The 230686-nt window shown below is 38.0% G+C and carries 211 protein-coding genes, 4 tRNA genes, 11 pseudogenes and 1 riboswitch (2 of these 227 only partly in view); of the genes and pseudogenes, 124 read left to right on the top strand and 102 right to left on the bottom strand.

The annotated features are described in order from the left end of the window. On the bottom strand, positions 1-19 hold the 5' end (the start) of the coding sequence (rsmI, locus tag F985_RS16955; RefSeq protein ID WP_004703003.1) for a 16S rRNA (cytidine(1402)-2'-O)-methyltransferase. The gene continues 818 nt to the left of window position 1, outside the view; the window shows 19 of its 837 coding nt (coding positions 1-19); it begins with the start codon at positions 17-19; its stop codon lies beyond the left edge, outside the window. Between the two features lie 189 nt (positions 20-208). Between rsmI and F985_RS16950 the strand changes: the two genes are divergently transcribed. The 3 genes from F985_RS16950 to F985_RS16940 all read left to right on the top strand — a co-directional run bounded on the left by F985_RS16950 (position 209) and on the right by F985_RS16940 (position 2266). Continuing rightward, positions 209-610 (top strand): YraN family protein, encoded by a 402-nt coding sequence (locus F985_RS16950; protein WP_004703001.1) that lies wholly within the window; start codon positions 209-211, stop codon positions 608-610. 78 nt (positions 611-688) lie between these two features. After that, entirely contained in the window at positions 689-1399 is a 711-nt protein-coding gene (locus F985_RS16945) for a BON domain-containing protein (RefSeq protein WP_004702998.1), read from the top strand. Between the two features lie 3 nt (positions 1400-1402). Further along, positions 1403-2266 (top strand): alpha/beta hydrolase, encoded by an 864-nt coding sequence (locus F985_RS16940; protein ID WP_004702996.1) that lies wholly within the window; start codon positions 1403-1405, stop codon positions 2264-2266. Between the two features lie 26 nt (positions 2267-2292). Here the strand turns inward: F985_RS16940 and nudC are convergent, their stop codons facing one another. The 3 genes from nudC to dnaQ form a co-directional block, all read right to left on the bottom strand. Continuing rightward, a complete protein-coding gene (nudC, locus tag F985_RS16935) occupies positions 2293-3036 on the bottom strand; it encodes an NAD(+) diphosphatase (protein WP_004702994.1) in 744 nt (247 codons plus the stop codon). Next, positions 3036-4679, bottom strand: coding sequence for a hypothetical protein (locus F985_RS16930; RefSeq protein WP_004702991.1), 1644 nt, complete (start codon positions 4677-4679; stop codon positions 3036-3038). Before F985_RS16930 ends, nudC begins: the two co-directional genes overlap by 1 nt. Before the next feature lie 134 nt (positions 4680-4813). Then, the gene (dnaQ, locus tag F985_RS16925) at positions 4814-6193 is read right to left on the bottom strand and encodes a DNA polymerase III subunit epsilon (RefSeq protein ID WP_004702988.1); all 1380 of its coding nucleotides are present in this window, start codon (positions 6191-6193) and stop codon (positions 4814-4816) included. A gap of 232 nt (positions 6194-6425) precedes the next feature. Here dnaQ and F985_RS16920 point away from each other — a divergent pair, with 232 nt between their 5' ends. The 6 genes from F985_RS16920 to F985_RS16895 all read left to right on the top strand — a co-directional run bounded on the left by F985_RS16920 (position 6426) and on the right by F985_RS16895 (position 16581). Beyond that, a complete protein-coding gene (locus tag F985_RS16920; RefSeq protein WP_004702987.1) occupies positions 6426-9641 on the top strand; it encodes a lytic transglycosylase in 3216 nt (1071 codons plus the stop codon). A 15-nt stretch (positions 9642-9656) separates the two neighbouring features. After that, positions 9657-11492, top strand: coding sequence for an extracellular solute-binding protein (locus F985_RS16915; protein ID WP_004702986.1), 1836 nt, complete (start codon positions 9657-9659; stop codon positions 11490-11492). Between the two features lie 29 nt (positions 11493-11521). Then, a complete protein-coding gene (locus tag F985_RS16910; protein WP_004702985.1) occupies positions 11522-12574 on the top strand; it encodes an ABC transporter permease subunit in 1053 nt (350 codons plus the stop codon). Continuing rightward, a complete protein-coding gene (locus F985_RS16905; protein WP_004702984.1) occupies positions 12574-13584 on the top strand; it encodes an ABC transporter permease in 1011 nt (336 codons plus the stop codon). Before F985_RS16910 ends, F985_RS16905 begins: the two co-directional genes overlap by 1 nt. Beyond that, positions 13562-15151 (top strand): ABC transporter ATP-binding protein, encoded by a 1590-nt coding sequence (locus tag F985_RS16900; RefSeq protein WP_004702983.1) that lies wholly within the window; start codon positions 13562-13564, stop codon positions 15149-15151. Before F985_RS16905 ends, F985_RS16900 begins: the two co-directional genes overlap by 23 nt. 185 nt (positions 15152-15336) lie before the next feature. After that, entirely contained in the window at positions 15337-16581 is a 1245-nt protein-coding gene (locus F985_RS16895) for an NADH:flavin oxidoreductase/NADH oxidase family protein (RefSeq protein ID WP_004702981.1), read from the top strand. A gap of 5 nt (positions 16582-16586) precedes the next feature. On the opposite strand, the gene F985_RS16890 is transcribed toward F985_RS16895, so the two are convergent. Then, positions 16587-17270, bottom strand: a complete 684-nt coding sequence (locus F985_RS16890) for a glutathione binding-like protein (protein WP_004702979.1) — start codon at positions 17268-17270, stop codon at positions 16587-16589. Positions 17271-17603: 333 nt separating this feature from the next. On the opposite strand from F985_RS16890, the gene F985_RS16885 reads away from it, so the two are divergent. Continuing rightward, positions 17604-18191: a DUF2726 domain-containing protein gene (locus tag F985_RS16885; protein WP_004702977.1), complete on the top strand. Its 588-nt coding sequence runs from the start codon at positions 17604-17606 to the stop codon at positions 18189-18191. An 85-nt stretch (positions 18192-18276) separates the two neighbouring features. Here F985_RS16885 and F985_RS16880 read toward each other — a convergent pair. The 3 genes from F985_RS16880 to pyrC form a co-directional block, all read right to left on the bottom strand. Beyond that, positions 18277-18352 (bottom strand) — tRNA-Glu (locus F985_RS16880). 18 nt (positions 18353-18370) lie between these two features. After that, the gene (gene rnt / locus F985_RS16875) at positions 18371-19033 is read right to left on the bottom strand and encodes a ribonuclease T (RefSeq protein WP_004702976.1); all 663 of its coding nucleotides are present in this window, start codon (positions 19031-19033) and stop codon (positions 18371-18373) included. Next, positions 19018-20052 (bottom strand): dihydroorotase, encoded by a 1035-nt coding sequence (gene pyrC / locus F985_RS16870; protein WP_004702973.1) that lies wholly within the window; start codon positions 20050-20052, stop codon positions 19018-19020. The genes rnt and pyrC overlap by 16 nt, the downstream gene beginning before the upstream one ends. Positions 20053-20201: 149 nt before the next feature. On the opposite strand from pyrC, the gene F985_RS16865 reads away from it, so the two are divergent. Continuing rightward, a complete protein-coding gene (locus tag F985_RS16865) occupies positions 20202-21464 on the top strand; it encodes a diguanylate cyclase (protein WP_004702970.1) in 1263 nt (420 codons plus the stop codon). 60 nt (positions 21465-21524) lie between these two features. Here F985_RS16865 and argG read toward each other — a convergent pair whose 3' ends face one another. Beyond that, positions 21525-22883 (bottom strand): argininosuccinate synthase, encoded by a 1359-nt coding sequence (argG, locus tag F985_RS16860; RefSeq protein WP_085945707.1) that lies wholly within the window; start codon positions 22881-22883, stop codon positions 21525-21527. A gap of 262 nt (positions 22884-23145) precedes the next feature. On the opposite strand from argG, the gene F985_RS16855 reads away from it, so the two are divergent. From F985_RS16855 to F985_RS16845, 3 genes are all read left to right on the top strand, one after another. Beyond that, positions 23146-25176, top strand: a complete 2031-nt coding sequence (locus tag F985_RS16855) for an NADPH-dependent 2,4-dienoyl-CoA reductase (RefSeq protein ID WP_004702966.1) — start codon at positions 23146-23148, stop codon at positions 25174-25176. Between the two features lie 85 nt (positions 25177-25261). Then, positions 25262-25351 (top strand) — tRNA-Ser (locus F985_RS16850). Between the two features lie 113 nt (positions 25352-25464). After that, complete coding sequence (locus F985_RS16845) at positions 25465-26064, top strand: hypothetical protein (RefSeq protein WP_004702965.1); 600 nt, start codon at positions 25465-25467, stop codon at positions 26062-26064. A gap of 373 nt (positions 26065-26437) precedes the next feature. Here the strand turns inward: F985_RS16845 and F985_RS16840 are convergent, their stop codons facing one another. The 3 genes from F985_RS16840 to F985_RS16830 form a co-directional block, all read right to left on the bottom strand. Further along, complete coding sequence (locus F985_RS16840; protein WP_004702962.1) at positions 26438-26797, bottom strand: RidA family protein; 360 nt, start codon at positions 26795-26797, stop codon at positions 26438-26440. A gap of 1 nt (position 26798) precedes the next feature. Continuing rightward, the gene (locus tag F985_RS16835) at positions 26799-28040 is read right to left on the bottom strand and encodes a D-amino acid dehydrogenase (protein ID WP_004702961.1); all 1242 of its coding nucleotides are present in this window, start codon (positions 28038-28040) and stop codon (positions 26799-26801) included. A gap of 80 nt (positions 28041-28120) precedes the next feature. After that, on the bottom strand, positions 28121-28999 hold the full coding sequence (locus tag F985_RS16830; protein WP_004702960.1) for a LysR family transcriptional regulator: 879 nt from the start codon (positions 28997-28999) through the stop codon (positions 28121-28123). A gap of 114 nt (positions 29000-29113) precedes the next feature. Between F985_RS16830 and F985_RS16825 the strand changes: the two genes are divergently transcribed. Then, a complete protein-coding gene (locus F985_RS16825; protein ID WP_004702959.1) occupies positions 29114-30541 on the top strand; it encodes a Na+/H+ antiporter NhaC family protein in 1428 nt (475 codons plus the stop codon). A gap of 714 nt (positions 30542-31255) precedes the next feature. On the opposite strand, the gene F985_RS16820 is transcribed toward F985_RS16825, so the two are convergent. Next, complete coding sequence (locus tag F985_RS16820; protein WP_001988464.1) at positions 31256-32281, bottom strand: IS30-like element ISAba125 family transposase; 1026 nt, start codon at positions 32279-32281, stop codon at positions 31256-31258. A 63-nt stretch (positions 32282-32344) separates the two neighbouring features. Here F985_RS16820 and F985_RS16815 point away from each other — a divergent pair, with 63 nt between their 5' ends. From F985_RS16815 to F985_RS16805, 3 genes are all read left to right on the top strand, one after another. Next, positions 32345-34093: an FAD-dependent oxidoreductase gene (locus F985_RS16815; RefSeq protein ID WP_004702958.1), complete on the top strand. Its 1749-nt coding sequence runs from the start codon at positions 32345-32347 to the stop codon at positions 34091-34093. A 366-nt stretch (positions 34094-34459) separates the two neighbouring features. After that, positions 34460-34804, top strand: a complete 345-nt coding sequence (locus tag F985_RS16810; RefSeq protein WP_004702957.1) for a DUF3969 family protein — start codon at positions 34460-34462, stop codon at positions 34802-34804. Between the two features lie 540 nt (positions 34805-35344). After that, positions 35345-36223 (top strand): MetQ/NlpA family ABC transporter substrate-binding protein, encoded by an 879-nt coding sequence (locus tag F985_RS16805; protein WP_004702956.1) that lies wholly within the window; start codon positions 35345-35347, stop codon positions 36221-36223. Between the two features lie 70 nt (positions 36224-36293). Here the strand turns inward: F985_RS16805 and F985_RS16800 are convergent, their stop codons facing one another. From F985_RS16800 to F985_RS0104550, 4 genes are all read right to left on the bottom strand, one after another. Then, a complete protein-coding gene (locus F985_RS16800; protein WP_004702955.1) occupies positions 36294-37424 on the bottom strand; it encodes a DUF389 domain-containing protein in 1131 nt (376 codons plus the stop codon). Between the two features lie 180 nt (positions 37425-37604). Beyond that, positions 37605-38348: a TSUP family transporter gene (locus F985_RS16795; RefSeq protein WP_004702954.1), complete on the bottom strand. Its 744-nt coding sequence runs from the start codon at positions 38346-38348 to the stop codon at positions 37605-37607. A 43-nt stretch (positions 38349-38391) separates the two neighbouring features. Next, positions 38392-39456 carry a Fe(II)-2OG oxygenase family protein gene (locus tag F985_RS16790; protein WP_004702952.1) on the bottom strand — a complete coding sequence of 355 codons (1065 nt, stop codon included), beginning with the start codon at positions 39454-39456 and terminating at the stop codon, positions 38392-38394. 67 nt (positions 39457-39523) lie between these two features. Then, entirely contained in the window at positions 39524-39835 is a 312-nt protein-coding gene (locus F985_RS0104550; RefSeq protein ID WP_228128574.1) for a hypothetical protein, read from the bottom strand. A gap of 85 nt (positions 39836-39920) precedes the next feature. On the opposite strand from F985_RS0104550, the gene F985_RS16785 reads away from it, so the two are divergent. From F985_RS16785 to F985_RS16705, 17 genes are all read left to right on the top strand, one after another. After that, positions 39921-41162, top strand: coding sequence for an MFS transporter (locus tag F985_RS16785; protein ID WP_004702948.1), 1242 nt, complete (start codon positions 39921-39923; stop codon positions 41160-41162). Then, positions 41146-41928, top strand: a complete 783-nt coding sequence (locus F985_RS16780) for a 2OG-Fe(II)-dependent halogenase WelO5 family protein (RefSeq protein WP_004702946.1) — start codon at positions 41146-41148, stop codon at positions 41926-41928. The genes F985_RS16785 and F985_RS16780 overlap by 17 nt, the downstream gene beginning before the upstream one ends. Before the next feature lie 19 nt (positions 41929-41947). Next, positions 41948-43570: an ABC transporter substrate-binding protein gene (locus F985_RS16775; RefSeq protein ID WP_004702943.1), complete on the top strand. Its 1623-nt coding sequence runs from the start codon at positions 41948-41950 to the stop codon at positions 43568-43570. Beyond that, positions 43563-44576 (top strand): ABC transporter permease, encoded by a 1014-nt coding sequence (locus F985_RS16770; protein WP_004702940.1) that lies wholly within the window; start codon positions 43563-43565, stop codon positions 44574-44576. Before F985_RS16775 ends, F985_RS16770 begins: the two co-directional genes overlap by 8 nt. After that, a complete protein-coding gene (locus tag F985_RS16765) occupies positions 44573-45376 on the top strand; it encodes an ABC transporter permease (RefSeq protein ID WP_004702939.1) in 804 nt (267 codons plus the stop codon). Before F985_RS16770 ends, F985_RS16765 begins: the two co-directional genes overlap by 4 nt. Then, a complete protein-coding gene (locus tag F985_RS16760) occupies positions 45360-46274 on the top strand; it encodes an ABC transporter ATP-binding protein (protein ID WP_004702936.1) in 915 nt (304 codons plus the stop codon). Before F985_RS16765 ends, F985_RS16760 begins: the two co-directional genes overlap by 17 nt. Positions 46275-46281: 7 nt before the next feature. Beyond that, positions 46282-47028, top strand: a complete 747-nt coding sequence (locus tag F985_RS16755) for an ABC transporter ATP-binding protein (RefSeq protein WP_004702934.1) — start codon at positions 46282-46284, stop codon at positions 47026-47028. A gap of 13 nt (positions 47029-47041) precedes the next feature. After that, positions 47042-47287 carry a 2Fe-2S iron-sulfur cluster binding domain-containing protein gene (locus tag F985_RS26335; RefSeq protein WP_004702932.1) on the top strand — a complete coding sequence of 82 codons (246 nt, stop codon included), beginning with the start codon at positions 47042-47044 and terminating at the stop codon, positions 47285-47287. Further along, positions 47284-47841: a nitroreductase family protein gene (locus tag F985_RS16745; protein WP_004702931.1), complete on the top strand. Its 558-nt coding sequence runs from the start codon at positions 47284-47286 to the stop codon at positions 47839-47841. The genes F985_RS26335 and F985_RS16745 overlap by 4 nt, the downstream gene beginning before the upstream one ends. Positions 47842-47853: 12 nt before the next feature. Next, entirely contained in the window at positions 47854-48447 is a 594-nt protein-coding gene (locus F985_RS16740; protein WP_025469176.1) for a LysE family translocator, read from the top strand. A gap of 22 nt (positions 48448-48469) precedes the next feature. Beyond that, entirely contained in the window at positions 48470-49003 is a 534-nt protein-coding gene (locus F985_RS16735; protein WP_004702927.1) for an NAD(P)H-dependent oxidoreductase, read from the top strand. Positions 49004-49241: 238 nt separating this feature from the next. Further along, on the top strand, positions 49242-49688 hold the full coding sequence (locus F985_RS16730; RefSeq protein ID WP_004702925.1) for a DUF6334 family protein: 447 nt from the start codon (positions 49242-49244) through the stop codon (positions 49686-49688). Between the two features lie 42 nt (positions 49689-49730). Further along, the gene (locus F985_RS16725) at positions 49731-50546 is read left to right on the top strand and encodes a barstar family protein (protein WP_004702923.1); all 816 of its coding nucleotides are present in this window, start codon (positions 49731-49733) and stop codon (positions 50544-50546) included. Positions 50547-50594: 48 nt separating this feature from the next. Next, complete coding sequence (locus tag F985_RS16720; RefSeq protein WP_004702921.1) at positions 50595-51341, top strand: barstar family protein; 747 nt, start codon at positions 50595-50597, stop codon at positions 51339-51341. A 269-nt stretch (positions 51342-51610) separates the two neighbouring features. Then, positions 51611-51880, top strand: coding sequence for a hypothetical protein (locus F985_RS16715; RefSeq protein WP_228128573.1), 270 nt, complete (start codon positions 51611-51613; stop codon positions 51878-51880). A gap of 39 nt (positions 51881-51919) precedes the next feature. Next, entirely contained in the window at positions 51920-52195 is a 276-nt protein-coding gene (locus F985_RS16710; protein WP_004702915.1) for a hypothetical protein, read from the top strand. Positions 52196-52290: 95 nt separating this feature from the next. Then, complete coding sequence (locus tag F985_RS16705) at positions 52291-53550, top strand: ParB/Srx family N-terminal domain-containing protein (RefSeq protein ID WP_004702914.1); 1260 nt, start codon at positions 52291-52293, stop codon at positions 53548-53550. Positions 53551-53788: 238 nt separating this feature from the next. Here F985_RS16705 and F985_RS16700 read toward each other — a convergent pair. Then, positions 53789-54948, bottom strand: a protein-coding gene (locus tag F985_RS16700) for an IS3 family transposase (RefSeq protein WP_085945698.1) whose coding sequence is annotated in 2 segments (ribosomal slippage) — positions 53789-54714 and positions 54714-54948 — 1161 coding nt in all. Because the reading frame shifts where the segments join, the coding sequence is not laid out codon by codon here. 604 nt (positions 54949-55552) lie between these two features. Between F985_RS16700 and F985_RS16690 the strand changes: the two genes are divergently transcribed. Continuing rightward, on the top strand, positions 55553-56107 hold the full coding sequence (locus F985_RS16690) for a TetR/AcrR family transcriptional regulator (protein ID WP_004702911.1): 555 nt from the start codon (positions 55553-55555) through the stop codon (positions 56105-56107). A gap of 185 nt (positions 56108-56292) precedes the next feature. Here the strand turns inward: F985_RS16690 and F985_RS16685 are convergent, their stop codons facing one another. Further along, complete coding sequence (locus F985_RS16685; RefSeq protein ID WP_004702909.1) at positions 56293-56715, bottom strand: MarR family winged helix-turn-helix transcriptional regulator; 423 nt, start codon at positions 56713-56715, stop codon at positions 56293-56295. Between the two features lie 413 nt (positions 56716-57128). Between F985_RS16685 and F985_RS16680 the strand changes: the two genes are divergently transcribed. Further along, complete coding sequence (locus tag F985_RS16680; protein WP_004702907.1) at positions 57129-57959, top strand: alpha/beta fold hydrolase; 831 nt, start codon at positions 57129-57131, stop codon at positions 57957-57959. An 88-nt stretch (positions 57960-58047) separates the two neighbouring features. Here F985_RS16680 and F985_RS16675 read toward each other — a convergent pair whose 3' ends face one another. After that, positions 58048-58518, bottom strand: coding sequence for a hypothetical protein (locus tag F985_RS16675; RefSeq protein WP_004702905.1), 471 nt, complete (start codon positions 58516-58518; stop codon positions 58048-58050). A gap of 311 nt (positions 58519-58829) precedes the next feature. Here F985_RS16675 and F985_RS16670 point away from each other — a divergent pair, with 311 nt between their 5' ends. Genes F985_RS16670 through F985_RS16660 form a run of 3 tightly spaced genes read left to right on the top strand, consistent with a single transcriptional unit; the run spans position 58830 to position 60561 of the window. Then, positions 58830-59501: a CsgG/HfaB family protein gene (locus F985_RS16670; RefSeq protein ID WP_004702903.1), complete on the top strand. Its 672-nt coding sequence runs from the start codon at positions 58830-58832 to the stop codon at positions 59499-59501. A 17-nt stretch (positions 59502-59518) separates the two neighbouring features. Further along, positions 59519-59887, top strand: a complete 369-nt coding sequence (locus F985_RS16665) for a DUF4810 domain-containing protein (protein ID WP_004702901.1) — start codon at positions 59519-59521, stop codon at positions 59885-59887. Next, complete coding sequence (locus F985_RS16660; RefSeq protein WP_004702899.1) at positions 59884-60561, top strand: DUF799 domain-containing protein; 678 nt, start codon at positions 59884-59886, stop codon at positions 60559-60561. The genes F985_RS16665 and F985_RS16660 overlap by 4 nt, the downstream gene beginning before the upstream one ends. Positions 60562-60702: 141 nt before the next feature. On the opposite strand, the gene F985_RS16655 is transcribed toward F985_RS16660, so the two are convergent. Both F985_RS16655 and F985_RS16650 read right to left on the bottom strand, forming a co-directional pair. Next, the gene (locus F985_RS16655; protein ID WP_000416091.1) at positions 60703-61062 is read right to left on the bottom strand and encodes a hypothetical protein; all 360 of its coding nucleotides are present in this window, start codon (positions 61060-61062) and stop codon (positions 60703-60705) included. A 386-nt stretch (positions 61063-61448) separates the two neighbouring features. Then, a complete protein-coding gene (locus F985_RS16650) occupies positions 61449-62807 on the bottom strand; it encodes an amino acid permease (protein ID WP_081401311.1) in 1359 nt (452 codons plus the stop codon). Between the two features lie 340 nt (positions 62808-63147). Between F985_RS16650 and F985_RS16645 the strand changes: the two genes are divergently transcribed. Continuing rightward, on the top strand, positions 63148-63597 hold the full coding sequence (locus tag F985_RS16645) for a hypothetical protein (protein ID WP_004702893.1): 450 nt from the start codon (positions 63148-63150) through the stop codon (positions 63595-63597). A 161-nt stretch (positions 63598-63758) separates the two neighbouring features. On the opposite strand, the pseudogene F985_RS16640 reads toward F985_RS16645, so the two are convergent. Both F985_RS16640 and F985_RS0104540 read right to left on the bottom strand, forming a co-directional pair. Then, a pseudogene (locus F985_RS16640) lies at positions 63759-64766 on the bottom strand (NAD(P)/FAD-dependent oxidoreductase); the annotation flags it as partial. Between the two features lie 236 nt (positions 64767-65002). Beyond that, a pseudogene (locus tag F985_RS0104540) lies at positions 65003-65401 on the bottom strand (cache domain-containing protein); the annotation flags it as partial. A gap of 65 nt (positions 65402-65466) precedes the next feature. Here F985_RS0104540 and F985_RS16635 point away from each other — a divergent pair. Continuing rightward, entirely contained in the window at positions 65467-66675 is a 1209-nt protein-coding gene (locus F985_RS16635) for an IS256-like element ISAba26 family transposase (protein WP_000343018.1), read from the top strand. A 34-nt stretch (positions 66676-66709) separates the two neighbouring features. On the opposite strand, the pseudogene F985_RS16630 reads toward F985_RS16635, so the two are convergent. The 5 genes and pseudogenes from F985_RS16630 to F985_RS16610 all read right to left on the bottom strand — a co-directional run. After that, positions 66710-67036, bottom strand: a pseudogene (locus F985_RS16630) (histidine kinase); the annotation flags it as partial. A 65-nt stretch (positions 67037-67101) separates the two neighbouring features. Then, a complete protein-coding gene (locus tag F985_RS16625; protein WP_004702882.1) occupies positions 67102-67821 on the bottom strand; it encodes a FadR/GntR family transcriptional regulator in 720 nt (239 codons plus the stop codon). 59 nt (positions 67822-67880) lie between these two features. Beyond that, on the bottom strand, positions 67881-68651 hold the full coding sequence (locus F985_RS16620; RefSeq protein ID WP_004702881.1) for a nuclear transport factor 2 family protein: 771 nt from the start codon (positions 68649-68651) through the stop codon (positions 67881-67883). A gap of 28 nt (positions 68652-68679) precedes the next feature. Further along, positions 68680-70110: a gamma-aminobutyraldehyde dehydrogenase gene (locus tag F985_RS16615; RefSeq protein ID WP_004702878.1), complete on the bottom strand. Its 1431-nt coding sequence runs from the start codon at positions 70108-70110 to the stop codon at positions 68680-68682. A 320-nt stretch (positions 70111-70430) separates the two neighbouring features. Further along, on the bottom strand, positions 70431-70853 hold the full coding sequence (locus F985_RS16610) for an Lrp/AsnC family transcriptional regulator (protein WP_002001056.1): 423 nt from the start codon (positions 70851-70853) through the stop codon (positions 70431-70433). Between the two features lie 135 nt (positions 70854-70988). Here F985_RS16610 and F985_RS16605 point away from each other — a divergent pair, with 135 nt between their 5' ends. The 3 genes and pseudogenes from F985_RS16605 to F985_RS16595 form a co-directional block, all read left to right on the top strand. Beyond that, positions 70989-72224 (top strand): aspartate aminotransferase family protein, encoded by a 1236-nt coding sequence (locus tag F985_RS16605; RefSeq protein WP_004702875.1) that lies wholly within the window; start codon positions 70989-70991, stop codon positions 72222-72224. Continuing rightward, positions 72221-73315, top strand: a complete 1095-nt coding sequence (astA, locus tag F985_RS16600; protein ID WP_004702872.1) for an arginine N-succinyltransferase — start codon at positions 72221-72223, stop codon at positions 73313-73315. Before F985_RS16605 ends, astA begins: the two co-directional genes overlap by 4 nt. Positions 73316-73645: 330 nt before the next feature. Further along, positions 73646-73855 (top strand): annotated as a pseudogene (locus F985_RS16595) (hypothetical protein); the annotation flags it as partial. Between the two features lie 14 nt (positions 73856-73869). Here the strand turns inward: F985_RS16595 and F985_RS16590 are convergent. Then, a pseudogene (locus tag F985_RS16590) lies at positions 73870-74635 on the bottom strand (IS5-like element ISAba31 family transposase). A 77-nt stretch (positions 74636-74712) separates the two neighbouring features. Here F985_RS16590 and F985_RS16585 point away from each other — a divergent pair. Further along, positions 74713-75969, top strand: a pseudogene (locus F985_RS16585) (amino acid permease); the annotation flags it as partial. Between the two features lie 84 nt (positions 75970-76053). On the opposite strand, the gene F985_RS16580 reads toward F985_RS16585, so the two are convergent. After that, positions 76054-77514 carry a coniferyl aldehyde dehydrogenase gene (locus F985_RS16580; protein ID WP_004702865.1) on the bottom strand — a complete coding sequence of 487 codons (1461 nt, stop codon included), beginning with the start codon at positions 77512-77514 and terminating at the stop codon, positions 76054-76056. A gap of 129 nt (positions 77515-77643) precedes the next feature. Between F985_RS16580 and F985_RS16575 the strand changes: the two genes are divergently transcribed. Next, positions 77644-78714, top strand: a complete 1071-nt coding sequence (locus tag F985_RS16575; protein ID WP_004702863.1) for an AraC family transcriptional regulator — start codon at positions 77644-77646, stop codon at positions 78712-78714. Between the two features lie 20 nt (positions 78715-78734). Then, the gene (locus F985_RS16570; protein ID WP_004702861.1) at positions 78735-79175 is read left to right on the top strand and encodes a hypothetical protein; all 441 of its coding nucleotides are present in this window, start codon (positions 78735-78737) and stop codon (positions 79173-79175) included. Between the two features lie 41 nt (positions 79176-79216). Here the strand turns inward: F985_RS16570 and F985_RS16565 are convergent, their stop codons facing one another. The 9 genes from F985_RS16565 to F985_RS16525 all read right to left on the bottom strand — a co-directional run bounded on the left by F985_RS16565 (position 79217) and on the right by F985_RS16525 (position 89915). Continuing rightward, on the bottom strand, positions 79217-80116 hold the full coding sequence (locus F985_RS16565) for a DMT family transporter (RefSeq protein ID WP_004702859.1): 900 nt from the start codon (positions 80114-80116) through the stop codon (positions 79217-79219). 145 nt (positions 80117-80261) lie between these two features. Next, a complete protein-coding gene (locus F985_RS16560; RefSeq protein WP_004702857.1) occupies positions 80262-82013 on the bottom strand; it encodes a tannase/feruloyl esterase family alpha/beta hydrolase in 1752 nt (583 codons plus the stop codon). 33 nt (positions 82014-82046) lie between these two features. After that, the gene (locus F985_RS16555) at positions 82047-82436 is read right to left on the bottom strand and encodes a PaaI family thioesterase (RefSeq protein ID WP_004702855.1); all 390 of its coding nucleotides are present in this window, start codon (positions 82434-82436) and stop codon (positions 82047-82049) included. Between the two features lie 39 nt (positions 82437-82475). Continuing rightward, positions 82476-83012: a DUF3237 domain-containing protein gene (locus F985_RS16550; protein WP_004702853.1), complete on the bottom strand. Its 537-nt coding sequence runs from the start codon at positions 83010-83012 to the stop codon at positions 82476-82478. A 58-nt stretch (positions 83013-83070) separates the two neighbouring features. Beyond that, positions 83071-84321, bottom strand: a complete 1251-nt coding sequence (locus F985_RS16545; RefSeq protein WP_004702851.1) for an OprD family porin — start codon at positions 84319-84321, stop codon at positions 83071-83073. 82 nt (positions 84322-84403) lie between these two features. Further along, positions 84404-85543 (bottom strand): acyl-CoA dehydrogenase family protein, encoded by a 1140-nt coding sequence (locus F985_RS16540; protein WP_004702850.1) that lies wholly within the window; start codon positions 85541-85543, stop codon positions 84404-84406. A 75-nt stretch (positions 85544-85618) separates the two neighbouring features. Continuing rightward, on the bottom strand, positions 85619-87505 hold the full coding sequence (locus F985_RS16535) for a feruloyl-CoA synthase (RefSeq protein ID WP_171063664.1): 1887 nt from the start codon (positions 87503-87505) through the stop codon (positions 85619-85621). Between the two features lie 81 nt (positions 87506-87586). Next, entirely contained in the window at positions 87587-89038 is a 1452-nt protein-coding gene (locus F985_RS16530) for an aldehyde dehydrogenase (protein WP_004702848.1), read from the bottom strand. Between the two features lie 37 nt (positions 89039-89075). Next, positions 89076-89915, bottom strand: a complete 840-nt coding sequence (locus F985_RS16525; RefSeq protein ID WP_171056853.1) for a p-hydroxycinnamoyl CoA hydratase/lyase — start codon at positions 89913-89915, stop codon at positions 89076-89078. 247 nt (positions 89916-90162) lie between these two features. Here F985_RS16525 and mhpT point away from each other — a divergent pair, with 247 nt between their 5' ends. The 3 genes from mhpT (at position 90163) to F985_RS16510 (ending at position 92737) form a co-directional block, all read left to right on the top strand. Further along, complete coding sequence (gene mhpT, locus F985_RS16520) at positions 90163-91395, top strand: 3-(3-hydroxy-phenyl)propionate transporter MhpT (RefSeq protein ID WP_004702846.1); 1233 nt, start codon at positions 90163-90165, stop codon at positions 91393-91395. 70 nt (positions 91396-91465) lie between these two features. Continuing rightward, positions 91466-91921: a MarR family winged helix-turn-helix transcriptional regulator gene (locus F985_RS16515; protein WP_004702845.1), complete on the top strand. Its 456-nt coding sequence runs from the start codon at positions 91466-91468 to the stop codon at positions 91919-91921. Positions 91922-92044: 123 nt separating this feature from the next. Beyond that, positions 92045-92737 (top strand): GntR family transcriptional regulator, encoded by a 693-nt coding sequence (locus F985_RS16510; RefSeq protein ID WP_077162611.1) that lies wholly within the window; start codon positions 92045-92047, stop codon positions 92735-92737. Between the two features lie 41 nt (positions 92738-92778). On the opposite strand, the gene F985_RS16505 is transcribed toward F985_RS16510, so the two are convergent. Both F985_RS16505 and F985_RS16500 read right to left on the bottom strand, forming a co-directional pair. After that, the gene (locus F985_RS16505) at positions 92779-93723 is read right to left on the bottom strand and encodes a PDR/VanB family oxidoreductase (protein ID WP_004702843.1); all 945 of its coding nucleotides are present in this window, start codon (positions 93721-93723) and stop codon (positions 92779-92781) included. A gap of 12 nt (positions 93724-93735) precedes the next feature. Further along, positions 93736-94812: an aromatic ring-hydroxylating dioxygenase subunit alpha gene (locus tag F985_RS16500; protein WP_004702842.1), complete on the bottom strand. Its 1077-nt coding sequence runs from the start codon at positions 94810-94812 to the stop codon at positions 93736-93738. 516 nt (positions 94813-95328) lie between these two features. On the opposite strand from F985_RS16500, the gene F985_RS16495 reads away from it, so the two are divergent. From F985_RS16495 to F985_RS16485, 3 genes are all read left to right on the top strand, one after another. Next, complete coding sequence (locus F985_RS16495; protein WP_004702841.1) at positions 95329-96675, top strand: MFS transporter; 1347 nt, start codon at positions 95329-95331, stop codon at positions 96673-96675. Positions 96676-96706: 31 nt separating this feature from the next. Further along, the gene (locus tag F985_RS16490) at positions 96707-97987 is read left to right on the top strand and encodes an OprD family outer membrane porin (RefSeq protein ID WP_004702840.1); all 1281 of its coding nucleotides are present in this window, start codon (positions 96707-96709) and stop codon (positions 97985-97987) included. A 252-nt stretch (positions 97988-98239) separates the two neighbouring features. Next, positions 98240-100438, top strand: a complete 2199-nt coding sequence (locus F985_RS16485; protein WP_004702839.1) for an OsmC domain/YcaO domain-containing protein — start codon at positions 98240-98242, stop codon at positions 100436-100438. A gap of 66 nt (positions 100439-100504) precedes the next feature. Here F985_RS16485 and F985_RS16480 read toward each other — a convergent pair whose 3' ends face one another. The 4 genes from F985_RS16480 to F985_RS16465 all read right to left on the bottom strand — a co-directional run bounded on the left by F985_RS16480 (position 100505) and on the right by F985_RS16465 (position 105555). Continuing rightward, on the bottom strand, positions 100505-102175 hold the full coding sequence (locus F985_RS16480) for a GMC family oxidoreductase (RefSeq protein ID WP_004702838.1): 1671 nt from the start codon (positions 102173-102175) through the stop codon (positions 100505-100507). A 27-nt stretch (positions 102176-102202) separates the two neighbouring features. Beyond that, positions 102203-103096: an alpha/beta hydrolase gene (locus tag F985_RS16475; protein WP_004702836.1), complete on the bottom strand. Its 894-nt coding sequence runs from the start codon at positions 103094-103096 to the stop codon at positions 102203-102205. Positions 103097-103168: 72 nt separating this feature from the next. After that, on the bottom strand, positions 103169-104023 hold the full coding sequence (locus tag F985_RS16470) for an SDR family NAD(P)-dependent oxidoreductase (RefSeq protein WP_004702834.1): 855 nt from the start codon (positions 104021-104023) through the stop codon (positions 103169-103171). 44 nt (positions 104024-104067) lie between these two features. Then, a complete protein-coding gene (locus F985_RS16465; RefSeq protein WP_004702832.1) occupies positions 104068-105555 on the bottom strand; it encodes a flavin-containing monooxygenase in 1488 nt (495 codons plus the stop codon). Between the two features lie 133 nt (positions 105556-105688). Between F985_RS16465 and F985_RS16460 the strand changes: the two genes are divergently transcribed. Then, positions 105689-106702 (top strand): AraC family transcriptional regulator, encoded by a 1014-nt coding sequence (locus F985_RS16460; RefSeq protein WP_004702830.1) that lies wholly within the window; start codon positions 105689-105691, stop codon positions 106700-106702. Positions 106703-106747: 45 nt separating this feature from the next. Here the strand turns inward: F985_RS16460 and ttdB are convergent, their stop codons facing one another. The 3 genes from ttdB to F985_RS16445 are packed head-to-tail and all read right to left on the bottom strand — an operon-like array spanning position 106748 to position 109600. Then, a complete protein-coding gene (gene ttdB / locus F985_RS16455) occupies positions 106748-107356 on the bottom strand; it encodes a L(+)-tartrate dehydratase subunit beta (RefSeq protein WP_004702828.1) in 609 nt (202 codons plus the stop codon). Continuing rightward, positions 107353-108252 carry a L(+)-tartrate dehydratase subunit alpha gene (gene ttdA / locus F985_RS16450; protein ID WP_002163154.1) on the bottom strand — a complete coding sequence of 300 codons (900 nt, stop codon included), beginning with the start codon at positions 108250-108252 and terminating at the stop codon, positions 107353-107355. Before ttdA ends, ttdB begins: the two co-directional genes overlap by 4 nt. A 49-nt stretch (positions 108253-108301) precedes the next feature. Next, a complete protein-coding gene (locus F985_RS16445) occupies positions 108302-109600 on the bottom strand; it encodes an MFS transporter (RefSeq protein WP_004702823.1) in 1299 nt (432 codons plus the stop codon). 237 nt (positions 109601-109837) lie between these two features. Between F985_RS16445 and F985_RS16440 the strand changes: the two genes are divergently transcribed. After that, the gene (locus F985_RS16440; protein WP_004702821.1) at positions 109838-110758 is read left to right on the top strand and encodes a LysR family transcriptional regulator; all 921 of its coding nucleotides are present in this window, start codon (positions 109838-109840) and stop codon (positions 110756-110758) included. A gap of 57 nt (positions 110759-110815) precedes the next feature. On the opposite strand, the gene F985_RS16435 is transcribed toward F985_RS16440, so the two are convergent. The 4 genes from F985_RS16435 to F985_RS16420 all read right to left on the bottom strand — a co-directional run bounded on the left by F985_RS16435 (position 110816) and on the right by F985_RS16420 (position 115209). Next, positions 110816-111694: a class I SAM-dependent methyltransferase gene (locus F985_RS16435; RefSeq protein WP_004702819.1), complete on the bottom strand. Its 879-nt coding sequence runs from the start codon at positions 111692-111694 to the stop codon at positions 110816-110818. A gap of 112 nt (positions 111695-111806) precedes the next feature. Further along, a complete protein-coding gene (locus F985_RS16430) occupies positions 111807-113330 on the bottom strand; it encodes a flavin-containing monooxygenase (protein WP_004702817.1) in 1524 nt (507 codons plus the stop codon). 23 nt (positions 113331-113353) lie between these two features. Beyond that, on the bottom strand, positions 113354-114187 hold the full coding sequence (locus F985_RS16425) for an SDR family NAD(P)-dependent oxidoreductase (RefSeq protein ID WP_004702815.1): 834 nt from the start codon (positions 114185-114187) through the stop codon (positions 113354-113356). A 62-nt stretch (positions 114188-114249) separates the two neighbouring features. After that, entirely contained in the window at positions 114250-115209 is a 960-nt protein-coding gene (locus F985_RS16420; protein ID WP_004702813.1) for a metal-dependent hydrolase, read from the bottom strand. A 526-nt stretch (positions 115210-115735) separates the two neighbouring features. On the opposite strand from F985_RS16420, the gene F985_RS16415 reads away from it, so the two are divergent. Further along, positions 115736-116359, top strand: coding sequence for a TetR/AcrR family transcriptional regulator (locus F985_RS16415; RefSeq protein ID WP_004702811.1), 624 nt, complete (start codon positions 115736-115738; stop codon positions 116357-116359). A 58-nt stretch (positions 116360-116417) separates the two neighbouring features. On the opposite strand, the gene F985_RS16410 is transcribed toward F985_RS16415, so the two are convergent. Continuing rightward, entirely contained in the window at positions 116418-117140 is a 723-nt protein-coding gene (locus tag F985_RS16410; protein ID WP_004702809.1) for a pirin family protein, read from the bottom strand. Positions 117141-117695: 555 nt separating this feature from the next. On the opposite strand from F985_RS16410, the gene F985_RS16405 reads away from it, so the two are divergent. The 6 genes from F985_RS16405 to F985_RS16380 all read left to right on the top strand — a co-directional run bounded on the left by F985_RS16405 (position 117696) and on the right by F985_RS16380 (position 124430). Then, positions 117696-118613: a metal-dependent hydrolase gene (locus F985_RS16405; RefSeq protein ID WP_085945711.1), complete on the top strand. Its 918-nt coding sequence runs from the start codon at positions 117696-117698 to the stop codon at positions 118611-118613. 65 nt (positions 118614-118678) lie between these two features. Beyond that, the gene (locus F985_RS16400; RefSeq protein WP_004702805.1) at positions 118679-119509 is read left to right on the top strand and encodes an SDR family NAD(P)-dependent oxidoreductase; all 831 of its coding nucleotides are present in this window, start codon (positions 118679-118681) and stop codon (positions 119507-119509) included. Positions 119510-119532: 23 nt separating this feature from the next. Continuing rightward, positions 119533-121083: a flavin-containing monooxygenase gene (locus F985_RS16395; protein ID WP_004702803.1), complete on the top strand. Its 1551-nt coding sequence runs from the start codon at positions 119533-119535 to the stop codon at positions 121081-121083. A gap of 367 nt (positions 121084-121450) precedes the next feature. Beyond that, positions 121451-121678: a hypothetical protein gene (locus F985_RS16390; RefSeq protein WP_004702801.1), complete on the top strand. Its 228-nt coding sequence runs from the start codon at positions 121451-121453 to the stop codon at positions 121676-121678. Positions 121679-122000: 322 nt separating this feature from the next. Next, on the top strand, positions 122001-123320 hold the full coding sequence (locus F985_RS16385; protein WP_004702799.1) for an NCS2 family permease: 1320 nt from the start codon (positions 122001-122003) through the stop codon (positions 123318-123320). A 111-nt stretch (positions 123321-123431) separates the two neighbouring features. Beyond that, entirely contained in the window at positions 123432-124430 is a 999-nt protein-coding gene (locus tag F985_RS16380; RefSeq protein ID WP_004702797.1) for an adenosine deaminase, read from the top strand. 43 nt (positions 124431-124473) lie between these two features. Here the strand turns inward: F985_RS16380 and F985_RS16375 are convergent, their stop codons facing one another. After that, a complete protein-coding gene (locus F985_RS16375) occupies positions 124474-125031 on the bottom strand; it encodes a cytochrome b (protein ID WP_004702795.1) in 558 nt (185 codons plus the stop codon). Between the two features lie 238 nt (positions 125032-125269). On the opposite strand from F985_RS16375, the gene F985_RS16370 reads away from it, so the two are divergent. Then, entirely contained in the window at positions 125270-125647 is a 378-nt protein-coding gene (locus F985_RS16370) for a hypothetical protein (RefSeq protein WP_004702793.1), read from the top strand. A 67-nt stretch (positions 125648-125714) separates the two neighbouring features. Then, positions 125715-126281, top strand: coding sequence for a ribonuclease HII (rnhB, locus tag F985_RS16365; protein WP_004702791.1), 567 nt, complete (start codon positions 125715-125717; stop codon positions 126279-126281). Between the two features lie 69 nt (positions 126282-126350). Here the strand turns inward: rnhB and csrA are convergent, their stop codons facing one another. The 3 genes from csrA to alaS form a co-directional block, all read right to left on the bottom strand. Next, positions 126351-126605, bottom strand: a complete 255-nt coding sequence (gene csrA, locus F985_RS16360; RefSeq protein WP_000906487.1) for a carbon storage regulator CsrA — start codon at positions 126603-126605, stop codon at positions 126351-126353. Positions 126606-126850: 245 nt separating this feature from the next. After that, complete coding sequence (locus F985_RS16355; RefSeq protein WP_004702788.1) at positions 126851-128131, bottom strand: aspartate kinase; 1281 nt, start codon at positions 128129-128131, stop codon at positions 126851-126853. A 65-nt stretch (positions 128132-128196) separates the two neighbouring features. After that, the gene (gene alaS, locus F985_RS16350; RefSeq protein WP_004702786.1) at positions 128197-130833 is read right to left on the bottom strand and encodes an alanine--tRNA ligase; all 2637 of its coding nucleotides are present in this window, start codon (positions 130831-130833) and stop codon (positions 128197-128199) included. 269 nt (positions 130834-131102) lie between these two features. On the opposite strand from alaS, the gene F985_RS16345 reads away from it, so the two are divergent. From F985_RS16345 to F985_RS16320, 6 genes are all read left to right on the top strand, one after another. Then, entirely contained in the window at positions 131103-132122 is a 1020-nt protein-coding gene (locus F985_RS16345; protein ID WP_004702784.1) for a type I glyceraldehyde-3-phosphate dehydrogenase, read from the top strand. Positions 132123-132294: 172 nt separating this feature from the next. Next, positions 132295-133383: a hypothetical protein gene (locus F985_RS16340; RefSeq protein ID WP_004702782.1), complete on the top strand. Its 1089-nt coding sequence runs from the start codon at positions 132295-132297 to the stop codon at positions 133381-133383. A 183-nt stretch (positions 133384-133566) separates the two neighbouring features. Next, positions 133567-134733 carry an ATP phosphoribosyltransferase regulatory subunit gene (locus F985_RS16335; RefSeq protein ID WP_004702780.1) on the top strand — a complete coding sequence of 389 codons (1167 nt, stop codon included), beginning with the start codon at positions 133567-133569 and terminating at the stop codon, positions 134731-134733. Positions 134734-134794: 61 nt separating this feature from the next. Further along, on the top strand, positions 134795-136114 hold the full coding sequence (locus F985_RS16330; RefSeq protein ID WP_004702779.1) for an adenylosuccinate synthase: 1320 nt from the start codon (positions 134795-134797) through the stop codon (positions 136112-136114). 127 nt (positions 136115-136241) lie between these two features. Then, positions 136242-136559: a hypothetical protein gene (locus F985_RS16325; protein ID WP_004702777.1), complete on the top strand. Its 318-nt coding sequence runs from the start codon at positions 136242-136244 to the stop codon at positions 136557-136559. A 117-nt stretch (positions 136560-136676) separates the two neighbouring features. Further along, entirely contained in the window at positions 136677-137456 is a 780-nt protein-coding gene (locus tag F985_RS16320) for a M48 family metallopeptidase (RefSeq protein ID WP_031944517.1), read from the top strand. Between the two features lie 56 nt (positions 137457-137512). Here the strand turns inward: F985_RS16320 and F985_RS16315 are convergent, their stop codons facing one another. Both F985_RS16315 and crp read right to left on the bottom strand, forming a co-directional pair. After that, on the bottom strand, positions 137513-138562 hold the full coding sequence (locus F985_RS16315) for an NADP(H)-dependent aldo-keto reductase (protein ID WP_004702773.1): 1050 nt from the start codon (positions 138560-138562) through the stop codon (positions 137513-137515). Positions 138563-138721: 159 nt separating this feature from the next. Further along, a complete protein-coding gene (crp, locus tag F985_RS16310) occupies positions 138722-139429 on the bottom strand; it encodes a cAMP-activated global transcriptional regulator CRP (RefSeq protein ID WP_004702771.1) in 708 nt (235 codons plus the stop codon). Between the two features lie 439 nt (positions 139430-139868). On the opposite strand from crp, the gene F985_RS16305 reads away from it, so the two are divergent. Next, positions 139869-140291, top strand: a complete 423-nt coding sequence (locus tag F985_RS16305) for an OsmC family protein (RefSeq protein ID WP_004702769.1) — start codon at positions 139869-139871, stop codon at positions 140289-140291. 92 nt (positions 140292-140383) lie between these two features. Then, entirely contained in the window at positions 140384-140809 is a 426-nt protein-coding gene (locus F985_RS16300) for a GNAT family N-acetyltransferase (protein ID WP_004702767.1), read from the top strand. On the opposite strand, the gene F985_RS16295 is transcribed toward F985_RS16300, so the two are convergent. Then, the gene (locus F985_RS16295) at positions 140806-141612 is read right to left on the bottom strand and encodes a peptidoglycan DD-metalloendopeptidase family protein (RefSeq protein WP_004702765.1); all 807 of its coding nucleotides are present in this window, start codon (positions 141610-141612) and stop codon (positions 140806-140808) included. The genes F985_RS16300 and F985_RS16295 overlap by 4 nt on opposite strands. Before the next feature lie 300 nt (positions 141613-141912). Here F985_RS16295 and clpB point away from each other — a divergent pair, with 300 nt between their 5' ends. After that, entirely contained in the window at positions 141913-144492 is a 2580-nt protein-coding gene (gene clpB / locus F985_RS16290; protein ID WP_004702763.1) for an ATP-dependent chaperone ClpB, read from the top strand. A 56-nt stretch (positions 144493-144548) separates the two neighbouring features. On the opposite strand, the gene F985_RS16285 is transcribed toward clpB, so the two are convergent. Beyond that, positions 144549-145037, bottom strand: a complete 489-nt coding sequence (locus tag F985_RS16285; protein WP_004702761.1) for a CinA family protein — start codon at positions 145035-145037, stop codon at positions 144549-144551. Positions 145038-145303: 266 nt separating this feature from the next. On the opposite strand from F985_RS16285, the gene F985_RS16280 reads away from it, so the two are divergent. Next, positions 145304-145720, top strand: a complete 417-nt coding sequence (locus F985_RS16280) for a hypothetical protein (protein ID WP_004702759.1) — start codon at positions 145304-145306, stop codon at positions 145718-145720. A gap of 24 nt (positions 145721-145744) precedes the next feature. Here F985_RS16280 and rlmKL read toward each other — a convergent pair whose 3' ends face one another. After that, a complete protein-coding gene (gene rlmKL / locus F985_RS16275; RefSeq protein ID WP_019458144.1) occupies positions 145745-147949 on the bottom strand; it encodes a bifunctional 23S rRNA (guanine(2069)-N(7))-methyltransferase RlmK/23S rRNA (guanine(2445)-N(2))-methyltransferase RlmL in 2205 nt (734 codons plus the stop codon). 228 nt (positions 147950-148177) lie between these two features. On the opposite strand from rlmKL, the gene F985_RS16270 reads away from it, so the two are divergent. From F985_RS16270 to F985_RS16250, 5 genes are all read left to right on the top strand, one after another. Then, positions 148178-148522 (top strand): hypothetical protein, encoded by a 345-nt coding sequence (locus F985_RS16270; RefSeq protein ID WP_004702757.1) that lies wholly within the window; start codon positions 148178-148180, stop codon positions 148520-148522. Between the two features lie 123 nt (positions 148523-148645). Further along, positions 148646-149662, top strand: coding sequence for an aspartate carbamoyltransferase catalytic subunit (locus F985_RS16265; RefSeq protein ID WP_004702756.1), 1017 nt, complete (start codon positions 148646-148648; stop codon positions 149660-149662). Positions 149663-149674: 12 nt separating this feature from the next. Further along, positions 149675-150910, top strand: coding sequence for a dihydroorotase (locus F985_RS16260; protein WP_004702755.1), 1236 nt, complete (start codon positions 149675-149677; stop codon positions 150908-150910). Between the two features lie 213 nt (positions 150911-151123). Continuing rightward, positions 151124-152542, top strand: a complete 1419-nt coding sequence (locus tag F985_RS16255) for an OmpA family protein (RefSeq protein WP_004702754.1) — start codon at positions 151124-151126, stop codon at positions 152540-152542. 102 nt (positions 152543-152644) lie between these two features. Further along, complete coding sequence (locus F985_RS16250; RefSeq protein ID WP_004702753.1) at positions 152645-153424, top strand: Rossmann-like and DUF2520 domain-containing protein; 780 nt, start codon at positions 152645-152647, stop codon at positions 153422-153424. A 14-nt stretch (positions 153425-153438) separates the two neighbouring features. Here the strand turns inward: F985_RS16250 and F985_RS16245 are convergent, their stop codons facing one another. Together F985_RS16245 and trmB are read right to left on the bottom strand one after the other, a co-directional pair. Further along, positions 153439-154065 (bottom strand): glutathione S-transferase family protein, encoded by a 627-nt coding sequence (locus F985_RS16245; RefSeq protein ID WP_004702752.1) that lies wholly within the window; start codon positions 154063-154065, stop codon positions 153439-153441. Between the two features lie 171 nt (positions 154066-154236). Next, positions 154237-154953, bottom strand: a complete 717-nt coding sequence (gene trmB, locus F985_RS16240; RefSeq protein ID WP_004702751.1) for a tRNA (guanosine(46)-N7)-methyltransferase TrmB — start codon at positions 154951-154953, stop codon at positions 154237-154239. A 145-nt stretch (positions 154954-155098) separates the two neighbouring features. Here trmB and F985_RS16235 point away from each other — a divergent pair, with 145 nt between their 5' ends. Together F985_RS16235 and F985_RS16230 are read left to right on the top strand one after the other, a co-directional pair. Continuing rightward, entirely contained in the window at positions 155099-157537 is a 2439-nt protein-coding gene (locus tag F985_RS16235) for an ExeM/NucH family extracellular endonuclease (RefSeq protein WP_004702750.1), read from the top strand. 208 nt (positions 157538-157745) lie between these two features. Beyond that, complete coding sequence (locus F985_RS16230; protein WP_004702749.1) at positions 157746-158357, top strand: glutathione binding-like protein; 612 nt, start codon at positions 157746-157748, stop codon at positions 158355-158357. 62 nt (positions 158358-158419) lie between these two features. Here the strand turns inward: F985_RS16230 and F985_RS16225 are convergent, their stop codons facing one another. Both F985_RS16225 and ahpF read right to left on the bottom strand, forming a co-directional pair. Next, positions 158420-158764, bottom strand: coding sequence for a hypothetical protein (locus F985_RS16225; protein WP_004702748.1), 345 nt, complete (start codon positions 158762-158764; stop codon positions 158420-158422). A gap of 172 nt (positions 158765-158936) precedes the next feature. After that, positions 158937-160502: an alkyl hydroperoxide reductase subunit F gene (gene ahpF, locus F985_RS16220; protein WP_004702747.1), complete on the bottom strand. Its 1566-nt coding sequence runs from the start codon at positions 160500-160502 to the stop codon at positions 158937-158939. A gap of 255 nt (positions 160503-160757) precedes the next feature. On the opposite strand from ahpF, the gene F985_RS16215 reads away from it, so the two are divergent. Further along, positions 160758-160976, top strand: coding sequence for a DUF1653 domain-containing protein (locus tag F985_RS16215; RefSeq protein ID WP_004702746.1), 219 nt, complete (start codon positions 160758-160760; stop codon positions 160974-160976). Positions 160977-161021: 45 nt separating this feature from the next. Further along, positions 161022-161609, top strand: a complete 588-nt coding sequence (locus F985_RS16210) for an O-methyltransferase (RefSeq protein ID WP_004702745.1) — start codon at positions 161022-161024, stop codon at positions 161607-161609. Here F985_RS16210 and F985_RS16205 read toward each other — a convergent pair. After that, positions 161601-162635, bottom strand: a complete 1035-nt coding sequence (locus F985_RS16205) for a helix-turn-helix domain-containing protein (protein WP_004702743.1) — start codon at positions 162633-162635, stop codon at positions 161601-161603. The two genes, F985_RS16210 and F985_RS16205, sit on opposite strands and share 9 nt — an antisense overlap. Before the next feature lie 120 nt (positions 162636-162755). Here F985_RS16205 and F985_RS16200 point away from each other — a divergent pair, with 120 nt between their 5' ends. Continuing rightward, entirely contained in the window at positions 162756-163949 is a 1194-nt protein-coding gene (locus F985_RS16200) for an alkane 1-monooxygenase (protein WP_004702742.1), read from the top strand. A 50-nt stretch (positions 163950-163999) separates the two neighbouring features. Here the strand turns inward: F985_RS16200 and F985_RS16195 are convergent, their stop codons facing one another. Together F985_RS16195 and ahpC are read right to left on the bottom strand one after the other, a co-directional pair. Then, complete coding sequence (locus F985_RS16195; RefSeq protein ID WP_004702739.1) at positions 164000-164209, bottom strand: KTSC domain-containing protein; 210 nt, start codon at positions 164207-164209, stop codon at positions 164000-164002. 251 nt (positions 164210-164460) lie between these two features. Next, positions 164461-165024 (bottom strand): alkyl hydroperoxide reductase subunit C, encoded by a 564-nt coding sequence (ahpC, locus tag F985_RS16190; RefSeq protein WP_003652649.1) that lies wholly within the window; start codon positions 165022-165024, stop codon positions 164461-164463. Positions 165025-165376: 352 nt separating this feature from the next. Here ahpC and hrpA point away from each other — a divergent pair, with 352 nt between their 5' ends. Both hrpA and F985_RS16180 read left to right on the top strand, forming a co-directional pair. Next, positions 165377-169234 carry an ATP-dependent RNA helicase HrpA gene (gene hrpA / locus F985_RS16185; protein ID WP_004702738.1) on the top strand — a complete coding sequence of 1286 codons (3858 nt, stop codon included), beginning with the start codon at positions 165377-165379 and terminating at the stop codon, positions 169232-169234. 95 nt (positions 169235-169329) lie between these two features. Further along, on the top strand, positions 169330-170436 hold the full coding sequence (locus tag F985_RS16180) for a beta-ketoacyl-ACP synthase III (protein ID WP_004702735.1): 1107 nt from the start codon (positions 169330-169332) through the stop codon (positions 170434-170436). 98 nt (positions 170437-170534) lie between these two features. On the opposite strand, the gene F985_RS16175 is transcribed toward F985_RS16180, so the two are convergent. The 7 genes and pseudogenes from F985_RS16175 to benA all read right to left on the bottom strand — a co-directional run bounded on the left by F985_RS16175 (position 170535) and on the right by benA (position 178701). Continuing rightward, on the bottom strand, positions 170535-171797 hold the full coding sequence (locus tag F985_RS16175; protein WP_004702734.1) for an OprD family outer membrane porin: 1263 nt from the start codon (positions 171795-171797) through the stop codon (positions 170535-170537). A 44-nt stretch (positions 171798-171841) separates the two neighbouring features. After that, on the bottom strand, positions 171842-173200 hold the full coding sequence (locus tag F985_RS16170) for an aromatic acid/H+ symport family MFS transporter (RefSeq protein ID WP_004702731.1): 1359 nt from the start codon (positions 173198-173200) through the stop codon (positions 171842-171844). 478 nt (positions 173201-173678) lie between these two features. Then, a complete protein-coding gene (gene benE, locus F985_RS16165) occupies positions 173679-174872 on the bottom strand; it encodes a benzoate/H(+) symporter BenE (protein WP_004702730.1) in 1194 nt (397 codons plus the stop codon). Between the two features lie 57 nt (positions 174873-174929). Next, entirely contained in the window at positions 174930-175715 is a 786-nt protein-coding gene (locus tag F985_RS16160) for a 1,6-dihydroxycyclohexa-2,4-diene-1-carboxylate dehydrogenase (RefSeq protein ID WP_004702727.1), read from the bottom strand. Between the two features lie 18 nt (positions 175716-175733). Continuing rightward, the gene (benC, locus tag F985_RS16155) at positions 175734-176750 is read right to left on the bottom strand and encodes a benzoate 1,2-dioxygenase electron transfer component BenC (protein WP_004702725.1); all 1017 of its coding nucleotides are present in this window, start codon (positions 176748-176750) and stop codon (positions 175734-175736) included. Between the two features lie 52 nt (positions 176751-176802). Continuing rightward, positions 176803-177322 (bottom strand): annotated as a pseudogene (benB, locus tag F985_RS16150) (benzoate 1,2-dioxygenase small subunit). After that, the gene (gene benA, locus F985_RS16145; RefSeq protein ID WP_004702721.1) at positions 177319-178701 is read right to left on the bottom strand and encodes a benzoate 1,2-dioxygenase large subunit; all 1383 of its coding nucleotides are present in this window, start codon (positions 178699-178701) and stop codon (positions 177319-177321) included. The pseudogene benB and the gene benA overlap by 4 nt, the downstream one beginning before the upstream one ends. A 106-nt stretch (positions 178702-178807) precedes the next feature. Between benA and F985_RS25305 the strand changes: the two are divergent. Together F985_RS25305 and F985_RS16140 are read left to right on the top strand one after the other, a co-directional pair. Then, a pseudogene (locus tag F985_RS25305) lies at positions 178808-178937 on the top strand (hypothetical protein). Positions 178938-178981: 44 nt separating this feature from the next. Continuing rightward, positions 178982-179941 carry a LysR family transcriptional regulator gene (locus tag F985_RS16140; protein WP_004702719.1) on the top strand — a complete coding sequence of 320 codons (960 nt, stop codon included), beginning with the start codon at positions 178982-178984 and terminating at the stop codon, positions 179939-179941. A 48-nt stretch (positions 179942-179989) separates the two neighbouring features. On the opposite strand, the gene F985_RS16135 is transcribed toward F985_RS16140, so the two are convergent. From F985_RS16135 to F985_RS16105, 7 genes are all read right to left on the bottom strand, one after another. Then, positions 179990-180871 carry a SphA family protein gene (locus tag F985_RS16135; RefSeq protein ID WP_004702716.1) on the bottom strand — a complete coding sequence of 294 codons (882 nt, stop codon included), beginning with the start codon at positions 180869-180871 and terminating at the stop codon, positions 179990-179992. Between the two features lie 185 nt (positions 180872-181056). Continuing rightward, on the bottom strand, positions 181057-182118 hold the full coding sequence (locus tag F985_RS16130) for an NADH:ubiquinone reductase (Na(+)-transporting) subunit F (RefSeq protein WP_004702714.1): 1062 nt from the start codon (positions 182116-182118) through the stop codon (positions 181057-181059). 14 nt (positions 182119-182132) lie between these two features. Continuing rightward, positions 182133-182495 (bottom strand): phenol hydroxylase subunit P4, encoded by a 363-nt coding sequence (locus F985_RS16125; RefSeq protein ID WP_004702711.1) that lies wholly within the window; start codon positions 182493-182495, stop codon positions 182133-182135. 59 nt (positions 182496-182554) lie between these two features. Next, positions 182555-184081 (bottom strand): aromatic/alkene/methane monooxygenase hydroxylase/oxygenase subunit alpha, encoded by a 1527-nt coding sequence (locus F985_RS16120; protein WP_004702709.1) that lies wholly within the window; start codon positions 184079-184081, stop codon positions 182555-182557. Between the two features lie 45 nt (positions 184082-184126). Then, positions 184127-184393, bottom strand: a complete 267-nt coding sequence (locus F985_RS16115; RefSeq protein ID WP_000049450.1) for an MmoB/DmpM family protein — start codon at positions 184391-184393, stop codon at positions 184127-184129. An 11-nt stretch (positions 184394-184404) separates the two neighbouring features. Beyond that, positions 184405-185403 (bottom strand): aromatic/alkene monooxygenase hydroxylase subunit beta, encoded by a 999-nt coding sequence (locus tag F985_RS16110; RefSeq protein ID WP_004702706.1) that lies wholly within the window; start codon positions 185401-185403, stop codon positions 184405-184407. A 21-nt stretch (positions 185404-185424) separates the two neighbouring features. Next, the gene (locus F985_RS16105) at positions 185425-185712 is read right to left on the bottom strand and encodes a phenol hydroxylase subunit (RefSeq protein ID WP_000193471.1); all 288 of its coding nucleotides are present in this window, start codon (positions 185710-185712) and stop codon (positions 185425-185427) included. A gap of 369 nt (positions 185713-186081) precedes the next feature. Between F985_RS16105 and mobR the strand changes: the two genes are divergently transcribed. Then, positions 186082-187752, top strand: a complete 1671-nt coding sequence (gene mobR, locus F985_RS16100) for a phenol degradation transcriptional regulator MobR (RefSeq protein WP_004702703.1) — start codon at positions 186082-186084, stop codon at positions 187750-187752. Between the two features lie 57 nt (positions 187753-187809). Here mobR and F985_RS16095 read toward each other — a convergent pair whose 3' ends face one another. Next, a complete protein-coding gene (locus F985_RS16095) occupies positions 187810-188010 on the bottom strand; it encodes a heavy-metal-associated domain-containing protein (protein ID WP_081401307.1) in 201 nt (66 codons plus the stop codon). A 166-nt stretch (positions 188011-188176) separates the two neighbouring features. Between F985_RS16095 and F985_RS16090 the strand changes: the two genes are divergently transcribed. The 3 genes from F985_RS16090 to F985_RS16080 all read left to right on the top strand — a co-directional run bounded on the left by F985_RS16090 (position 188177) and on the right by F985_RS16080 (position 191559). Beyond that, positions 188177-190648, top strand: coding sequence for a heavy metal translocating P-type ATPase (locus F985_RS16090; protein ID WP_004702700.1), 2472 nt, complete (start codon positions 188177-188179; stop codon positions 190646-190648). Positions 190649-190723: 75 nt separating this feature from the next. Further along, entirely contained in the window at positions 190724-191125 is a 402-nt protein-coding gene (gene cueR / locus F985_RS16085; protein ID WP_004642046.1) for a Cu(I)-responsive transcriptional regulator, read from the top strand. 26 nt (positions 191126-191151) lie between these two features. After that, the gene (locus tag F985_RS16080; RefSeq protein WP_004702698.1) at positions 191152-191559 is read left to right on the top strand and encodes a GFA family protein; all 408 of its coding nucleotides are present in this window, start codon (positions 191152-191154) and stop codon (positions 191557-191559) included. Between the two features lie 602 nt (positions 191560-192161). Here F985_RS16080 and F985_RS16075 read toward each other — a convergent pair. Both F985_RS16075 and F985_RS16070 read right to left on the bottom strand, forming a co-directional pair. Further along, entirely contained in the window at positions 192162-192518 is a 357-nt protein-coding gene (locus tag F985_RS16075) for a four-helix bundle copper-binding protein (protein WP_004702697.1), read from the bottom strand. Between the two features lie 478 nt (positions 192519-192996). Then, complete coding sequence (locus tag F985_RS16070; RefSeq protein ID WP_004702696.1) at positions 192997-193326, bottom strand: hypothetical protein; 330 nt, start codon at positions 193324-193326, stop codon at positions 192997-192999. Between the two features lie 373 nt (positions 193327-193699). Between F985_RS16070 and F985_RS16065 the strand changes: the two genes are divergently transcribed. Then, positions 193700-194293 (top strand): LysE family translocator, encoded by a 594-nt coding sequence (locus tag F985_RS16065; RefSeq protein WP_004702695.1) that lies wholly within the window; start codon positions 193700-193702, stop codon positions 194291-194293. A gap of 47 nt (positions 194294-194340) precedes the next feature. Beyond that, entirely contained in the window at positions 194341-194559 is a 219-nt protein-coding gene (locus F985_RS16060; RefSeq protein WP_004702694.1) for a hypothetical protein, read from the top strand. A gap of 241 nt (positions 194560-194800) precedes the next feature. On the opposite strand, the gene xseB is transcribed toward F985_RS16060, so the two are convergent. Together xseB and xseA are read right to left on the bottom strand one after the other, a co-directional pair. After that, positions 194801-194995 carry an exodeoxyribonuclease VII small subunit gene (xseB, locus tag F985_RS16055; RefSeq protein ID WP_004702693.1) on the bottom strand — a complete coding sequence of 65 codons (195 nt, stop codon included), beginning with the start codon at positions 194993-194995 and terminating at the stop codon, positions 194801-194803. Beyond that, entirely contained in the window at positions 194985-196250 is a 1266-nt protein-coding gene (xseA, locus tag F985_RS16050) for an exodeoxyribonuclease VII large subunit (RefSeq protein ID WP_004702692.1), read from the bottom strand. The genes xseB and xseA overlap by 11 nt, the downstream gene beginning before the upstream one ends. Before the next feature lie 265 nt (positions 196251-196515). Here xseA and F985_RS16045 point away from each other — a divergent pair. Together F985_RS16045 and F985_RS16040 are read left to right on the top strand one after the other, a co-directional pair. Continuing rightward, a tRNA-Met gene (locus F985_RS16045) sits at positions 196516-196592 on the top strand. 174 nt (positions 196593-196766) lie between these two features. Further along, a complete protein-coding gene (locus F985_RS16040) occupies positions 196767-197000 on the top strand; it encodes a hypothetical protein (protein WP_002119938.1) in 234 nt (77 codons plus the stop codon). A gap of 150 nt (positions 197001-197150) precedes the next feature. Here F985_RS16040 and F985_RS16035 read toward each other — a convergent pair whose 3' ends face one another. Further along, a complete protein-coding gene (locus tag F985_RS16035; RefSeq protein ID WP_004702689.1) occupies positions 197151-197822 on the bottom strand; it encodes an XRE family transcriptional regulator in 672 nt (223 codons plus the stop codon). Positions 197823-198128: 306 nt separating this feature from the next. Between F985_RS16035 and F985_RS26010 the strand changes: the two genes are divergently transcribed. Genes F985_RS26010 through F985_RS16025 form a run of 3 tightly spaced genes read left to right on the top strand, consistent with a single transcriptional unit; the run spans position 198129 to position 199384 of the window. Then, positions 198129-198377: a hypothetical protein gene (locus F985_RS26010; protein WP_004702688.1), complete on the top strand. Its 249-nt coding sequence runs from the start codon at positions 198129-198131 to the stop codon at positions 198375-198377. 35 nt (positions 198378-198412) lie between these two features. Then, entirely contained in the window at positions 198413-198802 is a 390-nt protein-coding gene (locus F985_RS16030; protein ID WP_004702686.1) for a hypothetical protein, read from the top strand. 36 nt (positions 198803-198838) lie between these two features. Beyond that, positions 198839-199384 (top strand): glycoside hydrolase family 108 protein, encoded by a 546-nt coding sequence (locus F985_RS16025; protein ID WP_004702684.1) that lies wholly within the window; start codon positions 198839-198841, stop codon positions 199382-199384. 95 nt (positions 199385-199479) lie between these two features. Here F985_RS16025 and F985_RS16020 read toward each other — a convergent pair whose 3' ends face one another. After that, positions 199480-200097 (bottom strand): LysE family translocator, encoded by a 618-nt coding sequence (locus F985_RS16020; RefSeq protein ID WP_004702682.1) that lies wholly within the window; start codon positions 200095-200097, stop codon positions 199480-199482. Between the two features lie 513 nt (positions 200098-200610). Between F985_RS16020 and F985_RS16015 the strand changes: the two genes are divergently transcribed. The 3 genes from F985_RS16015 (at position 200611) to F985_RS16005 (ending at position 202349) form a co-directional block, all read left to right on the top strand. Further along, complete coding sequence (locus F985_RS16015) at positions 200611-200826, top strand: cold-shock protein (RefSeq protein WP_004702680.1); 216 nt, start codon at positions 200611-200613, stop codon at positions 200824-200826. Positions 200827-201030: 204 nt separating this feature from the next. Then, entirely contained in the window at positions 201031-201252 is a 222-nt protein-coding gene (locus F985_RS16010) for a hypothetical protein (RefSeq protein ID WP_004702678.1), read from the top strand. Between the two features lie 281 nt (positions 201253-201533). Continuing rightward, positions 201534-202349, top strand: coding sequence for a pyrroline-5-carboxylate reductase family protein (locus F985_RS16005; RefSeq protein WP_004702676.1), 816 nt, complete (start codon positions 201534-201536; stop codon positions 202347-202349). Between the two features lie 161 nt (positions 202350-202510). Here the strand turns inward: F985_RS16005 and F985_RS25290 are convergent, their stop codons facing one another. After that, positions 202511-202630 carry a hypothetical protein gene (locus tag F985_RS25290; RefSeq protein ID WP_004702673.1) on the bottom strand — a complete coding sequence of 40 codons (120 nt, stop codon included), beginning with the start codon at positions 202628-202630 and terminating at the stop codon, positions 202511-202513. A 435-nt stretch (positions 202631-203065) separates the two neighbouring features. Between F985_RS25290 and F985_RS16000 the strand changes: the two genes are divergently transcribed. Together F985_RS16000 and F985_RS15995 are read left to right on the top strand one after the other, a co-directional pair. Next, positions 203066-203389, top strand: a complete 324-nt coding sequence (locus F985_RS16000) for a hypothetical protein (RefSeq protein ID WP_004702672.1) — start codon at positions 203066-203068, stop codon at positions 203387-203389. Positions 203390-203711: 322 nt separating this feature from the next. Further along, positions 203712-204476: a COG4705 family protein gene (locus tag F985_RS15995; protein WP_025469171.1), complete on the top strand. Its 765-nt coding sequence runs from the start codon at positions 203712-203714 to the stop codon at positions 204474-204476. Positions 204477-204552: 76 nt separating this feature from the next. Here F985_RS15995 and F985_RS15990 read toward each other — a convergent pair whose 3' ends face one another. Continuing rightward, positions 204553-205770, bottom strand: coding sequence for an MFS transporter (locus F985_RS15990; protein WP_004702667.1), 1218 nt, complete (start codon positions 205768-205770; stop codon positions 204553-204555). A gap of 109 nt (positions 205771-205879) precedes the next feature. Between F985_RS15990 and F985_RS15985 the strand changes: the two genes are divergently transcribed. Beyond that, positions 205880-206326: a winged helix-turn-helix transcriptional regulator gene (locus F985_RS15985; RefSeq protein WP_004702666.1), complete on the top strand. Its 447-nt coding sequence runs from the start codon at positions 205880-205882 to the stop codon at positions 206324-206326. Between the two features lie 285 nt (positions 206327-206611). Here the strand turns inward: F985_RS15985 and F985_RS15980 are convergent, their stop codons facing one another. Then, positions 206612-207484 (bottom strand): aldo/keto reductase family oxidoreductase, encoded by an 873-nt coding sequence (locus F985_RS15980; protein ID WP_004702664.1) that lies wholly within the window; start codon positions 207482-207484, stop codon positions 206612-206614. An 80-nt stretch (positions 207485-207564) separates the two neighbouring features. Between F985_RS15980 and F985_RS15975 the strand changes: the two genes are divergently transcribed. Continuing rightward, positions 207565-208200 (top strand): TetR/AcrR family transcriptional regulator, encoded by a 636-nt coding sequence (locus F985_RS15975; RefSeq protein WP_004702662.1) that lies wholly within the window; start codon positions 207565-207567, stop codon positions 208198-208200. A gap of 128 nt (positions 208201-208328) precedes the next feature. Here F985_RS15975 and F985_RS15970 read toward each other — a convergent pair. Then, positions 208329-208404 (bottom strand) — tRNA-Gly (locus tag F985_RS15970). A 63-nt stretch (positions 208405-208467) separates the two neighbouring features. Beyond that, on the bottom strand, positions 208468-209889 hold the full coding sequence (cysS, locus tag F985_RS15965; RefSeq protein WP_004702659.1) for a cysteine--tRNA ligase: 1422 nt from the start codon (positions 209887-209889) through the stop codon (positions 208468-208470). Positions 209890-210103: 214 nt separating this feature from the next. On the opposite strand from cysS, the gene F985_RS15960 reads away from it, so the two are divergent. The 10 genes and pseudogenes from F985_RS15960 to F985_RS15920 all read left to right on the top strand — a co-directional run bounded on the left by F985_RS15960 (position 210104) and on the right by F985_RS15920 (position 216950). Continuing rightward, positions 210104-211081: a KpsF/GutQ family sugar-phosphate isomerase gene (locus F985_RS15960; protein WP_019457396.1), complete on the top strand. Its 978-nt coding sequence runs from the start codon at positions 210104-210106 to the stop codon at positions 211079-211081. A 3-nt stretch (positions 211082-211084) separates the two neighbouring features. Next, a complete protein-coding gene (locus F985_RS15955) occupies positions 211085-211624 on the top strand; it encodes a KdsC family phosphatase (RefSeq protein WP_004702656.1) in 540 nt (179 codons plus the stop codon). Positions 211625-211661: 37 nt separating this feature from the next. Beyond that, positions 211662-212210, top strand: coding sequence for an LPS export ABC transporter periplasmic protein LptC (gene lptC, locus F985_RS15950; protein WP_004702654.1), 549 nt, complete (start codon positions 211662-211664; stop codon positions 212208-212210). Then, positions 212194-212742 (top strand): lipopolysaccharide transport periplasmic protein LptA, encoded by a 549-nt coding sequence (gene lptA / locus F985_RS15945; RefSeq protein ID WP_004702651.1) that lies wholly within the window; start codon positions 212194-212196, stop codon positions 212740-212742. Before lptC ends, lptA begins: the two co-directional genes overlap by 17 nt. Further along, positions 212742-213488 carry an LPS export ABC transporter ATP-binding protein gene (lptB, locus tag F985_RS15940; protein ID WP_002051056.1) on the top strand — a complete coding sequence of 249 codons (747 nt, stop codon included), beginning with the start codon at positions 212742-212744 and terminating at the stop codon, positions 213486-213488. The genes lptA and lptB overlap by 1 nt, the downstream gene beginning before the upstream one ends. Before the next feature lie 274 nt (positions 213489-213762). Then, a pseudogene (locus F985_RS15935) lies at positions 213763-214455 on the top strand (TolC family protein); the annotation flags it as partial. Next, positions 214452-214655, top strand: a pseudogene (locus F985_RS26190) (secretion protein HlyD); the annotation flags it as partial. The pseudogenes F985_RS15935 and F985_RS26190, both read left to right, overlap by 4 nt. A 92-nt stretch (positions 214656-214747) precedes the next feature. Next, positions 214748-215347 carry an IMPACT family protein gene (locus F985_RS15930; RefSeq protein ID WP_004702645.1) on the top strand — a complete coding sequence of 200 codons (600 nt, stop codon included), beginning with the start codon at positions 214748-214750 and terminating at the stop codon, positions 215345-215347. Continuing rightward, complete coding sequence (locus tag F985_RS15925; protein WP_004702643.1) at positions 215340-215951, top strand: chloramphenicol acetyltransferase CAT; 612 nt, start codon at positions 215340-215342, stop codon at positions 215949-215951. The genes F985_RS15930 and F985_RS15925 overlap by 8 nt, the downstream gene beginning before the upstream one ends. 156 nt (positions 215952-216107) lie before the next feature. Continuing rightward, positions 216108-216950 carry a universal stress protein gene (locus F985_RS15920; protein ID WP_004702641.1) on the top strand — a complete coding sequence of 281 codons (843 nt, stop codon included), beginning with the start codon at positions 216108-216110 and terminating at the stop codon, positions 216948-216950. 116 nt (positions 216951-217066) lie between these two features. Here F985_RS15920 and F985_RS15915 read toward each other — a convergent pair whose 3' ends face one another. From F985_RS15915 to F985_RS15890, 6 genes are all read right to left on the bottom strand, one after another. Beyond that, positions 217067-217735 (bottom strand): O-methyltransferase, encoded by a 669-nt coding sequence (locus F985_RS15915; protein ID WP_004702639.1) that lies wholly within the window; start codon positions 217733-217735, stop codon positions 217067-217069. A 196-nt stretch (positions 217736-217931) separates the two neighbouring features. Then, on the bottom strand, positions 217932-218654 hold the full coding sequence (locus F985_RS15910; protein WP_212749719.1) for a D-Ala-D-Ala carboxypeptidase family metallohydrolase: 723 nt from the start codon (positions 218652-218654) through the stop codon (positions 217932-217934). 131 nt (positions 218655-218785) lie between these two features. Further along, complete coding sequence (gene fdxA, locus F985_RS15905) at positions 218786-219109, bottom strand: ferredoxin FdxA (RefSeq protein ID WP_003650851.1); 324 nt, start codon at positions 219107-219109, stop codon at positions 218786-218788. Between the two features lie 345 nt (positions 219110-219454). Next, entirely contained in the window at positions 219455-219985 is a 531-nt protein-coding gene (locus tag F985_RS15900; RefSeq protein ID WP_031944512.1) for a GNAT family N-acetyltransferase, read from the bottom strand. Positions 219986-220049: 64 nt separating this feature from the next. Then, entirely contained in the window at positions 220050-222695 is a 2646-nt protein-coding gene (gene mutS, locus F985_RS15895; RefSeq protein ID WP_004702633.1) for a DNA mismatch repair protein MutS, read from the bottom strand. A 356-nt stretch (positions 222696-223051) separates the two neighbouring features. Then, complete coding sequence (locus F985_RS15890) at positions 223052-223963, bottom strand: LysR family transcriptional regulator (protein ID WP_004702631.1); 912 nt, start codon at positions 223961-223963, stop codon at positions 223052-223054. Between the two features lie 102 nt (positions 223964-224065). On the opposite strand from F985_RS15890, the gene F985_RS15885 reads away from it, so the two are divergent. The 7 genes and pseudogenes from F985_RS15885 to F985_RS15860 form a co-directional block, all read left to right on the top strand. Further along, a complete protein-coding gene (locus F985_RS15885; protein ID WP_004702630.1) occupies positions 224066-225256 on the top strand; it encodes an MFS transporter in 1191 nt (396 codons plus the stop codon). Positions 225257-225475: 219 nt separating this feature from the next. Then, positions 225476-226411: a CDF family Co(II)/Ni(II) efflux transporter DmeF gene (gene dmeF, locus F985_RS15880; protein WP_004702629.1), complete on the top strand. Its 936-nt coding sequence runs from the start codon at positions 225476-225478 to the stop codon at positions 226409-226411. Positions 226412-226513: 102 nt separating this feature from the next. Then, a riboswitch (yybP-ykoY riboswitch) is annotated at positions 226514-226626 on the top strand. Between the two features lie 11 nt (positions 226627-226637). Next, positions 226638-227717, top strand: coding sequence for a sodium:calcium antiporter (locus tag F985_RS15875; RefSeq protein ID WP_228128572.1), 1080 nt, complete (start codon positions 226638-226640; stop codon positions 227715-227717). Between the two features lie 345 nt (positions 227718-228062). After that, positions 228063-229269: pseudogene (locus F985_RS0104525) on the top strand (EAL domain-containing protein); the annotation flags it as partial. An 82-nt stretch (positions 229270-229351) separates the two neighbouring features. Further along, positions 229352-229780 carry an IS66-like element accessory protein TnpA gene (gene tnpA, locus F985_RS15870; protein ID WP_000364662.1) on the top strand — a complete coding sequence of 143 codons (429 nt, stop codon included), beginning with the start codon at positions 229352-229354 and terminating at the stop codon, positions 229778-229780. After that, positions 229777-230112: an IS66 family insertion sequence element accessory protein TnpB gene (gene tnpB / locus F985_RS15865; protein ID WP_000618090.1), complete on the top strand. Its 336-nt coding sequence runs from the start codon at positions 229777-229779 to the stop codon at positions 230110-230112. The genes tnpA and tnpB overlap by 4 nt, the downstream gene beginning before the upstream one ends. Positions 230113-230186: 74 nt before the next feature. Continuing rightward, a protein-coding gene (locus F985_RS15860) for an IS66-like element ISAba17 family transposase (protein ID WP_001094416.1) crosses the window boundary here: on the top strand, positions 230187-230686 show its 5' portion. 1147 nt of this gene lie beyond the right edge of the window; the window shows 500 of its 1647 coding nt (coding positions 1-500); its start codon is at positions 230187-230189; its stop codon lies off the right edge, out of view.

Genomic DNA, 230686 nt, shown 5'->3' with positions numbered 1-230686 from the left:
CAAATAACTGAGCACTCATTTGGTTTTTACTCCGTACAGATAAACTATTTTAATCGGTTAGTGTACCCGAAATTATCTTTTTGGCGTGAACAATGTCATTGGGCTTTTTTACTTTTCAAGACATCTGCTTTTGATTTGCTCAATTGAAAAAAATTAGAAATGTATAGAGCAAGCATTGAGAGTATTTACATTTTTAATGGGGAAAATTATGTTAGTCGCGCAGCAGCTCGGGCAATGGGCTGAACAAACGGCATTAAAAATTTTAAAAGAACAAAATTATGAATGGGTCGCCAGTAATTATCATTCACGCCGTGGAGAGGTTGATCTGATTGTAAAACGCGGTAACGAATTGATTTTTGTTGAGGTAAAAGCGCGTGGACAGGGAAATTATGGACAAGCTTGTGAAATGGTCACTGTGAGCAAACAGAAAAAAATAATTAAAACGGCGATGAGGTTTTTACAGCGCTACCCATCTTATCAGGATTTTTATTGTCGTTTTGATGTGATTTGTTTTGATTTTCCACAGAAAATTGCAAAAACAGTACAGCAAGACTTTTCGAAATTCCATTATGATCTGCAATGGATCGAAAATGCATTTACTTTGGATTAAGAGTTCATTACTCTTTTGAGCAAATTAAAACCGATGTTTATGATCAAGCCAAGAAGAGATTGATAGGAGTCTGGTGGAGTGTTGAAACGTATTGCTGTAACAGCGCTTTGTGTCGCAAGTTTGTCAGGTTGCGCAAGTTTTATTTCTGGTGGAACAGGTACAGCTCCAGTTGGAACAGATAGTGGTGTACGTAGCTTAGGTCAGGTATTCATTGACTCTTCAATTAAACGTACAGCGAATATTAACCTCTATAAGCTTGATCAGCGTTTTAAACAATCTCGTATTAACATCGAAAGCTTTCATAGCACAGTATTGTTAACTGGTCAGGTGCCAGACCCTTACTTGAAACAGCTAGCAGAAGATAATGTTAAAGCGATGAGTGATGTGAAAGCCGTACATAACTATATTACGGTAGGTAACAAAGTAAGCTATAACACGATCATGCAAGATGCTGGTGTAACTGCAAATACACGTGCTCTATTAATGAAAGCACCAGTTGTATCGGACAGTAAAGTACTCGTTCATACCGAAGATGGTGTTTTATACGTGATGGGTCGTTTAAATACTGCTGAAATTAATGATTTAAACAGTGTGCTTCAAAATGTGGGTAACGTGACCAAAATTGTGACGCTTATTGATAACATTGATTTAGCGCCTGCTCCAGCAGCATCGACGGGCAACGCAACGACTACGCCAGTGATAAATAATGTTCTTGCTCAACCAACAGTTCAAACTCCTGTTGCAATTGATCCGGACCAAGCAGATCCAGCATCATCTACTGCACAATAAAATATGAACTTGATTGAACAATTACAAAGCAAAATTGAGCAGGCGAGAACTCTTTATAAAGAGTTCCGTCTGTATGATTTGGGGAGCTTTGCTTTAAACCGTTTTACACCAAAAGATGGTTTCGAGCAGGTTTTAAATGTGCGTTATGGCTTAAAGCCTCGCCATCGTCTAGATATTTATCGTTCTACTAAGCGCTTAGCTCATCGACCACTCATTGTTTTTGTACATGGTGGTGCTTGGCAACATGGTAATAAACGAGACTATTTATTTGTTGGTGAAGCTTTTGCAAAAGAAGGTTATGACGTTGCTGTCATTAACTATCAGCTTGCACCAAAGAATATTTTTCCAAGTTATGTAGAGGACTTAACGCAAGCGTTAAATTATTTGCATCAAAATCAGGAAAAATTAGAAATCTCGACAGAGAATACTGTGCTTATGGGACATTCGGCAGGCGCATTTAATGTAATGTCTGCTGTTTATCACCCTGATTCCACTAAAATTGAATGTTTAGGGAAAATTAAGGCAATAGTTGGATTAGCTGGACCATATCATTTTGATTATAAAGGTGATCCGCTTGCTGAAGATGCTTTTGATCAGGACATTTCTTATAAAGAAGTGATGCCTTATTATTTTGTAAATCAAAATAATATTAAGCATTATCTACTCATGGCTGAAAATGATCAGATCGTAAAGCAACATAATACTTTAGATATGGATCAAGCTCTTAGAGAGAAGGGGAATCATAGCCATATTGCTATTATCCCTAAAACTGGCCATATTACGATTTTGGCCAGCCTATCGAGTTTTGTAAGTCACTACTTCAAAACAAAACGAACCATTTTGCATTTTCTTGATGAAGTATTTTAAAACCATTGAGTTTTAGAAAGCGCAGATTACTTTGCTTGAGTAATCTGCGTAATCATTGCGTGTGCAATACTGCCTTTAAATGGAATTTCAGGAAGCTGATCAAATTTAAAGAATTGTGCATCGGCAATTTCATCTTCCTGCAAAGAAATCTCGCCTGACTCATATTCAGCTCTAAAAGCAATCATGAGATTACTTGGAAACGGCCAAGGCTGGCTTGACATATATTGAATATTTTTGAGTTTAATACCCACTTCTTCTAAAGCTTCACGTTGTACCGCTTCTTCGAGTGTTTCGCCAACTTCGACAAATCCTGCAATCAAACCATACATGTTGGTTTTATTGTGAATTGATTTCGCCAATAACACTTCATCATCACCTTTAGTAATGATAGTAATAATGCATGGATTGACACGAGGATACTGGTGATACCCACAAGAAGGGCACACCATTGCATATTCACTTGAGTGGACTTCGGTGGCATGTCCACAATGGCTACAAAACTTGTGGTTACGCCGCCATTCGAGCAATTGTACAGCACGACTTGCCTGTAAAAATTGCTCTTTTGACCAGTTGGAAATAAGTTGACGTATGGGAACGAGTTGCAGACCTTCCGGTATAACCTCTTCACTCAGTAGGTCACGTGCAATGACTTGTTCGTTATGAGTGAAAAGCAGATCACTTGCTAACTTTTCGACTTTGGGTAATTGAAGGTTTTGGTCAACCAATAATTGTTGATGATGAAAAATATAAGCAAGTGATAATTCAGACATTAAGCTGCCTTTTTTTGAAGTTGTTGACTACTTAGCAATGCTACATCAAACATGGATTGTAGAACAGGCTGTTTATTTTTTAAATTGTCAACTAACATATCTAGTCCAGCTAATACGTTAAAAATACAGTGAATCTGATCATGACTAAAAGGTTGGTTCTGATCTATTTGCTGTTGTACAAATTTAGCAGTTTCAAGCAAAGCATTTTGTTGAACCGTACTGCCTAAAAATTCAGCTGCACCAGCCAACTCTTTTAAAGAGCCTGCAATTGCTTCAATATTCTGAGTTTGATCGTTGGCATATAAAGTCAAACTTTGGCATACAAAATCGATTAAATTTTTTGTCTCATTTAATAAGGTTTGATGTGCTTCATCCAAACGATCTAAAGAGATATTGGTGTTGTTTACACGAATTTGTAGACGGCTAGAAGAATAATTTCGTACCAAAATACCAATTGCATTCATCGCTGACAAAATACTCTTCATCAGTTGCTGAGCGTAATTTTCATTACTCAATATATTGATTTGACTTAAGCTGCTTGCTTGATGAGAAAGCTCGGCTGCTGCTTCATTTAAATTAAGTAGTTTAAATGTATGTGCTAGCTGCATAAGGCTGTTTTGTAATTGCTGTGCCTTTTCTGGTGACATGTTTTGGTAGTTGTATTCAATATCATTACGAACTTTATTCATTTCGTTTAAGATCAATTGGCTTACCGTTTCCATGGTGTCGAAGTCTGGACCATACAAATGCTGACTTAAGGTTTTAAGCTGAGCATCGGTGAGAAATTCATAACCAATATTCAGTTGCTTACGAATTTGCTTTGCAAGTTGATCTTCTTGTCCAATCACAATACTAATTATATCTGCTAGGGCATTCGAATTTGCTTCAAAGCTTTCAGGTGCTGCTAAAAATAGACTTATAGAATTTTCAAGATTAATCAATACACGTAAGCGAGCATTATTTAAAACAAGTTCATCAATGTGATTAAAGACAGAGTTAACCAATTGCCAATATTGTTGGCTTAGTTGACCATGAGCCATGCTGACTAAATAACTACCAATTAGTTTGAATGCTTGGAAATCTTGAGTAGTTTCAGTTTTATTTAAAAATTTGAGCAAAGACAACTTATAAAGCTGATGAATAAACTGAGTTTTTTCATTAATAACGACCTCGGATAAAGGTAACTCAAGTGAAGCTGCTGTAAGATTTGCAGAAATCTGTTGTCCAGATGATGTTAATGGCTTGTTTAAAGCTTTTTCTAAATTGTTTAGAGTGTCCAAAAGAAACTGCGGTACTTCAACTTCGCGTAAACAAATAAATTCAATATAGCGTTTAACCATGGTCGTGCCTTCACTTAGAGCAACCACCTCATCGGTATTGATGTACTCTGGCTTAGCCATAATCTTTTGCATTAATTCTGTCGAATACTGTGTGATCTTTGCCAAATACGGGATATCAATGAGGCGTAATACCTGAGTGCATTGTTTAAATTGTTCTAATGCATCATCAATACCAAAAGGGAGAGCCTGTTCTTCAATTAATGTACTTACAGCGCCTTCCACAAGTTTTATTGAGTTATCAATTTCATTCTTGATGATAAGCAACGCTGTCGGATCAAATTGAATCGAATTATGCTCAGACATAAAAATTCCCCTTTGCAAAAAAAAATCAATTGTTATATTCGTCATGGCTCAATATTTTGAGCTAAAAATCTATACGACTAATATAACTTAACTTGCAAAAGGGGAAACCAAAAAAACACTAGAGAATCAAAAATTTATTTTGCAAAAAGGCAAGGTTCTCCATGTTTTTTCTCAAATTCTTTGACCCAAGTCTCATGTGTGCTTAACTCTTCATCTGAAGGGTAAATAACGGGTAAATCAATTTGAACTCTAGTTCTTGTTGTATTTTGCTGATCTTTTTCACTTTGCGATAGTGCATCCATATCAAACGATACTTGACCACCTGTCATAGCCAAGTAAACATCAGAAAGAATTTCAGCATCGAGTAATGCACCGTGGAAGGTACGGTCACGAGCTGGAATTTCATAACGTCTGACTAGGGCATCGAGTGAGTTTTTCTGTCCCGGATGCTTGTTTTTTGCAAGTGCTAAAGTATCAGTGACTTCACAAACTTCTGAAAGAGCAGGTAACCCAACACGTCTAAACTCCATATCCAAGAAGTTCATATCGAATGTCGCGTTATGAGCGATAATTTCTGCCCCTTTTAGATACTCAAATAAAGTATCTGCAATGTCTGCATAGAGGGGTTTATCTTTTAAGAAATCATCACTGATACCGTGAATGTTTTCTGAATCGCCCACTGGCTTTTCAGGGTTAATATAAATGTGAATTGAACTACCCGTAAGCTTACGGTTAATCATTTCAATTGCACCGACTTCAATAATGCGGTCGCCATCTTGGAAATAGAAACCAGTCGTTTCAGTATCGAGAATGAGCTGACGAGGGCCTTGCAATTTAAGCTTTGCTTCGGTAACAACAATTTGAGGATGAATGTTGCTACTTTGCTGCTTAGTTTCTTGCTCTACAGCTTCAACTTCATTTACTTGCTCGTCTACAGTAATCATCTCAACTTCTTGTGATGGTTCAAGAGCGATATCTTCATCATCGGTTGTTTCAACCAGATCAAATCCAAAAGGGTCGTCTAGCAACCAGTCCTGTTCAGGCTTTTTTATATCTTGCGGTGCAGCAACAGGTTGTGGTTGCTTGAGTTCTTGAGCAGTCTTATCTGCACCTAAATTGGCAAGTTGGTCTGCCATTTCATTGCCAGGATGTCCTGCATGGCCTTTAATCCAATTCCACTCAATATTTCTACCTACGCAAACAGCATCAAGTTTTTGCCATAGGTCAGGGTTTTTAACATCTTTCCAATTTTTCTTTTTCCAGCCATGAATCCACTCTGTAATACCTTGTTTTACATAGTTTGAGTCGGTCCAGATAATTAATTGTGCATCGGGTGGGCAAAAAGAAACACCTTCAATCGCGGCAGTAAGTTCCATACGGTTATTTGTTGTATCGGGTTCGCCGCCAAATAATTTATGTTCACCCTGTTCGGTAATGACATATGCACCCCAACCGCCTAAACCGGGATTGCCACGACATGCACCATCAACATACAGTGTGATTGTTTGAGACATAAATCGAAACCTAAACTGAAAGAAAAAGAGCTGAATATGGTGTATTGTATACGCAAAAAGTTCGGTTCCATCGTTACAAAGCAAGCTTTTTTTAATTTCTTGTAACATTTCCATGCAAATGACATTAAATTATTGCCTTGTCTATCTTGCATGCTTTACTACAATGGCATCGAAGACCTAGGGTTTGTGGGCAGACCCCAAGAAATATTACGCGAGTTGTTTGGAAGTTTTTATGTATAAACCAACCACATTTGTGTGGCAGCCATCTGCAGCATCATTATTCAAAATTACAGTCCTTAGCTCTGCTTTAGCTGCGTTGGGTATTACAACAGGCTGTTCTTCGACTCCGCAATCTGCAAAAACCTCGAAAACAAAACAGGTTAGTGGAGCAGGTTATCTTGATGCAAGTAGTCTAGACTCGTTAGAAGATTTACTTTCAGCAACTGATATGCGTGCTGTAGAGGGTGACCGTCTACTTATTTTAAAACACGGTGATGTTTGGAAACGTATGGCTGTCGGCTTTAAAATGGATCTCGATCACTGGGATCCACGTATTGAAGCGCAGCGTAGTTGGTTTATTTCACGTCAGCCCTACCTTGACCGTTTAAGTGCTCGCGCAAGTCGTTATTTATATCATACTGTTAAAGAAGCAGAACGCCGTGGTCTTCCAACTGAACTTGCGTTATTACCAGTAATTGAAAGCTCGTATGACCCTGCTGCAACAAGTAGTGCGGCAGCAGCAGGTTTATGGCAGTTTATTCCAAGTACTGGCCGTATTTATGGTTTACAACAAACGGGCATGTATGATGGTCGTCGTGACGTTGTTGAGTCTACACGTGCTGCATATGAGTTTTTAGGTAGCTTATATAACCAGTTCGGTTCATGGGAATTGGCTTTGGCAGCTTATAACGCTGGTCCGGGTCGTATCCAACAGGCGATTAACCGTAACCAAGCTGCGGGTTTACCAACCGATTATTGGTCATTAAAACTTCCACAAGAAACCATGAACTATGTTCCACGTTTCTTGGCAGTTGCACAAATTATTAAAAATCCACGTGCTTACGGGGTTTCATTACCACCAATTGCGAACAGACCCCACTTCCGTGAAGTGACATTGTCTGCGCCGTTGTCTTTAAATGAAATTGCATCGGTTAGTGGTCTTAGCCGTGCCGAGTTATATGCATTAAACCCGGGTTATCGTGGTGAAACAGTAGACCCTGCAAGCCCAATGCGTATTTTAATTCCTGCTGATATTAGCCCTTCAGTGGATAATAAATTAAAAGGAATGAAATCTGGTGGTGGTTCAGGTTGGTGGGCAAATGTCACATCGCCATCTAAGCCAACTACAACGACTTCAACCTCGGTCACTGTTAAAACATCACCAGCGACTCAAGTTCAGCCTGTAAGACCTACGACTCCTACAAGAACAACGGGCAGTTCTGTCTCGGTAAAAACCTCAACACCACGTGGTTCTGATGCTTTAGCTGCTTTTGCAGCCTCAGCTGATGTGCCAAGTGCACCTCGTATTCCAGTTGCAGTGACACCTGCGACCAATGTTAAGCCAGTAAGAACAGAACCGCCAATTTCAGCAGTTGAACGTGAGAAAATTTTAGCGGCTGTTCGTGCTGAAGGTGAGAAAGAAACTGTTGAGCAAGCTTTACAACCACAAGCCACTCAAGCTGAAAAAGACCAAGTGGTTGCTGAGTTAAAGGCAATTGCACCGCAAGGTACCGAAATTGTTGATCCTTACGATGGCAAAATTAAGTTAACTGCGATTCAGACAAGTCAATCCGTTGCTGAACAGCAAGGTAAAGAGTTAAGTAAGGGCTTTGCTTATCCAAAAACGTTAACTGAAGATGCAAGTGTTGCAAACTCTGAAGAAGCACAGCGCAATAAAGATAAGCCTTACATTAAAACCGATACTGATGTTGTCGTTGTACAACCTAAAGGCAAGCGTAGTACCTATACTGTACAGCCGGGCGATACATTAGCAATTATTGCGATGAAAAATGGGGTCAACTGGCGTGATGTTGCCAAGTGGAACCAGATTGATCCAGAAAAGACTCTATTTGTAGGAACTAGCCTGTATTTATACGATGCTAAACCACAAGACGTTGAGTCTACGGCTAAATCAACAGTTAAACCTGATGTTTACGTCGTTCAAGCAAATGACAGTTTAACAGGCGTGGCAAATCAATTTAATTTGTCTGTGAAACAGCTTGCTGAATATAACGATTTATCTGTCAGTGATGGTCTATTTGTTGGTCAAAAGCTGCATTTGAAAGAGCCTAAAGGCAACCGTAATTCGGCTAAGGCTGAACCTAAAGCTGTTCAGGCAAGTACACGTCGTATTGCAACAAAGAGTTATACAGTTAAACGTGGCGAATACTTAAAGTTAATTGCAGATCGTTATGCATTATCTAATCAGGAATTGGCAGAGTTAACACCAGGGTTATCAGCTGGTAGTAATTTAATGGCTGGTCAGAAAATTAATGTACCTACAAAAGAAGTTGCTGTTGATGAATCTGATGACAACAAAGCTTCTGGAAAGTATGAAAAACTTGCAGCAGGGCCATCATACAAGACTGAAAGCTATAAGGTGCAACGTGGTGATACATTATCAAGCATTGCGACCAAGTCTAAAATTAGCTTAGCTGAACTTGCAGAACTGAATAACTTAAAAGCGAGTAGCCATGTCCAGCTTGGCCAAAACTTGAAAGTACCTGCAGGTGTAAGTGTTCCTGAACACTATGTTGTGCAGTCTGGTGATAGCTTACATGCGATTGCGTCTAAATATAACTTACAAACCAGTTATTTGGCCGATTTAAACGGATTATCACGTACAGCAGGTGTTCGTGCTGGTCAGCGTTTAAAATTGACAGGTGAGGTTGAAACACCGAGCAAGGCTGCTACTAAAAATGCTAAAGATGAAACACCAGATACTTACACCGTTAAGTCTGGTGATAACTTACGAAGCATCGCTAGCCGTTATCATTTACAGTTAGATTATCTAACTGCATTAAATGGCTTGTCTCGTAACAGCACTGTACGTGTTGGTCAGCATTTAAAACTAACAGGTGATGTGCCTGTAGAAACAGCGAAAGCTGATACCGCAAAATCATCTGCTAAACCTGTTGCAGCAGGTAAAAATACTGAAAAGTATACGGTTAAAGCAGGCGAGTCGTTAAATGCGATTGCGAGTCGTGCAGGTATTTCAGTTCGTGAACTTGCTGAAATGAATGCATTAAAAGCAAATGCTAGTCTACAGCGCGGTCAAAATATTGTGATTCCAAAAACTGTAGTGGAATACAAAGTTAAACGTGGCGACACTTTAATTGGTCTTGCAAGTAAATATGGTCTAGAAACCAGTTTACTCGCGGAACTCAATAACCTAACACCGTCGACGCAATTGCGTATTGGCGATATCATAAAAGTGCCTAATTTATAGAATAATTAGAACTTTATGCAAAAGTTATATTGTCAACTGAGCCTGCTAGTCGGGCTCAGTGTCTTTTCGCAAGTTGTATTCTCTGCACAGCAAACCACGCCGTATATTGCAATTCATTCTAAGCCTAAATATTTAACAATGGCTGCTATGCCTTATGCCAATCCAAACGCACCTAAGGGTGGAGTGTTGAGTCAGGCCGCGCAAGGGACATTTGATAATTTAAATAGCATGAATGGTAAGGGGAGCGCGACAGAAGGGGTAAATTATCTTTTTGATACTTTAATGACTCAGTCACTCGATGAAGTTGGGGTTTTATATCCACTTTTAGCCGAGAAAGTTTCGTATGACCCAGAAAGAACCCAATCCGTTACTTTTTATTTAAATCCTAAAGCTCGTTTTAGTAATGGTCAGCCCTTAACAGCAACAGACGTAAAATTTAGCTTTGATGTTTATCAAACTAAATCTAATTTTGGCCTACAAATGTATCTTGCTGACTTGGCAAAAACAGAAGTCATTAACCCACATCAAGTTAAATTCACTTTTAAGTCTAGTCATAATCCTAAAATGCCATTTGTTGTGGCGAGCTTACCGATTTACTCAAAAGCAGATTGGCAGAACCGTGACTTTACTCGTATTACCTTGCAACCGATTGTAGGTTCAGGGCCGTATGTGATTGAGAAGATTGATGCTGGACGTAGTATTAGCTATAAACGAAATCCGAATTATTGGGCAAAAGATTTGCCTATTAACAAAGGCCGTTATAACTTCGACCATTTAAAATATGTTTATTATCGAAATTGGGATATCGCATTCGAAGGTTTTAAATCTGGGCAATATACCTTGCATGAAGAAACTAATCCTAAAAAATGGGTCACTGACTACAAGTTTCCAGCGGTAAAAGCAGGTTTAGTCACTCTATATAAATTTAGACACCATAACCCGATTGCAACTGAAAGTTATGTGTTTAATACACGACGAAAACCTTTAAACGATATTCGCTTTAGACAAGCTTTAACCTATGCCTATGATTTTGAATGGCAGAACAAAGCTTTGTTTTATGGACAGTATCAAAGACTGCAAAGTTATTTTGAAAATAGTGAGTTGGCCGCAACTGGTCTCCCTTCAAAGAGTGAACTCACGATATTAAAACCACTTTTACCAAAGCTTTCTCCAGTCATGCAAAAAGCTATCTTGGCAGACTGGAAATATCCAGTTTCGGACGCTAGTGGTTTTAACCGTCAAAATTTATTAATCGCAAGACAATTACTCATTCAGGCAGGCTATAAAATTAAAGAAGGGCAGTTATATACTCCCGAAGGCAAGCCTGTACAAATTGAGTTTCTTATTCAGCAAGATGGCAAACAAAGAACACTCATGCTATTTGTAAGAAATTTAAAAAAATTAGGAATTAATATTAATTTACGGCAAGTCGATGCACCGCAATATTTAGAACGGATACGCCGTTATGATTTTGACATGACCACCATGAACTTGCCGCAATCTTTAAATCCGGGCAATGAACAGGCCCAGTTCTGGGGCAGCGCAGCAGCCATTCAAGATGGCAACTATAACTACGCTGGTATTCGTAATCCGGTTATTGATGAAGTCATTTCAAAACTGGTCACTGCTAAAGACCGTGAACAGCAAATTACTTATACTCATGTTCTTGATCGATTACTTCGTGCAGGGTATTACCAAATTCCGACTTATGGAAAAGGGGAATATTGGTATGCATACTGGAATATGTATCAGCAACCTAAAGTGAAACCCGTGCTCTCTGCTGGTATAGAGTATTGGTGGAGTAATCCAAACCAAGCCAAAAAAGTTGCCCAATATTTATATCAACAATAAAAGCACGTACCTAAAGGAAATCCTGTTATATGGGTTCATATATTCTGAAGCGACTTCTTTTAATGATTCCAACGTTGTTCATTATTTTATTGATCAACTTTGTGGTCGTGCAAATTGCGCCGGGTGGACCTGTAGAACAAGCAATCCATGAGGTAGAAAGTGGCGTAGGAGCAGGGCGGATATTAGGTACTGAAATGTACTATCAAGGTGCTAAAGGATTAAGCCCCGAAATGGTAGAGCAAATTAAAGCACAATACGGTTTTGACCATCCTCCAGTAGAACGTTTCTTGTTGATGTTAAAAGGTTATTTAACTCTAGACTTTGGACAAAGCTTTTTTAAAGATAAACCAGTAGTTGAGTTGCTTTGGGAAAAAATGCCTGTGTCGATCTCGATTGGGCTATGGAGCACTTTGCTAATTTATCTTATTTCAATTCCACTTGGAATTAAAAAAGGGAAGCAACAAAGTTCTTGGTTTGACCGCTCAACTTCATTGTTACTCGTAGTGGGTTATGCGGTGCCAAGTTTTGTATTTGCTATATTACTTATTGTCTTTTTTGCGGGTGGGTCATATTTTCACTGGTTTCCATTGCAAAACCTAGTATCAGATAACTTTCATCAATTGAGTTTTTTCGGAAAAATTACGGACTACTTATGGCACATGACGTTGCCGCTTATTACCATGGTGTTGGGTGGTTTTGCGAGTCTAACCTATTTAACCAAATATTCATTTTTAGAAGAGCTTAATAAACCTTATGTCTTGGCAGCTTATGCAAAAGGTTTAAATAGCCAGCAAGTTTTATATAAACATGTATTTCGTAATGCCATTTTAGTGGTTCTTGCTGGATTGCCAGAGGCTTTAGCAGGCATTTTCTTTGTGGGAAATCTTTTTATTGAAATTATTTTTCATCTAGATGGTGTCGGTTTATTAGGCTTTGAAGCCATTGTTCAGCGAGACTATCCAGTTATTTTTGGCGTATTGTTTTTCTTCACGCTGTTTAGTCTGCTTTTACGACTTATTTGCGATGTGCTGTATCAATGGATTGATCCGCGTATTCACTTTGATGCACAAGGAGGCAAATAGTGTCTTTTATTGTGCGATCACGACTGCAAAATTTTAGGCAACATAAATTAGGGTGGGCAAGCTTTATCTTGTTTAGCCTCATTTTAGTGATTTCATTGGCTGCTGAACTCATTGCTAACGATAAACCATTGCTAGTGAAATATGAGGACGCTTATTATTTGCCTGTTTTTAAGGTATATCCCGAAACCACTTTTGGTGGCGTATTTGAAACAGAAGCAGATTATAAAGACCCTGCTGTACAAGAGCTTATTAATCATAAAGGTTGGGCGATTTGGCCGCTCATTCAATTTTCTTATCAGACACCTAATTTAGACTTAGCTGTACCTGTGCCATCGCCACCTTCTAAACAGAATTGGTTAGGAACAGATGACCAAGGGCGAGACGTACTGGCACGTATTCTTTATGGACTTAGAGTTTCATTACTTTTTGGTTTAGCTTTAACAAGTTGTGCAACACTACTAGGCATTTTTGTGGGGGCTATACAAGGCTACTATGGTGGTTGGGTCGATTTGCTAGGACAACGACTAGTAGAAGTCTGGAATGGTTTACCTATGCTGTTTATGGTCATGATTTTGGTCAGTATGTTTACCCCAAATGTATATTGGCTATTTTTTATTATGTTGTTCTTTAGCTGGACTGTGCTTGTGGGAATTGTACGTGCTGAATTTCTAAAAGCGCGTCAACTTGACTATGTCCGTGCGGCTCAAGCTTTAGGTGTAAATGATCGCGGAATTATTTTTAAGCACATTTTGCCAAATGCCATAAGTTCTAGCCTATCGCAATTACCTTTTATTCTGACCACCAATATTATTGCTTTAACCGCACTCGATTTCTTGGGCTATGGCTTACCGCCAGATGCGGCCTCTTTAGGGGAATTGTTGTTGCAAGGTAAAAATAACTTAGATGCACCTTGGTTGGCTTTATCAGGATTTTTTAGCCTTGGTTTTGTGTTGTCATTATTAATTTATATTGGGGAGGCTGCACGCGATGCATTTGACCCAAGAAAATAACTTAAGTGAAGATGCTACCTTGCTAAAAATAGAAAACCTTTCAATCTCTACGCAAGATCAGACTTTATTGGAGGCCCTCAATTTACACTTACGAGCTGGTGATACGCTTGCAATTGTAGGTGAAAGTGGTTCAGGTAAAACAATAAGCTGTTTGACGATGATGGGGTTATTACCAGAAAAATTAAAAACATCTGGTCGTATTATTATTGATTCAAAAAATATTTTAGAAATAGACGAAAAGACTAGAACTTATTTACGTGGCCATCATATTGCCATGATTTTTCAGGAGCCTTCTACGGCTTTAAACCCATTACACCGGGTTGAAAAAATTGTTGGTGAAAATTTTATTTTACAAGGTTGGTCAAAATCGAAAGCTCAGCCGCAAGTGATTCAATTATTAAAAGATGTAGGAATCGCTAATCCTGAGCACATTTTAAAGCGTTATCCGCATGAGCTTTCTGGTGGTCAAAAGCAAAGGATCATGATTGCGGCTGCACTTGCACTTCAACCTAAAATTTTAATTGCAGATGAACCAACTACCGCGCTTGATGTCATTTTACAGACGCAAATTTTAGAATTATTAAAATCTTTGCAAAACAAATATGGCATGGCGCTGATTTTAATTAGCCATGATTTAAATTTGGTGCGCCGTTATGCCAATGAACTCATTGTATTACACAAGGGGCAGGTTGTAGAGCAAGGTCAGCTTGAACAGATCTTTAAAAATCCTGCATCAATTTATACTGAGCAATTGTTAGATCTTAATCTTGGTTTTGCTCAGCCACTTTCCTCCAGTCATAAAATTTTATCTGTTCAACAACTCAATGTTAAATACCCAATTCGGAGTGGTATCTTTAACCGAATTCAAAGTTATACCACTGCTATTGAAAATATAACTTTTGAGCTTACTCAAGGCGAAGCGTTAGGTGTTGTAGGTGAAAGTGGTTCAGGTAAAACCTCATTGGCTTTAGCGCTGGTTCGATTACTCAAAAGTGATGGGCAAATTATCTTTTTAGGGCAAGACATAAACCACTTAGAACAAAAAGCTTTGCGTAAGATTAGGTCAGACTTACAAATTGTTTTCCAAGACCCATTTGGTAGTTTAAACCCACGTATGACAGTAGGGCAGATTATTGCTGAAGGCTTAAAAGTGAAAGCTGTAGCTGATAATGAGATCAAACAGCAAGTTGAATCAGTCTTGGTAAAAGTTGAGTTGGCTGAAGACTTTCAACATCGCTATCCACATGAACTTTCTGGTGGACAACGTCAGCGCGTTGCTCTAGCGCGAGCTTTAGTGGTTCAACCTAAACTTTTAATTTTAGATGAGCCAACATCCGCCTTAGATCGAACCACGCAAAAAGCCATGATTCAATTATTGCGACGTTTGCAGCAGACAGAGCACCTAAGCTATATTTTTATTAGTCATGATTTAAATGTGGTCAAAGCATTGTGTCATAAAGTGATGGTATTGCGACATGCAAAAGTTGTTGAATATCAGCCGACTGAACAGTTATTTAATGATCCTAAAACTGAATATACTAAGCAGTTAATTACGGCGAGTCTTTAATTTATTTAAATAAGTATATGTTTTATAATAATAAATATTGTTTAAATTTTTAATGCAAAAAGTTGCATTTCTCTATACTTTTTAAATTTGACATGTGCTATTGTCAGTTATCGATTTTCCATTGACATGACCTATAACTCATCTAAATTAGAGTAATTGCTCTAAAGTATTAAAAGAGGTTAACCATGAGCCAGATTGCACAACCAATCACGATTCGAAATACCACATTTAAAAACCGAATTATTAAAGGTGCAATGAGTGAGGCACTTGCAAACTATGAGGGGCAGCCAAATGACTTACATTTAGGCCTGTACGGTGCATGGGCTAAAGGTGGTTTAGGCTGTGCGATTACTGGTAATGTGATGGTCAATTTCGAAGCCAAAAACGAACCAGGCGTGGTGGTGGTTGAAACTGAGCGTGACCTAGAGCGTTTAAAAGAATGGGCAGCGGTCGGGAAACAATATGGAATGGTACAGCTTATTCAATTGTCTCATCCAGGTCGTCAGTGCCCTAAAGGCTTAAATAAAGAAACAGTCGCACCTTCGGCAGTTCCTTTTAGTCCAGCTTTAGCAACGATGTTTGGCACTCCACGTGCGCTTACACATGAAGAAATTTTGGATATTATTAAACGCTTTGCAACGGCTGCCAGCATTTGTGAGAAAGCAGGTTTTGAAGGGGTACAGTTACATGGTGCACACGGCTATTTAATTAGCCAGTTTTTATCGCCATTAACCAATAAACGTACAGACCAGTGGGGTGGTTCAGTTGAAAATCGTGCTCGCTTTTTACTAGAAGTCTATAAAGCAGTACGTGAGGCCACTTCAGAGAATTTTATTATTTCAGTTAAGCTTAACTCTGCTGACTTCCAACGCGGTGGTATTAGCGAAGAAGATGTGATTTCGGTATTTAAAGCAGTTGATGAAGCGGGAATTGACTTAATTGAAATTTCAGGTGGAACTTACGAAGCACCAGCAATGGCTGGTGCTAAAGCTGATAAACGTAAGGCAAGTACCATTGCACGCGAAGCATACTTCTTAGACTTCGCTGAAAAAATCCGTCAGCATGTAAAATGTAAACTTATGGTGACAGGCGGCTTCCGTACAGTAGAAGGCATGAATGCTGCTCTAGCAAGTGGGGCATGTGACTTTATTGGTATTGCTCGTCCACTTGCTGTTGAAACAGATTTAACTGACCGTTTAATCGCAGGTCAAGATGTTCGCTATGCTGTAAAACCAATTAAAACAGGTTTACCTTTTGTCGATAAAATGGCGATTATGGAAATTATTTGGTACGCAGCACAATTTAAAGCAATTGGGCAGGGTAAAAAGCCAAATCCCAAACTATCGCCTTTAATTGTGTTTTTAAATTACGCGAAGGGCAATATTAAGGCTGTTGTTCAGGGGCGCGTGAATTCACGTAAGTCTGCATAAGTAAATTACCAAGCAATAGCCCAATAAGTTTGAAAAGTAGAAGCAGACCATTGACCTTTAATTAAAGCATTTTTAAAGGCTGGTCTGTTTTCTATTTGGGTCAGATAACGTTGTATATGTTTAAACTGGCTGTAATTTGGTGAGCAAGCCAATAACGGAAACCACATCAAAATATCAGCAGTAGTAAACTGATCTCCAGCAAACCATAAGTGGTGCTTTAAATGTTTATCGATCATGCTCATGTGTTGTTGTAATGATTGATTGAGATAACCTTGATCGAATCCATATTTTAAAAGCTTTGGAATGAAACGTACTGGAAAAGGCGTACGCTCAGCAATTTGTTGAAAGATTTGTTTGAGTACCAGATCGGGAATGAATGTTGCCTCACAATAATTTTTCCAATAATAAAAATTTTTTAGTTGCTGATTTCCTAAATTATTCTGCCCCAATTGTGGATGTAAATAAGAGAAATAATCTAGGATTGCTGAGGTTTCGGCCAAAATTGAAGATTGCTCGTGTTCAATAATTTCGAGGGTTGGAAATTTTGATAACTGATGCGGCGAGTTATTATTTTCGTCTTCGTCCGAATGATATTTAGTGATGAGCTCATAGTTGAGTCCTAACTCTTCTAAAAACCAAATAATGCGTTGAGAGCGTGAATTTTGTAAATGAAATAATCGAATTTGCATGTCATGTTCAAATTATAGTTTTGATTTAATTTTAGTATAGGGTAGAAAAGAATTTAAGTATAATAAAATATTTATAAATCATAAATTTATAATGTTTTTGAAAGGATTGGCATAGAAATTACTGCTGGTAAAGTTATGGGTCTTAAAACCGATTAGATCTTGATCACCGAAGTTGCTAACATGCCTTATACTGCTGTCTCAAATATGTACAATTATGTTTTAGCCTGCTAAAAGAATAAAATCGTTTCACAGCAGATGGCATAACTAGCCGTTTTTAATTGTATTTTTAAAATCAAAATAGTTTTTATACTTATTTAGTTTAGGGGAAATTCGATGTTTGCGATTGTTGGCATATTTTTAATGGTCATAATGGTATTAGCGATTTTAAGTATTTTAAAGAAAGGGGAAAGCAAAAATAGAAATGCAAAACGTAACCCCATCAAGGGAAAATCTATCATTACTATGAATGAACAACCCACTTTTATGAAATTAAAGGAAGCTTTGCCTGAACATATTATTTTAGCGCAAGTTGCTTTCAGCGCTTTTATGACAGCGCAAGGATATGCGACGCGTAATTTATTTAATCGAAAAGTTGCTGATTTTGTTGTCTTGGATAAAACATTTAATATCGTTGCTATTGTTGAGTTAGATGATTCTAGCCACAAAGGGAAAGAAAAGTTTGATGCAGAACGAGATGCTTTAATTCACGAAGCAGGTTTTAAAGTCATACGTTATAAACGAACACCAGAACTAGTACAAATACATCGTGATTTTAATATTACATCAAGTTCATTAGCTCAAGTTTCAATAGAACCAGATTTAACAAAAACAAAGTTAGTTGCTGATGCAATAATCATTGAGAGAGATGATCCAAATATACAACCCACTCAACATATTGATGAAGTAAAGTTGAAGTCTTGATTTTGGAAATAAAAAATTTATCTCATGGATGGAATTTGAAGTGAGATAAAATAATTTGAAGCGATGATTCTTTATAGAAAGAATATGGCGTCCCTACGGGGATTCGAACCCCGGTTACCGCCGTGAAAGGGCGATGTCCTAGGCCTCTAGACGATAGGGACGTTGAGGATGGCGGTATCTTAAGAAGCCGCCACTAAACTGTCAAGTAGGTAAGGAGACAGTTTGTTCAAAATATAGCAAAACAGTTCAGCAGTCTTCTGAGTATCGTATAAAGCAGAGTGTGCTTCTTTACCATCGAACTCAATTCCAGCTTGAATACATGCTTTAGCAAGCACGGTTTGTCCAAACATAACTGCACTTAAAGTAACCGTATCCATGACTGAAAAACTATGAAATGGGTTTTGGTTTTTCGTGCTTGTACGTGCAATTGCTGCTTGTAAAAAACCAAGGTCAAAATGTGCGTTATGACCTACAAGTACTGCATGAGTACAATGTTGTTGTTTACGAACTTCATTGACCGATTTAAAAATACGACGTAGCGCAGTTCTCTCGTCTTCAGCCATTGCTATACGCATTGGATTGAATGGATCAATACCAATAAAGTCGAGCGAACGGCGATCGAGGTTTGCACCTTCAAACGGATTAATATGTGCATGAAATGCAGGACCAGGGACAAATTGTCCCTGAGCATCATACACAATTGGAATGCACGCGATTTCTAGCAATGCATCTGTCTGGGCATTAAAACCTGCCGTTTCAACATCGACAACAACAGGTAAGAAGCCACGAAAACGTTGGCCAATGACCGGGACAGAATTTTCTTGTGTCACACTTTTCTCCATTGCAGCGTTTTCCCGGCATGCAGCGGGATAATTTTCTGATCATCTAAATAATCAAAAGATTCGGGAACGAGGTTGTCTTCTTTAACCAAAGTAATGGTAGAAGTATTACGTGGTAGACCGTAGAAGTCTGCACCAAAGTGGCTTGCAAATCCTTCTAAACGCTCTAATTTACCAACTTGATCAAAAGCTTGTGCATAAAGCTCAATTGCATTAGGTGCACTATAGCAGCCTGCACAGCCACAAGCATTCTCTTTTGCGTTTTGTGCATGAGGGGCACTATCTGTACCTAAGAAAAACTTAGGATTACCGCTTGTCGCAACTTCAAGTAAAGTCGTTTGATGTGTTTGACGTTTTAAAATTGGTAAGCAGTAAAAGTGCGGTTTAACACCACCAACCAACATATCATTGCGGTTAAATAATAAATGCTGAGGAGTGATTGTTGCTGCAACATTACGGTCTTGTTCTAAAACAAAGTGTGCTGCATCACTTGTCGTAATGTGTTCAAGCACAACTTTAAGTTTCGGGAACTGTTTCAATAATGGTGATAATACCTCATCTAGGAAGCGTTTTTCACGATCAAAAATATCTACATGATTGTGAGTCACTTCACCATGAAGCAATAACGGCACTTGATGCTCTTCTAATTGCTCAATGACTGCATAAACCTTACGAATGTCACTCACGCCATTGTCTGAGTTTGTAGTCGCACCCGCAGGGTAAAGTTTAATTGCATTTACATGTTCTGATTCTTTAATTTTACGAACTTCATCTGGTGAAGTGTGATCAGTAAAATAAAGCACCATGCGAGGGTCAAAATGATTACCTTCTGGAACATGCGCAAGAATACGTTCACGATAAGCTAAAGCTTCATCCACTGTTTTTACAGGCGGTACAAGGTTAGGCATACAAATCGCGCGAGCGAACTGTTTAGCCAAATCTGGAACAGTACGTTTTAATGCTAAACCATCACGTAAATGTGCATGCCAATCATCTGGCTGGAGCAGGGTAATAGAGTTCAAGGCAGTTCAAACTTCGAAATAAAACAAATGATAATCGATAAAGTGTGAAAATGGTAACGAGAATTACGGACAAATGGCAAAATAAAGCGCAGGGAGCTTTAAAAAATAATGTTATATTTTGTTAACGCGGAATATGTGAGAATCGACTAGTGGCAAATAGGGGAAATGTACATCAATTACTCAAATCTAAAGAAGAAATCGAGTATTTGGTTACTCTACATACCCATCGTTATGCCAATATGCCTTTGCCAAAACAACTTGAAAAAAAATTCTGGCTTTTAAACCTCGATCGAACTCGGCAAAACATCTCAAAATTTTTAGCAAGTGGCGTACTCACTTATATCATTTTTATTTTACTGGTGTTGCCGACAGACTACTTTGTAATCGGGGTGCCTTATATAACTTTAGATTTCGTCTACTGTTTGTTAAGTGCAATGAATATTGCATTTGCACTTTTAGTATTTTGGGTATTTGCTAGGTTTAAAAAACTCTCTAAGCATTTTTATTTTGCTGCCTGTAGCATTGTTTTTTTATCAATTATTACAAGTGCCATGCTGTTGCTCAGTGTTGGAAATATGGCTCTTAAAAATCAGTCGATGTTGCTTCTTTCATTTTTATATATGCTTGGGTTTATTTTGAGCGGCATAAAACCTTTGCATATGCTTTATGTTGGCTTATCGGCGGCAATATTGGTTTTTGTGTTACTCATTTTATTAAATGTGAACTGTGACTATATTGCACTTGGGCGTGCTTTGTTTGGTAGTTGTATTTTGGGTTTTTCTATAAGCACCATGCTTATTTCAAGAGAGCGCAGTCTTTTTTTAAATAATCAGCTTGCTGAAATTAATGAACAAATTTTACGTATTGAAGCATCTGAATTGCTTCAATTAAGCCAGCAAGATGCGCTAACTCAAATTTCAAACCGTCGTACTTTTGACGAAATGTTTGATTTTTACTATTACCGTGCGAATCAAGAAAAACGTCCTTTAGCTGTCTTATTTATTGATATTGATTTTTTTAAAAACTATAACGATTTTTATGGGCATCAGATGGGGGATAAGGTTATTTCATCTATTGCTTCTGCAATTAAAAACTCAATTCGCCATGTCGACTTTGTCGCACGCTATGGAGGTGAAGAGTTTGTCGTACTTTTACCTGAAACACCGGCACAGGGTGCTTATTCAGTGGCAGCAAATATTTATAAAGCGATAGAGCGCCAAGCTATTCCACATGCTGCTTCCTTAGTTTCGAAATATGTCACCATTAGTCTAGGTTTTACTGTATATACAGGTGGGCTAAAAATGGGGCAAGATGAATTAATTCATGCCGCAGATCAGGCTTTATATCGAGCAAAGCAGCTTGGTCGTAACCAAATTTATTATCAACCCTTACAAATTGTAGAAACTGCCTGACTTAATTTTAAATATAGAAAAGCCACCTATAGAGGTGGCTCTTTTGACGTCATAAGAAAATTATTTTTTCTTACTGTCTAATTGAGGAATAGCAGAACCTTGACCGATTGAAAGTAAACCAGCATCTGTATAGATACCAAGTTTTGCACGTGTATCGGTAATATCGAGGTTACGCATAGTCAACTGACCAATACGGTCCATTGGCGTAAACATTGAATCGCCTTTTTCCATTGTTAAACGTTCAGCTTCGTACGTTAAGTTTGGAGATTCAGTGTTCATGATGGTGTAGTCATTACCACGACGAAGTTCAAGAGTCACTTCACCAGTAATCGCTTTAGCAACCCAACGCTGTGCAGTTTCACGCAACATAAGTGCTTGAGAGTCGAACCAACGACCTTGGTAAAGTAAACGACCTAAACGTAAACCATTAATGCGGTATTGTTCGATCGTATCTTCGTTATGAATACCTGTAACCAAACGCTCATAAGCAATATGAAGAAGGGCCATACCCGGTGCTTCATAAATACCGCGAGATTTTGCTTCGATAATACGGTTTTCGATTTGGTCAGACATACCTAAACCATGGCGACCACCAATACGGTTTGCTTCAAGAATAAGTTCAACTGGATTGTTAAAAGTTTGACCGTTTAACGCAACAGGTACACCTTCTTCAAAACGTACAGTGACTTCTTCTGGTTTGATTTCAACTTCATCTTTCCAGAAAGCAACGCCCATAATTGGATCAACGATTTTGATACCAGCATTTAGGTATTCAAGATCTTTTGCTTCGTGAGTTGCGCCCAACATGTTTGAGTCAGTTGAGTACGCTTTCTCTTTTGACATTTTGTAGTCAAAACCGTTGTCGATGAGGAACTGTGACATTTCTGCACGGCCACCAAGCTCATCAATAAAGTTTTGATCTAACCAAGGCTTATAAATTTTAAGATTTGGGTTAGTCAACAAACCATAACGATAGAAACGTTCAATATCGTTACCTTTATAAGTTGAACCGTCACCCCAGATGTTTACGTCATCTTCTTTCATTGCAGTAACGAGCATAGTACCTGTTACTGCACGACCGAGTGGAGTCGTATTGAAATAAGGAACGCCACCTGTACTGATATGGAATGCACCACACTGAATTGCAGCAATACCTTCAAGCGCCAATTGTAAGCGGCAGTCAATTAAGCGAGCTTTTACAGCGCCATATTGTTCTGCTTTCTTTGGAATTGCATCGTAGTCATCTTCATCTGGCTGGCCTAAGTTTGCAGTATATGCATAAGGCTCAGCGCCTTTTTGTTTCATCCACAATAAAGCAGCTGAAGTGTCTAGACCACCGGAGAAGGCAATCCCAACTTTTTTGCCTACTGGTACATGCTGCAAGATAGTTGCATTATCAGTCATTGCTAATCCTAACATTTATGAAAAAGACCCCGTTGAGGTGGTCTCGAGAATTCTGAATGGCGGCTATTGTAGCACTATTCATGGTGCTTTTTTGGCAAAAAAAGCATTAATTCACTTGTTATGATTGGTATTTATTATTTAATAAAATATGGGATTGTCATCTATATAGGTAGATTGACCATAATCTCAAATAAAAAATAATTCTTGGTCATCCAAAATTATTAAAAAAGTATTAAAGTACTATGCAACAAGTTGCAAAAAACTATTGGGACGCAGCATGACAAGTTACGCCAATTTATTAAAACCATTACATTTAGGCTTTACCACTATTAAAAATCGTGTGGTGATGGGTTCCATGCATACGGGACTTGAAGATCGTTTTTATAATTATCCAAAACTGGCCGCTTATTTTGAAGAACGTGCAAAAGGTGGGGTTGGTCTGATTGTGACGGGTGGTATTTCTCCGAACCGTCAAGGCTGGTTGGCTCCAGCTGGCGGTACTATGAATAGCTTATTTGATATTCCTCAGCATCGCTTAGTGACTCACGCTGTCCATAAACATGGTTCAAAAATTTTAATGCAAATTTTGCATGCAGGGCGTTATGGTTATCAGCCTTTTGTGGTGTCTTCAACCGCAATTAAATCGCCAATTTCACCATTTAAACCGCGCCAGCTTTCTGAAAAAAATATTCTCAGCACCATTGAAGACTATGCACAGTGCGCTGACATTGCTAAAAAAGCAGGCTACGACGGCGTCGAAATTATGGGGTCGGAAGGATATCTGATTAACCAATTTTTAAGTCGCCATGTAAACCAGCGTACTGACCGTTGGGGCGGTGAAATCGAAAACCGTATGCGCTTTCCGGTTGAAATAGTCAAAGCAATTCGTGCAAAAGTAGGCGAAAAATTTATTATTTGCTTCCGTTTATCGCTACTCGACCTTGTGCATGACGGTAACACCATGCAAGAAGTGGTAATTGTTGCCAAGGCTTTAGAAAAAGCGGGTGTCACTTTATTAAATACGGGTATTGGTTGGCATGAAGCACGTGTACCAACTATTGTAACCTCTGTGCCTCGTGCAGCGTTTGTCGATTATACAGCCCATGTAAAACAACATATTTCAATTCCAGTCATTGCATCTAACCGTATTAACATGCCTGAAACTGCCGAAGAGATTTTGGCAAAAGGCAAGGCAGATATGGTTCAAATGGCTCGTCCTTTATTGGCCGATGCTTTTTGGGTAAATAAAACTGCGACTAATCGTGTTGATGAAATTAATACGTGTATTGCCTGTAACCAGGCGTGTTTAGATCATGCATTTAAAAATAAACGTGTGTCTTGTTTAGTCAACCCACGTGCAGGCCATGAAACAGAATTGGTCTATTTAAAAACTAAACAGCCTAAGCGTATTGCAGTTGTTGGTGGTGGTGTGGCAGGTATGTCTGCTGCAACTGTTGCCGCAAGCCGTGGTCATGCAGTGACTTTGTTTGAAGCTAATAAAGATGTAGGTGGTCAGTTTAACTTTGCCAAGGTTGTACCAGGTAAAGAGGAATTCCACGAGACGATTCGCTACTTTAAAGTACAGCTTCAAAAAACAGGTGTAGATGTACGTTTAAATACTCGTGTAAATCGTGAGCAACTTGAGCGTGAAGGTTTTGACGAAGTTATTGTGGCAACGGGTGTAATACCACGTGCTTTAAAAATTGAAGGAAGTAATGCACCACAAGTTCTTTCCTATGCTCAAGTTTTACAAGGGGCAGAAGTTGGACAAAAAGTTGCAGTGATTGGGGCCGGTGGTATTGGTTTTGATGTATCAGAGTTCTTACTTAAACCACCACATCAGCCACAGCCTCAACCTTTGGCTGAGTGGCAACGTGAATGGGGTGTAGATCCAGATCCGAACTATATTTCTGAAGGTGGTATGCAACCACCAGTAGTTGAACCAGCAATCCGCGAGATTTATTTACTGCAACGTAAAACAACACCGCTCGGTGTTGGTCTTGGCAAGACTTCGGGCTGGGTGCATCGTGCACAACTTAAAAAGCATGGTGTACGTATGCTGCGTGGTGTGCAATATAAAGCAGTTACCGATGAAGGACTGTGGATTGAGCATAATGGTCAAGACCAGCTTTTACGCGTAGACACTGTTGTGGTGTGTGCAGGTCAAGAGTCGGTAAAAGACTTGATGCCAAAAGAAGGCGAGTCGACTATAGCAAACTACTATATTATTGGTGGTGCAAAGCTTGCAGCAGAGCTAGATGCGAAGCGTGCGATCAAAGAAGGGGCAGAATTAGCTGCTCAACTGTAAAATTGATGAAACAATATGCACTTGAACACAAAGCAATGATATTTTTCTTGAATAAAATGAATAAGCTTTGTATTCTTACGCACATGGAAGCGTGGCAGAGCGGTTTAATGCACCGGTCTTGAAAACCGACGAGGGTGTGAGTCCTCCGTGAGTTCGAATCTCACCGCTTCCGCCAAATTCGAAAAGCCCCTGTTAATAGCAGGGGCTTTTTTTATCTATGCTTTTACCCCCAAATAACCCATATCAAAATGTAGGTGTATTGATTCTTAGTTTATTAAAGGTGGAAAAATGAAAATAAAAAACTACACACCAACTAAAGGTTTTATATGGATTTTGCTTTTAATTATTTTTATAGCATGGCTTGTATATAAATGTGTTCCTTTAACAGATAAAGATCAAGATGCTCTTATTCATTCAAATATGGAACGGGAAAGGATTAGGCTAGCTGAAGAGTTTGACTCTTATACACAAGAAGACTTCGTACGACTACCAAAATTTGACTCTCGTAAATATTTTTTAATAAAGCGTAGTGGACGGTTTTGGTTAATACCAAGAGAGTATTATGGTGCTAATGGTTTTACTATTAGAGTTATAGATATAGATAAACTAATAGGGAAAAAGTGGGAAGGTGATATTGTGGTGGAAGGTGGGTTTCGAGTTTTTATGTATTCACCACAATATTATAATCGTAAAGCTGATTTTTTGAGTAGTGATGTGGCATGTAAATCAAATACATTTAGAAAGCTTTTTACGTGGAATGGGGTAATTATTAATATTGATGCTAATACCTATCCTAAAAAAATTACAGATAATCAATATTTAGATATTTGTCTAACTGCATTAAAAATTTTAAATGAAGAAGTAAAGGAAATACATTTTGTTAATTAATATAATTTAATTTTTAGTAAATTTTATCTAAAAAATTATTTGAATATATATTGTATTTTTTCATCAAATCATTACAGTAGATATTGTTAAGCTCTAATTTTTACTATTTCAGGCTCAGTGGTTTTCACTAGACCCATTTCAAATTTTTGGAATGGGTTTTTTATTATAAAAAATTTTAAAAATGTCTTTTGAAAATTTATTTTGTCTCAGCCTAACTAACTGATCAGATTAAAATCAATTCGTAAAGTATTTAGTAAGGATGAGGTGATCAGCGTTACCTATAAAGATGTGCAACATTGAGTTGATGATTGGTTATATTTGAACATGAAATTAATAAAACCAGTAAATTCACTGACTTTATTTAAGGCAAATATTATTTAATACTTGCCGTAACCATTACTTCGACTAATACTTGCGGACGTGCCAAATCTGCTTGAATAGCCGCACGTGCTGGTGCTGCTCCATCTGGTAACCATGCTTCCCAACATTCATTGAACACTGCAAAATCTTCAGCAATATTTTTAATCCAAATTTGTGCAGTTAAAATACGGCTTTTATCACTACCAGCTTGTTCCAGTAAAGCATCAATTTTTGCCAGAACTTCTAAAGTTTGTTGCTTAGCATTAGCATCTAAAGTTGTTGGCACTTGACCTGAAACATACACCAAACCGTTATGAAGCACACAACCTGATAAACGTGCATTCGTATCAATACGTTGAATGTAATGACTCATTTTATTTCTCCAGAGATAAACCATCTAATGTAATTGGTGATGTTGTTTGGCTAATTAATTGACTAATGACCATGGCACAACCAGCGGCCAATGTGAAACCTAAACTACCTTGGCCAATATTTGCCCATAAATTTAAATATTTCTTACGACCCAAAATGGGTAAACCTGTAGGGGTGGATGGACGTAAACCACTCCATTCTTGTGCTGTATTTACACCCAGTAAATCAGGAAATGTTTTTCGTACCGTATCTTTCAATGCATTTATACGTTCTTTTCGAATGTAGATATCTTGATAGCCAATATCGACCATTGCGGCAATACGAAGCTGATTCCCTAATTTTGCATATACAATTTTATTCGCATAATCGGTCACGCTTATATTGGGTACAATATTGGCTTTTTCTGGGAATGGTAAAGTCAGGCTATATCCTTTTAGTGGATAAACGGGGACTGAAATACCCACCATTTTAAAAATTGCAGTACTACCATTGCCCGCAGCAACGACAAAATCATCTGCTTCTATACGTCCTTGATTTGTTTCAATTGCAGTAATTTGATTATTTTTTGCAAAAAAACCTGTCACTTCATGTGCGTATAAACATTTGAAGTTGTTACTTTCTTCTAGTGCTTTATACAATGCCAAACAAAATTTGTAGCAATCTGCTGTTTCATCATCAGGTGTATAAATTGAACCCACTAATGTAGATCCAATACCTTTCAAAGCAGGTTCAAGTTGAACGGTTTCTTCTGGTGACAGCACTTTTTGTACAGTTGGATCTATCGCTAATGCTGCTTTTTTAAATGCTTTTTCATTGCGATGAATAATCATTTTTCCCGATTTTACCCAGTCAAAATTATCAATTTCATCACGCCATTTAGACATAATACTTTGACTATATAGGGACAACCGTAAAATATGATTTCCATTCACAATGTTATCTTTGCGATTACATGCCATGAGGAATTGGAATAACCAAGACCATTGAAGAGGTGAAAAGTTCAATTTAAAGTTTAAAGGCGAGTGGGCTTTTCCTAACCATTGCAGTGCCTGAAATGGAACGCCTGCATCCGCCAAAGGTGCAACATAGCGATAACTGAGTTGACCACCATTTGCAAAACTTGTCTGGCAGCCAATCTGGTCTTTTTCTTCCACTACTGTAACTTTATGGCCTGCTTGAATAAGTGCATAGGCTGTACTTAAACCAATGACTCCACCACCAATGACAACGACATGTTTTTTCATTCTTCCATGCTATATCTGCAACACACATTTGCATTAAAGAAGAAGATAAAACGTTAAACAAATGAGTTTTTAGATACTACTCATAACTTTTGGTTAATTGATGGTGTCATGAAAGCCACTTCTCTTTTAATTAATTCAATAAAATCTTCAGTCGCTTTGGTCGTGCTCACAGTGGCATTTTCTAAAATATAAATCGTGGTATACAAACTTGGTTTTATTTCGTGAATCATATGATTTGGTAAGGAGTGTGCAGCAGTATAAATATCGGTAATGCTACATCCCAAACCTTCGCGCACAAGTTCACTCGCCATATAATAGGTTTGTACATTCACAATACTTTTATTAAATGTTCTGTACTTTTTTACAACTTGCATGAGGGAGTCTGAGTAGGGTTGAATCCATCTATTTTCATCAATTGAGTGAATATCTTGCTTTGCATCGATAGGCTGAGAGTCGATGTAAACCAAAGGAATATCCAGAACAGGCGTAGCAATAATGCCATGCTGAGTGTGAGGTTGAAATGTCACCGCAATATCAATTTCACGTCTTAATAATTTCTGCTCTAATGCTTGAGTATGATCTGTACCAATATTGACAAAAACATCAGGATATTTTTTTAGAAATTTTGCAGTTAATTTGGGGATGAGACTTAAACCTAAACTGGGCAAACACCCGAGTGTGATTTGACCTTGAGTACTTCTTGCTAAGTTATCCGTTAATTTATTTAATTCATTTATTTTTTCATAAATTGGCTTAATTTCATCATATAAGATATAGGCCTCTTTTGTTGGCTGTAATTTACCTTTGACTCGCTTAAATAGAGAAAAACCAAGTCGTTGTTCCGCATGTTTGAGTAATTTACTTGCCGCAGGCTGTGAAATACATAACGATGATGCTGCCTCTGTGAGTGAACCAAAAAGCATGACTAAATAGAAGATTTCTAGGTGTCGAAGATTCATAAATGAGCACATAACTAATAGTTATAGGTAATCTATTAGAATTCATTATTTAATGTCAATAAACCCTTGTAAATTGGTGTGAAATTCAATGCCAATGATCAAGGAGTGATACATATGTCAGTTGAGCAATCTTCTATAACAATACCTAATATCAGGACACCTAAAAATATTGTCCTTATTACCATTATTATTCTTAGCTTTGTTTTAGCATTTTATGCAAAAGGCTTACCCATAGAGGAGGTCGGTTTAATTGGGTTATTGCCTATTTTTGCCTTAGCACTCTTAACTGTTATCGGCCTAGATATTGTGCTTGCGGTGATTATTGCGATTATTATCAGTGTGATAATGACATCCACTAGTGTATTTGAATTAGGTGGAATACTTGCAAAGTCTACAGGCTCATTTATTGCGACTGTCGGTCTTATTATTATGTTGGGTGCAGGGGTTGGTGAAGTCGCCAACCGAACAGGTGCAGCGAAAGAATTGGTCAAATTTATTGTCAATAAAGTTGGGCTTTCAAGTATTCCTCGCGTAAAACTGGGCATCATGATTTCATCAGTTGTTATTTGTGGTTCATTGGGGACTATGGCAGGTGGTAATGCCATTATTGTCGCTGTCATTATTCCAATTGCAGCAGCTGTTGGTTTAACGCCACCCACCGTTGCATTACTGTTGATGACAGCAGGTTCGGTCGGTCTTTTTATAGGGCCCTTCACACCAAGTACAGTAACTATTTTAGAGTTGGGTGGCCTAACTTACCCGCAATACTTAAGTGCTTGTGCCATTCCTATGAGTGTTGTCACACTTCTTACAGGTTGGTTTATGTCTGGCTATATACAAAAGTGGACTTTTGGAAAATATACCTATAATGAAAACTTCTTAGAACCTTCTGAAAAAATAGAAAGTGCCTCCGAATTGAAAAGAAGTAAACGTGCGGCGATTGTATTTATTGGCACAATTATCGTGATGGCAATTCTTGGAATTATTTTTAAAGCAGGTTTTAGTTTTGCAATTATTGTGATGCTTACTGTTGCCACATTAACTGGCCTCGTTGCGGGTTTTAGTCCTAAACAAATTTTAGAAGCACTCTACGAGGGATGCGGTAAATTAGTCTGGATGTTTATTCTTTACTGGTTATACAATCCAATTTTAGTTCTTGTTGAAAAACTCAATGCTTACCAAACACTGTTGGATAATGCGACACCGTATTTGGTCGACTTAAGTCCTGCGATGCTCTGTTTTGGTATTTTCTTATTTAATATTGTGGGGCATATTCCAGGCGCAGCTGTTGCACAAATGACATTTACCAATAAAATTTTTGGACCAATTTTACTGGCAAATGGTGTTCCACCTGTTGCGGTTACAGCAGTTCTATTATCAAGTTCCCAAGTAGACTGGTTTGGTCCTTTCCCATCTTCTGATATGTTTGGTCAAATGGGGTTAGCACGTTCAAGTCAACTCAAATACATGTTATACGGTGGTTGGGCCATAGTGATCGCAAATATTCTACTTTTTGCAGTATTGTTCCAGATTTTGAATTAGTTCCTAGCAATTAAAAGTATTTCTTATTTAAATAAATGTTAAAAGCCTTTTAAAATAAAAAGTTTAAAGGGCTTTATTTTGTATTGCATAATTAATAGGTCTTTTTTAAAAAATAGTTGTTTTTTATTTTGCTAATTTAATTCATAAGTACCAAGGTTATGTGTAAAAATAATTTTAATTTTCAATAGATTTATTATTTTTTTAGCTTATACATTGGGAAGTTTTTTAGATTGGAAATAGTATTGTAGAATATTTGTATATAATCAAAAATATGGCTTTATTTTTCATGATTCATAATCCTATTGGTGGTATCAAAATATTTGTTTTTATAAAGTATAATTGAAATAATGATTGTTTTATAATTTTATTTTTAAAGGTATGGTTCATATAATTTTAATAAATAAAAAATTCTACTTAAAAAATATAAATTTAATCGGAGAGTTAGATGTGTCTAAAAGATATATTGTGTAGGGATTTGCCAATGTAACCAATAAACCTCAAATGTTATATTTGTGGAAATAATAGATTTATAAATATGTGGAAATTTATTTTATCTGTTTTATAGATCTATTGGAAAATTAATATAGTGAAGCCTTTATCTCCAATTGGTCTTAAAGAGTTTTTGAAACAATATTATGTTTAAGATGGTTATTTGCTTTAAATATGTACAATAACTATTTAGATGCTAAAAATATGTAAGTAATAGGGGCGAATTCAAACATGAGGTGCGACAGTTTCAAAAGCCATATGATAATCAACAAGCTGAGCAAATTTCTCTAATGGTGTAAGCCAATCTAACGCCTTTCTAGGACGAGTATTCAGTGACATGGCAACTTGATTTAAATAATGCTGATCTGCCTGATTTAAATCAATCCCTTTAGGTAAATATTGCCTAATTAAACCATTCATATTTTCGCATGTGCCTTTTTGCCAGGGTGAATGTGGGTCACAGAAATATACATCTATGCCTAAATCTTCTTCGAGTATTTTATGTTCTGACATCTCACGTCCACGGTCATAGGTCAACGTTTTACGCAGTTCTGCAGGTAAATATTTCAGAGCTTCAGTTAAAGCCTTGCGCACTGATTCTGCCTTTGCATCAGGTAATGTTGCCAAGATACAGAGCCGTGTATTTCGTTCAATAAGTGTTGCTATCGAACTTTTATTGTCTTTACCTTTAATTAAATCAGCTTCCCAATGACCCGGTATTTTTCTTTCTTGAACTTCGGCTGGGCGCTCATGAATAGTTTTAATATCCTGTAATATAGAATCTTTTTTAGGTTCACCGTTAGCTTTTCGCTTTTTATTTTCATGACGTAGACAGGATAATAAGTCTTTTTTCAACTCACCCTTGGGTAATGCTCGTATCGTTGAATAAATCGTTGTATGGCTTACATTCATTGTTTGATCCAAATCAGGAAATGTCTTTAAACGCTTTGCTATTTGCTGAGGAGACCATAAACAACGGATCGCTTCAACAATAAATTTCCAGAGGATTGAATCGATTTTGAGTTTTCTGTGACCACGTCTACGTCTAGCAAAAGTGTTATCAGAAGCATATTGAGCTTGATAAACGTCATTGATGCTATTTCTTTTAAGCTCACGATAGATCGTACTAGGATGTCTTTTAATAAGTTCAGCAAATTTTCTGGCTGAAAAGCCTTCTTTTCTTGACTCAAGCATTAATGCAGTACGATCTTCAAAGTTAAGATGATGGTATGACAATTTTATATACTCCATAAACCCTTTAAATTAATTAGGTGGTTTATGTCGCACTTCAAGTTTTACTCTGCCAGGATAAAAATGTTAGAAACTGATGTTTTAATTGTTGGGAGTGGTCCAGCTGGTTCTTCTGCCGCACTTATGTTAAGTACTTATGGAATTAGAAATATCATAATAACTAAATATAGATGGCTAGCAAACAGTCCGCGTGCCCATTATATCAGTCAAAGAACAATGGAAGTTGTCCGAGACTTAGGCATCTCAGATGAAGTAATCGCAAAAGCAGCCCCAAAAGAAGTTATGGGAGATGTGGTTTATTGCACATCTTTAACGGGTGATGAAATTGGACGTTTTCCTTATGGAATGAATCATCCAGAAAGAATGTCTGAGTATGCTAAAGCGAGCCCTTGTGAACAGTGCGATCTTCCTCAACATCTATTTGAACCTATTTTGCTTTCAAATGCTGCATCACGAGGTAGCCATCCAAGATTTGATACGGAATATCTATCTCATGTGCAAGATGAGGATGGGGTAACTGTCACTGTTTTAGATAGATTAACTAAACAAACATACTTAATCAGATGTAAGTATTTAATCGGAGCTGATGGTGCAAGCAGCCAAGTCGTAAAAGATTTAGATTTGCCTATGGCTGGTAAAATGGGGAAAAGTGGCAGTATCAGCATTATTTTTAAAGCTGATTTAACAAAATATGTTTCGCATCGACCTGGATACCTCTGGTGGATTATACAACCCGGAGCAAACATTGGTGGGATTGGGTTAGGTTTACTGCGAATGGTTAGACCTTGGAATGAATGGCAGATTGTTTGGGGTTACGACATTGAAAAGGAAGAGCCATCTCTTACCGATGATGAAGCGATTGCGATTTGCAAACAGCTTATTGGCGATAACGACATTGAAATAAATATAAGTAGTAAGTCGTTATGGACAGTCAATGAAATGTATGCGGAGCAATATTCGAAAGGTCGAGTTTTCTGTATTGGTGATGCTGTCCATCGCCATCCACCTTCTAATGGACTCGGTTCAAACTCATCTATACAAGATGCTTATAACTTATGTTGGAAATTAGCATTTGTATTAAATGGCAAAGCGGGTCGTGGTTTATTAGACAGTTTTAATGATGAAAGAGCACCTGTTGGTGAGCGAATTGTTAAGCGTGCAAACCAAAGTGTCCGAGAGTTCTCTACTATATTTTCTGCTTTAGAGTTAGATGGAAAGTACAGTACAGAGGCGATGCAAAAAAGCATTAATGATTTGAGTGAGAGTAATGAAAAATGTGCTCTTAAACGCCGTGATTTAAGGTCTGCAATTGAATATAAAGCTTATGAGTTTGCTGCTTTAGGTGTAGAAACTAATGTGCGATATCATTCATCTGCAATTTTTGGAGCAAAACATAATATTGAAAATGAATTAGATTCTTGTCGAGATGAAGATCTTTATTACTATCCTTCATTTAATGCTGGCCATAAACTCTCTCATACATGGTTAGTCAAAAATCATAGAAAAATCTCAACTTTGGATTTGATTGGCAATGGAAAATTTACGCTTTTCTGTTGGTTGCAAGGTGATAAATGGAAGCTTGCTGTAGATAACATTAATAGACAGCTTAACTTGGATATTAAAGTTATACAGGTAGGGCTAAAAAGAGATGTTGAAGACTCTTATGGAGAGCTTTCACGCTGTTGGACTAATGATGAAAATGAATGCATGCTGATTAGACCAGATGGCTATATTGCTTGGACAAGCAATGAAATTGAAAATGCAGAAGATGAATTGCATAGTGCTATATCATCCATACTTAGTTTGAGCTAATTGCTCATCAAGGAAATAAACTTTAATAAAATCTATTGAGAAGTATTTTACTGAACTTGGATTTCATCGTATCCATCAAATTTTGAAAGCCTCTGTTACAAGCAGGGGCTTTTTTATTTCTATAACATAAATTGATTCAGTTGAAACAACATATGGCCTTGATGTCAGTGGCTATCATACTTATTCCGTAGTTGTATAAATACATATAAAAGACTCAAAAAGTACCTAACTATTTTGTAAAATTTTAAATAGTTCAAAAAAGAAAAATTTAATATAGTGACTTGGATGTGAAGTGAATATATTCATTATTACTAAAGAACTTTTGTTTAGGTTTTTGAAGCTAAGATAGGATTTTTGGAGGGAAAAATGAATAAATCAGGAAAAACTGATTTGGAAAAGTTAATTTTACTAGTTAATCTCGGGCTTTTGCATTCTTTAAAAAATAATTATATAGATATAAATGAGGCTGAACATTTTTTGTATACACCATATATGCTTAGACTTTTGAAAGAAAATAATTGTTCTATGGACTTAATTAATATAATTCATAGAGGGACTGAGTTAGAAGATTTAGAAGGATTTAATATTGATTTTAAAGATGAAGTCGAAAAAATGTTTAAGGAAAGTGAGGAGATGATCAAAAAATTGCCTGTAACCAGTTTTGAATTTGAAAAGTGGTATGATCAAAAAATATTCGATAAATATGATTAAAATATTTGTAATATAGAAAAAAATTGCTGATACCTCAGATGTGGCTTTACATCTGGTGATAAATGTAAGAAATGAAAACTTATCTGTTTTGCATTAGTTAAAATCGCATATTGCTCAAATGAAAGTTTATGAGATGCTTTGTCTATCTTAAGCACATGATTAAAGTAAAAATTAAACAGATATTTAGCTTAAATATTGATAACAAATCCTGAAAATTTCATATAAATCAAATATGTATGTGGTATTTAAAAAATGTTTATGTTTTCAATATGTTGCTGTGAGCATGACTATATATCAGAATTGAACAAGTTATTTGTAGAATATTCACTTGTTGATATATGATGATCCCATATTTAGAGGCTGTTTCAAAACATAATTCTATTGTTTAGCGAGCAAGTTCAAGGAATGAATAGTGCTGAATTCAGGCTTCTAAACCCTATATCTGGAAATTATTTCCGGCCAAATATTGCATTTCGACCCAATGGTTGGGAATGTCTCACTCTTTTGTAGGGTAGGCGTTTCCTATTTTAGGATGTACCTATGAAAAAATTATTTAGTGTATTGTTCAGCGCATCTGTACTAACACTGACTGCATGTAATAAACAACCTGCACAAACTGAAAATACTGCAACAACCAAAGACAAAACTGAGTCTGTTCGAACAATTAAACTGGTTTCAACAGGTTCAGATACGGATGTATGGAAATATGTTGCAACGCTTCCTGAGACTAAAGAAGCGGGTATTAAACTTCAAGTTACCAATTTGACTGACTATGTTGTGCTCAATACATCTGTCGCAAATGGTGAGCAAGATGTAAATGCGTTCCAGTCATTTAACTATTTGGCAGCTTACAATGCTTCAAATACAGCGAAAGTTGCAGCTATTGCGACAACTTACTTGGAACCAATGGGTATTTATGCAGATAAAATTAAAACTGTTGAAGAGTTCCCACAAGGCGCGACGATTGCAATTCCAAACGATACTGCTAACGAAGCTCGTGCATTAACATTATTACAATCTGCTAAACTGATTAAACTTAAACCAAACTTTGATCCTATAAAAGGGACTACAAACGACATTGCTGAAAACCCTAAAAATTTACAATTAAAACCAATTCAAATGACTACAGCAGTTCGTGTTAAAAACGATGTAGATGCAATTGTACTTGGTAATACATTGGCACTTGAGGGTGGTCTTAATGTAATGAAAGATGCTATCTTCCGTGAGCCTGTTGACCAGTCTACTAAGCTTTATGTCAATTTATTGGGCGTAGCTGAAGCAAACAAAAATGACCCGATCTATACGAAACTTGGTGAACTTTACCACTTACCGAAAGTGCAAAAATTCGTAAGTGAAAAATTCGGTGGCACAAAAGTTGAAGTGAACAAACCTGTTTCTGAATTTGCAGACATCAAATAAGTAATTTTTTAATTAGAACTACTTTATAAAAGCTAAGCCCCGCTAATCGGGGCTTAGCTTTTTTTAATATTTATTTAACTAAACGTTCTGCTTCTTTATGCTGAATCACTGTATTACTTGGACTGTTTGGTGCTTCAATTATCTCTACTGGAATAAATCTAATTTGAGCAATAGTGGATTTCTCATTTGAATCTTTTGGTAATAGTTGATTAAGCTTTTGAATATCTAATGCTGTTAGAGTGGTGTCTCCACGCACTACAATACGAACAAGCGTAAAAGCATCTCTTTTATCGAATTGAATCGTATCGACAATATTATTGTTAATATTAAAATATTTATTAACGTCTGATTTTACTTCGTTCTCATAAATTTGTTTATTTAGCATGTGTATAAAATTTAGTGTTAAGTAAATCGCTAAACCCATTAAAAACAATAAACTAATGATATTTCTTTTTATAAATTCAAAGACATTACTTTTTACTTCAGTATCAGAACCTCGTCTAAAACCTGCAATCCAAAGAACTAATGAGGAACTGACTTGAATCGCTATAATATTCGTTATAGCTAAAATCAAAGCATTTGCAGCATTTTTCCATTCTAAATGAGCAATTAAGATTCCACTTGCAACTAATGGTGGAACTAAAGCAGTCGCCACAGCCACACCTACAACAGCAACTGAGAGTCGAGGTGATATAGCGGCGAAAGCACCTGCTGCTCCACCAGCGAGTGCAATCATAAGATCCATTATTGTAGGTTTTGTTCGAGCTAAAATTTCACCAGTGATTGGTATATTTATATTAATGAGTCCCAGAATAATACCAATCGAATAAATCATTACTAAACCCAAAATAAGGGTGATGAATGACGTTCTAAATAAAATCCATCTATTATCAATAAATGAAAGAGCTATTCCTGAAATAGGGCCAAGCATCATTGCTACCAACATTGCACCAATGACTACAGCGGATGAATCTGCAAGAAGACCATATCCAGCTATGATCGCAGCAAGTGCATTCATTATAAAAAAAGTCTTACTAGGTAAAGCATCGGCTTGAATATTTAAGCGAACATTTTTGTGATCAATTTTTTGTGTGTTGGCTCTAAGTGCCTGTTTATATCTCAGCTTTTCTTTTAATACTTCGTATTTTTGTTGATCTGATTTTTCTTCTACAATGATTGTAGCATCATCTTTTTTTTCCATATTTAGTTCTATTTTATAGTCCAATTATTAAACTTTATTATTAAAAAAATAAAAAGAAATCAAGTTTTTCTAAATGTAGCAGTGTGAAATTATTTGTTGTGTCCTGTAGCAAGAGGTTCTCACCAGATTTAAGAACCTCAAGGAAACATGCTATTGATTTGCAAATATTGAAGGAACAACTTAAAAGAAATGGCTTAAATATATAAAAATTGGGTTTTTAGGGTCTACTAGTAACTTTAAAGCCATACATAAGCTGATGATTATAAGTAAGGGCTTGATCACTCTTGAGCCAAATCTTACTGCAAATTTTGCGCCTATCGAGGCACCAATAAAAGCTCCACCAGCCATCACAAAAGCTATTGGAAAAATGACGTATCCTTTAATGATAAATATAGATAACGAACCTAGGTTACAAGCCACATTTGCTAACTTGGTATAAGATAAAGCGCTTACTAGCTTAAATCCTAATAACAGTACAAATGCAACGATGAAAAATGAACCAACCCCGGGACCAAAAACGCCATCATAGAACCCTAATAACGGCGCCACTAGAAGTGCAAATAAAAAATAAGGAATAAGAGGTTTTTTATCTACATCACTGAGCTTTGGTGAAAAAATAAAATATAAAGCAACCAATATTAAAAGTATTGGTACGATAGTTAAAAGAACATTTTTAGGCATCAGGGTAACTGAAAGAGCCCCTAATGTTCCCCCTAAAAAAGACATACAAGCGATAGGGATTGCTTTACGCCACTCGATGAGCCCTTTTCTTGCAAAACTAATAGTTGCTGAAAGTGTTGCAGAGGCTGCTTGTAATTTATTGGTTGCTATTGCAGATACGGGAGGGACACCTGATAAGAGCAATGCAGGTAGAGTGATTAAACCTCCTCCACCTGCAATAGCGTCAATAAATCCAGCTACCATAGCCACTAAGCCTAAGATAAAGAGGAGTTCAAAATTCAATTTATTAGCCTTTCACAATAAGTGGATTTTTTTGCAGCACAATATAATCAAGGTTTTTTCTATAACCAAATAATCGAACTAATGTTCTACGGTTATCTTTAATAATATCTCGGCAATGTAAGCATAAACTATTATTAATAATTAAAACTGTATTAGGATTTAAATTAATTGAATCAACAATATGAGTTTGTCGAACAATTGATTCAAATTTATAAAAAGCATTTTTAATTTTTAAAGAAGCATTTTCGTTTGGAGTGAATCTATAGGAATTATATTTCATGGCTATATAACCATGTTTATCTACTTCTAAAATAGAAACGTTTTCTCCACCAGATCCTTGGCCCTCATTAAAAGTTTCACTTCTAGTAAAGTTAAAACTTTCTGTTGTTAAAGCCATTATCTCTTCAAGAGTTAATTGAGTTAATATTCTTGAGATTGGAATTAAACTAGTAGGTTCGTTCAGGGGATTCCATCTTGCTGTTAAAATTAAAGAAGAGGGAGCTGGTGAATGATTATTAACAACTTTAGTCACTGTATGATAGGGAGCTTCGGTGTGTGCAGTTAGTGCTATACCTGAATGTGAACTCTTGTCAGGATTCTCATTTTCAATTTTTGTGATTCCACCACCTTTTAAGTTTGCAACAACTCTAACGATTTTGCCTAAATTATCTATATCAAATGCGAAAGCATCTTCCTCAAGCAGTGCCAATATGATTTGTTCAGAAGAAGCGAGTGTTAATATATCTATATCTGTTTCAAGTAATTCAAGTGACGGTAATTGTGTTGATTGAGTAATATCAATTTTACTACGATCTAACTTTTTAATATTGAGTCCTTCAAGAACGAGATAAGGTATTTCTCTACGAATATATTTTTCAATAATACTTTTTTCATATGAGTTTAACTTTGCAATTAGTATTTCTTTAAAAGCTAGAATTTTATCTTGAACATGTAAAGAATCAGGGCCTCCTAGTAAAGCCAGTTCATATGACATTTCACTAATTAAATGAGAAATTTCGGGAGAAAGATAAAGATTATAAGTGTCTAAGTTTTTAACTATTTGATTCATGGCTAGTTTATTGTGATTAAAATTCAGCTAAAGACTAGAGCGTCTCTTTTAAAAAATCAATATTTTTTTAAATATTATATTTTCTTATATTTTTTATTAAATAATGATCTTTGTCTTTCTCAATTATTAAATTGAAGTTTGCTTTTCGCATAGAAATTGTTTTGAAAGTTTGAACTATTTCATACGGAATAGGAGAGTACTTCGTAACTTCATTAATCTCATAAAATCCTTTTGACTTACCATTGTTAGTTTTTACTCCATCCAGTTCGCCATAAATAATTAATACATTTTTTCTATAAATCATTAAGAAGTTCCAAATTGATGAATAATAAAAACTATAAGGTTTTGAAATTTCATTTTTAAAATCTGGCCCATACATTTTATTTATTGCCAGATCTGAATATATAGCTGGGCATAATAAAATTAATTCTATCCGTGAAAATTCATTGGTAGAGTAAATGCCTATGGATATTTCTCTGAAAAATCTTTTTTTATTATCTAGTTCGACCTTCATATCATCATTAGGGTCGATACTATTACAAATATCATTAACTTTTTATTTTTATGAAACTACTAAATCAGCTTTATTGACAGGAATACTGGTTAGTCTCCAATGGCTACCAGCATTATTAATAGTCTTTATAAGGAATAATTGGGAATTTGGGAAAAGTCCTTTATTGAAATGGAAGTTATCAGAAATATGTGCATTGACTATTACAGGATTACTGATCCTCTTTGTTGATAAGAGTATTTATTGGGTAATTGCTATTTTATTTGTTAGGGGAATGTTTGATCAAATTGTTCGAGTGAATAGAACAGTTGCATGCCGATATGTATTTGATAATAAAAAACAACAGTTTTATTCAAGTATATTGCAGAGTAGCTACCACATAGGTATTAGTGTGGCTGCAATATTTGCAATACTATTTATCGGTAAGCTAAATCTAAAAGGAATTATTGTAATTAATTTGATAACTTATATTATTTCAATTTTTCTAATTACCTTATCTCGAACTTTAAAAGATTTTCCTAAAATTCAAAGCAGTGACAGTAATAATATTTTATTTGGAATAAAAGATTATTTTGTAATTTTGAAAAATAATGGAATTCTTAGGTTGTATGCATTACTTTTTCCAATTACTGCAATTTTTTTTCAAGGTACTTATTCAGTTTTACAAACAATATATCCATTACAAAAATATCATATTTCAGCGAATGAAAGTTCAATGTCATATGTTGTGGCAGGTATAGCTATTATCTCTGGTTCAGTAGCATTTACATATGTTTCAAATAAAATAGATCTATATAATGGTTTCTCTAAATTAATTGTAGTTACTCTTTCACTGCTAACAGTAATAACTTATGTATTTTCTTTGGCAGTAAGTGATAAATTCCAAGCATTAATTTTATTTATGATCATGGTGTTTATTTTTGAGATTCTATGGATGTATGGATATATTGGCACTGTTAAATATTCACCCAATGGTAAGCTTAGTTTGATATATGGCATATCGTTTTCAATTGGTTGTTTTGGTGCTGGTTTAATGAGCATGTTGTTAGGGTTTTTATTGGATTTAATAAGTAATCAATTTTTAAAATTAATATTAATATCAAATATTATATACATGGTAATGATTTTTTTATTATGCCAGAAAAATATATTTATCGTTAAAGAATTAGGAGTTCCAAATGAAAAACTGGATTAAAAATGAATTTTATGAAATGAGTGAAGAAAACTTTAATCTTTTACTTGATTTTAAAATCCCTGGAATTATTGTTAAAAATTTCATTTCGAAAGACATATGTGACCAAGTGGCAGAACGATTAATTCAATCTAATTTTTCTAATTATTCACATTTAAATGACATTCCTGTTAATCATATAGGAGTGTGCCACAATCAATGTGTAACTAAAGAAAAAAAATACTATTTTGAACAAAGAGAGAAAGCATTAGAGCAAATTGATAATATATACAAGGATTTAAACATAAATCCTGTAAATGAAGTGCTCAAGTTATTTAATGATAAAAGTGGTAGAAAAGCTGAAGTTTTTAAAGAAGATGGCTATGGAGAATATTTTGCAGGAGCATTCCGAAGTTTTAAAGGACATGGAAAATTACATATTGATCATGCGCCTTCTCACATAGCAACAGAATGGGATGTAAAAAAAATTTTAAGACAACTAACTTGGAATATTTACTACACCGTAAGTAACAAAGGCGAGTTAGTAGTCTATGACACTATTCATACGCCTGAAAATGAAAAGATGAAAGTGCCGAATGAATATTATTTTCCTTATGAAGTGCTCGATGATGTGAATGATTGTTTACGAATGGTGCCAGAGGTAGGTGATCTTATTATCTTTAATACACAAAATTTTCATGAAGTCTTAGGTAATCCTAATGGTTATCGCATTTCACAAACCTCCTTTTTTGGATTGCGTGAAGATGAAAGTTTGGGTTTCTGGTCTTGATGAAAATGGAGTATAACAATTGAAAAAAAAAATGATAATTTGTGGTGTCGTCACTGTATCAATTAGTTTGATAGGTTGTGCACCACCCAAAAAAGAAAATAAAAATACTTTAATATATTGTTCTGAGGGTTCACCAGAGCTTTTAAACCCTCAGAAAACTCTATCTGGTACAGCTAGAACAGCTACTGCTACGACTATTTACGATAGGCTAGTTGATTTTAAACCTGGCACGATGGAAATCGTGCCGTCATTAGCTGAAAGTTGGCAAGTAAGTAAAGATGGAACAGAATACGTTTTTAAGTTAAAAAATAATATTAGTTTTCAAGAGACTAGTTTTTTCAAACCCAAAAGAAATTTAAATGCGGATGATGTAATATTTTCAATTGAACGACAGTTAGATGTAAATAATCCATACCATAAGGTTAATGGAATAAATTATCAATATTTTCAAGGAATGGGATTTAGTGAAAATATTGAAAGTGTCGATAAAATTGATGATTTAAATTTAAGAATAAAACTGAAAAAACCAGATTATATTTTTATCAAGAATATGGCTTTGCCATTTATGTCAATTCTTTCAAAAGAATATGCTGATTATTTAATTAAGGAAAATAGGAGGGAAGATATTGATAATATTCCATTAGGAACTGGGCCATACTATTTTATTAGTTATGTTCCTGATAGTGTAATAAAATATAAGGCTAATAATAAATATTGGGGAGATAAGCCATTAATTGAAAATTTAATTATTTCTATTACACCAGATATTGGTGTGCGTATGGAAAAATTAAAAAAAGGTGAGTGTGATATTATTGTTTCACCAAATCCACATGATATAGATGAGATAACTAAAAATAAAGAATTTAAAGTTATTAAAAATGAAGGAATTAATATTGGATATCTTGCTTTAAATACGGAAAAGAAACCATTAGATAATTTAAAGGTTCGTCAAGCAATTGCTTATGCATTAAATAAAAAAAGTTATATAGACATTGTGTATAATAATAAGGCAACTATAGCAATAAATCCATATCCAAAAAACGTTTTAGGATATAATGATAGTGTGAAAAAATATAATTATAATGTAGAAGAATCAAAAAAATTGTTAAACGAAGCTGGCTACCCAAATGGTATCGATCTTGAATTATGGACTTTACCAGTTTCTCGTCCATATAATCCTGATGGAAAGAAAATGGGACAATTAATGCAATCAGACTTAGCTAAAGCTAATATTCGTGTAAAAATTAAATCGTATGAATGGGGGACATATTTACAAAAAGTTAAAAATGGAGAACATCAATTAGTACAGTTGGGATGGAATAGTGATAATGGTGACCCAGACAACTTTTTATTCCCATTGTTAAGTTGTGAGTCTGTAGATAAAGGCTCAAATAATGCTAGATATTGTAATAAAAAATTTAATGAAATTATTACAAATGCTAAACTAACAAATAATCAGGATATTCGTAAAAAATTATATGAAGAAGCTTTAACCATATTAGCTAATGATGAACCAATTGTACCACTTGCGCATGCCGATATTTATAGAATTTCAAATAATAGACTCAGCGGATATATCAACAATCCTTTTGATTTGGATTATTTTCAATACTTAACATTTAAAGGTGAAAATAATGAATAGATCCATAAATTTTTTTATATCCATTTTTTTTATATTCTTAATTTCATTTTTTCTAATAAGGTTGGCACCAGGTGATCCAGTTCTATTAATGCTAGGTGATAGAGGAAATGATCCAGCACAATATAGAGTAATGATGGAGAGCTTAGGCCTAAATTATCCATTGTATGAACAATTTAAGATATATACTCTTAATATTTTTACAGGAAACTTTGGTCATTCAATTGTTAGTGGTAAATCAATAACTCTTGAATTATTACCTAGATGGAAAGCTAGTTTTGAGTTGGGTTTAATTGTTTTTATTTTCTCTTTTTTTATAGGAGGTATGCTAGGTATTTATCTGGCGTATAATTTTAATACTAAAACAGAGAAAATATTATCAAGTAGCATGTTGGTTGTTTACTGTATTCCAATATTTTGGCTTGGATTATTGTTAATTAATATTTTTTCATTGAAATTTAACTTATTTCCAGTTTCTGGTAGAGTCGGGTATGAGTTTGATTTAATACCATATACTGGATTCTATTTAATCGATAGTTTAACAGGTGATAATTATAAAAATTATGGCTTTACTGCCTTTTTTAGCTGCCTAAATCATATGGTTTTACCAATTATAACAATGTCAATTGTACCTATTGTTTCAATAGCGAAGATAACTAAAGTTAGTATTCTGGAAGTTTTAAGAAAAGATTATATATTGACTGCAAAAAGTTTAGGCATGTCTGAATCACGCATTTTTTTTAAGCATGTTTTGAGAAATATATTAGTACCAGTTTTAACGATCTCAAGTTTGTATTTAATAAATGTAACCGTTGCCGGTGCTATTCTTACTGAAACAATATTTTCATGGCCAGGTATTGGTAGATTTCTTGTAACAAGTGTTTTAAGTAGAGACTATCCAGTTATTCAAATAGTAATACTCTTCATTGGGGTATTTATTTTAATTGTGAATCTTATACTTGAAATGCTAGTGAAAATAATTGATCCAAAACAAAGGGTGAAAGTATGATAAATAAAAAGCATGTTTTTATTTTTCCTTTTGTTTTATTAGGAATTTCTTGTTTTTTTCTAGATCCATATACCCAAAATATAGATAAAGTTCTTCTGCAACCTGGCTTGACTAATGGTTTCTCTTATATTTTTGGTACTGATTATATAGGTAGATCATATTTAGATAGGTTAATTTTGGGAGGAATAAATACAATTGGTTTAGCACTTATTATTGTATTTACATCATCTATTCTTGGCTTTTTTTTAGGTTGTTATGCTGCGATAAGAAAGGGCACAATAGAGTCTTTTATTATGCGTTTTTCCGACATTCTGATGTCAGTACCAGGTATTTTACTTGCAATCGTAATAGTAGCTATTTTTGGTAATGGTGTGTTAGAGCTATTTATAGCACTAGTCATTGTACTTATACCTAGATTTATTAGATTTTCTCATTCTATTACTAGTCGTATTAATACTGAACTTTATATAACAATTGCTAAGGTTACTGGCAGTAGCAAAATACAAATTTTAAAAAATGAAATATTACCAAATTCTAAAAACTTATTAATGCAACAATCTATATTATCTTTTAGTGAAGTCATATTAGAGATATCTGCTTTGGGTTTTTTAGGATTAGGAATACCAGCTCCGTTGCCCGAATGGGGTGCTATGTTAGCAGAATCGCGTAATTATTTTGGTACTAATCCATATCTCATTATTTTGCCTGGTCTATGTTTAATGTTGGTAGTGTTGTTTTTAAACTATATTGGTGAAAATCTTACAATTAATAAAAGAGAAAAAAATGCTATTAAAAATTGAAGAACTTAAAGTAAAAACTGAAGACATAATTTTATTAGATAACATTGATTTAGAAGTAAATCATGGAGAGATCATTGGAATTATCGGTGAATCAGGAAGTGGGAAAAGCTTACTAGCTAAAACACTGCTTGCCTTAAATAGTAAAAACTTGGTAACCAGTTTTAGATCATATAATTATGAAGATAAAAGTTATAGCTATGATGAAATAAAATTGCTGCGAGGAAAACATATAGCAATGATATTTCAGAACCCTCATACTGCACTTGATCCTTCAGCTAATGTGAAAAGTCAATTAAAGAATGCTATGTTATTGAATAATAAGAGTGAAAATATCGAGCATAAATCAATTGAATTGTTGAATGAGATGGGAATTAAAGATATTGAAAGATGTTTAAAACTCTATCCACATCAACTTTCAGGCGGTATGGCTCAACGAATATTAATTGCTTTAATGTTAGCGCGAGAACCTAGTCTATTAATAGCAGATGAACCCACTACAGCTTTAGATCCCTTAGTACAAGAGCAGATACTAAATCTTTTAAAAGCAATAGTTAAGAAAAGAAAAATGGGTTTAATATTAATATCTCATGATTTGAGAGTTATAAAAAAATATGCTGATAAAACAATTGTTATGTATTCCAGTCAGGTAGTTGAAAAAATAGAAACACAAAAAATATTAGATCATGCAAAACATCCATACACAAGAGAGTTAATTTCTCTTATTCCGAGTGAAAATATTAAATACAAGGAAAATCTTAGAACTATTAAAGGTAGAATTTTATCGGCAAATGAATATGTGATGGGCTGTCGATTTTCAAATAGATGTTTATTAGTTGAAGAAAAATGTAATACGGAAGTGCCTGAATTAAAAGATTCTACCTATAGATGTCATTTTTGAGGTTAATATGAAAGAAATACTCAGGGTTAAAAATATAAATAATTATATACTAAATAATATTAATTTGGATATTGAAGAGGGTACTATAACATCTATTATTGGAAAATCTGGTGGCGGGAAAAGTACTATTGCAAAAATCTTATCAAAAATAGAAAATTTTAAATTTGGATTAATTGAGTTAAAGTATAAAAATGATTATTTGAATATTACTGAAATATCAAATAAAAATTTTTATAGCTATCTACAAATTGTTTTTCAAGATCCGTATAGTTCTTTAAATCCACAAAGAACAATTTTTGAAAGTTTGAAAGTACCTTGTAAAAATCTCTTAAATTTAAAAAACGATGAGTGTAGAGAAAAATGTACTAGTATGCTTTCTTTAGTAGGACTTAATGATATTGTCTTAGATATGTTCCCCAGTCAATTAAGTGGAGGACAATTACAACGTATTAATATTGCACGAGCTCTAATTCCTAATCCAAAAATTCTTATTTTAGATGAACCTCTTTCAGCTTTAGATATTTCTGTACAGTCTCAAATAATAAATCTTTTACTAGAACTAAATAAAACTCAGAAAATTACTATGATTTTTATTTCACATGACCTGCATGTGGTAAGGCATTTATCCGATTACATATATGTTGTTGATACAGGTAGTATTATAGAACATGGGAAAATGTATGATATATTTCATAATCCTGTGAAGGACTTAACTAAGCTAATGGTAGATAATTATAACTCTATAAAAATTTAATAAAGAGGTTTGTATGTCAAAAAAAATAATTTTAGATGTGGTTTTTAATAAATCTATCAGTAAAATTAATATTAACCCAGAAAAGTCAATTTTAATTAATTTGGAGTCTAATGGTTATAAAATAAAGAATTCATGTCGTAGAGGATTATGTGGTTCATGTCTAATAAGAATTATTGATCATACTACTGGAAATTTTTTACTAGCGAGAGCCTGCGTTACACATCAAATTAGTGATTCTATAGTTGAGATTATATTATGAATGATTTTGTTAGTAAAATTATGATGCGAAAATCAGAACCAATTTTAGATAATGAAATTCCAAATGATATTTTGCAAAATGTTTTTAAGTGTGCATTGACAGCACCTGTACATAAAAACTTAAGGAATTGGCATTTTTATTATTTTTCTGGAAAAAAAAGGGATGAATTAGGACAATTAATTTCGCCAAAAAAAGAGTTTTATAGTAATAATTTGCAATTTGAATCGGATTTAAAAAAATTTAATAGTAAATTTTATAATTCTCCAGCGTATTTAATTTGTATATTGAAAGTTGATAATAATCATGCAGTACCGGTTACAGAGCAATATGTAACGATTGGAGCAGTAATTCAGCAAATAATAATTTCTACTGAGTTATTAGGTTATGCTTGTTACTGGAGAACTGGAAAATGGTGTGTAAATAATGATTTAAGAGAATTTTTAAATCTTAGTCTTCATGATTCAATAGTAGGATTTATAAGTTTGGGGTCTAAATTAAATAGAACGCCTAGAAAGACTGTAGTTGATCAAAAAGATTTTTTTTCAATTGTTTAAGTGTGATTAATTATGTTTATGTCCATGTTTCTCTTTTCATTTGCGATGTCGATTACACCAGGTCCTGTTAATACAGTAATATTATCTACTAGTATTAATTACGGTCTTAAAAAGACAATATCATATATATCAGGGGCCACAATCGGCTTTGTCTTACTTTTAATTTTTATTGGTTTTGGTCTTCATAGTGTTTTTGTTACATACCCATTTTTGTTGAAAATCTTAGCTATTTTAGGTGCATTGTTCGTTTCGTATATTGGTTATAAAATTATGTTTTCGGACTCTAAAGTCTCTATAGATGATAATGAGGAGGTTTTTGTACCAGGTTTTAGAGACGGTTTCTTGCTTCAATGGTTAAATCCCAAAGCTTGGTTAGCTTGTATATCGGGGACTACAATGTTTTCCTCTTTAAATGGATATACCAGTTTAGTTACCTTTATTATTATATATTTTATAACTTGCTATGTTTGCTTGTTTTTTTGGGGAGTTTGTGGAGATCGATTTGCCTTGATTTTAAACAAAGGTAATCGTATGAAATATTTTAATATGTTAATGGGTGGCATGTTAATAATTTCTGCTATTTCAATAATTTTCGAATTTTTTTAATTTAATTTTTTGGTATATATTCATGCAAAATAAAAAACTCGTTATTGTAGCTCATTCTAACATTAAAAATTCAAAAGTTAATAAGAGGTGGATTGAAGAATTAAATAAGTATCCAGATGAAATAGTTGTGTATGAACTTTATAGTAGATATCCAAATGGAGAGTTTGATGTAAAATATGAACAAACTATGCTGGAAAAATACGACACTATAATTTTTCAATTTCCAATTTATTGGTTTAACTGTCCACCATTACTGAAGAAATGGTATGATGATGTTTTTACTTATGGGTGGGCATATGGGGCATCAGGGAATATGCTTGCTAATAAAAAAATTGGTTTTGCTGTATCGGCAGGAAGTAAAGAAGTAGACTTCTCAGAGAAAGGTAAGTACTCAGCTACTTTAGAAAATGTTCTTTTACCTTTTAAATTAACTACATTATATGTTAAAGCTTTATATTGTTCTTATTTTTCATTTTATGGTGCTGAGAATGAAATTAATTTTACTCAGTTAGAAAGTAGTGCTGTTGAATATATAAAATTTATTAGAAAAATATAATTTCACACCTGAAAGGATTTTATATTTAAAATTAAAGCTATTTTAGATGTATTTGTCCTTTCTTTTGTCTATTTTTCTAATTATATACTATTGATTTTAAATAAAAATATTTTTATTTTTCTAGATTTAAAAAATACTATGTTTTATGAGTTGTGATAGAATTAAAAATTAAATTACTCATACAGTGATTTTTAAAATATGTATTTGGGGTGTTGGAAACTGATAATAAGGTAAGAATATGGTGCAGAGTGATATTTTTGATGCAATTAAAAATATTGATGAAGTTCGGAAAATAGATGATCTTTATTTAGTTGTAGATGAAAATTCTAATTCTGAAGATCCAGCCGAAAGTATAATATTTGAAATTAATAAAAAGTTTTGGGCTATTACAGTTAATCATAATTTTGATGAAATTGAATTAAAGGTCTACTCTTGCTTACCAGACAAGACGATTCAACAGAGATGTTCGAATAATTTATCAAGTCTAAAAGGATTAGAAATTGGAACAATGTTCGCTATAGTCAATGAAAGAGGATATACAGATGGCATTAAGCTTATGCTTTACGATCATTCATTGAAAAAATCTAAGACGAATCCATTTTTTGCTGTCTTAACGATTGTTGCTTTGGCTTCTGGGTTGCAATATGAATTAAGAAAAACAGGAGTTGATACCTATCTGATTTAGTTCATAGATGTATCTATAAAAATTATTCAATATTAGGTATATATGATAAGATATTTAACAAATATATCTGAGAATTGGAATAGTCGAAAATTGTTTGAACTAAACTTATGTAAGTACATTTATGAAGAAGAAAAAGATGAATTTATTGATGGAATTTATTTTGAAAAAATATGGGTTGATAATAATAAAGTTTTAGTAAGTAATTTTAATGATCTACAAAAACTGGAAAATTCTTTGGAGATTTTTAGTAGTTATCTTGGAAAAAATAATTATTGCTACTGTTATATAACGATTGAAACTCAGCATAAGCTCACTACAGAATTAAAAGAAAATAATATAGTAAACCGCTTATTTCTTTCTGAAAATTTTACTTTTAATGGTGAAGAGCTCTCTATTGAGTTTTGTATGGGACTACAAGGTATAGAAGGAGAATTAGAGGGATTTGAAAAATTTAGAAAAAAAGAAGAGCTATTGGTTCATCTTTCAAATGAAAATATAGGTAAAAAGAGATGGTTAAATTTTACAAAGCTAGAAAAAAAATGCTGGTTAGATTTTGCTTATTTTAGAATGAACGAAAGAGGGGAACCTTTATCATTAAATATAACTGTTGATGGTAAATACCTACTGTGTGAAGAAGATGTGTATTGCTATTTTGGAGAGGAGGTTTATGGAGTATTAGGATACTTAGGTTATAACTTTAATGCATTTGCTGATGTACTGTGGGATTTTCCTTTAAAAGTTAAATGGATAAATTTTCAGTACTCTAAAGATAATTTTGAGTCGAAAGAAGATTATCATCATTTAGATGATTTTATTGAAGTTTTAAAAAAATACTCGTCATTAGAAATTTCATATTAGTAAGCCGTCAAAATTTAAAAATAAAGCAGAGATAGAGGAAAATATTATATGAGTTCTGAACTTACAGAAGAGTATGTTTTTTATATTGAAATAAGTGAATTTAGTGAGTTTGATGATGATGTAACTATTTGGAGCGGATGTCTTTCAGAAAATTGTGTAATCACTGATACTCAAGTTGTTTTTCATGGTTTTTTTGGTGAGGGTGAAATAAATAAAAAAAGTAAAAAGTATAAGTATGATATCTATGGCATTAATTTATTCTTCTTAAAAGAAAATAACGAATATTTCGGGGTTTTAAGTTCTAGTATTGAATCTTTTGAAGTGAAAGATAATAAATTGATATTAAATTTATGCGAAGAGGAGACTTATTTTGATGAGTTTAAATTTGATTTAATTAAGAAATATCGAAAAAATCAGCTTAAATTACAAGATTGGTGCAATTTAAACGAAGAACAGAAAAAGAAGTGGATAAGAGTTTCGTATTGGATTCAACAGTACAAGCCTACAAACTTAGTAAGTTCAATAGTTATAGATGGTAGAAATATTAAGTCCTTTAATGATTTCTTATGCTGTATAGGTGAGGAAGTGAATGGATTGATGGGCTACTTTGGTTCTAGTTTTGGTGGTTTGTCGGATAGTCTCACTGGTGGCATTGGTTGTATAACTGTACCTTTGAACATTACTTGGAAGTATTTTGAAGAAACAAAGTATTCTTTTAATAACTATGATAACCCAGATAATTTTGAATACTTAATTGAGCTTTTAAACGAAAAATCTACTTTAAATCTTATGTAATGTTAAATAGAAGGTATTGGATATAATATGGATGCTAAAGCATTAGTTAATAGTTATTTAAATTCAGAAGTTACTATATTAAGTGAGTGTGATATAATATTCAAGGATTTAACTTTGAATATGGCAAAGTAAATATAATTTATTTTATTTATGCTTAAAAACTGATCTTTATTGTTATTTTAATAATACAACCTTAGGTTTATAAAATGCTTACTTATGAGTGTTCCGAATTTAAACTATTGGTTATGCATGAATTGGATAATTTTAATGTGGCTGAGCAAAATATAGACTTTAATATTATAGTAGATAATATTAAATATGCTGGAACAGCAGTAACGCTTAAAAATATTGAATATTTAATGGAAAAATTTAGAGCAAGTGGTGATTGTCAATTTGGTCGTTATTTTTGGCAATCTAACATGCTAATTTTAGAGGAAATGACGATTGATTGTTTGCGTGCTGCATTATTAGATATTGTTAAAAATAAGACACTAGATACACTTGATGATATGTTTTATAAAATCAATTGTGATAGTTAAAGTTAGAGTAAATAAATTGCTAATATAAGAAAATATGAAATGAATAATATTTTAATTGAAAGTATTTCAATAGAAAACTTAAGGAAGCTTCTTAATGAAAATAAGCCTCATGATTTAGATATATTTGAAGATGTTAATTCTCTAGTTTTTAAATTAGATAGTATTAGTCTAGAAACTGATCTATATGAAGTATCGGTCTATGTTTGTAAGATAGATATTTTATCAATGCATAATTTGAAAATAGCATATTACAAAACCATTTTCGATATGGACTATAATATTATTGACGATTTTTTCGTTACTCTAATGGATTGATCTATAACTATATTCATTAAAATGACATCGATTGGTCATATAAATGAAATCCTGCTGTATAAAAATAATGCAATTTATTGGGGTGAATTCCAGCCATGCAGAAAAAATCTTATAAGGTTCTAAGTTTGGTATTTCTTGTTGCGAGCATGATGGCTCTAACTGCTTGCAATGATAGTAATGATCAGCAATCTACGGCAGTTTCTCCAACACCTACAGATACCCGTGACCAGCGTTTTCTTGCAGTCAAAACCAATGATGTAATTCAAGTTACGATTGCTGATTTGATCCCAACGCAGGGTGCAATTGGTTATGATCAAATTTATTATAAATTAGGGCGTTGGCAAGGTGATTTGCAGCGCCCAACTTGGCAAGCAGATCCAGTCAATCAATTAGTTTATTTAAATAAAACTATTGGTAAGAAGTTTAGTGATTATTGTGAAGCGATTGGTGCAAAAGGTCGTGATGATTTTACAAGTCTGCAAGACCTACAAAAGGCCAATTTAAAACAATTGGAGACATTTAACTGTCAAGAACAACCGGGCACTGAAACGGCTGATTTGAAAACAGTTGTTGTGGGTTATGATGGGCGTCTTTATCTGACCGATGGTCATCATACAATGACCGAATTCCGTGAGCTGCCTGATGGCGGTGGTCAACTTAAAGTATGGGTAAAAGTTGTTGGAAATTATAGCGATAGTAAAACTGCGGATGAGTTTTGGGCGAAAATGCTTGCCAATGGCCAAGCTTGGTTAAGAGATGGGAAAAACCAACCGATTTCATATCAACAATTACCTAAAAACTTAGGCCTAAAATCGGCAAGTAACCCTGATGGTATGCAAAATAATCCATATCGTTCACTAGTCTATTTCACACGTGATATTGGTTATAGCAAAGTTGCCAATGCAACGGACTATACTGAGTTTTTATGGGAAGATTGGTTTAATAAACAAATCGCTAATAATCTGGTACATCCTTTAAGTTTCTATCATACCGATGCGAGTGTGTACGGTGCTGCAGATGTATTGGCAACTACTGAAATAAAAAGTGACTTAACTGTATCGGGTAGTGCAACAGGCTATCAGGCAGCGGTTGCTGATTATTCATTATTGATGGGAAGTACCAAACCGACTGATATTATTTATGGTACTTCAACTGCCGCAGATTTGGGGGCATTACAGCTTGTGAAAAATGCTGCTAAAGGTTCTGTTACTGCGACTTCAATTTCTAATCTTGCAGATTTGACCCGTGACGAAATCAAGAAAGATAAAACACCGCGTACAGGTGGAAGTATTTGGTATGCGGTAAATTACAAGTTATGTGGAAAACCTGCTACAGGAACGTGCTGGGGTTGGTAATTCACGAATATTTAATAAGAAAGGGGTGAGTAGAGTCACTCCTTTTTTAATATAAATAAATCATTAATGTTTGATCAGAATAGAATTGATTATTTAAAAATTAAAAAACATAATTTGCTCTCACTTAAGTCCTAAACATCTCACCTTGCACACGTTATTAAGATTTTTACTATTTTTATAAACCTCAAATTAACAATAACTTGTCAATTATTTATCCTTACTTTTTAATGATCTGATCCTAGACAGTATCGTGGACAACAAATCCCTCTAAATTCTTAAAATATTTCTTCTCAAAGGCTTCAGGGCTTAACCAGCCATTTGCAGAATGTCTTCTGACCCGATTGTAATAAATCTCAATATAGTCAAACAAGACAGCATTCGCTTCTTTTCGAGTGGCAAACACACTGCCATGGACCACATGACCTTTCAATGTATGAAAGAAGCTTTCAGTCACTGCATTATCCCAACAGTTTCCACGTCTAGACATACTCTGAGTACAATCATTTGTCAGTAACAGCGCTCTAAAATCACGACTACAGTACTGTGAACCTTGGTCCGAATGAACCATAACACCAGTTGGATAACCCTGACGAGCCATTGCATAGTTAAACGTATCACACACCAACTGGCGGTCTATTCGATGGCTGGTTTGCCACCCCACGATACGACGACTAAATAGATCCAGCATCACACATAAATACAGCCAACCTTGCTTGGTACGGATATAGGTAATATCCGTTGTCCAAACCTTGTTAGGCTGAATGACTGTAAATTGACGCTCTAACAGATTGGGTGCTGTAGGCAAACGATGGTTTGAATCAGTCGTATGCTTGTATTTACGCGCAATCCTGCTGCGTAAACCCAGATTTTTCAGCATTCTTCCAACAGTGCGTTCACTCATGCTGTAACCTAAATCATGCATGTCATGTACCAATGAAGGTGCACCCAATCGTGCATGATGCTGCCAATATACGGCTTTTAAATCATTATATTTCTCTACCGTATTGGCCTGACGTTTTCGCCAGGCATAATAGCCTGAAGTGCTGACACCTAGGTATTTACAGGCAGAAGATACCGTGACTTCATTCATATCTAGATCTTGAATTACCGTGTACTTTTCTTGGCATGATCTGTTAGAAAGTACACATGCGCTTTTTTTAAGATGTCATTGGCTTCCTTGAGCTGTTTGACTTCTTTCTCTAATTCCAAGATCCGCTGTTGTTCTGGTGAAAGTTGACGTTTGCTTGAACCCACTGGATTGGTTTCACGAATCCATTTGTCTAAAGTTGAATAACCCACACCTAATTTCTGGGCGATTGCAGCTATAGGCTCGTGTGAGTTTGAAAGTGCATAATCAATTGCTTGCTGTTTAAATTCAGCACTAAAACGTTTGGCCATTTCTTGGATCTCCAAAGTTAACGTTACGTTATCTTTAGAGGGAAGTACTGTCCATTATTTTGGCTAGGATCAATCTAATTTAAAACAAATGTCATTTTGTGTGCTTGACTGTAAGAGGGTTGGGAACTATTCTTTGCCTGCTGGCCACATTGCCAGCCGGCTTTGACAGGCTGATTCAAACGAGCACTAAAGGTTTTATACTTTTAGTGTGTGCACCCTCGTGCCCCCTCTGCGGTGGAACGGGAGGGGGACACCTTTGGGTGTGCTGGCCTCGTTTGACCAGTCTGTCAACCTTCTTCCGTTCTGCCACCATAATTTTAATGTTTTGGCAGAACTCCCAATAAAAAGGAGTTGGCTTTGCACATCCATTATTTCTTGGCAGCCTTTGCCAAAAGCTATAACGACACCACTTAAAAATTTAAAGCAGCTTGATGGCCTTTAGGGTTTTCAGGCTTTAAGTCATTACGGCTCAAAAACTTAGCAACAATAAAACTTGAGATGTGCCAAGCACAGTCTTTATGGCTTTGCTGTGCCTTTTTTCTGCCAGAAAGGGCACAGGCTTTTTCTCTTTTAGAAACAACAAGAATTTTATAACGGTAAAACTATGCGAAATTTAGAAACATCTTCCAAAAAATTACAGGTTATTCAAACTTCCATTCGCCTCTTTACAACCTATGGTTTTCACACAGCAGGTGTAGACCTGATTGCTAAAGAGTCGGAAGTTCAAAAAGCCACGCTTTATAACTACTTTCACTCAAAAGAGGGTCTGATTGAAATGTGTATCGGCTTTCAAAAAAGTCTCCTTAAAGAAGAAGTACTCGCTATTATTTATTCAAGCTATTACCGCACACCAACCGATAAGCTGAAAGAAATTATAGTTTTACATGCTAACTCTAACAGCCTATACCACTTATTACTTAAAGCCTTTTTTGAAATTAAGGTGACTTATCCTCAGGCTTACCGTATGGCGATTGAGTATAGAAAATGGCTGCATCATGAAATTTTTGACTTAATTTTTAGTATTGAAACCCGTGACTTAAGGCCAAGTGCTGACATGGTTTTAAATCTAATCGATGGCTTAATGTTTAAATTTTTAAGTACAGATTGTTTAGATGAAAGAGATGCGGTGGTGGAGCGGTTTTTTAATACTTTGCGTTAAATTACATCTAAGTTCTATGCGTGGATGTGACAAACAACAGGATTTATCATTTTATAAATTTCAGCATAAATATTGGATAATGATTTAATTAATTTCTTTGTTAATGTTATGCAAGTAAATGCGATAAATATAGATCATTAAAGGCGTTACATCTTTAATGATCATTTTATAAATGAAGGCTCAATTTATAAGTCAACCAGTAATTTCTTTGATAAGTGAATGATTAGATCTAATTCTTCGTCATTCATGCTCATTGAGCATCGAATTTTATCTGGAATATCAATAATCTGTTCTTTTAAATCAGCTGCCTTTTGTGTAAGGACAACTTTTTTCATCCTTTCATCTTCAGGTACGGGTATTCTCTTTAAAAAGTCGTTTGCTTCTAATTTTTGGACTAAAGGTGTGAGCGTACCTGCATCTATTAAAGTATTCTCACTTAACTCTTTAAGTGAAATATTATCCTTATCGTATAAGCTCAATAAAACAATAAATTGAGGGTAAGTTAAATCGAACTCTTTAAGATAAGGGCGGTATTTACGAGTCAATGCATTCGCAACTGTGTATAGCGAAAAACAAAGCTGACTATCTAAAGTACGGTTTTTATTCATATTGTGAAAAATGATTTCAGGTTTTAAGTAGTTAGTATAAAAAATATTTGACTTAATTAATAATGTGTGCAAATAATAATTATACAAATAGTTTGATATCAAACTATTTGTTCTAAAAACAAATTTATCTATATTTAAAAATAGGTTTGATATGAGAAAACTATCTCTTTCAATAACTAAATGTTGCTTGCGGTAGTTGTATCAACTCAGGCAATTAGTACTTCTAGTTGACGGTAGCGATAAATAAGTTTTTGAAAACTCTAACGAGTTGAGGGTAAATTTGTTACGCCTTCTTAAAAAAACATCAACATGAAATTTAGTGTTGATATTCCTAGGTTGTAGGTTAGCAATTTGCAGCTTATAGCTTTCAATTGAATGAATTAAAAGTGATAACTTCTATTTAGGAGCATAAAATGGGCTATGTAACTACAAAAGATAATGTAGAAATTTTTTATAAAGATTGGGGGCCGAAAGATGCTCCTGTTATTTTCTTCCATCATGGCTGGCCACTAAGCTCAGATGATTGGGATGCACAATTACTTTTCTTTCTTAAAGAAGGTTTCCGCGTCGTTGCTCATGATCGACGTGGTCACGGTCGATCATCTCAAGTTTGGGATGGTCATGATATGGATCATTATGCTTCTGATGTTGCCGCAGTAGTTGATCATCTCGGTGTTCATGGAGCAGTGCACGTTGGCCATTCTACAGGAGGGGGAGAAGTAGCACATTATGTTGCTAATTATCAAAATGATCCAGTTGCTAAAGCTGTGCTTATTAGTGCAGTTCCTCCGCTAATGGTTAAAACTGAGAATAATCCAAATGGTTTACCAAAAGAGGTTTTTGACGATCTTCAAAATCAACTTTTTAAAAATCGTTCTCAGTTTTATTACGATGTGCCAGCAGGTCCTTTCTATGGGTACAACCGTCCAGGTGCAAAAGTATCAGAGCCAGTTATCTTAAATTGGTGGCGTCAAGGAATGATGGGTGGAGCTAAAGCTCATTATGATGGAATTGTTGCGTTTTCTCAGACTGATTTCACCGAAGATTTAAAGAAAATTAAGATTCCTGTTCTTGTTATGCATGGTGAAGATGATCAAATTGTTCCTATTGAAATTTCGGGTAAATTATCTGCAGAGCTTGTTCAAAATGGTAAGTTAATTACTTATCCAGGATTCCCTCATGGAATGCCGACTACCGAAGCAGAAACAATTAATAAAGATCTGTTGGAATTTATTAGATCTTAATTTTAATAAGAAAGACAGACAAAGATATTTGTCTGTCTTTATCAGAGATTTTAAAAACTATTATTTATTTTCAGATTTTAATTTTAACTCATTCAGACTGAGCTAAGTCACGTTCACGGCATGATAATTCATAATAATTACCTTTTGGCAGAGAACGAATTTTAAAGCCATAGTAATCACTGGTTGACTCTATAGGTCCGACACTACATTGATTTGTTTTCGCAAATTTTTCAATCAATTTCAAATTAGAAGTTTGCTTAAATACGGCTCCCCAACCTTCACTTACACAACAGCCCACATATTCAGACATATATTCATCCGAAATGAGTACAACGTTTTGTCCCATAAACTCATAAGGCCTTTTGAGTTTGTATATATCGTTATAGTCTGCTCGCGAAATATTAGGTTTCTTGGCTAAAAAGCCTTTTTGTTTGAGTATTTGAAACTTTAAAAAATCCTGAGGCCCAGTACCCATTCCTCTATAAACCGAATTATTATCTTCTGCAAAGCTATATGAGCTAAGCAGACTGACTAAACTTAAAAATAATATTTTTCTCATTTTAAATTTCAAAAGTTATATGAGGTCGCAATTCTTTCATATCTTATAAGTAGCGTAAAGTAAGTAGCTGATTTTGATTGGACAGATAGAATTTTTCTAAGTGACTTCGTAAGCATATACAGCTCATTGGAGTGACTATTTATTTATATGCTTCTTATGATTAAATATTCAGAAAATAATAAGTGGATTACTTAAAAGTTTTAATTTAATTGATCAGATTTTTGCTCACGGATTAATTTAGAAGCTCATTTGATAGTCTTTTTGTATATAATATGTATTCTTTGTATTTTAGTTATCTTTATAGAGTAAACATGAAAAAAATATTAATCATTACTATGGCGAGTTCTTTTAGTTTAATCGCATGTTCAACCACTGAAACATCAAGAACGATACAAAGTTCTCAAGTCACCGCAGCAACTTCTGCAATTAAATATAATGGAGTAAAAGCTCCTGTTTCTATTGGTAAGTTTGATAACCGCTCTAGTTATATGAGAGGAGTTTTCTCAGATAATGTAGACCGTTTAGGTGGCCAAGCGAAAACAATTCTTGAGACACATTTGCAGCAAACTGGTTATTTCTCAGTTTTAAATCGCGACAATTTATCTGAAATAAAACAAGAAGTAGGTTATAGCAATACTGCTCAATCTATTAAAGGTGCTCGTTATGTGATTACTGGTGATGTATCTGAGTTTGGCCGTAAAGAAGTTGGTGATCAGCAACTATTTGGTATTTTAGGCCGCGGTAAACAGCAAGTTGCTTATGCAAAAGTTAATTTAAATATTATTGATGTAAAAACTTCAGAAGTTGTGCACTCAGTACAAGGTGCTGGTGAATATGCATTAGGTGCACGTGAAGTCTTAGGCTTTGGTTCTACTGCCTCTTACGATTCTACTTTAAATGGTAAAGTGCTCGATTTAGCTGTTCGTGAAGCAGTAAATAATCTTGTAACAGATATTCAAAATAACCGTTGGTCAATTCAATAATTTTGGATATGTGTTAGATGAAAAAAATTGTTTTAAGTAGTGTTTTTGCTTTGGGATTGGTGGGCTGTGCCACTGGTCCTCAATCTTTATATAATTGGGGAAGTTATCCGCATCAAACTTATTTGATGTATACCGCACCTGAAAAAGCGACACCAAGTGCACAAATCACGACATTAGAAGCTGAGATTCAAAAAACTAAAGGTAAGGGCCTAGCTGTTCCGCCGGGGTTATATGCGCATTTAGGGTTATTGTATTTACAAGAAAATAATTCTCAAAAAGCAATCGAGTATTTCCAGCTTGAACGTCAAGTCTATCCAGAGTCTACGGTTTTAATGGATCGCTTATTGCAAAAAATGAATGCGAATGGTGGGAATACAAAATCATGATTAAGAAGTTGCTAATTGCTGGTTTGGTTATTTCTAGCATTACATTTACTGGATGTGCAGTCACTCCAGCACCGAATAAAGACATAACCGCTTATAAAGCTCATATGCCAAAGTCAATTTTGGTATTGCCACCAGTCAATGATTCACCAGATGTAAAAGCGACTTACAGTTATTGGCCAACCGTAATAGCGCCTGTAGCAGAAGCTGGCTATTATGTTTTTCCCATCTCTGTTGTAGACAACATGTTTAAAGAGAATGGTGTCACCAATGGCAGTGATGCGCAGTCTATTGCTCCTCAAAAATTACAAGAGATTTTTGGTGCAGATGCTGCTTTATACATTCGAATTAAAGAATATGGCTCTAAATACCAAGTGATTCAAAGTGTTGCCACAGTAAGTGCAGATGCAAAACTTGTTGATTTAAAAACAGGTGATGTGATTTGGACAGGTGAGAAAAAGTTATCCCAATCAAGTAGTGATGGTAACTCTGGTTTACTTGGTGCTGTAGTCGGTGCTTTGGTTGAACAGATTTCTAGCAACTTTAATGATCGTGCTTATCCAATAGCAAGTATGGTAAATGCTCAACTGTTTACTCCGACTCCTTATAGTCCGGGTACAGGTTTGTTATATGGCCCACGCTCACCTCAGTACCAACAAGATGGAATTGCGAAGTAAATTAAAATCTGAATTTGGGTTTTAATTTATTAGATAAGTTGCTTCATATCTTTATGATTTGAGGAACTTTATAAAAGTTGAGTTTAAGCAGGAGAGTCAGTTGAAAATTGATTTTACCTGCTTAATTCAATTGAAATTAGATTATTTCTTTACTTTAAAACGGTATTTACATTTTAGGCAGCGGTAATCCTGAAATATATTTTTGTCGATCATTACACCTGCTTTTTTACCAAAAATATTGCCAACTACACCACCAGTAATACCTGCACTGATTGCACCGACAAAAGTTCCTACAGTACCGCCAACAATTACACCTAATGGTCCAGCAACTGTACCAATCGCTGCTCCTATAGAAGCACCTGTTGCAGCACCGCCTACGGTACCCGCTGTTGTTCCCGCAGCTGTTAGTAAAACACCGCCAGTGGTTTTAAGTAGTTTGTCATGATCACGTGTTTCAATTTCTGTAGAACCACACTTTGGGCATTGCAGCGTTTTTTCCATAAAATTTTTCCTGTCTTTCATCATTAAGCGACGCAGTGAATGGAGCAAAATCAGTAAAGTGGGTAAAGAACACGACTTATGGCGAAGCGTCTTTTTCCTGATTGGTGATCGCAACGATATACCTGGTCAGCCACGATTTTAGCTGAACATTGGCACAAATATTTATAGATCATGTAAACACTTATACTTTAATAATCATCTCTTAAAAATATCTTAAGCACCATTTTTAAATGGATAGCATATATTTAAAAACTACTAAGTGATGGGTGATTGATCAGAAACAAGATAAATATTTGGCTTGATTAGATTTACACTAAGAGCAAGCATGTTTATACATTCCTAAAACAAGAAAGGCTTATTCTATTTGAATAAGCCTTTTAGGATGTTCAAAGTGATTTATCTAACCTTAAAACTTTATATAAACCAAGCATTAAAGTAATCCAGATTGGAATCAAAATTACCGATTCTTTAAAGCCTTGAGTCCACATAATGTATAAAATCATGCCGATAAAAACGAGCACGACATAGTTACTTAAAGGTGAAAATAGAGCAGGGAATTTGGCAACTTGTCCTTCAAGTTTCATGGCCTTTTTAAACTTTAAGTGGGTAAAGCTAATAATCGCCCAGTTTAAAACTAAAGCTGCAACAGCCATGTACATAAGATGGCTTAAAGCTTCTTCTGGTACAAAATAATTAAGTAAAACACACCCAAAAATCAGTATAGAAGAGAAGATAACAGCGGCTGTTGGTACGCCTTGTTTGCTTACTTGTCCAAAGACTTTAGGGGCATTGCCTTGTACTGCTAGTCCGTACAACATACGGCTGTTGGCATACATGCCGCTGTTATAAACTGACAGTGCAGCAGTCAAAATAATAAAGTTCAGTAAATGTGCCGCCCATCCAATGCCAAGCTGACTAAGAATCATGACAAATGGGCTTTTATCTAAACCACCCAGGTCCAGTTGGTTCCAAGGAATAAGCGACATAATAATTGCGAGTGAAGCCACGTAAAAAATCAAGATTCGAAAAATAACTTGTTTAATGGCTTGTGGAATACTTTTTTCCGGATTCTCAGCTTCAGCAGCAGTCATTCCAATCAGTTCAATACCGCCAAATGCAAACATTAAAAAGGCGAGCATATAGAACAAACCCGAAAAACCATGCGGGAAAAAGCCGCCATGCTGCCATAGGTTTGAAAAGCTCGCTATAGAGTCATTGCCTGCTGTAAGCAATAAATATAAGCCAAACACAATCATTGAAATGACCGCGGTAACTTTAATAATGGCTAACCAAAATTCAGATTCGCCATAAAATTTAACGTTGCCTAGGTTTAAGCAAGTGACCAGTACAAAGAAAAATAAAACCGAAACCCACGCAGGTATATGAGGCCACCAATAATGTACATATTTCGCTACGGCGGTAAGCTCAGTCATAGCCACTAAAATGTAGACTACCCAATAGTTCCAGCCCGATAAAAAACCGGGAAATCTTCCCCAATACTTTTGTGCAAAGTAGCTAAAAGAGCCAACCACAGGTTCTTCTACAATCATTTCACCCATTTGTCGCATAATTAAAAATGCAACTAAACCGACAATGGCATAACCTAAAATGATTGAAGGACCAGCAGACTGAATGACTTGTGCAGAGCCTAAAAACAGTCCTGTGCCCACAGCACCACCCATAGCGATTAACTGGATGTGACGATTTTTAAGTCCACGTTTTAATTGGGAAGTTGAGTTACTCAAAATACTATGCGCTGTCTAAAAAAGCCGACGCTATTGTAATGGATTGTGCATCATTAGCCTAATCAGAAAATAGTGATGAATTGCAAGTATAGAAAACTACAAATATTTGAAATGATTGAAGACATTTATTTGATATACAAATAAAATAGAAGTTGATGAGTGAAATGACAAAGTTCTAGGTAAGTCTTTTAAGAGTGTAATGATGTAAAGATGAATGTTAAAACTGGACATACTTTTATCTATGAAGTTTGCTGGGATACTGTATTTCTGACAGTGTTAACAAGAGGAATTTATATTCGTAAAAGAATAAAGTTGAATAAGAAAATAAAGGTTTTAGAAAATGCATTATAAAGAACTATATAAATATGAACACCTTATAAATTCTGCTTGTACCAAACTTATAGTTGGTGAAATTTTTGGTATTATATTCCTCATATTTTGTATGTTTATATTAGCGCCTGCTCCTTTTGAATCTGATAAATGGGCAATAGATTTATTTGGTATTAATATATCATTGTATTATTTATATCCTATTATTAGTAGTATATGTGGATTAGTTTATTTATTTAGAAATTTTTTTAAGTATTATCGTTATACTATTTTTAGATTTTATTTTAAAAAAGATTTTTTGATATTGAAAATTTGTGGAATAAAAACTGTTAAATTTAATAATTTTAATATTATTACTGATCAATATCGTATTGGACATTGGAACGGTTTTAAAAAGGAATACTTTAATTGTATAGGTATTGCTAATGATAAAAAAAGTATACTTAATTCCAGTAGCTGACGGTAAGCAAGATGAGCTTATAGAAGTCTTAATGAATCAAGTTGATAAACAAGTTAAAGCCTAAATAGACCTATTCCTATTTAACTAATTCTAATTAATATCTAAAAAAGGATTCACACAACTGTACGAATCCTTTTTTAGAAAAATGACGCTTTTATAAATTAGAAAGATACCATTTTGCCTGGGTTAATCATTGCACCGATGCCATACATACTTTTTGCGAGTGGAATAACGACAGGGGCAAGGGTACGACCAAAAATAATATTTTGATGGTCAATTTTAGATAACATTTCAAAGTCATTCGATTGCCCAACAAAGTCATTCGCAATCGCCTTACCAATGCGTACCGTTTGTGCTACGCCATGACCGCTCCAGCCGTGAACAGCATAAATCGGGAACTTATTGCCGAACTTACGACTGTCGACTGCACCATTTACAGTTAAATCGGTAGTGCCACTCCAGACAAAATCCATCTCTAGATTTTTAATTTGCGGGAACACGGTATGAATTCGATGCTCTAAATAATTTAAAGTTTTCTCTGGTCCCCAACATGTTCCTGTACCTTGGCCACCAAACAATAAACGGTTGTTAAACACAGGGCGGTAGTAATCAATCTGGAACTGAGTGTCATAAACAGGATGTCCAAATGGCAGAAGCTCTTTGGTATCCAGTTCTAATGGAGCAGTGGTCGCTACATAGGTATAAAACGGAATAGTCGTATTGCTTTGTTCTGATAAAAGTTTAAACGAGGCATGGTGTACTGCTAACACCACAGACTTTTTAGCTTTGACTACAGCATTTGTTGTGTGAACATAAATACCATCTTCTTTTTCTACTATTGAAATGACTTCGGTTTGTTCATAAACAGTACCGCCATTTTGGCAAAAGCCATAAATTAAGCCACGGTTTAAAGCTAAAGGATGGATTTGTCCGCCTAACTCATCAATTAAACCACCTGTATAGTAGTCCGACTTAATATAGTCCATCAGTTCATGCTTACCCACAATACGGGTATGGTCTTCGCCTAAATATTTTCGTGCATCAGCGCCTTGGGTTAAGCCAACCAAATGTCCTTCATGAACGGCGGCAGTAATATGGCCATATTTACGGTCAAAGTTGAGTTGGTATTTTTCCGAGATGTTATCAATGAGCTGCATGGCTTGACTTGCCATAGAGATAGTTTTTTTAAGGAAGACGCTTTATTTTCCATGTCTTTTCAACCTCAAATTTCGTTGTTTTTGCTTTTCATCCAGAAAGGCGATGCTATTTTTAGGCCAAAACTTCCCCTAGACCTGAATAAACAAGTCTGATTGAAGAAAGTTTGAACAGTAGCTAGAGGCTTAAAGTGCTATTTCACCTTGGTGGCACACTAAAGTTAGAATAAAGAACCATTATTCTTTGCTTTTTAAATCACGACCAATTGGAAAGACTGACACGGTCGTGAGAAAAACTGTTGAGCAGTCTTTTCTTTAAATAATGTTCCGGTTCTGATGCTAATGTCATTTGAAGTAATGACCCGAGATGAATCATTCATAATGACTGCTTTTTGCTTGATATTTTTGAGTTTTGGCATAAGTAGCTTTTCGAGAGCCGAAACTAAAATATCGGTAGCAATGACACCAATAAACTGATCATGAATCATGACAGGGTGAGCAATGGTGATGGTGTAGGCGCCGTTACAAATATAATCAACGTAAGGGCCATGTATGCAAGGGCTTTTATCTTGGGCAGGTTTATGGAACCATTCAAATGAGCGAAAATCTAAAAAGCGCTGCGCATTTTGGTAGTTTTCAAGGGACTGTTCTAAATTTTGTGTAAGTACTTAATTTTCATTTATCCTTCAGAGGATAATTACAAAAGGTACTTCACATGGATGAAGCAACAATCAAAAGTATGGCTGCCGAATTGGCTAAAGGTCTAAAAACACCAGAAGACTTAAACCAAATGACAGCAGTCTTTAAAAAATTCATGATTGAAACTGCACTCAATACTGAACTTTCAGACCATCTCGGTTATGAAAAGCATCAGCCCAAGAAAGGCTCAAATAGCCGTAATGGGTTTAGTTCTAAAACCATTACAACTCAAGATGGACAACTGGCTTTAGATATTCCCCGTGATCGAGAAGGTTCATTTGAGCCACAAATTATCAAAAAGCACCAAACACGCATCACCAGTATGGATGACCAAATCCTCTCACTGTATGCAAAAGGAATGACTAATAGGGAAATTGTAGCCTTCTTCAAAGAAATGTACGATGCCGATGTGTCAGCATCTCTCATCAGCAAAGTTACCGATGCTGTGATTGAGCAAGTGACTGAGTGGCAAAATAGAGCCTTAGATAGCCTTTATCCTGTTGTCTATCTTGACTGTATTGTTGTCAAAGTCCGTCAGCACTCCAATGTGATTAACAAGTCCGTATACCTTGCTTTAGGCATCAATATGGATGGGCAAAAAGAATTACTGGGTATGTGGATTGCTCAGACAGAAGGTGCCAAATTCTGGCTGTCAGTCATGACAGAGCTAAAAAATCGAGGAGTACAGGACATTCTTGTTGCCTGTGTAGATGGATTAAAAGGCTTCCCTGACGCGATAGCCTCTGTTTACCCTCATACTGATATTCAACTGTGTATCGTGCATGTTGTACGCAATAGCCTGAGATTTGTAAGCTGGAAAGACTACAAAGCTGTTACGTCGGGTCTGAAAGCGATTTATCAGGCAAGTACAGAGGAAAATGCTTTAAAATCCCTAGACATCTTCTGTGATCAATGGAATCACCAGTATCCCAAAATTGGAGAATCCTGGCGGGCCAATTGGGAAAATATCCGAACGATCTTTAGCTATCCAGCCGAAATACGTCATGCAATTTATACAACAAATGCGATTGAGTCGTTGAATAGCGTAATACGCCATTCAACGAAGAAAAGGAAAATCTTTTCATCTGATGACTCAGTAAAGAAGGTCATTTACTTAGCAACATCAAATGCTGCGAAGAAATGGACGATGCCAATTCAAAATTGGCGTTTAGCAATGAATTGGTTTACGATTCAGTTCGATGATCGATTAAAAGATCATTTATAAAAAATGGAACTTACACAAAATAATTTACAGGCTCGTTTTCAAGTTTCGCTTGGTGTAATTGATCTTCTTTTTTATACCACCATTCGAGTGTCCAATAGTCTTGCTCATCTTGTGTTGCTGGACTATAACTCGCAAAACCAGTTCCTTGACTATAATGGCTCTGATTTAGCGCATTTTTAATTTCCTTCTGTAAAGCGGAGCGTTCTGAAGTTGAAAGCTTGATATCTGCATTTTTTTCAGATGCATGCTTTGACAGAATTTTGCTGGCTTTATTTGCAAGTGTTTCGGTAATCGTTGTTGTTTCCTCAACAACACTTTTTAATAAATTTTGAAGCTCTTCTATATCTAAGTGTTGGGTCATTCCTATAACTCCTAAAATTCCATATTTCTAACTTGATTATTGATAAGCCATCTCATTTATTATTTTTATTCACTTGATAACTTATACCGAAGCATTTGGTCAGTGAGCATTGAAACTATTTTTCTTGCTTGAATCACAGCTTCATTTTCATTGTTTTCAATAAAAGATGACAAGAGGTGGTGATATTGCTTTACAACTTCACGGTGAAAATCATCATCTCGATAAAGTACTGCTATCAGTGGAGCCCATTCAGCCTGAATGGTCAGTTCCTGATTTGCGAGTCTTGCAGATTGAGCAAATGAGGTGAGTGTAAGCAAGCAACGTAAATCAAGTTGTGCACGTGTATCTGCTTCAACTGCTTGTTCAAATTGCTCAATGAGTTCTTTGATTTTGCCTAGTTCATATTCAGTGGTTCTTTGAGCAGCCAAATATGCACTATGCGTTAAAATTGCACTATGAAACTCGCCTAAATCGGCAAGATACTCATTTGAAGCTTGACGCAAAGGATGCTGGTTTAAAAGTAAGTCTGAAGGTAGTTCACAAACAAAACTTCCGCCATTTCTACCGCGACGTGTATCAATTAAACCTTTTACACGCAAAGTATTGAGAGCTTCGCGAACAGTAATTGGCGAAACTCCCATTAAGCGTGCTAAATCTGCCTCATTAGGAAGTTGTTCATTGCTTTTGAGCAAACCAGAGATAATTGCATTTTCCAAGCGTTCTACAACTTGTTCCGAACGAGTTGCTTGAGCAATAGGTGCAAAAATTATCGTATATGCTGACATGGCGAATTCTCTAAAAGCTAAGCCAAAAAACTTAGCTTAATGAAGCGGATAAATAATTATTAAAACACGCCATAACCATGGACAGCCTGTTCATCTTCAGGAACAGCTGGTATTGCATCCCAAAGTTCAGCAATTTTGCCATTTTCAACTCGCCATAACTCAAAATAGGCATGTCGATTTCCAGCTATACTGCCTTCGGAATGTGTCAATACAAATTGACCATCAGCAATGGAGCGATGCGTTTTGGAGTATACCAAACCTTGTCCTTCATTACGGATATTGTTCAAAAAATCAATGACTGCTTTAACGCCATCTCCGATATCAGGACTATGCTGAATGAACTGGTCGCCATGAGTGTATTCTTTGAAAGCGTCGTAATTCCCATCAATTAATGACTTCTTAAAGAAAGACGTCACGATCTCACGGTTTTTCTCTGGGTCATGGTGAGTTACGATTTCGGTTGGGCCGTCTAATTGGGTTCTACCACTTACATTTGGCTCTGCTTCTGCTACAAGCCCATCCCAATGTTCCACAATTTTGCCGTCTTTTACTCGGTAAATATCAAAGCCAACCAAAGGGTTTTCATCTAATCCCTGAAAGCGGCCATGTATCGCAACCAAGTCACCATCTGCCAGTACCCGTACAGCTTCGTGTTGCATGTCTGGGCAGTCTTCTACCAATTGACGCAGACCCGAAATACCATTGGCAACCAGTGGTGAGTGTTCTATAAAGTCTTCAGAAAAATAACGATCAAGAGCAGTGGTGTCGTGCAAATTAAATAGCTCGTGATGGGCTTTAGTCACCAAGTCTTTCATTTCTTGCTTATTCATTTTGATCTCCTTTCAAAGCTCATTGCTATTATTCGTTTGAACTCATCACATGTTTAACGCGGGTATATTCTTCAAAACCGTAGCCAGATAAATCTTTACCATAACCTGACTTTTTGAAGCCGCCGTGTGGCATTTCTGCGGTTAAAGGAATATGGGTATTAATCCAAACTGTACCGAAATCGAGTTCACGTGACAGACGAGTGGCACGGGCATGGTCTTTGGTCCACACACTTGAAGCTAAGCCATATTCAACATCGTTGGCTTTTTCAATCGCATCATCTTCATCTGTAAATTTTTGAACGGTAATGACTGGTCCAAAAATTTCTTTTTGAATGGCTTCGTCGTGTTGTTTTAAACCACTAATAACAGTTGGTTCAAAATAGAAGCCTGGACGGTCTGCTTGTTTTCCACCTGTTTCAACTTTGGCGTGAGCAGGTAAGTTGTCAATAAAGGCTTTAACATTTTTCAATTGGTTGGCATTGTTAAGTGGACCATAAAGAGCGTCTTGATCATCTGGATCACCAAAACGAGTATTTTTGGCAGCTTCAACAAGTTTAGCTAAAAATTCATCATGAACAGCTTCAGCTACAATCACACGCGTTGCAGCAGTACAGTCTTGGCCTGCGTTGAAATAGCCTGTTAAAGCAATCATTTCAACTGCTTTATCAAGATCCGCATCTTCAAAAACCAGTACAGGCGCTTTACCGCCAAGTTCAAGATGAGCTTTTGCTAAATTTGCTGCGGCAGAAGCTGCAACTTGTAAACCTGCACGAACCGAACCTGTAATCGAAACGAGTGCAGGGGTTTTATGTGATACCACTTTTGAACCGACTTGCGCTTGGCCTAACACGACGTTAAATGCACCTTTAGGGAAAAATGGTGCAGCAATTTCTGCCAGTAAAAGGGTACTTTCAGGTGTAGTATCACTTGGTTTGAGTACCACTGTGTTACCCGCTGCCAACGCTGGAGCAATTTTCCAAATTGCCATCATAAGTGGATAGTTCCAAGGCGTAACTTGACCAACTACACCGATGGGTTCACGGCGAATAGAAGACGTTAAACCTTCTAAATATTCACCAGTTGCTGAGCCATCGAGTAAGCGGGCAGCACCTGCAAAGAAACGAACTTGATCTGCCGATACACCGACTTCTTCAGATGCAATTAAGTGTTTTAACTGACCTGTATTGCGGCTTTGAGCTTCAATCAAACGGTCAGCATTTGCTTCGATAGCATCTGCTAGCTTAAGTAATGCTTTTTGACGAGTCGAAGGTGTACTGCGTCCCCAAATTTTAAATGCTTCTTTTGCAGCGGCATACGCTGCGTCAACTTCTGCATCGGTTGCATTGGGTGACTGTGCATAAACTTCACCAGTCACTGGGCTCACCAAGTCGAAATAATCATTTGCTTTGCTAGCAACATATTCGCCGTTAATAAAGTGTTGTAGTTGAGTTTTAGCCATTTTCTTATACCTTGTCCTTAGGTTTTAACATATAACATATAATACTATATGTATTATGTTTTAATTTTTCTGTCAAATGCCTTGATGAGGGGAATGAGTGAAAAAAGTGAGAATTCAAATCAAATTGAATTTTAAGTTTTTGATTTGATTATTTAAAAAAAATTAAAAATTTATTGAGACTTTTTAGAATGGACTATGGTTGTAATGATTTTTAATTTTAATAGTGGGTGTTCAAGGAAATTTCTTTGTAGGAATGGGGGGATGAGCCAAACTTTATGCTTAGCTCATCAATTCTTATTCTTCGAAATTAAAGTGAATGATCAAGTCTTATGACTAGCAAGCAGAATGCTGGTTTCACTGTTGTAAATACCTGAAATATTCCTGATTCGTTCTAAAACTTTGTCAAAGTTTTCTAAGGTGTCAGAGCGTAGCTCGACTAAAATGTCCCATTTCCCATTAGTTTTATGCAGACATTCCACCGCACTTTCTAGGCGTAGTTCTTTAATCACAGACTGTGCTTTGGTGCCTTCGACCATAATGCTCATCCATGCACGGATAACGTTGCGTTCTGCATTGGGTTTAAAACGAACTGTATAGCCAGTAATGATGCCTGAAGACTCAAGATACTCCATTCTCTTTTTAATGGTTGCTCTTGAAACATGAACTTTTTCGGCTAACTCGGTTACAGACATCCGTGCATTGTCTTTAAGTAAACCTAAAATAATTTGATCAATATTGTCCATAATGTCATTGTCAATTATCAAATTGGTAAAAAATAATTCATTTTTTGCTGAATTACAAATTTTGTGAATCAATTTGATTTTGAATAATAGGGGCATTAGCTCACCCGAATAATTCAATTTAATGGACTAGATAAGATGAATAATTTTGCAGTTTCTCGTAGCGACTTTAACGAGTGGATGGTTCCAGTTTTTGCACCGGCAAATTTCATTCCGGTACGTGGTGAAGGTTCACGTATTTGGGATCAAGAAAATAAAGAATATATCGATTTTGCAGGCGGGATTGCAGTAAACGCATTAGGTCATGCGCATCCAGTGGCAGTAAATGCGTTAACAGAACAAGCAACAAAACTTTGGCATGTCGGCAATGGTTATACCAATGAACCCGTTCTACGCCTTGCGAAACAACTCACCGAAAATACATTTGCAGACAAAGTATTCTTCTGTAACTCAGGTGCAGAAGCGAATGAAGCAGCATTAAAGCTTGCTCGTAAAGTTGGACTCGACAGCGGTGTGGCAGGCAAAAGTGGCATTGTGGCATTTAATAATGCATTCCACGGCCGTACCTTGTTTACCGTTTCAGCAGGTGGTCAGCCAAAATATTCACAAGACTTTGCACCACTTCCAAACGGCATTAGCCATGTTGCTTACAATGATTTAGAAGCTGCCAAAGCAGTCATTAATGAACAAACCTGTGCAGTCATTGTTGAACCGATCCAAGGTGAAGGTGGCGTTATTCCTGCTGAAATCGAATTTTTAAAAGGTTTACGTGCGCTCTGTGATGAGTTTGGTGCCTTACTTATTTTTGATGAAGTACAAACTGGTGTAGGCCGTACTGGTTCACTTTATGCCTACATGAATTCTGGTGTTACTCCGGATATTCTTACCACTGCAAAAGCCTTGGGCGGTGGTTTCCCAGTCGGTGCAATGTTAACAACTGATAAATTTGCGCCGCATTTTTCAGTGGGTACACATGGTACAACTTATGGTGGTAACCCATTAGCAAGCGCAGTTGCTGGTGCTGTATTTGAGTTTATTAATACGCCAGAAGTGCTTGAAGGTGTAAAAGAGCGTCATGATTACTATAAAAACGCTTTAAATCAATTAAATGAAAAATATGAAATCTTTGAAACGATTCGTGGAGAAGGCTTACTCCTTGGTTGTGCCTTAAAAGATAAGTTTGCAGGTAAAGCAAAAGATATTAATAACCTTGCGGGTGAGGAAGGTTTACTGAGTTTGATTGCTGGACCAAATGTTGTACGTTTTACGCCGTCTTTAATTATTCCATTTGCTGATATTGATGAAGGTTTAAAACGATTTGAACGTGCACTTGCTCGCTTTGTAGAAATTCAAAAGGATGAACAAGCCGCATGATGATTATTCGCTACATTGAACCTAAGGATGTTAATGATCTTTACCTTTTGGCTCAAAAAGCGGGTTTTGGTTTGACATCTTTGCAGCCAAATATGGAAAAGTTGGCTGCACGTATTGAAAGAGCATGTAAAACAATAGCAGGCGAACTCCCAAAAGCAGATCAGGTTTACTTATTTGTTTTAGAAGATACTGAACTCAACAAAGTCGTGGGTGTTTGCGGTATTGAGGTCGCGCTCGGTTTAAAAGAGCCTTGGTATAACTTCCATGTGGGTACTCAAGTTCATGCGTCAGAACCTTTAAGTGTTTATAACGCTTTACCGACTTTGTACTTGAGTAATGACCATACCAACTGTAGTGAGCTTTGTACGTTATTTTTAGACCCAGACTATCGTTTAAATAAAAATGGCAAGTTTTTATCTAAAGTACGCTTCTTGTTTTTGTCCGCATTTCGCCAATACTTTGAAGAAACGATTGTGGCTGAAATGCGTGGCTATTCCGATATAAATGGGCAGTCGCCATTTTGGAATGCGGTAGGCCATAAATTTTTTAATATTGAATTTACCAAAGCGGACTATTTAAGTGGAATAGGGCAAAAGGCCTTTATTGCCGAGCTGATGCCGAGACATCCACTCTATGTCGATATGTTGCCAGACGATGCTAAAGCGGCAATTGGAATGGTTCATCCAAATACGCGACCTGCTTACAATCTTTTGCTAGAAGAAGGACTTCGCTATAAAGGCTATGTCGATATTTTTGATGGCGGCGCAACCCTACAGGCCGATATTGAAAATTTACGTGCCATTAAAGAAAGTCAGATTTTAACTGTAAAGATTGTAGAGTCTAGTCATCTAAGTTTAGGTGATGAACCTTATATTGTTGCCAATGATGATTATCAAAATTATCGGGCAATTGTGGTGTACAGCACACCTTATCAAAATCGAATACAACTAAGTTTAGAGCAGGCTAAACAGTTGAATGTTCAAAATGGGGCAGAGGTTCGAATATTGAGTATTAATGTTCAACAGGATTCAAAATTAAAAGCTGTAAATAGGCTGGAAAATACTCAATATTTGCAAATGGCGGTTAATTAAGCAGTGAGTTTTTACAACTCACCACATTTTATGAGGAATATTATATTATCCCTGAGTCAAAAATTGATATGGATATACATCATCTTAATTGAATGAATGGAACTTATTATTTCCTTTTAGATATTCAGATGATGAGGTATAACGGGATAATTCTATGGTTTATATTTTATTGTTTTAAATAACTATTTTAAGATTTAAAAATGGAATTTACTAAATTATAAGTGGTTTTAATAATATTGGTAAGATGATTTATTCGGCTTAATCGAAGCTTATATCACTCATATTATTAAAACCTTTATAACGGTTGCTATAAATTGGAGCTAATATTACATGAGTAATAATAAAGGAAAGCAGTTCCTGGAAGGAGACCTCCTAGGCAGTCAGCATATGACTGAGCAAGAGGAGGAAAAGTTGCAACGCTCATTGACCAATCGTCATATTCAAATGATTGCGATTGGCGGTGCAATTGGTACCGGATTATTTATGGGTTCTGGAAAAACATTAAGTGTTTCTGGGACTTCAATTATTTTAACCTATTTAGGGTTTGTTGACATTTACTGTTCATAATTAACCCTATAAAGGTAGCCATAAAAATATACATGCTAAAGCAACAGAACTTTGATAATTTCTTTTGAGCTTGTCATATCGAGTAGCTATTCCTCTAAATTGCTTTAATCTACAAAACATATTTTCAACTAAATGCCTGATTTTATATAAATACCAGTCCATATGGTCATTGTTCGATTGGCTATTTGTTTTCTTTGGTATATTCGCTTTAGTCCCTGTTTTCCTGATCTGTTCACGCAGTGGTTCTGAATCATAGCCTTTATCTGCACATACCACTTTTGTCTCTTTTAAATCTAATGTTGATATTAAATCAGGTGCAACTTTAACATCATGTGTGGTTCCATCGGTAATCATGAAATCAATAGGATTGCCATGTGCATCAACAATCAAATGTATTTTTGAGGAGTTTCCTCCTACACTTTTAGAAATAGATTGATTCGCTATGCCGGCAGAATGTTGATGAGCACGTACATGAGAGCCATCAATAAAAATCCACTCCATATCGGGGCATGAGGCTAGTAATTTGAATAATCTAAGAAACTTACCGCTGCTTGACCAACGATTAAAACGTTTGAAAATAGAGTTTGAATGACCAAAACAGCAAGGAATATCTCGCCACGGACAGCCTGTTCTAATTCTATAGAGAATAGCTTCAATAAAATTGCGTAAATTTGAGTTGTGGTGAATGGATAAATTACGCAGAATAACTTTCAACTTTTGCCAGTGTTGATCTGTCAGCATAGTACGAGGCATAGCGAATAGTAAAATTGGGTTTGGCGATTTGATTTTACTACTTCGCTATTTTTTTAAGCTAAAAGTGTCAACACACCCTAATTATTGGCTTTTTCTTTTTCTTCGTGATGAGAGCAATGGGTGAGTTATTGCTTGCCAACACGAACTTTAAAACATTTGCCGATTTTGCAACCGCTTATTTAGGTCCATGGGCAGGTTTTTTTCTCGGTTGGTCTTATTGGTGTAACTGGATTATTACAGCGATTGCCGATGTAATTGTAATCGGAGGGTACATGCAGTTTTGGTATCCCGATTTACCCGTCTGGATCCCCGCATTTACTTCATTAGCCATATTAACCATACTTAACTTTGTAGCAGTTCGGCTATTTGGTGAACTTGAGTTTTGGTTCTCACTCATCAAAATTACCGCAATTATCCTATTTATATTGGCGGGTATTTATTTAATTAGTACCGGATTTACTTCTCCGAATGGAGTCAAAGCTTCGGTGAGCCATTTGTTTGAAACACAATCTATGTTTCCTTATGGTGTAACAGGTTTCTTGGCTGGTTTCCAAATTGCCATCTTTGCATTTGTGGGTATTGAGTTGGTTGGTACAACTGCTGCTGAAACCAAAGACCCGCACACCTCACTTCCAAAAGCAATTAACTCTATTCCTTTACGTATTTTATTGTTTTATGTGGGCGCATTGGTTTGTATTATTGCAGTTACCTCTTGGGCAAAAATTTCACCAGAAAAAAGCCCATTTGTGGAAATGTTTACGTTAGTTGGCTTACCAATTGCGGCAGGTTTAATTAACTTCGTTGTGGCAACCTCAGCTCTTTCTTCGGCAAATAGTGGAATTTTTGCAACCAGCCGTATGCTATATGGTTTAGCGTTAGACAACGATGCACCGAAAAGCTTTAGTAAGCTGTCTAAAAGAAAAGTTCCAATTCGAGGGCTTGTGTTTTCAATGGCTTGTGTAACGCTTGGGACATCAATTCTATTCATTGTTCCAAATGTTATGACGGCGTTTACGATTATCTCAGCACTCACTTCAATTTTATGTATTTTTACATTTATGTTGATTGTGATGTCATATATTTATTATCGTAAGAAAAGCCCTGAATTACATATTCAGTCAAAATATAAAATGCCGGGTGGTTTATTTATGGCATGGCTGACGATGCTATTTTTAGTTTTTACTATCGTCATTTTAGCTTTAGATCATGACACACTGATTGCTTTAGAGTTTTCACCAGTATGGTTTGTTGGATTATTTATTGCCTATAAATATAAAAAGAAAAAGATGTTGCAGCTTGATATTTTAAAAGCACAAAAGGTTGATTATATTTAGATAAATTTTAGTGGTTTTATTAGAAATTTTATTATTTTAAACTCCATAAAAAAAGCCTCATTACGAGGCTTTTTTTATAATCTATTATTTAATATTTGGATCACCTTTTTTCAAGAAAAAGCGAATTGCCAGTTTTTGCAAGAATGTTCCATAAGGAGGGTGGAAAAGCTGCGTCGGGAAAAATCGATGGCGAATAAATACAGTTTTTGCATGTGAAAGTTCACGAAAACCTTCTTCACCATGATATGACCCCATGCCTGAGTTACCTATACCACCGAAAGGAGCATCATGGTTAACTACATGCCAACCCCAATCATTAATGGTCACGCCACCCGAATGAGTTTCACGTAAAATCCGGTTGCGTTCTACTGAGCTATGCGTAAAGCAATAAAGCGCTAAAGGTCGTTCATCTGATTTCACATAGGTAATCGCATCATCTAAAGAGTTATAAGCCACCACAGGTAAAATAGGGCCAAAGAGTTCTTCTTTCATAATGCGCATATCTGGCGTGCAATTCAGCACAATCTGTACAGGCATTCTGCGACCTTGTTGGTCAAAGCTATACGTGTCGCAAGGAATAATATGGGCACCTTTTTCTTGCGCATCAGTCAAAATATCTTGAATACGTTTTAAATGACGGTCATTTACAATCGATGTGTAATTCTCATTATTTGTAATGTTTTGACTAAACATTTTTATAAAGCTGGATTTTGCTGCATCCACAAATTCATCAATACTCTCTTTGGGAACCAATGCATAGTCAGGTGCTACACAGATTTGACCACTATTGGTTGCTTTACCATGCGTAATACGTTTTGCAGCATCGGCAAGAGGGTAATTGCGGCTTACAATTGCTGGTGATTTACCACCTAACTCAAGTGTCACAGGCGTTAAGTTTTCAGCAGCTGCTCGCATGACGACTTTGCCAATGGCAGGAGAGCCAGTAAAGACAATATGGTTAAATGGCAAAGTGGTAAATCTAGCAGGATCTGTAATTTCTTCACCAAAAACCGCCACTTCATCTTCATTGAAAATTTCGGCAAGCATGCGTCGAAGCATTGCATTAGTATTCGGGGTAATTTCAGGGAGTTTAATCATGACTCGGTTTCCCGCAGCTAACGCGGCAATGAGTGGACCAAGTGCTAAATAAACAGGGAAGTTCCAAGGAACAATGACACCCACCACGCCTTTAGGTTGGTATTGCACACTTAAACGGTTTGATAAAAATAAAAGTTCGGTACGGCGTTTACTTGGACGCATCCAGCGACGTAAATGATGAATCGCATGATCGGCTTCTAACACAGAACCAAGCAAATCGAGTAATTTGGATTCATCGAGTGATCTTGAACTAAAGTCAGCATTAATCGCGGTAGCTAAAGCATCTTGATAGCGAATAATTTGTTTTTTGAGTTGATGCAGTTTTGTGCGGCGTGCTTCAAGACTTGGGTAGGGATCTGCCCCAAAGTTGGCACGTTGTTTGGAAAAAATAAGTTCCATATGTTCAGTGGCAGAGCCGCTATATTCTTTTAAAGTGGAGCTTTCCATTATTGTTCCTTCCATACTTTTGCTTATCATACTTTATGCTTGAAGCACGGTATGGTCGATGTTAAATTGAGACAACAAGAGGTAGTTTAGTGCCATTATGCATGTCACTCTAGGGATGGTGTGAGTTAAATGCCTAAAAATATTTATAAAAATGCAAATACTGTTATTGAAGGAAATTATGATAATACATCCTTAAGTTCGAATACATATTTACTAGGTTTGACGAGTTTATTTGATGAAATGGGTTCGCAAGGCCATTCAATATCAGAAGTTCTGTCTGGCACAAATATTTCGCCTGATGCTATAAATCAATCTTCTTTATATATTTCTCAAGTTCAAAAAATTCAGTTATTTCAAAATATTCAACGTCTATCAAATGATCCACTCATTGGACTACGCGCAGGGCAAAAGCAGCGACTGTCAGATTTCGGGGTATATGGCTATGCGCTTTATTCTTCGCGTAATTTTAGACAAGCTGTAGAGCTGGGCATTCGGCATATTAAACTTGCAGGGCCTATTTTAAAGAAGTCTTTTTATATTCGAGATGATGCTGCGGTTTTTGAAGGGCAGGACATTATTGCACTGGGTAAGCTTCTGCCTTTGGTGTGCGAGTTTTGGTTTAGCTCCATGCAAACCTTAATTGAACGTGTGCTTGAAGGGCCATTTCAAGCAAAGAAACTTTTGTTGCCATATCCTGCGCCTGACTATGCAGAACAATATGAAAAAGTTTTTCATTGTCCCGTTCAGTTTAATGCTGGGGTGATGCAATGGCACTTTGATTTAAAGTGGCTCGATGTACCTTGCCCAAATGCTAACCCGATTACTGCGGATATGTGTAAGTCCTTTTGTGAGCGGATGCTTGGTGCTGCTGAACTTGAAGAGCCTGAGTTGGTGAAAACAATCCGTTTAATATTATTGGATGGAACGGGGCTTTTTCCGTCGGCTCAAGAAATGGCTGAACGGTTACATATGTCAAAGCGAACCTTACATCGGCGCTTGGCAGGTTTTGATTTAACTTATCAAGAACTTTTAGATGAGACTCGGCGCCGTCTTGCTGATGAATATTTGCGAGAGACGACTTTAACCGTAGATGAAATTGCCGAAAGAATTGGCTTTTCAGACACTTCTAACTTTCGAAAAGCCTATCGTCACTGGACGGGCATTTCACCAAATGAGTATCGTGATAAATTAGTTTTATAAATAGTGATGGGTTGAATTGTATGGATGAAAAAGATGGTGATTTAAGTTTTGAAAGTTTTAAAAATATAAATAAGCCAAACTTCTTTGGTGATACTGAATATATTTACTCAATTTTTAAAATTAAAGAACTACCCGTAGATTTACTTTTTAAGATTCTAAACTTGATTTTTCCTGATTTCCTTATAATTGAAAATCATATTTTTTTAGAGAGTGAGTTTGATCAAGACAAATTTAATAATTTAAAAAAAGTAGAAGAGACAAACAAAGTTCAGTTTTGGATGAATCTCATAGAATTGACAAGCCTACATGACGAGATAACAACGGAGCAGACTTTATTAATCGCGAAGAAAATTGTTGATTCTTGGAATGCAAAAATTAAATATGAGGGGTTAAATGCACACGGCAGAGCTAGAGTTTTTGAAGAAATTGAATATGGTGAGATTTTTATAACAATTGATTAGCTTTCAATTTTTATAAAAACTAATATTAGAATGGGTTATATCTAGACCTTAAATCGAGAAAGTAACTTTTTCTGCAAAAATGGATTACAGAGCAAAATCGCAAATAAAATAATAAATATACCGATAATGCTAAACAGATCCGGTAATTCATGCCAAAAAACAAATCCCCATATTCCTGCAAAAATAATGGCAATGTAATTCATGGGGCCAATTTGTCCTGCTGGCGCTAAGCTATAAGCATAAGACATAAATAGTTGACTAATATTAGCTAAAAGTCCTGCGGCAATCAGTAGGCCTAATTCGTGCCAAGTGAAAATACGCCAATGCCAAAACATCGGAATAGAGGAAATCAAACTACCAAAAATACAGAAATAAAAAACAATACGCTCAGGCGGCTCTGTACTGGTTAAAGCTCTTACAGTCACAAAAGCCATTGCGGATAAAAAGCATGCACCCAAGCCAATAAAAGATAGTGCATTAAATAAACCTTGGTCGGGTTTAGCAACAAATAAAACCCCAATGAGTCCAATAACAGCAGCAAAAATCATCGATTTGGTAATTTTTTCTTTTAAGAAAAGCCATGCAATCAGTGGAATAAAGATAGGAGATGAATAACTAAAAACCATGGCATTTGAGAGTTTTAAGTTCGCTATGGCATAGAAAAAACCGTACATTGCAGCAAGACCGACTAGACTTCGCCACGTGTGCATCCAGAGTTTATCGGTTTTAATAAAGTCTAAACCCTGTTTAAACAGCATCGGAATAAAAATAAATAAACCTACAGCATTTCTAAAAAACACGACGGTCGCGTTGTCCACTGTTTGCGAAGCAAAACGAATGCACACCCCCATAATGGAAAATAATAATGCCGATGTCATAAGACAAAGCAGTGCTTTTCCTAGTTGAGTTGAGGGGAGATTTGGAGCAGTCTGATTTTGCATATCGAAATGAGTTTTTGGTTTTCGGTGTTATCTTAGCAGTGATGCAGGCATTGGATGAAATATCATTTGATAATGATTTAGTAGTGATACTTATTAGAATAAAAAAAGAGAGCATAGGTCAGCTCTCTTTTAATTTTATAGGGTGTTATTTACAGCTAAAGTTTTCAGCTTTTTCACTATCGCCTTGACCATTGTAACGGGCAATCAGTGGATAAGGGCAAAGTGGGCGGGTACGGTCTGGTGCCCAGTCTTGAGGAAGCTCAGTATTCACTTGACCACTTGGGTTACCTGCGCCGCGTGCGGTCGCAATGATTTTGTCAGGTGCTTGGCCATATTCGACCCAGTTAACTAAAGCAGTCAATGCATCAAATTGGTCGGTCGCAATGCCATCACGGGTATGGTTCATGCCCGGAACTCTAAAGAAACGTGCAAATTCAGGTGCTGTACCTTTTGCATCATTTTTATAGTGTTGTAGCAGTTGATCGTACCAATTTTGGGTGTCATCTACAGAGAAAACGCCGTCTGCTGTGCCTTGTATCACAATCATTTTTCCACCGTGATTACGGAGTTTATCTAGGTTAAGTTCATCGGGTGGCATCATGAATGACATCGAACTTTCGGTGTATATATCATTAGTTGCCGATAGTTTTGGATAGTCGGTATCGAAGTTAAAATTAAAGGCAAATTGTCTAGAGTTTTGAGTCACTGTTGGGTCTGGTGGAACTTGAAAAAGAATGCCGACTGCAACTGGGTCACGTGCTGTTCCCACCGAAGATTCAAATTTCCAGCTTGCCCAGTTACTACCGACTAAACCGGGGTCGAAAGGCTGGGTTGCATAGAGCGCTTGTCCAGCCGAATTTACAGGGCCGCGGTAAATGTTGGCTAATACATCAATTTGTTCGGTGCTTAAACAAGTACCATCTCTTGTGCTTGAGCAAACTGGTACATGCTTATGAATATCAAAAGCTGTACGGCAAGCCTCGACATCTTGAACCAAGTCATCTGCAACACCGTCTAAGGCATCGCATCGATCTAAAATCGCTTTTGCTAATACTTTGCGTTCCGAAAGAGTAAGAGCAGTACTTAGATCATTTTCATCTGTTGCGACACGACGAAGCTGCTGCGCTGTGTAGAGTTGAGCTGCGGCTGCACGAGGTAAATGAAAACCCGGTGTACTTGCTAAAATTCCATCATATTGATCGCCCAAACGGGTTGCAGCAATCATGGCATGACGCCCACCGTTAGATGTGCCACCTGCATAGGAGCGGTCTGGCAATTTACCATATGCGGCTTTAATTAGGTTTTTTGCCATAGGCGTGAGCTTGGTAATTGCACCATAGCCATAGTTGATTCTGGCTTGAGGGTCTAAACCAAACATTGGATTTTGTGAAGCGTTATGTCCAGCATCGGAGGAAATAACAGCAAAACCATCATGTAGAGCATTGGTCAGTGGTCCACCGCTACCAACCTGACCTGTTGCAGGGACTAAATTACCATCGGTTCCGCCATTACCTTGATAGAGAAAACGACCATTCCAGTCAACAGGTAGGCGCATTTCAAAACCAATTTGATAGGTTTGTCCATCAACAGGGCTTATACGCTGATCCATATAACCTTTAACCAAACAATGAGCGCCAATCGGTCTATTGGCGACAGTCAATGTGCCTGTCTCTTGAAGAGTGGAGGAGCTAATGACCGTATTGTTGTATTGAAATCCGAGTAAGTCCGTACAGCTTCCTGTCATTTTTACGCCCACAGCAGGAGACAACTGTGGTGGTTTGGTTGTTGAGGAAACCGTTGTGTCATCATTATCACTTCCACAGCCTGCCAAAGCACCAAGCATGGCAAGCACTAAAGCGGAGCGGGTCAAAATTTGTTTATTGTTGGTGTAATTCATTTATTCATATCCTTATTGAATGAATGTTTGTAATTAATCTAAAACCAAAAAATTAGCTGTGCTTCGTGCGATCATTTTGTTGTTTTGCCAAGCTTCACTTTCGAGATTCAGTACAGTTTTGCCTTGTTTAATGAATCGGCATTTTGTAATGACTTCGCCTACAGCACAGGGCCTTAAAAAATCCATCGTTAAGTTAATGGTGGTAGCGGGTTTATGGTCATTGGCGAGATATGCAAAAAGTCCCATCACGTCGTCAAGCATGGCGCAGATCATGCCACCTTCAACTGTGCCGCGTGGATTGGTAAAGCTTTCTAGTGCTGTGTAGTGGATGGTGAGTTCAGTGTTTTTGTCATTCCAATGGATATTGTGTCCACCCAAATGGTGATGGATGGGCGGTAAGTGTTCTAAAGTTTTTTGATCCATAATGAAGTGTCCATCCTTTTGTAAGTGTTATAAAAATTATTATTTCACCGTGTAGGCATCATAAATAACCGCTTTGCCCAAGCGCATTGCACTACCTACCGCAACGGTCTGGTTCAGCCATGAGTATTTAGGTGAGCTGGTTTCAAACTGCATGGTAATTTTGAAATAGTAATTTTTCGGGTCAACATCTTTGCCTTGGGCAAGCTGTTTTAGCGTTTCGGCTGAGCCATGTCGGTAACCTTTGGTTTGAAGATAAATAAGTGCACCGTCATCGGTTTCTAATAAATATCGCGTATCAATAATGGCTAGTCCTTTACTGTCAACGATTTGCCAATCTGCACCATTATTTAAAATACGGCCTTTAAGTGTTTTACCTTCGAATGTCCCACCTGTAATGGGAATAATTCGGCGTTTACCTGCATCACTGGTTGTGCCTAACTCCCAAACAGGGGCATTTAAATCAACACTAAATTTTGCTAAAGGTTCAAGCTGAATGGGTGGTGGGCTATATTGAGTTTCAGCGTGAGTCAGGGCAATCAGACTCATTGTGCAGAGTAGCGTTACAACTTTCTTCATGATGAATTTCTCGAAATTAAAAAGAGGTTCTACATGTGACAGAACCTCTTGTTTTGAATTATTTAAATTTCCATGTGTAGTCGATGTTGATACGGGTTTCGTTTACAGGTTTGATATTTGCTGTAGAGAGCATGTTATTGTCATAAATGGCATATCGTGCACGTAACCCTAGATTTTTTAACCAGCCACTTTGAACGGTGTAGCCTAAATCGAAGTCTGTTTCTCGCTCTTTTAGATTGGTTCCACCTAAGTTAGGTGCATAAATATTGTGACCTGTGGTGTAACGGGTCATAAAACGTAAACCCGGTACATAATCTTTAAAGTCATATTCATAGCGGAAACTATAGGCTTTTTCTTTTGCGTTTAAAAACTCACCCGGCCATGTATCAATAAGGAGCCCAGTTTCACCTCCAGTCAAATATGGAAAAGCCGTATCGCCGTAATGTTGGAAGGTTCCAAAAATAAATTTATGATTTTGGTGTTTAAGTTCGAAATGTGCATGATAAAGGTCATTATCGACTAAGCCAGCTTTTGCTTGTCCATCGTCTCGGCTACGGTAGTAACGTAATTGTGAACTCAGGTTGGTGGTGTCATTAATTTTGTATTGGTGTAATGCACCCACCATGGTTTGGTTATAAAGATCATCAACATCCATATAAAAAGCGGTGAGTTTGAGTGCAGGGTTAAACTGATAGTTTCCACCTAAATAATAAAGGCCGCTCGTCTCAGCACTTTTGTATCGACCATTTACCCCAGAAATTTTAATTTTTTCATAGTTGGTTGAATCTCTTTGATTTACCTTATCGATATAGGCAGCTTGTAAGTCGAAATCTTTAATATCTTTACTGGTGAGTGAAATTCCTCGATAGGTTTGAGGAAGCAATCGAGCAGGTGAAGCCACTAAAACAGGGTTCATTGGCATTAGGGTACCAATGCGTAGTTCAGTTTGACTCATTTTAGCTTTTGCTGTGACACCAATTTCTCCATAAGAGTCTGCTGGTTCATTGGTACGCGTGTCTCTAGGTAAATTGCCTGTACCTGCGTATTTGGCGCTTGCATCTAGTTTAAAACCTGCTGTTGCTAGTACATCTAGCCCAAAACCAACGGTTCCTTCGGTATAGCCTGAATTTGCTTTGAGAATAAACCCTTGTGTCCAGTCCCTCGCTGCTGGATAAGTTGATGGGACTTGATAGTCTCGGTCAAAGTAGAAATTTCGTGTGGTGAGTTCTACTGAACTGTTATCAATAAAATTGCCAGCCCACACTGAACTTGAGAGCATAAGGGTAGAGTACATCCATAATTTCGACATCGCATTTCTTCCTGAAATAACATTTTTTGTTTTCAAATAAGGCATAGTTGTTGTGTCTGCCTTATTTGGTTTTTAAATCGAATTATTTTCCGAGCAGTTCTCGGGCCACGATTTCTTTCATAATTTCATTGGTTCCCCCATAGATTTTTTGTACCCGTGCATCCACAAAAAAGCGTGAGATTGGGTATTCCTGCATGTAACCGTAGCCACCAAAAAGCTGGAGTAATTGGTCAATCACTTCACATTGGACATCGGTAATAAAGCACTTCAATGCGGCAACTTGGGTTACGCTTAACAGGTGTTGTTGATACAGAGCCGCACATTGGTCTACAAAGGCTTGGGCGGCTTTCGCTTTGATTTGCGCGTTTGCCAGCACAAAGCGTGTGTTTTGCATTTGGCTTAAAGATTGTCCGAAAGCTTTACGCTCCAGCACATAGTCTTTGGTGATTTCAATAGCCCCCAAAATCGACCCCAATGCCATCATAGAAATGCTTAAACGCTCACGCGGTAACTCTTGCATTAAATAAGCAAAACCTTGTCCTTCTTCACCCAAACGCTGAGTTGCAGGCACATAAACATCATCAAAAAATAGTTCGGCTGTATCTTGGGCATGCAATCCAATTTTTTGCAAAGATCGACCTTTTTTAACGCCATCTAACGCAGCATCGACTAATAAAATTGATATGCCTTTCGCTTTGGCTTGTGGATCGGTTTTTGCAACTAGAACGATCAGATCGGCATGTAAACCATTTGAAATAAAAGTTTTTGAACCATTCACGCGGTAGTGATCATTTTCTAAAATGGCTTGAGTGCGTATAGCCTGTAAGTCTGAACCAGCATTCGCTTCGGTCATGGCAATTGCAGTGACGACTTCACCTGTCACCATTTTGGGTAGCCAATAACGTTTTTGCTCCTCAGTTCCAATATTTTGTAGGTAAGGAGAGACCAGCTCATTTTGCCCGCCAATAGCAACTGCTAAAGATGCAAAACCAGCTTGAGCAGTTTCTTGAACCAGCATGAGTGAGTAATGAACAGGAGCGCCGTAACCGCCATATTCCTCTGGCACATCGACGCACAGAAAGCCATTTTCCCCAAGGCGAAGCCATAGTTCACGTGGGATGAGGCCATCGTGTTCCCACTGTTCGTAATACGGAGCAACCTGTTCTTTTAAGAACCTACGGTAGCTATCTCGAAATAGTTCAAATTCTGTATCGTGTGGCATGTTGAACCTTTTTTTAGGCAAAAGTGAGGCTAAGGCCCAAACCGAAGTTTGAGCTTCCTTTTTTATTTCAATTACTTATTGCTTTAAGGTGGGTACCCGAATAATCAGCGGGTTTTCGGCCTGTTTTTGATAAAGTTCATCAATTAAAGCAGCACGACGCTTGGTAATATTGCCTTGATTGAGGTTGCCTTTATCGGTCACTTCACCTGCATCGAGTTGAGGTGGCTCGGTCATTAAATAAAGCATTGAGACTGTATTTGAGCTACCGGTCGCATCTTTATTAAAGGTCGTTAAAAATTGGCGGAACCATTGCTGGACTTTAGGATGCTGTAGTATCTCTGCTGGAGAATGTTCGCCCAGCTTAAGGCCAGCTTGTTGAGCACACGCTTCTAATTTTGGAAAAATCAGAAAACCAACCGCATTTAGGTTTGAACCTGTAATACAAACATCTTGAACCAGTAAATTACCTTGAATCAGTACTTTGTTGCGTAGTGTGCCCACATTCACAAAAGTACCCGTATTGAGTTTAAAGTCTTCGGCAATGCGCCCGTCATACATCAAGCCTTTAGTTGGATCATTCACATCGACTAAACGAACAGCATCACCAGTATGGAAAAAGCCTTCATCATCAAACACAGTGCTTTGTTGGTCTGCCTTTAAACGCCAATAACCTTTCATGACATGTTTGCCACGAACACAAAACTCAAGTTTGTTACCACATGGAACCAGCTTAATTTCACATCCCGGAGCAGGGTAACCAATAAAGCCAGCCATTACGCGTGGGCCAGTTGTAAAAGCACAAGAGGGAGCCGTTTCGGTCATACCCAATCCGCTCATAATGCGAATTTTTTCTCCGCAATGTTGCTGAGCAATTTTATCGAGTCTGTTCCAACCCGCTTCTGAAAGTGCTGCACCTGCAAAGAATAAAATTTTAACTTTGGCAAAAAAGCGGTCTCTTAATTCTTCATCTTTTTCTAAAGCTTCAGTGAGTTCTTCCCAACCTTTTGGCACATTTAAATAAACGGTTGGAGAAATTTCTTTGAGATTACGAATAGTTTCGTCAAATTTTCCTGCAACGGGTTTGCCGTCATCAATGTAAATGGTACCGCCGTTATAGAGCGCGATGCCGACATTGTGACTGCCGCCAAACGTGTGGTGCCAAGACAGCCAGTCGAGTAAGACAGGTGGTGTTTCTTCAAACTCAGGGAAAGTCTGCAATAACATTTGCTGATTAACACACAACATTAAATGCGTGGTCGGCACAGCTTTAGGTAGTTTTGTTGAACCTGATGTAAATAAAAATTTGGCAATTTGGTTTTCATCAAGGGTTTGATAAAACTCTTGAACATTTGAAACTGGCGTATCTAAAAGCGACTGAAAAGACGTGCAAATCTGATCGCCTACAATGCCTTTATTGGTCACTACTTCAATGTCGGATGTAATACATGCCTGAATCGCTTTGGCAAAAGCTTGTCCATCGCTGGCATAGACCATGCCAGGTGTAAGCACTTCAAACACATGTTTAAGTTTGCCAAAGTCTTGAGAAATCAGAGAGTAGGCGGGTGAAATAGCAGAGAAAGGCACACCTGCCAGCATGGCAGCCATAGATAGTGTTAAATGTTCAAGATCATTACCACTTAAAATGACCAGAGGTCTTTCTTGGCTTAACTTACGTTCATGTAAAGCCTGAGCAATGTGCCATGCACGTTGTAAAACTTCTGCATAACTCAGTTTGACCCATTCACCTTGAGCATTGCGTTTTGCTGCAAAAATATGGTCTGGTTTAGTTTGTGCAAAATGAATTAACCGATCTGTCAGTTTTTGTGGATACGGTTTTAATTGCTCTTTTGGGCTGATATAGAGCGTGTCATCTTTATGGTGATAATGAATATCATGTTGCCCTAATTTTACGAACCGTTCGCGGTCTTGTGATTGAGTGGCATTCATTTGCATTTCTTTCACTCCATGGAAAGCGCATCACTGCGCTTCATTTTTTGCATCATGCAATTTTTATTTAATATGTTGTTGTCCGCATTACCCTGACTAAATCGGGTAATGACGTGATTGGGTTTGAATGGTAATCCAGCGTAGTTCGGTAAATTCGGCAACAGAGACTTTACTACCAAAACGTCCGTAACCACTCGATTTTGTTCCGCCAAATGGCATTTGAGCTTCGTCATGTACGGTTGCGCCGTTAATATGACAAATACCTGAATCAATCTGTTGAGCGACTTCTAATGCCTGCGAAATATTTTGGCTAAACACTGCCGAAGACAGACCGAACTCACTGTCATTTGCCAGTGCTACACCTTCTTCAATGCTTGAAAAACGTTGAACTGTGCATACAGGTCCAAATGATTCTTCGCGGTAAAGCAGCATGTCGGGTTTAATATTGAGCACCAGTGTTGGTTGCATAGTGGTGTCTTCAATATGAATGCCTAAAGGTAAGTCAGCACCTTTGCTTTGTGCATCTTCCAGTAAATGCTGAATGCGGTTTGCAGCACGTCGACTTTCTAAAACACCGAGTACATTGTCTTTTGAGGTTGGATTACCTGCTTGAATAGCGCGGGTTTTCTCAATCAGCTTTTCAATAAACTGGTCAGCAATATTGTCTTGAACTAAAACACGTTCGGTTGACATACAGATTTGACCCTGATTAAAGAATGCTCCAAAAGCAACTGCATTTACGGCTTCATGAATGTCAGCTTCATTTAAAACCACAACAGGGGCTTTACCACCCAATTCAAGTAAAACAGGTTTTAAATATTTAGCCGCAGTCTCGGCAATAATTTTTCCGACTTTGGTTGAACCCGTAAAATTAATACGCTTCACGGCTGGGTGAGAGACTAAACGCTCCACGATTTGTGGTGCATCTTCAGCGGCATGCGTAATTACATTCACCACACCTTCGCCAAGACCTGCTTCATGTAACACTTCACCAATGAGACGATGTGTTGCTGGACAGGCTTCCGATGCTTTTAACACTACCGTGTTACCACAAGCCAAAGGCATAGCAAGCGCACGTGTTGCCAAAATGACAGGGGCATTCCAAGGTGCAATGCCAACAATCACACCACAAGGAACTCGCACACCCATCGCAAGATTGCCCGGCACATCTGACGGAATGAGGCTTCCGTCAATTTGTGTGGTCATGGCTGCTGCCTCACGTAACATGTTGGCAGCAAGATGAACGTTAAACCCATACCATGTTGCAGTTGAACCTGTTTCTTGCATTCCAGTTTCAATGAATTGCTCGGTCTTTTGGTCCATTAAATCGGCTGCTTTTAACAAACGTAAACGGCGTTCGGTAGGCGAGAGTTTCGACCATACTTTGAAAGCTTGTTGTGCCGAGTCTATTGCACGATCAACATCGTCTAAAGTTGCAGCAGCAGCTTTTGTTGCCACTGATCCATCAATAGGGCTAATACGCTCAAAAGTTGCCTGATTTGATGCATCAACAGATTGACCGTGAATAAGTAACTGTACATTTTGCATGGGTTGTGTCCTTACATTGCCATTAGAGAATCAAAAGTTAACCAGTACGTTTATAGCTCTGTAAACCCGGTTTAATTGATTTTTCATCTAAAAATTGTTTCAAACCTTCTTGGCGACCATTTTCTGTATCGCGGTGGATACATTGATCAAGTTTGGCGTATAAGTAGTCTTCGTTTTGATCCCAAGTCAGTTCACGGCAACGCTTAAAGCCATTTTTAGCGGTACGAAGAACCACAGGGTTTTTCTCAAGTAGACAGTTTGCAAGCTCAGTCACTTCAGCTTTTAGCTGTTCAAGGGGTACGCTTTTATTCACAAGACCCATAGTTTCAGCTTCTTTACCACTAAAGGTTTTACCCGTCATGATGTAGTACAAAGAGGCACGGTGACCAACAGTGTCTGCCATTGCTTTGCTTACAAGGTTACCCGGTGGGATACCCCAGTTAATTTCAGATAAACCGAAAGTTGCTTCATCTGCTGCAATTGCGAGGTCACAAGCCACTAAAGGTGAGAAACCGCCTCCAAAGCACCAGCCGTTGACCATAGCAATGGTTGGTTTTGAATACATGCGAAGAAGTTGCCACTGCCAACGGCATGAGTCGCGGCGAATACGTTCTTGATAAATTTCTGGTTGGGTATCGACTTCACGGAAATATTCCTTCAAGTCCATGCCTGCTGTCCAAGAATCACCTGCACCTGTCAACACAAGCACACGTGCATTTTGATCAAGTTCTATCGCTTCAAGCACATCAATCATTTCACGATTGAGTGTCGGGCTCATGGCATTTTTCTTTTCTGGGCGGTTTAGTGTTACCCATGCAATTCCATCTTCAACTTTAACATCTACTGTTTCCCAGCGGTTTTCATAACTCATCTTCATACTCCTTGAATGATTTTTAGCTGTTCTGGGATTTAATTTAATATCAGTTAAACTTACATTCAAGTCTTTTTTATAAAATTTCATAAATATTTTATAATCCATTGTATTTTAAATATTAATTAATTTTATAGATAATTTAATATAAAAATATGTTGATTTTTTAGTAAGTTTAACTGATATTTTTGGTGTGTTAAACAATAATACACAAAGGGCTAAATGGAACGACTAGTCAATAAGGGATAACACAATGGAAAAGATATTAGGAGAGTCCGCAAGGGCAAAAATCACGTTGCTATTATGCTTTGCAATAGCAATTTTTGAAGGTTTTGATCTTCAGTCCATGGGGGTAGCCGCTCCACGAATGCGGGCTGAGTTTATGTTGGACAATGGCCAGATGGCGTGGGCATTTAGTGCTGCAATTTTAGGAACACTACCAGGTGCCATATTAGGCGGTAGATTTGCTGATATTATTGGGCGTAAGAAAATTCTGATTTTTAGTATTTTACTTTTTGGAATTATGTCTTTGCTAACGGCATATGCTGCTAACTTCAGTTTGCTGTTACTCATTCGTTTTTGTACTGGTTTAGGAATGGGTGGGGCACTTCCGATGATGATTACACTGGCATCTGAAGCTGTACCCGATAAATATAAAGGTACCGCGGTAAGTATTATGTATAGCGGCATTCCTTTTGGTGGATTACTTACTTCTGTCGTAGCTATGTCGTTGGCAGGTGATGCAGAGTGGCGTCATATTTTCTATATTGGTGGTATCGCGCCAATTTTACTCATTCCCCTGATTATGCGCTTTTTGCCTGAGTCAAATGATTACCTGCAACGTAAAGGTCAAGCGCAAAAAACCACACCATTTTTGGAAGTTTTATTTGCGAAAGAACGTCGTATGTCGACAATTCAACTTTGGGTCAGTTTTTTCTGTACGCTCGTTGTACTGTATTTCTTATTGAACTGGTTGCCGTTGCTGATGGGCGCGCAAGGCTTATCGAAACTTCAGGCAAACTATGTGCAGATGGGCTACAACGTGGGTGGAATTTTAGGTTCAATCCTGATGGGTGTATTACTTGATAAATTACGTATGAGTTTTGTGATTAAACTGATTTATCTCGGCATTTTATTTTCGCTTTGTTGTTTAGCAATATCCCCAACCGTTGCTTTACTTGCACTTTCGGCAGTGGGCTGTGGCTTATTCATTGTGGGTGGACAATCGGCATTATACGGTTTAGCTGCTATGTATTATCCAACAGAAATGCGTGGAACTGGAGTAGGTGCAGCAGTTGCCATTGGGCGTATTGGTTCTTTTGCAGGACCTTTAATGGCTGGGTTTTTACTCTCACTTGGACAAAGTTCGACCATCGTGATTGGTTCAAGTATTCCAGTGATTTTAATTGCAGCGATCTCTGCATTACTTCTTGTCAAAAAACCTAAACAGCCTGTACATTTAGTACAAAGCTCAGGTGCTCGCTAAGTTTTAACGGAAGTATGAGGTTAGAACCTCATACTTTCACTACAGATTTTCTTATGATGATTGAAAGGTTATGGTACGTTCGAATTCAGTTCAAAAAAAAGTAGAAGATGAGCCAAAGTTAAGTTACATGATTGCTCGTGTTGACCGAATTATTAGTAAACATTTAACAGAACATTTAAAAGAGCTTGAGATTACCTTGCCGCAATTTACTGCACTTTCTGTTTTAGCTTCAAAAAGTAATGTATCCAATGCCAAACTTGCTGAGCGCTCTTTCATTAAGCCGCAATCGGCCAACAAAATTTTGCAAGATTTACTCGTCAATGGCTGGATTGAGAAAAAACCGGACCCAACACATGGCCGCCGTATTTTAATTACGCTGACTGAAAGCGGTATTGAAAAGCTAAATAAATGTAATGAAGTGGTTTTAAAAGTCGAAGAAAAAATGCTTGAAGGCATTGATATTAACTTGGCTTATTTAATCCGTAATAATCTCGATATTATGGTCAATAATCTTAAAAACCTTTGATGAAAGGTGGTGGATAATTTAATTTATTAAACTTAATAGAAATGCTTAAGCACTGATTCACACAGAAAATTTATTTCATTTTACAAATGAACTTGCTAGCATCGAAGTGACGTTTTTGGTGATGTGTGGCAGCGAATGTCTTCAGGACAACAAGTTTTACTTAAACTAAGAAAAATGATTATTTCAGGGGAACTTGAAGGCGGTGCCAGAATTGCCGAAATTCCGACTGCCGAATTACTCGGTGTTTCAAGGCAACCTGTTCGTATTGCCTTTCGCTTGCTCGAGCAAGAAGGTCTCCTCATTAAAAACCCAACTCGTGGTTACACGGTTCGTGAAATTTCAGAACAACTTGTTCATGATGCGCTTGAAGTGCGTGGTGTGCTCGAAGGGTTGGCTGCGAAAACTTTGGCAGAACAAGGCTTAAGCGAAGAGCAGAAAAAGACGCTGCAACATTGCATTCAAGAAACTGAAAAACTATTTAATGATAAAGACGAGTTTGGCGATGCTGAACTGGAACGTTATCACCATTTTAATGTCATTTTTCATGACACGATTATTGAAGGTGCGCAAAACGTTGCGCTCATACAAGCCTTAGCAAAAAACAACCAATTGCCGATGGCTTCTGCTCAAGCCATTACCTATGACCAGAACCAAGCTTTGTCAGAATATCGCCGTTTGCACTATGCACATTTACAGCATTGCTCGATTTTTGATGCGTTGGTACATCGTCAGGCAGGGCGTGCTGAAACCTTAATGCGTGAGCACAGTAGTGTGGTGATTTTGGGTGAAACGCTAAGAAATGTTCTCAGCGCTTAAGGTGAAATGTTCCTTTATTTCTGAATAAAGGAACTTAAATATTAAAGCTCAATCACAAGATTTTTAGTTTTTGCACGAGAACAGCAGGGTGTAAACTGGTCATTTAGTGCATGTTCCTCATCGGTCATAAATAGATCCCGATGATCTGGTGTGCCTTCTACTACGCGTGTAATACAGGTCCCGCAAATGCCTTGTTCACATGAAACAGGAATATCAAAACCATTTGCAATTAATGCCTCAGTAGCAGTCTGCTCTGGTAGTACTTCAATTCGACGGCCCGTACCTTTAACTTCAATAGTAAAAGCTTCATCGTTAGATGTATCTGCTTTTTGCGCGACAAAATGCTCTTGATGTAACTGTTCATTGTGCCAGCCAGCTTGTTCGGCTGAGCTCATGACAAGCTGCATAAACCCCGTTGGTCCACATACATATAAGTGTCTATGTTGTGAAGCTTGGGCTAAAACCTCTGCCATATTACATTCAGTGTCTGGTTGATCTTGAATATGAAAATGGACTTGGTTACCAAAGTGCTCGGTTAAGTTGCCATAGAAAGCAATCATTTCATGACTACGAACAAAGTAGTGCAATTCAAAAGGAATATTGGCCGACTTAAGCCGATACGCCATCGACAAAATAGGAGTAATACCAATACCGCCAGCAAATAAAACTGCCTGTTTGGTTTGTGGGTGAATCTCAAATAAATTACGCGGTTCACCAATCTTTAAATGGTCGCCTTCATGATATTCAGTGTGGATGCAACGTGAGCCACCGCGTGAATTGGCATCATGTAAAACACCAATGACATAACGATGCTTTTCACTGCAGCAGTTTGAAAGTGAATATTGACGGGTTAGACCGTTTTTCAGGTGCACATCGATATGTGCACCTGCCTCAAAATTCGGTAGCTCTGTACCATTTGCTGCAACCAATTCAAAAGCACGAATGGTCGGGGTGAGCTGGTGAATTTTCTGAATAATAACGTCCATGTTCATACTCCTTTAAATAATCCGAATGTTTGGAAACTTCTGTGCGGACGTTTCAGGAGGTGTTTTATTTTCTTCGGCAAGCAGTCGCTCAATCACCTTACGGGACTGTACACCGCCTGCATCGATGTTGAGCATGAGTAACTTGCGATGTGGATTGTTTAAAATATTTTGTTGCTGTTGCTCAAGCATTTCTAAATCTTCAGTAAAGATTTTGCCTTGGCCTTCACGAATTTGATCTGTGAGTTCTGCATTATCTGGCTGGAAGTTACGTGCCATTCCCCAGAAATACCAATGTGATGTTTCAGTTTCCGGTGTAATAAAATCGACCACGATTGAAGAAACTTTTTTGTCTTTTGGTGCGTGATAACCACCATGTCCAGCATGCGCGACGCCTACTTCAATATGCACATTACTTGGAGCAAAGAAGTGACAACGTTGCCAACGGTCAACGGGTACATCATCTGCTAAGTGGTTACCACGAAGAGCCATTTGCCAAAATGGAGGTGCGATCACATTTTCCATGTAACGTTCGGTAATGACATGGTCGCCGTCAACTTTAGTGACTGGTAATGACTCATCAATTTCTTTTTGTCCGATGCTGCTTGAGTGAACATAGGTCTCGTGGGTTAAATCCATCAGGTTATCGACCATCAAACGATAGTCACACTGGATGTGAAACAGGCCTCCGCCATAACTCCATTCAGGGTGATCTGCCCATTCTAAAGTTGGAAGTTTTGCTTCATCTGCTAAAGCTTTCTCGCCTGGCCATATCCAAATAAAACCAAACTTTTCAATAACTGCATATGCTTTGTTGCAAGGAAAACCGTTAACACGTTGAGCTGGCATTGAAACAGTTTTTCCGTCACAACCCATCACTAAGCCATGATAACCACACACGAGATTGCCATCTTCGACATAACCAAGTGAAAGTGGGGCGCCACGATGCGGACAAAAATCTTCAACGGCAGCAACTTGGTTTTCTTTGCCACGATAAAAAACAATTTTTTCACCACAGATGGTGCGACCTAGTGGTTTGTCTTGGATTTCTTCTGGGCGGCAGGCTACATACCAAGCATTTTTAATAAACATTGTGACGACTCCTTATCACTTATTGGATCCAATTTATAATAAATAAAAATATTGGTCAATTGATAAGCAGTATATTTTTTAAAAAATATTGATCTTTTAATTTGGTTGTTTTGTATATTTTAATTGCTATTAAAGACTTTTGTATTTATTTTGAATTTTAGAGGCTAAAGTTTTATTAGCTTTTATTTGGATCCATAATTCTTCAATCCCATTCTGGATTTGGATAGCTCTTGAAGTTACAAATTTAAAAATGGATAAATAATTTATGGATCCATATTTTTTATTTCATAAAGTTAAAATGAATTATAAATATATTTTTCAATTATTTAATCCGTTGTTGATTAAATTTTAAAAATATTGTTGATTTTTTGGATCCAAATATTCAGTATAGAAAAAGAGCAGGATGCTCAAAAAACAAATATTCCTCTAGGTCATTATGGATACGGATATGCATAACCACCCAATCGCTCATATCAGCAATGTCGTGTGTATGTCTTATCCAAGGGAGATACACAAATGGAAAGAGATGTTCTAAGTGAGATCAATCAAAACAACATGAGCCGTTACCAATGGTTCGTCATTTTGATCTGTATTTGTCTCAATATTATTGATGGCTTTGACGTGATGGTAATGGCATTTACTGCTCCATCCGTGTCAGCAGAATGGTCACTTTCAGGGGCACAAATAGGCTTGTTGTTAAGTGCAGGCCTTTTTGGGATGGCTGCCGGTTCCATTTTTCTCGCACCTTTAGCCGATAAAATCGGTCGCCGTTTACTCATCTTAGTTTGTCTTGTCATTGCAGGTCTTAGCATGCTGGGCTGTGCTTTTGTACAAAGCCACGGCATGTTAGCTGCACTTCGGTTTATTACTGGAATTGGGGTGGGTGGCATCCTTGCGAGTAGTAATGTATTGGCAAGTGAATATGCCAATGCTTGCTGGCGCAGTCTTGCTGTGAGCTTAATGTCTACCGGTTACGGAATTGGTGCGACACTGGGCGGAGTACTATCACTGGCTTTGATTGAGCACTTAGGTTGGCGCTCAATCTTTTTAGCAGGTGGGGTTACTACCATTGCAATGCTACTGATCAGCGCATGGTTATTACCAGAATCTTTAGATTACTTACTCGCGAAACGACCAAAACAGGCACTAGAACGGATTAATGCAACTGTAAATCGTATGGGGCTAAACGAATTACCCGTTATGCCGCATTATGAAAAAATCAGCACGCAAAATGGTAGTGAACTGGGCAAGTTATTTGCTGGACAACTTGGATTTCAAACACTTTGTTTGTGGTTTGCATTCTTTTTAGTGATGTTTGGCTTTTACTTCGTGATGAGTTGGACACCAAAAATTCTTATTTCAATGGGGATGTCGCCACAGCAAGGCGTAAGTACTGGCATTTTAATTAGTATTGGCGGGATTTTCGGGGCTGCTATTATTGGTTTATTGGCATCACGCATGAAAATCTTCTATGCCTTAAGCCTGTTTTTAGGGCTAACCTCGGCATGTGTTTTCCTATTTGTCGCAGTCTCCGCTCAAGTCAGTGTTGCACTCATGGTGGGGTTATTACTTGGCACACTTATTAATGGCTGTGTAGCAGGTTTATATTCGATTTCTCCAACAATTTATGATGCTGAAATTCGTAGTCGTGGCGTGGGCTATGCCATTGGTTTTGGACGAATTGGGGCAATTTTATCGCCAACGGTCGCAGGCATTTTTCTGGATAAAGGTATAGCACCCGCAACGCTGTATGCCTATTACGGTGTGGTCTTTATTTTGGCTATTTTCCTGATTTTAAGTTTAGGTAATGCTTTTTACCGAAGCAAGAAAGAGCAAAGCTACTCGCTTAAAACAGCACCTTAATCCATTAAAAATTAAATAGTTGAGATAAAAAATGAAAAAGACACCATTATGGGTGGGGGTATGCTTGTGCCCATTATTTAGTCAAGTTGTGCATGCTGAGTTTATTGCAGACAGTAAAGCTGAGCTGACACTACGTAATTTTTACTTTGACCGAGACTATAAAAAAGACCCATATCCCTATACAGCAGCCAGAGATTGGGCACAGGGTCTAATTTTTAAAGGCCAGTCTGGTTACACCGAAGGAACGGTTGGGTTTGGTATCGATGTATTGGCAATGGCAGGTTTTAACCTGATGGGAAGCCGTGCTGATGACTATGCGCGTAGTGGATTATTACCAGTGAATACCGATAACTCGCGTGATGATTATTATGGAAAAATCGGCATTACAGGAAAGGCTAAATTTAGAAAAAATGAGCTTTTTGTGGGCGATTTAGTTCCGCAATTACCGACCATATTTTCATCGCCAGCGCGTTTGTTCCCTCAGACTTATCGCGGTATCCGCTTTGTTTCAAATGAAGTTCCAAATCTTCAATTAGAGGGGTTTTATGTCGATGAAGTACGTCAGCGCGATTCAATTCGTTATACCGATGTTGGAACAGACAATATCAACCATCGTTTTGACAAAGCGTCAACTACCGATTCTTTTTATACATTAGGTGGAAGCTATCAGTTAAAGGATTACCGTTTACGTGCTTATCATGCTGAACTCAAAGATATTTACCAGCAACATTTTTTAGGCTTTAACGGAAAACAACCTTTAAACGATCAGCTTAATTTTTTAAGCGATGTACGTTTTTTTAATAGTGAAGAAACTGGAAGTAAAAAAATAGGAGAGGTCGATAACCGACATATTAGTGGCTTATTTGGTTTGAACTATCAAAACCATACGGTTTCTTTGGGTTACATGCAGTCGTTTGGTTCAACTGGTCTACCATTTTTGTCGGGAACTGAAAGTCCAGTCGTGCTTGATTTTATGAGTTCGGACTATTCAAATAAAGACGAAAAAGTCTATTCGATTCGTTACGAATATGATTTTAAAAATGCGCGGGTAGGTGATGTTTCATTAAATGGATTACGCTTTATGACTCGCTATGCAAAAGGTGAAGACATTGATTTATTGCAATATGGCGACCAACGTTTTAAAGAGGAGTCGATGGAATTTGATTTGGGCTATAAAATTCCTGAAGGTAAGTTAAAAGGTTTGGGAATGCGAGCTCGTTTTTCTCACTATCGTAACGATATGCCTACTAATATGACATTCCACTCGGCAAATGAAACGCGGTTGAATGTTGATTACACCTTTAAATTTTAATGATTAATATTTAAGTAAATTAAAGACAAGTTAAAACATTGTGAGCAGCAATGTTTTAACTTTAGTTATCAACTGCACAAAATCCCTCTATAATACCGCCAATCTTATTAAAGCCAATTGAGTCTCTCATTAAACACATGGCTTTAATCTCTCATTTTTTTAAGTCAATTTCTTCGCTGTGATTCGGCTTATTTTTCAATATTTAGAATTTTATGTGTCTGTGCTGACACATAAAAATATTTAGGTGCCAGCATGGAAATCAAGGTTAATTATCTCGACAATCTTCGACAGGAAGCTAAGTTCGATGACTTTACGGTAATTGCCGATCAACCAATTCGCTACAAGGGTGACGGTTCGGCACCGGGCCCATTTGACTATTTTTTAGCATCATCAGCATTGTGCGCAGCGTACTTTGTAAAAGTGTATTGTGCCGCTCGAGATATCCCAACCGATAATATTCGTTTATCGCAAAATAATATTGTTGATCCTGAAAACCGCTATAAGCAAACCTTTAAAATTCAAATTGAATTACCAGCCGATATTTCAGAGAAAGATCGCCAAGGGATTTTACGTTCGATTGACCGTTGTACTGTTAAAAAAGTGATTCAAACGGGTCCCGAATTTATTATTGAAGAAGTTGAAAGCATCGATGCAGATGCACAAGCATTGTTATTGCCAAGCTTAACTTCAGAAAGCCATACTTATATTCAAGGTAAAGACCTGCCATTAGAAGAAACCATTGCCAATATGTCTGCCATTTTGGCAAATTTGGGCATGAAGATTGAAATCGCGTCTTGGCGTAATATCGTACCTAATGTATGGTCATTACACATTCGTGATGCACAGTCTCCGATGTGTTTTACCAATGGTAAAGGTGCAACTAAAGAAAGTGCTTTAGCATCTGCATTAGGCGAGTTTATTGAGCGTTTAAACTGTAACTTCTTCTATAACGACCAGTTCTGGGGTGAAGATATTGCCAATGCTGAATTTGTGCATTATCCAGATGAAAAATGGTTTAAACCGGGCCCAAATGGTGAATTACCTAAAGAAATCTTAGATGAATATTGTCTTGAGATTTATAACCCAGATGATGAGTTACTTGGCACACATTTATATGATACCAACTCAGGTAATGTAGAGCGTGGCATTTGCTCGCTACCTTTTGTGCGCCAGTCTGACGGTGAAGTTGTCTATTTCCCATCAAATTTAATTGAAAACTTGTACTTAAGTAATGGTATGAGTGCCGGCAACACTTTGGAAGAAGCTCAAGTTCAATGCTTATCAGAAATTTTTGAACGTGCTGTTAAACGTGAAATTTTAGAAGGTGAAATTGCACTTCCGGATGTTCCTGAAGACGTATTAGCAAAATACCCAAGTATTGTTGCTGGTATTAAAGGTTTAGAAGAGCAAGGTTTCCCTGTATTAGTTAAAGATGCATCGTTAGGTGGCCAGTTCCCTGTAATGTGTGTGACTTTAATGAACCCACGTACGGGTGGGGTGTTTGCATCTTTCGGTGCGCATCCAAGTTTTGAAGTTGCGTTAGAACGTAGTCTGACTGAATTACTTCAAGGTCGTAGTTTTGAAGGTTTAAATGATTTGCCTCAACCGACTTTCCAAAGTAATGCAGTCACTGAACCGAACAACTTTGTTGAGCACTTTATTGACTCAAGCGGTTTGGTATCTTGGCGCTTCTTTAGCTCTAAATCTGACTATGACTTTGTTGAATGGGATTTTTCTGGCGAAGGCGAAGAATCGAACGCAGAAGAAGCTGCAACATTGTTCGTCATTCTCGAAGAGATGGGCAAAGAAGTATATATGGCAGTCTATGAGCATTTAGGTGCGACTGCTTGCCGTATTTTAGTACCGGATTATTCAGAAATTTATCTGGTTGAAGATTTGATTTGGGACAATACCAATAAAGCACTTTCATTCCGTGAAGATATTCTAAATCTACACCGTTTAGATGATGAGCAGCTTGAGGCGTTGGTTGAGCGCTTAGAAGAATGTGAGCTAGACGATTACACAGAAATCACCACGCTGATTGGCATCGAGTTTGATGACAATACAGTTTGGGGACAGCTCACAATTTTAGAGTTGAAATTGCTAATTTATGTTGCTTTACAACAATTTGAAGAGGTAAAAGAGTTAGTCGAAACTTACTTGCAATATAACACCAACACCGTTGAGCGTGGCTTGTTCTATCAGTGCATGAACGTGGTGCTTGAAGTGATGTTAGATGAAGAACTAGAGCTTGAAGACTACCTGACTAATTTCCGCCGTATGTTTGGTGATATGCGTATGGACGCGGTATTAGGTTCTGTCGATGGTAGCGTTCGTTTCTATGGTTTAACACCAACAAGCATGAAACTAGAAGGGCTTGATCGCCATTTACGTCTGATCGAGAGCTATAAAAAGTTGCATGCAGCTCGTGCGAAAGCCGTAGCGATGTAATTTAAAAAGTGAAATAAAAAAAGCCTATTTTTAAATAGGCTTTTTTTTATAAAACAAATTTCTATTTTAAGCAGAAGCTTTGGTGATCTCTATGGTTTCTGCATCTACTCTATGATTTTGCTGTTCATCCAAAGAGTGTTTAGCTGGAATATAAGACATGGCACGTTCTGCTAGAGCTGTAATGGTAAGACTTGGGTTAACGCCCAAATTGGCACCTAACATTGAACCATCCACAACGTATAAGTTTTTATAGTTAAAGACACGGTTTTGTCCATCTACCACACCACGCTCTGGACTTGAAGAAATCGCACAACCACCCATACAGTGAGCTGTAAAAGGCACGTTAAATAAAATTTCGGTAATGGTCGTCATTGGGTGACCGTTAAACATTTTGGCGACTTTTTCGGTAAAAGCATTGGCCTGTGGAATATACACAGGCAGCTTTTTACCTTCGCTCGATAACACCTTGCCAAAAGGCCAGAACCAATTACGTTTCAAGCGCATGTTAATTGAGGCATCGGCTGTTTGCATCACCAAGAAAATTAAGGTTTGACGTGCAAAACTGACAGGGTTACTCATGCGAAGGAAAATAAATGGATGGCAGATTAAGGCCCATAACCAAAAGAAGATACGCGTCCAACCTGGTTTACCTTTAGCCATATAAGTACACATAAGACCCATGGCATCTGAGCCAGTTTGGTAACGAGTCGCTTCAATGTGAGTGTCATGGTCAAGGTAAATACTTGAACCAATGGCAACACCTTTACTCATGTCGACATCTTTACCAAAAAAGCGAACGCCTAAAATCGACTCGGCATTAGTACGAACCCGATTGCCCAAATCATCAGAAACATTTGGCAGAGAACCAGACTGTTTTAAACGGAACAGCATTTCTTGCGTGCCCAAAGACGATGCCGAAAAAATCACATTTCGAACACGCCATGTACGGCGTTGTTTGTTAAACCATGAGTTTGAACATTCAGTCGTAACTTCATAGCCATCACTGCCATCGGCTTTACCATTGAGTGGTTTAACATCAACCACTTTGGTTTCTTCATAAACCTTGGCACCATTTTTTTCGGCAAAGTACAAATAGTTTTTATCTAAGGTATTTTTTGCGTTGTGTTTGCAACCGGTCATACAGCCGCCACATGCGGTACAGGTTCCACGGTCTGGACCTTCGCCGTTAAAGTACGGGTCAGGGTAGGTCTTGCCACCTTGTTCACCTTCGGGTGGAAAAAACGTTGCAACACGAGTCGGTTTAAATGTATGTCCAACACCAACTGCGTCGCCCATTTTTTTGAGCATGTGGTCGGCAGGACCGAAAATTTTATTATCAGTCACTCCAAGCATGCGTTCTGCTTCAGCATAGTGCTGTGGCATTTCATTTTTCCAGTCCGCCGCATCTGCCCATGTACCTTCATCCCAAATATGTTCAGGTGGAACAAGTAAGGTATTGGCATAGGTGATTGAGCCGCCGCCTACAGCATTACCGCAAATAATCGTGACATGGCGAAAAAAACGCATGTTGAAATAACCGAAAAGTTTCATGCCCGGTCGCCAAATCCAGCGGCGGGTATTCCAGTTATTTTTAGCAAAATCTTTAGCTTCCCAGCGTCGCCCCATTTCCATTACAGCAACAGAGTAGCCCTTTTCGGTTAGACGGCAGGCAGAAACACTACCACCAAAGCCTGAACCAATAATGAGGTAATCATAGTCATAATTGTTTGTTGTCATGCCGAGGACTCCTCTCTGGCGATATTTTTATATTGACTGTGTATGTTTATCAATGAATTGCCCAATGCGCTCAATCGAGTCATTAGATTCATGTAGTATACCCGCGTGGAACTGAAAAACATGCCCGACTCGGTCATAAACCTTCAAGTTCGTCGGAATACCGTATTTTTCAGTTTGTTCAGCAAGGCGTTTTGCATCGTCTAATAAGACTTCTTCGGTACCGACATGAATCAAAATAGGCGGTAATCCAGTTAAGTCGGCATAGAGTGGGGAACATGTTGGATCGGTTACCGATTTTTGTCCGCAATAGTTTTTTGCACACCAAGCTAACCAGTTTTCTGACAGCATTGCATCTTGAGCAGCATGAGTTTTCATCGTGCTTCCTGAGAGGCTTAAGTCAACCCAAGGTGAAAGTAAAACTAATGCTGCTGGTAACGGTAACCCTGCATTTCGTATCGCAATTGCAGTACTTAAACTCAGTCCTCCGCCAGCAGAATCGCCAACGATCACGAGTTTTTTCGGGTCTTGCCCTTGAGCAAGTAGAGCTTTATAGACTGTAACCACATCTTCAATTGCATCAGAGTTTGTGTGCTCTGGGGCTAGGCGATATTCAGGTAACCAGACTTGTGCTTGAGCTGCATGTCCGATTTGAGCAGCAAGCTTAGTGTGACTTTTTGAGCTACCCACCACATAGCCTCCGCCATGTAAATATAAGATGCCGAGGCCTGATTGAGTCGTTTTGGGCTGAATATGAGCTGTCGGTACTTGAGCAATTGTTTGCTTTTTTGTTTTATAGCCACGTGGCCCAAGCACAATTGCACTGGCTGCATCGCTACAAAAACGTTGTAGCTTTAGTGGTGTTTTAGGGGATAAAGCTGGACGTAGCGTGGTACGAATAGTCCATGCAAGAAGCTGCTTCATAATAAGGACTCATACTAAGCATTTAATGTCAGTCAGCATCTCTTAAAATGAAGAGTATGCTGACCACTATTTTTATTTTGCTGATTTGTTGAGTAGGCGAGTTTGCAAGGCAGTCGCAGTTGCAAAAATCTTTTGGTAACCCTGTGGCAGAATACGTTGAATCACATCAACGGCTTTCGCATCAGCTCCAATGAGTAGGCGGCGACGGTCTTTACGAACAGCTTCTAAAATTTGTTGAGCTGCATCATCAGCAGGGGTGCGAAGTAATTTATCGAAAGCATCCTGACTTTTTAAAGGATCCATTCCTAAAGACTGGACGCTATTATTCATGCGGGCAGCTTTGGCAATATTAGTACGAATACCACCCGGATGCACACAAGTCGCGCTCACACCAGCATTTTGCATATCAAGTTCTTGACGTAGAGACTCTGTAAAGCCACGTACGGCAAATTTACTGGCGTTATAAGCACTTTGTGTTGGTTGAGCTGTTAAGCCAAACATACTAGAAATATTAATAATATGTCCATCACCACTTTGCTTTAAGTAAGGCAAAAACTCTTTGGTGCCATAAACCACGCCCCAAAAATTAATACCAATCAGCCATTCAAGATCTTCATAGCTCACACCTTCAGCCGTACTCCCTATTGCGACACCAGCATTATTAAAAATCAGGTTAACTTGGCCATGCTCATCTACCACTGCCTTTGCCCAAGTTGCAACCTCATCACGTTTAGCCACATCAACTTTTTGAGTGGTGACTTTGACAGAATAGGGTGCTAATAGCTCGACTGTTTTGGCTAACCCGGCTTCACTAATATCAGAAAGTGCCAGATGGCAACCTTGTTTTGCGAGTGCTATAGCAAGTGCTTGTCCAATACCAGAGCCAGCACCTGTCACAGCTGCGACTTTATTTTTAAAAGACTTCATAAAATTCTCCGTTTATTTTTCTCATTTCCTATGGTGAAGCTTGTTTAAGAAATAGCCGACACCTGAGTATAGTTTTCAACATCGAAGCGACGAGTCCGCTGTCGATATTCAAGAGTAAAACCTGGCCAGTTATTGGTATTTTTGCCATCAGCAGTTTGATACCAACTGGTACAACCTTGTGCCCAGACCGTTTTTTTCATTTTTTCTTGAATGCTTTGATTAAACTCATGTTGAACCTCTGCACGAACATTCGTGAACAGAAGTTTGTTTTGTAGGGTTGTTTGAATGGCATCTAAAATATAATTCACTTGGCTTTCAATCATATACACAATTGAATTGTGCCCAAGATTGGTATTTGGACCATAGAGCATAAAGAAGTTTGGAAAGCCACTCACAGTTAAGCCAAGGTATGCTTCTGCACCATCTTTCCATGTGTCTTTTAAGGTACGACCATCAAGGCCTGTAATCTGCATTGGTGCCATAAATTCCGTTGCGGCAAAGCCCGTCCCATAAATAATGGTATCGATTTCACGCAGATTTCCTTCCGTATCTAAAATTCCATTTTCGGTAATTTCTTGAATGCCAGTATTAATCACATCGACATGAGGTTGAGTCAGCGTTTCATACCACTGGTTAGAGATTAAAATACGTTTACAACCAATTGGATAATCTGGCATTAAACGGTGGCGTAACTTCCCATCTTTAACAACTTTTCGAATGTGGCGCTGGAATAAATATTCCACCAAAGGCATTTCATTGAGTGAAGTTGTAAAAGCAAGTAGGCGAATTTCATGGTGTCCATATTGCAAAGCACGATCTAGACTTTGCAAAATTGGCAGTTTACGGAACGCTTTTTTCTCTAAAGGCTGGTAAATCCGATCAGGTTTAGGAATCACGTAAGGTGCTGAACGTTGATAAACGTCTAGATGTGCTACTTGTTTTGCAATTTCAGGTACAAATTGAATTGCGCTTGCACCTGTACCGATCACTGCAACCCGTTTGCCAGTTAAGTCATAGTCATGATCCCAACGTGCTGAGTGAAATGCCTTACCTTTAAAGTTTTCAATACCTTTAAGTTTTGGATAGGCAGGGCGGTTGAGTTGGCCTACCGCGCCCACTAAGAATTCAGCTTCGAACTGTTCACCAGAAGTACTTTGAATGTGCCATACACCTTGCAAAGCATCAAATTCGGCACTGGTTATTTCAGTGTTAAATTGAACATGTGGACGAATGTCATATTTTTCCGCGCAGTGGCGTAAATATTGATAAATCTCTTGAGATGTTCCGTAGCGATTTTTCCAGCCGAGTTCTTGTTCAAAAGAAAAGGAATACAGATGAGAAGGCACATCACAGGCAGCACCCGGATACGTGTTGTCACGCCAGACACCACCTACATCAGCAGCTTTTTCAAATAGGGTAAATTGTTCAAAACCTGCTTGTTTGAGACGAATGGCAAGTCCTAGACCACCAAAGCCAGTGCCAATAATGGCAATGCGTACATTTTTATTTGAATTAGTAGACGAATTAAACATGGCTGCTCTAAATCCTTAAAAACAGTGAGCGAAAAATCGCAATTTCCTGTATGCAGAATAGACGTTTATTAACTTGATTTAGAGGATGGATGAGGACAAAATATTGTGATTCGAGGACATTCTGAGCAATACAGTGAAGTATGCATGGGCTTTTGAACGCAGTGTACATAGTGTTCGGTTAATGGCTGATTTTGCGATGGAATCAGGTATTTCTTATCAGACGATTTTAAAAGGGACTGGGCTTAGTCAACAACAATTACTCGACCCAAATATGGTGGTGACAGGCCATCAGGAATTACAGCTCATTCAAAACTTGGTTGAGCAACTAGGAGACAGACCGACACTAGGCTTAGAAGTAGGTACACGCTATCATTTCACCACATTTGGGCCATTAGGTATGGCTCTGATGAGTAGTGCTAGCATTCGTGAAGCACTAGATTTGGCTTTAACCTATTTTACTTTAACTTTTGCTTTTACCCGCTTTGATGTATCCGATACGCCACAGGGCGTCCGCATTGAAATTGATGAGCAAGATATTCCCTTATCAGTTCGTCAATTCATTATTGAACGAGATGCCGCTGCGCTCATTACGGTACAACGAGATTTGGTGCAGGATAACTTTTGCCAGTATTTGGCTTTTTCTTTTCAACCCAAAGGTGATGTTCAGCCTTATCAAGATTTATTTGGCGTAATACCAGCATTTGGCTCAGTTAAAAGCTTTGTAATTCTGGATCCGCAAAAAGTAGATCAAAAGCTACTTATGGCAAATGATTTGGTGCTATATACAGCCGAAGAACAGTGCCGCCAAATATTAGAAAAACGCCAATCACAAAATAAATTTACAACCTTGGTGCAACAGCAACTTATGAATGTGAGAGGGGAAATGCCTTCTATGGAAATAGTCGCTGACCGATTGCATTTAAATGTTCGTACTTTACGCCGTCATTTGGCATTAGAGGAAATGACTTTTATTCAGATACGTGAAGAAGTAAGGCAAGTTCTAGCAGAGCAGTATTTGGCATTACCGAAAACTTCGGTTGAACAGATTGCTGAGTGGCTAGGCTATGCAGAACCTGCCAGTTTTATTCATGCTTATAAAAGATGGCATGGAAAAACACCTCATGCCATGCGTTTAGTACAAAAATAAAAAAGATGAAGGGTGCTTTTGCTTTCCCTTCATCTAAAGAGTGGTTTATTTAATAAAGCTCAGTTGTTTGCTGATTTTTTCTAAAATTGGAGCTTTCTTGGCCTGAAACTCAACTTTGTTTTGTTGAATCAGATTATTGCCTTTAGTGTCGATAGAAATAATGAGCGGGCCAAATTCTCTCACACGATTTATCCAAAGAGTTTCTGGCATACCTAAATCCTGCCATTCAGCACCTTCAATCTCTTCAACCAAAGTTGCTGCAAGCACTGCGCACCCACCTGGGAAAATCGCATGAACGGCAATATTTTCCTGACATCCAACAGCCGTTTCAGGCCCCATACCACCTTTACCCACAATAAGCTTAACGCCTGTTTGCTTGATAAATTCCCGTTCGAATTTTTCCATTCGCATACTGGTTGTTGGGCCAATCGAAACCATTTCGAAGTCGTTTTCACCTTTCTTGCGCACAATAGGGCCAGCGTGAAAAATCGCTCCGCCTTCAAGATTAACTGGTAGTTCTCGACCTTGTTCGATCAGTCTGCGATGGGCAACGTCACGACAAGTAACCAAACGGCCAGTCAAATAAACGACATCACCGACTTTAAGGTCTAAAAGATCTTCATCTTTGATTGGCGTTGTCAGAATTTTTTTCATAGTACAACTCCTTCATGAGACAAGATTTCATACGACATATCTGGATTAATCTTAATTTTGCCACGGCGATGTGCCCAGCAACCTGTATTTACGGCAACCCCAATGGTTGATGGGTGGCGTGCAGAAGATTCAATATTGACTCCCATCACACTGTTATTCCCTGTGAGTCCCTGAGGGCCAATACCAATTTCATTAAGACCTTGTTCTAACAGTTGTTCCATTAAGGCTGCGCGTGGATTATCACTTGTTGAGTCAACTGGACGCATAATCGCGAGTTTAGAAAGACGAGCTGCAGTTTCAACCGAAGTTGATACGCCGACACCAACCAGTAACGGTGGACAGGCATTTACACCGCGTTCGGTAATAACGTCCATCACAAATTCAGCAACACCTTCGTAGCCTTGACCTGGCATTAAAACTTTTGCCGCACCCGGTAGGGTACAACCGCCGCCAGCCATATAGACATCAATGGTACAAGTGTCGAGTTCAGGCACAATACGCCAGTCTAACCATGGAATTTGAGTACCTGTATTGGTGCCCGTATTTTTTTCATCAAAGGTTTCGACAGCGTTGTGGCGTAAAGGACCTATGCGTGTTGCTTCAGCAGTTGCTTCGCTCAAAATATCTTGAAGTTCACCAAGCAAAGGGAAGTTAGCACCGGCTTCAACGAAATATTGAATGACACCTGTGTCTTGACAGCTTGGGCGGTTGAGTTTATCCGCAGCTTGCTGATTTTCTTCCATCGAATCATAAACTGATTTAGCCAATGGATTGGTTTCTAAAGTACGCAGTTCAATTAACTTGCTTTTCACATCTTTAGGTAGGCGTTTTCCAATATAAGCCGTAAATTTGGCCATGGTGTCCGTAAGGGACTGGACGGCAATATCTTTGTCCATGTTGTGCTCCTTGAAGAAACTTGTTCAGATCTAATTGATGTAAATAAAGTTAGTGGGTGGCTTTGGCAGTGTTTACTTTCACTTTTTGGGAGAAGCTCAGCACTAGTGTCAGTAAGGTCGAGATAATGAGTAGGCCTGCTACAAAATAGAGTCCACCTGTGAAATCTCCAGTTTGATCTTTAATCCAGCCGATCATGGCAGGGCCTGCAAACCCACCTAAATTTCCGATTGAGTTAATCGTGGCAATGCCTGCTGCTGCGGCTGATCCTGACAAGAACATGGTTGGCATGCTCCATAGTGGTGGCTTGGCACAGCTAATACCGACATTCACAATGGTAAGTGCTGCAATTAATCCAATGACATTGTGTGTGCCAGCTGCAATTGCGAGACCAACTGCTGCGGTTAAACATGCGAGAGCAACATGCCATGTACGTTCATTGGTGCGGTCAGAGTGTCGAGACCATAAAACCATGGCAATGACAGAAACGATTGGTGGAATGGCATTTAAAAGCCCGACGGTCATAGACGTTACGCCAAGCTGTTTAATAATTTGTGGTGCCCAGATGCCGAGGGTATAAAGCCCAGCCGATGTTCCGAAATAAATCAATGCAAGGGCAAGTACTCGTGGGTTGGCAAGACCGCGAAGAATGCTGTGATGCTGAGGTGCATTTTTCCCGACATCTTCTTCATTCATCGTTTTTACAAGCCATTCGCGTTCATCCTGTTTTAACCAAGTGGCTTGTTCAGGGCGGTCAGTCATATATTTAAAAACGACAACGCCTAAGATGAGTGCTGGTATTGCTTCAATAATGAACATCCATTGCCAGCCAGCGAGTCCCCAAATTCCATGCATTTCAAGTAACACGGCAGAGATTGGTGAACCAACTGCTGTGGCAATTGGGGCGGCTGCCATAAATAAAGCAATCACACCAGCGCGATGGCGTGCAGGAAACCAGTAAGTTAAGTACAAAATAATGCCCGGAAAGAAACCCGCTTCGGCAACACCGAGTAAAAATCGCATAACATAAAAGCTGGTTGAGCTTTCTACAAACGCCATACCAGCTGCAATCAGACCCCAAGTCACCATGACTCGAGCAATCCAGATACGGGCACCGACTTTATGCAAAATAATGTTGGATGGGACTTCAAATAAGAAATAGCCCAAAAAGAAAATTCCGGCACCAAACCCGAGAACTGAGGCGGTAAACCCTAGATCTTCTTTCATGGTGAGTGCGGCAAAGCCAATATTGACGCGATCGATATAGGCTACAAGGTATAACAACATAATAAACGGTACGATTCTCCATGTGATTCGACGTAACGTTCGCTTTTCAATATCCATTTCCATGTCATGACTCCATATTCATGACTACCAATCCTGATTGGTAGTTTTCGCTTTCTTTACCGCTATTCATTCGGCTAGATGGCTTTTCCCGTTCATCCACAGCATTCCTTCTGCGGACGTTTTTATGCTCTTAAACAAGAGACGACTTATGTCGGGAAATAATGAAATGGATGTTAAACCCTTTAAAAAACTGATGAATCGATATAAAGTTAAATCACTATTGCAAAAAACTTAATAATCATGAACGCAGATACGGAATTAGCTTTCTTTTGTTTATTGGTTAAACAAGGAAGTCTTGTCGCGACGGCACGAGAGTTAAACTTGACTCCACCTGCGGTTTCTAGACGTTTAACTCAACTTGAAGAGCGTTTAGGAGTAAGGCTTTTAAATAGAACAACACGCCGAATTAGCTTAACCAGTGAGGGTGAGGTCTACTTTGAAAATGCGGTTCGTATTTTAAAAGAGATCGATGAAATGGAGCGTTTAGTTTCAAGTAGTCGGGCAGCACCCAAAGGGGTATTGCGTGTGAATGCTCCTTTAGGCTTTGGTCGTTCTTATATTGCTCCAGCGATTTCTACATTTGCTAAAATCTATCCTGATGTCGATGTTCAACTGCATTTAACTGACCGCCCGATTAATCTGCCAGATGAAGCCATTGATGTGTCAATCCGCTTTGGCGAAATACCTGATTCACGTCTAATTGCCAAAAAATTGGCAGCCAACCGCCGTTTATTATGTGCATCACCTAGCTATTTAAAAATGGCAGGGCAACCGCTCACTCCCCATGATTTAACGCAGCATCAGTGCATTGTGATTCGGCAAAATGATTCTGCTTATGGGAATTGGCGGTTAAGTCATGGCAAACAAGTTGAAACTGTTAAAGTTCATGGGCAACTGAGTACGAATGATGGTGCAGTCGCATTAAATTGGGCCTTAGAAGGCTATGGTATTTTGATGCGAGCAGAGTGGGACGTAGCAAAATATTTAAGAAGTGGTAGATTAGTTCAAGTGCTAGAGGATTATGAAACACCACCAGCAGATGTCTATGCGGTGTATTTAAAGAGACTGAATCTGTCACCTAAAGTCGCGCACTTTTTAGATCATTTACGCCAATTTTTAAATCAGCATGTTGATGGGCCAGAGCCGCGTTCAAGCTGGTAATGATGGTATTCACCTTGATTAAAAAAGCCAACTTAAAGTCTAAGTTGGCTTTCAACATTAGTTTTTATTTAACCGCAAATGCAATAATCGTGTTGCTGAAGTGTGGCGAATTTCATCGATTCGTGTATTAAAATATCGTTCAGTAATGGCTTCACCTGATAAGTCTTCGACCACTTCAAAACCCATCTGCTCCACTGCATGATGTAAATCTATTGGTTTAAATTGACCTAGTAAAGGCTCTTTCAGCAAATGGGTAAATTGTGCAACGCCGATACTTCCAAGTCGCTCAATACCATTTAATTCCTGAAAATCGGTCGAATAGTCGAGTACCACTTCGCTACCGTTTGCAGCAAACTCAGCAATACTTTTTAAAGTTTGTAGCGTAGTGTCCGGTTTTAAATAATGAGTGGTGCCCAGCCAAGAAAAGAAAGCCGGAGCTTTTCGTACATAGCGACTTCGGGCAAGCGCTTCAGAGATAGATTCTTTTTCAAAATTAATAGAAACAAATTCAACAGTAGAGGGAAGTTCGCCTAATTTTTTGAGTTTAGATTGTTTGGCCGCTTGAGTATCAGGATGGTCCACTTCAAAAATTTTTAACGTTGGATAATGCTGTGACTCACGTAGTACAAAAGAGTCTAGACCAGCACCCACTAATACATATTGCTCAATATTGTGTTGAACAGCCTGATCCAGTAAGTCTTCGGCATAACGAGAGCGACCGACCACTTGCCCAGTAAGTAAACCTAAAGTACGATTTAAAACCGAAGAATTCATCACTTTAACAATCAGCGGGTTAGAGAGCAGTTTTTTCCAGCCTTTACTTGTTAGTTCAAAAGCATAGGGATCTGAAAATACAGGGTTCGTCGTATTTTTAAAGTGATTTGCGCGTAAGGCAGCAGCAGCTTCGGCAGTACGGCTTGATTGACCTTCTTTCATCTTTAACCTGTTCTTTTATTTCTTGAAGATTCAATGAAGAAAGCAGTGTATTTTATAAAAAAACAAAAATACACTGCTCATTCATAACAACGGATTTGGTCAAAATTACAAGTTAATGTATTTTTGACGTTTGATATGTGACTTCATAATCTTTTAAATCTAGATTTTTCAAACGTTGTTTTAGCTTTTTCAATGACCATGGCCATGCAGCAAAGTTGCGACCATTGGCATCAAGGTAATAACTCTTACATCCGCCGCTATTAAATACCGTTGTTTGTAAGTGCTTTTGCACCAAGTCGTTATGCTTTTTAATTACATCTGACTTAACGTTTAACTTGCTAATTCCTTTATTTTTAATTTTCAATAAGCCATCTACGATATAGTCGAGTTGTGCTTCTGCCAAACCAATAAACGAGTCATAAACCAGTACGTTAGGCCCTAAAATTAAAAATGCATTTGGTACATTTTCAATGTTGGTTCCTAAGTAAGCTTCTGGTGAAGTGTTTTTCCATAAATCATTTAAACGTTGGCCTTTTTCATTAAACACACGTTTGCCGATTGGTGGGTGAGATACTTCAAAGCCTGTACCCCAAATAATCACATCAACTTCGTGGCGTTCACCATTTGCAGCAATAACAGTATTGCCTTCAACTTTTACTAAACCATGAGGAATCAGAGTCGTGTTTGGTGCTTGTAGTGCAGGGTAGTAGTTGTTAGCAAACAAAATACGTTTACAGCCAATATCAAAATTAGGCGTTACGTTTTTGCGTAATTCAGGGTCTGCAATTTGAAGTTTAAGTAATTGCTTGCCGAGTACATTGACTGGTTTTAGAGCAAGTGGATTACGTAAACCAAAGTTAATTGCATTTAGCGTTAGCGCTACACTTTTACGCCAGCTCGCTTGAATAGACGGATATTTAGCAATGACGGATTTACTCAACTCGCCCAAGTCGGTATCTGGTTTTGGCAGCACCCAAGGAGCTGTACGTTGGAACACAAACAGCTCTTTTGCTTTGGGTTGAATTTGTGGCACAAATTGGATGGCAGATGCACCCGTACCAATCACGGCAATACGTTTACCAGTTAAGTCATAATCATGATTCCATTTCGCTGAATGGAACATTTCACCTGTAAATGTTTCTAAGCCTTCAAGACGTGGAATTTGAGCTTCGGTAATTGGACCTGTGGCAAAAATAACGGTTTTAGATAAATATTGGCCAGTAGTGGTATCAAGTACCCATACATGACGTGAGTCATCCCACGCTGCGTTAAGCAACTCGTTGTTAAACTCGATTTTAGATGTAACATTAAATTCGTTACTTACGTCTTCCAAGTAACTTAAAATTTCTGGTTGACGCGCAAATAAGTGACTCCATTTTGCACTAGGCGCAAACGAATAAGAATACAAAGCTGACGGTACATCACAGCCACAGCCCGGATAGGTGTTTTCACGCCAAGTGCCACCCACACGTCCTGCTTTTTCAATAATTTTATAGTTGGTATAGCCAACTTGGTCGAGACGAATCGCTGCGGCGATACCGGAAATTCCGGCACCGACAATAAAGGTGTCGTAAATATGGCTAGGTGAATTGACAGCTTTTTTTGCTGATGCATTTGTTTTCATTTGAGCAGTCATATGGGTACTACCTATAAAATTTCTTATTTAAATAATTTGTAAGAGGTACCAAGGAACTTGGTATACAAACTTGGAGATGCACGTTTCATCAGCCAGAACAACTTCGCATCGATTTGAGGGATGGTATAAAGCTCATCCTGATCAAGACGGTTAAGAGTGAGTTTGGCGACGTCATCACTTGTGGTGAGTGCGTAGTTCATGAGCGCATGGTCTGCAAGTTTTGAATAACGACCCGGAATACGACCATTTTTAATGATATTGGTGGGAACTAAAGTCGGGCATAGCACATTGACTTTAATATTAAACTTACGCAGTTCGGCAGAAAGTGTTTCAGATAGCGCACGCACACCCGCTTTTGTTACGTTATACGCGGTCATTTCTGGAGCAGCAGTGTAAGATGCCGCCGAAGCCACATTAATAATCGCGCCGTAACCTAACTTTTTAAACTTGGGAACAAATGCATGACAACCATGAATAACACCCCAAAGGTTAATATTCATGACCCAGTTCCAGTCTTCTAGACTGAGTTCGTCAAACTTGCCACCCAAACCCACTCCGGCATTATTAATGACAAGAGTTACAGGGTGCCCAAGTAAAATTTCAGCAGTTTCAGCTAAATGATTTACTTGTTCTGCATTACCCACATCACAACGCATAGCAAAAGCTTTTGCGCCTTCTTGTTCAAGAAGCTTTACGGTTTCTTCTGCGGCTTCTAAATTAATATCTGCACACACTACGCTGCCACCACGTTTTGCCAGTTCAATTGCAAAACTCCGACCAATTCCGCTACCTGCACCCGTCACGACGGCATAAGCTTTTTGGCTTGGTTTAACTCTCTTTTTGCCAAATAAAATCATGATTCATCCCGAAATAGATTTAAGGAAAACCAGCCATTGAGTAGTGACTGGTTACAAGCCAATTAAGACATGCGTACAGGAGGGGTAAATTCCTTCACAAAGTAAGGTGCAATTGCACCGCCTTCGCTTAGTAATTTGTTTTTGTAATATTCTAGATATTCAGTCGTATCATGATCATTTGGGTGGAAATCAGGGCGTAAGTAGTCAAGAATTTGACCAATTGTGCTACCAAATACGCCATCTTTTGGACCAAAAATAAGTCCTACACCTCGGCGAGCGTCTTTCCAGAATTTTCTAGTTAACATTTCCTGTGGCTTTCTTAAAACAGGAATAAACAAGGTAGTCGCTGGGATTAAACCTAAAATAGTGAACAAAGCTAAGAAGAAACCAGAAGCTCTTAGTGGGTAGCTACCATTAAGTAATTGATAAACATCATAGGCAATGTCTTTATGCTCGGATTCTTCAAGCATATGCCACATCCATAACGCACGGCTTTTCGCATCATCCGAATAGTAGAAATTCTTTTCGTGCTTCATCATGTATTCAGCAAGTACAGCCGTAAAATGCTCAATACCAGCCATCATCGATAATTTCAGTGGTTGCGGGAATTTTAAAAACACATATTTAAAGAAGTTCTCGCCCAAGAAACGATATAAATCGACAGGGTACTCAACATCTTTAAGCGCATCGTTATATTCATTGTGCAATTTTGAATGAATGGCTTCTTGACCAATGAGGGAGGTAACGCGTTGCTTTAACACGGGGTCTTGAATAAATTCGCGGTGGTGACGAGCAGTTTCAATCACCAAGTCTTCACCATAGGTTAGAAATACTGAAAGCGTAGCAAAAAAAATCGTCGCAAATTGATTGTCCATATAGAATCTGACATCAATTTCCTTTCCATCAAAACCAATATTTAAATGACGGATTGGGATAGATTTTTTACTGGCAAAATCTGGTAACTCGATTTCACGGTAAAATTTAATTTTGTTTAGTGATTTTTTAACTGTGGTCGAGATCATGGCGACACCTTCAGATCAATCAGTGATAGTGCGATATTGCTGAAAACCAAAAAGCTTTGATTTCCAACAGGGCACTGTAAATTCCATTTTCAAAAAGCAGTTTTCTCTGCTTACTGAGTACGGTGATGTTGCTCCGTTATTTGTTTGATTATTTGACTGAATAACGGAAAAAGAGGCGAACTTGATAAAATGAATCAACCTCTTTTTAGATTTTTTCATGTTAATCTGAGTTTATGTTCGGATTCAATTCGGGTAACTTTTCAATTTATTTAAGCTCAAATCTAATGTATAAATAAAATAAAAAATTAGCTTAAAATTTTATTAATACATTGATTTTTATTTGAATATTTTAATTTCTTTTAAAAGTAATTTCCTAATAATAAAAGAACTCATAACTATGTTTTGCCATACCTCTAAAGAAATTGTGTCATGAAGTTTGACAAGTATTCGGATTTTGTTTTTTTATTAGGTTAGGGCTAAATTACATGCTAACCTGAGCTTATGTTCGGATTATTTATAAGAAAATATGTCTACGCGAAAACCCCGTCAGGCACGAGCCAAAGTCACTGTTGATACTATTATTGAAGCAGGTTTTATTGCCGTAGCATTGCATGGACCAAGTGGTACCACTACACGTCATATTGCAGAAATTGCAGGTGTGAGTGTTGGGTCACTTTATGAGTATTTTAAAAATAAAGAAGAAATTTATGATGCGATGAATCACTACTTTGTGAGTGAAATTCTCGATATGATTAAAGAGTTAACTCCTACAATTCTAGAGTTGGAGTTAGAGCCTGTTATCGAAATGATCTTTTATACATTTAGTGATTTATTAAAGAAGAATAATGACCGTTACTTAACCGTTTTACGTTATGCAGGTGAGTTGCAATACGACAAATATATTCCAAAAATTGAACAGGCTTTAATGGAAGTCATCATGAAATATATGATGCATAATCCAAAATATTTAAAAATTAATAACTTACCTGTCATTACTTACATTTGTATAAATAGCGGTATTTTTAACGTAGCAAGACATCTTATTTTACCTAACCCATTTATTAGTTTTGATGAAATGGTGCAAGGGTTAACCACTATGATCATGAGTTATATCAATACTGAAATGGCACGCTCGGAAGAACATTCATAGTTTTTAATTTCAATATATAAAAAAACACCTGCATATAACTATGCAGGTGTTTTGTTGATTATGGCATGGTTGGAACTTCTTCTGGACGCATATCAAAAATCAGAATTTCAGCATTATCACCATTAGTAAATGATAACTTGCCTCCATCACGAATTCGCGCAGCATCACCCGTGTTAAAGGTTTTACCGTTTACATCAATACTGCCTTTTGCCACATGTAGGTAAACATAACGTCCTTCTGGAATTGCAAACTCTGCTGTTTCTTCGCCGTCAAAAAGACCAGAATAAATATTAATATCTTGTTTGATCGACAAAGTTTTTTCGCCACCTTTTGGTGAAATCATCAAGTGCAATTTACCGCGTTTGTCTTCCTCAGAAATATGCAATTGTTGATAGCCCGGGGTGGTGTTCACTTCGTTTGGAACAACCCAAATTTGCAAGAAGTGCACGTTTTCTTGTGCAGAGTGGTTAAATTCACTATGAGCAACACCACGTCCTGCGCTCATTAATTGAATATCACCAGGCACAATCACCGAACCTGTACCCATTGAATCTTTATGTTCTAACGCACCTTCAAGCACATAAGAAATAATTTCCATGTTGCGGTGAGGGTGAGTGCCAAAACCTTTCGATGGAGCAACAGTATCGTCATTAATCACAAGCAAATCTGAAAAACCTACTTGTTTCGGGTCCCAATAATTTGCAAATGAAAACGTGTGTTTTGACTGTAACCAGCCATGATGTGCTGCACCACGCTCATGAGATAAACGCATATCAAACATGATTTATTATCCTCATTCAATTTTTTTCTCTGAATGCAGTTTATCGTTTTCATTTATGCAATGAAGCTCTAAAAACAGAAAGCTTGGTGTGATTTTTGGAACGCTGAAGTATTAAAATGATTTATTTGGAAAATAGGCATAATATTTCATTTATTATCTTTTTAAGCCATCTTTTTGTCATTTTAGGACAAGTGTCCTTTATTTAAATTATTATGAATAATATTAGCTTATATAAGTTGTTTGAAATAATCAAAAAATATTTAAATTGGCAAAAAGTTTCAAAGTGGGTTGGCTTTTTTTGTCCTTGTTCGAGTAATGCATCAAGCGCACTATTTAACCTGATTTGGTGAATTTAACCTCGCTTAAGTTCATAAAACATGGCAAGGCAGATGTAACCGAGCAAATTTTTGTTCTAGAGCAGTTAAAGATTGCAAGAAATAATTTAAAGACAACTTTACCTGTTTGATTCGACGCTGCCTTGTATTTAACAAATTTTATAGGGTGTCAAAAATGGTCGCTCAAGCTATCCGAAATATTATTTCTCCTAAATCAGTTATGGCTCAGTATCAAAAGATAGATTTTTCAAATAAAGGATCTATCCCAATCCGCCATCTTAATATCGGATTTGATGGCAAAGAAATTGATATCGAGTTTTACGTCAACAATCAGTTTGCAACTTTGTTCTTTGCAACGCTTTCGGTTTTTTTGACCTACGGTGAAGATCTTGTCATCGAAACTGCCCGTCACCACCGTGAATTTATTCAAGACCCAATTTTAAAACAGCGTGTTACTTCTCTTATTGGTCAAGAGGCCATCCATTCAAAATTGCATAATGAATTCAATGATGCAATTAAAGAGCTGGAATATCCGGTCGATTTATATCGTTTCTTAGGTGAAAACTTCTTTAAATATGTGTTTTTAAAATTCCCACAGCCATTAAAGCTTTCACTTATGGCAGGCATTGAGCACTTTACGGCAGTTCTCGCTGAATACATGATGAAGCATGAAAAGAACTTTTATTATACCGACGATGCGAAAAGCCGAGCGTTATGGATGTGGCATATGCTTGAAGAGTCTGAGCACAAAGATATTGCTTATGATGTCTATCAGGTTTTGAACGGTAACTATCCATTGCGTGCAACCGGTTTTCTAATGGCTTTCATTACCATTTTAGGGCTTATTCCAACCGCAACATTATTTGTGCCTGTACTGCATAAGCCACAAGAAATGCTGACCAGAAAATTCTGGAAAGATGCACGTCGTGGCGTCAACTTAATTTTTAGTCCAAAAGATGGCGTATTCGGTAGCACCGTTGGCCAGATTCTGGATTATTTACGTCCAAGCTTTCATCCAAATGATCATGACACAACTCAATACCTTGAGTACTACAAAAAGAAATTACTTAACGAGGGCGGTGCAATTGCACCTTACTTTGTGAAGGAATTTACTCCCCCAGTTCGTGCAGTTTCATAAGGCTGTTGGTCACGGCAGTAATACCCAAATTACTGTCGTCTCCCTAAAATTTTTTAGGATTTACTATGATTCTATTTGGTAAGAAAGACCAGCCTAGCCGAAACGCATATGCTGTTGTGACAGGGGCAGGTAGTGGAATTGGCCGTAGCTTTGCACTTGAATTGGCAAAACGCGGTGGCAACGTGGTATGTGCGGATATTAATTTAGAAGCTGCTGAAGAAACCGTAAAGTTAGTTGAACAGCTTGGACAAAAAGCTTTTGCAGTCAAGTGCGATGTTGGACAAGCAGAACAAGTACAGGTTTTGGCTGATCAAGCAGAGCAATTATTAGAGCATCCGGTAACACTGATTATTAATAATGCTGGCGTAGGTCTAGGCGGCAAATTTGATGAAATGAGCTTGGAGGACTGGAAGTGGTGTATGCACGTAAACCTATGGGGCGTTATCCATGGTTGTCATGCATTTGTGCCAAAGCTCAAAAAATTAGGTTACGGCGCAATTATTAATGTAGCTTCAGCTGCGTCTTATACTGCAGCACCAGAAATGAGTGTCTATAACGTAACGAAAGCGGGTGTATTGGCATTATCAGAAACCCTTTCAGCTGAGCTTCGCAAATTCAATATTAAAGTGAATGTGCTGTGCCCGACTTTGGTTCCGACCAATATCATTAAAAATGGTCGTATTCCAGGGCGCTATTCAAAACTAGCTGATCATGCACTCATGAATTATGCCATGACCACCAGTGATGCAGTTGCAACATTAACATTGAACCGATTAGATCGAGGGCAGCTCTATACCACGCCACAGATCGACGCCAAATTATTCTGGCTTATGAAAAGAACGTCACCAACGCTATATGCAAAGTTCCTTGGGCTTTCGTATCAATTATTTAAATAAAATTTTGTATAGGCAGAAAAATTATGGTCACTAAACCTAGAACAAATACACGTACACGTAAAACCCAAGAGGTTCTCCATATTTATGACACTTTTATTGTTGGTGCAGGCATTTCTGGTTTAGCTGCAGCAATCAAGCTAAATGAAGCAGGCTTAACCAATTTTAAAATTATTGAGAAAGCGAGCCGCGTCGGTGGTACTTGGCGTGAAAATACTTATCCGGGTTGTGGTTGTGATGTTCCATCATCGCTTTATTCTTACTCGTTTGCCCCAAGTGCAAAATGGAGTCACTTATTTGCACGCCAACCGGAAATCTTAAGTTACTTAGAAGATGTAAGCCGTGACTTTGATATTGAGTCTTTAATTGAATTCAATACCGAACTATTAAATGCAGAATGGGACAGTCTAGAAAATGTTTGGAAACTCGAGACAAGCTCTGGTTTGTATATCGCTAAAACAGTTCTATTTGCTACTGGTCCAATTACTGAAGCTCAGATACCACGCCTTGAGGGTTTAGATACTTTTACTGGTGAAATGTTCCATTCAGCAAAATGGAACCATGATTATGACTTAACTGGTAAACGCATTGCCGTGATTGGTACGGGTGCATCTGCCATCCAATTTGTGCCACAAATCCAACCTAACGCAAAAGAGCTGTTTGTGTTCCAACGTACAGCACCTTGGGTACTGCCAAAACCAGATACCGACTTGGGTGAGTTAAGTAAATCCGTTATTGCTAAATATCCAGCTATTCAAGCGACTTGGCGACAGACTGTGGCGAGTACTTTAAATGTCATTAATTTTGGCTTACGCAATCCAAAAGCTTTAAAGCCTGTCAATTTTGCTGCGAAACAACTATTAAAGTTGCAAATTAAAGATCCGGTTCTACGTCAAAACGTAACACCTAATTTTGATATTGGTTGTAAACGTATTTTATTTGCCAATAACTACTATCCAGCGTTACAGGCATCTAACACTACACTTATTCCACATGGTCTGCTTAAAGTTGAAGGCAATACTGTTATTGCTGCCAATGGTGAACGTCACGAAGTTGATGTGATTATTTGGGGCACGGGTTTTGAAGTGTCTCATCCACCAATTGGTAAATGTGTACACAATGAGCAAGGACAATGTTTGGTTGATCTTTGGAAAGACTCTTCACCAGAAGCTTACTTAGGTACCAATATTGAAAATGTGCCGAATGCATTTCTTATGCTAGGACCTAATGTGTTGGTTTACGACTCCTTTATTGGTCTTGCTGAAGCACAACTGCAATATATTGTTGATGGTTTGCTACAAATGAAGGCAAAGGGGATTGCTAAACTTTCCGTTAAGTCAGAAGTGATTAAAAAGCATAATGAGCTTGTACAAAAACATCTGCAAACCACTGTATTTAATAGTGGCGGATGTAAAAGTTACTATCTCGATGCTAATGGCCGTAATTTTGCCGCATGGCCATGGTCTTTGAAAAAACTTAGACAGCGTTTAAAACATTTAAAGTTAGAAGAATATGAAGTGGTGCATGAGGCTGATTTGATAAAGGCAAAACCTAAAGTTGAAGAAATTGTCGGTTAATTAATTTATAAAAGCCCATTTTGATTGATTGAAATGGGCTTTTTATTATTTGGGAATTGAATAAATAAATTAAAATTCAATCAATAATATAGTGAAGTTAAATTGAAAAATAAATTTAAATATACTTAAAAATGAAAGAGGGAAAGCAGTGTATATAAGTTTTTAATAAAAAATATAGTGATTTTTAAAAATGAATTTTTAAGTGAAAAGTTTCCTTTTTAAGCTTTTTTAAAATTGTAAATTAGAAAAAATTTTTTATATCAATAGCTTGAGTGATTGGTAATTATTGTAAATAAATGTGAAAGTATTCACAAACTGGTTATTTTTTGTTAAGATCATTAACATTAAAAACATAGAGATAATAATAATGATCAATAAAGTATTAATAGTGTTGTGTGTGAGTATCGTGTTTGTATTAGGGTATTGGGCGTATTTAGATAGCCAAAATAAAAAACACCAAGAACTTATGCGAATTATTCAAGAAGCAGAAAAAAACTTGCAAACGATTGAGCGAAATCCTAATCGTGTTAGTCATAGCAATTTAGCTTCTTATACTTTGCAAAACTATCTCAGTGATAAAAAAGTTTTTTTCTAGTCAAAACTGTTGTTGTAATTTGCTTTAAAAAGACTGTCATTGGTCATATCTTTTCATAAATTTTGATCATGTTGCGATTGAATCTGTTAAACTTATTTAACGTATAGTAAAAAAGCTGCATAGGGGTTATGCAGCTTTTTTGTGTTTCAAGAGGGGCTGTGTCTATTTTCTATGTATGAAATCAAAATTCAAATGAGTGGCATATTTGTTGCTTCATCTATTTGAGGTTTTTGTTTAGAGATCTGATCAGAAAAACAAGATTGCTCAGATACCTACATAGAAGTACATATTCCACAGCTCAGATTTTGCATAGAGGCTACTTATGGCGGCGCCCAATTCTTCGGCAGGCTGGTTAGAGCGTTTATTTAAGTTAAGCGACAATAAAACCACGTTTCGAACAGAAGTTCTTGCTGGTGTAACTACATTTTTAACGATGTGTTACATCATCATTGTCAATCCACTCATTTTATCTGAAACCGGCATGGATCATGGCGCCGTATTCGTTGCAACCTGTTTGGCGGCAGCAATCGGTTGTTTAGTGATGGGTATTATTGCCAATTATCCAATTGCATTGGCACCGGGCATGGGGCTTAACGCTTATTTTACCTATTCGGTATGTATGGGCATGGGAGTGCCATGGCAGACGGCTTTAGCAGCTGTTTTTGTTTCAGGAATTGTCTTTCTTGCTATTAGCTTCTTTAAAGTTCGTGAAGCGATTGTCAATGCAATTCCAATGTCGCTTAAATTTGCGATAGGCGGGGGTATTGGTTTATTCCTTGCACTTATTGCGCTAAAAAATGCCGGCATTATTGTTGCCAATCAAGCGACATTGGTAGGTTTGGGTGATATTAAACAGCCTACAGTGTTGTTGGCTTTATTTGGATTTTTATTGATTGTAGTTTTACATCAGCTTAAAGTTCGCGGTGCCATCATTATTAGTATTTTAGTCGTTACAGCAATTGCGACCGCTTTAGGCTTGAATCAATTTAAAGGTGTAGTAGGTCAAATCCCTTCAATTGCACCAACATTCATGCAAATGGACTTTAAAGGCCTGTTTACTGCAAGTATGGTCGGTGTCATCTTCGTATTCTTCATTGTTGACTTGTTTGACAGTACGGGTACTTTGGTTGGCGTTTCACACCGCGCAGGGCTTTTAAAAGATGGTAAATTACCACGTTTGAAAAAAGCATTATTTGCTGACTCTACAGCTATTGTTGCTGGTGCTGCATTGGGTACTTCATCAACTACGCCATATATCGAATCAGCTTCAGGTGTAGCGGCGGGTGGGCGTACTGGTTTAACTGCAGTCGTTGTTGCTGTTTTATTTATCTGCTGTTTATTTTTAGCTCCTCTTGCTCAATCTGTGCCAGGTTTTGCAACAGCCCCAGCTTTGTTATTTATCGGTGTACTTATGATCCAAGGGATCACGCACATTGATTGGGATGATATTACAGAAGCTGTTCCAGCCTTTTTAACAATTGTATTTATGCCATTCGCGTACTCAATTGCAGATGGTATTGCAATGGGCTTTATCAGCTATGCATTAGTTAAACTATTCACAGGTAAGGCAAAAACTGTTCCATACATGGTGTGGATTATTGCTGCTCTTTGGGTATTTAAATTTATCGCTTTTGGCGGTTAATACGATTTTTTATAATTTCCTTCTAGAACTATATTTCGTAATCGTTATATAAGAAGGAAGTTATTGAAGGGTGTGTTACCACACCCTTTTTTCTTTAGATGTGGAGTTAATATGAATCAAGTCGAGCTGATTCAGGCCTTACCAAAAGCCGAGTTGCATGTGCATATTGAAGGGACATTTGAACCTGAATTAATGTTTGCTATTGCACAGCGTAATCAGATTCAGATTCCTTACAAATCTGTTGAAGAAGTAAAGCAAGCTTATAACTTTCATAATCTTCAATCATTTCTAGATATTTACTATGCTGGTGCAAATGTTCTTGTTCATGAGCAAGATTTTTATGATTTAGCATGGGCATATTTTGAGAAATGTGCAGAAGATCATGTCGTTCATACAGAAATGTTCTTTGACCCGCAAACCCATACTGAGCGTGGTGTTGCCTTTGCGACAGTAATCAATGGACTTAAACGTGCATGTGCTGATGCAAAAGCTAAATTTGGTATTAGCTCTCAGCTCATTATGTGTTTCTTGCGTCATTTAAGCGAAGAAGCTGCATTTGAAACGCTTGAGCAAGCTTTACCGTTTAAAAAAGACATTATTGCTGTAGGGCTTGATTCAAGTGAAGTAGGTCATCCACCAGCTAAATTTGAATGTGTTTTTGCTAAGGCACGTGAAGAAGGTTTCTTAATCGTGGCTCACGCAGGCGAAGAAGGCCCACCTGAATATGTCTGGGAAGCTTTGGACTTGCTTAAAGTAAAACGTATTGACCACGGCGTGCGTTCTGAAGAAGACGAACAATTAATGGCTCGTTTAATTAATGAAAAAATGCCATTAACCGTTTGCCCTTTAAGTAACTTAAAGCTATGTGTTGTTAAGGATATGAAAGATCACAATATCCGTCGTCTTTTGCAAAAAGGCGTACACGTGACTGTTAACTCGGATGATCCTTCATATTTTGGTGGATATATGAATGATAACTTCATTGCTATTCAGCAAGCCTTAGATTTAAGTAATGATGAGTTGAAGCAACTCGCAATTAACTCTTTTGAAGCCTCTTTCATTTCAGATGAAGAAAAACAAAAGTGGATTTCAGAAATCCAAAAAATCTAAATAAAAAAACCGCCTTTAATAGGCGGTTTTTTTAACATTGAATTTATTTAGCTTGTTTGGTCATGCTGTTTAAAACATTGTCTTTATCCACAAAGTGATGTTTTAAAGCTGCCAGAACATGTCCAACAATAAGCAAACCTGCAAACCATGAAATATAAATATGTAATGGTTTAACAATCGCTAATAACTCAGGGTTGTCTTGTACTAAACGTGGAATATTAAATAAATATAAAACTGGGGCAGGGTGACCAGCACTCCAGCTAAATAAGCAACCAGTAATAGGTAGCGCTACTAAAATCACATAGAGTAATAAATGTCCAATGTGAGCCAAAGTTTTCATTGTTGGTGACATGCTGTCAGGCAACTTTGGGGCTGGATGGGTGTAACGCCAGAAAAGGCGAATAACCACTAGAAAGATAATGGTTGTGGCGATGTTTTTATGCAGTGTAATGACATCACCTTTAAAGCTGCCATCAGTATCATAACTTAAAAAATTTCCACTGTAGAAACCAATCACCCAAGCCGTAATGAAAATGATTGCCATAACCCAATGCAAAATCTGTGCAGTACGGGTGTAGTATTGAGAGGATGAGGCAGGCATAAAAGACCCTAATTTTTTGTCATTTTAGCGCTAGATTTTATGGTAAAGCAGTATTTTTGAGAAATGTTGTTCTCGTAACGGAGCGTACTATAAACAGAACGCTTTAGCTGAAGCACATGATTAAATCAAACTGGAGTGTAGGAAAATTAGATTGCATAAATGCATCAATTTATTTGTTTCTTCTAAGCACGAGTTTAGGCAAAATACGCGCTGCTTACGTTCGATCAAAGGAAAAATGATGAAAAAATTGATGCTTGCTGTGGCACCAGTTGTTTTAGCTTTAACTGCATGTGCAACCACGCCTGGAGCAGGTTCTGCAGAAACTACAACTCAACAGTTAGGTATGGCTGCATTGAAAGTTGCTGTAAATGCGAAATGTATTACAGAAATTAATAATGTTCCTGCATGGAAAACAGCAACAAAGCTTATGACTGCTGAACAACGTGATAGTATTCAAACTAATGTTTGTGGCTGCGTAAGTGAAAAGGCACCAAACAGTGTTACGGCAGTTGATTTGGCTACTGCTGCACTTGACCCAGCTGCACGTGCAACAATAGTAACCCAAGTCGTTTCTAATACTGTAAATGCTTGCGTGGCTGAAGCTTTACAAAAGTAATTAATAATTTAAGTTTTAAAGAAGGCTGATTCATATTGATCAGCCTCTTTTTTTCATTGGAGTATACATGTTCGTTGCAGGCGTAGATGAGGCGGGGCGAGGCCCATTAGTGGGGTCGGTTGTTGCCGCAGCTGTTATTTTAGATCCGGAAAATCCGATTTTAGGACTAAACGATTCTAAAAAATTAACTGAAAAAAAACGTGAAAAGTTGTTTATTGAAATTCAGGAAAAAGCTTTAGCATGGTCAATTGCGGAAGCGACACATGCAGAAATTGATGAGCTAAATATCCTACAAGCAACATTTCTAGCAATGAAGCGAGCAGTGGACGGCCTTAAAACACTGCCTGAAAAAGTTATTGTAGATGGCAACCAAATTCCCAAAGGAATCATTATTCCTTGTGAAGCAATTGTTGGTGGAGATGCGAGCCACGCCGAAATTAGTGCTGCCAGTATCTTGGCAAAAGTCACACGTGATCGCCAAATGGCAGAATTAGATCAACAGTATCCATTATTTGGATTTGCCAAACATAAAGGCTATCCAACAAAAGCACACTTTGAAGCGATTGCAGCTCACGGGGTGATCGATCAACACCGTCGTAGTTATGCACCAGTAAAACGTGCATTAGGTCTATAAATTTATATACTTCCAAAAAATTTAAAGCGACTAGAAAGTCGCTTTAATTAGGGAGAGAATAACTTCATACTAACGATTGAAGTTTTTCTGTGCATAATTATCATCTTCATATGAAACTTGATAATCTTGATCAAGATGTTGAAGGTGTTCATGCATTGCACGTTCATGTTGAATACGTTGATAAATTTCTTCGCGATGAACAGAAACCTCTTTTGGCGCATTCACACCAATTCGAACCTGGTTTCCTTTGACGCCAAGCACAGTAACACTGACTTGATCCCCAATCATTAATGTTTCCCCGACACGGCGGGTCAGAATCAGCATGTTTATCTCCTTGCTAAACGCTTAAAACTGCAATATTGGTACCCAAATAAAAGCTCAACCTCAGTTTTCAGTCAGATTCTAACAGAAATATGAGAACAAAGTCATATTTTGATAATCACTGCCAAAAAACTTTCCGTTTAATATAACAGAGCCGCTATAAAAAAAACTATAGCGGCTCTGTGTTTTCTTTGATTATTGTCGGACAAGTAAACATTTTTTAATGAATTCTTGACCGTTTGGTAAAATTAAGCGCGGGCGCTGCTTTCACCATGTTCGCGATCTAAACCAAATGCGGTATGTAGGCAACGAACTGCAAGTTCAAGGTATTTCTCATCAATAATGACAGAAACTTTAATTTCAGAAGTTGAAATCATAAGGATGTTAATGCCTTCATCAGCAAGGGCAGTGAACATTTTGCTCGCTACACCTGCGTGTGAACGCATACCAACACCAACGATAGATACTTTAACGATGTCATCACGTGTTGAAACTTCACGCGCGCCAATATTTTTAGCAGTTTCGTTTAAGATTTTTTCAGCTTTCGCTAAATCAACACGGTTTACAGTGAAAGTGAAATCTGTTGTGCCATCTTCTTCAACATTTTGCACTATCATATCGACTTCGATATTGGCATCACTTACTGGTGATAAGATTTTAGAAGCAATACCTGGTTCATCAGGCACACCTAAAATCGTTAATTTTGCTTCGTCACGGTTAAAAGCAATACCTGCAATGATTGGCTGTTCCATATTGTCTTCCGCCTCAGTCGTAATGAGTGTACCTACATTTTCTTTAAATTCGTCGTCAAAAACGCCATCGTTGTCATTATCAAAACTTGATAATACACGTAAAGGAACTTGATATTTCCCAGCAAACTCTACTGAGCGAATTTGTAAAACTTTAGAACCTAATGATGCCATTTCTAGCATTTCTTCAAAAGAAATACGGTCGATTTTTTTGGCTTTAGGAGCAACACGAGGGTCAGTGGTGTAAACGCCATCTACATCGGTATAGATCTGACATTCGTCAGCTTTTAAAGCAGCAGCAAGAGCAACACCAGAAGTATCTGAACCACCTCGGCCTAGTGTTGTGGTATTTCCATTTGCATCAAAGCCTTGGAAACCAGCAACCACAATAACACGGCCTGCATCTAGGTCATTGGTCATGACATCTGTATCAATAGACTCGATACGCGCCTTGGTAAATGCACTGTCAGTTTTAATACCGACTTGACGTCCGGTATAGGATTTAGCTTCCACACCAATCGAATTAAGTGCCATAGCTAACATGGAAATCGTCACCTGTTCACCGGTTGAAACCATTTGGTCTAACTCACGTGGGTCAGGTGTTTCGGTAATGGCTTTAGCGAGGGCAAGTAAGCGGTTTGTCTCACCACTCATTGCAGATACGACCACAACAACCTTGTGACCGTGATCATGCCAACGCTTCACACGACGAGCAACATTTAAAATGCGCTCGGGGGTACCCATAGAAGTACCGCCATATTTTTGAACGATTAATGCCATAGTTGTTCCATATAAGCCATGACCCTGAGAGGCTTTTCAGGGTCAGTTACACAAAAAGTGAAGTCTTATTTTTGTTCAAGCCAAGCAGGCAATGCTGCAATAACTTGTCCAAACTTCTCGTTAAGTGGCGCGCCACCTTGTGCTAAGTCAGGTTTACCACCACCTTTACCACCTAACTCAGTTGCTAGATGTTTGATGATGTCACCTGCTTTTAGATTTGCAGTGTATTGCGACGCGACTGATGCAAGCAGGCTGACCTTGTCACCCTCTACACCTGCTAACACAATCACTGCATTCTCTAATTTTGATTTCACACTGTCATGCAAGTTGCGAAGCGCTTTTGCATCAACACCTTGAACAGTAGTGATAAGCGTTTGACGATCAGCAATCGTTTGTACCTGATCAATCAAGTCAGCTGCTTGGAAGTTTGCCAATTTCTGGTTGAGTTGTTCAATCTGCTTTTGTAATGCAGAAACCAATTCCACATTAGCTTGAACACGCTCAACTGTTTGGTCTTTCTGTGCTTTTAGTAAGCTATTAATGTGCTGAATATCGTTGTCAGCTTTTTGTACCACTTCTAACGCTTTAGTACCAGTTACTGCTTCAATACGACGTACACCAGCAGCTACACCACCTTCAGAAGTGATTTTGAATAAACCAATATCACCTGTACGTTTTACGTGAATACCACCACAAAGTTCGATTGAGAAGTTTTTCTCATCAATGACTGAACCCATAGAGAGTACACGTACTTCATCGCCATATTTTTCACCGAACAACATCATTGCGCCTTTTGCTTTCGCGGCTTCAATGTCAAGAAGTTCAGTCGTCACTGGAGTATTGGCAATAACTTCAGCATTTACGAGACGTTCAACTTGTTGTAATTGTTCAAATGAAACAGGTTGGTCATTTGCAAAGTCAAAACGTAAGATGTCGCTTGCAACTAAAGAACCTTTTTGTTGTACATGTGAACCTAAGATTTGACGAAGGGCAGCATGTAACAAGTGAGTTGCTGAATGGTTGCGCGCAGTAGCTTCACGAATGTCTGCTTTAACAATCGCTTCTACATTTTGATTTGCTTTGAGGTTACCAACAGTCACAATACCTTGATGAACAAAAGCACCGCCTGACTTTTTGGTGTCTTGAACTTCAAAAATACCAGTTTCGTTTTTGAAGATACCTGTATCACCAATCTGACCACCACTTTCTGCATAGAAAGGAGTTTGGTTTAAAACGATTAGTGCTTCGTCACCTTCAGAAACTTCATCAACTTGTACGCCATCTTTATAGATCGCTACAATTTCACCTTGACCAGTGGTGTTAATGTAACCGTCGAATTGAGTTTCACCTTCAACTTTTACAATGTTGTTATAGTCAACTGCAAACTTACCAGCATCACGTGCACGTTGACGCTGTGCAGCCATTTCAACTTCAAAACCAGCTTCATCAATAATAAAGCCACGTTCACGTGCAATATCAGCCGTTAAGTCTGTCGGGAAGCCATAAGTGTCGTAAAGTTTAAATACTGTCTCACCAGGAATAGTTTTGTCTTTTAACTGAGCAAGTTCACCTTCAAGTAGTTTTAACCCTTGCTCAAGTGTTTTAGCAAACTGTTCTTCTTCACGAATTAAAGTTGCTTCAATAACATCTTTGCGCGCTGCAAGTTCTGGGTACGCATCACCCATAACTTCAATTAAAGGTTGCAACATTTTGTAGAAGAACGTACCAGTTGCACCAAGCTTGTTACCATGACGCACAGCACGACGGATAATACGGCGAAGTACATAGCCACGTCCTTCATTGCTTGGGTTTACACCATCAGCAATCAAGAAACAGCAAGAACGTGCATGGTCTGCAACAACACGTAAAGAAGGCTGACCTTCGTCTTCAATACCAATAATGTTTGCAGCAGCTTTTAATAAGTGTTGGAACAGGTCAATGTCATAGTTTGAATTAACATGTTGCAATACAGCAGAAATACGCTCTAAGCCCATACCTGTATCTACAGATGGAGCTGGAAGAGGGTGAAGCACGCCATCAGCAGTACGGTTAAACTGCATGAAAACGTTGTTCCAGATTTCAATGAAACGGTCGCCATCTTCTTCAGCAGAACCAGGTAAACCACCCCAAATGTGGTCACCGTGGTCAAAGAAAATTTCAGAACATGGACCACATGGACCTGTATCACCCATTGCCCAGAAGTTATCTGAAGCGTATTTTTCGCCTTTGTTATCACCAATACGGATAATACGCTCTGGTGCTAAACCAATTTCTTTATTCCAGATGTCGTAAGCTTCGTCATCGGTGTGATAAACCGTTACATATAAGCGGTCTTTCGGTAAAGCAAGCCATTGTTCGCTGGTTAAAAATTCCCAAGCAAAATTAAGTGCATCACGTTTGAAATAGTCACCAAATGAGAAGTTACCTAACATTTCAAAGAATGTATGGTGACGAGCTGTATAGCCGACGTTATCTAAATCGTTATGTTTACCACCTGCACGTACACATTTTTGTGATGTTGTGGCACGTACATAGTCACGTTTCTCAAGACCTAAAAAACAGTCTTTAAACTGGTTCATCCCAGCATTTGTAAATAATAAAGTTGGGTCGTTGGCAGGAACAAGAGAACTCGACGCGACACGTGTATGCCCTTGCGTTTCAAAGTAGCGCAAAAATGCTTCACGAATTTCAGCAGATGTCATTAAACGAGTACTCACAACCAAGTCACTCCATATTTTCGAATTTGGCTAAAAGCATCACTACAAGTTTGTTTGTTCACAAATCTTGCATGTGATACGGGGCTTATTTTTAAAAAACGCTAAATTGTAACGGAAAAACCCCACCGAACCAACGATTTTAGAGGGAATATCTTACAAAACTGTGATTTGGCTAAAAATCTATATTCAATTAGCCTTCACGTGTTTTACTATATGCCTTCTTTCGTTTCTGGTTTTGTAGATAAGGATAGGTCATGCAACGTATCGCCATTAATGGGTTTGGCCGGATTGGACGTAATGTTTTACGTGCTTGGTTTGAAAGCCCGAAACAATTTCATTTTGAAATCGTGGCGATTAACGATATAGCAGATGTACAAACACTAGTGCATTTATTCAAATATGATACAACCCATGGCCGTTTTAATGGCAAAGTTGACATAGCTATTGAAAATGAAAAGATTTATTTAAATATTCAATCAAACCAGCGAAATCTGAAAGTTGAAGTTCTTCAGCAAAAACAACCAGAACTTTTGCCGTGGGCAAGCTTGCAAATTGATGTTGTACTCGAATGTACTGGATTGTTCCGTTCTCATGCTGATGCAACACGCCACCTAGAAGCAGGGGCGAAGCGGGTCATTATTGGGGCAGCACCTTTTGACCATGTCGATGCGGCAATTGTCTATGGCGTTAACCATGCAGATGTAAAAGCAACTGATCAAATCATATCTAGTGTGTCATGTACTACGCAGGCTTTAGTGCCCTTAGTAAAAATTATTGATGATGCATTTGGTATTGAAACTGCGCTCATGACCGAAATTCATGCAGTAACAGCAGACCAGTCTGTACTTGATCACGCACATCGTGATTTACGTCGTGCTAGAGCTTCTGGGCAAAATATTATTCCCACTACGTCTAGTGCACTTGGCGCATTAAAACGTGTGATGCCGAAAATGGAAGACCGTATTGATGGCTACTCAATTCGAGTTCCTACTATTAATGTGGCTGCCATTGATTTAACGTTTATCGCACAATCACCAATTACTGTTCATCATATTAATGAATTGCTGATTAAAGCTTCTCAAACAGATTATGCAGAAATTATGGCAGTAACTGATGAACCGCTAGTTTCAAGCGATTTTAATCATTCACCTTATTCACTTATTGTTGATTTAACTCAAACTATGGTTGTGGGGCATCAAGCTAAAGTATTTGCTTGGTACGATAACGAATGGGGTTATGCAAATCGATTATTAGATTTGTGCAATTCTTTTTGAATATATATTTAAATATTTTAAGGATATTAAGTTAACTTAATATCCTTTTTTTAATGGTTAATATAAACCTCTAATAGAAATACTTGAAAATAAAAAATTAGTTTTGGTGTTGTATGTGACTATTTCTGTTTGTATGATTCGCAAACATTAAAATTTTAACTATAGAGTTCATATGAAATTTAACTCAAAAAGAATAAGTGGTTTTTTAATTATCACATCTACTATTATTTTAACTGCATGTACTGGTGAAAGTTCGGATCAAGACACTAATGGTCAAACTGACAGTAATTTAGAAAAAGATACAGCGATTTATCAAGTGTATTATCAACCTTCGGATATCTCTTCTGAGATTTATAGTGATTATTTTGAAATAGCTAAATATCCTATTCAAAATAATGAAATATTTTTTGCAAAGTCACATAACCAACCACTAGAAAAAGGACTTTTAACAGAACAGAAAGTTTTAAATAAGGGAACACTACAAACAAACATTGTAAAAAGGTTAACACCTAGTAGTTGGACTTATGAGCTAACATCAAGTTTAAAACAAAACTTAAATTTTGAAATTGTTAAAATAGATGGTGAAAAAATCTTTGATCGAGTGTTGCCTGGCTATAAAGAAAATAAGAATTTAGATACAGGACTTCATAATCAGCTTGATAAAAGTTTAATTGACTTCTATCGAAATTATAAAAATGTTACCTTCCCAAAAGGTAGCTATTGCTATCGTTTAAAAGAAACTCAATGGAATCAATCTTATATTTCTTATATATCTAGTTTTAATTCAAATCCTTCGTTTAGTGAGAAAAAACAGTCAATCGGCGAAAGATATAATAACTTAGGTACAGATAAAAAGTATTTTAGGCTTCTAAACTCGCAGTGGTATGGCTATAACTTAACTGTTTTAGAAAACTTGGAAACAGGGGATATTCAAAGTGCGCTGGGAAATAATAATGACCAGTCTGCTTCTATGGATTTTGTATCAAGCAGTTTATGGGATGCTGATAGAAGTTTGGCCTATGAGAAGTCTCATCTGTATTCTGTCGATGATAATCCGCTTAATGAAGTGCATTCATTAATTGCTTTCAGACAAAAGTTAAAAATAGCAAGTCTTGAAAAAGGTTGTTTTGCTTTTAATACCCAAGCAGCTCAAGCTATTCAAAAGCTAAATTTGGTTAATTGGAAACAAGGCGATAGTTCAGATATTGGCCCATTCTTTGGTCGAAGAACTTTTGATTATGATATAAGTAAAGCACAGTAAGACATTGAATGTTATTATTAATTGTTTAAATCTTCTTTTTGACTTTAGAGTTTATTCAGAAAGATTTATGCAAATTGTAAGGTGCATGGCACAAAGTATCATGCTACACTAAGAGAAATCGGGTGTGTTCCCGATTTTTTTATGTGGGGTCGTTCCACGTTGATCAGATTTTAGGCTTGAAATATGACCATTTCAGAGACATGGTTGCTGCCTGACGGGGTAGCAGATGTATTGCCGGAACAGGCGCAAGTCATTGAAAAACTTCGCCGTGAAGCTATCGATTTCCTCGCAGTACGAGGTTATCAACTGGTATATACACCATTTATCGAATACATCGAATCGTTGTCTTCATTATCAGAATTAAATCAAGACTTGGATTTAGTAACTTTTAAAGTCATTGACCAGCTTTCAGGCCGTTTACTTGGCATCCGTGCTGACATGACACCGCAAGTTGCACGTATTGATGCACATGTAAGACCCGTTGAAGGTGTTGCACGTTACTGTTATGCAGGGACTGTATTACATACAAAACCACAAAATTTCAATGCAACTCGTGCACCTTTGCAATTGGGTGCAGAGCTATATGGCCACGATAGTATCGAAGCTGATGTCGAAATGGTCGATGTTATGCTGGGGCTGATTGAGAACATTTATACCTTACAAGGCGCTCATCTAGATTTGGGTCATGTAGGTTTGTTCCGTAGTCTAGTGAAGTACGCTGGTCTGTCAAAAAATGAAGAACATGAGCTGTCTGATCTTTACCAAAGAAAAGCATTGCCAGAGTTAGCAGAATTTACTCAAAACTTAAATGCAGGTTCTGATTTTTATGCGCTTGGCCGCTATTCAAGTGATTTAGATGCATTACAGGCAAATTTAAGTGCAAACATATTACAAGATGCTGAATTTAAAGCAGCATTAGACGCACTTAAAACAACGCTTGACCAAATTAAAAGTCGTTGGCCAACACTGAACGTCGGCATTGACGTTGTTGAACTTCGTAGCTACCACTATCACACTGGTTTGATGTATGCAGTTTATGGACCAAACCGTGCTGCACCTTTAGCACAGGGTGGTCGCTATGACGGTATTGGTGAGCACTTTGGTCGTGCGCGTCCTGCTACTGGTTTTAGTTGTGATTTATATGCATTAGGTGCAAATCAATTCGCTGAGATTGAAACAGTAGTTGCACCTAAAGGTACAGATACAGATTTACTTAAAGCAATTGCAAATGCACGTTCACAAGGCTTACGTGTAGTTCAATTGTTAGGTAATGATGATTTAACTTCTATTCCATATGCCACACATCAATTGGTGTTGCAAAATGGACAATGGAATATTGAAAAGATTTAAACGCCAACAGTAATTTTACTGATGGTTTCCAATTTTAACAGCATGATGTAATGAGGCTATTATGGGCAAAAATGTTGTGGTACTTGGTACCCAATGGGGCGACGAAGGTAAAGGTAAAATCGTCGACCTGCTCACAGATCAAGCGGCTGCGGTAGTACGTTATCAAGGCGGACATAACGCAGGTCATACTCTTGTCGTAGGTGGTAAAAAGACTGTATTGCACCTCATTCCATCAGGCATTTTACGTGAAAACGTATTGTGCTTAATTGGTAATGGCGTGGTGCTTTCACCAGCAGCACTAATTGAAGAAATGGGAATTTTGGAAGCTGAAGGTGTTCCAGTTAAGGAACGTCTACGCATTTCTCCAAACTGTCCACTTATTTTGCCTAACCACATTGCTCTTGATCAGGCTCGTGAGAAGAAACGTGGTAACGCTAAAATTGGTACTACAGGTCGTGGTATCGGCCCTGCGTACGAAGACAAAGTAGCTCGCCGTGCAGTGCGTGTTGCTGACCTTGTTCGTGGTGGTGCAGCGCTAGAAGAGAAACTTCAAGAAATGCTTGAGTTACATAACTTCCAGTTAACTCAGTTCTACGGTGTAGAAGCTGTTAAATTTGAAGATGTATTGGCTCTTTGCAACCAATGGCGTGAAGTTCTTGCTCCATTAGTTATTGACGTGACTAAAGTATTGCATGACTACCGTAAAGAAGGTAAAGCTGTGATGTTTGAAGGAGCTCAAGGCTCACTTCTAGACATCGACCACGGTACTTACCCGTATGTGACTAGCTCAAATACAACGGCTGGTGGTGTAAGCTCGGGTTCTGGTATGGGTCCTTTACATCTTGATTATGTATTAGGTATTACTAAAGCTTATACAACACGTGTAGGTGCTGGACCATTCCCAACTGAATTGGTTTACGATGCTGCAACTGACTCTGGTGATGCAATTGGTAAACACCTCGGTACTGTAGGTCATGAATTTGGTGCTTCTACTGGTCGTCAACGTCGTTGTGGTTGGTTTGATGCCGAAATCCTACGTCGTTCTGTAGACGTTAACTCACTTTCAGGTATTTGCTTAACTAAACTTGACGTTTTAGATGGTTTAGAAGAAGTGAAAATCTGTGTGGGCTATGAAAACACTGATTCAGGTTGCGTAGGCTCTTCTGATGCGGTTTCTTTTGAATGCTTGAAACCAATTTATGAAACTATGCCGGGTTGGAGCGAGTCAACTGTTGGTTTAACTAGCATTGACCAATTACCTGCAAATGCTTTGGCTTATGTGAAACGTATTGAACAATTAATCGAATGTCCGATTGATATCGTTTCAACTGGTCCAGACCGCGCAGAAACAATTGTTTTACGTCATCCTTTCTCTGCTTAATTTGCAAAGATGATAAAAGCCTCCTGAAAAAGGGGGCTTTTTTTATATCCGACTAAAGTGCAGTTTCTGTTTTGTCTAATTCAGATTACAACATAGACATAGGTTATATCATGGATGATGAACTCAAATGAAATTACAGCCAGCTATTTCAAAAACGATGTTTTATTCTTTTTTGTTTGCTATTGGTGGTTCGCCTACATTAGCAATGTTAGTCATCTATGGGCAAAATTATAATCAAGATTTCTTTATGACAGCCTTTATGAGCTTGTCCGTATTGTTCGCATGTGTGCTCATTCCTGTCGTACTCATACAAAATAGCTATTTGCTGTGGAAAAGGAAAAGTCCTACTCTTGAGGAAAAAGTTAAGACCTTAAGTCATGTATATTTGGGCTTAAACATAATTTGTTTAATTTTCTGGATTTATTTGATGACTTTATCGACTTGATCTTTACATAAATACTATGATCGTGAAGAAATGAGACATTCAAAGCTTGTGTGCTATTTCTTATAATTAGTGCAAAAGAATAAACAGTTTTTTTAACGATTTAGGTGATCCATGTTGATGAATAAAAAACTCTTGTTAAGTTTGTGTGCTGCGAGTGTAGTAACAATCTCTGGTTGTGCAACAGTAGCAGACATGGCTGGTGCAGATACAGCAACACTAAATGCGCAATCTGCACAAGGTTTTAATCAAATGGTGCAGGAAGCGCGTGGTAAAGGGACTTTAGATACAAGTTCAAGTACCTATAGCCGTATTAATGCTGTTTTTAACCGTTTGAGACCTTATGCTAACCAAATGAACCAAACAGGTCAGCCATTTAGTTGGCAGTTGGCTGTACTGAAATCAGATACGGTTAACGCTTACGTTGCACCAGGTGGCAAGGTGGTGTTCTATACAGGCATTGTCAATAAATTGAACCTGACCGATGCCGAAATTGCAGCTGTTATGGGCCATGAAATGACGCATGCTTTAGAAGAACATGCGAAAAGTAAAATTGGTGCTCAAGCTCTCACTGATTTAGCTTTAGGCATTGGATTAAGCTATGCGGGTAATAATGTGGGGCAGCTTGGTACTGCTGCTGCTCAGTTAGGCTCGCAAGTGGGTGTAGGCTTACCATATTCACGTAGTTTAGAAAGCCGTGCTGACCAAGGTGGCTTAATGTTAATGGCCCGTGCTGGGTATAATCCAAATGCAGCTATTACGTTATGGGAAAAAATGAACAAGCTTGAAGGTGCTGGTGGTTCATCATTCTTGTCGACTCACCCATCTAACTCACAGCGTATTAATGATATGCGTAAAAACTTACCTGCTGCATTAGCGATTTACAATGGTCGTAAGTAAGTTTTGAAACTTTCATTTCATATAAAAAACGGATGCTTAAGCATCCGTTTTTTATTTTAAGGAGCGGGGTTAGGCTGTTGTATATGAATAGCTTCAATACCCTGTAAAATTTCTGGTGAAAGATCAATTTCAAAAGCCTGAATATTTTCTTTGAGTTGATCTAGGTTGGTTGCTCCAATAATGGTACTTGTTACAAAGAACTGCTGCTTAATAAACGCTAGAGCCAATTGAGTCAGGCTTAAACCATGTTTTTCAGCGAGTTGTGCATATTGTTCAGTTGCCCATTCACTTTGTGCATTGCTATAGCGACTGAAACGTGGAAATAGAGTAACGCGAGCATTCTCAGGTCGTGCCCCATTTCTAAACTTTCCAGTTAAATAACCAAAAGCCAGAGGAGAGTAAGCAAGTAATCCTACACCTTCATATTTAGCAATCTCAGACATACCTATTTCATAAGTACGATTAAGCAGGCTATATGGATTTTGGACACTTACAAATTTACTTACTCCTAAATTTTCAGCGAGTTGTAAAAACTTCATGGTGCCCCAAGGTGTTTCGTTAGACAAACCGATATAACGGATACGTCCACGATTAATTTCTTTTTGAAGGGCAAGTAAAGTTTCTTCTAAGGGTGTAGTGTCATAATCATTTTGTGCTTGTTGATTACCATAAGCGAGCGTACCAAAGAAGTTGGTATGACGTTCTGGCCAGTGCAGTTGGTAGAGATCAATATAATCAGTTTGTAATCGTTTAAGTGAGCCATCAAGTGCTTGTGAGATATGGTCACTATTGAACTTGGTATGACCTTCTCGAATATGAGTTCCACCAAAGCCGGGACCTGCAATTTTTGAAGCAAGGAATACTTTGTCGCGTTGACCATGCTGTGCAAACCAATGACCTAATATAGTTTCAGTAGCGCCATATGTTTCTGGTTTGGGTGGTACAGAATACATCTCTGCTGTATCCCAAAAATAAAGACCGTGTTCTAAAGCATAATTGAGTTGTTCAAAAGCCTCTTGCTGAGTGTTTTGCTCACCAAATGTCATGGTACCTAAGCAAATTTCTGGAAGGTTAATGCCAGTGTGTCCAAGCGAGTTAAATTGCATATATCGAAATCCTTGAGAAATTTGAGTTAGCCTAATCGCAAATATGTATTCAACTTAAATCATAAAATTAGAATAGTTTGTAAGTTTTGTGTATTAACTCATTGTTGCATATAAAAAAAGCAAACCGAAGTTTGCTTTTTATTAAATCATTGTAATTACTTATTCTTCATCATCATAGTCTTCATCAGTGACTGAATTCTCTTCTAATGAAGCATCAAAAATGAGAATGGCTTTACCATCAGTTTGGATCATGCCTTGATCTTCTAAAGTCTTCAATACACGACCAACCATCTCGCGTGAACATCCAACAATACGTCCAATTTCTTGGCGAGTGATACGAATCTGACGACCATTCGGCAAGATCATTGCTTCTGGCTGTGAAGATAAGTCGATTAAGCAACGAGCAATACGACCAGATACGTCAATGAACGCAAGGTCAGTCATTTTGCGAGTTGTATTTTTTAAGCGACGAACAAGTTGCGCAAAAACGGCGTAGCTAAGATCTGGATACTGCTTGCTCAGTTCGTGAAAGTTGTCATATGAAATTTCTGCAATTTCACAAACATCACGAGTACGGACTTCAGCTGTACGTTGAGGGTTCGGTTCGAAAAGCCCCATTTCCCCAAAGAAGTCACCAGGATTCAAATATGCCACAACAATTTCACGTTCGTCATCTTCACGCAAAATAATTGAAACTGAGCCTTTTAAAATTAAATATAAAGATTTTGACTCTGTTCCGGCATCAACAATTGTGGTTCGTTTTGGATATCTGTTGATGTGAGCACGCTTTAACAATGCTTTAACGGATTCAGGTAGTTGCCCCGGAGATAAAGCATCTGTGCTGAGTTGTGAAAAATTTGAAGTCATGCTTGATATGTTCCGAATAGGGTAAACAATTCACACAGGCTCGAGATGAGCTATTACACAGAAGAGATGAAATTCCTTATCAACTCATTTTATGTTAGTGTACAAAACAAGGGCCTGTTGACATTTCACAGATGGTTGCGACATAAGACGATTTTTCTAGACGTTACGAAGCAAGAACTATGGAATTTAGTCATTCTAAATAAATAGAGCTTAACAACGAAACGCACAAAAAATCTGGTCTTGCGCTGCTTCTAAGATGCTTAAATCACACCTCAGATTTTGGCTGAAATTTAACAAATTTTATTACAAAACTGGACAAAGGATTGCCCTTGTCTGTGTTTTGCGTTTTTATTTGAATTAATTTTTAGCTATTACGCAATCCATAGATGAAATGTCAACAGACCCTGCTTAAATTTATAATTTTTTTTGGGTAGTTGCAATGCAAACAAGTGTACATTGGCTAGAGAATGTTGCTTTTGAAGCGAAATCGGATAGTGGACATAGTGTCATCATGGATGGCTCACCTGAGTATGGTGGTGAAAACCGTGGACCACGTCCTATGGAATTGCTATTAATGGGACTTGGTGGGTGTGCTTCGTTTGATATTGTGACGATTTTAAAGAAATCTCGTCAAGATGTGACGAATGTCGTATGTCAGCTTAAAGCTGAGCGTGCCGATGCAATTCCAGCGGTTTTCACAAAAATTCATTTGCACTTTGTGGTAACAGGTAAAGCTGTCAAAGAAAAACAGGTTGCAAAAGCAGTAGAGCTATCAGCTGAAAAATATTGTTCAGCGAGTAAAATGCTTTCTGATGGTGGTGTAAAAATTACTCACGATTTTGAGATTATTGAAGCTGCATAATTTCATATGAATGCCTGAAAAAGAAAAGCTAACAGTGATGTTGGCTTTTTTTAAGATAAGAATAATTTAAAAAATAATATGGAGAATGTTGGGTGAATATCCGTTTAGCACAGTCGCAAGATACCGAGGCCATATGTCACTTGCTGGAGCAAATGGGATATTCGCAGCCTCTAGGATTGGTTCAGGAACAATTTCAAAAGTTAAGTGAAGATCCCAATGCAATTACATTGGTCGCAGCCGATGATTCGCATGTGTATGGAGTTTTGTCTCTCTATTTTATTCCGCAAATTGCCTTAAAAGGAGATTTTGCCAAAATCTGCTATTTGTGTGTTGATCAGAATATGCGTGGTAAAGGAGTGGGGCATTTGCTTATACAAGAAGCAGAGCGTCTAGCTAAGCAGCGTGGTTGTGATCGAATGGAATTGCATTCAGGAATACAAAGACCTTTGGCACATCAATTTTATCTAAAAGAAGGTTATGTTGAAGCACCAAAGTATTTTCGTAAGGCTTTAAATTAACGAGGTGTATTTAGAAAAAGCTGCGGATCTACCCGAGCATTATTAAGACTCATGCCCCAATGTAAATGAGGGCCTGTCACGCGTCCTGTTTTGCCCACTAAACCTAATGTTTCTCCTTGGCGGATATGTTGGCCTTTCTCTACTTTGATTGAGCTTAAATGGCAAAACATGCTGACTAGGCCTTGGCCGTGATCAATTAATACAGTTTGGCCATTAAAGAAATAGTTTCCTGTCTGAACGACCACGCCATCTGCTGGTGCAATTACTTTTTGACCTACAGGGGCTGGAATATCAAGACCTGAGTGAGGTGCACGTTCTTCACCATTAAAAAAGCGTTTTCTTCCAAAAGAATTGGTAAATTTCCCTGAAGTGGGACGTATAAATTTGGGTAAGCTTTGCCATGAACTTGATGTGAAAGAATTATAAACTTCATTTTGTTCTTTCGCTTCTTGAGCATAACGATCTAACTGACTTTGGTTGGGGTTCACATAGTCTTGGTTATTGACTTTAATCCGTTGCTCAGCATAAGGATAAGACTTAACTTCTATTGGAATAGGCGCTTTATTGGTATTGAGCTGAACACTGCCAAGTGGTGTAGATAACGGAATACCTACTACAGCATAACGTTGATGACCTTCTTGACTGATTAAAACGGGTTTATGTTGAAAAGTGACTTGAGTAATATCGGTCGATAATGGAACGACTGCAATTCCACCGGGTCTTCTTGAGTCTTGAGGTAACTCCGCCATTGTTAGTGTCGAGCTAAAAAGACTAATTGTTAATATAATATGTTTTAAACGCATTTTAAATTTCAAAAACAGGATGGAGTTAGCCGGATAAATTAATTCTTATTTTTAGAATTCTCAATGAAGAGTTTGTGAAAAGAGTAGAGCAGACGGAACTAAATATAAATATTTAAGTGATTTAATAAAATGTAGCTGAAGTGTACTTGAAATATATACAAAACAAACCCATATTATAATGGAGTTTTACTTATTGTTATTTTAATAACATTATGAAAAATATATAAAAATTTATTTGAAATCCGAAAAAGTGTTCCCATCTATTAGACAAGTACAAATTTGTTGTGAGGAATAACAAGAATGCGTTTTGAAAAATTTACAAACCGCTTGCAGCAAGCCCTTTCAGATGCTCAATCTTTAGCGATGGGTAAAGACCATACCGCTATAGCAGGTATTCATATTTTGAGTACCTTATTAGAAGAGCCTTCAAATATTAGCTTGTTGCAACAAGCAGGTGCACGGTTACCTGAACTTAAACAAAAGCTTGAGCAAGCTATAAAAGATGCTCCGACTATTGCGAATCCGACAGGCGATGTCAATTTAAACCCAGAAGCAGTTAAAGCGCTTAACTTGGCAGATCGATATGCGCAAAAAGCGGGTGATGAATTTTTGTCAACTGACTGGGTTTTATTGGGCTTGGCAGAAACTGGCGAAACAAAAAATATTTTAAGTGCCGTAGGTGTAACTCCCGACAGTCTACGCAAAGTAATTGAACATATTCGAGGTAGTGACAAAGTCATGAGTAATAATCACGAAGACCAACGTGACTCACTTAATAAATATACGATTGATTTAACTGAGCGGGCTTTATCGGGGAAACTTGATCCGGTCATTGGGCGTGATGACGAGATTCGCCGTACCATTCAAGTCTTGTCACGTCGTACAAAAAACAACCCTGTACTCATTGGTGAGCCGGGTGTGGGTAAAACCGCTATTGTTGAAGGTTTAGCACAGCGTATTGTGAATGGCGAAGTGCCAGAGGGCTTAAAAAATAAACGTGTTTTATCCCTCGACTTAGGATCATTACTTGCGGGCGCGAAGTATCGTGGTGAGTTTGAAGAACGCTTAAAAGCAGTTTTAAAAGATTTGGCGAAACACGAAGGCGAAATCATCCTGTTTATTGATGAGCTGCATACGCTTGTAGGCGCTGGTAAAGGCGACGGTGCGATGGATGCAGGGAACATGTTAAAACCTGCATTGGCTCGTGGTGAGTTACGCTGTGTGGGTGCGACTACTTTAGACGAATATCGCCAATACATTGAAAAAGATGCAGCTTTAGAGCGTCGTTTCCAAAAAGTACTGGTTGATGAGCCAAGTGTAGAAGATACAATTGCGATTTTACGTGGTCTAAAAGAGAAATATGCTACTCACCATGGTGTGCAAATTTTAGACTCAGCGATTATTGCTGCGGCGAAAATGTCTCATCGCTATATTACAGACCGTCAATTACCTGACAAGGCAATTGATTTGATCGATGAAGCAGCTTCTCGTATCAAAATGGAGATTGATTCTAAACCTGAAGCACTTGATAAGCTTGACCGCCGTTTAATCCAGTTGAAAATGCAATTGGAAGCGGTGAAAAAAGATGAAGATGCAGGCAGTAAAGCCGAAGTTACTCATCTTGAAAAACAGATCGCTGAAGTTCAGAAAGAATACAACGATCTTGAAGAAGTGTGGAAGGCTGAGAAAACTCTAGTAGAGGGTACCAAACAAGCTCAGGTTGAACTTGATAAAGCTCGTATTGCTTTTGAAAAAGCTCAGCGTGAAGGTGATTTGGCTGAAGCGGCACGTTTGCAATATGGTGTAATTCCAGAGCTTCAAAAACAACTTGAGCAAGACGAAGTTGCTGAAGAAAACGAAGAACCAAAACTCATTCGTACTAAAGTGACTGAAAATGAAATTGCTGAAGTGGTTAGTGCTGCAACGGGTATTCCGGTTGCTAAAATGATGCAAGGCGAGCGTGAAAAACTTCTTCATATGGAAGAGTTTTTACATGACCGTGTTGTTGGGCAAGATGAAGCTGTTGTTGCGGTATCGAATGCAGTACGTCGTTCACGTGCAGGTTTATCTGACCCGAATCGTCCTAGTGGATCATTCTTATTCTTAGGTCCAACAGGTGTAGGTAAAACTGAGTTAACTAAAGCTTTAGCTAACTTCTTGTTTGATAGTGATGATGCCATGATTCGTATCGACATGAGTGAATTCATGGAAAAACATTCTGTCAGCCGTTTAGTTGGTGCGCCTCCAGGGTATGTTGGCTACGAAGAAGGTGGTGTTTTAACAGAAGCTGTTCGCCGTAAACCATATAGTGTGGTGTTGTTTGATGAGGTTGAAAAAGCGCATCCAGATGTTTTCAATATCGTACTACAAGTATTGGATGATGGTCGCTTAACCGACTCACAAGGTCGAGTAGTGGACTTTAAAAACACGGTTATTGTGATGACATCAAACTTAGGTTCACAAGATGTACGTGAGCTAGGTGATGGTGCAACTGATGACGAAGTACGTACAGTCGTGATGAATGCAGTGAGTCAGCATTTCCGTCCGGAATTTATTAACCGGATTGATGAGCTTGTGGTTTTCCATTCACTCAAGAAAGCGCAGATTCGTGGTATTGCGGATATTCAGTTAGATCGTTTACGTTCACGTCTAGTTGATCGTGATATGAGCTTGAATGTTGATGACAGTGCATTTGATTTATTGATCGATGCTGGTTTTGATCCTGTGTACGGAGCGCGTCCATTAAAACGTGCAATTCAACAACAGGTTGAAAACACATTAGCTCAAAAAATATTATCGGGTGATTTTGTCGCAGGTGACACTATTTTAGTTAAAGGCGAGCATGGTCACTTAGTTTTTGATAAGATGAAACTGAGCTAAGCTCTTTCTGCTAAAACCGAAAAGAGAATATGGAAACATATTCTCTTTTTTTATATTTAAATTTTATTTTGATTAGATGATATAAGCGTAATAATTGAGTCTGCTACTTTTTGTGTGAGAGTTTTTAGTTTCTGTTCGGCATGGCCAGATAAAAAATAATGATAATGATAAATACGCTTTTTGTAAGAAATACAGATAAAAAAAGTACCTACAGTCTTTTCTGCGGTTTCACTTCCACCATGTTTGAGTAAACCCGTACAACTTACAATAATATCCGCTTGCTGAAATAAGATTTGGCCCAACTTACACATTTCTTCTGTCACTTGTGGCGATTCAGCTGTGTACATATTAATTAAATTTGGATCGACTTTTAAAATACTAATTTTAATGCTGGGGTCATAACTAACCAAACCGCCCAGTAAAATATCAGCGCCACTATTTTTATGAATCGAAAACTGACTGGTTAAGTAACCTGAACTGGCACTTTCAATAAATGCAACTTTAAGTTGAAGATCTTCTAATAATTGGCAGCATTGCTGGAGCATTATTTCACCTCGTATGGTGTGTATTTATAAATAAAATCAAATACAAATGAATTATAAAATTACAGTAAGTGATTTAAAGGTATCCTTCAAGCCTGAGATAACAATCTATAAAACTATTGAATAGTGACGAAATACTTGTGATATATTTTGATTTTAAAATGATCAATGCTAATTATCGGGAAGTTTCTTTATAACATTGCGACAAGGTTAAAAAGTTGCTAGTTTTATTTGATATAACAAACAATAACAATTTTAGGAAGTAGGTAATGAATAATAAGCAAGGGTGTGCGCTAATAATTTTAAGCGGTATGTCTGTATTATTATCAAATACTTGGGCTGCTCAACCCATGAGTGAAAGTGCGCTTTCGACTCAGACAGGAGCGATAACCGCATCTTTGCCCGTTATTATTGCTAAAGCCCAAGATGATGCCAAGAAGCCTGAAAAAGAACAGCATCGAGCTCGAAAAGAATTAGGAGATAACTATTTACAAGAAGTTCGCTGGAATTCATTAAGGTCGAGTGTGTTATCACCTTATCAGGAACAAAAACAAAATCAGGTAATAGATATTAAAGAAAAGAAAGAACTAGAGATGGTTGCATTACCAGATCGGGCAGATCGTTTTACACGTTATGAATTTGAGCCAAAAAATGTACGTGGCGAAGTTATCATTACCGTAAAGTAATAATAACTTCTCGCCAAATTTATATTAGTTCAGACCTAGATGCTGAATTTTCCAAGCACGGTGGATTTTTTGATTTCGTTTAAAATCAAGTCCGATCGTTTCAGACGTAATTTCTTCAACGTCGTATAGTGCTTCAATCTCTTCATCCATCTCGAAGCCACGATAGTTATTCGAGAAGTAAAGTGTACCTTCACTTGTTAAACGGTTCATTGCACGTTTAATAAGAGAAACATGGTCGCGTTGTACGTCGAAAGTACCGTAGAACTTTTTAGAGTTAGAGAAAGTAGGTGGGTCAATAAAGATAAGATCATATTGTTCGTGACCTTCTTTTAACCATTCAAAACAGTCGCTTGCAAAGAACATGTGTTGTTCGTCTGCATGATCTACAGTTAAACCATTTAAAACGAAGTTTTCTTTTGACCAGCCTAAGTAAGTATTCGATAAGTCGACACTTGTGGTACTAGCAGCACCGCCCAAGGCAGCATGTAAGCTTGCTGTAGAGGTATAACTATATAAGTTCAAGAAATGTTTACCACGAGCTTCTTGAGCAATACGTAAACGCATTTGACGGTGGTCAAGGAATAAACCTGTATCGAGGTAGTCGGTTAGGTTCACTAAAATTTTAGCTTTACCTTCTTGAACGATAAAACGTTTTGAAGCTGTACTTTGTTTCGTATATTGATTAGTTCCTGTTTGACGAGCACGTGTTTTAATAAAAATAGCATCGCGGTTCAAACCAGTCACAGCACGAATTACAGCAAGCGCTAAATTAAAACGTTTTTTTGCTTTTTCAGGATCGATTGTTTTTGGTGGAGCATATTCCTGAACATGTAAGCGATCGCCATATAAATCTACAGCGACGTTAAAGTCAGGTAAGTCGGCATCGTATAAGCGTAAGCAATAAATATTTTCTTTAGTCGCCCATTTTTTCAAGGCAGTCATATTTTTTTGCAAACGGTTAGCAAAGTCTTGAGCTTCTTCTATTTCCACGGGTTGAGCTTGCCAAGTTGCTAAAAATGGTTGTGTTACTTTTTCTGGTTTGATTGCACCGAAACGAATGTAAATTGGTAATTTACCATTCATTAAGCGTAGAGTTTCAGGCGCTTCAAAAGCTAAAACATCGGCTTGTTCAATTTGAGCTGCAATAATAGCGGCATATTGATTTGGGAAATGTTTTTGTAAAAGTGCAGATAGACCTAAATAAAGAGAACGGTTTGATGCTTTATCACCTAAACGTTCGCCATATGGAGGGTTAGTCACAATAAAAGCTGTTTTCTTTTCAGCGGCAAAATCTGGCCAGTCAGCTAAAGTACGTTCTTCAATTTGAATTTCGCTTAATAGTTTTTCAAAGCCCGCCGCAATAATATTTTCGCGTGTTGCTTTTACCGCTTCCCAATCCGCATCGTAGGCATAAAACTTAGGTAGAGGTAACTCAAGCGCTTTCTCATGACGTTCTGCTGCTTCAGCTTTGAGCGAAAGCCAAAGTTCACGGTCATGACCATGCCAGCCATTAAAGCCAAAACGACGAACAAGACCAGGTGCGCGGTCAGTTAAAATCATTAATGCTTCAATGATAAATGTACCTGAACCACACATTGGGTCGAGTACAAGTTCAGGATTACGTTCTTTAAGCTTAGCTTTTTGTAAAATTGCGGCAGCTAGGTTCTCTTTAATCGGTGCATCTGTCATGTAACGACGGTAGCCGCGTTTATGCAATGAGTCACCAGATAAATCTAGACAGTAAGTATGTTCGGTCTTACCAGCAAGCACATATAAGGTAATTTCTGGTTGTTTAGTATCAATACTTGGGCGACGACCTACAGCTTCCATAAAGGAATCGACGACACCGTCTTTTGCTCGAAGCGTTGCAAATTGAGTATTAACCTTGATTTCACGCTCTGCATGTAGACGAATAGCGAAGGTACTTTGTGGTGCAAAAATAAGTGACCAGTCAAAGCTCATTGCACCTTCGTAAAGCTCTTCTGCTACGTCACGTGCATCATGTGTGTGTTCAAGTTCATAAGTATGAATTGGAAGTAAAACACGAGAAGCGAGACGTGACCACATGCAAATACGATAAGCATGCTCAAGCGTTCCTTCAATGATTAAACGTCCAGCTTTACGTTCTGTCACTTTGGTGCCAAGCTGTTCTATTTCTTCTTGTAAGAGGCTTTCTAAACCATCAGCACAAGTAATCCAATAGTGGTTTAAACGTAAAGAGGTATTCATAAACTCAATTGACCAAAACATATAAATATTAACGATGCAAAGTTTAACTTATTTTGATGTGTAAAGGTCTTTAAATTATTGCAACCTATCACTTGGCAACCAATAAACTGATTTTTAAAGCTTAAAATATATAAACTGGTATGTATTTTGCTAAACCTCTATGAGTAACGCTTATTTATTAAATGGTTTTTAACCAATTTTATGATTTGAAAGCATAGGGGAATATAAATGAAAGATATGATGGGGAATGGTTTTGTAACCAATGCGGAAGCTTTTTCAATCTCTACACAAATATATGTACGTATGCGTAGAGTCACGGGACGAGTCATCGATGCATTGTATGTGGTCCAAAATAAAGATTATGCAAAGTATGTAATAGCACTTGCCTTGGAAACAGATGACGATGAATTAAAACGTTTTGTTGAGCGATTAAACTCATTGACTGAATCAATACCCGAGCTTCCTCAAAAACAAATCGCTAGCAATGTTCAGTTAAGCGAAGAAACAGAAATCACGGCTGAAGATATTTATCGGGCACAAGTTCCACATCATTATATTGGTGCTTTAAGGTAATCTTTGCGCGACCCTAAATTTTCTGGTCAATTTAGGGTCTTATTCTGTAAAGTTCTTCTGCGAAAAAGCTGGAATTCAGCTACACTATGCACGTTTTCGCGATTCGACCCATAGGAATCCATTATGCATATTGCAGCGTTGCATCAGCCGAGCCAGGTTCAGCTCAATCAAGACGGAAATTTAAAACATTTTTTAACGATTGAGGGCCTTTCAAAAGAAAACCTCACTAAGATTTTAGATACCGCGCAAAGCTTTTTAGACGATAATAATAATTTAATCAACCGCCCGCTTTTAGAAGGACGGACGGTGATGAATCTTTTCTTTGAAAACTCCACCCGTACTCGTACTACTTTTGAAGCAGCAGCAAAGCGTTTGTCTGCCAATGTGCTGAACATTGATATTGCTCGTTCAAGTACATCTAAAGGTGAAACTTTACGAGATACGCTTTGGAACCTTGAGGCAATGGCTGCCGATATTTTTGTAGTCCGCCATTCATCTTCGGGTGCTGCACATTTCATTGCTAAAGATGTATGCCCAAAAGTCGCAATTATTAATGCTGGAGATGGACGTCATGCTCATCCAACGCAAGCGATGCTTGATATGCTGACCATTCGCCGTGAAACCAAAAAACCATTTGAAGAGTTGAGTGTTGCCATTATTGGTGACATTAAGCACTCTCGCGTAGCACGTTCAGATGTGGCTGCACTTCAAACTCTTGGATGTAAAGATATTCGTGTGATTGCACCGAATACATTATTGCCAGTTGGTTTTTCAGAATATGGTGACCATGTCCGTTTGTTCAATAACATGGATGAAGGTGTTACTGGTTGTGATGTGATTATTGCGCTACGTATTCAAAATGAACGTATTGATTCACCAGCGTTATCTTCGCAATCTGAATTCTACAGAATGTATGGCTTAAACAAAGAACGCCTAAGTTTAGCTAAACCAGACTGTATTGTTATGCATCCGGGACCAATGAACCGTGGTGTAGAAATTGACTCGAGTATTGCCGATGGTGACCAGTCTGTGATTTTAAAACAGGTCACTAACGGTATTGCAGTTCGTATGGCTGTATTGGCGTTGTCTATGCAAGGGCAACTTCAAGAACAAGGTTTAATTGAAGCAATTGCGTTGTAAGGAATGGATCACATGAGTATTGTAAAAATTGAAAATGTACGTGTGTTAGACCCAATCCAAAAAACAGACAGCGTACAAACTGTATATATTCAAGACGGTAAGTTGGTTGCACCAGTTGACCAAGTTGAACAAACCATTGATGGGCAAAGCAAATGGTTAATGCCGACTATGGTTGATTTGTGCGCACGTTTGCGTGAACCGGGTCAACAACAACACGGTACACTTAAGTCTGAAGGGAAGGCTGCACGTGCTAATGGTATTTTGCATGTCATTACCCCTCCAGACTCAAAGCCAATTGTTCAAGACAATGGCGCCCTCATTCATGGCTTAGTTGAAAAAGCTTGGCTTGATGGTGGTATCCATATGCATATTATCGGTGCTCAAACTCAAGGCTTAAATGGTAAGCAACCAGCAAATATGGCTGGCCTTAAAAAGGGTGGTTGTACTGCTGTTTCAAATGCGAATGCTGCTTTTGAAAATGATGATGTTGTTGTTCGCACGCTTGAGTATGCGGCTGGTCTTGGTTTAACAGTCGTGTTCTATGCTGAAGAACCGCAACTTGCTAAAGACGGATGTGCTCATGAAGGTTTTATCGCATCGCGTCAAGGTTTGCCGATGATTCCTGCAATTGCTGAAACTGTAGCAATTGCAAAATATTTGCTTATGATTGAAGCGACAGGTGTCAAAGCTCACTTTGGCTTGTTGTCTTGCGGTGCGTCGGTTGAATTAATTCGTGCAGCAAAAGCAAAAGGCTTGCCTGTCACTGCCGATGTAGCAATGCATCAGTTACATTTAACTGAGCAATTAACTGATGGCTTCAACTCACTTGCACATGTTCGTCCACCATTGCGTTCTGAGCAAGATAAAGAACTTTTACGCCAAGGTTTAAAACAAGGTATCATTGATGCAATTTGTACGCATCACGAACCATTAAGTAGTTCAGCGAAAATGGCACCGTTTGCTGAAACTCAACCGGGTATTACAGCATTCGATACTTATGTAGCCTTAGGCATTCAACTTATTAATGAAGGCTTATTTGAGCCGCTTGAATGGGTTACCAAAGTGACAAGTGCTCCTGCACAGGTAGCAAATATGACTGCGCGTTGGCAAGCTGAAGCAGGGTGGGTGTTAGTCGATCCGGAATTAAGCTGGACCTTAAGCAAAGACACTATTTTATCTCAAGGGAAAAATACGCCATTACTGGGCCAAAACCTTACTGGTAAAGTGCTACAAACTTTTGCTGTGTAGTTTCCGACGGCTAAAAACTTATTCAAAATATAAACAGGCAGATCTTTTTGATCTGCCTGTTTTGTAAATACTAGATGGAAAATTGTATATAAATTATTTAAAAAACAACAAAAGATTTCGAGCGCATTAGAATAAAAAACTATCAGCAAACAGAAGTATTTGAATAACCAAAAAATTGCTGGTTACGACGTATAAGATTCGGGAGAATAAACAATGTCGATAAACCCTATAGAACTGCTTAAAGAAAAAGTATCTTCAACAATATTAGATAATCAGGATGGATTCCTAGGCGAAAAAACTAACGCGCTTTCTAAGTTTTATCCAATTTTACTTTCATTATTAGCTGCTAAACCTGATCTTATTGGACAATTAAAAAATAGTTTAGCCCCCTCACTATCTGATCTTTTTTCTCATAATGATCAAATTAAAAATACTGTACTGACTCATTTAAGCGGTACTGCGCCATCTGCCGAGATTGAAAGTACACTCAATAGTGCGATCAAACCTAGTCTCAATACAATTTCTGAAGTTGCTGGAAGTGACCAACAAAGTATTGTGAACTATTTACGTCAACATGCAGAAACGATTCGTTCATATTTACCAGGATGGGCAGTTGGACTATTGGCACCATTAGGTCTTGGTGCAGGTTTATCATCAGTAACGACATCAACTGCACCACCGCTTGCCGCGGCAACCGAAACAACAGGGAAATCTCGCGGAATTTTACCCATTATTGCACTGATTATTCTCGGTTTATTAATCGCTTGGTTGTGGCGTTCTTGCCAACATAAAGAGGCTACACCTGTACCTGAAACTTCACCTGCAAGTGGTGTGGCAACCGCAGCAGCTGCACCTGCTACTTTAACTTTAAGTACAGATGAAAAAGGTGCTGTGAGTCAATGTCAGGCAGGTATTGGTGATCAGGGCTTCTTGGCAACTTTGCAAATGCATGTTAAGAAAGTTCTTTCAGCGACTAAAGACTGTGATGTTGATACTAGCCAAACTTATGCTGCTGCATTTACCGATAAAGATGCATTAGCAGGCGTACTTGGTGCATTGAAAGGTGTTCCAAATGCATCTTTAGAATGGGTAGGTGACAAAATTACATTGAAAGCAGGTGATGCCGCAGCTTTAGAAGCTTTAACTGCCAAGGTAAAAGCGTTGGTGCCACATACTGAGGTTGTTGGTACAGCACCTGCAACGGCTGAGCAATCTGTGAGTAATAGTTTAACGGCTTCGCAAACAGCGTTAGGCTCAATTGACCCGAACAATGTAGACGTAAATGCTTTAGTTAAAGCTCTTAACTTGCAAATCATTAACTTCGCGAGTGGTTCAAGTGAAATTCCTGCAGATAACAAAGCTATTCTTGATCAAGCTGCAACACTGTTAAATAAAGTGACTAGCGTGAAATTAAACGTAGGTGGTCATACTGACTCAACAGGTAATGCTGCTGCCAATAAAGCACTTTCTCAACGCCGTGCTCAAGCTGTAGTAGATTACTTAGTTTCTAAAGGAGTAGATGCTTCTAAGCTTGTTGCCCAAGGTCATGGTTCAGAAAACCCTGTTGCTGACAACAAGACTGAAGAAGGTCGCTTTAAAAACCGTCGTATTGAGTTTTCAGTAGCCCAATAATCAATAGATTCATAAGAAATCTTGATTTTACTGAATTCTGATTTGAAAAAAGCTTCTCATTTTGAGAAGCTTTTTTATAGAGATCAATATTGTTGAGTTGATATGAAAATCAGTTTGTTAGGAAGTGGGCGTGTTTCTTTTCATTTGGCAAAGGCACTTTTGGCTAAGGGGCATCACATTACCCAAGTCTATGCGCGTGATTTTGAGAAAACCCAGAAGTTTGCAGAAAAAATTCAAGCAAAAGCATGTCAGTCTCTTCAAGAGTTTCAAGCAACTGATTTAATTATTTTGGCAGTTTCAGACAGCGCTATTGCTGAACTTGTAATGCAGGTACATGAGATATTCCCAGAAACGCTTATGGTTCATACATCGGGGAGTACCAATATTGAAGTTATCAGTAATATTCATGAAAAAGCAGGGGTGTTTTATCCTTTACAAACATTCAGTCTGGAAAGAGACGTTGATTGGCAAGCCACACCATTATTTGTAGAGGCGACCAATAAAGCCGATTTAGCCATGCTCTCTGATTTGGCAAATAGCCTAAGTAATCGAGTATATCAATACACCTCAAAGCAGCGTTTAACATTACATTTGGCAGCTGTATTTGCTTGTAATTTTACTAACTACTGTTTTGATATGGCTAAACAGATTGTGGATGCGGAACAAGTCGACTTTAGCTTGCTCTACCCATTAATGTTAGAAACAGCAAAAAAAGCCACTGAAAACGATCCGAAACAAATGCAAACTGGGCCTGCGGTAAGGGGGGATCAGAATATCTTGGCAATGCATGAGGATCTATTAGCTAAAGCAGGGCGAGATGATTTAAAACAGGTCTATCAACTTTTAAGTGATGGCATTGTGAAACACCATCACTCGGACTAAAACTGATTTTAAAATTAAGGTTCGCCGTTATTTCCCCATTTTAAGAAGCCTGCACGCTGATTTAATAGTTCAAAATATTGGTCGACATGTTTAAGTGTTGGATGATCAAAAGGAGTGGCCTTCCAGCGCTGTACAGATAGACCAATTGGAATATCCGCTAGAGTGAACTCAGTTCCTGCAACATAGGCTTGAGTTTTTGCAAGCTGTTGGTCAAGAATCTGCATATGGTGATTCCAATTATCAATACCTTTTTTTAATAAATCTGGATCTTGATGATTTGGTGAATGTCTAAGCAAAGACATAATCGTATAAGTCCAACTATTATTTAGCTCGATCGCTTGCCAATCAAGCCACTGGTCAACAAAGAATCTTTCTTTCGCTTGAGTAGGGTAAAGCTTATGCTCTTTATCATAAGCATTGGCGAGATAACGTATAATACTGTTGGACTGCCAAAGAACTAAATCACCATCTAAAACAACAGGAATTTGACCATTTGGGTTTAATTGTAAATATTCTGGTGATTGAGCAGAGCGAAAGCCTCTACCCCAGTCTTCTCTTTCATATTCAAGATTTAATTCTTCACATAGCCATAAGACTTTGCGAACGTTAATGGAGTTATCGCGCCCTAAAATTTTTAACATATGTTGTCCTTAGCAATTTTTAGTGTGGCTAATAGCAGTTTCTATAAATAGCTAGATTTAGTGCGATTGGCAAACATTAATTCGAAAGAAAAAAATAGAATAAGTAAGTGCTAATAAATTTTTTAATATTAAAAGATAAAAGGCTTAGTAATGAACTAAGCCTTTTGTTGTTTACTTAATCTTTTTAAAGATAAAGTCATTAATCTTATGGCCTGATTCAATACCGCGGCGTTCAAACTTAGTCACTGGACGCCACTCTGGACGTGGGTAGCTATTGCCTTTACCTGCCAAGTTTTCAAGGTCTGGACGGTTGTCTAATACATCTAGCATCCATTCTGCATATGGTTCCCAATCTGTTGCAGCATGGAACGTACCGCCAAGCTCAAGCTTTTGTTCAACCAGTGGCATACGCTCATGAGCAACGAAACGGCGTTTGAAATGACGTTTCTTTTGCCAAGGGTCTGGGAAGTAAAGCTGTACGCAGTTAATACTGTTATCTGGCATTTCACGTAAAACCTGAATCGCGTCTGCATCAAGTACACGTAAGTTTTTAAGTTCCGCCATACCTGCTTCATAAAGGCATTGAGCAATACCAGGTACGTGGACTTCAATACCTACATAGTTGCGCTCAGGGTTGGCCTTTGCCATAAGCACTAATGAACGACCCATACCAAAACCGATTTCAACAGTTAAAGGACGTTCTGGATGTTCGAAGTGTTGGCGTAAGTCACCAACAGGATATTCCAAAATTAAATCGCGATGTTGTTCTAATGCCGTGCGTTGAGACGTATTAAGTGGTGCTGAACGACGCATAAACGTCACAATTTCACGGTGTTCAGGCAAATTGTCTAATTCTGCAATTTGCGTTTCTAACTGATCGATCGACATAACCTTGGCAATATTGAAATTCAAATGCGGTATTTTAAGTCTTCAGGTGGTCAAGTCAAATATTTCGGTGTTTTTCTTCATGTAGATGTCATGATCAATATTTAATCTAAGAGACTAATTAAAACTCACATGAACATTTTTAATCATGAAAACTTTTCAATTAAGAACACTTTCAGTTTTTTTAAGTGCATTTGGTGCATTTTCATATAGTTCTGTTGCTCAGGCACAGCTCATGTTTAGCCAGTATGTTGATGGTAGTAGTAATAAAAAAGGGTTAGAGATTTATAACCCGGATGGTACTACAGTGAACTTAGCAGATTATGAGATTCAACAGTTTAATAATGGTGGGACTGCAAAAACGGTGACTTTCCGTTTACAGGGTACACTTGCGAGTAAGCAGAAGTTTTTAGTGGGCCGCTCGGAGCTACAAACTGAACTTGGTAGTAAAGTAAATCAGGTCGCTGCTTTATCTTTTAATGGTGATGATGCAGTTGTACTCGTTTATAAAGGCACACCTGTCGATCGTTTTGGGCGTATTGGTGAACGACCAGAGGCAGGTTGGGGAACAGCCGTTTCAAGTTTAGGAAATAGTTTTAAGCGTATTGAAACGGAAAACCCAGCTTTAAGTATCGATCCAACCGCAGCATTTGATTTGGACCACTCGTGGACAGCATGGACAAACCGAAATGATTTTTCAAATCTATCGGGTTCTACGACTCAGCCGCCAGTGCAAACGGTCAGTTGTTCAAGCTCAGATACACCAATTGCCGATTTAGCATCTTCAACACAAAATCAAACCTATACAGTACGTGGTGTAATTACTGCTGACTATCGCTATGCGAATGGTTTTTCAGGCTTTTATATTCAAACACCTGACACCAAAGCACGTGCAAATGTAAGCAATGCCATTTTTGTTTATATTCCAAATAGCAGCACGGTAAAAGGTGGCCAAGTTGGTGATGAAGTTATTTTACGAGGCCGTTTAACAAGTTATCAAAATCAGCAACAAATAGACCAATTACAGCAAGATATTCAAAGCTGTAATAGCAATATGGCAAATCAAGTTCAGCCAATTAGCTTGGAGTTACCATTTACCAGCTTAGCAGGCAGTTCAACAAATTCTCCGCAGCGTTATCAAGGGATGTTGGTCAAATTACCTCAAGCTTTGACGGTAAGTGAAAACTATAACTATGGCCGTTATGGTGAACTATCGCTGAGCTTAGGCCGCTTATATATTCCAACCAATTTATATCCTGCCTTGTCGCCAGAAGCGAAAGCTTTAGCTCAGAAAAATTTATTATCGAAAATTATTTTTGATGATGGATATAACAACCAAAATCGTACTCCGTGGTTACCAACAAATTTTAGTGCTGCCAATACATTACGTTCAGGTTATCAGCTTAAAAATGTTGAAGGGATTTTAGAGTATCGTTTTAATGGCTGGCGCGTACAGCCAGTACTTGGACGTACTCAACCAGAAGTTGTTACTCAAACAAACCCACGTCAAAGTGTCCTTACAAAAAATGCTAATCACATTCGTGTAGCTTCATTTAACGTTTTGAACTATGACAATGGCGCAACAGGTTTTCCAACAGAACGCGGTGCAAACACACAAACAGAGTTTGATAAACAACACCGTAAAATTGTAAGTGCATTAAAAGCGATTGATGCTGACGTATACGGTTTAATGGAAATTGCCAACAATGGTTATGGTCCAAACAGCGCAATTGCTCATTTAACAAGTGCATTAGGTCCAGACTGGAAATATGTGGTTCCTGAAAACTTGGATCGTTTAGGTGGCGATGTTATTGCTGTTGCGATTATTTATAACAGTAAGCGTGTTAAACCTTTAAACAAACCTGTTGTGCTGGATTTGGGGGATAAAAACCGAACGACCTTAGCACAAACTTTCCAAGCTGTTCGTGGCAATAAGACGTTTACTGTTATTCCAAACCATTTAAAGTCAAAAGGTTGTACAGGAGTAGACGCGAACTCTACTGACACTGATCAAAATGATGGTCAAGGATGTTGGAACCCAACCCGTGTGAAAGCAGTTGATCAAATCGTGCAGTGGCTCGCGAAAAATCCAACTCAAGTTCCTAAGCAAAATGCTTTACTCGTTGGGGACATGAACAGCTACGCAAAAGAAGCACCAATTTTAGCTTTTGAAAAAGCCAACTATAAGGTTTTACTCAATGACGCTAAGATTGGGCAGGGTGCTCAGGCATATAGCTATGTTTTTGGTGTGGCAAGTGATGCAAATGGCAATGGTGGAGCGGGTAACTTAGACCATGCGATTGCCGATGCAGATTTATATCCAAAAGTAGTTCGTACGTTTGCTTGGCATATCAATGCAGATGAGCCAACAGTTCTAGACTACAACGAAGAATATAAAACCGATGAGCAAAAAGCGCTGTTTTATGGTGAAGATGCCTATCGTTCTTCGGACCATGATCCTGTCATTGTCGATCTAGATTTAAATGGTAAAGACTCAAGTCATCCTGATAATGGCAACAAAAATCCTATTTTGGATTTCTTAAACCAATTAGTTGAATGGATTAGCCAACTTTTTAAGCGTAATTAACGGTAAAAAATGCGTGATGTGAATGTGTTTTATCATATTTTAAACAATCGTCACGCAAGACAACTTGCAAGGTCAAACTTTTTCAAGAATATTAGAGAGTGTAACTAATTTATAAATTTACGCTTTTTTACAATTAAGGAATTGTACAAACCTTGCAGGTTTTTTAGAAGCAATTTAAAACGTTAATGTGAGATAAGAAGGATCAGATATGAAATTATATTATTCGCCAGGCGCATGTTCTTTAGCTGCACATATTATTTTAAATGAAATTAATGTTGATTTTGATTTAGAAAAAGTAAATTTAAAAACACATAAAACAGAAAAAGGCGCAGATTATTACGAAATTAATCCGAAGGGCTATGTACCAGCTTTAGAAATTAACCCGGGGTTAATTTTGACTGAAAACGTGGCGATTTTACCATTCCTTGCTCAGCATGATCCTAAACAAGACTTAATTCCTCCTTCAGGCTTAGGCCGTGCGAAAGTATTGGAATGGTTAGGTTATTTGAACTCTGAATTACATGATGCTTATGCAGTATTTTTTGGCGCACCGTTAACAAACGATGAAAAGACGAAAGCTTATGCTGAAATCGACCGCCTTTTAAAATATATCGATAGTTATTTATCTGAATCAGACTATGACTATTTAGTAAATGATAATTTTGGGCCAGCTGATGCCTATTTATTTGTTTTAACGAATTGGTCAAATTCTATTGAGCATGATTTAACACCTTATAAAAATATTATTGCATTACGGAATAAAGTTGCTGAGCGTCAATCTGTACAAATTGCAATGCGTGATGAAGGTTTAATTTCATAAGCGATTTTAAGTGTATTAAAAAAGCCCCTAATCAATAGGGGCTTTTTTAATATTAGATATTGTTAGTTTTGAGCTTTCTCTTTAACGTCAGCAGCAGCATGTTCAACAGCTTTGGCTGTATCAGCAGTTGCTTTACGCGCAGTCGCTTCAGTTTGAGCAGCAGCATTTGCAGTTTTATCGGCAGCGTGGTCAGCAGCAGCATCAATTTTAGCTGTAGCATTGTCTGTAGCAGTTGCAATATCGCTCGCAGCTTTATCACCAGCAGATTTAATATCAGCGGTTGCTTGTTTAGCTGCATTTTCTAAATGTTCACCTGTAGTCGCACCAGTTTCTGGAGCTTTATCTTTATTACAACCAACTAGGGCTACGGTCGCAGCAAGACCTAAAGCAACAAGTAATTTATTCATTGTGTTTTTCCTTCTAATTCATGGCATCCAAATATGGATGTCTAAAATATAAACATAAAGTAAATGATTAATAAAGATCGAAAATTGTTAAAAAGTTGTAACCTCAATATTAAAAAAGCCTAGCATTTTGCAATGCTAGGCTTTCGCTTAATAAGAGGGAGCTAACCAGTTTTTACTGCCCAGAACGAATGATGTAATCAAACGCAGAGAGCGATGCTTTAGCGCCTTCACCTGTCGCAATAATAATTTGCTTATAAGGCACAGTGGTACAGTCACCCGCAGCAAACACACCTTGTACATTGGTTTCGTTGCGGTCATTCACAATGATCTCACCACGGTTGGTTAACTCAACCTCACTGTCTTTTAAGAAGTCAGTATTTGGTAATAAACCAATCTGTACAAAGATCCCTGCAAGTTCCACTACATGCTCTTCATCAGTGGCACGGTCTTTATATTTAAGACCGGTTACTTGTGATCCATCGCCTAACACTTCTGTACTTAAGGCATTCATAATCACCGTGGTGTTCGGCAAGCTATGCAGTTTGTTTTGTAAAACTTGGTCAGCACGAAGTTTGGTATCGAACTCAACCAGAGTCACATGCTCAACAATCCCTGCAAGGTCAATTGCAGCTTCAACACCTGAGTTACCACCACCAATCACTGCGACACGTTTGCCTTTGAACAATGGACCATCACAGTGTGGGCAGTATGCGACACCACGGGTACGGTATTCAGCTTCACCCGGTACATTCATTTCTCTCCAACGCGCTCCTGTTGAAAGGATCACAGTTTTCGATTCAAGTTTCGCACCGTTTTCAAGTTCAACTGCAACCAGACCATTTGCCGTTTGGTTGGCACCTGTGATTTTGCTGACACGTTGCAGGTTCATGATATCGACATAGTATTCACGAACGTGTGCTTCCATCTCGGCAGCAAACTTAGGACCTTGAGTCTTTTGCACAGACGTGAAGTTTTCAATGTCCATGGTATCCATCACCTGACCACCGAAGCGTTCAGCTACGATACCTGTGTTAATACCTTTACGTGCTGCATAGATTGCTGCTGTTGCACCCGCAGGTCCACCACCAATCACCAATACATCAAAAGCATCTTTAGCATTGAGTGTTGCTGCATCTTTTTCAGCTGAGTTGGTGTCAAGTTTTGCCACAATTTCTTCAAGGGTCATACGACCTTGGCCAATGTGCTCATTGTCTTGGAACACCATTGGTACAGCCATGATTCTGCGTTGTTCAACTTCATCTTGGAAGAATGAACCGTCAATCATGGTTGCTGTGGTGTTCGGGTTATAAATGGCAATCAGGTTGAGTGCCTGTACCACGTCCGGACAGTTATGACAGCTTAAGGATACAAACACATCAAAATTGGCTTTAAGGTTTAGGCCTTTAATCTGATTCAGCACTTCATCAGAAACTTTTGGTGCATAGCCAGAGACTTGTAACAGTGCCAAGATCAAAGACGTAAACTCATGGCCCATTGGTAAGCCTGCAAAGAACACTCGAGGCTGTTCACCTGCTTTAGCCACACCAAAGCTTGGACGGCGTGTATTGTTGCCATCAAAACGGGCAGTTACGTTGTCAGAAAGCTCAGCGATTTCTGTCACTAACTCTTTAATTTGAGCAGCTTTATCTGATTCATCTAAAGCAGCCACTAATTCGATTGGACTTTCTAAACGTTCTAAGTAAGCTTTTAATTGAGTTTTAATGTTTTGATCTAACATCTGTTTTTACTCCAATGCATCCAAATTCTTTCAATAGATGCATAGTACGTTAAAACACAAAATAGGTGAAACAGTATGTTTTTATAGATTTAATCGGTTTTTTGAATTATTGAGTGTATTCATAAATAAGATCAATAATTTATCTATAAATGCTCTTTATTACTCATTTTTATCTTTTAAAGTGAAAGTATTTAAAAATTTATATATGTTATATGGCTGTAAAGATTTTATGTCATAACATTAAAAGGTACTTTCATGTCATTGCAACGCGGCATTTATCAGCATTATAAAGGTAATCTCTATCAAGTTTTTTCTGTGGCAAAACACAGTGAAACTGAAGAGGAACTCGTGGTTTATCAGTGTCTTTATGGTGATTATTCAACTTGGGTACGTCCGCTTGATATGTTTACTGAAACGGTTCAAATGGCTGACGGAAGTATCGTGCCGCGATTCAAGTTAATTCAAAGCACTTAATTTAAACGGCTGTCATATAAAATAACAATTTTAAAGGGTGAAGATATGCCAAATACTTTTTTCTTACAAAGAGTTGCAGATTTATATGACACCTTTAAACGACATGATGCCCAGCAGTCAGATCGCTTGCTGCGCTATCGAAATATTGAGGCTGAGTCTGCAAAACTTCTATCGCAATTGATTCGAATGCAGCAGGCCAAATCAATTTTAGAAATTGGTACTTCAACGGGTTATTCTACTTTATGGCTTGCTGAGGCTGCACAATCGACACATGGGAAAGTAATCACGCTTGAAATTGATGCCAATCGTAGTAATGAGGCGAAACGCCATGTTACTGAACTGGCATTAAATGAAGTGGTTGATTTTTGGATAGGGGATGCAGCAGATTATTTAAATGAAGCTCAGGAAACTTTCGATTTTATTTTATTAGACGCTGAACGTGATGCATATGAAAGTTATTGGCCAGATTTAAAGCGTCTGATGAAGCCCAAAGGTGGTGTTCTTATTATTGATAAGGTTATTTCACATGCAGCTGAGGTAAGTCCATTTTTATCTTTGATTAAACAGAATGCAGATTTCATGAGTAGTATTTTGCCTATAGGCGCTGGTTTATGTTTAGTGGTTCTAAAGTAGATTTACTTTCTTGAGATATTCTTGCCGATAAGCGTGTGGACTACAGCCGTGTACTTTATTAAATGCACGGGTGAAATTGGCAGGATTAGAATAGCCCAGTTCATAGGCAATATGGGTAATGGTAAAGCTAGAATTCTCTAATAAATCAATGGCACGCTCAGTGCTGATTTGTTGCTTTAAAGCATGGAATTCAACGCCTTGCTGCTGCAAATAGCGTTGCAAGGTTTTGGTCGAAATATTTAATACTTTGGCACATTCCATTAGGGTGGGGACTTGATTGGCTTGTCGCAACATCATGCTGACCCATTCAACAATTTCGCCTTGATGGTAGATTTTCTGGATTTGTTCCTGACAGCGTTGTTCAACTATTTTTAAACTATGTGCGTCAGCTAGAGGCAAGGGTAGTGCTAGTTGTTGCTCATCAATCACCACGCGTATACCTGAAAGCCATGTATAGTTAAAGTGGAAATTGGCCTTCACTAAAGATATGTAACGTTCTTGATAGCTCGGCTCAGGAATACTCAAATACACTTGGTAGCGTTGTAATTGCTGGCCTGCCAACTCTAACAAGCTGTAGTAAAACGCCACGGCAATCGCTTCAATATGAAAAGCCAAACACTGCTTATTCATCTGCAAAATCGGTTCAAATAATAGTTCAACCTTTTGCTGATTGGTTGGAAACCCAATGCTGAGCTTAAAACTCGGCATAATCAGTCTAAAATATTGTGCAATCAGCCTAAGTGCATGTTCCAAATTAGGACTGGTCATTAGCGCATAGCCGACCAGACTATGTGAGCTGAGTTTAATATTTTTACCCAGTTCAAAGGCTAAGTCTTGAGTGTTGGGCAAACTCAAACCTATTTCAATAAATTGTTCAATTTGTTGAATCGATAATAATTCTGTTTTTGCCAGTTCTTGTTGGAATGTCCTCAGTAAATCATTATCGTATTGATGCGTGCCGATTAAAATTTCAATCAGCCGTAAATAATAACGTGATGGGATAACAGGAATCTGTTGCTTCTGCACAAGAAAAACTCAGTAAAGTCTTAAAATGATAATAACAAGTCTTAAAATGATAATATAGAGGGGTTATGAGCGAGCACAATCAATTCAAGCAAAACATTTTGTGTTTGATTGGAGTCTCTAATGAATATGCATACTCAACTGGATGTCGAGCAAGCGACAACAAAATTTAAGGATAAAAAACGTCATTTATGGCTATTGGGTTTAGCTGTACCGACCATTGCAATGGGTGGGCTAGCAGGCTACCAATTTGGTCCTAAAAAAACTAAAAAGTTCTTCGCTTCATTTGGGCCATTATTTATTCATGGTGTTATTCCTGCATTAGATAAACTGATTGGTGAAGACAAGGAAAATCCACCATTAGATGCAATCGCTGATTTAGAAGCAGATCCGTATTACGCCCGCATTGTTAAACTTTTTATTCCTTTGCAATATGCAACCAATATCTATGGAGCATATTTGGCAACTCGTAAAAATACACCTATAGCTGATCAGGTTTTACTTGGAACTTTAGTAGGAATGGTCAATGGGATTGCGATTAATACTGCACATGAACTTAGTCATAAGAGTGGTCGACTTGAACATTATTTATCTCATTTGGCGTTAGCACCTTCGGGGTATAACCATTTCCGAATTGAACACCCTTATGGACATCACCGCCGTGTTGCGACACCTGAGGACCCAGCATCTTCACAATTTGGTGAAACCTTTTGGAAGTTCTTACCGCGGACTGTAGTTGGGAGTTTTAAATCGGCGATTGAAATTGAGAAGAATCGCTTAGAGCGTAAGAAATTGCCTTTCTTTTGTAAGGAAAATGAACTGATTCATGGCTGGGCAATGTCGGCTGTGTACCATGCAGCCATGTTTGCGAAATTTGGTGCCCGTTCGATTCCGTTTCAAGTTACTCAAGCTGCGTATGCAATAACTTTGTTTGAATCGGTGAATTACATTGAACATTATGGTTTAAAGCGTGCAAAGAAAGAAAATGGCCAATATGAACGTACTTTGCCAGAGCACAGCTGGAATAATAATAATGTGGTAACCAATCTGTTCTTGTATCAATTACAACGGCATTCAGATCATCATGCCAATCCAACTCGCAGCTTTCAGACCTTGCGGCATTTTGAAGATGCGCCGCAATTGCCAGCAGGTTATGGTGCAATGATTTTGCCCGCGTTTATTCCATCTTGGTGGTCAAAAATTATGGATGAACGCGTTGTTGAGCACTATAAGGGCGACCTCAGTAAAATCAATATGCATGTTGATGTGGAAGAAAAAATGCTAGAGAAATATATTAAGCAAAATAACGCGGCTTAATAGTCGAAAGATATAAAACAGATCAGCCCAAGCGGGCTGATTTTTTATAATTAAGCAGAAATACAGAGCCTGTTAAAATGCAGATCAAACTCAAGATATTTGTGAACAAATGCAGTTTTATCCGTGGTGCGTAACAAATTATTGTAGATAAACTCTGGAACGGGATGATAAAGCTCACCTGAGCCATTGCTATAGAAAATTTTTAAATAGCGTGAAGAAACATCATATTTCCAAGAGGTTACAACAACAGATTTTTCCATATAACTACTCCTACTTTTGTTTGATCTTTTAATACATATACAAAACTCTTTTGTTTCATAATTCGACAGTACTCTAAGTTAAGCAGGCTGACAATTCATAAATGAATGTTGCTATAAATTTATAAGTATAAGAATTGTAAAAAATTATCTATAAAATTTGGGTAGATAATAAGACTTAGATTTATAAAAATAATCAATAAAAAAACCACCCTAAAAGGGTGGTTTTTTGAGTTTTTAAAATCTAAGAGAGATTAGATTTTACCAACTAAGTCGATAGATGGAGCAAGAGTAGCTTCGCCTTCTTTCCATTTAGCTGGGCAAACTTCACCTGGGTGAGCGTGTACGTATTGAGCAGCTTTTACTTTACGAAGAAGTTCAGACGCGTCACGGCCGATACCACCAGCGTTGAGTTCAACGATTTGGATTTTACCTTCTGGATCGATAACGAAAGTACCACGGTCAGCTAAACCTTCAGATTCGATAAGAACGTCGAAGTTTTTAGAAAGAGTCCAAGTTGGGTCACCAACTAATGGGTATTGGATTTTTTTGATTTCTTCAGAAGTGTCGTGCCAAGCTTTGTGAGTGAAGTGTGTATCAGTAGATACAGCATAAATTTCAACACCAAGTTTTTGGAATTCAGCGTAGTTGTCAGCTAAGTCACCAAGTTCAGTTGGGCAAACGAAAGTGAAGTCAGCTGGATAGAAGAATACAACAGACCATTTACCTTTAAGGTTAGTTTCGTTAACTTCAACAAATTGGCCGTTGTGGTAAGCAGTTGCTTGGAAAGGTTTAACTTCAGTATTAATCAAGCTCATCATTGTCTCCATGATTGAGGTTTATATTTAAACTTGTTTACGAGATGTAGAATAAATAAAAATTCTTTATTGGGGAAATAGTATTTTTACATGACTAAAATCGGAAAATTGAATAAGTGATAAATTTACGATTTTTAACTCCCCAAACACTGTATTCGATTTGACTGCAAAAACATGTAAATCAAATGACAGTTATCGTAAAAGAAACTTGCATAACAACATGAAGTCTAGCGAGACAAAATTCAAGGGTAAAATTTTAAAAAATTAAAAATATATAAAAAACCAACTGTTTTACCTGAAGAGCATTAAAGCGTAAAATAGCTGATTGTTGAATTTTCAGGAAAATTTATCTGTGCTGAATGGTTTAAATATAGATCAATGGGTGATGGCGAGAGATCGTTACCGTTTAAATCGTTTGCGTAAAGATAAAAAAGCCGATACTTCAGAGATTGAAAAATTATTTGAACAGTCTAATGCAAAAGTTAGACAGCGTTTTGAACGTCTACCTAAAATTAAACTGAATCAGGATTTACCTGTTTCTCAATATGCAGACCGTTTAATTGAAGCGATTCAAAAGCATCAAGTTATTATTGTGGCAGGTGAGACAGGCTCAGGTAAAACTACTCAGCTTCCTCAAATTGCCATGTTAGCGGGTCGTGGTTTAACGGGCATGATTGGTCATACCCAGCCACGTCGTTTAGCTGCACGTAGTGTTTCTCAGCGTATTGCAGAAGAAGTTGGCGAAAAGCTCGGCGAATCGATTGGTTTTAAAATCCGCTTTAATGAACAAGGCTCGCAGGACTCTATTGTACGGTTAATGACCGACGGTATTTTGCTTGCTGAGTTAGGCAATGACCGTTTTTTGTCTAAATATGACACGATCATTATTGATGAAGCGCATGAACGCTCACTCAATATCGATTTTATTATGGGTTATTTAAAGCAGTTACTGCCAAAGCGCCCAGATCTAAAAGTGATTGTGACTTCGGCAACTTTAGACGTAAATCGTTTTAGTAACTACTTTAATAATGCACCAGTTTTTGAAGTAGAAGGTCGTAGCTACCCAGTTGAAGTACGTTATCGCCCAATTTCAGAGATGAATATTGGTGGTAGTGATGATGACGAGTTCGATGATTTTGAGGAAAACCTTCCTCGTGCAGTGGTACAAGCTGTAGAAGAATGTTTTGCCGATGCCGAAGAAAAAGGCCATCCTGAACATGCCGATATTCTGATTTTCTCAAGCACAGAACAAGAAATTCGTGAGTTGCAGGAAACCTTACAAAAGTACGGGCCAAGACACACCGAAATTTTACCCTTGTATGCACGCTTAGCTGTTTCTGAACAACAAAAGATTTTTAGTCCGGGTGGAAAAGGTCGTCGTATTATTATTGCCACGAACGTGGCCGAAACTGCACTGACGGTTCCAAATATTCGTTATGTAATCGACAGTGGTTTTGCACGTATATCGCGTTATAACTACCGTTCACGCGTACAACGTTTACCAATTGAAGCAATTTCGCAGGCTGCGGCCAATCAGCGTAAAGGGCGTTGTGGTCGTATTGCTCCGGGTGTGTGTATTCGTTTATATAGCGAAGAAGACTTCTTAAGCCGCCCTGAATTTACCGAACCTGAAATTAAACGAACCAATTTGGCTTCGGTTATTTTGCAAATGCAAAGCTTAGGGTTAGGTGAGCTAGAAAACTTCGATTTTATTGAGCCACCAGATTTCCGCCTTGTAAATGATGGTCGAAAACTTCTCATTGAGTTAGGGGCACTCAATGAGAAGAAAAACGAGCTGACTAAGGTGGGGCAAACAATGGCTCGTATGCCAATTGACCCACGACTCGCGCGCATGATCGTGGGTGGTGCTCATTTTGGTGTTCTTAAAGAAATTTTAGTGGTTGTCAGTGCGCTTGCAGTGCAAGATCCGCGTGAGCGTCCGGCAGATAAACAGATGCAGGCTGACCAAAAGCATGCACTATTCAAAGAAGCAGATTCAGATTTTCTGTTTTATTTAAAACTTTGGGAGACTTTAAATCCTAAAGGTGAAGCAGGGATGTCTGAAAATAAACGTCGCCAGTTTGCTAAGCAGCACTTCTTAAGCTGGTTACGTTTACGCGAATGGAAACAGACACATAAACAATTGGTCGAGTTAGCTGAAGGTTTAAAACTAAGTTTTAATGAAAAACCTGCGAACTATGAAAACCTGCACCGTGCGTTGCTGACAGGTTTATTGTCTTTTATTGCCAATAAAACTGATGAACGTAATATCTTTATGGCAGTGCGTCAACAAAAGGCGAAAGTCTTTCCTGCCAGTACTTTGCACAAAACCAATACTGCTTGGGTGATGGCTTTTGAGATGGTGGAAACCTCTCAGGTTTATTTACGTACTTTAGCCAAAATTGATCCTGAATGGATTTTGCTTGCTGCACGCGACTTGTTGAAATATCACTATTTTGAGCCGCATTGGTCTAAGAAAGCTGGGATTGTAAATGCGTATGCTCAAATTTCGCTGTTTGGTTTAATTATTGAACCAAAGCGCTTAATTAATTTTGAGAAAGTTGACCAGCCTGCTGCTCATGAAATTTTCTTACGCGATGCATTAACCACAGGTAACTTAGGTACAGTTCCGCCATTTTTAAAACACAACTTGCTTAAACTTGAAGAAGTTGAACGAGTTGAAGATAAATTGCGTCGCCGTGATTTGGTCGTGGATGAAGAAACGATTTATCAGTTCTATGCCTCTAAAATTCCTGAAGAAATTGCAAGTCGAAGTAGTTTTGAAGACTGGCGTGCAACGGTTGAAGCAAAAAATCCACGCTATTTATTTGTAGAAGATGATGCACTTTGGCTCAATGACCGTCCAACCACACAGCAATTCCCAGATCATTTGCATAATGGGCAGCTACGTTTAGCAACGACATATCGTTTTGACCCAAGTCATGATGAAGATGGTGCAACGGTTCAAATTCCGGTACAAGCTCTTCCTCAGGTCGATGAAAACATCTGGTCTTGGGGTATTCCAGGTTGGCGTTTAGATTTAATCGAAGCACTACTAAAAGCTTTACCAAAAGACAAACGTCGTAGTGTAGTGCCTATTCCTGACACAGCTCGTAAACTCATGCAGGGTATCGATGCTGTACATTTGCGTCAGCATATTTTTAGTTATTTAGCTTTTGCTTTACGTGGTGAGCAAATTACTGAAAAAGATTTTTCGTTTGAACGTATTGATCCATATTTGGTGCCTTTCATTAAGGTCATTGATGAAAAAGGTAAGCTGATTGCCAAAGGCCGTGATTTACTCGAGTTAAAAGCACGTTGTCGTGTAGAAACACATCGTCCAGTGAAACAGCAAAAAGGCGAATTTAAAACTTTCCCTGAAAACTTTACATTTGAAGCTTCGCAAAAGGTGACAGGTGTTGTTGTTAAACAATATCAAGCTTTGGTACCGACCAAAACTTTTGCTGAAATTGAAGTGAAAGATGATTCTGGTGTGGTTATACAAACCTTTAATGATCAGGCTGAAGCTATTAAGCAGCATCGTGAAGGGATTATTCGTCTGGTCCATATGCAACTAGGTGACTTGGTTCGTCAGTTGAAAAAGCAGATTTCAAAACCGCTCGCACTGGCTTATTCACCTTTAGGCGATAAAGCCAAGCTTGAGCAGATGTTGGTCTATGCAACATTGCAGATGGCAATTACAACTTTGCCAATTAATGCTGATGAATTTAATAAACTCCTTGAGCAAGTTAAAAAGCAATTTTTGAGTTATGGTCAGCAAGCACTTGAGCAATTAAGTGATATTTACATTCAATGGCAGCAAATCCGTCGTCAGCTTTTAGTGCTTGATGCAGGGGTGTTTGGGCGTAGTATTGATGATATTGAAGATCAACTCGATTTAATGTCACTTGGCAATTTTGTTTACCGCCAACCGGTTGATCTTTGGCAGGAATACCCGCGTTATTTAAAAGCGCTGCTATTGCGTTTAGATCGATTGCCAAATAATCTACAGCGAGATCATGCCGCTATTGATGATGTCGATCCATGGATGGACAAGGTATTTAAATTCAAAAACGATCCAAGAATCAAAGAATTGTATTTGATGTTGGAAGAATTTCGCATTTCTTTATTTTCTCAGCCGATGAAAACCAAGATGCCTATTTCGCCAACTCGACTGCAAAAGTTATGGGATCGTTTGGGAATCAGTTAAGATAGATCGGGGTTTGTTTATGCGTTTGTTTAGCCTACAACGCAATTTATAAATGAAAGATTAACAGACCCTATTCATTTTTTTAGGAGTTTTACATGGGCATTCGTATCACAGGTACTGGGTTATTTCACCCAACAGAAATCATTTCTAATGAAGAACTGGCCGACAGTTTAAATGCTTATGTGGAACAATATAACCAAGAGAATGCAGAGAAAATTGCAGCAGGTGAACTCGAAGAATTACGTGGTTCTAGTGCTGAATTTATTGAAAAAGCGTCTGGTATTAAGCGCCGTTACGTGATTGAGAAATCAGGTATTCTCGATCCAACACGTTTACGTCCTCGTTTGTCTGAACGTTCAAATGATGAACTTTCACTTCAAGCAGAGTGGGGTGTGATTGCTGCAAAGCAGGCAATGGAAAATGCAGGCGTAACTGCCGAAGATATCGATGTTGTAATTTTGGCATGTTCAAACATGCAGCGTGCTTATCCAGCTGTAGCGATTGAAATCCAGTCAGCACTTGGCATTCAAGGTTATGCCTACGACATGAACGTTGCATGTTCAGCTGCAACTTTTGGTTTGAAACAAGCGGCTGATGCAATTCGTTCAGGCGCTCGCCGTGTTTTATTGGTGAACGTTGAGATTACTTCTGGTCACCTAGACTACCGTAACCGTGATTGTCACTTCATTTTTGGTGATGTTGCAACGGCTTCTATTATTGAAGAAACCACTACTAAAACTGGTTTTGAAATTTTAGATATTCATTTATTTACTCAATTTTCAAACAACATTCGCAATAACTTCGGTTTCTTAAACCGTAGTGAAGATGCAGTAGTTGACGACAAGTTATTCCGTCAAGATGGCCGCAAAGTTTTTAAAGATGTTTGTCCGTTAGTGGCAAAAATTATTAATGCGCAGTTGGAAAAAATGCAGTTAACTGCAAACGATATTAAGCGTTTCTGGTTACATCAAGCCAATGCCAACTTGAATGAACTAATCTTGAAATATGTGGCTGGTAAAGATGCAGATCTAAGCCGTGCCCCAATTATTCTGGATGAGTTTGCGAATACTTCTTCAGCAGGTGTGATTATTGCTTTACACCGTACAGGCCACGAAGTGAATGATGGTGAATATGGCGTGATTTCATCTTTCGGTGCTGGTTATTCAGTAGGTTCGATTGTTGTTCAAAAGCACGTTGCTTAAATTATTGGTTTGATTAAAAACGCTCGTAAGAGCGTTTTTTTAGGTCGAAAATAATGAAGCGAGCCAAAAGTGGCCCGCTTCATTTGAATCAAAAATAATTAAAACTTTTTAGTGTAGTTTACAAATAAGCGATCTTCACCAAAGTCATTGCCATGCTTTACGTTGTAATCAATCCGAATGTATTGCAGGGCAAGACCTTTTAAGAAAGGCTGCTGAAATGCATAGTTTAAAATCACATTCGACTCAGTTTCGTGGTTTTTCTCACCATTGGCTGCTCTAAAATCATTTCCGTAAACATATTTCACCATCGCGTTTAAGCCCGGCACGTAATCTTTAAAGTCATAGCCGTACATAACGTGGTAAGACTTTTCTTCTTTTTTAAAGAATCCTGTGGCATTCCAGTTAATGAAATAAGTCTCTGGTAAAAAGCCATCCGGTAAGGGATAGGCTGACTCGCCGATAATTTGCTGGTAACCCAAACCAAAGGTATGATTTTTTACTTTAAGTGTTTCTAACACTCCAATGTTTTGCGCATCAATATCAAAAGTATTGCCGTCATTTTTTGCATTGAAGTATTTAAACTTAGAGGTGAGGGCAAAATTAGGTTGTTTCCAATTATGCTCTAATCCTACATAGTGTTTGTTGTAAAGGTCTTCTAAATTACCAAAGTAATATTCGCCCTTGAGTGACGGCGTAAATTGATAGCGCAGGTCAATGTAATTTAAACCATCAGATTCTTTGGTAATGCCATTTGAAGTGAACGAGAACTTTTTAAAATCTTCTTCATTTCGTGGCGAGACTTTTTCAACCCGACCAATTTCAGCATAAAGCTGATCTGAAAGTTGCGACTTAAGATTGGTTCCCCAATAAGAAGCAAGTAATTGTCGGCTGGCATCGACAGCTGTTACAGGTAAATCTAACCAGAGTTCACCGACACTTAAAAGGGTTTTGTCGTAGCCCAGTTTTAAGGTCGCGCCGTGTTTTAGAAAGTCGGATGCTTGCGACTGAGTCTCTTTATTAAAAGGCAAAACCGTGTCCGCAACGTGTTTGTCTGAACTCAAGCGAACGGCATATTGAACAGAAGCATCTGCACCAATCGTAATCGGCTTGTCTGCAATTTGCAGGGGGGTATCATGCATTTTAGATTTATAAAATAAAGATGCTGCCTGAGACCAACTGCCTGTATCTTTGAGGGCATCATTATCAAAATCGCGGTTGATGTAGGCGTTTTTTAAAGTGAACTTCCATTCATCTTCACTTTGTTGAGCTGTATCTGCTGCCCATAAACTTGAGCTAGTCAATAAACCTAATAATGTGGCTATTGCTAAATTACATGGTTTAAAGCGGTGTAATAATTCCATAATCCATTTCCAAAAAGATGCGCCAGTCCTCGGCGCATGTATTTTTACTGCTGGGTAAGCGTGTTTTGAGGGTTAAAAGTTGATGGCGTTTGTGCGGCAACAGAGGCTTTTAGATTGACCATAAATATTGCAAGTGCAGCAATCACACCTGGAATTGCAATCGCTAAGAAATTCATTTGGTGAGGAAGCTCAAGAGTGAGTAGGGCTCCGGTTAAAACTGGTCCGATAATCGCACCAATACGGCCAATTCCAGATGCCCAGCCCATGCCTGTTGAACGAAGTGCCGTCGGATAGAACTGTGCAACGAACGTATAGAGTAAGATTTGCGAACCAATTGTGGCAGCACCAGCAATCGCAATCAGGCTATATAAAATAATTTGCGGACTATTAATACCAAGCAGAATTAAAGCTGCTGATCCCACAACAAACATGATCGTAATAACAGGTTTTAAATGAAATCTGTCTGCTAAAGCACCGCCGCCAATTGCACCGACCATGCCGCCAATATTGAGTGCAAACAGGAATAACATGCTTGCACCTAACGAATAGCCCGCTTGCAGCATGAGTTTAGGTAACCAGCTTCCTAAGGCATACACCATGAGTAAGCACATAAAGAAAGCAATCCAGAACATAAATGTGCTGAAAGTACGACCTTGCTGGAAAAGCGCACGGACAGGTGCATCGGTTGTGGTGCTTTCGTTTAACACCAGTTGTGTATTGGCGTTTACCTGAGTTTGAGGCGCAATTTTACAAACAATACTTTTTGCCTGCTCGCTATGGTTTGATTTCACTAAAAAGGTGAGAGACTCTGGCAAAAATTTCCAGATCAACGGTAGTAATAGCAGGGGAATACCTGCAATTAAAAACATGATTTGCCAGCCCATGTCTTTCACGAGCCATGCGCCGAGTAGAGCAGATGTCATACCCCCAATTGCATAGCCACTAAACATGATTGCCACTAATGTACTGCGGATTTTTTTTGGTGCGTATTCGGTCATAAGCGCAACAACGTTTGGCATAACGCCACCAATCCCTAGGCCTGCAATAAAGCGCAAAATAGCAAACTCAGTTGGTCCTTTGGCAAAGGCACCGATAAAGGTAAATCCACTAAATAAGGTGACACAAATCAGAATGGTTTTTTTACGCCCCAGTTTGTCTGAAAGTGTGCCGAAAATCATGGCACCAAACATCATCCCGAATAGAGCAGCACTGGCGAGTAAACCAGCTTCTACCGCAGTTAATGACCATTGTTGCATTAACAGAGGAAGAGCAACCCCATAAATAACTAAATCATATCCATCAAAAATAATAATAAGTAAGCACCAGATTAAAACTTTCCAATGGAAAGATGTAAAACGGGCCTTGTCAATTAAATCATTAATATTAACCTTGCTGGTATCCATTTTCTTCACCTCCAATTTGTGAAGCATCGCGTTATTTTTTAATAAACTATTTTGTTATTGGATTAGAGTCAAAAACCTAATTGATATATCTTTATGTCTTTAAGGTATTGTGCTTTTATTGATTTAATTATTTGAAAAATATGTATTTATTTTTATTGTTTTAGCTGGTTTTGTTGTGTCTTTAAAATGGGGTTAAATATTGTATTGTGAGAATTTTAAGTATTTTATGGATGTTTTTTTATTAATTTCATTGATGAGAATCACAGCTAAAAATATAGCTAAATTTATATTATGAGTTGAAGTGAAAATATAAAAACAAAATACTAAAGTCTATTATTTAACTATTTTAGAAATTGATCTTAAAAATGAAATTTAATTTATATTCAATAAAAAATGCCAAATCAGAATTAGCAAATTATTTGCATCCTAATTTGGCGATTGAGGCTTTATTTTAGTGGTAGGCGCTTAGATAAAAAACTTAATTTTTGGCTGGCGTTGAGCGTGGTGTAAGAATGAAATGGGCGATTACACCAATACAAATACCCCAAAAAACTGAGCTTAATCCAAGAAAATGCATGCCTGATGCTGTCGCTAAAAAGGTAATAAGTGCAGCATCACGTTGACTGTCATTCTTCATGGCAACAGAAATATTGGTGGCAATTGCTCCAAGTAAGGCTAAACCTGCTAGTGCTGCTACCAGTTCTTTAGGAAGTAAGCTAAATAGCATGACAATACTGCCAGCAAATAAGCCTCCTAAAATATAAAAAATCCCGTTGGCGATTCCTGCGATGTAACGTTTTTCTTTAAGTTCATGTGCATCTTTGCCCATACATAAAGCTGCGGTAATTGAGGCAAGTACAATTGTAATACCGCCGACACAGGCAACAGCTAAAGAGGCAATACTAGTGACAGTAATAATGGGTTTGGCTGGGGTGTCGTAACCGCTGAGTTTCATAATCGCCATACCCGGTAAAAACTGACCGGTTAGGCTGACTAAAATGAGAGGAACGGCGAGATTCAGTGTTGAGTTCCATGTCCATTCTGGGCTAATCCACTGTGGAATAGCTAAACTAAAACTCACATCAACCGGATTCATTTTGCTTAAAAAGAGGCTTAATGAAACTCCGGCAGCTAACACCCAAATCATGGTGTAGCGCGGCATTAAACGTTTGGCAATTAAAAAGACAATAAGCATGCTAAAAACAATAAAAGGCATACTATCAGACGCGGTAAACAGACCAATACCAAATTGAAAAAGAATACCCGCCATCATGCTGGCAGCGACGTCTTGCGGAATCCACTTCAGTAACTTGTCGAAGTAACCTGTAACGCCAATTAAAAAAATAACGATGGCAGAAGTAATATAGGCGGCTACCGCTTCATTCAGTGAGACATTGGGAAATAGGGTAACTAATAGGGCAGTACCCGGTGCTGACCATGCGGTTATGACAGGCGTTTTATATTTAATCGAAAGATAAATACCTGAAACGGCGGCACCAATTGAAATTCCCCAAATCCATGACACCATCATGTCGGTAGACACATGAGCACGCTGAGCAGCTTGGAAAAAAATAATCAGTGGGCCTGAGTAAGAAATTAAAACCGCGAGAAAGCCCGCAACTGTTGCTGATATAGACCAGTCATTTTTTAATGTCTTTAACAGGGGTGCCATGTGTGATTGCCTCCATGCAAATCATATTATTTACCCAATCATGCAAAAAGATCAGGGTTAACCCTGATCTCCACCTCCGACCGAAATAACCGAGCCAGTCATATAGGATGCTTCGTCTGATGCAAGAAATAAAATTGCATTCACTTGTTCTTGAATTGTGCCATAACGGCCCATAAATGTTCGATCTATGGTTTGATCAACCACTTGCTGCATCCAGTCTTTTTCATTTTGACTTAACGGATTGGCATTTCGTGGCACTTTGCGAGGTGGTGCTTCGGTTCCACCAGTCGCAACGGCATTGACTCGAATTCCGTCTTTAGCATGTTCAAAAGCAAGCGATGCCGTTAAAGCATTTACACCACCTTTAGATGCTGAGTAGGGAATACGGTTAATACCACGGGTTGCAATTGAAGATACATTTACAATCACACCTGCTTGTTGCTTAATCATGGCGGGGAGCACAGCGCGGCAACACCATAACGTTGGAAACAATGAGCGATTTACTTCCTTAATGATCTCTTCTTCGGAAAACTCTTCAAAAGGTTTCATCCAGATCGCGCCACCCACATTATTAATCAGGATATCTACCCGACCATAATGTTCGATGGCTTTTGCAACTACCGCTTGCGCACCTGCATAAGTTTCAAGGTCGGCATTAATCGTGACAGCATCACCACCTGCACTCTGAACTTCTTTGAGAACTTCTTCAACATATTCAGAGCGGTCAGCCATGACGACTTGGCCGCCTTCAGCTGCAACTTGTAGTGCCACGCCACGGCCAATACCTTGCGCGCTACCCGTAACAATCACGACTTTATTAGTAAATCTTTGACGGTTTGACATAGATAACTTCTCCATCTGTTAATTCGCAGAGAATTTTTCAAATAAGAAGTTAGCAGGTTTGATATTTTCAGTTTCTAACCAGCCACGTACAGCTTCTACCATTGGTACTGGGCCACATAGATAAACATCGACGTCGCCACCGTTTAACCAGTCACTTTCAATATGACCAGTGACATAGCCTTTGCGTTCATGGTTGCTCTCAGGGCTTGCGACCACAGTTCGATATTCAAACCAAGGGAATTTCGCTTGCAACTCATTGAGTTTTTCTAGAGCAACCAAATCAAAGTCATTGGTGACACCAAAGACTAAACGAACAGGCTGTTCTGAACCTTTCTCTTCAAGCACTTGTAACATCGACATAAATGGGGCAATGCCAGTACCGCCTGCGAGCATCAGCACTGGGCGAGCTACATTACGTAAATAGAAGCTACCGAATGGACCTGTAAATGTCATTTTGTCGCCAGCTTGGGCATTTTTGCTCAAGAACTCACTCATTTTGCCGTTCGGTACGTTACGGACCACAAAGCCCGTTAAGCGATTGCCTGGTTTGGAGCTAAATGAATATGAACGGGTTTCGCCAGTTTCAGGAATAGCAACGTTGACATACTGACCTGCAAGGAAATGAATATCTGGTTGACCTTCATCAAGTTGAATATCAAATGTGATGGTTGAGTCTGATAAATTTTCAACGCGAGCTAATGTACCTTGGAAGCTATGAATTGCAGTTTTGCAAACATCTGACGAGGCTTGAATTTGAAATACGGCATCTGAAGTTGGACGACATTGGCAAGCAAGAATATAGCCTTGCTCAGCTTCTTCTGGGGTTAGTGCATCTTCAATATAGGTTTCTTCTGGCATGTCATAACTGCCGGATTCGCAAAATGCGCGGCAAGTTCCACATGCACCGTCACGGCAATCCAAAGGAATATTAATTTTTTGGCGATAGGCTGCGTCAGATAGGGTTTCGCCTTGAGCTACGTTAATGAAACGTGTAACACCATCTTCAAATTGAAGTGCGATATTGTGGTTTGACATGGCATGTATCCTACAAAATATTTGAAACTTTTACCCTCAGCCAACAGTCCGTTTAACTGAGGGGGTATGTCTTAAAGGTGGTAGATATCAATCACTTGATTGATGTAGTCATTTTTCAAAACGACATACTTGCTCAAGATTTTTGGTTGATCACCTGAAAAATCGATCACATAACGTGACATACCGAAATAGCTGTAATTTGTCTTGTAACGGAAACTCAAGGTATTCCAGTTAAAGCGCACAGTAACTTTGTCGCCATCGCGCTCTACAACTTCAACGTTGGCAATATTGTGGCTTGTGCGTGTGTCCGGCATGGTTGCAGATGAGCGCTCAGTTTTGATACGGAACACACGATCTTCTAAACCTTGACGGTCTGGATAATAAATAAGTGAAATTTCAGATTGCGGATCTTCAGTTAATCTATCGTCGTCGTCCCAAGCTGGCATCCAGAAAGAAGCTTCGGGTGCATAGCATTCAATCCAATCTTCCCATTGTTCATCATCTAAAAAGCGAGCTTCACGATAGAGAAACTGAGCAATATTTTCTAAAGTTGCTTTGTCTTGAGCACTCATGCTGTTTCTCCCTGATCAGCAATTTCTTTCTCTGATGCAATCGCGTGTTTCATGGTGTGTAACCAATATTGATGTTGGGCAAGATAAAGACCTTCATCTTCAGTTTTGATACCACTTAACATTGGTTTTAAACCGATTTCATTCGCTGCATCGTCTGGTCCATAAATCCAGTGTTTAGAACCGCGGCACATATCATTCCACTCAAGGGCAATACCTGCGTAGCCTGCCTGACAAGCCCGGAATTCTTCTAAATCGTCTGGTGTTGCCATGCCTGAGGCATTGAAGAAATCTTCATATTGACGGATACGACGTGCGCGTGCTTCGGGTGCTTCGCCTTTAGGTGCGATACAGTAAATGGTGACTTCAGTTCTATTAACCGAAAGAGGGCGAAGTACACGAATTTGCGAACCGAACTGATCCATCAAATAAACGTTTGGATAGAGACACAGGTTACGTGAACGCTCAATCATCCATTTCGACATCGCTTCACCGTATTTTTCGGTGTATTCGTCTGCTTTCGGGAAGTTTGGACGGTCTTCTGGGTTTGCCCATTGTGTCCAAAGCAACATGTGGCCATTTTCAAAGCCATACGAGCCACCGCCTTGTTTACCCCAAGAACCTGCACTCATTGCACGGATGTTATCGGCAGCTTGTGTTTCTTTGCGGTGTTGAGTTGTTGCTGCGTAGTTCCAGTGCACAGCAGAAACATGATAACCATCGGCACCATTTTCAGCGGTGAGTTTCCAGTTGCCTTCATAGGTATAGGTAGATGAACCACGTAAAACTTCAAGGCCATATTCAGACTGATCAACAATCATGTCGATGATTTTGGTGGTTTCACCCAAGAATTCTTCAAGTGAAGGAACATCAGGATTTAAGCTACCAAATAAGAAACCTTTGTAGCTCTCAAAACGAGCCACTTTTTTAAGATCGTGTGAACCATCTTGGTTAAAGCAGTCCGAGTAACCGGCTTCACTTGGATCTTTAACCTTGAGTAATTTACCTGAGTTGTTAAACGTCCAGCCGTGGAAAGGGCAGGTATATGTTGCTTTGTTACCACGCTTGTGACGGCAAAGTTGTGCTCCGCGGTGTGAACACGCATTGATCATGGCATTGAGTTCGCCGTTACGGTTGCGGGCAATAATGACCGGCTGACGACCAATGTGAGTGGTGTAGTAGTCATTATTATTTGGAATTTGGCTTTCGTGTGCTAAGTAAACCCAATTACCTTCGAAGATATATTTCATTTCGAGGTCAAATAGGGCTTCGTCAGTAAACACTGAGCGATGAAGTTTAAATTCACCTGTATCGATGTTATCGACAAGTAATTCATCAATACGGTCAAGATGGCTAGTATTGATTACAGGAATACGTGGCATGTCCGTTCTCCGACTTTCCAAAAGTGTGGAAGTCACCAAGGCCTTAGCTACGATCTACAAGGTCTTGATATCCTAATATTGTCAATGAAGCGCATGAGTGCGCTGGGTGTTTAACCGTGAATTGATGAAGATGAATCACTGGAAGATTGGCAAGAGGGCTTTTTCACAAAGCAATTCATCACTTCATCGGTTTGTTGCTTGTATATACCTTAAAAGAATGGTTAAACTCTGTCTAAGACTGAATTTGCATTTTTTTATATCTTAAAGGTATGGATGCCTTATGGAACTAAGACATTTACGGTATTTTGTGGCTGTTGTTGAAGAGCAGAGCTTTACAAAAGCTGCGGAAAAACTATTTATTGCTCAACCACCTTTGAGTCGACAGATTCAAAATTTGGAAAGTGAGCTTGGAATTCAACTGTTTGAGCGTGGAAGTCGTCCTTTACAGACAACCCCAGCCGGACATTTCTTTTATCAGCACGCCCTTAAACTTTTGTCGAATGCTGAAGAAATAAAAAGTATGACCAAACGTATTGGTCTGATCGAACGTAGTGTGACGATTGGTTTTGTCGGGTCTTTACTCTATGGTTTACTGCCTCGAATCATTTATTTATTTCGGCAACAACAACCTCATTTGAATATTCAATTGATGGAATTAAGTACGACCGAGCAACTACAGGCATTAAAAGAAGGGCGTATTGATGTTGGATTTGGACGTCTAAGAATTAGTGATCCTGCAGTGAGACGTATTTTGCTACGTAAAGAGCGCTTGGTGGTTGCTGCCCATACGAGCCACCCCATTGCTCAGCGTACGGAAGGGGTATATCTGGCCGATCTCATTGATGAAAAGATGTTTATGTATCCCACTTCACCGAAACCCAATTTTTCGACTCAGCTTTTGAATATTTTTGCCGAGCATAGTTTAGTTCCAAAAAATATGCATGAAATACGGGAAATTCAACTGGCTTTGGGCTTGGTGGCAGCGGGTGAGGGTTTATGTATTATTCCTGCCAGTGCCGATACTATTCGCTTTCCTCATTTAAATTACATTCCGATTTTAGATAACGGTGCAGTCAGCCCGATTTTCATTACTGCTCGTGCAATGGACCGAAGTGAAGACTTACAGCTTTTATTTGATTGTATTTATCAGGTGTATGATCTTGAAGGTATTCCATATAAACGCACCGTTTTCACGCTCGATCAGAATCCGATCGATGATTCAGACGGTATCGATTTTTAAATAAAGCAGGGCATAGCCTCAAAAGCTGAAGCTATGCGTTGATGTGTTTTAGAAAGCCCAAATCAGTTTTAGCCAGCTGGTGTGGCCTTCGGGACGATATTCGACTTCGGTTTCTTTCAGAAATTTGGCTTCAATAGACCAGTTTTTATCGGCATATTGAATGCCTGGACCAATTGCAAAAGCCTGTCCTTTAAACCCAATGTTATTTCCGTTTACTTTGTCATCTGTGGTTTGTTTAAAAGCATAGCCTTCAACTGCCACTTTGAGTTTGGGATTAATGCGGTAGCCTAAGCTATAGTCACCCGCAATGTATTGTCCAGACTGGTAGTCGGTTGCGTCGTTACGCGTATTCCAGCTATAAGACAGTTTAGTTGAAAGATCTAAGCCTGCCGCGTTGGCATAACTATAGGCAATAATCGGTCGAATGGTGTGATAGTTTTTCCCGAGATTGGCTTCAACTGGATGTGTCGTACTTGGAGTGTCGTATTCACCTGTCCCAAGTACCGTTTCGAGAGCTGCAATCCAGTGATGATTTCCTTGATGCCAGCCGAGCATACCACCCAAAATCAAGTCTCCGAGACCTTGGTTTGAGTCAGCCATTCCATTTACTTTGAGTCTTAGATCAACCAATGGCTGGGCTACATAAAACCCCAGTTGTCCATCCATAATTTTTTGATCGGTCATCCAGACCAAACGAGGAACCACGGCGTTGACATCAACATGGAACTGATCGGGACCATTTTGAAACTCTGATGCGTGGTAATTTTGATAATAACTGAGTAGATAGACCCCAGCAGGTGGTAAAGCACCCGCCATCATACCTTCGGCACCTAATGCAAAAGAATCTGAGCCATTTTCTGTTGCAAATGCAGAAGGAAGGTAAAGGGTGCTGATTACACCACATATGATTGCAGCAATTTTGTTATTCATAGAATGTCCTATTCTGTGTTATTTCGCTTGTCACTAAAAAAACGTTATTCCTTAACGATTTTTAAAAACTTGAGTCTGTTTAACCTGTAAGTTTGGAATGCAGAACCCCTGTGAGCTTTGTATTAGCTTTCTAAATTGCAAATACAAAGCTCATTTGAAAAAGCGGAGTGCTTAAAGGTTTATCTTTAAATATGTTTGAATAAAGCTGAACGCGATTGTCCAGCAGCGCCATCGGCTGCACTTAAGAACCGTTCAGTATGAATGTCCCGTTCGAATAAACGACTTTGCATGAGTGTTGAAATTGCCGAGTCGATCATGATTGGTGGGCCACACAAATACGCTTTGTGTCCACCACATCGATTTTCAAAGTAATCGGCAACAGCCTCGTGCACAAATCCAGTAAATCCAGTCCATTGGTCTTCTGCTTTTGGTGCATTCAGGGCAGGGATATAACGGAAGTTTGGATAGTCTTTTACGAGTTGTTCAAACAATTCTCGGTTGTATAACTCTGCTAAGTCCCGTGCTCCTTGGAACAGGTAAATTGTGCGGGCATCTCCAGACTCAAGCAAATCTAAAATCATCGATTGTGGACTTGAAAGACCTGAACCACCTGCAATGAAAATGGCATTTTGAGCATCTGACTTGCGTACGAAAAATTGACCATAAGGGCCTGAAATATCAAGCTGATCACCTGTGACAAGTTGTTCATGTACATAAGTCGTCGCCGCACCACCTTCAACTTTACGAATATGCAGCTCAACTATGCCGACTTCACTTGGTGAGTTGGCAATTGAAAATGCACGAGTTCCTTCAATATCTGGAAATTGGACATTGATATATTGACCCGCTTGGAATTCGATTGGACGATTTAGTTGTAGACGAACACCTTTAATGGTCGGCGACAGGTCTTTTATTTCAATGACTGTCGCTTGATAGTCTTGAACCAAATGACCTAAGAAATCTGGGTCTTCATCGACATCGGCTTCAATGACCATGTCAGACTGTGGTTTGCAGCAACAAGCAAGCACCTTGTTTTCATCGCGTTCGATATCCATGAGCGCAAATGGTGAAGCTTCACCAACATCATAAAAACCGTCGGTGACTTGAACCTTGCATGTCCCACAAGTGCCATGGCCACAGGCAAAGGGCAACCAAACGCCTTGGCGTAGGGCAGCATCTAAAATGGTTTGGTCTTCTTCTACTTCAATCGTTGTTCCGATCGGTTCAATGGTGACTTGATAACTCATGACACACCTCCGAATTAAACATAGCTGTCGTTATAGCCATTTAATTCTGGCGTAACGAAACGAAGTAATGACTTATGACCAAAACCAAGCTCTGCCAAGCTTTGAGTACTCTCTGGATTGATTGTTTGATCATCTAAGATGTATTGCACTTTTGACCAATCAATTTTGGCAAAATCTGGATGTTGGGCAAAACCACCTGTAATTTGTTGCTCAATCAACTGTCCAAAAGTCTGTTGAGGTGAGGCAAGCATGGCATGTGCCGAGCAAAAAAGTGTGTGATGATCCCAACCCACGTAAAGTAAGAATTGATCGCCATAATTTTTTTGCAGATCAAGTGGTTCAAATTGATAGTTGTTGTGTATCGCGCGAACAGTCATGTTCAATCTCCTTATTTCTTATCAAGCAGCTTGATCACTGCCTGAACAATTCCTTGTGCTTAAGCTGCGTTGCCTTTCCATTTTTTCCAGCGTTGTTGGTCTGGTGAGCCTTCAATATCCAGATTGTCGGCACCGACATTCATGCGGTAATAATCACGGAGCATGGTTTCGAGGTCACCGCCACCACAGTTGCCTTGCAAAATTTGATTTACAGGTAGCCATGCTTGTATATATTTCTCAGGCTCACGCTCGAAAATGTCATGACAGCCATCTGAACAGGTGTGGTAGCGTTCGCCTTGGTAAATGCTATGGCGATAACTAAACTGAGTCGGGTCATCACCCATTTCAGTAAAGGTCATTGGAATCTGACAAACCTGACAAAGCTGTGGTAAACCTGCGCTATAGAAGCGTTTACCTTCGGCTTCCATTTTGCGAGCCAACTCCCATTTTGGACGGTAGTATTTATCGAAAGTGTCAGGATATTTAGCAGATAACCAATCCATTTCTTCATCGGTTGGAATCCATGTATGGAAACCAGCAGCATGACCAAAGTTATAGAAAATCCACCATGCCTGATGTGAGACATGCTCTTTTTCTTTCACAATCACATCGCTATATTTCGGCATACGAATGCCATAACGGCTCAAATCTTTAAATAGCGCACCGCCTGCTTGTTCAAAATAAACTTCCCACGCTTCTTTCCACGACATCACTTTATTTGGCAGCATGTAATCCATCATCATGCCCACAATTGAAAGCAAACGCGTCCCACGCCAGAACCATTTATCAATCCATTCCTGAACAATAGGTACGTTGTCCTCATGCTGTTCGAGCAAGAATTTTACGATTTCCAGACCAAGTGTCATGTGGCGCGCTTCATCTGACTGCGCACTAAAACCAAAGGTTACGGTTGCCATATCGCCGTTATAAGCTGCACCCGACATAAACGGAACAAACAGCAAGTTGGTAAGTACATATTCAAAAGCAAAACTAATTGCTAATAAAAATTCGAAAGGGCCAGCAGAACGGGCATCTTCAAAAAATGATTTAGGCACAGACAAATACCAAACGCGGTCATGCATGTGCGCCCAGTCCTGAAAACCATCAAAAAACTTGTTGTAATGGCTCATGGCATGAATTTGAGTCTGTACATGACGCAGCTCATCAATCGACTGCATCTGAGAAGCAATACGTGCTCCAATACCACTAAACTGGCGACCTACATGTGCATAGCCTTGATAAGCCTGATATTCAAGTGGAGTAACCGCCGTTAAAAAGAGTTTGATCGCATTTAAGTAGCGTTCATTGCTGACATTCATCTGACCATTGTTTTGAGCAAAGGCATCAAAAATGGCATACAGTTTTTTCTCTTTTTCTGCCTGATATTTCCAGTAAGCATCCATGGTTAAACGGAATGGATCTTCCCATTTAGACCAGTCTGTAATTTTGATGCCTTCAAACTCTTCATAAGGGAAGGCCTCTTTACGGTCAGCATAGGAAAAGTCCCAGTCCAGATCACGGGTTAATGCACGGTAACGATCTTTCGCATTTAATTTTTTACTGGTTTCTTTCGTTTGAGTTGTCATGATTGATCATCCTTAAATCTTTGTTAAACAACGTCTATGTTGTGATTAATTCCAATGAAGGCGGAAAGTATCGTCATCTTCTTCGACGTTGCCGCCCAGCGTAATCATGTTGAGTTGTAACGATTGGATGTCCCAATCTTGGCCTAGTTTTTCAGATACGGTTTCGGCTTTAATCACCAAATCAGTTTCACTTTCAATTCGAATCATGGCTGGTAAATACTGAATTGAAGCTTCAGGGTTATCTTCTTCAATCGCTTCGAGGATATAGCGTGAAGTATCGTTGTCTTGTAATGCGAGATAGACTTTAGACATGTTGCTTCTCCTTAAGCATTTGTAAGTGGTTGTAGGCCTAGTTTTTTTGCACGTTCAATAACGGCTTGTTCTGCTTGATCAACTGCCTCTACTGTTAAGGCTGCTGTTGCCCAAGGTGTAAAAGCTGCTTTTACTTGAGTTAAAGACTGAGAGAACCATTCATTTAATAGCTGTTTGTTATGGTCGGATTCTGCTGCGGCAGTTTTAATGACGGTGTCTGACCACTTACGTAAATCACCTAAAGTGTCTTTCATAAACTCAGTCAGCATGGCTAAGTCACGAGCATTTTGAGTGACTAACCACTGATCAAACTGTTGATAGACAAGCTCGGTCACAAAGCCGTCCATCACAAGGTTCTGTAATAAGAAAAGTTTGAAATAGTCTTGCTCGGTGAGGCTTTCTTCACACAGACGGCGTAAGCCTTGCCATGCAGGATGTTGCATCCAAGCCTGTTTTGCCTGCTGTAGTGAGTCGCCGCTGTTGCCATCTAAAGCTAAGCCAATACGCGAGATGTACTGCGCAATTCCTAAATGATCCATCGCGGCATAAATACAAGCTTGGGTAAGCACGGTGCCATACCCATAAGCACTGCCAGACATCATGTGTAAGTTTGCCGTTTGTTCAACGTGGCGAAATGGCAATAGGTACTCAATGACCTTAGCTTTGACTTCATCAGACAAATGTTCTGCAAGCTGACGTTTTTCAAAAAAAGCAAAATTACTTTCGACTGTGTCCTGCAAACGTGCACGGTGTTGAACGTAAGTTCCATAATAGAATTGACGTGGATCTTTAAATGCATACCAATCTTGCATTTGCAGGGCAGTATGGGTTTTATCATTTAAGGTCTTTTCAGGTTTCCACAAAGGACGATAGTGAAAGTTAGTTTCTGCCTGTACATCGAAACTCACTTCTTGATATCGAGTTGCTGGCTTACTACCAAATCGTCTTTCGATATAAGCATAGTTCTGGCGGATAGGTTCGACATTTGACGTTTTGATTTCTAAAGTCATGGCTTTATCTCCTTATATTTTTTACATCTGATCATCGTGATCGTTGCTATTTCGTTGCGTGCCGACTAAGGTTGCTTCAGTGCCATAGCGCCATTTTTCTTCCTGAGCATCATTAAAAGCTTGCTGCTCTTGGGTCATTTCAACCACTTGATTGGTCTTACAAAAATCATTAAATGCATGTTTAGGCAAAACCAGTTCCACAAATAGACTTGGGTCATGAATGGCAAAATCGAATTCGATAAACTCTGCGTTTAAGTCGCCAGTGACCCGAATATATTTGGTTAATGCTTCGACTTGAGGTTGCGTCATGCTGTACTCCATCAAGACATGGTCTTGAAATTGATGAATGCTCCTTGCTCTCGCTATAAGCTTTACAAAAGCTATGCCAACTTTATTTTTGTTATTAAAAACAATAAATTAAGTTTTTTTATAAAAATGAGGCATTTTAAAAATTAACCATTTCATGAATTTTTTTGAATGGTGAAATAGATATATTCATGATTTGATGAAGAGGGTCGTAGAAATTTTTTTTTAGAATGTTTGAGGCTTTAAAAGGAGAGATTTAGAAATACTTTTTTAGTATGAAGTTATGTCTTTAAGGTACTAGGACATTTATCTGGTTCTTCGATAAGATGAGATACAACCCAAATGTGTTTAATGGATTAAAACAGATCACACATGGCTCGAGTAAAATACGATACAACGGGACGATACGCAGATCATCCGCAAGAAATTCACGATTTGCTGTCTAAACTGCACTTTGATACTGCCCACGGTCAAATCTGGTTTGATGAATATCGCATGCTGCTTTTACACACCAGCATTATGGGATATTTGCGTAAAGACTTAGCGAACATGATTGGGCTTGAGCGAACCAAGCGTTTCTTTATTCGTTTAGGCTATCAAGCTGGGTTAAAAGATGCAGAAGTTACAACAAAAATGCGTCCCGATTTAAATGAACACGATGCTTTTATGGCAGGCCCACAAATGCACGCCATTCGTGGAATGGTGCAAGTACAGGCCAACCAGCTCAATTTAAGCCACGATAAAAAACAGTTTTATGCCGATTTAAATTGGCTTAACTCTTTTGAAGCTGATGTGCATTTAGAGCATTTTGGTCCAAGTGATGAACCTGCATGCTGGATGCTTTTGGGTTATGCATGCGGATACAGCAGTTTTGCGACGGGTATGACCATTATTTATCAAGAAATAAAGTGTAAGGCCTGCGGCGATGAGCATTGCCGTATTATTGGTAAGCCTTTAGAAGAGTGGGAAAATGCTGATGAGCTGATTCAGTTCATGTCACCCGAACCCATGGAAAAAGAACTCATTGCGTTGCAGGCTGAACTTTTTGAGCTTAAAAAATCAATTTACAGTGACAGTGAAGCAGATTACCAATTATTTAGTTCTGTGGGTAAGTCAGCATCTTATAAACAGGTCTGTGCATTATTAACCAAAGCTGCGGGTTCGAAAGTTTCCATTTTGCTACAAGGCGAAACAGGGGTTGGTAAAGAAGCTTTTGCACGAGGTGTTCATGAAAATAGCCAAAGAAAAGACCAACCTTTTATTGCGGTAAACTGTGCAGCGATTCCACCAGAGTTAATTGAGTCCGAATTATTCGGGGTAGAAAAAGGTGCCTATACAGGAGCGCATCAATCTCGTTTGGGGAAGTTTGAACGAGCCAATGGCGGTACTATTTTTTTAGACGAAGTGATTGAGCTTTCTCCTCGTGCACAAGCAGCACTATTACGCATTTTGCAGGAAGGTGAATTTGAGCGAGTCGGAGATTCACAGACACGTATTTTAGATGTCCGTGTAATTACAGCAACCAATGAAGACCTTGAACAAGCTGTGAAAACAGGACGATTTCGGGCAGATTTGTATTATCGCTTAAATATTTTTCCAGTTCAGATTCCGCCTTTGCGGGAGCGCCGTGAAGATATTCCTTTACTGGTTGAACACTTTCTTGATCGCTTTGAAAAAATGTACGGTAAAACCATTCACGGTGTAAGTGAAAAGACCAAAGTTTTTATGCAGCAATATGAATGGCCGGGAAATATTCGTGAGTTGGAAAACTTATTAGAAAGGGCTGTTTTATTAACGGACGATCAGCAGCTGATTAAGTTAAATGCCATTTTCCCACAGATCAAGCATGACCCTGAGCAGGCTGTAGCTGTTGAATCTGACTTTGAGCAACTATTAAAGGCTGAGTTTAATTTAGAAGAACACGAAAAGCAGTTAATTTTAACAGCCTTAAAAAAGGCAAATCATAATGTGTCTGAAGCGGCACGTTTATTGGGAATATCTAGGGCAGTGCTAGACTATCGAATTAAAAAATTTCAGCTTTGAGTCAATATCAACACGCTCAAAAATAAAGGCCTAACTTTAAACGTTAGGCCTTATTCATTATTGCACTTGAGCAGGGAAACCATCTTCTTCAAGTGCTTCGGTAATTTTATCGACGCTTTCACTGCTTTCAACAGTCACGATCTTTGTCGTTAAGTCTACATCTACTTTTGCATTCGGATCGACATCTTGAATCGTTGCAGTCACGCCACGAGCGCAGCCACCACAAGTCATATTTTCAATAAGTAGTTTCATGTTCATACTCCATCAAGAATGAGATGTTTGTTTGGATAACACTGAGTCTAAACCTTGTCATGATTGTAAGGTCAAGACCAATTTTTTAAAAAAATATGCTTGACCTTCCCATGATGGGAATCTGTATGCTCAATACAGAATATTAAATTTTGCAGATTTGCAGAGGTGTTTGATGGACTCAAAAAACACAAAATTGCCAGCATATAGTGAAACACTTCCAATCGAAGGCATGACTTGTGCCTCGTGTGTAGGTCGTGTCGAAAAAGCACTTAAGAAAGTTGAAAATGTAGAGATTGCTAACGTTAATTTGGCAACAGAAAAAGCCGTTGTTTATTCAAATCAACCAATCCAGCGCGAAGCACTAGTTAAAGCAGTTGAACGAGCAGGGTACGATGTTCCAAAAGCTGCGCCAGTTGAGTTATCTATTGAGGGCATGACCTGTGCATCTTGTGTTGCACGTGTTGAAAAAGCCCTTAAAAAAGTAGACGGCGTTCAAGAAGCCACAGTCAACTTAGCAACAGAGCAGGCTTGGGTGCAGGCAGATAATTCAGTCAATGTCGAAGACTTAATCCGCGCTGTTAAAAAAGCAGGTTACGACGCGAAAGCATCTGAAAAAAATCAAGATGAGCAACTCGACAAAAAAGCGTCAGAGTTAGATCAGCTTAAAAAAGATTTGATCATTTCGATTGTGTTAGCTTTATCTGTGTTTATTTTGGAAATGGGTTCACATCTCATTCCAGCTTTTCACATGTGGGTCATGCACACCATTGGTCAATACAATAGCTGGCTTTTACAATTTGTTTTGACCACATTAGTTCTCGTTTTCCCTGGTCGCCGTTTTTACCAAAAAGGGATTCCAGCTCTATGGCGTTTGGCGCCAGACATGAACTCGCTGGTTGCTGTTGGAACCTTAGCTGCCTATAGCTTTTCAGTCGTGGCAACCTTTATGCCACACGTATTACCCCAAGGCACGGTTAATGTTTACTTTGAAGCGGCTGCCGTTATTGTCAGTTTAATTTTACTCGGACGTTATTTCGAAGCCAAAGCTAAAGGACGTACTTCACAAGCCATTCAACACCTAGTGGGAATGCAGCCTAAAACTGCTCGTATCCAGCGTGATGGTCAAGTGGTGGAAGTTGCAGTTGCCGAAGTGGTCAGTGGAACTATTGTAGAAATTCGTCCGGGTGAACGTGTACCTGTCGATGGTGAAGTCGTCGAAGGACACAGCTACATTGATGAATCTATGATTACGGGTGAGCCTGTCCCTGTTGAAAAGAAAATAGGAGAGCAGGTGGTCGGTGGTACGGTCAACCAAAACGGTACTCTAAACATTCGGGCAACCTCTGTTGGTACTTCATCTGTACTTTCACAAATTATTCGCATGGTTGAACAAGCCCAAGGTTCTAAACTTCCGATTCAGGGTTTAGTTGATAAAGTCACCATGTGGTTTGTACCGGCTGTCATGCTAATTGCTGCAATCACTTTCTTAGTTTGGTTTATTTGGGGACCAGAGCCTGCGCTAACTTTTGGTTTGGTGAATGCCGTTGCGGTACTGATTATTGCGTGTCCTTGTGCGATGGGACTTGCAACACCAACCTCAATTATGGTCGGTACTGGACGTGGTGCTGAGTTAGGGGTTCTGTTCCGTAAAGGTGAAGCTTTGCAGCTTTTACAAGAAGCGCAGGTCGTTGCAGTTGATAAAACCGGAACACTCACCGAAGGTAAACCTACACTGACAGACTTTAATGTGCAATCTGGCTTTGAACGTAAACAAGTGCTGACTTTAGTTGCCTCAGTCGAAGCTAAGTCTGAACATCCAATTGCTCTTGCGATTGTTCAAGCAGCAGAAAGTGAAGGCTTAAACTTATTACTGGTAACAGCATTTAATTCGATTACAGGTTCAGGTATTGAGGCGGAAGTTTCAGGCCAAAAAGTGCAAATTGGCGCAGATCGTTATATGCACCAACTTGGTTTAGACACCAACTCATTCCAAGCGATTGCTGCTCAATTAGGTGAAGAAGGCAAAACACCGCTGTATGTTGCTATTAACCAACAACTAGCTGCAATTATTGCTGTGGCGGATCCAATTAAAGAAACAACCTATGCTGCGATTGAGGCCTTGCATCAATTAGGTCTCAAGGTTGCCATGATTACAGGCGACAACCGTCATACGGCGCAGGCGATTGCTAAAAAGCTGAATATTGATGAAGTTGTGGCAGAAGTTTTACCCGAAGGCAAAGTGGACACAGTTCGCCAACTACAAAAACAATATGGTCGTTTGGCCTTCGTAGGTGATGGTATTAACGATGCTCCAGCCTTGGCGCAAGCAGATGTTGGCTTAGCCATTGGTACAGGAACAGATGTTGCCATTGAGGCTGCCGATGTTGTGTTGATGTCAGGTAGCTTAAAAGGTGTACCGAATGCAATTGCATTAAGTAAAGCCACCATGCGAAACATACGTCAAAACCTGTTCTGGGCATTTGTATATAACGTTGCACTTATTCCAATTGCAGCAGGTGCGCTATATCCAGCATTTGGTGTATTACTTTCACCGATGTTTGCAGCAGGCGCGATGGCACTTTCTTCGGTTTTTGTTTTAGGCAATGCATTACGCTTAAAACGTTTTCATGCGCCAGTACAGTAAGCGTGCTGAAAAGCAACTTTTGGTTTAAGATCATGACAGCAGGTCTTAAACCAAATTTAATATTTGAGGTGTGAGATGAATATCGGTCAGGCATCCAAACATTCGGGCATTTCGGCGAAAATGATTCGCTATTATGAAGAAATCGGTTTACTTGAAGCAGCTCAGCGTTCTGCTTCTGGCTATCGTATTTATTCAGAAACAGACCTTAAAACTTTAAACTTTTTAAAACATGCCAGAGAGTTAGGTTTTTCATCAGAACAGATGAAAGAGCTTATTTCGCTTTGGAAAAACACAGATCGGCAGAGTGCAGAGGTGAAAGCCTTAACTGTAAAACACATTGCCGAATTAAAACAAAAAATCGCTCATTTACAAGAGATGGTTAATATTTTGCAAGCTTCAGCAGATGACTGCTGCGGTAACCAACAGGCTTCTTGTGCAATCTTAGATCACATTGAAAAAGGTGTGGGTGTAAGCTAAAACTCATTAAAATAAAAGGAAAAATGATGACTTATACAGCTTCTTGTCTTTGTAATGGGATTCAACTAAAAATTAATAGCGAATTAGAACCCATCATGGTCTGTCATTGTAAGCAATGTCAAAAAGCGCAAGGGGCTGCTTTTGCTGCCATTAGCCAAGTACAAAAAAATGATTTGAATATTGTGCAGGGTGAAAACCTGTTACAGGCTTATTTTGCATCGCCTAATAAAAAGAGAGTGTTCTGTAAAACTTGTGGTTCACCGATCTGGAGTGAACGTCTAGATAAGCCTGAAGTAGTGCGTTTGAGGGTAGGACTCATTAATGAAGAAATATCGATATCTGTAATTTCTCATGCTTTTGTATCTTCAAAAGTGAAATGGTATCCAATTTGCGATAGTGCTCGCCAATATCAAAATGGAGTAGAAAACCCTTAAATATTAAGGTTGGATGGTATTTTATTCATTTGTAAAAAAACGTGAACAAGACTAGTCATGAATAAATAATGTGCTATAAATGTACCTAAGGTAATCGTAATATCTCCTCGATCCACAGGGAAACTTGGGACAGGGCAAAAGATACGATAGGACCTTACATATAGCTAGCAAAGAGCATGTAAGAGATGGATAGACACAAATCTTAGATTGCTCACCGTTGCAGAAAAGCCCGTGAAACGGGCTTTTTTAATGCCTGTAGAAAGCTATTTCTAGTTTGAGAGGTGTATAAATTTTTAGACTATTTATGAAAAATTAATGTAAAAATAATAAAATATTTTAAATAAACAGACTATTCTGTATTGTAATTTGTTTTTATTAAGGGTACATTTAATCAACGGTTTAAAGTTCAAGCTTAATAATGAACTCATGGTCGTTGTGGGAGATCTAAGAGCCTGCATTTTCCCCAAGATGCGGGTTTTTTTTATGTCTAAAGAAAAGTAGTTATTCATCTCATCTAAAGTTTTAATTTTCTAGTTCTTTGTTTTTAAAATTTAAAAACCTACGAGCCTTATAGATCGTAGGTTTCTATGCTCATTAGGAAGTTAAGCACGATATGCCTGACAAGCTTGTGCACAAGCTAAACATGCTTTTGCACAAATCTGGCAATGTTCATGTTCATGCTTACTACATTCAGCAGCGCAGAGTTGGCATGCACTCGCACATAATTGCATTGCTTGTTCAGCAAGCTCGGAATGTCTTAATTCTAAAGACGTACATAACTGACAGGTTTCTACGCAGGTTAAACAATGCTTAATACATTCACGCATCATATGCACATGCTCTTCTTGTAAGCATGCAGAGGCACAATGTTTACAAGCAAACATACATTCAATGCAGGCTTGAATAGAATTAGATGCTTGACTAAATAAAGAAGGATCAGGGGTTTGCGAGCTATTCATTTTAATATTCTCCTTTTCAAAGGCTTTTATTAAAAAACCGAATATTGTTATCTTTTTTCATTTTATAAAATCATTTCTCCTACAGGGACTTTTGAAATGAAAGGTCTACAAATGCTCAATAAGTGATTAACCTCGTATAAGAATGTTACATGTACTTGGCTCACTCAATTTTTGAAAGAAGATAAAGCACGAAGAAGAAATTTCTCAAACAAGACATAAAATTTATTTCGATATAATACTTTTGGCTAATTTCTTATTGTGTGAATATTAGGCAAATTAGGAATGTGAACTTTGAAGGACACGAAATGGAAAACGTTAATCAATACGCTCACGGAGCTGAGCATGAAGTCCACATCCATTGCAAACGATCATTAAGTACATTAATACTGAGTATGTTCGTATTAATTACAACTGGTCGTTAAAAGAAAAAGCACCCGAGGGTGCTTTTTCTATATACAGCGACGATTAATAGATAATTTTAAGAACCTATAAAGCCGCGCCGTTTTTTGTAGGCTTTACGGTCATAAGAAGGGATATTGGACTTTTGAAGATCAATCGCCAGTTGTTTCTTGCGTTGAAACTGAACTTCATTAAGAAGAGCAGCATAAATTTTGGGCCGGTCAGTTTTAAACTTATCTACATCCAATGGAATCTTATCTTCATTCTTGACTAAATATAGAACAGAACCGTTTGCATTGGTTTCATATATTGTCCAGCCAAGTCGAACAATGTAGAGACCGGTTTTCTGATTTTTACCTAAATAAGCTTTAAACCCATCGGGATGAGGGCGAACATAAGCATTCATCATGCATCCTCCATCAACTATTTAATTCGATGAAAGCGACAATCAATGAATTGATGGGGAGCGATACATCTATTCAATAAAATCACGATTTCTAATTGTATATATATTGATCAATTTGGCAATTTCAAGTCATGTGATCATTTTGTGCAATAGTTAAAAAATAATATAATCTGACTGAAACTGATTAAAAAATGTGTGACGTATTTTGCAAATTAAAAATTAAACAAATTATAATGAATCTAAGTTCACTTTTTAATATGATTATGATTTTAAAAATAAAAAAGTATTTGTAATATTTCTTGTTACAACGATTTTGTCGACAATAGATGCTCTTTTTTGACATATTTCGCCTAGAGCAATCAGTGAGTTTTGGCCTATGGTGTCATTTTTATTTATTGGACTTGTAGTCACTATCTTGCTGACTCCAGGACCAACAAATACATTATTAGCCTCGGCTGGCTTACAAGCAGGGGTAAAGCATTCTCTTAAGTTAATTCCAGCAGAGGTAATAGGTTACCTGATCGCGATTACCTCATGGGGTGTTTTACTTGAGTCGGTATCTCATTTTATTCCATGGCTTCCAGCTATATTAAAATTGATGAGCGCGAGTTTCATTCTCTATCTTGCTTTTAAACTTTGGATAACATCGACTGAAGATATTAAGCTAGATCGACCACTGATCACGCCAAAGGCTTTATTTGTTGCGACACTTTTAAACCCTAAAGCGTTACTGTTTGCTTCAGCGATTTTTCCACACGCAGCGTGGGAAAATCCGAATTTGTATTTTATTCACATTGTTGTCTTTTTATCTTTAATTACCCCAATTGCTTTTTTATGGATTATGTTTGGAACTGTACTGATTTCAAATAAAGTAACTTGGTTGAATCAACGTAATTTACAACGTACGGCTGCATTTATTTTAACTTTTTTTGCTATGCCAATCGGCTATTCTGCGATTAGCTCATTTTAAACTTAACCGATTATTTATATTAAAAATTTATTTTTCAGGAGATTTTTATGAAAAGATTAAAAGTAATTATCAAGGATCAGTTTGACAAAGAATCAATTGCTTTGGCAAAAGTTAGACCAATGAATGACCATGCACTTGAACTTCATAAAAGCATTGAACATATTGAAATTAATGACGATATCATTTTGCCCAATATGGATTTGTTATATGAAAACCCTAAAGACGGCAAAATTTATCAGTTAATCGGTGCATTCAGTGAGGAATAACTATTAAATTAAATTTAACAATAACCAACTACATAGTTTGTGTTTATTCGAGTCTAGATGGTGGAAATTAAGCCAAACTAACGTATAGACACAATTAAAATATTGAACATTGGTAGTCATTATGGGACTATGTTTTTGCAAAAATGTGACCTAATCCTCATTTTTGCATTTCAGGACTAAGTGGTATTCACTAAGCCCATTCCTTCAATGAGAAGTAGGAATGGGCTTTTTTTATGAAATCTTATTCTTTGAAAGTTTCATCTAAAGCTTGTTGAACAGCTTCAATTCGAGACTTGCAAGCTTTGTAAGCGCTAATAGACTCTTCAACAACTTTCATTAAATTATCAATATCGGGACTTTCTTGAGATTCCAATAACTCAGCATTTTTCTTCAAAATATCATGACCATCTTTAAACGTTAACTCTTCATTTTTCATTTGGAATTACCTGTGTAATGTTGGCTTCAAGCACACCATCTTGCATTTCAATTGCAATGGCGGGGCTTGAAATTTGCTGTATAGAGCGAATAGCTTTTCCTTCAGATCTGACTATTGCATAGCCTTTGGCTTGAACCTGTTTCGGGTTTTGCAAAAGAATTTCCTTCATTAAAGATTCGATTTGAGCGAATGAAAATTTAACTTGTTGCTGTGAGCTAAACTGAATACGTTCTTTCATCTGGTCAAGTAGACGATGCGCCGAGTTAAGCTGATTTTGTGCCGAAGACTTAATGTGTTGAAGCAGTTGATCATTTTTGCTTTGATACGACGTGATTTGATGCTGAGAAAGCAGCTTAATCGTTTGTAGACTATTTAGTGCTTCTTGTACGCGTTCAACAATATGGTTGCGAATACCAGCAATCACTTTACTTGGAGTATCAAACGAACGGTGTGCAATCTCATCAAGGATGGTACGGTCTTTTTCATGTCCGATACCAACCCAAATTGGTACGCTGCGTTTACAGAGTAGGGCAGCGAGCTCATAATCATTTAAATAAGCTAAATCATTTACAGCACCACCCCCACGGATAATTACAATCAGATCGGGTGGGAAGTTATAACGATTTGCCCATTGCTTTAAACCAGTTGCCAACGACTCCATCAGACTAACGGCAGCCGTATTGCCCTGAAAGGTTGCATTTTGATAAACAAAATGACAAACCCCATTTCGCTCAAGAGCGTCGGCATCTTTTTTAAAATCACCGAGGCCCGCAGCATTTTCAGGAGCAATCACTAAAACATTTTGTATATCAAAAGGAGTAGGGATGAGTTTATTTTTATGAATTAAACCTTCTTGAGTTAAACGCTCCACAATTTGTTGATAACGTTTTGCAATTTCACCAAGTGTAAAACTTGAGTCTATCTCTTCAATATTGACTGAAAATCCATATTGCGGATCAAAACGCGCTCTAATTTTAATCAAAACATTTAAGTCACTTGCTAACTCAATTCCTGTTTCTCGTTCAAACTTAAGAACGATTTTACTCGCTGAAAATTTCCAGATGGTTGCTTTACAACTGGCGATGACTTTATCTGTATCTGCGTCTTTCTCTGCAAGTTCTAAATAGTAATGTCCACCTTTAATATTTAAATTCCGAATCTCTGCTCTAACCCATACGGGATCGTCAAAGGTCAGGCGTATGACTTCCTGCACAGTGCCGAGATATTCACTTAGCGAGAACTGAGGATCAGACATATAAACTATAAATGTATTAATGAGAGAAAGAATCTAGATAGTATAAAAGCTATTCAAGCAAGGCAATTGGTGTCTATAAATATCGGGTTCTATTTAAAATAAATACAACAATTTAACGAGCTAAAAGTTGGAAATTGATACGCCTATTTAGAGCAAGTGGTAAAAAATGAAAAATTAATAAAAAGATAATTGTTAATAATTACAACCGATTAAAAAATAAAGTTTGCTTTATAAAATATATAGGCGTATAAAGCTTACTTCCAATTGCGGGGTGGAGCAGTCTGGTAGCTCGTCGGGCTCATAACCCGAAGGTCGTTGGTTCAAATCCGACTCCCGCATCCAAAAATATTATGCTCTGTGATGTATCACTTTTCATGATACGAATTCATGAAAAGCAATTAGCTTATAAATAACCCTATATCAAGCTAAATATTAAATTCTAGACGAACTGTCCATACCTTAAATCTAGCGTTCTAATTACATACCGTAAAATCACATGAGCTCAGTGATGAGTAAATGATTGTGAATATAGTAAATGAGTGGCACATTGCCACAGCCGTAAATGGCAATGAGATTAATGTGAGGATTGTTCCTCATGTGCGTAAACAAAACTCTCTCGATGGATATCGTTGGGTTGAAGTTGGTAAAAAAATTCAACTTCAGTCTGGTGAAGAAATTGAGCTAAACCAAGATGGAAAAAGCTTCTATGCTGGTTTTAATCAACTTTATCGTTTAAATACATATTGTTGATAACACATGGCACTAAAGCGGAAAAACCTATCTCTTTTTATGGAGATAGGTTTTTTTATATTTATAGAGTATAGAAATAATTAAAACTATAAAAAAGTAAAGTCTAAGTAAATTTTGAAATTATTATTTTAACTATATTTAATAACTTAATTAACCTGCTCGCCAGAACTGGCGGCCCATAACCTTAAAGTTTTTACCGTTTTCTTCAGTTACACGGCGGTCTCTAAATTTTTCATTTAAGCTATGCAAAATTAAAGAACCATCTGCTTCTTTAAAAATTTGTTTAATCATTCCTTCGCCAGCGAAATAAACAGCATAAATCTCACCATCAATGACTTCAGTCTGAGAAATATCAATGCCAACCAAATCCCCATCTTTAATGTAATCGGTCATGCTATCGCCTTTGGCTTTAATAATCCGCATACACTCTTGAGGAACGCGCTTTTCTTTAAAAAAAGAAGCAGGAAAAGGAATTTTTCCATTAATTGCATCAAAATGAAATTCGATTGATTCACCTGTACCACAAGAAAAACTTGCTTCAACTACATCAATCCACAGATATTGGTCTACTACATCATGACTTACCACAGTAGGACTAAACACATCACTTTCTTTAAAAGAGTCTTCTGAGTTACCAGTGGTAAGCCAATAAGCATCTACACCTAAAAACTGTGCAATAAGTGGAAGAAAAGCAGATTTTAAGTTCTTTCCCGATTCTAAAGCTTGGTAGGCAGGCTGAGACATTTTTACAGCTTCAGCAACTTCTGCCTGAGTTTTCTTAGCTTTAATCCTTGAATCTTTTAAACGGTCTTTAAGAGCCATAGTGATCGCACCAGCTAATTTATAACAAATATATAACTTAAGTTATATCTAGTAAAACAACTATAGTTATTGACTAATAATAACTATAGTTATAATATCAGTTATAAGGAACCATTGATAGAATGCCCTAAATATTTTACTTAAATATATTTTTAATTTTTATCAATGGCTTAGTAAGGAGTGATTATTATTCTGTCTCAATGGACGACAGAATATAAAAAATGGCGATAGTGAATCAGTGATAGAGATCAGCTATCAAAAACAAAAAATGAAATAAAAAAAGCCCGATTCCGTGGATCAGGCTTAATGTTCGTCGATAAAGGGTATCAAGAACATGAAGAATCTAACAAAGAATTTAATGACTCACAAAAGTTTCCGATATACGGCAGCATGTTATGTCAAATTTTTGGTCAAAAAAGTGAAGCAATTCATCAACTTTACTCTTTTTTCTTGTTCTTATGCCAATGCTTAAGTGCTGGTAAAAAGGTTTATGAGATTGAGCGATTTTATTTAAATGGTTTCTCTAAAAAGGTATTAAATAACATTGGTTTATAAGATTTTATCCTTTTAGAGCGTGTGAGGATTGAGTTATGGGAAAGTTTTTAACAACTGATGGATTAGTGACTGCTTTTAATCTCTATGGGACAGTAATAATGGTTGGCCTAGCAATAAGTTTGGTTGTTGCTGTTGTTCTAATCATGCGTTTTCCACGGTCACCTCAAGAATGGGTAGTTGGTTTGATTTGTACGATTGTCTCAAGCTTGACAGGTGGCTCATTCATTATCATGAAATGGAACTTGCATGAGTGGGTAACAGATATATGGGGAATGATTACTTTAGGTGGATTCTTCTTTATTTGTGGATTACCTGGCTGGGCGATTGTGAGGTGGATATTTAACTTTATTAATAAACAAGAAGGAAAAACCATTGTTGAAGTGATGAAAGACTTAAAAAAAGCAAAAGATGATATTCAAAATTAATATCTAACAGTAGGTGATATAAATGAGGACAGTCCTATGAATATTGAACAATATTTAGATGCACTTATAAAACGTGAAGGTGGATATGTAAATGACCCATTGGACTCTGGCCAAGCGACAAAATTTGGAATTACTCAAGCAGTTGCTCGTAGTTATGGATATCAAGGTGAAATGACGGATTTACCTTTAGAAATTGCTAGAGAGATTTATAAGAAACAATATTGGCTTGAACCACGATTTGATCAAGTTAATTTAATCAGTCCCACTACTGCTGAAGAACTATTTGATACTGGAGTAAATTGTGGAATCAACTTTACAAAACCGCTTCTGCAACGGGCTTTGAACTTGTTAAATCGCCAAGGAAAAGAGGGCTGGACAGATCTTAAGTTAGATGGGGAATATGGACCATCTACATTGCAGGCTTTATCAATGTATATTGATAAGCGCGGTCATGAAGGTGAGCAGGTACTCGTACGTCTCCTTAATATTATGCAAGGTCAGCGCTATATTGAAATTACAGAAAAGAATCCAAAATATGAGCAATTTTTTTTCGGATGGATTGCCAATCGTGTGAGCTTATAAAAAGACCAACTTGCTAAAGCTGTTTTAAGCAAAAGGGCTGTAAAGCACTTAACAAGTTGGTCGTTTTTTGTTTGGTTTATATAAATAAAACTACTTTACTGAGTAATAAGTAAAATCGCTAATAGGAAGAAAATACAGCCACTCACTTTATTTAGTTTTGCAAAATTATTCCCAGCGAGCATTTTCTCTTTAAAAATTGAAGAAAAATTGGCATAAACTAAATGAATTAAAAAACCAATAAAGCAAAATGTTAGAGATAAAACTAAAAACTGATTTAATATTTCTTTTTTAATATCAATAAATTGTGGAAAAAGTGCGATAAAAAAGACAATTGTTTTGGGATTCAGTAGTGATGCAAATAATCCCTGATAGAAAAGTTTTGATTTCTTTACACCTTTCTCGTCATGTGCAGTTTCTAGTAAATCTTGAGTAGGGGACTTTTTGATAAAGTTTTTATAGCCTAAGTACATCAAGTAAAAGGCTCCAATAAACTTTAAAACAGTAAAGATAGTGGGATTACTGGTAATAATAAGCCCAACACCACTTGCAGAAATTACAGCGATAATAAACATACCAATGATTAAACCACTAATACCGAATAAAGCTGTTCGTACACCATAATTGATTGAATTTGTTACTGTAAATAAAACGCCTGGTCCGGGGCTGGATAACGTGAGAAAAGCAATGGTTATAAATACTAAAAGACCGTTCACGTGGTTACTTCCTGTTTATCATCAACATATTAAGCTGCACGCGTACTTTAAAGTAGAAGAGATAATATGTATATACAAGTCTGTATATTTTATAAAATAATAAAATATTTTAGTAATTCATCAAAGTGAGTATGAAGCTTATAGTAAGCCTTAAAAATCTATAAAAGAAGAAATTTTCAGAGTGTAAAAAAATGAGATATATCTAATGAATATATCCATATTAAATTAATTAAATTTCTTGTAAATAGTATTTAAAATCAATAAATAAGAAGATAGTGTCTGTGATCGAAATGAGTAAAAAATCAATTAATCGAGATAGAGATTGCAATTCGATAAGAAGCGTGTATAGTCGAGCATAACTACAAAAATATTCTTGTTAACCTAAATCTTTCTTTTCGCAGTTTTATTTATAATCCTCCGTATTTTATAAGATATTTAAGTAAACGCATATTTTTGAGTTTAATTGGTTTCTCCAATAACAAATGATAATTTTTTAAAAGTTAGGATTAATTTATGTCTAATACTACTGGTACAGTAAAATGGTTTAATGAAACTAAAGGTTTTGGTTTTATTCAATCTGATGAAGGTAAAGATGTTTTCGCACATTTTTCTGAAATTCAAACACAAGGCTTCAAAGTTCTTTTAGAAGGCCAACGTGTTCAGTTTACTGTGACACAGGGTAAAAAAGGCCCACAAGCATCAAATATCACTATTGTGAATAATGCTTAAATTTATATAATTTGATGATTTTATTGGGTTGTCTTTAGAGCAAATTTCTCAAGTAATTTTTAAAAATCATTAATTTAGTTAAAAAACCCACTTCTTCCTTTGTGGGTTTTTTTACATGAACAATCAAATAAGTTGATTATTTTATTTATATAATATAAAAATTAAACTTATGCTTAAAAAGTTAAATCAATAATTGGTATAAAAATGGATATTTGCATTGGCGGTATTTTAAATGGCAAAGTTTGCAAGAATAACGAAAATTATTTTAGTGCGGGAAATCCTCACTCAGATGAAGTAACTAAATATGAGAAGCAGTATTTTCATTTAAATGGGAAGCTTTTATCTTTTTGGGTGTGTAGTGACATAAAATTTCAAGAAGCATTACAAATTGCCGAGAGTTTTATTAAAAAAAAGAAAGATTTTTAAGTTAATATTAATTAAAAGCACTTTAAATTTAACGACTCAATTTCTCAAATGAGATAAGCTAAATATTATTTTTAATTACATATTTTTAACAATTTAAGTTATTTTGTTATTCATAAAGTCATGAGTGAAGAGTACTCTTAACTCAGAATATAACTTTGTTGTAAAATTAAACTTAATATTTATAAAAGTTTATTAAATTTTTATAGTTTTAACGGTCTATGACTTAAGTCATAAATAATATTTCTTTTTGTAGTATTTCTAAAGGAAGGAAATAACTCTAAATGTTGAATATAGTACAGCCTAATATTTGCTTTATTGGCAGCAGTAACTTGTCTTTAGCTTTGATTGGAGGTCTAGTTTTAAAAGGATTTCAAAAAGAAAAAATTAATCTTATAGAAGAAGTAAAGTTTGATAATGAAATCATTCTCAAGCAAAAGCAGCATGAGGTAAAAAAGGCTGATATTGTTGTTCTGTTATTAGATCCCAAAAACTTAAAAGCCATACTAGCGCCATTAAAAAAATGGTTAGTAGATAAAACTATAGTGTCGATGATGGCTGGGGTGAATATTAAACAACTTATGAGTATGACGGGCTCACAAAAAATTATACGAATTATTTCAAACCCCCCAGTATTAACTTATAGCGGTACACATGTGCTGATTGGTTCTGAATACTTGGAACCTTTAGATAAAGAGGTCATTGAGGTAATTTATTCAGCAACAGGTAAGACGTATTGGGCGCATTCTGAATCAGACGCTGATGCGATTATTGCGCTATCAGGTTCAGGGCCAGCTTATTTCTTTTATATTCTCGACAGTATGATCAAAACAGGTACGGCTATGGGTTTAGATAAGCAATTTGCTTTAGATCTAGCACTACAAGCTGCATCGGGTGCTGTGGAAATGGTACGTAAAAGTAACGTTCAGCCAAGTGAGTTATGTGGAAAGGTGACATTGGCTAATGGAATCACTGAATCTGCATTACGGATGTTTGAATTAGGTAATCTTTCTGATGATATTCGACTCGCTTTAAAAGCAGCGTATCACCGTAGTAAAGAAATAAGTGCAGAGATTAACGCTGAAATTATCAAACACTAGTTTTTATTTCTAACCAAGTACCTTTTAACCCTGAAATAACAAATTGTTGAAAGGTACTTGATACAGTTACTTTAACCATGTGCTTGCTAAACAAACATTTTAGTGTATTTAATCTTAACGAAAGCTCTTCTAAATTCACTTCGTAACTTCAAACTTTTAAATCAATGAAGTTTAAGAAAATATTCCCAAATAATAAAGCCGATGCCAAACCCTAACATTGAGTAGAGAGTAATAATAAATAATACAAAACTAGCTTTATTTTTCTTTCTCAAAAAATTCATGTTAGCTACCTCGTGTCTAGATATGTACCATCATGAACAGATTCGATGTGTAATCATAGATACAGAGTTTTTTTAAAAAAATATAACAGATAAGATGACTGTTATAATTTACTCATTAATTATATTTTTCTTAAATTTTTAGAGATGTAAGCAATAGTAATAATATGCTGTAGGGCAATTAAAACGATATTTATTTTTTAAATTTTAATGACTTTTAGATAAAAAATAATCGATAGTCATAAAATATATTTTTTGAATTAATTAGAAATTATGCATTCTGTTGGTTGTAATCTTGATAAAGAATCTAACTGAAAAATCTAGGAATTCATTTAAATATTGTGACGGGGAAGTTTGTCTGATTTAAAAGTTGATCTTTTGAGACTTAAATTTTAGAGGATAAATTGCTACCCTTGCGCGTGAAATTAAGGTGAGACTATGAAATTTATATTCCTCTTTATGAGCGCTATCACACTTCCATGTTATGCGGCATCAGAAACAATGGAGATTCACTATTGTCAGCTTGTGAAAAATGCTGCAAAAGGAGTGATGGATGCAAGACAGCATGATGTGCCAGTGATTGAATTACAAGAGATTGCGAGTCATCTTGAAGAAGTAGAGGCAAAGCAGCTGTATCAACAGCTTATTGATACAGCATATTCTTCAAAGTTATTTGAAGATCCTTTGACTAAAACAAAAGCTGTCGAAGACTTTCAAACGGCATGGCATGAAAAATGTTTAATCAAAAGTTCTATAAGCTGAACTTACATGTAAATCGAACCTACTCATTGAGTAGGTTTTTTATTTCAATTAACTAAATAATTTAAAAAATGCTGCATCGGATACTATAAAAATAGGTGTCACATTCCACTATGTTTATAGCTCATTTAGCTTTTATGACATGATTATTAAACGGTTGTGCATCGCAAAATGTTTACAACAAATAAAAGGCTAATTATGTCTTCTAGTTATTAAAAGTACTCATTATAGGCAAAATTTGTAGTTTGTTTTTACTCTTAATTTGATCTTAAGGCTGGAACTCTTAGATATGGGCGAATCAGTAAGTATGTTTGGAGAACATACAATGATAAGTCATGAAAGTTTATCTAAAAGTTTAAGTAAAGTTCCGGAAGTCACTTTGCTATTCTGGATCATTAAAATTGCTGCCACAACTTTGGGCGAGACAGCTGGAGATGCGCTATCTATGTCCCTGAACTTGGGGTATGTGATCAGTACAGCCATTTTCGCGGTGATATTTGCAGTTTTTGTTGGCTTGCAAATTAAAGCTAAGAAATATAATTCATTTTTTTATTGGGCGACTATTATTGCGACGACCACGCTCGGAACCACAATTGCAGATTTTGTTGACCGAACTTTAGGCGTGGGCTATGCAGGGGGTAGTTTAATATTACTTATTTTATTAGGCGTCTCTCTGTTTGTTTGGTATTTAAGTTGCGGCACAATTTCGGTAAAAAGCATTCAGTCTGCTAAAAGCGAAGCTTTTTATTGGTTAACCATCATGTTCTCTCAAACATTAGGGACAGCATTAGGTGACTGGACTGCAGATACCCAAGGGTTGGGCTATACGAGCGCGGCTTTAATTTTTGGTACTTTATTATTGGTATTAGCAATTTGCTATTTTTACACCAAAATCTCAAGAACCTTATTATTCTGGTTAGCCTTTGTTCTTACCAGACCTCTAGGTGCAGTATTGGGAGATTTCCTCGATAAACCCATTGCACATGGTGGATTAGAGCTAAGTAGATTTAGCGCATCTTTCGTTTTGTTGGTTTTTATTGTGATTTGTTTAGTGGTCTTTAAACCTAAAGCAGCACAGACAGCTCATTAAATTAACTCTTAAAAAAGACCGCATTACTCTGTTGGGTGATGTGGTTTTTTTATTTGAGGCTAGATTTTATCGATATTTAAGAGACTTTACGTGTTATCCACCAAAATAATAGCGCCAAACAACTAACAATTGCACCGAGTGTACATACGCCCAGCCATCCAGCATAAGCGTAAGTAACAGTTGTGCTAATTGCACCTAGCCCACTTCCTACCGCGTAAAAGAGCATGTATAGCCCAACGAGCCGACTATGCGCTTCTGGATGAGTACGAAAAATCATACTTTGGTTGGTTACATGCAGAGCTTGTCCACCTAAATCTAACAGTACTATGCCAATTATGAGCGCCCAAAGTGAGTAGTCCATGAGCGAGAGTGGTACCCATGCGCTTAGCAATATTAAGAGTGCTATGGCGCTTGTACGTTGAGCGTAACCGTGGTCAGCCCAGTGCCCAGCTCGTGCGGCAGCTAATGCACCTACAGCCCCGACAAGCCCAAAAGCCCCAATTACAGTGTGCGAAAAACTATATGGTGGTGCACTTAACGGCAGTACCAACGCGCTCCAAAAAATATTAAATGCCGCGAACATGAGTAAAGCTAAAACACCGCGTACTTGTAAAACTTTCTCTTGGTGAAGCAGTTTGAACATGGATGTTAAAAGCTGTAGGTAGCGCATGTTAACAGACTGAGTTTTTAAATGAGGAAGGCGTTTCCAAAGTGGCAACGCAAGGATGAGCATAAGTATTGCTGCGCAAAAGTACACACCACGCCAACCAGCAATATCGCTAATTCCTCCTGAAAATATCCGGGCAAGCAGTAAACCTATAAATACACCACTTTGTGCGGTACCTACTATATGTCCTTGCTCATGTGGGGCAGCAGCGCTTGCAGAATAAGCAATTAGCCCTTGAGTCATGGCTGTGCCGAGTAAACCGACAGCAAGCATTCCTGCCAATAGAACACTTACAGAATGAGCAAAGGCAACCACGAGCAATGCAGATACTAAAGCCAATAATTGTAGGGTCATTAATCGACGTCGATTTACAAGATCACCCAACGGTACTAGAAACAATAGAGCAAGAGCGCAGCCAATTTGTGTGGCTGTCACTACACCACCTATTGAGGCATGGCTAATATTAAAGTCTTTAGCCAATATGTCGAGCAAAGGCTGCGCGTAATAGACATTTGCCACACTCGCACCACTGGCTATAGCAAACAGCAAAATTACGCCACGAGGCATGCTTGAAAGCGGTTTATCACTTTTGGCGTGTGAAGTAGAAGATGCAAGAGAAGCTTTCATGGCTAAATCCATTTAATCTGGTTTTAAAATGCAACTAGTTGAATGTTAGGTCTACTAGTTTTAAAATGCAACTGGATGGCTTGTTACTGATTATTGATAAGGAAACTCAATGACGAACTCTACATTGTTAAAAGATGAGCCTTGTCCTGTTGCGCGCTGCGTCAACATTATAGGAGACCGATGGTCACTGCTTATTGTGCGTGATGCTTTTGATGGAATGCGCCGTTTCAAAGATTTTCAGCAGAGCTTAGGAGTGGCTAGAAATATTCTTTCTGATCGACTGAAAAAGTTAGTTGATGCTGGTGTTCTTGAAATGCAAGATGCTTCTGATGGTACGGCTTATCAGGAGTATGTGTTGACTACTAAAGGAGAAAGTTTGTTTCCAGTAGTGGTAGCTTTACGACAATGGGGAGAGCATAACTTATTTGAAAGTGGTGAGCGCCATTCTCTATTAATTGATAAAAATACAGGTCAGCAAATTCCATTTATGGCACCCGTTGGACAAGATGGAAAAGTGCTCAGAGGTTCAGATACTCAAGTGCAAAAGGTTAAATGAATTATTGTTAATACTTTATTTTAGGCGTAAAAAAGCCCTTGCTCGAAAGCTAAGGGCTTAGTCATTCATTGATCTAGCAATGAACTATATAAGGCTCATCTCATACTAAGGCCAGTATATATGAAATTGAGTCAATAAAGAAGGTAGTAGTGTCTTAACAGTTATAAAAGGTTCTAACATAGATTTTGAATACTAATAGCTAAAAACCACCTAACTCTCTCTCAAATTAAGTGGTTTAAATTTTAGAATCTTGGCATTGGCTGGAACTCACTTCCAGCCAAACAATTAGCTGTTATTTAAAGAGCTTAGTAAATTGTAGACTTCATCTGACAATATTAATTTGGAAGCACCAATATTTTCTTCTAAATGAGCTACCGATGATGTGCCAGGAATTAATAAGATATTAGGTGATCGTTTTAATAGCCATGCCAATGCGACTTGTTTTGGAGTTGCACCAAGATCATTTGCTATAGCAGATAATGTATCTGATTGAAAAGGTGTAAAACCACCTAGCGGAAAAAAGGGTACATAACAAATTCCTTTCTTAGCTAGTTGATCAATTAATACATCATCTTGACGATTGAACAAATTATATTGGTTTTGTACACAAGCAATATCTGTGATTTTTTCAGCTTCAATAATTTGAGCTTCTGTAACATTGCTTAATCCAATATGTTGAATTAAACCTTTTTCTTTTAATTTAGCCATTACAACAACTACTTCTTCAATGGAACCTTCAGAAGGCTGCATGGGGTTAAACATTGCTCGAAAGTTTACAACATCTAAAGTTTGTAGACCCAAATTACGCAAATTATCATGTACATCTTTTTCAATTTGTTCTGCAGAAAAAGCTGGTAGCCAAGAAGCATCCTCTCCTCGCTTTGCTCCAATTTTTGTGACAATGGTAAGATCATCCCGATAAGGATATAGAGCCTCTCGAATGATTTGATTGGTTATGTGAGGGCCATAAAAATCGCTGGTATCGATATGATTAATACCTAACTCGATAGCGGTTTTTAGGACATTTATTGCAGCATTTTTATCTTTTGGTGGTCCAAATGCATGGTGACCTGCCAGTTGCATTGCACCATAGCCCATTCTATTTACAATTTTATTTCCAAGTTTGTATGTGTCGGAAAGATTTATAAGATCGGACATAAGTTTTCCTCAGACTTTACTTTCAATATTGTTAAAGATAAAGTTTATGAAGAATCCTTCACATTTAGAATTCGCATTTTATGTCCATAAATAAAACTGCTCTGAAGCCACGAAAATCACCAGTTCAGGCGCGTTCAACAGCAACAATAGAAGTTCTTCATGAAGCAACCATTCAGGTTTTACTCAAAGAAGGAATTGTAAAATGTAATACCACACGTATTGCTGAAAGAGCGGGTGTATCAGTCGGTAGTATTTACCAATACTATCCAAACCGAGATTCTTTATTAGCTGCAGTTTTGCAACGTCATCTTGATAGCGTTGCAGAAAAAATTGAAGAGCTTTGCCTGAAATATGAAAAGACTTCAATTAAGACCCTAATCTCAGCTTTAGTCGATGAAATAATCTTGGCAAAGTTGAGTAATCCTGAGGAATCAAAGGCGCTATATGCTATTTCAGGAGAAAGAGGGGGATTGGATCTTTCAAAGCGAATGAATGACCGTATGTTAGCTGCTATTTCAAATTTATTGGAGAGTGCTTCGGATATTGAGTTTGATGATAGTCAGATCATCGCTGAGTTTGTTTTAGGTGCAATTATGGGATTAATAAGAAGAGTGCTTGAAAATCAGGTAACAGATAAAGTGGAGCAGGTATTAGAGTCTCATTTAAAATTAATGGTCGTCGCCTATTTACAACAAATTGGACATATAAAGAATTAAAAAATTTTAATCTTACAAATATAGAAGCTTTTTTTGTATGCAAAGAAGAGTGGTAAAACTTCTCTAAATTTATACATAGCCAATAAAAAAACCACCTAATTCGTTCGAATTAAGTGGTTTTTGAATTTTGGAGCGGGAAACGAGACTCGAACTCGCGACCCCAACCTTGGCAAGGTTATGCTCTACCAACTGAGCTATTCCCGCAATGTGAGCACATTATAGAGTGTTTCATTAAAGTGTCAACACTCTTGTGATCTAATTGAACGTTTAATCAGCACGACGCCAAACTGTACCTTGACGCGTATCTTCAAGTACCACACCTTGGTCGAGCAAAGACTGACGAATACCATCTGCTTTCGCAAAGTCTTTCGCTTTTTTCGCATCAACACGTTGTTGAATGAAATCTTCAATTTCAGCATCAGACAAAGCAAGCGCTTCTTGTCCAATATCTGATTTTAAGAAATCATCTACATTGTGTTGTACCAAACCTAAAATGTTGGTGAGGTGACGTAAAGTCGAATAAAGCACAGTTGCTTGCTCAGCTTGCTCTTCTTTTACAGCACGGTTTAACTCTTTGTTGAGTTCAAACAATACAGCCATAGCTTCAGCCGTATTGAAATCGTCACACATTGCGTTGTTAAAGCGTTCAATAAAGTTTTGATCAAGTGTTTCAGTTGTCGTTTGACCATACACTTGTTGATAAGCTTTAAATGAATGATAGAAACGAGTTAAAGAAGTTTTTGCTTCTTTAAGCGCTACATCAGAGAAGTTCACAGGACTACGATAGTGTGAAGACACAATAAAGTAGCGGATCACTTCAGGGTGGAACTTCTCCATCACGTCACGAATCGTGAAGAAGTTGCCTAAAGACTTAGACATCTTTTCACCATCAACGTTAATAAAGCCAACATGCATCCAATAGTTCACATATTGCTCACCAGTTGAAGCTTCACTTTGAGCAATTTCATTTTCATGGTGTGGGAACATTAAATCTGAACCACCACCATGAATGTCAAAGTGATTGCCTAAGCAGCAAGTCGACATTGCAGAACATTCGATGTGCCAACCCGGACGACCATTACCCCAAGGAGATGCCCAAGATGGTTCGTTTTCTTTTGCATGTTTCCAAAGTACAAAGTCAAAAGGGTGTTTCTTCTCAACTTCTACATCGACACGTTCACTTGCACCAGCTTGCATATCATCTAGCTTACGGCCAGAGAGGCGACCATATTTTTCAAATTTGGTCACTTCAAAATAAACATCGCCGTTTGAAGCAGGGTAAGCAGCGCCTTTATTGACCAAATTGCCAATCATATTTTGCATCTGGTCGATATATTCAGTCGCTTTCGGTGCTTCATCGGGTGCAGCACAACCTAAATTGGCTGCATCTTCATTCATTGCATCAATAAAACGAGTGGTGAGCTGTTGGATGGTTTCACCATTTTCTTGAGCACGTTTGATGATTTTGTCGTCAATATCAGTAATGTTGCGAATGTAGCGAACATTCCACCCTTGACTACGTAAGAAACGAATAATGTAGTCAAATGCAACCATAACTCGAGCGTGCCCGATATGACAGTAGTCGTAAACGGTCATACCGCAGACGTACATATCGATGTGACCTTCTTTGCGAGGTACAAATTCAACTTTTTTTCGTTGCTCAGAGTTATATAAAACAAATGGTTGCATAAGGGTTTTCAAACACTCAACAAAAATAGTGTTACATCATAACTTATGCATCATTTTTAAAAAAGTTTTATGCATTAATTTTATAAGCTTGTGAAATCTTATACATTTAAAAACGTGTAACTGATTGAGTTATGCTAGAATGCCCCCAAATCTTTTGATTAAAATCACCGATCTCAATAGAGAGATCAGATCAATTATTTTGAGTCACACTCGTATGCCTAATCCTACAGATTTCCAAAGCAGTGCATTAGCTACATTGCGCATTGAGCAACAAGCCATAGATGTATTAGCAACACAAATTGATGACCGTTTTAACCGTGCTTGCGAAGTACTGTTGCAGTGTAAAGGTCGTGTTGTGATTACAGGTATGGGTAAATCTGGGCATATTGGTCGAAAAATGGCGGCAACATTTGCCTCTACAGGGACGCCGTCTTTCTTTATGCATCCTGGTGAAGCAGGCCATGGCGATTTAGGTATGCTGGTTCGTGGCGATGTGCTTATTGCAATTTCCAACTCTGGAAAAAGCGATGAAATCATGATGCTCATGCCACTGATAAAACATCTTGGCGTACCTATGATTACGATTAGCCGTACTGATAAAGGCCCAATGCCACAAAATGCTGATATTGCTTTAACTTTAGGTGAGTCTGATGAAGCTTGTCCTTTAGGTTTGGCACCCACATCAAGTACGACGGCAACATTAGTGTTAGGTGACGCTTTGGCCGTTGCATTACTAGAAGCACGTGGTTTTACTGCTGATGATTTTGCTCGTTCGCATCCAGCAGGAGCATTGGGTAAGCGTTTACTTTTACATGTAAAACATTTAATGCATACAGGCGATGAGCTACCAAAAGTTTCGCCAGAAACCCCAATGAATCAAGTGCTTTATGAAATTTCGAATAAGCGTTTGGGTTTAACGACGATTGTTGATGAACAAGATCATTTGCTCGGTATTTTTACAGATGGGGACTTACGTCGCCTCATTGATAAACAGCAAGGTTTTGATGTGAATTTACCTGTTTCTGATGTAATGACAAAAAAACCGTCAACTATTTCACAAGAAGCACGTGCTGTAGAAGCGTTACAACAACTTAACCAGAAAAAAATTAGTCAGTTTGTGGTGGTCGATGACCAAAACAAAGTGATTGGTGTAATTAGTATGCATGACCTTATTCAGGCAGGGGTGAATTAATTCATGGCATCGTATGCATTGTTAGAACAAGCACGTCATTTGCAGGCATTGGTTCTGGATGTTGATGGTATTTTGAGCGATGGCTTTGTTACATTAACCAATACGGGTGATGAAATTAAATCATTCGATATTCGTGATGGTTTAGGCATGAAACTTGTTCAAAAAGCAGGTATGAAAGTCATTATCATTACTGGTCGAAAAAGTAATATCGTTGACAAACGCATGTCTGATTTGGGTGTAGACCTTGTTTTTCAGGGTCGTGAAGACAAAGGCTCAGCACTTCGCGAAGCTTGTGCACAGTTTAATATTTTGCCTTCTGATTGCTTATATATGGGCGATGATTGGCCTGATCTTTCAGCATTTGCGATTGCCGGAATGAACGTTACTGTGCCAAATGGACATGAAGAAGTTCGTCGCCGTGCACACTTGGTTACCCAAGCGATGGGTGGTCGTGGAGCTGTACGTGAAGTCTGTGATATGTTGCTGATCGCAAAAGGCATTTACCAAGAACTTCTTGAAAAATATCTTGCAGTACCGCATTAATAACAAGATTACTTAAAAAGGTAGGCTATTCCTGCTCATGGATACCAGAGTTTTATATATTGTTGCTGTAGTGGTTGCTGCTGTAAGTGGTGGTTACTACTACTATAGTGGCAAGGCAAAAAAACTGGACATTGGTTCGGCGAAGAATATGACTTATTCGGCGCAGGGCGTCCATTTGACTCAAACTGATGACAAAGGCAATTTGTATGTTCGTGCTGAAGTTCGTCAGCTTGAACAGGATATGCAACAAAAAACGTCGAAGTTGGATCAACTTAATGCCTCTATGTATAAATTAGGTAAAGTTGATGCAACATTCTTTGCTAAACAAGCTTATGGCTATGATGATAATCAAAAGGTTGTCTTATCGGGTGATGTGGTTGCAACTAAGATTGCACCTCAAGGAACAATTGAGTTTCAAACCGATCAGTTAACTGCCTATCCAAAAAACAGAGATATTGAAACCAATCATCAAGTGATTGTTCAGTCTCCACAAGGCGAGTTTGTGAGTAAAGGATTAAAAGGCAATTTGAATAACGGTCAGTACGAATTTTTTAATATTCGAGGAAAGTATGCACCAAAGTCTTAATTTAAAACGTTCTTCAGCTTTCCTAAAACAAGCTGCGGTAATTACATTCGTTGCTTTAACATCTGCTTCGACGTTTGCTTTGCCGTCTGACCGTAATCAACAAATTTCATTGGTTGCAGACCGCGCAACATATAATGAAAAAACTGGTTTGACGACTTATACCGGTAATGTTGTGATTGAGCAAGGTACGATGAAGCTACAAGCAGATTCGATTGTTGCTAATCTTAACTCGAAACGTGAAATTCAGGTTATCACTGCAAAGGGTAGACCTGCTAAGTTTCAGCAGCAAGTGAACGCGAATAAAGGCTTAGCGCGTGGTGAGGGTCAGACCATTGTTTATAATGCTGATACTGGCATTATTACTTTGTCTGGTGGTGCATATTTATATCAAGATGGTTCAAGTATTCGTGGTAACTCTCTGAAATATAGTATGAATAAAGGTGATGTCGAAGCTCAAGGCTCTTCTTCAAACCGTGTACAAATTATTATTCCACCGTCAAGTTCAAAAAGTTTCCCAGGAGCGCGTGACTAATGCAGCAAGCTCTTCAACAACCGCAAACTTTGTGTATTAAGCACTTAGCAAAAAACTATAGTAAGCGTTGGGTAGTTAAAGACGTCTCTTTTAGTATGCAAAGTGGACAGATTGTTGGTTTGCTTGGTCCTAATGGTGCTGGTAAAACGACGAGCTTCTATATGGTCGTTGGACTGGTACGCATGGATAAAGGCGAGATCCATCTTGACGACTTAGATATGTCCGATTTGGCGATGCATGAGCGTGCACGTAAAGGTATTGGTTATTTACCTCAAGAAGCCTCTATTTTTAGAAAACTGACAATTGCTGAAAATATTATGTCGATCTTAGAGACGCGTAAAGATTTGAATAAACAGCAACGTCAACAACGCCTTCATGAGTTATTAAATGACTTTAAAATTAGTCATATTAAAGATTCATTAGGAATGAGTGTATCGGGTGGTGAACGTCGCCGTGCAGAGATTGCGCGTGCTTTAGCAGCTGACCCTAAATTTATGCTTTTAGATGAGCCATTTGCGGGTGTCGATCCAATTTCAGTCGGTGATATCAAAGACATTATCCAGACCTTAAAAGATCGTGGCATTGGCGTACTCATTACAGATCATAACGTTCGTGAAACTTTAGCAATCTGTGAGCGTGCATATATCGTGAGTGAAGGCTCAGTAATTGCAGAAGGTACGCCACAAGAGATTTTAGACAATGAACAAGTTCGTAAAGTCTATTTGGGTGATGATTTTACAGTTTAATTAAAGCCACTAATCTGTTTGGTTAAAAAGAGGTCAAGGCCTCTTTTTTCATTTTTGGAGGTTTTATAAATAAAAACAATAATATATATCACTCATTTAATAAAAAAATAATGTGTGATTTATTCCGCTAATTATGCTGTTTTAACTAAAAAACTCTGTAGAATGGAGATGCTTTTAAACGATAACAAACAACATCAACAAGATAAGCATGATTGGATATAACCAGAAAAGAAAGAAAGGGAAATGTAGAAAGCAAGCTTTCCTGAAAGGGCTAATGCTTTTAAGTTCACTACATGTACCTGTCGTGATATACGCTGCTAAACCAAGTGAGCAATATCACACCCTGAAAGATAACTTGTCACAACTTTTTGTCCCGAAAAGTAGTGATGATTTTAAAGTAGCCAAGATGCAAGAGCTTAGTAATTTTAAGCTAGATCGTTCTATTGCGCAGGAATTTCCAACTGTTCAACTTAATGACAATTCAGCTTCATCTTTTAACGCCTTGCCCTCTAAAAAACTGACACTGCAAGATGCAGTAAAAATTGCGATTCAGCGTAGTCCGGATATTTCACAATCTATTGCAACTTTAGCAGGTCAAAATTCAGGTGTTGACGTTGCTAAAGCTGGTTACTATCCTCAGCTTGCCGGAGGCGTCTCAACTGGTGACTTGACCACTGGAGAGCGAGGAAGGCAGTTACTCACTTTAACTGCCACTCAAATGCTTTTTGATTTTGGTAAAATCAAATCAGGTGTAAGCGTTGAACAAGCTAAAGTTCAGGTGGAACAAGCAAACGTTCTGGTCAGCGTAGATACCCTCGCGCTTGATGTTGCGCAGACTATCGTCAATATTCAGCGTTATCTGCAACTTAATAAAATTGCTGAGCAACAAATTGCAGGTATTCAAAGAATTCAAGATATTGCTAACCTGCGTGCAAATGCGGGTGTCGCGAGTCAAGCTGACCCCGTGATGAAGTTAAACAAGATCAGTTCTACTATCGTGTTTATATCCGCACTGATACAGATAAGCTCTACAACAAACAAGGTAAAGCTTTTGGTATTACACCGGGTATGGTGGCAACTGTAGATATTCGTACGGGTGAGAAAACTGTAATGGATTACTTGCTGAAGCCGTTTAATAAAGCGAAAGAAGCATTACGAGAAAGATAATAGTAAAAGCCCCGAAATTCGGGGCTTTTTTATGGGTTTGCTTCTATTAAATTCACGCTATAATTTGATTTTTATTATGCTTTATTTATTTTATGGCTTTTACGATTGCGTCACCTGTTACATTTGAAGAAGAAATTAAAAAAAGTAGATTTCAGGCGATTGCTGCGCCAGTAGAAAATGAGCAACAAGTAAAAGAATTTTTAGAACTCAATAAAGATATATCGACCACACATCAATGTTGGGCTTGGAAAATTGGACATAACGTCCGCTTTAATGATGATGGCGAGCCATCTGGTACAGCAGGACGGCCAATCTTGGCGACTATTGAAGGTAACGACTTAACTAACATCATCGTCATGGTGAACCGCTGGTATGGTGGCATAAAACTTGGAACTGGTGGTTTGGTACGGGCTTATGGTGGTTGTGCTGGGCAATCCTTATTGTTAGCTGAACGGATTGAACTCATTGCAAAGAAAACCATTCACTTTTCTTGTCATTTTAATGAATGGGCTATTTTTCAATATGAACTTTCACAGCATCAAATAGAATATCAAGAAACTTATACCGCAACAGGTGTAGATATTGAAGCTAGACTACAAGTCCACCAAATTGAACCACTTGCTTTGAAACTTCGCGACGTGACGCGTGGCCGTGAAGAATTAAAAGTTGAGGAGGAATTAACTGATGACTGACTCCTTACTCAAGTACCGTGAGCAACATAAACACCGTTTAAATTATATGCCGTGGTTATATTGGACACTAAAACCTAAACACCGTGCGTGGGCTGAAGAGTGGCAAAAAGAATATCAGGCTTATTTAATGGACATGGAAACAGTCGAGATTGGTGAGAACTGTTTTATTTCACCTTTAGCTCATATTTTTGCCGAGCCTGGTCGAAAAATTAAGATTGGTGATAATTGCTTTATTGCAGCCGACTGCAGCTTGCATGGGCCGCTTGAGATTGGTAACGAAGTCGCAATTAACCATCATTGTATTTTAGATGGTGGGCGAGCTGGTATCAAATTACATGATCAAGTTCGTATAGCTGCTTATTGCCATCTCTATGCATTTGATCATGGTATACAATTAGACCGTCCACTTTACCAACAGCCTGTCACTTCTAAAGGAATTGAAATTGAGCAAGATGTTTGGTTAGGTGCACATGTAGGAATAAAAGACGGTATTAAAATTGGAAAACATGCTGTTATTGGTATGAATAGTATGGTGACTAAGGATGTCGAACCCTATCATATTGTGGCGGGGAACCCAGCAAAATTTATTCGCTTAAGAGAGTAATACAGTCTTAAGAGTGTAATAAAATGTTTGATCTTTAAACAAAAAAGTGGATTTTAATACATAAACCTTAACATACAGATTTTTATCTATGTTAAGTTAAAGCTAAGTTATAGAAAAATCTCCAAGGCAAATAGACCTGAAGAAGAGAGGCAAACAATGAACCGTGTTATTGCGTGTATTGACTCATCACCTTGTATTAATGCTATTGCAGATGCAGCAGCGTGGGTTGCAAAAGCAACTGGACGAGAGCTTGTATTATTACAAATTCTAGATTACTACCCAGCAAGTTATCACCTTGGTGAGATTAGTGGGGTAATCGGCTTTGAAAGCAATGCGATGTTGCTTAAAGAGTTAGCTGAATTAGAGCAAAAACAAAGTGAACTCGCTTTAGATTACAGCAATAATTTACTCAGACATATTTCTGACTTAATTAAAGAAAAACACGGCATTACATGCTCAAAAATTCAAGAAAAGGGTGATTTTTTAGAGCAAAGCTTTAATCTCCTCGATGAAAATGACATTGTTATTTTAGGTCGAGTTGGCGAACGAGCAGCTGAAAAGCACAAACCTATTGGTAGTAATGTTGAAAATTTCATTCGCGGCGCAAATTGTACAGTGTTGACCATTGGTGAAAACTTTAAAGTGCCAACACGTTTTATTTTCGCCTATGAATATTCACCAACATGTCAAAAGATGATGCGTCGTATTGCCCAAAGTGACCTATTACGGACTTTACAATGCCATTTAGTGTATGTGGGGGATCATCCTGAAATATTAAATGAACCTGAGCATTATCTTAAACAAGCTGGTCTAGAGGTTGTCACCGTTTACCGCTATGGTGATGTAGCTCAGAATATTCTTGAATATCAACAAGAGCATGGTATTCAAATTATTGTGCTTGGTGCATTTAGTCATAGCAAGATTCATCAGTTCTTCTTGGGAAGTATCGCAACCACTATATTCCGAAATGCAACTGTGCCTTTACTTGTGGCTAAATGATGAGATTTGCATATAGTTATCCGCAAATGTTGTGGATAACTATATGGAAAAGCGAGGGTAATAAAAGTAATCTATTGATTATAAATAATAAAATAAAAAAGATGATTTTTTGATCATTATTTCACTATCGCTATAGCGAAACCATCATGACCTTTTGAGCCAACCGTTTGTAAAGCTGTGCAAGACAGAATTTGCGGATGATTTTCGAGGGCTTTAAAAGTTTCGCGAATACCTTCAATACTCGGTTTTTTGTTTTCAGGATTTAAAATATCGCCACCACGGATGACATTGTCTAGCACAATAATTGTGCCTGATTTTGAAAACTTTAAGCTGAGTTCCAAATATTCAGGATAACCCTGTTTATCGGCATCAATAAATATAAAATCGAAAGGTTGAATTGACTGTGGGTCAATTGCTGAAAGGATATCTGCAGCACGGCCTGCTTTTAGCTCAACTTTTACAGGAAGATTCGCATGGTCGATATTTTTTTGAGCCATTTCTGCATGAGTATCACGGCCTTCAATAGTCAGTAAATAACCGTCTTCAGGCAGGGCACGTCCTAACCAAATCGTACTGTAGGCAGCAAAAGTTCCAATTTCTAAAACACGCTTACAATTATTCATCTGAATAAGCATTTGCAAGAACATCCCTTGGTTTGGAGCAACCGCAAGATGATTTGAAAAGCCGTGTTCGTCGGTATTTTTTAATGCAAAGTCGAGTCGAGGATCTTCGGGAATTAAATGTGAGTCGATATATTCGTCAATGTCTGTCCACAACTGCTGCATAGTCAAATTTACCTGTATGTTGATAGGCTTATTTTAAACGTTTATGACTAGAGTGCAAAAATCTTCGGATTAAGAAATTTTGGTTGATTATGGAATGTACAAATTCGTAATTAATTTCAGCGTTTTTCTTATTGGGTTATATAAATGAGAACAACAAAAATCCCCTGATACAAAAGTGTATTAGGGGATAATAATTTTAAAAATTACACATTGAAGTATTACGGGTTAAGTCAGGCCCCCAAGTACGATAGCCTTGAGTATCAATATGGATTTGTCCTGAACTATATAAACCAATACCTAGGTTTAAACTCTGGCCATGTTGAGCCCAGAACTGACACAATTTAAACTTTGTATTTTCAATAAATGCATAGTCTTGTGGCTGTGGAACTTCTGGCCCAATACGAAAATCGATGGCTGAGTTAAACAAATGCTTAGACGAACTTGCACCACCAGCACACTGATTTAAAGGTAAATCACGATACACCGAGGTTACTTCAAAGTCAGTTAGAACTTTTGCCGCAATTAAATATTTAAAGACACGTAAAGTCGATAAAGAGTTATTCCAAAGTTCACGGTTTGGTACAGCATATTCTGAACTGCCACATTTTAGCCAATCGCGAGCTGATCTTAATAATTCAAAGCTTGGTACGATGCCTGCAACATTATTACGCGCTAGAAATTTTTCATATTCTCGTACACGTTCATAATGATCGCCAGTATTTAACCAGGCACGATAAGAAGCAGGCTCAACTTTAGGTGGAATAGGACGTTCGATAATAACGCGCTCTTGAGGAATAAAAATGCGTTTACCGTGTGGAGAGGTTTTGCCTGTTGTTGTGTGTTGGGGAGAGCTGACGCAACCTACCATAATCGCTGGGATTATGGATAAGGGCAACATACTCTGCAAAAACTTCCGCATAAGAAAAATCAAAAGCTTAATAAATATTGCGCTTATTTTAATGCAAAACAGTGCACAAATTACGAGGAATTTGCAATGAAATGTTTGAATAGGGTATAAAAAAGATCAGCGGTTGCTGATCTTTTTTGAAATTATTTTTCTAGATACTGTAACTTATCTGGTTTGCCGTTCCATTCTTCACGGTCAGCAGGTTGGTCACCAATTTGAGTAATGTTAGGCCACTTTTGAGAAAGATCTGCATTTAATTCAATAAATACTTCCTGACCTTCTGGTAACTCATCTTCAGAGAAAATTGCATTTGCAGGGCATTCTGGTTCACATAATGCACAGTCAATACATTCATCCGGATTAATCACTAGGAAATTCGGACCTTCGTAAAAACAGTCTACAGGACAAACTTCTACGCAATCTTGGTATTTACATTTAATACAATTTTCAGTGACAACAAAGGTCATGGCGACAGCTACCTAAAAAATATGGTTTCATTTCGAATAGCTTATTTTAGGCAAAAAAGGGGTAAACAAACAATTGCTTTTATTGATATTGTTTATTTATACATATGAAGATAAGTTAATGCATTGATATTTAAAAGAATGTTGTGAGCTTAAGATTAGCCAAATTGTAAAATTAAGATAATAATATGTTTTAAAAAACAACAGCTTGAATAAATTTTTGCATATAGTTGCAAATGTCATTTAGGTCAAGGTATCTATTTGATTAGATACCTTAAATACAGCTTTTAGTTTTAAATTTTGCTTTTATACCGAACTGATATCCAAAAAAACTTTAAATATCGAGACTTAAAGTAGGCAAAGCAAATGAATATCTTCTGGTTCCAGCTCCCATAAGTGCTGATCTGGATGTCCTAATACTACTGCACCATGCTTGATATAAAAGTCGACAGTACGTTTACTCGGTGTGGCTGAAATATAAAGTTGCAGCGCGCCCAGTTGCTTAGCTGACTCTTTGGCTGCCTGCATGAGCTTTGCTCCAATACCTTGACCTTGCTGGTCTGCATCGACATAAAAGTATTGCAGTAATTTTGCATCTGGATAATCAGCAATGTGTTGATTCGACACGACACTAATGCCAACTAATTTTTCAGATGTATTAAAAGCACCCACAAATGAAGCACCTTGTTGATAGAGTTCTTTTAAATTCGGTGGGTCATTTTCTAAATGATAGGCATCCCAATTTTCAACATCGTAAAAACAATCTGTTAATTCAAGTTGTTCTTGTTTTTGTATATAGAGTTGGGTAATGAGTTCACGTCGACTAATGTGTTGCCAAATTAAATCGATCTCTGTGTATTGTAGTGGCCTTAAGAAAATAGAAATTTTATTCTCCTTAAAGTAAGAGCAAACATGCTCATAGACATGTTTGCTCAATCAATGATTATGATTTAAGTGCAGCTTTTAGTTCATAAAGTTGTTCAAGTGCTTGGCGAGGTGTCAAGTTATCGACTTCAATTTGCTTAAGCAAATCTAGGGCAGGTGAAGGCACTTCAATTTCAATCACTTTCTCTATGACTTGCGTACTTGATTTAGCATTTGAATCTAAAGTTGCAAACAAATCATCTTGAACACTAGTTTGTAAGTGTTGCTGTTGTTGCTTCTCTAAAATGCGTAAACGTTTTTGAGCTTCTTTAATGACATTAGCAGGAATACCAGCTAATTTCGCAACTTGTAAACCATGACTTTGACTTGCAGGGCCTTGTTGAACTTTATGCAATAAAATCAGATTGCCATTTAACTCTTGTGCCGTCACATGATAGTTATCGATACCTGCTTCACTACCTAACTCAGTCAATTCGAAATAGTGCGTGGCAAATAGACATAAGCATTTTACGCGCTTGGTTAAATCAACCACACAGGCCCATGCCAAAGAGAGTCCATCGTAGGTACTGGTACCACGGCCAACTTCATCCATTAACACTAAAGACTGATTAGTTGCATGGTGCAAGATTTGTGAAGTTTCAGTCATCTCGACCATAAATGTTGATTTACCTGTCGACAAATCATCGGCTGAACCAATACGTGTGAAAATACGGTCAATTGGGCCAAGCTTGGCAGCTCGCGCAGGAACATAACTACCGCAGTAAGCGAGTAAACTGATTAATGCAGTTTGACGCATAAAGGTAGATTTACCACCCATGTTCGGGCCAGTAATAATTGCCATGCGGTGCTGAGCATCAAGGAAAGTGTCATTTGGTGTAAATGGTGCTTTGTTTAATGCTTCAACAACAGGATGACGACCACCTTGAATCTTAATGCCGGTTTCTGGGGTAAATTCAGGTCGCGCCCAATTGTTTAAACGTGCTTGATAAGCAAAGTTTGCGATTACATCAATGTGAGCAATTGCCGAACTCATCATTTGTAGGTGAGCAATATTTTCACGGAGGTTTTCAAGTAAAGCTTCAAATAACGCTTTTTCACGTGCTAATGCACGAGACTCACTTGATAAAACTTTATCTTCAAAGCTTTTTAGCTCAGGTGTGATGTAACGCTCTGCATTCTTTAAAGTTTGACGGCGAATATAGTCGGCAGGGGCTTGCTCAGCTTGAGCACGCGTAAGTTCAATATAGTAGCCGCTTACACGGTTATAGCCAATTTTTAAGGTGTTAATGCCAGTACGTTCACGCTCTTTTATTTCTAAATCAATCAGGAATTGACCTGCATGATCACGAATTTTACGAAGTTCATCGAGTTCTGCATCATAACCTTCTGCAATTACATTGCCATCACGAAGTAATACAGGTGGGTTTTCAACAATGGCTGCCATCAAGTGTTGATGAAGCGATTTAAAGTCACCAAGTTCTTGATCGAGTTGAATTAATAACTTGGATTTTTTTGATTGAATAACAGGCGCTAAAGCATTTCTTAAAAATGGGATTTGCGCGCAAGCATGACGAAGCTGAACTAAATCGCGTGGTCGAGCACTACCCAGCGCAACACGGCTAAGAACACGTTCGATATCGCCAATTTCTTTAAGCACTAAACGAACTGGAGTTTCGTGATAGCCTTGAATGAGTTGTTCAATTGCATCTAAGCGGGCATCGAGTAACGCCGTATCACGAACAGGTTGCATGAGTGTACGGCTGAGTAAACGTCCACCCATTGCAGTTTGGCAGTCATTTACCAGTTGGAATAATGACGTACCATGTTCAAACAAAGGTTCAATAATTTCTAAATTACGGCGTGTAATTGGATCAAGCGCAATAAAGTCTGTGCTTTGTTCTAAAAGAATAGAACGAATATGCGGTAACGCCGTTTTCTGAGTTTCTTTAGCGTAGTGAATCAGAGCCGCTGCGGCAGCCTTAGCTAACGGTAATGTATCGAGTCCAAAACCAGAAAGCGTCGATACAGAGAACTGGTCACATAAGGTTTTTTGTGCGTTATTTAAATTGAAGTCTACATTTGGACGCTTGGTTACAGGGCAATCTAAATGCTTTTTAATTTGTTCAATAATATTCGGATCAACCAGATCTTCATCAATCAAAATTTCACTTGGCATGAGGCGAGCAAGTTCAATTGGAAGTTGTTCAGGTTTGTAGTCTTGTTGCTGAACTTTAAAAATACCTGCGCTTAAGTCGAGCAAAGCAAAACCGATTTGATTTTGATGAATACATAACGCAACAAGGTTAGACGACTGATAGCTTGTGAGTAGTGCGTCGTCGGTTAATGTACCGGGTGTAAGAATACGAACAACTTTACGCTCAACAGGGCCTTTACCAGTGACTTCACCCACTTGTTCGCAAATGGCTACTGTGCGACCTGCTTTGACAAGGCGAGCAAGATAACCTTCGGCTGAATGGTAAGGAACACCTGCCATTGGAATCGGGTTGCCGTTTGCTTTACCGCGATGGGTTAGGGTAATTCCTAAAAGTTTGGCTGCTAAGTGTGCGTCTTCAAAGAAAAGTTCATAAAAGTCGCCCATACGATAAAACAGCAACGCATGTTGATAATCTTTTTTGACCTTGAGATATTGCTGCATCATTGGAGTGTGGTTAGAGAGATCGGCCATGATTTCAGCGCTATTCATGCGTAATAAACCCTTAAAAAAAGCAATAATATTTTACGGTTGGTCATCTAACCAATTCTAATAACTTCTGTGTGAATTGGACTTAATCTAAGAAAAAAGTATACCTTTTCATGTACCTTTTTTATGTCAAAATTGAGTCAACAGTGTGTAAGAGCTTAACTTAATTTCTCACGGTTGCCATCTTAACAAATTGAGACTGATTCGCAAAAAGGATTCCTAAAATGAGCGAGGAAATAAGCAACAAAAAGAAAGCGACCTGAGCAGTTTGAGTAGAAGACAGGGTGACGATTGACAGTCCTTATAAAACTGACATAGGTAAATATGCCGATTTCAGAATGCATGTGCAATGACAGATTTTATAAGGATACATGCCCCAATTTCTGCTGTATGAAATCTATAAGCGCTCTTGTTTTAGCAGGCAAATAGCGGCGATCTGAATAAAGTGCAAACAATTGCAGTGGCGCTACTGCTTGTTCAAACTCAATCTCGATCAGGCGACCGTCACTAATATAAGGTTGGCAAGCGTGTTTCGATAAAATTGCAAATCCGATACCTGCTACAGCAGCTTGGCCCGCCATTTCTCCGCTGTTCACCCGATAGTGTCCTTTAACCTTGATGGTCTCGAACTCACCCTTTTTATTAACAAATTGCCAAGGAGCACCTTTGAGTGCACTGACTGTTGTAATACAAGGTAATTCTTCAAATTGCTGGATATGAGTAGGGGTGCCATAACGCTGAATGAGAGATGGGGCTGCCACAATGGTGCAAGGGATAGTCACCAGATGACGAGCGATGTAGTCACTGTTATCCATTTGACCGCGGCTAATAATAATAGCTAAATCCAGATCATCTCGCAGAGACTCAAAACCCGACAAATTTGTGACACAGCTTATTTGTAGTTCGGGATACTGGCAGGCGAATTCTGCAATAACAGAACCTAGCAATGCAGGGCCTATTTCATTGGGAATACAGATTCGTAAAGGACCTTTGAGCTGCATTTGCCGCAACGTTAACTCTGTCTCTGTTTGCTCAAGCGCTTCAAGTAATGGCTTTGCTCTGGTATAGAGTAGCTGCCCCGCCTGAGTGACTTTCATATGTCGGGTGCTGCGCTCAATGAGCTGAAGATCGAGTTTTTCTTCTAACTGAGAAATACAGCGACTCACGTTTGATGTTGGCATTTCAAGGAGTTTCGATGCACCCACAAAACTTTCTTTTTCGACCACAGCAATGAACACTTTCAGGGTATTAAAATCCAGAGCCGGACGCATCAATTATCCCATATTTGATAATAATAAATGCAATTTTTACCATATAATCAATATAATTGATAGCAGTTAAACTCGGACATCTTTTATCTATAGGTTACTGCGATGTCCCTAGCCAAACAGACGTTTAATCATAAAGCCCTCATGTGGATAGCCACTGTCATTGCTTTCGTCCAGTTCACGAATGCACTGGAATATATGGTGTTTAATCCTATTTTTGTTTTTATGGCGACAGATTTCGCAGTGCCAGTATCATTCTCAGGTTATGTTTCAGGGATGTATACGCTTGGCGCCGTTCTTTCAGGAATTATTGCTTTTTACTGGATTGATCATTTCAATAAAAAGCGGTTTTTAATTATCAATATGGCGCTGTTAGGTCTACTAACACTTTTAACTACCTGCACATCTAGTTTTAGTCTTCTACTTGCACTCCGATTTTGTGCAGGGTTGGTCGGCGGTACCACCATGGGAGTGGGTATCAGTATATTAATAAACAACGCACCGCCTAATTTACGGGGGAAAATGTTAGCGACGGTGATTGCATCATTTTCAATAGTAAGTATTGTCGGAATGCCCACCATATTATTTCTATGCACTCACTATGGTTGGCATGTGGCTTTGTGGCTCATAAGTGCATTGTGTGTGTTGGCATTGCCACTTATTGTATCGTTTATACCCAAAGACCAAGTCTCTTTAGATACGTTTCGTGCGCCACCTTTAGATGCAGATACTCTACTGTTCGCTTCTGCTAATGCGCTCGTACAGTTTAGCCCTATGCTGGTTATTCCTATTTTGGCACCCTTAATGATTCAACAGTTGAGCGCTTCGCAAGATCTACTGCCTTGGCTATTTTTTAGCGGGGGCGTGATGGGCTATTTATCTACAAAAATTACAGGGGCGTTAACTTCCCGTTTTTCTGCTTTACTACTGGCTACAGCTTCGACTCTAGTCTTTATCGTAAGTTTGCTTATACCAATGCTTGGCTATCAGCATGCAGCGTTATTTATTAGTTTATTTCTCGGTGCATCTTATAGTCGTTTGGTGTCATCTTCAGTGGTTACGATGCAGTTTCCTAACGATCGACAACGAGCTGGATTTTCTTCATTACAGACATCCATCATGTATTTGCTGACAACGGTTGCATTTTTCTTATCTGCCTTTTTATTACCTGCTCATGGCATGACGCCACAAAGTGTAAATACGTTACTGGCGGTATGTGCAATTTCAGCAGCAGGGTTCCCAATATTGGTTATTATTTTGCAAAAGAAGCTGGCTAAACGTGTGCCCATAAGCTAATTCTAAAGTCACTATTTTTCCGTACATTAAAATAGTGACGATTAAAAAAATTGGCCTCTGGCTCATTACCCATTTTCTTGAAATTACATTTAGGCGTTCTGGTACATGAGCCTTGAAGGTCAAATACTTATTAAAATTTTCCTTGGCTCAATAGCGAGACAATATATTTCCTTCCAAAAAATATATACTATGAGGGAGTATTAATAAAAGACCATAAATATGGAAATTAACAGCAATTTAGAACGTTACCACTCTCATCAGTTCGATGAAGGAAACCCGCTTGCTCAAAAGAAAATTTTGATCGCAACGATTTTAACTGCCGTGATGATGGTTTTTGAAATTGTGGGTGGATGGATCTTTAACTCAATGGCTCTTTTAGCTGATGGCTGGCACATGAGTTCACATATGGTTGCTCTAGGGTTGGCCTATGTCGCTTACAAAATGGCTCGCCGTTATGCTCATGACAAACGCTTTAGTTTCGGAACTTGGAAAATCGAAATTTTAGGTGGATATAGCAGTGCAATCATATTAATGGTCGTTGCACTGTTAATGGGATTTCAATCTATTGAGCGATTACTCCATCCTGTTGATATTCATTATAATGAAGCGATTTCTATTGCTGTTGCGGGGTTGGCAGTCAATTTAATTTGTGCGTGGTTATTACACGATAATCATGAACACCACCACCATCACGACCATGAGCATAGTCACCACCATCATCATGATCACCATCACGATTTAAACCATAAAGCTGCGTTTCTACATGTGGTTGCCGATGCCGTAACGTCTGTATTAGCCATAGCCGCACTTATAGCGGGTAAATATTTTGGATGGAATTTTTTAGATGCTTTATTGGGTATTGTAGGGGCGATACTTGTTGCACAGTGGTCATGGGGGCTTTTGCGTGACACAGGAAAAACGTTACTAGATGCTGAAATGTCACATCCAGTAGTCGCTGAAATACAAGAAGTGATTGAGCAATTATCACAAGTGAAAATTACAGATTTACATGTATGGAAAGTCGGTAAAGGAAAATTTTCATGCATTTTGGCTTTAGAAACAGACCGAACAGATTTAACACCCGATTCAGTTAAAAAGGCGCTGTCTATTCATGAAGAAATTGTACATGCCAGTGTAGAAATACATTTTATTTAGTCAATAAAGAGAGCTTTAAAACATACTGTGAATTTTTAAAGCTCTTGATCATTTTGTTAGACCATTTTTGTAGAGTTACTTTTCAATCACTGGTAAACTTCACCTATTGTCATTGGGGAGTAGCCATTCCTAGTACCCAACTAGGAAGACCACGTCAACAAACTTGAGATCAGTATCTCATGGCGTGTTCAGCCACTGTATACACAGTGTGAGCTAGGCGAGACCTTTGGCCGCAACGTACTTTGCTAGTCGGGCGAGGAGCGTTGTCGCGCCAATGGTTTCTTATTCGCCCGGCTGGACTATTCCTATGCTCCTCACGTTCATCTTATTCTTTTTGTCCGCCGCGGCAATTTACCTAGCCTGTGAATATTTCGTCAATGGAATTGAATGGTTTGGTAAGCGTCTTAATCTTGGTGCAACAGCAGTAGGTTCGGTACTCGCAGCTTTTGGTACAGCGCTACCTGAAAGTGCGGTGACCTTTATGGCCGTCGTATTTGGTGATACCCCAGAACAAAAAGACCTTGGTGTTGGAGCTGCAATGGGTGGCCCATTGGTTTTAGCGACTTTGGGTTACGCCGTAGTCGGTCTGGTATTAATGCTTCATCGCAAAAAATTAGCTCGAACTTCGCATAAAGTTCAAGTTGATTATGCTCGTTTAAGCCGAGATCAAGTCTCGTTCCTTGCTATCTTTGTTTTAAAAGTAGCGCTTGGTTTAGTCGCATTTGCCATTAAACCTTGGTTAGGCATTCTATTTTTAGCGGCTTATGCAGCTTATGTTTGGCGTGAGATTAAGGAAGCTGATACATCTTCCGATGAAGAAGACCTTGAACCGCTCAAGTTCCGTCCAAACACAGCCGAACCGTCACTAGGGTGGGCTGGCCTACAAGTATTGGCAGCTTTAGTTGTAATTAGTGTTGCGTCGCATACTTTTGTTGCTCAGCTTGAAGCGATTGGTACAGCGCTAAGTTGGCCGCCACATTTGGTTGCTTTATTACTGAGTCCAGTTGCTACCGAATTACCTGAGATTATGAATGCGCTGATTTGGGTACGCCAAGGTAAAGAGCGTTTGGCTTTAGCGAATATTTCGGGTGCCATGATGATTCAGGCCACCATACCAAGTGCATTAGGTATTTTCTTTACGCCGTGGCGCTTTGATACCTTGTTGTTAGCTTCTGGCATTATTACCGCATTAGCGATTGTGTTTCTGTGGAGTTTATTCCGCCGTGGCACAGTCGATGACCGATCATTGGTTGCAGTAAGTGCGCTGTATGGTGTTTTCGCAATTTTAGTTGTGATTTATCTCTGATAAATATTAACGCGCTGGACATGTGCCAGCGCGTTTCAGTCGTTGTATTTGCTATTGATTAGATAATCTTAAGAAACGATGAGCTAATAACCTTGTAAAATCGGTAAATAATTAACCAATTGTCTTATTTTTCATAACTTATGCCCTGTACCTTAGTAGCAGAGGCTTGTACCCTGAGTGAATCATAATTTAAACTTATGGGGTCTTTGAAAAGTCCTCTTTTTTGACTAAATTTATTAAACAAATGAACTTTATTTTGTGTAATAAAATACTTTCTAAACGCATAAAAGATAAATAAAAACTTTATAGAAAATTAAGTTTGATTGTTAAATTCTGAAATAGAGCATGAAGGGCAATGTTACTGCTTTTGTTATATTTATGGTTGATTTACCTATGATAGCTTCGTCTTACTTAAAAAAATGTAAAAATAATTACCACAACATAAAAGACCAGCAGCTTACCATCGCAGCTAAAGCAAATATCTTTATTTGTATTATTTTTTGCCTGTTCTGGACCATATATTTCGCATTTTCAAAAATGTGGATCATTGTTTATATGGATATCGTTTTTACACTGCTTTCCATTTTTAGTTTTTTTCTCATTTATATAAATCGAATTTCAGCGGGTATTCTTTTATCTCAAGCTGTTCTACTGGTTTTTCCAGTCGTTTTTTGCGTATTTTTTGATATAGCGACTACTCATCATCCTCAAGTTGCTCATTTGTTTTTGCCTGCTGGGGCAATATTAGGATACTTAAACTACCGCAGAAATCCGAGTTTCTTACAACTCGTTTTAATTTTACTATCAATCGCATGCTTTATATTTTTTAGTGGCAGCTCTTTTACTTTAGAGCATGCTATACCGCTATCGGAAAATACTCGGAGTCATGGTCGATGGATTGCAATTTGCGTCGCCACGCTCATGATTTGTATATCCATCTATACCATGCAATTAGAAATACAAATAGAAGATTCCATGGCGAAAGACTTACGTCTAGCACTCGGAAAAGAGCAATTTGAATTGTTTTATCAACCTCAAGTCAATGCTTCTGAAAAGTTAATTGGTGCCGAGGCTTTACTCAGATGGCATCATCCTGTTTTGGGTTCTGTTCCCACACAAGATTTTATTCCTGCGGCACAAACTTTAGGACTAATGCCTGAAATAGGTACATGGGTTTTAGCTCAAGCCTGCAAAGTTTTACAAGATTGGAGTAAACAAGAACAGACTAAAGATTTGACACTTTCAATCAATATTAGTGCTGATCATTTCATGCAAGCTAACTTTGAGGAAACTGTAATTTGCATGATTCATAGATATGACATAAATCCATCTCGGCTTATCTTGGAAATTACTGAAAATATTGCTTTGAACAATTGTGTGAGCATGATTGAAAAAAATGAATTCCTTATCAGAAAGAGGAGTTCAGCTTTCTCTTGATGACTTCGGGACAGGTTATTCATCTTTAAGTTATTTGCAAAAAATGCAAATTAGACAAATCAAAATTGATCGTAGCTTTGTACAGGCAGCGTTGGATGATAAACGCAGTTATAAATGTAAGCGTCCGCTGAACCCCACTTTTTCTAACTCATTAATACCGCGATAGTGTCCACTTAAATTTAAGTGGACACCTATTTATGGATTTAAAGACAGTTATAGACAGTGCACCAACGCTAAAAAAGCCCCGTCGAACCTTCACAGCTGAATTTAAACATCAACTTATTCAGCAATGCCAGCAGCCAGATACATCAGTGGCCAAGGTAGCAATGCAACATCAGATCAATGCCAATCTGCTACATAAATGGATTCGTCAGTCCAGATCAATGCCCCCTGCATTAAAAACCCCATCCATTCCACAGACTGACTTTCTTCCGGTCATTCTTCACCCGACTCCAGTCAAACAAGAAGCACCTCTACCACCTGTGCCAGAGAAGAAAGCTGTCGCTCATATCAGGATTCCATTACATGAGGCACCAAGTTCCGCAAGGGATCAGATGATCGAGATCGACTGGCCGGTGGAGTCAGTAACTGAATTACTGTTGCTGATCCAGGGTTTGACTCAATGATTCGTATTGATGAGATCTGGTTGTCTACCCAGCCGATGGACATGCGTGCAGGGATGGATACAGCCATGGCTCAGGTGCTGAGAGCCTTTGGCTACATCAAACCGCATTGCGCTTACCTGTTCTGTAATAAGCGTGGCCATCGTATGAAAGTGCTGGTGCATGATGGACTGGGTATCTGGCTGTGTGCCCGGCGGCTGGAACAGGGGAAATTCCACTGGGCTAAAGTTCACCAGGGTGAAAGTATGGCGATCAGCCCGGAGCAGTTACAGGCACTGATCCAGGGTTTGCCCTGGCAAAGAATCGGACTGCAGCAAGTGGTAACAATGCTCTAAACCAGGCTCATCCATTCTGCTATTCTCCAAACGTTCTATTTCCTCTGCATCATGACCTCAGGCATACTGCGGTCATGAATACGCTGCCTGATTTAAGCCAACTGACCCATGAACAACTGCTGGAATTTACCAGACAGTTGGCGATGCAGCATCAGTCTCTGGCACAATCTAAACAACAACTGGAACAATCAAATCAGCAATTAGATGCCAGAGTTCAACATCTTGAAGTCACCAATCAGCAATTAGATTCTAAAGTTCAACATCTTTCTATTCTCAATCAAAAATACGAGCATGAGCTTGCACTATTTAAACAGCATAAATTCGGCAGTAAAAACGAACATCTAACCGCAAAACAAATCCATCTCTGGGATGAAGCGGTTGAAGAAGATATTGCAGCGGTTGATCTGGAACTGGAACGACTGAATGCAGATAAAACCAATGCAGCTGCACAGAAAGCCCCAGTCAACAAACCTAAACGTCGGCTGTTGCCAGATCATCTACACACCCTCCGTATTGAGCATGAACCTGAATCAACACAATGCAGTTGTGGCTGTACCTTGCGTCGTATCGGTGA

It is taken from the genome of Acinetobacter seifertii (assembly GCF_000368065.1).
GTDB lineage: Bacteria > Pseudomonadota > Gammaproteobacteria > Pseudomonadales > Moraxellaceae > Acinetobacter > Acinetobacter seifertii.
This window is presented reverse-complemented; position numbering and strand designations above follow the sequence as displayed.

Coding starts and splice junctions, on each gene's coding strand:
- F985_RS16950 (WP_004703001.1), top strand. CDS start 209: ATGTTAGTCGCGCAGCAGCTCGGGCAATGGGCTGAACAAACGGCATTA.
- F985_RS16940 (WP_004702996.1), top strand. CDS start 1,403: ATGAACTTGATTGAACAATTACAAAGCAAAATTGAGCAGGCGAGAACT.
- nudC (WP_004702994.1), bottom strand. CDS start 3,036: ATGTCTGAATTATCACTTGCTTATATTTTTCATCATCAACAATTATTG.
- F985_RS16930 (WP_004702991.1), bottom strand. CDS start 4,679: ATGTCTGAGCATAATTCGATTCAATTTGATCCGACAGCGTTGCTTATC.
- dnaQ (WP_004702988.1), bottom strand. CDS start 6,193: ATGTCTCAAACAATCACACTGTATGTTGATGGTGCATGTCGTGGCAAT.
- F985_RS16920 (WP_004702987.1), top strand. CDS start 6,426: ATGTATAAACCAACCACATTTGTGTGGCAGCCATCTGCAGCATCATTA.
- F985_RS16915 (WP_004702986.1), top strand. CDS start 9,657: ATGCAAAAGTTATATTGTCAACTGAGCCTGCTAGTCGGGCTCAGTGTC.
- F985_RS16910 (WP_004702985.1), top strand. CDS start 11,522: ATGGGTTCATATATTCTGAAGCGACTTCTTTTAATGATTCCAACGTTG.
- F985_RS16900 (WP_004702983.1), top strand. CDS start 13,562: ATGCATTTGACCCAAGAAAATAACTTAAGTGAAGATGCTACCTTGCTA.
- F985_RS16895 (WP_004702981.1), top strand. CDS start 15,337: ATGAGCCAGATTGCACAACCAATCACGATTCGAAATACCACATTTAAA.
- F985_RS16890 (WP_004702979.1), bottom strand. CDS start 17,270: ATGCAAATTCGATTATTTCATTTACAAAATTCACGCTCTCAACGCATT.
- F985_RS16885 (WP_004702977.1), top strand. CDS start 17,604: ATGTTTGCGATTGTTGGCATATTTTTAATGGTCATAATGGTATTAGCG.
- rnt (WP_004702976.1), bottom strand. CDS start 19,033: ATGGAGAAAAGTGTGACACAAGAAAATTCTGTCCCGGTCATTGGCCAA.
- argG (WP_085945707.1), bottom strand. CDS start 22,883: ATGTTAGGATTAGCAATGACTGATAATGCAACTATCTTGCAGCATGTA.
- F985_RS16855 (WP_004702966.1), top strand. CDS start 23,146: ATGACAAGTTACGCCAATTTATTAAAACCATTACATTTAGGCTTTACC.
- F985_RS16845 (WP_004702965.1), top strand. CDS start 25,465: ATGAAAATAAAAAACTACACACCAACTAAAGGTTTTATATGGATTTTG.
- F985_RS16840 (WP_004702962.1), bottom strand. CDS start 26,797: ATGAGTCATTACATTCAACGTATTGATACGAATGCACGTTTATCAGGT.
- F985_RS16835 (WP_004702961.1), bottom strand. CDS start 28,040: ATGAAAAAACATGTCGTTGTCATTGGTGGTGGAGTCATTGGTTTAAGT.
- F985_RS16830 (WP_004702960.1), bottom strand. CDS start 28,999: ATGAATCTTCGACACCTAGAAATCTTCTATTTAGTCATGCTTTTTGGT.
- F985_RS16825 (WP_004702959.1), top strand. CDS start 29,114: ATGTCAGTTGAGCAATCTTCTATAACAATACCTAATATCAGGACACCT.
- F985_RS16820 (WP_001988464.1), bottom strand. CDS start 32,281: ATGGAGTATATAAAATTGTCATACCATCATCTTAACTTTGAAGATCGT.
- F985_RS16815 (WP_004702958.1), top strand. CDS start 32,345: ATGTTAGAAACTGATGTTTTAATTGTTGGGAGTGGTCCAGCTGGTTCT.
- F985_RS16810 (WP_004702957.1), top strand. CDS start 34,460: ATGAATAAATCAGGAAAAACTGATTTGGAAAAGTTAATTTTACTAGTT.
- F985_RS16805 (WP_004702956.1), top strand. CDS start 35,345: ATGAAAAAATTATTTAGTGTATTGTTCAGCGCATCTGTACTAACACTG.
- F985_RS16800 (WP_004702955.1), bottom strand. CDS start 37,424: ATGGAAAAAAAAGATGATGCTACAATCATTGTAGAAGAAAAATCAGAT.
- F985_RS16795 (WP_004702954.1), bottom strand. CDS start 38,348: ATGGTAGCTGGATTTATTGACGCTATTGCAGGTGGAGGAGGTTTAATC.
- F985_RS16790 (WP_004702952.1), bottom strand. CDS start 39,456: ATGAATCAAATAGTTAAAAACTTAGACACTTATAATCTTTATCTTTCT.
- F985_RS0104550 (WP_228128574.1), bottom strand. CDS start 39,835: ATGTATGGGCCAGATTTTAAAAATGAAATTTCAAAACCTTATAGTTTT.
- F985_RS16785 (WP_004702948.1), top strand. CDS start 39,921: ATGGATATTTCTCTGAAAAATCTTTTTTTATTATCTAGTTCGACCTTC.
- F985_RS16780 (WP_004702946.1), top strand. CDS start 41,146: ATGAAAAACTGGATTAAAAATGAATTTTATGAAATGAGTGAAGAAAAC.
- F985_RS16770 (WP_004702940.1), top strand. CDS start 43,563: ATGAATAGATCCATAAATTTTTTTATATCCATTTTTTTTATATTCTTA.
- F985_RS16765 (WP_004702939.1), top strand. CDS start 44,573: ATGATAAATAAAAAGCATGTTTTTATTTTTCCTTTTGTTTTATTAGGA.
- F985_RS16760 (WP_004702936.1), top strand. CDS start 45,360: ATGCTATTAAAAATTGAAGAACTTAAAGTAAAAACTGAAGACATAATT.
- F985_RS16755 (WP_004702934.1), top strand. CDS start 46,282: ATGAAAGAAATACTCAGGGTTAAAAATATAAATAATTATATACTAAAT.
- F985_RS26335 (WP_004702932.1), top strand. CDS start 47,042: ATGTCAAAAAAAATAATTTTAGATGTGGTTTTTAATAAATCTATCAGT.
- F985_RS16745 (WP_004702931.1), top strand. CDS start 47,284: ATGAATGATTTTGTTAGTAAAATTATGATGCGAAAATCAGAACCAATT.
- F985_RS16740 (WP_025469176.1), top strand. CDS start 47,854: ATGTTTATGTCCATGTTTCTCTTTTCATTTGCGATGTCGATTACACCA.
- F985_RS16735 (WP_004702927.1), top strand. CDS start 48,470: ATGCAAAATAAAAAACTCGTTATTGTAGCTCATTCTAACATTAAAAAT.
- F985_RS16730 (WP_004702925.1), top strand. CDS start 49,242: ATGGTGCAGAGTGATATTTTTGATGCAATTAAAAATATTGATGAAGTT.
- F985_RS16725 (WP_004702923.1), top strand. CDS start 49,731: ATGATAAGATATTTAACAAATATATCTGAGAATTGGAATAGTCGAAAA.
- F985_RS16720 (WP_004702921.1), top strand. CDS start 50,595: ATGAGTTCTGAACTTACAGAAGAGTATGTTTTTTATATTGAAATAAGT.
- F985_RS16710 (WP_004702915.1), top strand. CDS start 51,920: ATGAATAATATTTTAATTGAAAGTATTTCAATAGAAAACTTAAGGAAG.
- F985_RS16705 (WP_004702914.1), top strand. CDS start 52,291: ATGCAGAAAAAATCTTATAAGGTTCTAAGTTTGGTATTTCTTGTTGCG.
- F985_RS16690 (WP_004702911.1), top strand. CDS start 55,553: ATGCGAAATTTAGAAACATCTTCCAAAAAATTACAGGTTATTCAAACT.
- F985_RS16685 (WP_004702909.1), bottom strand. CDS start 56,715: ATGAATAAAAACCGTACTTTAGATAGTCAGCTTTGTTTTTCGCTATAC.
- F985_RS16680 (WP_004702907.1), top strand. CDS start 57,129: ATGGGCTATGTAACTACAAAAGATAATGTAGAAATTTTTTATAAAGAT.
- F985_RS16675 (WP_004702905.1), bottom strand. CDS start 58,518: ATGAGAAAAATATTATTTTTAAGTTTAGTCAGTCTGCTTAGCTCATAT.
- F985_RS16670 (WP_004702903.1), top strand. CDS start 58,830: ATGAAAAAAATATTAATCATTACTATGGCGAGTTCTTTTAGTTTAATC.
- F985_RS16665 (WP_004702901.1), top strand. CDS start 59,519: ATGAAAAAAATTGTTTTAAGTAGTGTTTTTGCTTTGGGATTGGTGGGC.
- F985_RS16660 (WP_004702899.1), top strand. CDS start 59,884: ATGATTAAGAAGTTGCTAATTGCTGGTTTGGTTATTTCTAGCATTACA.
- F985_RS16655 (WP_000416091.1), bottom strand. CDS start 61,062: ATGGAAAAAACGCTGCAATGCCCAAAGTGTGGTTCTACAGAAATTGAA.
- F985_RS16645 (WP_004702893.1), top strand. CDS start 63,148: ATGCATTATAAAGAACTATATAAATATGAACACCTTATAAATTCTGCT.
- F985_RS16635 (WP_000343018.1), top strand. CDS start 65,467: ATGGATGAAGCAACAATCAAAAGTATGGCTGCCGAATTGGCTAAAGGT.
- F985_RS16625 (WP_004702882.1), bottom strand. CDS start 67,821: ATGTCAGCATATACGATAATTTTTGCACCTATTGCTCAAGCAACTCGT.
- F985_RS16620 (WP_004702881.1), bottom strand. CDS start 68,651: ATGAATAAGCAAGAAATGAAAGACTTGGTGACTAAAGCCCATCACGAG.
- F985_RS16615 (WP_004702878.1), bottom strand. CDS start 70,110: ATGGCTAAAACTCAACTACAACACTTTATTAACGGCGAATATGTTGCT.
- F985_RS16610 (WP_002001056.1), bottom strand. CDS start 70,853: ATGGACAATATTGATCAAATTATTTTAGGTTTACTTAAAGACAATGCA.
- F985_RS16605 (WP_004702875.1), top strand. CDS start 70,989: ATGAATAATTTTGCAGTTTCTCGTAGCGACTTTAACGAGTGGATGGTT.
- astA (WP_004702872.1), top strand. CDS start 72,221: ATGATGATTATTCGCTACATTGAACCTAAGGATGTTAATGATCTTTAC.
- F985_RS16580 (WP_004702865.1), bottom strand. CDS start 77,514: ATGGAAAGCTCCACTTTAAAAGAATATAGCGGCTCTGCCACTGAACAT.
- F985_RS16575 (WP_004702863.1), top strand. CDS start 77,644: ATGCCTAAAAATATTTATAAAAATGCAAATACTGTTATTGAAGGAAAT.
- F985_RS16570 (WP_004702861.1), top strand. CDS start 78,735: ATGGATGAAAAAGATGGTGATTTAAGTTTTGAAAGTTTTAAAAATATA.
- F985_RS16565 (WP_004702859.1), bottom strand. CDS start 80,116: ATGCAAAATCAGACTGCTCCAAATCTCCCCTCAACTCAACTAGGAAAA.
- F985_RS16560 (WP_004702857.1), bottom strand. CDS start 82,013: ATGAATTACACCAACAATAAACAAATTTTGACCCGCTCCGCTTTAGTG.
- F985_RS16555 (WP_004702855.1), bottom strand. CDS start 82,436: ATGGATCAAAAAACTTTAGAACACTTACCGCCCATCCATCACCATTTG.
- F985_RS16550 (WP_004702853.1), bottom strand. CDS start 83,012: ATGAAGAAAGTTGTAACGCTACTCTGCACAATGAGTCTGATTGCCCTG.
- F985_RS16545 (WP_004702851.1), bottom strand. CDS start 84,321: ATGTCGAAATTATGGATGTACTCTACCCTTATGCTCTCAAGTTCAGTG.
- F985_RS16540 (WP_004702850.1), bottom strand. CDS start 85,543: ATGCCACACGATACAGAATTTGAACTATTTCGAGATAGCTACCGTAGG.
- F985_RS16530 (WP_004702848.1), bottom strand. CDS start 89,038: ATGCAAAATGTACAGTTACTTATTCACGGTCAATCTGTTGATGCATCA.
- F985_RS16525 (WP_171056853.1), bottom strand. CDS start 89,915: ATGAAGATGAGTTATGAAAACCGCTGGGAAACAGTAGATGTTAAAGTT.
- mhpT (WP_004702846.1), top strand. CDS start 90,163: ATGGAAAAGATATTAGGAGAGTCCGCAAGGGCAAAAATCACGTTGCTA.
- F985_RS16515 (WP_004702845.1), top strand. CDS start 91,466: ATGGTACGTTCGAATTCAGTTCAAAAAAAAGTAGAAGATGAGCCAAAG.
- F985_RS16505 (WP_004702843.1), bottom strand. CDS start 93,723: ATGGACGTTATTATTCAGAAAATTCACCAGCTCACCCCGACCATTCGT.
- F985_RS16500 (WP_004702842.1), bottom strand. CDS start 94,812: ATGTTTATTAAAAATGCTTGGTATGTAGCCTGCCGCCCAGAAGAAATC.
- F985_RS16495 (WP_004702841.1), top strand. CDS start 95,329: ATGGAAAGAGATGTTCTAAGTGAGATCAATCAAAACAACATGAGCCGT.
- F985_RS16490 (WP_004702840.1), top strand. CDS start 96,707: ATGAAAAAGACACCATTATGGGTGGGGGTATGCTTGTGCCCATTATTT.
- F985_RS16485 (WP_004702839.1), top strand. CDS start 98,240: ATGGAAATCAAGGTTAATTATCTCGACAATCTTCGACAGGAAGCTAAG.
- F985_RS16480 (WP_004702838.1), bottom strand. CDS start 102,175: ATGACAACAAACAATTATGACTATGATTACCTCATTATTGGTTCAGGC.
- F985_RS16475 (WP_004702836.1), bottom strand. CDS start 103,096: ATGAAGCAGCTTCTTGCATGGACTATTCGTACCACGCTACGTCCAGCT.
- F985_RS16470 (WP_004702834.1), bottom strand. CDS start 104,023: ATGAAGTCTTTTAAAAATAAAGTCGCAGCTGTGACAGGTGCTGGCTCT.
- F985_RS16465 (WP_004702832.1), bottom strand. CDS start 105,555: ATGTTTAATTCGTCTACTAATTCAAATAAAAATGTACGCATTGCCATT.
- ttdB (WP_004702828.1), bottom strand. CDS start 107,356: ATGAAAAAAATTCTGACAACGCCAATCAAAGATGAAGATCTTTTAGAC.
- ttdA (WP_002163154.1), bottom strand. CDS start 108,252: ATGGACAAAGATATTGCCGTCCAGTCCCTTACGGACACCATGGCCAAA.
- F985_RS16445 (WP_004702823.1), bottom strand. CDS start 109,600: ATGGAAATGGATATTGAAAAGCGAACGTTACGTCGAATCACATGGAGA.
- F985_RS16440 (WP_004702821.1), top strand. CDS start 109,838: ATGAACGCAGATACGGAATTAGCTTTCTTTTGTTTATTGGTTAAACAA.
- F985_RS16435 (WP_004702819.1), bottom strand. CDS start 111,694: ATGAAAGAAGGTCAATCAAGCCGTACTGCCGAAGCTGCTGCTGCCTTA.
- F985_RS16430 (WP_004702817.1), bottom strand. CDS start 113,330: ATGACTGCTCAAATGAAAACAAATGCATCAGCAAAAAAAGCTGTCAAT.
- F985_RS16425 (WP_004702815.1), bottom strand. CDS start 114,187: ATGATTTTATTTGGCAAAAAGAGAGTTAAACCAAGCCAAAAAGCTTAT.
- F985_RS16420 (WP_004702813.1), bottom strand. CDS start 115,209: ATGATCTCGACCACAGTTAAAAAATCACTAAACAAAATTAAATTTTAC.
- F985_RS16415 (WP_004702811.1), top strand. CDS start 115,736: ATGTCTACGCGAAAACCCCGTCAGGCACGAGCCAAAGTCACTGTTGAT.
- F985_RS16410 (WP_004702809.1), bottom strand. CDS start 117,140: ATGTTTGATATGCGTTTATCTCATGAGCGTGGTGCAGCACATCATGGC.
- F985_RS16405 (WP_085945711.1), top strand. CDS start 117,696: ATGGCTCAGTATCAAAAGATAGATTTTTCAAATAAAGGATCTATCCCA.
- F985_RS16400 (WP_004702805.1), top strand. CDS start 118,679: ATGATTCTATTTGGTAAGAAAGACCAGCCTAGCCGAAACGCATATGCT.
- F985_RS16395 (WP_004702803.1), top strand. CDS start 119,533: ATGGTCACTAAACCTAGAACAAATACACGTACACGTAAAACCCAAGAG.
- F985_RS16390 (WP_004702801.1), top strand. CDS start 121,451: ATGATCAATAAAGTATTAATAGTGTTGTGTGTGAGTATCGTGTTTGTA.
- F985_RS16385 (WP_004702799.1), top strand. CDS start 122,001: ATGGCGGCGCCCAATTCTTCGGCAGGCTGGTTAGAGCGTTTATTTAAG.
- F985_RS16380 (WP_004702797.1), top strand. CDS start 123,432: ATGAATCAAGTCGAGCTGATTCAGGCCTTACCAAAAGCCGAGTTGCAT.
- F985_RS16375 (WP_004702795.1), bottom strand. CDS start 125,031: ATGCCTGCCTCATCCTCTCAATACTACACCCGTACTGCACAGATTTTG.
- F985_RS16370 (WP_004702793.1), top strand. CDS start 125,270: ATGAAAAAATTGATGCTTGCTGTGGCACCAGTTGTTTTAGCTTTAACT.
- rnhB (WP_004702791.1), top strand. CDS start 125,715: ATGTTCGTTGCAGGCGTAGATGAGGCGGGGCGAGGCCCATTAGTGGGG.
- csrA (WP_000906487.1), bottom strand. CDS start 126,605: ATGCTGATTCTGACCCGCCGTGTCGGGGAAACATTAATGATTGGGGAT.
- F985_RS16355 (WP_004702788.1), bottom strand. CDS start 128,131: ATGGCATTAATCGTTCAAAAATATGGCGGTACTTCTATGGGTACCCCC.
- alaS (WP_004702786.1), bottom strand. CDS start 130,833: ATGACATCTGCTGAAATTCGTGAAGCATTTTTGCGCTACTTTGAAACG.
- F985_RS16345 (WP_004702784.1), top strand. CDS start 131,103: ATGCAACGTATCGCCATTAATGGGTTTGGCCGGATTGGACGTAATGTT.
- F985_RS16340 (WP_004702782.1), top strand. CDS start 132,295: ATGAAATTTAACTCAAAAAGAATAAGTGGTTTTTTAATTATCACATCT.
- F985_RS16335 (WP_004702780.1), top strand. CDS start 133,567: ATGACCATTTCAGAGACATGGTTGCTGCCTGACGGGGTAGCAGATGTA.
- F985_RS16330 (WP_004702779.1), top strand. CDS start 134,795: ATGGGCAAAAATGTTGTGGTACTTGGTACCCAATGGGGCGACGAAGGT.
- F985_RS16325 (WP_004702777.1), top strand. CDS start 136,242: ATGAAATTACAGCCAGCTATTTCAAAAACGATGTTTTATTCTTTTTTG.
- F985_RS16320 (WP_031944517.1), top strand. CDS start 136,677: ATGAATAAAAAACTCTTGTTAAGTTTGTGTGCTGCGAGTGTAGTAACA.
- F985_RS16315 (WP_004702773.1), bottom strand. CDS start 138,562: ATGCAATTTAACTCGCTTGGACACACTGGCATTAACCTTCCAGAAATT.
- crp (WP_004702771.1), bottom strand. CDS start 139,429: ATGACTTCAAATTTTTCACAACTCAGCACAGATGCTTTATCTCCGGGG.
- F985_RS16305 (WP_004702769.1), top strand. CDS start 139,869: ATGCAAACAAGTGTACATTGGCTAGAGAATGTTGCTTTTGAAGCGAAA.
- F985_RS16295 (WP_004702765.1), bottom strand. CDS start 141,612: ATGCGTTTAAAACATATTATATTAACAATTAGTCTTTTTAGCTCGACA.
- clpB (WP_004702763.1), top strand. CDS start 141,913: ATGCGTTTTGAAAAATTTACAAACCGCTTGCAGCAAGCCCTTTCAGAT.
- F985_RS16285 (WP_004702761.1), bottom strand. CDS start 145,037: ATGCTCCAGCAATGCTGCCAATTATTAGAAGATCTTCAACTTAAAGTT.
- F985_RS16280 (WP_004702759.1), top strand. CDS start 145,304: ATGAATAATAAGCAAGGGTGTGCGCTAATAATTTTAAGCGGTATGTCT.
- rlmKL (WP_019458144.1), bottom strand. CDS start 147,949: ATGAATACCTCTTTACGTTTAAACCACTATTGGATTACTTGTGCTGAT.
- F985_RS16270 (WP_004702757.1), top strand. CDS start 148,178: ATGAAAGATATGATGGGGAATGGTTTTGTAACCAATGCGGAAGCTTTT.
- F985_RS16265 (WP_004702756.1), top strand. CDS start 148,646: ATGCATATTGCAGCGTTGCATCAGCCGAGCCAGGTTCAGCTCAATCAA.
- F985_RS16260 (WP_004702755.1), top strand. CDS start 149,675: ATGAGTATTGTAAAAATTGAAAATGTACGTGTGTTAGACCCAATCCAA.
- F985_RS16255 (WP_004702754.1), top strand. CDS start 151,124: ATGTCGATAAACCCTATAGAACTGCTTAAAGAAAAAGTATCTTCAACA.
- F985_RS16250 (WP_004702753.1), top strand. CDS start 152,645: ATGAAAATCAGTTTGTTAGGAAGTGGGCGTGTTTCTTTTCATTTGGCA.
- F985_RS16245 (WP_004702752.1), bottom strand. CDS start 154,065: ATGTTAAAAATTTTAGGGCGCGATAACTCCATTAACGTTCGCAAAGTC.
- trmB (WP_004702751.1), bottom strand. CDS start 154,953: ATGTCGATCGATCAGTTAGAAACGCAAATTGCAGAATTAGACAATTTG.
- F985_RS16235 (WP_004702750.1), top strand. CDS start 155,099: ATGAAAACTTTTCAATTAAGAACACTTTCAGTTTTTTTAAGTGCATTT.
- F985_RS16230 (WP_004702749.1), top strand. CDS start 157,746: ATGAAATTATATTATTCGCCAGGCGCATGTTCTTTAGCTGCACATATT.
- F985_RS16225 (WP_004702748.1), bottom strand. CDS start 158,764: ATGAATAAATTACTTGTTGCTTTAGGTCTTGCTGCGACCGTAGCCCTA.
- ahpF (WP_004702747.1), bottom strand. CDS start 160,502: ATGTTAGATCAAAACATTAAAACTCAATTAAAAGCTTACTTAGAACGT.
- F985_RS16215 (WP_004702746.1), top strand. CDS start 160,758: ATGTCATTGCAACGCGGCATTTATCAGCATTATAAAGGTAATCTCTAT.
- F985_RS16210 (WP_004702745.1), top strand. CDS start 161,022: ATGCCAAATACTTTTTTCTTACAAAGAGTTGCAGATTTATATGACACC.
- F985_RS16200 (WP_004702742.1), top strand. CDS start 162,756: ATGAATATGCATACTCAACTGGATGTCGAGCAAGCGACAACAAAATTT.
- F985_RS16195 (WP_004702739.1), bottom strand. CDS start 164,209: ATGGAAAAATCTGTTGTTGTAACCTCTTGGAAATATGATGTTTCTTCA.
- ahpC (WP_003652649.1), bottom strand. CDS start 165,024: ATGAGCTTGATTAATACTGAAGTTAAACCTTTCCAAGCAACTGCTTAC.
- F985_RS16180 (WP_004702735.1), top strand. CDS start 169,330: ATGGGCATTCGTATCACAGGTACTGGGTTATTTCACCCAACAGAAATC.
- F985_RS16175 (WP_004702734.1), bottom strand. CDS start 171,797: ATGGAATTATTACACCGCTTTAAACCATGTAATTTAGCAATAGCCACA.
- F985_RS16170 (WP_004702731.1), bottom strand. CDS start 173,200: ATGGATACCAGCAAGGTTAATATTAATGATTTAATTGACAAGGCCCGT.
- benE (WP_004702730.1), bottom strand. CDS start 174,872: ATGGCACCCCTGTTAAAGACATTAAAAAATGACTGGTCTATATCAGCA.
- F985_RS16160 (WP_004702727.1), bottom strand. CDS start 175,715: ATGTCAAACCGTCAAAGATTTACTAATAAAGTCGTGATTGTTACGGGT.
- benC (WP_004702725.1), bottom strand. CDS start 176,750: ATGTCAAACCACAATATCGCACTTCAATTTGAAGATGGTGTTACACGT.
- benA (WP_004702721.1), bottom strand. CDS start 178,701: ATGCCACGTATTCCTGTAATCAATACTAGCCATCTTGACCGTATTGAT.
- F985_RS16140 (WP_004702719.1), top strand. CDS start 178,982: ATGGAACTAAGACATTTACGGTATTTTGTGGCTGTTGTTGAAGAGCAG.
- F985_RS16135 (WP_004702716.1), bottom strand. CDS start 180,871: ATGAATAACAAAATTGCTGCAATCATATGTGGTGTAATCAGCACCCTT.
- F985_RS16130 (WP_004702714.1), bottom strand. CDS start 182,118: ATGAGTTATCAAGTCACCATTGAACCGATCGGAACAACGATTGAAGTA.
- F985_RS16125 (WP_004702711.1), bottom strand. CDS start 182,495: ATGACTGTTCGCGCGATACACAACAACTATCAATTTGAACCACTTGAT.
- F985_RS16120 (WP_004702709.1), bottom strand. CDS start 184,081: ATGACAACTCAAACGAAAGAAACCAGTAAAAAATTAAATGCGAAAGAT.
- F985_RS16115 (WP_000049450.1), bottom strand. CDS start 184,393: ATGTCTAAAGTCTATCTCGCATTACAAGACAACGATACTTCACGCTAT.
- F985_RS16110 (WP_004702706.1), bottom strand. CDS start 185,403: ATGACTTTAGAAATCAAAACGTCAAATGTCGAACCTATCCGCCAGAAC.
- F985_RS16105 (WP_000193471.1), bottom strand. CDS start 185,712: ATGACGCAACCTCAAGTCGAAGCATTAACCAAATATATTCGGGTCACT.
- mobR (WP_004702703.1), top strand. CDS start 186,082: ATGGCTCGAGTAAAATACGATACAACGGGACGATACGCAGATCATCCG.
- F985_RS16095 (WP_081401307.1), bottom strand. CDS start 188,010: ATGAACATGAAACTACTTATTGAAAATATGACTTGTGGTGGCTGCGCT.
- F985_RS16090 (WP_004702700.1), top strand. CDS start 188,177: ATGGACTCAAAAAACACAAAATTGCCAGCATATAGTGAAACACTTCCA.
- cueR (WP_004642046.1), top strand. CDS start 190,724: ATGAATATCGGTCAGGCATCCAAACATTCGGGCATTTCGGCGAAAATG.
- F985_RS16080 (WP_004702698.1), top strand. CDS start 191,152: ATGACTTATACAGCTTCTTGTCTTTGTAATGGGATTCAACTAAAAATT.
- F985_RS16075 (WP_004702697.1), bottom strand. CDS start 192,518: ATGAATAGCTCGCAAACCCCTGATCCTTCTTTATTTAGTCAAGCATCT.
- F985_RS16070 (WP_004702696.1), bottom strand. CDS start 193,326: ATGATGAATGCTTATGTTCGCCCTCATCCCGATGGGTTTAAAGCTTAT.
- F985_RS16065 (WP_004702695.1), top strand. CDS start 193,700: ATGGTGTCATTTTTATTTATTGGACTTGTAGTCACTATCTTGCTGACT.
- F985_RS16060 (WP_004702694.1), top strand. CDS start 194,341: ATGAAAAGATTAAAAGTAATTATCAAGGATCAGTTTGACAAAGAATCA.
- xseB (WP_004702693.1), bottom strand. CDS start 194,995: ATGAAAAATGAAGAGTTAACGTTTAAAGATGGTCATGATATTTTGAAG.
- xseA (WP_004702692.1), bottom strand. CDS start 196,250: ATGTCTGATCCTCAGTTCTCGCTAAGTGAATATCTCGGCACTGTGCAG.
- F985_RS16040 (WP_002119938.1), top strand. CDS start 196,767: ATGATTGTGAATATAGTAAATGAGTGGCACATTGCCACAGCCGTAAAT.
- F985_RS16035 (WP_004702689.1), bottom strand. CDS start 197,822: ATGGCTCTTAAAGACCGTTTAAAAGATTCAAGGATTAAAGCTAAGAAA.
- F985_RS26010 (WP_004702688.1), top strand. CDS start 198,129: ATGTTCGTCGATAAAGGGTATCAAGAACATGAAGAATCTAACAAAGAA.
- F985_RS16030 (WP_004702686.1), top strand. CDS start 198,413: ATGGGAAAGTTTTTAACAACTGATGGATTAGTGACTGCTTTTAATCTC.
- F985_RS16025 (WP_004702684.1), top strand. CDS start 198,839: ATGAATATTGAACAATATTTAGATGCACTTATAAAACGTGAAGGTGGA.
- F985_RS16015 (WP_004702680.1), top strand. CDS start 200,611: ATGTCTAATACTACTGGTACAGTAAAATGGTTTAATGAAACTAAAGGT.
- F985_RS16010 (WP_004702678.1), top strand. CDS start 201,031: ATGGATATTTGCATTGGCGGTATTTTAAATGGCAAAGTTTGCAAGAAT.
- F985_RS16005 (WP_004702676.1), top strand. CDS start 201,534: ATGTTGAATATAGTACAGCCTAATATTTGCTTTATTGGCAGCAGTAAC.
- F985_RS25290 (WP_004702673.1), bottom strand. CDS start 202,630: ATGAATTTTTTGAGAAAGAAAAATAAAGCTAGTTTTGTATTATTTATT.
- F985_RS16000 (WP_004702672.1), top strand. CDS start 203,066: ATGAAATTTATATTCCTCTTTATGAGCGCTATCACACTTCCATGTTAT.
- F985_RS15995 (WP_025469171.1), top strand. CDS start 203,712: ATGATAAGTCATGAAAGTTTATCTAAAAGTTTAAGTAAAGTTCCGGAA.
- F985_RS15990 (WP_004702667.1), bottom strand. CDS start 205,770: ATGAAAGCTTCTCTTGCATCTTCTACTTCACACGCCAAAAGTGATAAA.
- F985_RS15985 (WP_004702666.1), top strand. CDS start 205,880: ATGACGAACTCTACATTGTTAAAAGATGAGCCTTGTCCTGTTGCGCGC.
- F985_RS15980 (WP_004702664.1), bottom strand. CDS start 207,484: ATGTCCGATCTTATAAATCTTTCCGACACATACAAACTTGGAAATAAA.
- F985_RS15975 (WP_004702662.1), top strand. CDS start 207,565: ATGTCCATAAATAAAACTGCTCTGAAGCCACGAAAATCACCAGTTCAG.
- cysS (WP_004702659.1), bottom strand. CDS start 209,889: ATGCAACCATTTGTTTTATATAACTCTGAGCAACGAAAAAAAGTTGAA.
- F985_RS15960 (WP_019457396.1), top strand. CDS start 210,104: ATGCCTAATCCTACAGATTTCCAAAGCAGTGCATTAGCTACATTGCGC.
- F985_RS15955 (WP_004702656.1), top strand. CDS start 211,085: ATGGCATCGTATGCATTGTTAGAACAAGCACGTCATTTGCAGGCATTG.
- lptC (WP_004702654.1), top strand. CDS start 211,662: ATGGATACCAGAGTTTTATATATTGTTGCTGTAGTGGTTGCTGCTGTA.
- lptA (WP_004702651.1), top strand. CDS start 212,194: ATGCACCAAAGTCTTAATTTAAAACGTTCTTCAGCTTTCCTAAAACAA.
- lptB (WP_002051056.1), top strand. CDS start 212,742: ATGCAGCAAGCTCTTCAACAACCGCAAACTTTGTGTATTAAGCACTTA.
- F985_RS15930 (WP_004702645.1), top strand. CDS start 214,748: ATGGCTTTTACGATTGCGTCACCTGTTACATTTGAAGAAGAAATTAAA.
- F985_RS15925 (WP_004702643.1), top strand. CDS start 215,340: ATGACTGACTCCTTACTCAAGTACCGTGAGCAACATAAACACCGTTTA.
- F985_RS15920 (WP_004702641.1), top strand. CDS start 216,108: ATGAACCGTGTTATTGCGTGTATTGACTCATCACCTTGTATTAATGCT.
- F985_RS15915 (WP_004702639.1), bottom strand. CDS start 217,735: ATGCAGCAGTTGTGGACAGACATTGACGAATATATCGACTCACATTTA.
- F985_RS15910 (WP_212749719.1), bottom strand. CDS start 218,654: ATGCGGAAGTTTTTGCAGAGTATGTTGCCCTTATCCATAATCCCAGCG.
- fdxA (WP_003650851.1), bottom strand. CDS start 219,109: ATGACCTTTGTTGTCACTGAAAATTGTATTAAATGTAAATACCAAGAT.
- mutS (WP_004702633.1), bottom strand. CDS start 222,695: ATGAATAGCGCTGAAATCATGGCCGATCTCTCTAACCACACTCCAATG.
- F985_RS15890 (WP_004702631.1), bottom strand. CDS start 223,963: ATGCGTCCGGCTCTGGATTTTAATACCCTGAAAGTGTTCATTGCTGTG.
- F985_RS15885 (WP_004702630.1), top strand. CDS start 224,066: ATGTCCCTAGCCAAACAGACGTTTAATCATAAAGCCCTCATGTGGATA.
- dmeF (WP_004702629.1), top strand. CDS start 225,476: ATGGAAATTAACAGCAATTTAGAACGTTACCACTCTCATCAGTTCGAT.
- tnpA (WP_000364662.1), top strand. CDS start 229,352: ATGGATTTAAAGACAGTTATAGACAGTGCACCAACGCTAAAAAAGCCC.
- tnpB (WP_000618090.1), top strand. CDS start 229,777: ATGATTCGTATTGATGAGATCTGGTTGTCTACCCAGCCGATGGACATG.